General features: G+C 62.2%; 211 protein-coding genes (2 of these 211 only partly in view). 95 read left to right on the top strand and 116 right to left on the bottom strand.

Features of this window, described 5'->3' with window-relative positions:
* On the bottom strand, positions 1–1,201 hold the 5' portion of the coding sequence (locus AB3X95_RS10000; protein WP_368621224.1) for a flavin-containing monooxygenase. Its footprint begins 158 nt before the window's first position; 1,201 of the gene's 1,359 nt are visible here — the first part of the coding sequence; it begins with the start codon at positions 1,199–1,201; the stop codon falls past the left edge of the window.
* Positions 1,202–1,370: 169 nt separating this feature from the next.
* Between AB3X95_RS10000 and AB3X95_RS10005 the strand changes: the two genes are divergently transcribed.
* From AB3X95_RS10005 to AB3X95_RS10035, 7 genes are all read left to right on the top strand, one after another.
* On the top strand, positions 1,371–2,294 hold the full coding sequence (locus tag AB3X95_RS10005) for a LysR family transcriptional regulator (RefSeq protein WP_176378220.1): 924 nt from the start codon (positions 1,371–1,373) through the stop codon (positions 2,292–2,294).
* Positions 2,295–2,418: 124 nt separating this feature from the next.
* Positions 2,419–3,570, top strand: a complete 1,152-nt coding sequence (locus AB3X95_RS10010; protein WP_176122003.1) for an SRPBCC family protein — start codon at positions 2,419–2,421, stop codon at positions 3,568–3,570.
* A gap of 43 nt (positions 3,571–3,613) precedes the next feature.
* Positions 3,614–4,819 (top strand): ABC transporter ATP-binding protein, encoded by a 1,206-nt coding sequence (locus AB3X95_RS10015; protein ID WP_176111208.1) that lies wholly within the window; start codon positions 3,614–3,616, stop codon positions 4,817–4,819.
* Between the two features lie 2 nt (positions 4,820–4,821).
* A complete protein-coding gene (locus AB3X95_RS10020; protein ID WP_176122002.1) occupies positions 4,822–5,877 on the top strand; it encodes an ABC transporter substrate-binding protein in 1,056 nt (351 codons plus the stop codon).
* Positions 5,878–5,916: 39 nt separating this feature from the next.
* Positions 5,917–7,173 (top strand): ABC transporter permease, encoded by a 1,257-nt coding sequence (locus AB3X95_RS10025; RefSeq protein WP_176122001.1) that lies wholly within the window; start codon positions 5,917–5,919, stop codon positions 7,171–7,173.
* A 66-nt stretch (positions 7,174–7,239) separates the two neighbouring features.
* Entirely contained in the window at positions 7,240–8,067 is an 828-nt protein-coding gene (locus tag AB3X95_RS10030) for an ABC transporter permease (protein ID WP_184227557.1), read from the top strand.
* A 232-nt stretch (positions 8,068–8,299) separates the two neighbouring features.
* Entirely contained in the window at positions 8,300–8,740 is a 441-nt protein-coding gene (locus tag AB3X95_RS10035; protein WP_176366574.1) for an SET domain-containing protein, read from the top strand.
* Positions 8,741–8,871: 131 nt separating this feature from the next.
* Here AB3X95_RS10035 and AB3X95_RS10040 read toward each other — a convergent pair whose 3' ends face one another.
* The 5 genes from AB3X95_RS10040 to AB3X95_RS10060 form a co-directional block, all read right to left on the bottom strand.
* Positions 8,872–9,195, bottom strand: coding sequence for an antibiotic biosynthesis monooxygenase (locus AB3X95_RS10040; RefSeq protein WP_176366575.1), 324 nt, complete (start codon positions 9,193–9,195; stop codon positions 8,872–8,874).
* Between the two features lie 270 nt (positions 9,196–9,465).
* Positions 9,466–9,960, bottom strand: a complete 495-nt coding sequence (locus AB3X95_RS10045; protein ID WP_176121997.1) for a DoxX family protein — start codon at positions 9,958–9,960, stop codon at positions 9,466–9,468.
* Positions 9,957–10,781, bottom strand: coding sequence for a putative DNA-binding domain-containing protein (locus AB3X95_RS10050; protein WP_368621225.1), 825 nt, complete (start codon positions 10,779–10,781; stop codon positions 9,957–9,959). The genes AB3X95_RS10045 and AB3X95_RS10050 overlap by 4 nt, the downstream gene beginning before the upstream one ends.
* Positions 10,753–11,643, bottom strand: a complete 891-nt coding sequence (locus AB3X95_RS10055; RefSeq protein ID WP_368621226.1) for a DUF692 domain-containing protein — start codon at positions 11,641–11,643, stop codon at positions 10,753–10,755. The genes AB3X95_RS10050 and AB3X95_RS10055 overlap by 29 nt, the downstream gene beginning before the upstream one ends.
* Before the next feature lie 14 nt (positions 11,644–11,657).
* The gene (locus tag AB3X95_RS10060) at positions 11,658–11,969 is read right to left on the bottom strand and encodes a DUF2282 domain-containing protein (protein ID WP_368621227.1); all 312 of its coding nucleotides are present in this window, start codon (positions 11,967–11,969) and stop codon (positions 11,658–11,660) included.
* Positions 11,970–12,097: 128 nt separating this feature from the next.
* Here AB3X95_RS10060 and AB3X95_RS10065 point away from each other — a divergent pair, with 128 nt between their 5' ends.
* The 7 genes from AB3X95_RS10065 to AB3X95_RS10095 all read left to right on the top strand — a co-directional run bounded on the left by AB3X95_RS10065 (position 12,098) and on the right by AB3X95_RS10095 (position 18,385).
* Complete coding sequence (locus AB3X95_RS10065; RefSeq protein WP_176121993.1) at positions 12,098–12,754, top strand: sigma-70 family RNA polymerase sigma factor; 657 nt, start codon at positions 12,098–12,100, stop codon at positions 12,752–12,754.
* Positions 12,751–13,410, top strand: coding sequence for an NrsF family protein (locus tag AB3X95_RS10070; protein WP_176121992.1), 660 nt, complete (start codon positions 12,751–12,753; stop codon positions 13,408–13,410). The genes AB3X95_RS10065 and AB3X95_RS10070 overlap by 4 nt, the downstream gene beginning before the upstream one ends.
* A 329-nt stretch (positions 13,411–13,739) precedes the next feature.
* The gene (locus AB3X95_RS10075; RefSeq protein ID WP_368621228.1) at positions 13,740–15,002 is read left to right on the top strand and encodes an ABC transporter substrate-binding protein; all 1,263 of its coding nucleotides are present in this window, start codon (positions 13,740–13,742) and stop codon (positions 15,000–15,002) included.
* A gap of 98 nt (positions 15,003–15,100) precedes the next feature.
* On the top strand, positions 15,101–15,970 hold the full coding sequence (locus AB3X95_RS10080) for a branched-chain amino acid ABC transporter permease (RefSeq protein ID WP_176121990.1): 870 nt from the start codon (positions 15,101–15,103) through the stop codon (positions 15,968–15,970).
* Positions 15,967–16,932: a branched-chain amino acid ABC transporter permease gene (locus AB3X95_RS10085; RefSeq protein ID WP_368621229.1), complete on the top strand. Its 966-nt coding sequence runs from the start codon at positions 15,967–15,969 to the stop codon at positions 16,930–16,932. Before AB3X95_RS10080 ends, AB3X95_RS10085 begins: the two co-directional genes overlap by 4 nt.
* The gene (locus tag AB3X95_RS10090) at positions 16,929–17,678 is read left to right on the top strand and encodes an ABC transporter ATP-binding protein (RefSeq protein WP_368621230.1); all 750 of its coding nucleotides are present in this window, start codon (positions 16,929–16,931) and stop codon (positions 17,676–17,678) included. The genes AB3X95_RS10085 and AB3X95_RS10090 overlap by 4 nt, the downstream gene beginning before the upstream one ends.
* Positions 17,675–18,385 (top strand): ABC transporter ATP-binding protein, encoded by a 711-nt coding sequence (locus tag AB3X95_RS10095; RefSeq protein ID WP_368592028.1) that lies wholly within the window; start codon positions 17,675–17,677, stop codon positions 18,383–18,385. The genes AB3X95_RS10090 and AB3X95_RS10095 overlap by 4 nt, the downstream gene beginning before the upstream one ends.
* A 56-nt stretch (positions 18,386–18,441) precedes the next feature.
* Here AB3X95_RS10095 and rarD read toward each other — a convergent pair whose 3' ends face one another.
* Positions 18,442–19,335, bottom strand: a complete 894-nt coding sequence (rarD, locus tag AB3X95_RS10100; RefSeq protein ID WP_176366583.1) for an EamA family transporter RarD — start codon at positions 19,333–19,335, stop codon at positions 18,442–18,444.
* A gap of 266 nt (positions 19,336–19,601) precedes the next feature.
* Between rarD and AB3X95_RS10105 the strand changes: the two genes are divergently transcribed.
* From AB3X95_RS10105 to AB3X95_RS10125, 5 genes are all read left to right on the top strand, one after another.
* Complete coding sequence (locus AB3X95_RS10105) at positions 19,602–19,820, top strand: hypothetical protein (protein ID WP_176111221.1); 219 nt, start codon at positions 19,602–19,604, stop codon at positions 19,818–19,820.
* A gap of 102 nt (positions 19,821–19,922) precedes the next feature.
* Positions 19,923–20,231 carry a hypothetical protein gene (locus AB3X95_RS10110; RefSeq protein WP_176111222.1) on the top strand — a complete coding sequence of 103 codons (309 nt, stop codon included), beginning with the start codon at positions 19,923–19,925 and terminating at the stop codon, positions 20,229–20,231.
* Positions 20,232–20,293: 62 nt separating this feature from the next.
* Entirely contained in the window at positions 20,294–21,739 is a 1,446-nt protein-coding gene (locus tag AB3X95_RS10115; RefSeq protein ID WP_368621231.1) for a DEAD/DEAH box helicase, read from the top strand.
* A gap of 73 nt (positions 21,740–21,812) precedes the next feature.
* Entirely contained in the window at positions 21,813–22,610 is a 798-nt protein-coding gene (locus tag AB3X95_RS10120) for an alpha/beta hydrolase (protein ID WP_184227564.1), read from the top strand.
* A 3-nt stretch (positions 22,611–22,613) separates the two neighbouring features.
* Positions 22,614–22,955, top strand: coding sequence for a hypothetical protein (locus AB3X95_RS10125; protein WP_184227565.1), 342 nt, complete (start codon positions 22,614–22,616; stop codon positions 22,953–22,955).
* A gap of 74 nt (positions 22,956–23,029) precedes the next feature.
* Here the strand turns inward: AB3X95_RS10125 and AB3X95_RS10130 are convergent, their stop codons facing one another.
* Positions 23,030–23,776, bottom strand: a complete 747-nt coding sequence (locus AB3X95_RS10130) for an SDR family NAD(P)-dependent oxidoreductase (protein ID WP_176366586.1) — start codon at positions 23,774–23,776, stop codon at positions 23,030–23,032.
* An 87-nt stretch (positions 23,777–23,863) separates the two neighbouring features.
* A complete protein-coding gene (locus AB3X95_RS10135; RefSeq protein WP_176378238.1) occupies positions 23,864–24,640 on the bottom strand; it encodes an aspartate/glutamate racemase family protein in 777 nt (258 codons plus the stop codon).
* A 320-nt stretch (positions 24,641–24,960) separates the two neighbouring features.
* Here AB3X95_RS10135 and AB3X95_RS10140 point away from each other — a divergent pair, with 320 nt between their 5' ends.
* The 6 genes from AB3X95_RS10140 to AB3X95_RS10165 are packed head-to-tail and all read left to right on the top strand — an operon-like array spanning position 24,961 to position 31,777.
* Positions 24,961–26,163: a branched-chain amino acid ABC transporter substrate-binding protein gene (locus AB3X95_RS10140; protein WP_176121983.1), complete on the top strand. Its 1,203-nt coding sequence runs from the start codon at positions 24,961–24,963 to the stop codon at positions 26,161–26,163.
* Between the two features lie 25 nt (positions 26,164–26,188).
* The gene (locus AB3X95_RS10145; RefSeq protein ID WP_176111229.1) at positions 26,189–27,088 is read left to right on the top strand and encodes a branched-chain amino acid ABC transporter permease; all 900 of its coding nucleotides are present in this window, start codon (positions 26,189–26,191) and stop codon (positions 27,086–27,088) included.
* 3 nt (positions 27,089–27,091) lie between these two features.
* Positions 27,092–28,900, top strand: coding sequence for an ATP-binding cassette domain-containing protein (locus AB3X95_RS10150; protein WP_368621232.1), 1,809 nt, complete (start codon positions 27,092–27,094; stop codon positions 28,898–28,900).
* Positions 28,888–29,619, top strand: coding sequence for an ABC transporter ATP-binding protein (locus tag AB3X95_RS10155; protein ID WP_176111231.1), 732 nt, complete (start codon positions 28,888–28,890; stop codon positions 29,617–29,619). The genes AB3X95_RS10150 and AB3X95_RS10155 overlap by 13 nt, the downstream gene beginning before the upstream one ends.
* A gap of 34 nt (positions 29,620–29,653) precedes the next feature.
* On the top strand, positions 29,654–30,499 hold the full coding sequence (locus AB3X95_RS10160; protein WP_176122199.1) for a DUF1989 domain-containing protein: 846 nt from the start codon (positions 29,654–29,656) through the stop codon (positions 30,497–30,499).
* Positions 30,500–30,532: 33 nt separating this feature from the next.
* Positions 30,533–31,777 (top strand): D-amino acid dehydrogenase, encoded by a 1,245-nt coding sequence (locus tag AB3X95_RS10165; protein ID WP_176366589.1) that lies wholly within the window; start codon positions 30,533–30,535, stop codon positions 31,775–31,777.
* 24 nt (positions 31,778–31,801) lie between these two features.
* On the opposite strand, the gene AB3X95_RS10170 is transcribed toward AB3X95_RS10165, so the two are convergent.
* Positions 31,802–32,293 (bottom strand): aminoacyl-tRNA deacylase, encoded by a 492-nt coding sequence (locus AB3X95_RS10170; protein WP_176121979.1) that lies wholly within the window; start codon positions 32,291–32,293, stop codon positions 31,802–31,804.
* Between the two features lie 206 nt (positions 32,294–32,499).
* On the opposite strand from AB3X95_RS10170, the gene AB3X95_RS10175 reads away from it, so the two are divergent.
* Positions 32,500–32,748, top strand: coding sequence for a hypothetical protein (locus AB3X95_RS10175; RefSeq protein WP_018436237.1), 249 nt, complete (start codon positions 32,500–32,502; stop codon positions 32,746–32,748).
* Positions 32,749–32,814: 66 nt separating this feature from the next.
* Here AB3X95_RS10175 and AB3X95_RS10180 read toward each other — a convergent pair whose 3' ends face one another.
* Positions 32,815–34,557: a tetratricopeptide repeat protein gene (locus AB3X95_RS10180; RefSeq protein WP_368621233.1), complete on the bottom strand. Its 1,743-nt coding sequence runs from the start codon at positions 34,555–34,557 to the stop codon at positions 32,815–32,817.
* A gap of 121 nt (positions 34,558–34,678) precedes the next feature.
* Between AB3X95_RS10180 and AB3X95_RS10185 the strand changes: the two genes are divergently transcribed.
* Positions 34,679–36,550, top strand: coding sequence for a beta-galactosidase (locus AB3X95_RS10185; RefSeq protein ID WP_368621234.1), 1,872 nt, complete (start codon positions 34,679–34,681; stop codon positions 36,548–36,550).
* A gap of 19 nt (positions 36,551–36,569) precedes the next feature.
* Here the strand turns inward: AB3X95_RS10185 and AB3X95_RS10190 are convergent, their stop codons facing one another.
* Positions 36,570–38,534, bottom strand: a complete 1,965-nt coding sequence (locus AB3X95_RS10190) for an enterotoxin (protein ID WP_368621235.1) — start codon at positions 38,532–38,534, stop codon at positions 36,570–36,572.
* A gap of 110 nt (positions 38,535–38,644) precedes the next feature.
* A complete protein-coding gene (locus AB3X95_RS10195; RefSeq protein WP_176121976.1) occupies positions 38,645–39,547 on the bottom strand; it encodes a LysR substrate-binding domain-containing protein in 903 nt (300 codons plus the stop codon).
* Positions 39,548–39,651: 104 nt separating this feature from the next.
* Between AB3X95_RS10195 and AB3X95_RS10200 the strand changes: the two genes are divergently transcribed.
* Positions 39,652–40,545 (top strand): alpha/beta fold hydrolase, encoded by an 894-nt coding sequence (locus AB3X95_RS10200; RefSeq protein ID WP_368621236.1) that lies wholly within the window; start codon positions 39,652–39,654, stop codon positions 40,543–40,545.
* A gap of 245 nt (positions 40,546–40,790) precedes the next feature.
* Here AB3X95_RS10200 and AB3X95_RS10205 read toward each other — a convergent pair whose 3' ends face one another.
* Positions 40,791–40,979 (bottom strand): hypothetical protein, encoded by a 189-nt coding sequence (locus AB3X95_RS10205; protein WP_176121974.1) that lies wholly within the window; start codon positions 40,977–40,979, stop codon positions 40,791–40,793.
* A 390-nt stretch (positions 40,980–41,369) separates the two neighbouring features.
* Here AB3X95_RS10205 and AB3X95_RS10210 point away from each other — a divergent pair, with 390 nt between their 5' ends.
* Positions 41,370–41,741 (top strand): hypothetical protein, encoded by a 372-nt coding sequence (locus AB3X95_RS10210; protein ID WP_368621237.1) that lies wholly within the window; start codon positions 41,370–41,372, stop codon positions 41,739–41,741.
* Between the two features lie 277 nt (positions 41,742–42,018).
* Here AB3X95_RS10210 and AB3X95_RS10215 read toward each other — a convergent pair whose 3' ends face one another.
* Positions 42,019–42,180 (bottom strand): hypothetical protein, encoded by a 162-nt coding sequence (locus AB3X95_RS10215; RefSeq protein ID WP_368621238.1) that lies wholly within the window; start codon positions 42,178–42,180, stop codon positions 42,019–42,021.
* A 224-nt stretch (positions 42,181–42,404) separates the two neighbouring features.
* On the opposite strand from AB3X95_RS10215, the gene AB3X95_RS10220 reads away from it, so the two are divergent.
* The 4 genes from AB3X95_RS10220 (at position 42,405) to AB3X95_RS10235 (ending at position 46,689) form a co-directional block, all read left to right on the top strand.
* Positions 42,405–43,283, top strand: coding sequence for an ATP-grasp fold amidoligase family protein (locus AB3X95_RS10220; RefSeq protein WP_368621239.1), 879 nt, complete (start codon positions 42,405–42,407; stop codon positions 43,281–43,283).
* A gap of 353 nt (positions 43,284–43,636) precedes the next feature.
* Positions 43,637–45,163 (top strand): glycosyltransferase family 39 protein, encoded by a 1,527-nt coding sequence (locus tag AB3X95_RS10225; RefSeq protein ID WP_368621240.1) that lies wholly within the window; start codon positions 43,637–43,639, stop codon positions 45,161–45,163.
* Positions 45,164–45,332: 169 nt separating this feature from the next.
* Positions 45,333–45,689, top strand: coding sequence for an STAS/SEC14 domain-containing protein (locus AB3X95_RS10230; protein ID WP_368621241.1), 357 nt, complete (start codon positions 45,333–45,335; stop codon positions 45,687–45,689).
* 100 nt (positions 45,690–45,789) lie between these two features.
* A complete protein-coding gene (locus AB3X95_RS10235) occupies positions 45,790–46,689 on the top strand; it encodes an NAD(P)-dependent oxidoreductase (protein WP_176111247.1) in 900 nt (299 codons plus the stop codon).
* Positions 46,690–46,802: 113 nt separating this feature from the next.
* Here the strand turns inward: AB3X95_RS10235 and AB3X95_RS10240 are convergent, their stop codons facing one another.
* The 3 genes from AB3X95_RS10240 to AB3X95_RS10250 all read right to left on the bottom strand — a co-directional run bounded on the left by AB3X95_RS10240 (position 46,803) and on the right by AB3X95_RS10250 (position 50,718).
* The gene (locus AB3X95_RS10240; RefSeq protein ID WP_176121968.1) at positions 46,803–47,021 is read right to left on the bottom strand and encodes a DUF2945 domain-containing protein; all 219 of its coding nucleotides are present in this window, start codon (positions 47,019–47,021) and stop codon (positions 46,803–46,805) included.
* A 116-nt stretch (positions 47,022–47,137) separates the two neighbouring features.
* Positions 47,138–48,871 (bottom strand): NADPH-dependent assimilatory sulfite reductase hemoprotein subunit, encoded by a 1,734-nt coding sequence (locus tag AB3X95_RS10245; protein WP_368621481.1) that lies wholly within the window; start codon positions 48,869–48,871, stop codon positions 47,138–47,140.
* A gap of 8 nt (positions 48,872–48,879) precedes the next feature.
* The gene (locus AB3X95_RS10250) at positions 48,880–50,718 is read right to left on the bottom strand and encodes an assimilatory sulfite reductase (NADPH) flavoprotein subunit (RefSeq protein WP_368621242.1); all 1,839 of its coding nucleotides are present in this window, start codon (positions 50,716–50,718) and stop codon (positions 48,880–48,882) included.
* Between the two features lie 168 nt (positions 50,719–50,886).
* Here AB3X95_RS10250 and AB3X95_RS10255 point away from each other — a divergent pair, with 168 nt between their 5' ends.
* From AB3X95_RS10255 to AB3X95_RS10265, 3 genes are all read left to right on the top strand, one after another.
* Positions 50,887–51,609 carry a LysR family transcriptional regulator gene (locus tag AB3X95_RS10255; RefSeq protein WP_368621243.1) on the top strand — a complete coding sequence of 241 codons (723 nt, stop codon included), beginning with the start codon at positions 50,887–50,889 and terminating at the stop codon, positions 51,607–51,609.
* Positions 51,610–51,775: 166 nt separating this feature from the next.
* A complete protein-coding gene (locus AB3X95_RS10260) occupies positions 51,776–52,243 on the top strand; it encodes a CBS domain-containing protein (protein ID WP_176121965.1) in 468 nt (155 codons plus the stop codon).
* Between the two features lie 31 nt (positions 52,244–52,274).
* The gene (locus AB3X95_RS10265) at positions 52,275–54,290 is read left to right on the top strand and encodes an acyl CoA:acetate/3-ketoacid CoA transferase (protein WP_368621244.1); all 2,016 of its coding nucleotides are present in this window, start codon (positions 52,275–52,277) and stop codon (positions 54,288–54,290) included.
* Positions 54,291–54,307: 17 nt separating this feature from the next.
* Here AB3X95_RS10265 and AB3X95_RS10270 read toward each other — a convergent pair whose 3' ends face one another.
* The 3 genes from AB3X95_RS10270 to AB3X95_RS10280 are packed head-to-tail and all read right to left on the bottom strand — an operon-like array spanning position 54,308 to position 57,397.
* Entirely contained in the window at positions 54,308–54,856 is a 549-nt protein-coding gene (locus tag AB3X95_RS10270; RefSeq protein WP_368621245.1) for a hypothetical protein, read from the bottom strand.
* Positions 54,857–54,884: 28 nt separating this feature from the next.
* Complete coding sequence (locus tag AB3X95_RS10275) at positions 54,885–55,040, bottom strand: hypothetical protein (protein ID WP_368621246.1); 156 nt, start codon at positions 55,038–55,040, stop codon at positions 54,885–54,887.
* Positions 55,041–55,096: 56 nt separating this feature from the next.
* Positions 55,097–57,397: a filamentous hemagglutinin N-terminal domain-containing protein gene (locus tag AB3X95_RS10280; RefSeq protein WP_368621247.1), complete on the bottom strand. Its 2,301-nt coding sequence runs from the start codon at positions 57,395–57,397 to the stop codon at positions 55,097–55,099.
* 527 nt (positions 57,398–57,924) lie between these two features.
* Here AB3X95_RS10280 and AB3X95_RS10285 point away from each other — a divergent pair.
* Positions 57,925–59,148, top strand: coding sequence for a YeeE/YedE family protein (locus tag AB3X95_RS10285; RefSeq protein ID WP_176121960.1), 1,224 nt, complete (start codon positions 57,925–57,927; stop codon positions 59,146–59,148).
* Between the two features lie 93 nt (positions 59,149–59,241).
* On the opposite strand, the gene AB3X95_RS10290 is transcribed toward AB3X95_RS10285, so the two are convergent.
* A complete protein-coding gene (locus AB3X95_RS10290) occupies positions 59,242–59,922 on the bottom strand; it encodes a DUF4410 domain-containing protein (protein WP_368621248.1) in 681 nt (226 codons plus the stop codon).
* Positions 59,923–60,126: 204 nt separating this feature from the next.
* Between AB3X95_RS10290 and AB3X95_RS10295 the strand changes: the two genes are divergently transcribed.
* On the top strand, positions 60,127–61,782 hold the full coding sequence (locus AB3X95_RS10295) for an FAD-dependent oxidoreductase (protein WP_368621249.1): 1,656 nt from the start codon (positions 60,127–60,129) through the stop codon (positions 61,780–61,782).
* Positions 61,783–61,798: 16 nt separating this feature from the next.
* Here AB3X95_RS10295 and AB3X95_RS10300 read toward each other — a convergent pair whose 3' ends face one another.
* Both AB3X95_RS10300 and AB3X95_RS10305 read right to left on the bottom strand, forming a co-directional pair.
* Entirely contained in the window at positions 61,799–62,701 is a 903-nt protein-coding gene (locus tag AB3X95_RS10300) for a DUF4922 domain-containing protein (RefSeq protein ID WP_368621250.1), read from the bottom strand.
* A 51-nt stretch (positions 62,702–62,752) separates the two neighbouring features.
* Positions 62,753–63,238, bottom strand: a complete 486-nt coding sequence (locus tag AB3X95_RS10305; protein WP_368621251.1) for an adenosine-specific kinase — start codon at positions 63,236–63,238, stop codon at positions 62,753–62,755.
* Between the two features lie 397 nt (positions 63,239–63,635).
* On the opposite strand from AB3X95_RS10305, the gene AB3X95_RS10310 reads away from it, so the two are divergent.
* The 3 genes from AB3X95_RS10310 (at position 63,636) to AB3X95_RS10320 (ending at position 66,216) form a co-directional block, all read left to right on the top strand.
* Positions 63,636–64,943 (top strand): tryptophan leader peptide, encoded by a 1,308-nt coding sequence (locus tag AB3X95_RS10310; RefSeq protein WP_368621252.1) that lies wholly within the window; start codon positions 63,636–63,638, stop codon positions 64,941–64,943.
* A 64-nt stretch (positions 64,944–65,007) separates the two neighbouring features.
* Entirely contained in the window at positions 65,008–65,337 is a 330-nt protein-coding gene (locus AB3X95_RS10315) for a hypothetical protein (RefSeq protein WP_176121955.1), read from the top strand.
* Positions 65,338–65,370: 33 nt separating this feature from the next.
* Positions 65,371–66,216 carry a GNAT family N-acetyltransferase gene (locus AB3X95_RS10320; RefSeq protein ID WP_176366605.1) on the top strand — a complete coding sequence of 282 codons (846 nt, stop codon included), beginning with the start codon at positions 65,371–65,373 and terminating at the stop codon, positions 66,214–66,216.
* Between the two features lie 19 nt (positions 66,217–66,235).
* On the opposite strand, the gene AB3X95_RS10325 is transcribed toward AB3X95_RS10320, so the two are convergent.
* Together AB3X95_RS10325 and AB3X95_RS10330 are read right to left on the bottom strand one after the other, a co-directional pair.
* Positions 66,236–67,825 carry a methyl-accepting chemotaxis protein gene (locus AB3X95_RS10325; protein ID WP_368621253.1) on the bottom strand — a complete coding sequence of 530 codons (1,590 nt, stop codon included), beginning with the start codon at positions 67,823–67,825 and terminating at the stop codon, positions 66,236–66,238.
* 179 nt (positions 67,826–68,004) lie between these two features.
* Positions 68,005–68,961 carry a LysR family transcriptional regulator gene (locus tag AB3X95_RS10330; protein ID WP_368621482.1) on the bottom strand — a complete coding sequence of 319 codons (957 nt, stop codon included), beginning with the start codon at positions 68,959–68,961 and terminating at the stop codon, positions 68,005–68,007.
* Between the two features lie 119 nt (positions 68,962–69,080).
* On the opposite strand from AB3X95_RS10330, the gene AB3X95_RS10335 reads away from it, so the two are divergent.
* The 3 genes from AB3X95_RS10335 to AB3X95_RS10345 all read left to right on the top strand — a co-directional run bounded on the left by AB3X95_RS10335 (position 69,081) and on the right by AB3X95_RS10345 (position 73,374).
* The gene (locus tag AB3X95_RS10335) at positions 69,081–70,247 is read left to right on the top strand and encodes a mandelate racemase/muconate lactonizing enzyme family protein (protein ID WP_368621254.1); all 1,167 of its coding nucleotides are present in this window, start codon (positions 69,081–69,083) and stop codon (positions 70,245–70,247) included.
* A gap of 147 nt (positions 70,248–70,394) precedes the next feature.
* Positions 70,395–71,765: a C4-dicarboxylate transporter DctA gene (dctA, locus tag AB3X95_RS10340; RefSeq protein ID WP_176366608.1), complete on the top strand. Its 1,371-nt coding sequence runs from the start codon at positions 70,395–70,397 to the stop codon at positions 71,763–71,765.
* Positions 71,766–71,826: 61 nt separating this feature from the next.
* Entirely contained in the window at positions 71,827–73,374 is a 1,548-nt protein-coding gene (locus AB3X95_RS10345) for a methyl-accepting chemotaxis protein (RefSeq protein ID WP_176121949.1), read from the top strand.
* A 34-nt stretch (positions 73,375–73,408) separates the two neighbouring features.
* Here AB3X95_RS10345 and AB3X95_RS10350 read toward each other — a convergent pair whose 3' ends face one another.
* The 4 genes from AB3X95_RS10350 to AB3X95_RS10365 form a co-directional block, all read right to left on the bottom strand.
* The gene (locus tag AB3X95_RS10350) at positions 73,409–74,932 is read right to left on the bottom strand and encodes an ATP-binding cassette domain-containing protein (protein WP_368621255.1); all 1,524 of its coding nucleotides are present in this window, start codon (positions 74,930–74,932) and stop codon (positions 73,409–73,411) included.
* Positions 74,929–75,855, bottom strand: a complete 927-nt coding sequence (locus AB3X95_RS10355; protein WP_176366611.1) for a branched-chain amino acid ABC transporter permease — start codon at positions 75,853–75,855, stop codon at positions 74,929–74,931. Before AB3X95_RS10355 ends, AB3X95_RS10350 begins: the two co-directional genes overlap by 4 nt.
* A 23-nt stretch (positions 75,856–75,878) precedes the next feature.
* Positions 75,879–76,754, bottom strand: coding sequence for a branched-chain amino acid ABC transporter permease (locus AB3X95_RS10360; protein WP_176366612.1), 876 nt, complete (start codon positions 76,752–76,754; stop codon positions 75,879–75,881).
* A gap of 80 nt (positions 76,755–76,834) precedes the next feature.
* Positions 76,835–78,100 carry an ABC transporter substrate-binding protein gene (locus tag AB3X95_RS10365; protein ID WP_176121945.1) on the bottom strand — a complete coding sequence of 422 codons (1,266 nt, stop codon included), beginning with the start codon at positions 78,098–78,100 and terminating at the stop codon, positions 76,835–76,837.
* A gap of 561 nt (positions 78,101–78,661) precedes the next feature.
* Here AB3X95_RS10365 and AB3X95_RS10370 point away from each other — a divergent pair.
* The 8 genes from AB3X95_RS10370 to AB3X95_RS10405 all read left to right on the top strand — a co-directional run bounded on the left by AB3X95_RS10370 (position 78,662) and on the right by AB3X95_RS10405 (position 85,817).
* Positions 78,662–79,918: an ABC transporter substrate-binding protein gene (locus tag AB3X95_RS10370; protein ID WP_368621256.1), complete on the top strand. Its 1,257-nt coding sequence runs from the start codon at positions 78,662–78,664 to the stop codon at positions 79,916–79,918.
* A 40-nt stretch (positions 79,919–79,958) separates the two neighbouring features.
* Positions 79,959–80,828, top strand: coding sequence for a carbohydrate ABC transporter permease (locus AB3X95_RS10375; RefSeq protein WP_368621257.1), 870 nt, complete (start codon positions 79,959–79,961; stop codon positions 80,826–80,828).
* Positions 80,828–81,679 (top strand): carbohydrate ABC transporter permease, encoded by an 852-nt coding sequence (locus AB3X95_RS10380; protein WP_176111968.1) that lies wholly within the window; start codon positions 80,828–80,830, stop codon positions 81,677–81,679. The genes AB3X95_RS10375 and AB3X95_RS10380 overlap by 1 nt, the downstream gene beginning before the upstream one ends.
* Positions 81,680–81,781: 102 nt before the next feature.
* Positions 81,782–82,621, top strand: a complete 840-nt coding sequence (locus AB3X95_RS10385) for a phosphatidylinositol-specific phospholipase C (RefSeq protein ID WP_368621258.1) — start codon at positions 81,782–81,784, stop codon at positions 82,619–82,621.
* A 1,067-nt stretch (positions 82,622–83,688) separates the two neighbouring features.
* Complete coding sequence (locus tag AB3X95_RS10390; protein ID WP_176121941.1) at positions 83,689–83,844, top strand: hypothetical protein; 156 nt, start codon at positions 83,689–83,691, stop codon at positions 83,842–83,844.
* Between the two features lie 220 nt (positions 83,845–84,064).
* Positions 84,065–84,808 carry an acetoacetyl-CoA reductase gene (gene phbB / locus AB3X95_RS10395; protein WP_368621259.1) on the top strand — a complete coding sequence of 248 codons (744 nt, stop codon included), beginning with the start codon at positions 84,065–84,067 and terminating at the stop codon, positions 84,806–84,808.
* A gap of 305 nt (positions 84,809–85,113) precedes the next feature.
* Positions 85,114–85,380, top strand: a complete 267-nt coding sequence (locus AB3X95_RS10400; RefSeq protein ID WP_176111277.1) for a hypothetical protein — start codon at positions 85,114–85,116, stop codon at positions 85,378–85,380.
* Between the two features lie 182 nt (positions 85,381–85,562).
* Positions 85,563–85,817, top strand: a complete 255-nt coding sequence (locus AB3X95_RS10405; RefSeq protein ID WP_368621260.1) for a hypothetical protein — start codon at positions 85,563–85,565, stop codon at positions 85,815–85,817.
* Between the two features lie 37 nt (positions 85,818–85,854).
* Here the strand turns inward: AB3X95_RS10405 and AB3X95_RS10410 are convergent, their stop codons facing one another.
* The 8 genes from AB3X95_RS10410 to AB3X95_RS10445 form a co-directional block, all read right to left on the bottom strand.
* Entirely contained in the window at positions 85,855–86,232 is a 378-nt protein-coding gene (locus tag AB3X95_RS10410) for a DUF3022 domain-containing protein (RefSeq protein ID WP_368621261.1), read from the bottom strand.
* 530 nt (positions 86,233–86,762) lie between these two features.
* A complete protein-coding gene (locus tag AB3X95_RS10415; RefSeq protein WP_368621262.1) occupies positions 86,763–87,719 on the bottom strand; it encodes an ABC transporter permease in 957 nt (318 codons plus the stop codon).
* Between the two features lie 2 nt (positions 87,720–87,721).
* Positions 87,722–88,732 carry an ABC transporter permease gene (locus AB3X95_RS10420; RefSeq protein ID WP_176122616.1) on the bottom strand — a complete coding sequence of 337 codons (1,011 nt, stop codon included), beginning with the start codon at positions 88,730–88,732 and terminating at the stop codon, positions 87,722–87,724.
* Complete coding sequence (locus AB3X95_RS10425; protein WP_368621263.1) at positions 88,729–90,255, bottom strand: sugar ABC transporter ATP-binding protein; 1,527 nt, start codon at positions 90,253–90,255, stop codon at positions 88,729–88,731. The genes AB3X95_RS10420 and AB3X95_RS10425 overlap by 4 nt, the downstream gene beginning before the upstream one ends.
* Before the next feature lie 8 nt (positions 90,256–90,263).
* A complete protein-coding gene (locus AB3X95_RS10430; RefSeq protein ID WP_368621264.1) occupies positions 90,264–91,283 on the bottom strand; it encodes an ABC transporter substrate-binding protein in 1,020 nt (339 codons plus the stop codon).
* Positions 91,284–91,373: 90 nt separating this feature from the next.
* Positions 91,374–92,708: an amidohydrolase family protein gene (locus AB3X95_RS10435; RefSeq protein ID WP_368621265.1), complete on the bottom strand. Its 1,335-nt coding sequence runs from the start codon at positions 92,706–92,708 to the stop codon at positions 91,374–91,376.
* A 149-nt stretch (positions 92,709–92,857) separates the two neighbouring features.
* The gene (locus AB3X95_RS10440) at positions 92,858–93,643 is read right to left on the bottom strand and encodes an alpha/beta fold hydrolase (RefSeq protein ID WP_176122620.1); all 786 of its coding nucleotides are present in this window, start codon (positions 93,641–93,643) and stop codon (positions 92,858–92,860) included.
* 2 nt (positions 93,644–93,645) lie between these two features.
* Positions 93,646–94,524, bottom strand: coding sequence for a fumarylacetoacetate hydrolase family protein (locus tag AB3X95_RS10445; protein ID WP_368621266.1), 879 nt, complete (start codon positions 94,522–94,524; stop codon positions 93,646–93,648).
* A gap of 131 nt (positions 94,525–94,655) precedes the next feature.
* On the opposite strand from AB3X95_RS10445, the gene AB3X95_RS10450 reads away from it, so the two are divergent.
* From AB3X95_RS10450 to AB3X95_RS10475, 6 genes are all read left to right on the top strand, one after another.
* On the top strand, positions 94,656–95,363 hold the full coding sequence (locus AB3X95_RS10450) for a FadR/GntR family transcriptional regulator (protein WP_368621267.1): 708 nt from the start codon (positions 94,656–94,658) through the stop codon (positions 95,361–95,363).
* Positions 95,364–96,149: 786 nt separating this feature from the next.
* Positions 96,150–97,325, top strand: coding sequence for an ABC transporter substrate-binding protein (locus tag AB3X95_RS10455; RefSeq protein ID WP_368621268.1), 1,176 nt, complete (start codon positions 96,150–96,152; stop codon positions 97,323–97,325).
* Positions 97,326–97,421: 96 nt separating this feature from the next.
* Entirely contained in the window at positions 97,422–98,282 is an 861-nt protein-coding gene (locus tag AB3X95_RS10460; protein WP_176369225.1) for a branched-chain amino acid ABC transporter permease, read from the top strand.
* Between the two features lie 20 nt (positions 98,283–98,302).
* Complete coding sequence (locus AB3X95_RS10465; RefSeq protein WP_176122812.1) at positions 98,303–99,292, top strand: branched-chain amino acid ABC transporter permease; 990 nt, start codon at positions 98,303–98,305, stop codon at positions 99,290–99,292.
* Positions 99,289–100,053, top strand: coding sequence for an ABC transporter ATP-binding protein (locus AB3X95_RS10470; protein WP_368621269.1), 765 nt, complete (start codon positions 99,289–99,291; stop codon positions 100,051–100,053). The genes AB3X95_RS10465 and AB3X95_RS10470 overlap by 4 nt, the downstream gene beginning before the upstream one ends.
* Positions 100,046–100,753, top strand: coding sequence for an ABC transporter ATP-binding protein (locus AB3X95_RS10475; protein ID WP_176122626.1), 708 nt, complete (start codon positions 100,046–100,048; stop codon positions 100,751–100,753). The genes AB3X95_RS10470 and AB3X95_RS10475 overlap by 8 nt, the downstream gene beginning before the upstream one ends.
* Positions 100,754–100,776: 23 nt before the next feature.
* On the opposite strand, the gene AB3X95_RS10480 is transcribed toward AB3X95_RS10475, so the two are convergent.
* Entirely contained in the window at positions 100,777–101,640 is an 864-nt protein-coding gene (locus AB3X95_RS10480; protein ID WP_176111283.1) for an alpha/beta fold hydrolase, read from the bottom strand.
* Positions 101,641–101,748: 108 nt separating this feature from the next.
* Between AB3X95_RS10480 and AB3X95_RS10485 the strand changes: the two genes are divergently transcribed.
* Complete coding sequence (locus AB3X95_RS10485; RefSeq protein WP_176111970.1) at positions 101,749–102,600, top strand: LysR substrate-binding domain-containing protein; 852 nt, start codon at positions 101,749–101,751, stop codon at positions 102,598–102,600.
* A gap of 11 nt (positions 102,601–102,611) precedes the next feature.
* Here the strand turns inward: AB3X95_RS10485 and AB3X95_RS10490 are convergent, their stop codons facing one another.
* Positions 102,612–103,742 carry an MBL fold metallo-hydrolase gene (locus tag AB3X95_RS10490; RefSeq protein WP_368621270.1) on the bottom strand — a complete coding sequence of 377 codons (1,131 nt, stop codon included), beginning with the start codon at positions 103,740–103,742 and terminating at the stop codon, positions 102,612–102,614.
* An 84-nt stretch (positions 103,743–103,826) separates the two neighbouring features.
* Here AB3X95_RS10490 and AB3X95_RS10495 point away from each other — a divergent pair, with 84 nt between their 5' ends.
* The 4 genes from AB3X95_RS10495 (at position 103,827) to AB3X95_RS10510 (ending at position 105,882) form a co-directional block, all read left to right on the top strand.
* A complete protein-coding gene (locus AB3X95_RS10495) occupies positions 103,827–104,441 on the top strand; it encodes a TetR/AcrR family transcriptional regulator (protein WP_368621271.1) in 615 nt (204 codons plus the stop codon).
* Between the two features lie 208 nt (positions 104,442–104,649).
* A complete protein-coding gene (locus tag AB3X95_RS10500; RefSeq protein WP_176122630.1) occupies positions 104,650–105,024 on the top strand; it encodes a hypothetical protein in 375 nt (124 codons plus the stop codon).
* Positions 105,025–105,028: 4 nt separating this feature from the next.
* On the top strand, positions 105,029–105,367 hold the full coding sequence (locus AB3X95_RS10505; RefSeq protein WP_368621272.1) for a hypothetical protein: 339 nt from the start codon (positions 105,029–105,031) through the stop codon (positions 105,365–105,367).
* 23 nt (positions 105,368–105,390) lie between these two features.
* Positions 105,391–105,882, top strand: a complete 492-nt coding sequence (locus AB3X95_RS10510; RefSeq protein ID WP_176369219.1) for a lytic transglycosylase domain-containing protein — start codon at positions 105,391–105,393, stop codon at positions 105,880–105,882.
* 47 nt (positions 105,883–105,929) lie between these two features.
* Here AB3X95_RS10510 and AB3X95_RS10515 read toward each other — a convergent pair whose 3' ends face one another.
* The 6 genes from AB3X95_RS10515 to acnB form a co-directional block, all read right to left on the bottom strand.
* The gene (locus AB3X95_RS10515) at positions 105,930–107,198 is read right to left on the bottom strand and encodes an RNA polymerase sigma factor (RefSeq protein ID WP_368621273.1); all 1,269 of its coding nucleotides are present in this window, start codon (positions 107,196–107,198) and stop codon (positions 105,930–105,932) included.
* Positions 107,195–107,563 carry a YciI family protein gene (locus AB3X95_RS10520; protein ID WP_176111289.1) on the bottom strand — a complete coding sequence of 123 codons (369 nt, stop codon included), beginning with the start codon at positions 107,561–107,563 and terminating at the stop codon, positions 107,195–107,197. The genes AB3X95_RS10515 and AB3X95_RS10520 overlap by 4 nt, the downstream gene beginning before the upstream one ends.
* Positions 107,564–107,826: 263 nt before the next feature.
* Positions 107,827–108,069, bottom strand: coding sequence for a hypothetical protein (locus AB3X95_RS10525; protein WP_368621274.1), 243 nt, complete (start codon positions 108,067–108,069; stop codon positions 107,827–107,829).
* 57 nt (positions 108,070–108,126) lie between these two features.
* The gene (locus AB3X95_RS10530; RefSeq protein WP_368621483.1) at positions 108,127–109,191 is read right to left on the bottom strand and encodes a porin; all 1,065 of its coding nucleotides are present in this window, start codon (positions 109,189–109,191) and stop codon (positions 108,127–108,129) included.
* Between the two features lie 152 nt (positions 109,192–109,343).
* Positions 109,344–112,097: a magnesium-translocating P-type ATPase gene (gene mgtA, locus AB3X95_RS10535; protein ID WP_368621275.1), complete on the bottom strand. Its 2,754-nt coding sequence runs from the start codon at positions 112,095–112,097 to the stop codon at positions 109,344–109,346.
* A gap of 941 nt (positions 112,098–113,038) precedes the next feature.
* Positions 113,039–115,624, bottom strand: a complete 2,586-nt coding sequence (gene acnB / locus AB3X95_RS10540) for a bifunctional aconitate hydratase 2/2-methylisocitrate dehydratase (protein WP_176122635.1) — start codon at positions 115,622–115,624, stop codon at positions 113,039–113,041.
* A gap of 336 nt (positions 115,625–115,960) precedes the next feature.
* On the opposite strand from acnB, the gene AB3X95_RS10545 reads away from it, so the two are divergent.
* Both AB3X95_RS10545 and AB3X95_RS10550 read left to right on the top strand, forming a co-directional pair.
* Positions 115,961–116,563: a DUF1326 domain-containing protein gene (locus tag AB3X95_RS10545; protein WP_176122636.1), complete on the top strand. Its 603-nt coding sequence runs from the start codon at positions 115,961–115,963 to the stop codon at positions 116,561–116,563.
* 2 nt (positions 116,564–116,565) lie between these two features.
* On the top strand, positions 116,566–117,357 hold the full coding sequence (locus AB3X95_RS10550) for a DUF2182 domain-containing protein (protein ID WP_368621484.1): 792 nt from the start codon (positions 116,566–116,568) through the stop codon (positions 117,355–117,357).
* Positions 117,358–117,396: 39 nt separating this feature from the next.
* Here the strand turns inward: AB3X95_RS10550 and AB3X95_RS10555 are convergent, their stop codons facing one another.
* The 3 genes from AB3X95_RS10555 to AB3X95_RS10565 form a co-directional block, all read right to left on the bottom strand.
* Complete coding sequence (locus tag AB3X95_RS10555) at positions 117,397–118,341, bottom strand: alpha/beta fold hydrolase (protein ID WP_368621276.1); 945 nt, start codon at positions 118,339–118,341, stop codon at positions 117,397–117,399.
* 135 nt (positions 118,342–118,476) lie between these two features.
* Positions 118,477–119,034 carry a TetR/AcrR family transcriptional regulator gene (locus AB3X95_RS10560; RefSeq protein ID WP_176369214.1) on the bottom strand — a complete coding sequence of 186 codons (558 nt, stop codon included), beginning with the start codon at positions 119,032–119,034 and terminating at the stop codon, positions 118,477–118,479.
* A 264-nt stretch (positions 119,035–119,298) separates the two neighbouring features.
* Positions 119,299–119,646 carry a DUF1493 family protein gene (locus AB3X95_RS10565; RefSeq protein WP_260332382.1) on the bottom strand — a complete coding sequence of 116 codons (348 nt, stop codon included), beginning with the start codon at positions 119,644–119,646 and terminating at the stop codon, positions 119,299–119,301.
* On the opposite strand from AB3X95_RS10565, the gene AB3X95_RS10570 reads away from it, so the two are divergent.
* Together AB3X95_RS10570 and AB3X95_RS10575 are read left to right on the top strand one after the other, a co-directional pair.
* Positions 119,546–119,797, top strand: coding sequence for a hypothetical protein (locus AB3X95_RS10570; protein WP_260332384.1), 252 nt, complete (start codon positions 119,546–119,548; stop codon positions 119,795–119,797). The genes AB3X95_RS10565 and AB3X95_RS10570 overlap by 101 nt on opposite strands.
* A 626-nt stretch (positions 119,798–120,423) precedes the next feature.
* Positions 120,424–121,953 carry a CHAD domain-containing protein gene (locus tag AB3X95_RS10575; protein WP_368621277.1) on the top strand — a complete coding sequence of 510 codons (1,530 nt, stop codon included), beginning with the start codon at positions 120,424–120,426 and terminating at the stop codon, positions 121,951–121,953.
* On the opposite strand, the gene AB3X95_RS10580 is transcribed toward AB3X95_RS10575, so the two are convergent.
* Positions 121,942–122,355, bottom strand: coding sequence for a hypothetical protein (locus tag AB3X95_RS10580; protein WP_176122640.1), 414 nt, complete (start codon positions 122,353–122,355; stop codon positions 121,942–121,944). The genes AB3X95_RS10575 and AB3X95_RS10580 overlap by 12 nt on opposite strands.
* A gap of 100 nt (positions 122,356–122,455) precedes the next feature.
* Positions 122,456–122,629, bottom strand: a complete 174-nt coding sequence (locus AB3X95_RS10585; protein ID WP_013093753.1) for a hypothetical protein — start codon at positions 122,627–122,629, stop codon at positions 122,456–122,458.
* A 427-nt stretch (positions 122,630–123,056) separates the two neighbouring features.
* On the opposite strand from AB3X95_RS10585, the gene AB3X95_RS10590 reads away from it, so the two are divergent.
* A complete protein-coding gene (locus AB3X95_RS10590; RefSeq protein ID WP_368621278.1) occupies positions 123,057–124,397 on the top strand; it encodes an MFS transporter in 1,341 nt (446 codons plus the stop codon).
* 49 nt (positions 124,398–124,446) lie between these two features.
* Positions 124,447–127,197 carry a glucosidase gene (locus tag AB3X95_RS10595; protein WP_368621279.1) on the top strand — a complete coding sequence of 917 codons (2,751 nt, stop codon included), beginning with the start codon at positions 124,447–124,449 and terminating at the stop codon, positions 127,195–127,197.
* On the opposite strand, the gene AB3X95_RS10600 is transcribed toward AB3X95_RS10595, so the two are convergent.
* Positions 127,178–128,572, bottom strand: a complete 1,395-nt coding sequence (locus AB3X95_RS10600; RefSeq protein WP_368621280.1) for an MFS transporter — start codon at positions 128,570–128,572, stop codon at positions 127,178–127,180. The two genes, AB3X95_RS10595 and AB3X95_RS10600, sit on opposite strands and share 20 nt — an antisense overlap.
* A 131-nt stretch (positions 128,573–128,703) precedes the next feature.
* Here AB3X95_RS10600 and AB3X95_RS10605 point away from each other — a divergent pair, with 131 nt between their 5' ends.
* Positions 128,704–129,630 carry a LysR family transcriptional regulator gene (locus AB3X95_RS10605; protein ID WP_368621281.1) on the top strand — a complete coding sequence of 309 codons (927 nt, stop codon included), beginning with the start codon at positions 128,704–128,706 and terminating at the stop codon, positions 129,628–129,630.
* Between the two features lie 124 nt (positions 129,631–129,754).
* On the opposite strand, the gene pstS is transcribed toward AB3X95_RS10605, so the two are convergent.
* Positions 129,755–130,789, bottom strand: coding sequence for a phosphate ABC transporter substrate-binding protein PstS (pstS, locus tag AB3X95_RS10610; protein ID WP_176369210.1), 1,035 nt, complete (start codon positions 130,787–130,789; stop codon positions 129,755–129,757).
* Between the two features lie 378 nt (positions 130,790–131,167).
* Positions 131,168–131,920 (bottom strand): lipoate--protein ligase family protein, encoded by a 753-nt coding sequence (locus AB3X95_RS10615; RefSeq protein WP_176369209.1) that lies wholly within the window; start codon positions 131,918–131,920, stop codon positions 131,168–131,170.
* A 333-nt stretch (positions 131,921–132,253) separates the two neighbouring features.
* On the opposite strand from AB3X95_RS10615, the gene AB3X95_RS10620 reads away from it, so the two are divergent.
* Positions 132,254–133,519, top strand: coding sequence for an MFS transporter (locus AB3X95_RS10620; RefSeq protein WP_368621282.1), 1,266 nt, complete (start codon positions 132,254–132,256; stop codon positions 133,517–133,519).
* An 82-nt stretch (positions 133,520–133,601) separates the two neighbouring features.
* Here AB3X95_RS10620 and AB3X95_RS10625 read toward each other — a convergent pair whose 3' ends face one another.
* The 15 genes from AB3X95_RS10625 to AB3X95_RS10695 all read right to left on the bottom strand — a co-directional run bounded on the left by AB3X95_RS10625 (position 133,602) and on the right by AB3X95_RS10695 (position 149,842).
* Positions 133,602–134,450, bottom strand: coding sequence for a 3-hydroxybutyryl-CoA dehydrogenase (locus AB3X95_RS10625; RefSeq protein ID WP_176369207.1), 849 nt, complete (start codon positions 134,448–134,450; stop codon positions 133,602–133,604).
* Positions 134,451–134,490: 40 nt separating this feature from the next.
* Positions 134,491–135,159, bottom strand: a complete 669-nt coding sequence (locus AB3X95_RS10630) for a TetR family transcriptional regulator (RefSeq protein ID WP_176369206.1) — start codon at positions 135,157–135,159, stop codon at positions 134,491–134,493.
* A 50-nt stretch (positions 135,160–135,209) separates the two neighbouring features.
* Positions 135,210–136,064 carry an SDR family oxidoreductase gene (locus AB3X95_RS10635; protein ID WP_368621283.1) on the bottom strand — a complete coding sequence of 285 codons (855 nt, stop codon included), beginning with the start codon at positions 136,062–136,064 and terminating at the stop codon, positions 135,210–135,212.
* 98 nt (positions 136,065–136,162) lie between these two features.
* Positions 136,163–136,999, bottom strand: a complete 837-nt coding sequence (gene panC / locus AB3X95_RS10640; protein WP_368621284.1) for a pantoate--beta-alanine ligase — start codon at positions 136,997–136,999, stop codon at positions 136,163–136,165.
* A 36-nt stretch (positions 137,000–137,035) separates the two neighbouring features.
* Positions 137,036–138,706: an electron transfer flavoprotein-ubiquinone oxidoreductase gene (locus AB3X95_RS10645; protein WP_368621285.1), complete on the bottom strand. Its 1,671-nt coding sequence runs from the start codon at positions 138,704–138,706 to the stop codon at positions 137,036–137,038.
* A 183-nt stretch (positions 138,707–138,889) separates the two neighbouring features.
* Complete coding sequence (gene cysN, locus AB3X95_RS10650) at positions 138,890–140,815, bottom strand: sulfate adenylyltransferase subunit CysN (protein WP_368621286.1); 1,926 nt, start codon at positions 140,813–140,815, stop codon at positions 138,890–138,892.
* Positions 140,815–141,717 carry a sulfate adenylyltransferase subunit CysD gene (gene cysD / locus AB3X95_RS10655; RefSeq protein ID WP_184228000.1) on the bottom strand — a complete coding sequence of 301 codons (903 nt, stop codon included), beginning with the start codon at positions 141,715–141,717 and terminating at the stop codon, positions 140,815–140,817. Before cysD ends, cysN begins: the two co-directional genes overlap by 1 nt.
* Before the next feature lie 24 nt (positions 141,718–141,741).
* Positions 141,742–142,515, bottom strand: coding sequence for a 3'(2'),5'-bisphosphate nucleotidase CysQ (locus AB3X95_RS10660; RefSeq protein ID WP_368621287.1), 774 nt, complete (start codon positions 142,513–142,515; stop codon positions 141,742–141,744).
* Positions 142,512–143,021 (bottom strand): VOC family protein, encoded by a 510-nt coding sequence (locus AB3X95_RS10665; protein ID WP_368621288.1) that lies wholly within the window; start codon positions 143,019–143,021, stop codon positions 142,512–142,514. Before AB3X95_RS10665 ends, AB3X95_RS10660 begins: the two co-directional genes overlap by 4 nt.
* On the bottom strand, positions 143,021–144,190 hold the full coding sequence (locus AB3X95_RS10670) for a sulfotransferase (protein ID WP_368621289.1): 1,170 nt from the start codon (positions 144,188–144,190) through the stop codon (positions 143,021–143,023). The genes AB3X95_RS10665 and AB3X95_RS10670 overlap by 1 nt, the downstream gene beginning before the upstream one ends.
* Positions 144,191–144,221: 31 nt before the next feature.
* Positions 144,222–145,388 (bottom strand): DUF1214 domain-containing protein, encoded by a 1,167-nt coding sequence (locus AB3X95_RS10675; protein WP_368621290.1) that lies wholly within the window; start codon positions 145,386–145,388, stop codon positions 144,222–144,224.
* Positions 145,376–146,314 carry an alcohol dehydrogenase catalytic domain-containing protein gene (locus tag AB3X95_RS10680; protein ID WP_368621291.1) on the bottom strand — a complete coding sequence of 313 codons (939 nt, stop codon included), beginning with the start codon at positions 146,312–146,314 and terminating at the stop codon, positions 145,376–145,378. Before AB3X95_RS10680 ends, AB3X95_RS10675 begins: the two co-directional genes overlap by 13 nt.
* Positions 146,315–146,733: 419 nt before the next feature.
* Positions 146,734–147,618: a MarR family transcriptional regulator gene (locus AB3X95_RS10685; RefSeq protein WP_368621292.1), complete on the bottom strand. Its 885-nt coding sequence runs from the start codon at positions 147,616–147,618 to the stop codon at positions 146,734–146,736.
* 158 nt (positions 147,619–147,776) lie between these two features.
* Positions 147,777–148,595 carry an SDR family NAD(P)-dependent oxidoreductase gene (locus AB3X95_RS10690; protein ID WP_368597098.1) on the bottom strand — a complete coding sequence of 273 codons (819 nt, stop codon included), beginning with the start codon at positions 148,593–148,595 and terminating at the stop codon, positions 147,777–147,779.
* A gap of 167 nt (positions 148,596–148,762) precedes the next feature.
* The gene (locus AB3X95_RS10695; RefSeq protein WP_368621293.1) at positions 148,763–149,842 is read right to left on the bottom strand and encodes a hypothetical protein; all 1,080 of its coding nucleotides are present in this window, start codon (positions 149,840–149,842) and stop codon (positions 148,763–148,765) included.
* Between the two features lie 162 nt (positions 149,843–150,004).
* On the opposite strand from AB3X95_RS10695, the gene AB3X95_RS10700 reads away from it, so the two are divergent.
* Both AB3X95_RS10700 and AB3X95_RS10705 read left to right on the top strand, forming a co-directional pair.
* Positions 150,005–150,502, top strand: coding sequence for a MarR family winged helix-turn-helix transcriptional regulator (locus tag AB3X95_RS10700; RefSeq protein WP_368621294.1), 498 nt, complete (start codon positions 150,005–150,007; stop codon positions 150,500–150,502).
* 74 nt (positions 150,503–150,576) lie between these two features.
* Positions 150,577–152,037, top strand: coding sequence for an acyl-CoA reductase (locus AB3X95_RS10705; RefSeq protein ID WP_368621295.1), 1,461 nt, complete (start codon positions 150,577–150,579; stop codon positions 152,035–152,037).
* Between the two features lie 17 nt (positions 152,038–152,054).
* On the opposite strand, the gene AB3X95_RS10710 is transcribed toward AB3X95_RS10705, so the two are convergent.
* The gene (locus AB3X95_RS10710; RefSeq protein ID WP_368621296.1) at positions 152,055–152,303 is read right to left on the bottom strand and encodes a hypothetical protein; all 249 of its coding nucleotides are present in this window, start codon (positions 152,301–152,303) and stop codon (positions 152,055–152,057) included.
* Between the two features lie 225 nt (positions 152,304–152,528).
* On the opposite strand from AB3X95_RS10710, the gene AB3X95_RS10715 reads away from it, so the two are divergent.
* The 4 genes from AB3X95_RS10715 (at position 152,529) to AB3X95_RS10730 (ending at position 156,518) form a co-directional block, all read left to right on the top strand.
* A complete protein-coding gene (locus tag AB3X95_RS10715) occupies positions 152,529–153,422 on the top strand; it encodes a hypothetical protein (RefSeq protein WP_368621297.1) in 894 nt (297 codons plus the stop codon).
* Positions 153,423–153,459: 37 nt separating this feature from the next.
* Positions 153,460–154,311, top strand: a complete 852-nt coding sequence (locus AB3X95_RS10720; RefSeq protein ID WP_368621298.1) for an oxidoreductase — start codon at positions 153,460–153,462, stop codon at positions 154,309–154,311.
* A gap of 31 nt (positions 154,312–154,342) precedes the next feature.
* A complete protein-coding gene (locus tag AB3X95_RS10725; RefSeq protein ID WP_368621299.1) occupies positions 154,343–155,707 on the top strand; it encodes a hypothetical protein in 1,365 nt (454 codons plus the stop codon).
* A gap of 112 nt (positions 155,708–155,819) precedes the next feature.
* Complete coding sequence (locus tag AB3X95_RS10730; RefSeq protein ID WP_254905900.1) at positions 155,820–156,518, top strand: TetR/AcrR family transcriptional regulator; 699 nt, start codon at positions 155,820–155,822, stop codon at positions 156,516–156,518.
* Between the two features lie 34 nt (positions 156,519–156,552).
* On the opposite strand, the gene AB3X95_RS10735 is transcribed toward AB3X95_RS10730, so the two are convergent.
* Entirely contained in the window at positions 156,553–157,017 is a 465-nt protein-coding gene (locus AB3X95_RS10735; protein ID WP_176365520.1) for a PaaI family thioesterase, read from the bottom strand.
* A 109-nt stretch (positions 157,018–157,126) separates the two neighbouring features.
* On the opposite strand from AB3X95_RS10735, the gene AB3X95_RS10740 reads away from it, so the two are divergent.
* The 3 genes from AB3X95_RS10740 to AB3X95_RS10750 all read left to right on the top strand — a co-directional run bounded on the left by AB3X95_RS10740 (position 157,127) and on the right by AB3X95_RS10750 (position 159,460).
* Entirely contained in the window at positions 157,127–158,278 is a 1,152-nt protein-coding gene (locus tag AB3X95_RS10740; protein ID WP_368621300.1) for an NADH:flavin oxidoreductase, read from the top strand.
* Positions 158,279–158,412: 134 nt separating this feature from the next.
* Positions 158,413–159,255, top strand: coding sequence for an SDR family NAD(P)-dependent oxidoreductase (locus AB3X95_RS10745; protein ID WP_368621301.1), 843 nt, complete (start codon positions 158,413–158,415; stop codon positions 159,253–159,255).
* A gap of 13 nt (positions 159,256–159,268) precedes the next feature.
* Entirely contained in the window at positions 159,269–159,460 is a 192-nt protein-coding gene (locus tag AB3X95_RS10750) for a hypothetical protein (RefSeq protein ID WP_176122669.1), read from the top strand.
* A 71-nt stretch (positions 159,461–159,531) separates the two neighbouring features.
* Here AB3X95_RS10750 and AB3X95_RS10755 read toward each other — a convergent pair whose 3' ends face one another.
* From AB3X95_RS10755 to AB3X95_RS10765, 3 genes are all read right to left on the bottom strand, one after another.
* Positions 159,532–160,227: an SDR family NAD(P)-dependent oxidoreductase gene (locus AB3X95_RS10755; protein WP_176122670.1), complete on the bottom strand. Its 696-nt coding sequence runs from the start codon at positions 160,225–160,227 to the stop codon at positions 159,532–159,534.
* A 60-nt stretch (positions 160,228–160,287) separates the two neighbouring features.
* Positions 160,288–161,082 (bottom strand): enoyl-CoA hydratase/isomerase family protein, encoded by a 795-nt coding sequence (locus AB3X95_RS10760; RefSeq protein ID WP_368621302.1) that lies wholly within the window; start codon positions 161,080–161,082, stop codon positions 160,288–160,290.
* A 135-nt stretch (positions 161,083–161,217) separates the two neighbouring features.
* Complete coding sequence (locus AB3X95_RS10765; RefSeq protein WP_176122672.1) at positions 161,218–162,414, bottom strand: amidohydrolase family protein; 1,197 nt, start codon at positions 162,412–162,414, stop codon at positions 161,218–161,220.
* Between the two features lie 237 nt (positions 162,415–162,651).
* Between AB3X95_RS10765 and AB3X95_RS10770 the strand changes: the two genes are divergently transcribed.
* On the top strand, positions 162,652–164,073 hold the full coding sequence (locus AB3X95_RS10770) for an MFS transporter (RefSeq protein ID WP_368621303.1): 1,422 nt from the start codon (positions 162,652–162,654) through the stop codon (positions 164,071–164,073).
* Between the two features lie 109 nt (positions 164,074–164,182).
* On the opposite strand, the gene AB3X95_RS10775 is transcribed toward AB3X95_RS10770, so the two are convergent.
* Positions 164,183–164,977, bottom strand: coding sequence for an IclR family transcriptional regulator (locus tag AB3X95_RS10775; RefSeq protein WP_176111329.1), 795 nt, complete (start codon positions 164,975–164,977; stop codon positions 164,183–164,185).
* A gap of 163 nt (positions 164,978–165,140) precedes the next feature.
* Between AB3X95_RS10775 and AB3X95_RS10780 the strand changes: the two genes are divergently transcribed.
* On the top strand, positions 165,141–165,989 hold the full coding sequence (locus AB3X95_RS10780; protein ID WP_254905901.1) for an SDR family NAD(P)-dependent oxidoreductase: 849 nt from the start codon (positions 165,141–165,143) through the stop codon (positions 165,987–165,989).
* 731 nt (positions 165,990–166,720) lie between these two features.
* Here the strand turns inward: AB3X95_RS10780 and AB3X95_RS10785 are convergent.
* The 5 genes from AB3X95_RS10785 to AB3X95_RS10805 all read right to left on the bottom strand — a co-directional run bounded on the left by AB3X95_RS10785 (position 166,721) and on the right by AB3X95_RS10805 (position 171,918).
* Entirely contained in the window at positions 166,721–168,175 is a 1,455-nt protein-coding gene (locus AB3X95_RS10785) for an NAD(P)(+) transhydrogenase (Re/Si-specific) subunit beta (RefSeq protein WP_368621304.1), read from the bottom strand.
* Positions 168,176–168,496 (bottom strand): NAD(P) transhydrogenase subunit alpha, encoded by a 321-nt coding sequence (locus tag AB3X95_RS10790; protein WP_368621305.1) that lies wholly within the window; start codon positions 168,494–168,496, stop codon positions 168,176–168,178.
* A 17-nt stretch (positions 168,497–168,513) separates the two neighbouring features.
* Complete coding sequence (locus AB3X95_RS10795) at positions 168,514–169,665, bottom strand: Re/Si-specific NAD(P)(+) transhydrogenase subunit alpha (RefSeq protein WP_184227986.1); 1,152 nt, start codon at positions 169,663–169,665, stop codon at positions 168,514–168,516.
* A gap of 168 nt (positions 169,666–169,833) precedes the next feature.
* Entirely contained in the window at positions 169,834–171,075 is a 1,242-nt protein-coding gene (locus tag AB3X95_RS10800) for a CaiB/BaiF CoA-transferase family protein (RefSeq protein ID WP_176122675.1), read from the bottom strand.
* 48 nt (positions 171,076–171,123) lie between these two features.
* Complete coding sequence (locus AB3X95_RS10805) at positions 171,124–171,918, bottom strand: crotonase/enoyl-CoA hydratase family protein (protein WP_184227985.1); 795 nt, start codon at positions 171,916–171,918, stop codon at positions 171,124–171,126.
* Positions 171,919–172,118: 200 nt separating this feature from the next.
* Here AB3X95_RS10805 and AB3X95_RS10810 point away from each other — a divergent pair, with 200 nt between their 5' ends.
* From AB3X95_RS10810 to AB3X95_RS10830, 5 genes are all read left to right on the top strand, one after another.
* Positions 172,119–172,895 (top strand): enoyl-CoA hydratase, encoded by a 777-nt coding sequence (locus tag AB3X95_RS10810; protein WP_176365545.1) that lies wholly within the window; start codon positions 172,119–172,121, stop codon positions 172,893–172,895.
* A 106-nt stretch (positions 172,896–173,001) separates the two neighbouring features.
* Positions 173,002–173,988, top strand: coding sequence for a nitronate monooxygenase family protein (locus AB3X95_RS10815; protein WP_176122677.1), 987 nt, complete (start codon positions 173,002–173,004; stop codon positions 173,986–173,988).
* Positions 173,985–175,172 carry a CaiB/BaiF CoA-transferase family protein gene (locus AB3X95_RS10820; protein WP_184227984.1) on the top strand — a complete coding sequence of 396 codons (1,188 nt, stop codon included), beginning with the start codon at positions 173,985–173,987 and terminating at the stop codon, positions 175,170–175,172. The genes AB3X95_RS10815 and AB3X95_RS10820 overlap by 4 nt, the downstream gene beginning before the upstream one ends.
* Before the next feature lie 13 nt (positions 175,173–175,185).
* A complete protein-coding gene (locus tag AB3X95_RS10825; protein ID WP_368621306.1) occupies positions 175,186–176,478 on the top strand; it encodes an acetyl-CoA hydrolase/transferase family protein in 1,293 nt (430 codons plus the stop codon).
* Positions 176,479–176,528: 50 nt separating this feature from the next.
* On the top strand, positions 176,529–177,725 hold the full coding sequence (locus tag AB3X95_RS10830) for an acetyl-CoA C-acetyltransferase (protein WP_368621307.1): 1,197 nt from the start codon (positions 176,529–176,531) through the stop codon (positions 177,723–177,725).
* A 49-nt stretch (positions 177,726–177,774) separates the two neighbouring features.
* On the opposite strand, the gene AB3X95_RS10835 is transcribed toward AB3X95_RS10830, so the two are convergent.
* Together AB3X95_RS10835 and AB3X95_RS10840 are read right to left on the bottom strand one after the other, a co-directional pair.
* The gene (locus AB3X95_RS10835; protein WP_018436109.1) at positions 177,775–177,945 is read right to left on the bottom strand and encodes a rubredoxin; all 171 of its coding nucleotides are present in this window, start codon (positions 177,943–177,945) and stop codon (positions 177,775–177,777) included.
* A gap of 33 nt (positions 177,946–177,978) precedes the next feature.
* On the bottom strand, positions 177,979–179,181 hold the full coding sequence (locus AB3X95_RS10840) for a cytochrome P450 (RefSeq protein ID WP_368621308.1): 1,203 nt from the start codon (positions 179,179–179,181) through the stop codon (positions 177,979–177,981).
* A 157-nt stretch (positions 179,182–179,338) separates the two neighbouring features.
* Here AB3X95_RS10840 and AB3X95_RS10845 point away from each other — a divergent pair, with 157 nt between their 5' ends.
* A complete protein-coding gene (locus AB3X95_RS10845; RefSeq protein ID WP_176111340.1) occupies positions 179,339–180,244 on the top strand; it encodes an SDR family NAD(P)-dependent oxidoreductase in 906 nt (301 codons plus the stop codon).
* Positions 180,245–180,319: 75 nt separating this feature from the next.
* On the opposite strand, the gene AB3X95_RS10850 is transcribed toward AB3X95_RS10845, so the two are convergent.
* The 6 genes from AB3X95_RS10850 to AB3X95_RS10875 form a co-directional block, all read right to left on the bottom strand.
* Positions 180,320–181,141: a CoA ester lyase gene (locus tag AB3X95_RS10850; RefSeq protein ID WP_368621309.1), complete on the bottom strand. Its 822-nt coding sequence runs from the start codon at positions 181,139–181,141 to the stop codon at positions 180,320–180,322.
* Positions 181,142–181,203: 62 nt separating this feature from the next.
* Positions 181,204–182,061 (bottom strand): MaoC family dehydratase N-terminal domain-containing protein, encoded by an 858-nt coding sequence (locus AB3X95_RS10855; RefSeq protein WP_368621485.1) that lies wholly within the window; start codon positions 182,059–182,061, stop codon positions 181,204–181,206.
* A gap of 8 nt (positions 182,062–182,069) precedes the next feature.
* A complete protein-coding gene (locus tag AB3X95_RS10860; protein ID WP_368621310.1) occupies positions 182,070–183,224 on the bottom strand; it encodes a serine hydrolase domain-containing protein in 1,155 nt (384 codons plus the stop codon).
* 50 nt (positions 183,225–183,274) lie between these two features.
* The gene (locus AB3X95_RS10865) at positions 183,275–184,045 is read right to left on the bottom strand and encodes an enoyl-CoA hydratase/isomerase family protein (protein WP_184227976.1); all 771 of its coding nucleotides are present in this window, start codon (positions 184,043–184,045) and stop codon (positions 183,275–183,277) included.
* Complete coding sequence (locus tag AB3X95_RS10870; RefSeq protein ID WP_368621311.1) at positions 184,042–185,643, bottom strand: GMC family oxidoreductase; 1,602 nt, start codon at positions 185,641–185,643, stop codon at positions 184,042–184,044. The genes AB3X95_RS10865 and AB3X95_RS10870 overlap by 4 nt, the downstream gene beginning before the upstream one ends.
* A gap of 115 nt (positions 185,644–185,758) precedes the next feature.
* The gene (locus tag AB3X95_RS10875; protein ID WP_368621486.1) at positions 185,759–187,003 is read right to left on the bottom strand and encodes a cytochrome P450; all 1,245 of its coding nucleotides are present in this window, start codon (positions 187,001–187,003) and stop codon (positions 185,759–185,761) included.
* 164 nt (positions 187,004–187,167) lie between these two features.
* On the opposite strand from AB3X95_RS10875, the gene AB3X95_RS10880 reads away from it, so the two are divergent.
* The 4 genes from AB3X95_RS10880 to AB3X95_RS10895 all read left to right on the top strand — a co-directional run bounded on the left by AB3X95_RS10880 (position 187,168) and on the right by AB3X95_RS10895 (position 190,381).
* Entirely contained in the window at positions 187,168–187,896 is a 729-nt protein-coding gene (locus AB3X95_RS10880) for a TetR/AcrR family transcriptional regulator (RefSeq protein ID WP_368621312.1), read from the top strand.
* Positions 187,897–187,994: 98 nt separating this feature from the next.
* On the top strand, positions 187,995–189,257 hold the full coding sequence (locus AB3X95_RS10885) for an NAD(P)/FAD-dependent oxidoreductase (RefSeq protein ID WP_368621313.1): 1,263 nt from the start codon (positions 187,995–187,997) through the stop codon (positions 189,255–189,257).
* Between the two features lie 21 nt (positions 189,258–189,278).
* Positions 189,279–189,599: a 2Fe-2S iron-sulfur cluster-binding protein gene (locus tag AB3X95_RS10890; RefSeq protein WP_018436097.1), complete on the top strand. Its 321-nt coding sequence runs from the start codon at positions 189,279–189,281 to the stop codon at positions 189,597–189,599.
* Positions 189,600–189,610: 11 nt separating this feature from the next.
* Entirely contained in the window at positions 189,611–190,381 is a 771-nt protein-coding gene (locus AB3X95_RS10895) for an SDR family oxidoreductase (RefSeq protein WP_176111347.1), read from the top strand.
* Between the two features lie 28 nt (positions 190,382–190,409).
* Here AB3X95_RS10895 and AB3X95_RS10900 read toward each other — a convergent pair whose 3' ends face one another.
* The 15 genes from AB3X95_RS10900 to AB3X95_RS10970 form a co-directional block, all read right to left on the bottom strand.
* Positions 190,410–190,988: a nuclear transport factor 2 family protein gene (locus AB3X95_RS10900; protein WP_368621314.1), complete on the bottom strand. Its 579-nt coding sequence runs from the start codon at positions 190,986–190,988 to the stop codon at positions 190,410–190,412.
* Complete coding sequence (locus AB3X95_RS10905) at positions 190,985–191,818, bottom strand: SDR family oxidoreductase (RefSeq protein ID WP_368621315.1); 834 nt, start codon at positions 191,816–191,818, stop codon at positions 190,985–190,987. Before AB3X95_RS10905 ends, AB3X95_RS10900 begins: the two co-directional genes overlap by 4 nt.
* A gap of 378 nt (positions 191,819–192,196) precedes the next feature.
* Complete coding sequence (locus tag AB3X95_RS10910) at positions 192,197–193,318, bottom strand: acyl-CoA dehydrogenase family protein (RefSeq protein ID WP_368621316.1); 1,122 nt, start codon at positions 193,316–193,318, stop codon at positions 192,197–192,199.
* 2 nt (positions 193,319–193,320) lie between these two features.
* Positions 193,321–194,523 carry an acyl-CoA dehydrogenase family protein gene (locus AB3X95_RS10915; protein WP_368621317.1) on the bottom strand — a complete coding sequence of 401 codons (1,203 nt, stop codon included), beginning with the start codon at positions 194,521–194,523 and terminating at the stop codon, positions 193,321–193,323.
* 78 nt (positions 194,524–194,601) lie between these two features.
* Positions 194,602–195,381 carry an enoyl-CoA hydratase/isomerase family protein gene (locus AB3X95_RS10920; RefSeq protein ID WP_368621318.1) on the bottom strand — a complete coding sequence of 260 codons (780 nt, stop codon included), beginning with the start codon at positions 195,379–195,381 and terminating at the stop codon, positions 194,602–194,604.
* A gap of 48 nt (positions 195,382–195,429) precedes the next feature.
* Positions 195,430–196,323, bottom strand: a complete 894-nt coding sequence (locus AB3X95_RS10925; RefSeq protein ID WP_368621319.1) for a crotonase/enoyl-CoA hydratase family protein — start codon at positions 196,321–196,323, stop codon at positions 195,430–195,432.
* A 31-nt stretch (positions 196,324–196,354) separates the two neighbouring features.
* Positions 196,355–197,887 carry a class I adenylate-forming enzyme family protein gene (locus AB3X95_RS10930; RefSeq protein ID WP_368621320.1) on the bottom strand — a complete coding sequence of 511 codons (1,533 nt, stop codon included), beginning with the start codon at positions 197,885–197,887 and terminating at the stop codon, positions 196,355–196,357.
* A gap of 33 nt (positions 197,888–197,920) precedes the next feature.
* Positions 197,921–198,697: a 2-oxo acid dehydrogenase subunit E2 gene (locus AB3X95_RS10935; RefSeq protein ID WP_368621321.1), complete on the bottom strand. Its 777-nt coding sequence runs from the start codon at positions 198,695–198,697 to the stop codon at positions 197,921–197,923.
* Between the two features lie 91 nt (positions 198,698–198,788).
* Entirely contained in the window at positions 198,789–199,019 is a 231-nt protein-coding gene (locus AB3X95_RS10940; RefSeq protein WP_152851317.1) for a biotin/lipoyl-containing protein, read from the bottom strand.
* Positions 199,020–199,063: 44 nt separating this feature from the next.
* Positions 199,064–200,056 (bottom strand): alpha-ketoacid dehydrogenase subunit beta, encoded by a 993-nt coding sequence (locus tag AB3X95_RS10945; RefSeq protein WP_176122696.1) that lies wholly within the window; start codon positions 200,054–200,056, stop codon positions 199,064–199,066.
* Positions 200,053–201,039, bottom strand: a complete 987-nt coding sequence (locus AB3X95_RS10950) for a thiamine pyrophosphate-dependent dehydrogenase E1 component subunit alpha (RefSeq protein ID WP_368621322.1) — start codon at positions 201,037–201,039, stop codon at positions 200,053–200,055. The genes AB3X95_RS10945 and AB3X95_RS10950 overlap by 4 nt, the downstream gene beginning before the upstream one ends.
* A 16-nt stretch (positions 201,040–201,055) precedes the next feature.
* Positions 201,056–202,765, bottom strand: a complete 1,710-nt coding sequence (locus AB3X95_RS10955) for an FAD-binding protein (RefSeq protein WP_176122698.1) — start codon at positions 202,763–202,765, stop codon at positions 201,056–201,058.
* Positions 202,765–204,123, bottom strand: a complete 1,359-nt coding sequence (locus AB3X95_RS10960; RefSeq protein WP_368621323.1) for an SRPBCC family protein — start codon at positions 204,121–204,123, stop codon at positions 202,765–202,767. Before AB3X95_RS10960 ends, AB3X95_RS10955 begins: the two co-directional genes overlap by 1 nt.
* A gap of 159 nt (positions 204,124–204,282) precedes the next feature.
* Positions 204,283–205,215 (bottom strand): electron transfer flavoprotein subunit alpha/FixB family protein, encoded by a 933-nt coding sequence (locus AB3X95_RS10965; protein WP_368621324.1) that lies wholly within the window; start codon positions 205,213–205,215, stop codon positions 204,283–204,285.
* 2 nt (positions 205,216–205,217) lie between these two features.
* The gene (locus tag AB3X95_RS10970) at positions 205,218–205,967 is read right to left on the bottom strand and encodes an electron transfer flavoprotein subunit beta/FixA family protein (RefSeq protein ID WP_368621325.1); all 750 of its coding nucleotides are present in this window, start codon (positions 205,965–205,967) and stop codon (positions 205,218–205,220) included.
* Between the two features lie 137 nt (positions 205,968–206,104).
* On the opposite strand from AB3X95_RS10970, the gene AB3X95_RS10975 reads away from it, so the two are divergent.
* Positions 206,105–207,115, top strand: coding sequence for an NAD(P)-dependent alcohol dehydrogenase (locus tag AB3X95_RS10975; protein ID WP_176122702.1), 1,011 nt, complete (start codon positions 206,105–206,107; stop codon positions 207,113–207,115).
* A 32-nt stretch (positions 207,116–207,147) separates the two neighbouring features.
* Complete coding sequence (locus tag AB3X95_RS10980; RefSeq protein ID WP_176111362.1) at positions 207,148–207,930, top strand: SDR family oxidoreductase; 783 nt, start codon at positions 207,148–207,150, stop codon at positions 207,928–207,930.
* A 78-nt stretch (positions 207,931–208,008) separates the two neighbouring features.
* Here the strand turns inward: AB3X95_RS10980 and AB3X95_RS10985 are convergent, their stop codons facing one another.
* From AB3X95_RS10985 to AB3X95_RS11005, 5 genes are all read right to left on the bottom strand, one after another.
* A complete protein-coding gene (locus tag AB3X95_RS10985) occupies positions 208,009–210,489 on the bottom strand; it encodes an RND family transporter (protein WP_368621326.1) in 2,481 nt (826 codons plus the stop codon).
* A 12-nt stretch (positions 210,490–210,501) separates the two neighbouring features.
* Entirely contained in the window at positions 210,502–211,566 is a 1,065-nt protein-coding gene (locus tag AB3X95_RS10990; RefSeq protein ID WP_368621327.1) for a YCF48-related protein, read from the bottom strand.
* Positions 211,567–211,693: 127 nt separating this feature from the next.
* On the bottom strand, positions 211,694–213,055 hold the full coding sequence (locus AB3X95_RS10995) for a DUF1329 domain-containing protein (protein ID WP_176122706.1): 1,362 nt from the start codon (positions 213,053–213,055) through the stop codon (positions 211,694–211,696).
* 145 nt (positions 213,056–213,200) lie between these two features.
* Positions 213,201–214,550 carry a DUF1329 domain-containing protein gene (locus AB3X95_RS11000; protein WP_309234957.1) on the bottom strand — a complete coding sequence of 450 codons (1,350 nt, stop codon included), beginning with the start codon at positions 214,548–214,550 and terminating at the stop codon, positions 213,201–213,203.
* 14 nt (positions 214,551–214,564) lie between these two features.
* Complete coding sequence (locus AB3X95_RS11005) at positions 214,565–216,262, bottom strand: DUF1302 domain-containing protein (protein ID WP_368621328.1); 1,698 nt, start codon at positions 216,260–216,262, stop codon at positions 214,565–214,567.
* A 1,372-nt stretch (positions 216,263–217,634) separates the two neighbouring features.
* On the opposite strand from AB3X95_RS11005, the gene AB3X95_RS11010 reads away from it, so the two are divergent.
* Positions 217,635–218,294 (top strand): TetR/AcrR family transcriptional regulator, encoded by a 660-nt coding sequence (locus AB3X95_RS11010; protein WP_176122707.1) that lies wholly within the window; start codon positions 217,635–217,637, stop codon positions 218,292–218,294.
* A 99-nt stretch (positions 218,295–218,393) separates the two neighbouring features.
* Here AB3X95_RS11010 and AB3X95_RS11015 read toward each other — a convergent pair whose 3' ends face one another.
* From AB3X95_RS11015 to AB3X95_RS11050, 8 genes are all read right to left on the bottom strand, one after another.
* Positions 218,394–219,623 carry a cytochrome P450 gene (locus tag AB3X95_RS11015; protein WP_176122708.1) on the bottom strand — a complete coding sequence of 410 codons (1,230 nt, stop codon included), beginning with the start codon at positions 219,621–219,623 and terminating at the stop codon, positions 218,394–218,396.
* Between the two features lie 71 nt (positions 219,624–219,694).
* Entirely contained in the window at positions 219,695–220,828 is a 1,134-nt protein-coding gene (locus AB3X95_RS11020) for an acyl-CoA dehydrogenase family protein (protein WP_368621329.1), read from the bottom strand.
* A 9-nt stretch (positions 220,829–220,837) separates the two neighbouring features.
* Positions 220,838–222,046, bottom strand: a complete 1,209-nt coding sequence (locus AB3X95_RS11025) for an acyl-CoA dehydrogenase family protein (protein ID WP_176365490.1) — start codon at positions 222,044–222,046, stop codon at positions 220,838–220,840.
* Between the two features lie 138 nt (positions 222,047–222,184).
* On the bottom strand, positions 222,185–223,054 hold the full coding sequence (locus tag AB3X95_RS11030; protein ID WP_368621330.1) for a MaoC/PaaZ C-terminal domain-containing protein: 870 nt from the start codon (positions 223,052–223,054) through the stop codon (positions 222,185–222,187).
* A gap of 22 nt (positions 223,055–223,076) precedes the next feature.
* A complete protein-coding gene (locus AB3X95_RS11035; RefSeq protein ID WP_176111371.1) occupies positions 223,077–223,883 on the bottom strand; it encodes an enoyl-CoA hydratase in 807 nt (268 codons plus the stop codon).
* Between the two features lie 16 nt (positions 223,884–223,899).
* Positions 223,900–225,066 carry an acyl-CoA dehydrogenase family protein gene (locus AB3X95_RS11040; protein ID WP_368621331.1) on the bottom strand — a complete coding sequence of 389 codons (1,167 nt, stop codon included), beginning with the start codon at positions 225,064–225,066 and terminating at the stop codon, positions 223,900–223,902.
* 34 nt (positions 225,067–225,100) lie between these two features.
* Positions 225,101–226,255: an acyl-CoA dehydrogenase family protein gene (locus AB3X95_RS11045; RefSeq protein ID WP_176365488.1), complete on the bottom strand. Its 1,155-nt coding sequence runs from the start codon at positions 226,253–226,255 to the stop codon at positions 225,101–225,103.
* Between the two features lie 31 nt (positions 226,256–226,286).
* A protein-coding gene (locus AB3X95_RS11050) for an acyl-CoA dehydrogenase family protein (RefSeq protein WP_176365487.1) crosses the window boundary here: on the bottom strand, positions 226,287–227,398 show its 3' portion. The gene runs 88 nt beyond the window's last position; 1,112 of the gene's 1,200 nt are visible here — the last part of the coding sequence; the start codon falls outside the window, past its right edge; the stop codon is at positions 226,287–226,289.

A 227,398-nucleotide genomic window follows, 5' to 3' on the forward strand; every position in this document is an offset into this window, starting at 1 on the left:
GCTTTGCGTCGTGCCAGACGCCCCAGATAAACGACGACGCGCGCCGCGACAACCACGGCAGGCCGAGGAAATACACGCCAGGTTCCTTCGATACACCGCGCTGATGCTGCGGCTTGCCTTTATCGTCGAACGCGTTCACGTGCAGCCAGCTGAAATCGACCGCATAGCCGGTGGCCCAGATGATCGTGCTCACCCCCGCCTTGTGCAGATCCAGGTCCGGCAGCGGATGCGTGACGCACTCCGGGTCCGGTGGAATCAGGCGTGCGTCGGGGTCTTCCGGCAGGTCTACGCCGTTGCGCTCGATGTAGTCGTCGGCGGTGTCGAGTAGCGACATCAGGTACTCGTCGCCACGCTTCAGATTGACGGCGAGGTCCGGTTCGAAGGTCACAACGCGATTCGCGAACGATTTCGTCGTGCCGACGAGCGTCATGCCGCGATGCGCAAGCCGGCGAAAATCGATGGTCTGGCCGCCGTACGCGCCGCTGACAGCGATGGTCACATGCTCGCGTCCCGGCACGGCGACTTCCTTGTCCCATTCGCCGAGCACACCCAGCCACCAGCAGAAATCGCGACCGCGATAGGCGCGCGGCGGACGGTCATGCGCACCGACGGACAGATATACCTTGCGGCCCGCGCGTTGCAGTTCGTCGGCGATCTGCACGCCGGACGACCCCGCGCCCACCACGAGCACCGCGCCTTCGGGCAGTTGCTCAGGGTTCCGATAGTGGGCCGAATGAAGCTGCGTGAGCTCGAGGTCCTGTGGCGCGATGGGGGGAATGACGGGACGCTGGAACGGCCCGGTCGCAACGACGACGCGACAGGCTTCGATCGTGCCGTCGGACGTTGCGACCGCAAAGCCTGCCCGGCCCTTCAGACGCTCGACGCTCGTGACTTCGACGCCGGTGCGGATCGGCGCATTGAACTTGCGCGCATAGGCTTCGAAGTAATCGGCGACCTGATCCTTGCCGGCGAAGCCATCGGGATCGAGTCCTTCGAACTCCATATTAGGGAAGCGGTCGTGCCAGGCGGGACCATTGGCGACCAGTGAATCCCAGCGGCAGGTACGCCAGCGTTCCGCGATGCGGTCGCGCTCCAGCACGAGATGGGGCACGCCGAGTTTGCTCAGATGTTCGCTCATCGCCACGCCAGCCTGACCCGCGCCTATGACCAGCGTGTCGATCGACAGTTTTTCAGCCGCCATGGCCTTCTCCTTCTGAAATGCGCTCTGGATTCGGGTCTCTCGGTCGGACAGAATGTACGCCGCGCGGCGGGCAACAAAAACTATATTTTAAAAATGCTTTGCATCGTTTTTCGCTATGCAAGCGACAATTGTCGAGCGACAATCGATTCGACCGAACACGGAGCAATTGATGGACGGCACCTCGATCCGCTACTCGTTGCGTCAGCTCAGGTATTTTGTCGTCACGGCCGAAACGCTTTCCTTCACCGCCGCGGCAAAGCGGCTGCATATCTCTCAGCCGTCTATCTCGACATCGCTCGCGGATCTGGAGGAATCGTTCGGCGTCCAGCTGTTCATCCGCCATCACGCGAGCGGCTTGTCGCTCACGCAGCCGGGCCGCGATCTGCTCGGCCACGCTCGCAATCTGCTTCAGAACGCCGAAGAATTACAGCTGACCGCGACCGAAATCGACGGCGGCATGTCGGGCTCCATCTCGCTCGGCTGCATGGTGTCGCTGGCGCCGCCGCTGATGCCCGGCATCATCAGCCGCTTCGTGCAAGATTATTCGGCGATCACCTTCCGTACCACGGAAGCGCATCAGGACACGCTCTTGAGCGGCCTGCACGACGGCTCGCTCGATATCGCGCTGACCTACAGCCTCGATATCACCGATGGAATCGCGTTTACCCCGCTGCTTTCGCTGCCACCGTATGTCATCCTGCCCAAAACACACAGGCTTGCACGGGCACGCCAGGTGTCGCTGGCCGATCTGCTGCCAGAGCCTTATGTGATGCTGGATCTTCCGCATAGCCGCGAGTACTTTTCCGCGCTGTTCGACGCGGTCGGCAGCCGGCCTACCGCGGCGTTCCGCTCGTCACAGCCTGAAGTGGTGCGTGGCATGGTCGCCAACGGCTTGGGTTACAGCATACTCAACTTCCCGCTGAAGTCGACCCGGACCGTGGACGGCGAAGACTTCGTGATTAAACATTTCAGGGAGAGTGTCAATGCGACGACGCTTGGCATTGCGCTATCGGCCGCCGTCAAGCCGCGCGAGGTGGTGAAGCGCTTTTCGGCATTCTGTGAAACGTATATCCGGCGTCTGCGCATCGGCTAACAGGAGCCCGGAAGTGTCACTGCATAGCCACGTGCTATGCACTGCATGCAAAAACAATATTTTACCTAGTAATTTGGATTGTTAGATTGGTGCTCATCGGATGCAAACACTGATGGGGGCCCCTATGTCAGCCATTCTTCAGTCGACGGACACTGAGCTCGACATCGTTCACGCGCTGCGCGAGAACTGCGAGCGTCCGTTCGAGGATGCACACGCGATGCCGCCGGCCGTCTACACGTCGGAGGCGTTTCTCGCGCTCGAACAGCGTGACGTGTTTCGCAACGAGTGGTTGTGCGTGGGCCGCGCGAGCGCGCTGGCACAGACCGGCGACTACCTGACCGCGCAGATCGACGACCAGCCGGTGTTCGTGCTGCGCGATGCGAGCGGCGCGTTGCGCGCATTCTCTAATGTTTGCCTGCACCGCATGTCGGTATTGCTCGAAGGGCGCGGCAACGTGCGCCGGATCGTGTGTCCGTATCACGCATGGAACTACACGCTCGATGGCGCGCTCGCGGGCGCGCCATTGATGGATCAGCAGCCGGGCTTTTGCAAGGACCAATACAGGCTGCCTGCCGTGCGCTGCGAGACGTGGCAAGGCTGGATCTATGTGACGCTCAACACGCGCGCGCCTGCGGTGGAATCGCATTTGTCCGAGCTGACGAAGCTGATCGCGCCGTACGGCATGGGCGACTACGTCGAGACCTTCCACGAAGAGCACGTGTGGGACACCAACTGGAAGATCCTCGCGGAAAATTTCATGGAGAGCTACCACCTGCCGATGCTGCATCGCGCAACGGTCGGACCGCACTCGAAGCTCGAAGAAATGGAATGTCCGCCGGGTTTGGCGGCGTTCAACTATCACTGGATCACCAAGGAAGCATCGCTGCCGATCGGCAACGCGCATCCCGCCAACACGCGCCTGCAAGGGCACTGGCGTCGTACCACCGCGCTGCTGGCGATCTACCCGACCCACCTGATCACGCTGACCCCCGGCTACTTCTGGTATCTGATCCTGCAGCCGCGGGGCGTCGGCCGCGTGCATATCCGCTTCGGCGGCGGCCTCGCGCCGGAATTCGTCGACGATCCGCGCGCCGCCGACTACATGGCGACGCTCAAGACGCTGCTCGACGAAGTCAACGCCGAGGACCGGCGCGGCGTCGAGGCGGTGTTTCGCGGCGTGCACGCGCCACTCGCGAAGCCCGGCCACCTGAGCCCGCTCGAACGGCCGAATTACGACTTCGCCCGCTATCTGGCGGGACGCGTGGGCCCGACGTGATTCGCCGCCCCACGTAGACCGCCAACACTCTGCCGAGATGCCCATGTCAAGCCAACCATTTATCTCGTTCGACGGCGTCAGCAAGTCATACGACGGCGTGCATAGCGTCGTCGAGGGACTCGATCTCGACGTCGGGCACGGTGAATTCGTTTCGCTGCTCGGTCCGTCCGGTTCCGGCAAGACCACGACACTGATGATGCTGGCGGGATTCGAATCGCCGACCCGCGGCGAAATCCGCCTTGCCGGCAAGCGTCTGGACGACAAGCCGCCGCATCGGCGCGATATCGGCATGGTGTTTCAGAACTATGCGCTGTTCCCGCACATGACGATTGCCGAGAACGTCGCGTTTCCGCTGTCCGTGCGCAAGGTGAGCCGCAGCGAACAGAAAACGCGCGTGACGCGCGTGCTCGACATGGTGGAGTTATCGCATCTGGCGGGGCGGCGGCCGTCGCAACTGTCGGGTGGCCAGCAGCAGCGTGTCGCGCTGGCTCGCGCGCTGGTCTTCGAGCCGAGCGTGGTGCTGATGGATGAGCCGCTCGGCGCGCTCGACAAGCGCCTGCGCGAAACCATGCAATACGAAATCATGCGGCTGCATCGCGAACTGTCGCTGACGATCGTCTATGTGACCCACGACCAGAACGAAGCACTGACGATGTCGAACCGCGTCGCCGTGTTTTCCGATGGACGCATCCAGCAGGCCGCCACGCCGACCGAGCTCTATGAAAACGCGGCAAACGCATTCGTTGCCAATTTCGTCGGCGAGAACAATGGACTGACCGGTCGCGTCAATTCCGACGGCGGCGAATGGGCCGCGATGCAGCTGGCCGACGGCAGCACGGTGCGCGGACGACCAGGCGCCGGGCTCGCGTCAGGCGACGCGGCGGTGCTGGCGCTGCGACCCGAGCGCGCGCACATTGCCGCGACGCCGGAAGCCGTGCAGGAAGCGACACGACAGAACATGAACGTCGTGCACGCGCTGGTCGAGGAACTCGTCTACTGCGGCGATCATCATCGCGTGCATCTGAAGCTCGGCCACGGCGAAAGCATGGTCGTCAAGGTGCCGAACACGCAGCATCATGATCTGCCCGCACTCGGCCGTCAGACCGCCGTGACCTGGCGACGCGACGACTGCAAGGTGCTGCCCGCGATGGCGGCCGCGCCGAAATCCTCCGCCGTGTCCGGCGGCGCCGATTATTCCACTGTTGCCGTTCCCTCGTCCGCCTCGCCACTTATCGCAGGAGCCAACTAGAAATGAAGACCACGTTCTCGTCATTCCGGACCACCCTCGGGGCATGCGCGCTCGGGCTGTTTGCCACAGCCACGGTTCACGCGGCCGACACGATTTCCGTCGTCACCTTCGGCGGTGCGTATGAAGCGGCCGCGAAAAAAGCATGGTTCGAACCGTTCACCGCGAAAACCGGCAACCAGTTTTCCACCGAGTCCTACGATGGCGGCCTCGCCAAGTTGCAGGCAATGGAGCAGTCGAAGAACCCGACCTGGGATCTGATCGACCTCGAAACCAACGACGCGATCACCGCTTGCGACGAAGGCCTGATCGCCAAGTTCGACAAGAAGGCCCTCGGCAACACCAGCGACTTCCTGCCGGGCTCGATCAGCGATTGCGCCGTCAGCGCGATGGTGTGGTCCACCGTCTATGCGTACGACAGCAGCAAGCTGAAAACCGCGCCGACCACCATCAACGATTTCTTCGACCTGAACAAGTACCCCGGCAAGCGCGGCATGCGCAAGTCGCCGAAGGTCGCGATGGAGTGGGCGTTGATCGCCGATGGCGTGGCGCCCAAGGACGTCTACAAGACGCTCTCCACGCCCGCCGGCGTCGACCGCGCGTTCAAGAAGCTCGACACGATCAAGCCGAGCATCGTCTGGTGGGAAGCGGGTGCGCAGGCGCCGCAGCTGCTCGCCGACGGCGCGGTCGTAATGACCCAGGCGTACAACGGCCGTATCGACGACGCCGTGCACAAGGACAAGAAGCCGTTCAAGATCGTCTGGGATGCGCAGGTGTACGACTACGAATGGTGGGCCGTGGTCAACGGTGCGAAGCATGCCGACGCGGCGCAGAAGTTCATCGTCGCATCCTCGACGCCGCAGGCCTATGCGGACCTGTCGAAGTACATCGCTTACGCGCCGCCGCGCAAGGACGCCATTCCGCTGATCGACAAGGCGCGTCTGAACGATCTGCCGACGGCGCCGGAGAACTTCAAGCGTCCGCTGCAAATCAACGCGACGTTCTGGGCCGACAACGCGGATGCGATCAACAAGCGGTTCCAGAACTGGCTGACGCAGTAACGCCGGATCGAACGAACGTCACCCGAGAGATCGAGCACGATGAATACGCCGCTGCCATCCACCGCCCCTTTCGGCCGCGGCCCGCAGGCCACGAACCGCGAGTCGTTCCGGGCTGCGCGCCGCAAGGCCGCGATGCGCGCATTGCTGCTGGCTTTACCGTTGCTGATCTTTCTGCTGGTGACGTTCGTTGCCCCGATCGCGAGCCTGCTGGCGCGCAGCGTGCGAAACCCTGAAGTGCGCACCGGCATGCCGCAGTTGAGCGCAACGCTGGCCGGATGGGACGGCGCGGGCTTGCCCGGCGAACCGGCCTTCGCCGCACTCGCGCACGACCTGAAGGACGCCAGCGAATCCGGCCAGCTCGGCAATATCGCGCGGCGCATGAACTTCTATCAACCGGAGTTCCGCAGCCTGCTGTTCAAGACGGCGCGTGCCACACGTTCGGAGACGCCGGCGCAATGGAAACCCGCCCTGATCGATCTCGATGAACGCTGGAACGCGCCGGAAACCTGGCGTCTGCTCAAGCGTGCGTCGATCTCGCCCACACCCGACTATTTGCTGAACGCCGTCGACGCGCAAGTCGCGCCTGATGGTTCGGTGACGTCCGTCGCGGCGGACAGCGCCATCTTCCGCGCGGCCTTTGGGCGCACGGTCACGATCAGTGCGACGGTCACGCTGCTGTGCCTGGTGCTGGGCTACCCGGTGGCTTATCTGCTCGCGACACTGCCTGAGAACCAGAGCAACCGGCTGATTCTGTTCGTGATCGTGCCGTTCTGGACCTCGCTGCTGGTGCGCACCACCGCGTGGTATGTGCTGCTGCAACCCGGTGGCGTGATCAATAGCGCATTGCTCCGCTTCGGGATCATCAACCATCCGCTGCCGCTGATTTTCAATCGCACGGGTGTGTTGATCGGCATGACGCACATCCTGCTGCCCTACATGATCCTCGCGATCTTTTCGGTCATGAAAGGCGTGCCGCCCGTGTACATGCGCGCGGCGAAATCGCTCGGCGCGCATCCGGCCGTGGCCTTCGTGCGCGTATATATTCCGCAGACGCTGCCGGGTGTCGGCGCGGGATGTTTTCTCGTGTTCGTGCTCGCGCTCGGTTATTACATTACTCCCGCCCTGCTAGGCGGCGCCGGCGACGAAATGATCAGCCAACTGATCGCGTCGCAGACCAACGATCAGCTCAACTGGGGACTCGCGGGTGCGCTGTCGTGCTATCTGATCGCATTCACGGCGGTGTTCTATTTCATCTTCAACCGGCTGGTCGGTATCGACCGCTTGCGCTTCGGCTAACGCGCCGCGCAAACGCCGCTAGCTGGTTGTCGCTCATTCGGATAGTCGATCAACAGGCAGACTCAGATGAAAGACGGACGAACCCGGCTACTCTCGGAACGCATCTCGGGCGCGGGACTGCGCGTGCATTGCGCGCTGATTTTCTTTTTCCTCGTCGCGCCGATCCTCGCGATCGTGCCGCTGTCGTTCAACTCCGGCTCGTTCTTCTCGTACCCGATGCAGGGCTTCTCGCTGCGCTGGTACGCGCAGGCGCTGAGTTCGCCAGACTGGCAACGCGCGTTTGCGAACAGCATCGGCATCGGCGCGGCGTCGACGCTGATCGCGACGGTGCTCGGCACGCTGGCCGCGCTCGGCCTGAGCCGCGTGCAGTTCCCTTACCGCTCGATCATCATGCCGATCATCGTGTCGCCGATGATCGTGCCGATCGTCGTCGTCGCGGCGGGGTTTTATCTGGTCTTTTCGCCGCTCGGGCTGGTCAATTCGTATACCGGCGTCGTGCTTGCGCATGCCGCGCTCGGTACGCCCTTCGTGGTGATTACCGTGACCGCTTCGCTGCTGTCGTTCGATCAAAGCCTGCTTCGCGCGGCGTCGGGTCTGGGTGCGCAGCCGTGGGTCGCGTTTCGTCGCGTCACGCTGCCGCTGATCGCGCCCGCCGTCGCAACCGGCAGTGTGTTTGCATTCGCGACATCGTTCGACGAAGTGATCGTCATTCTGTTCATCGGCGGCCCGGTGCAGCGCACCGTGCCGCGGCAGATGTGGAGTGGCATCCGTGACCAGATCGACCCGTCGATCCTCGCCGTGGCCACCCTGCTGATGGCGTTCGCGATCGCCCTCTTCGCCTGCATGAACTGGCTGCGCAAGCGCGCGGCGGCGGCCAGCCGTTCGTTTGCCTGAGCCGACCGTTGCGCCACTGCGATGGCGTCGACATGCGACTTGATGGCCTCCCTCTGACCGTCGGGCGTTGCCAGCCTCTTTGCGGCGAAGCCGGAACTCCTGGCGCGGCGGTCCTTGACAGTTAGTTGCAGTTTTATTAAGAAATATATTGAGCGCGTGAGTGCGTGGCGATATGCTTCGCATCGCCGCTAAACCACATGCAACGACCGAGGGTCGCGAAGGAAACGACAACATGCGATTGCGACGCATCACCGCACGACGCTCACCCGTGCATGGCATGGGACTGTTCGCGCTGCAGCCGATCGCCGCGGGCGAACGGGTCATCGAGTACAAGGGGGAAGTGACCAGCTGGCGGCGCGCCGCCGCCCGCCAGCGAGCCGACGCGGGCCACACGTTCGTGTTCGGTCTGTCCGATGGACGCGTGATCGACGGCAGCCGCGGCGGCAACAGCGCGCGGTATCTGAACCATGCGTGCGCCCCCAACTGCGAGGCCATCGAAACGGGCGACCGGGTGTTCATTCATGCGCTCGCCACGATCGCCCCCGGGGAGGAGCTTTTCATCAACTACGGTCTGTCAGTGGACGGTGCGGTCACCGACGAGGTTCGCGCCCAGTACGCGTGTCATTGCGGTGCACCGGCATGTCGTCGAACCATGCTGGGAAATGACGGGTAGTCGTCGTAGTGCTGCGGCCGGGAAGGACTGGGCGCATCTGCTAACGGTGCACCCTTCGCGTATCGCGGAAGCGGACGCTCATCAGCTCGGACGGCCGTGGGCCGTGCAGTCATCAGACAAGGCGCAGGAAACTAAATTGTCGAGAACTCGTAGTCTCGCTCAACAAGGCAAATACGGGTTTTGTAGGATTCGTACCATTTTTCCCGCCCGGCCTGTTGTGCTACCAGATGCATTGAATCCTGTTTCCAGGCGGCGATGGATTCGAGGCTATCCCAATAGGAAACCGTAATTCCGAGTTCCTCCCGCGCAGACTCGACGCCCAGGAATCCGGGCTGTCTTGCGGCCGCTTTGACCATTGCATCGGCCATGTCTCCGTACCCGTTGTCCCCGGGGGTTCGGATGGAGGTGAAGATCACCGCGTAATAGGGAGTGGCTCTCGTCTTCGCTATAGACATTGTTACCATCCTTTGGTCTTTTGCTGTTGATGGCTTTGAGTGCACATTGTCAACGATCAGTGTCACGTCGTCGACTGACCGTTCGTGGCGGGCAGTCGCATTCGTCCCCTCGCCGGAAAGCTGCGATTGAAGACCCCAACGTCAGCACTGAAGTAAGTTCGCGGAACGGGTGATCTCGGCCATCTGCGGTCATTGGGCCTTGCATTTTAAAGGGCAATTGAGCGTCGGCTATGCAGCACACCGCGGACATCGGCTCCCTTCCCGTCGAGATCAACCGTCACCGCGCTGACGCCCGACGCCTTTCGACGAAGCAACGCTCCACCGGCGCTCACGTATCAGATGGTCGAGCGACAAGGTTCCGGCACCACGACACAATAGGACGAGCAGCATTGCTGCCCACTGAATATGTGTCGGCCAGGCCTGAGGGTACACAAAGATTTCGATCACAGAGGTCATCCCGAGCAGAACCAATGCGGCGGGCCTGACGCCCAGGCCGAGCACCAGCAACACCGGCATGCTCAGCTCTATCGATACGGTAATGTGCGCTGCCACATCCGGCGGCAGCAACGGCAGCCTGTATTCGTCGCGAAACAGTTGTAGCGCCGCATCCCAGTTTGCGAGCTTGGTCATCGCCGAATTCCAGAATATCGTTGCAACCGCGAGGCGCAGCGGAATGGCCAGCAGCCAGTAAGGCACGTTTTCCAGCCACTGAACTGCGCGCTGAAATACGCTACGGCCGTCTGCAGGGTTGGAAAGGCGAGTCATGTTGACGATCCCTGGACGAACCGCATACGGCTGGCAGTCAGCGACGTCTGCACGACGCACCCACGCGCCAGGTATGCGCCGATGAGCGCATACCCGTCCGCTTCGGGCGCACATGCCAGCGCCGCGTGGAGCGCTTCGCCTGCAAAAAGCGCTTTGCTGATGCGCCACTCTCCAGTGCACAAACGCAGCGTATCGACGCCTTCGTTCACGCGTTGCACGAGCAGATGCACCGGGCCGTCCGCGAGCACGATCGCGCGCAGCGCCGCGTCGTCCTGCTGGAGCACCGCACGCCAGATGGTGTCGGCGGGCGAGTCGCAACGCAGCAGCCGCGTGGCCGGATGAAGCGACAACCGCAGCGAGCCGAGCGCGTCCTCGTTGAGCCCAGCGAAACAGGCTGGATCGAGCGGCGCGATGTCGGGCGCGTGCAGCACGCCATTCACCTGGCATTCGAGCTGCGCGACGTCGACCACATACGGCACCGATGAGAGCAGCGGCATCTGCGCGAGGAACGTCGGGAAGTCCGCGCCATATTCGTCGAGCCATGCACTGCGCGGTGGCGCGGTGCGGATGAACAGGCGCACCGCGCCCTCGAAGAACTCCGCGCCGAGCAGACGTTGCACGGCGGGAAAGACGAGCCGCAGCGCATTGACCATCACGCCTTCCGCGGTGTTCCGGTAGATGTTCAGGCGTGCCAGCGGATCGAGTCCGTCGGCCAGCACCGTGCAGGCCGCGTCTTCATCAGCGCTTTCACTGGCACCTTCGAGCAGGCTGCGACGCATGGCCTGTTGGAGATCAGCCAGCGATGGCGTGCGCATACTCATGGCGAACCGCCTCCAGTGCCGATTCCGCCGTTGCGGCCTCTTCGATGAGAACTTCGAGCGGCGGCACGTCGGTGTCCCATTCGATCAGCGTCGGCACCGGCCCGAAACGTTGTAGCGCAGCCGCATAGAGCGCCCACACCTGCGCCGCGACACGTGAGCCGTGATCGTCGATTCGCAGGATCCGGCCGCCTTCTAATTGCCTCACGCTGTGGCCCGCAAGATGGATTTCGCCGATGGCCTCCGGCGGCAGCGCGTCGAGATACGTGTGCGGATTCCATCCATGATTGCACGCGCTGACGTAGATGTTGTTCACGTCGCACAAGAGTCCGCATCCCGTGCGTTGCGCGAGATGCGCGAGGAACTCCCACTCCGGTATTGTCGAATGCGCGAAGCGAAGATAAGTGGACGGATTCTCGACGAGAATCCGCCTGCTGAGCGCCGTCTGCATCCGATCGACGTTGCGACACACGACGTCGAGCGATTCTTCGGTCATCGGCAACGGCAACAGATCGGCCAGATACGTACCGCCCGTCACGCTCCACGCAAGATGTTCGGAGACGAGGCCGGGCTGCACACGCGCGACGGCCTCGCTCACGCGTGCAAGATGTGCGGCGTCGAGCCCATCGGCGCTGCCGAGCGAGAGGCCTACGCCGTGCAGGGAGACCGGATATTCGCGGCGAATTGCATCCAGATAGCGCGTAGCCGGCCCGCCGCCCATGTAGTTTTCAGTGTGCACCTCAAACCACGCCGCGGCCGGTCGTTCGTCGAGCACGGCGCGATGATGGCGAAAACGCAGTCCCACGCCGGCCCTCGAAGGAATCGGGCCGGCTGGCGCGCGCGGGCGGGCATCCGTTGCGCTCATGGCCGCGGCGCCCCTCAACCTGCCTTCGCCTGACCGCCGGCGATCTTGCTGCAATCGCCCGCCGGCAACAACACGAATGACTTCGGGTCGCGCGCCTGAGTGGCCTGGCCAGCGCACGAGTGCGCCCCTTCGGCACAGTCGTTCTTCGCGACCGCGTTGATGCCGTAGCACTTTTCGAGGTGGTTCTGTGCCATTCTGGCCATGTTGTCCTTCACGACCTGTGGCGGGTTGCCCATACCCTGCGCCTGCGCGGGCAGCGTCTGCATCGCGAACGCCACGCCGACTGCGGCGGACAGCGACGAAATGGTCAATGAGGACTTGCTCATAATGTCTTCTCCGAGGGTTGGGATCGCGAAGCTGCGATCTCCTAAGCAGATTCGGTCCGAAGCGGCCAAAGGTTACGCCGCGCGCCGATTATTTTTTTGACCAATTGCCTCTTCCACTGAGTGCAACGATGGCCGGCTATCGACACCGCAGCGCCGCGCGCAAGCTGCCCGAGCGGTCCGCACCGGCAGGCGGGGAACCGAGCGGCGCCATGCTGGATGACGCAACGCGGCCCGACGGCACGCCCGACTGGTCCGTCTTGATGGCGCGCGCGCAGCAAGGCGATCGCGACGCCTACCGGCGCCTGCTGCAGAGCATGACGCCGTATTTGCGCAGCCTTGCGATTCGTCATGGTGTCCATCCCGACGCCGTCGAGGACGTCGTGCAGGACATCCTCTCCACCGTGCATCTCGTACGCCATACCTATGACCCTGCGCGGCCGTTCGGACCTTGGCTGCTGACTGTCGCCATGCGCCGCGTCGTCGATACGCTGCGCCATGATGGACGTCATGACGCCCGCGAAGTGCCGCTGGACGATGAACATGAAACCTTGGCCGACCCCACAGCGAATCTGATGGAAGAGGCCAGCGATGCGCGCATGCTGCGCGAGACAATCGAACGCCTGCCGCCAGGGCAGCGCGACGCGATACGCTTGCTCAAACTCGAGGAAATGTCATTGAAAGAGGCGGCTGTGGCGAGTGGAATGACCGTTGCCGCGTTGAAGGTCGCGGTACATCGCGGGCTGAACGGCCTGCGCAAGCTCCTGACGCAGGGAGACCGCAAATGAGTCCGACCTCCGATCTGATCGAATCGCTGGTTGCCGACGCGAAGCCGGTGCGCCCGCTTCGCGCGCCCGCAGTGCGGGCGTCTGGCTGGCTGCTGTTCGCCACACTCGTGCTCATTCTGGTCGGCGTGGCGCACGGTGTGCGGCCCGATCTCGCGACGAAGCTCCAGCAGCCGGCGTTCGTGACGAGCGTGGCGGCAGCCGCGTTGACGGGCATTTTCGCTGCCGTTGCATCGTTCGTTGCCAGCGTACCGGGAAGGTCGCTGCGCTGGCTACTGTTGCCGCTGCCCGCGCTGGTGGCGTGGGTAGCGACGATCGGCTACGGATGCTTGACAAACTGGGTGGAGCTCGGACCGGACGGCGTGTCGCTGGGCGAAACCGCGCGCTGTTTTGCGACGCTCGGCCTCACGGGCATTCCGCTCTCGCTCGCCCTGCTCATCATGCTGCGCCACGTTGCACGGCTTGCGCCCGCTCTGGTGGTGATGACGGGAAGCCTGGCCGTGGCCGCGCTCACGGCTGTGGCGCTCTCGATGTTTCATCCGCTCGACGCGACAGTCATGATCCTGGTGTGGAATTTCGGCGTCGCGGCGATGCTGTTGTTGATCAGCGCGCGATACTCCCGAAGATTGCTCGCGTGGGTGATATCGCCTGTCCGGTGACAGCATTGGTGGGCCTCGTCGTATTGAGCGCGCGACGGTCGCGCCGGCATTCGGATAGCGAATCGTCCATCAAGATGAAAACGACTACCCTCTACCGTGGTCATTGTCCGGATCGGTGTTCGAGATCTCTGCGAATTGCAGAAGATTGGCTTCCAGACAGAAGTTATACGGCAACCCACGTACAGGCGCGGTCGCGCATCCGACAGCGGGAAAACGCAGTCTTGTGGATTCCGTTGAACGCGTTCAAGATCGAATAGCGCGCGTTTCGCACGCGCGGACACACCATTCCGCGGTTCGAAAGATTCGACATCACGGTGAGGGAGAACCCTATGAAAACACCAGGTCGTGTCCCCGCTTTCAGTCGGCGCACCATACTCAAAGCAACTGCCGCAACAGCCGCACTGCAATTGACGCCGCCCTTCATCATCAAGGCGCGCGGCGAAGCTCCGTTGCGAATCGGCATGGTCGATCCGCTGACGGGCGTTTATGCTGCAGTAGCACAGAATGAAGTGACGGGCGCACGGCTTGCCGTTCAGCAGATCAATGCCCAAGGCGGCATTCTGGGACGCCCCGTGGAGCTCATGGTCGAAGACTCGGCAAACGACGTCGGCACCGGCGTGCAGAAGGCACGCAAGCTGATCGAACGCGATCAGGTCACGTTCCTCATCGGCGACGTGAACTCCGGTATCGCCCAGGCCATTTCTCAGGTCAGCAATGAGAAGAAGGTGCTGCATATCGTTTCGGGCGGCCACACCGATACGATCACGGGCGTCGACTGCAAATGGAACGTTTATCGCGTTTGCAACACGACCAGCATGGAGGCGAACGCCGTCGCGAACCTGCTGTTCACCAAGTACGGCAAGAAGTGGCATTTCATCACACCGGACTACGCGTTCGGCCACACGCTGCAGAAGGCCGCGGCCGCGGATCTGCAGAAGCTCGGTGGCACGATGACCGGCAACGAGCTCACCCCGCTCGGCACGACCGACTTCTCCGCCTATCTGATCAAGGCGCGCGCGGCGAACCCCGACGTGCTGCTCGTGCTCCCGCAAGGCTCCGACATGGTCAACTGCCTGAAGCAGATCGCTCAGTTCGGTATCGGCAAGAGCATTCACGTCGCCGGGCTGCAGCAGGAGCTCGAATCGCTCGAGGCGATGCCGCCGGACGCGCGTGTCGGCATCTGGATGTTCGAGTGGTACTGGAAGCAGCCCGGGGTGCCGGGAGTCGAGAAGTTCGTGGCCGACATCCGCAAGGTGAACGGCGGTAAGGTTCCCACCGCGCGTCACTGGTTCGGCTATACATCGGTGCATACCCTGGCCGCCATCGCCAACAAGGAAAAGACGCTCGACGCCAGAAAGCTCGCCGAAGCGCTCGGCGGCTTCGAATTGGCGGACGACGTCAAGTTGCAGCCGAACAAGTGCTACTACCGCAAGGGGGATCACCAGCTGATGACGTCGTCGTTCGTGGGCGAAGCGCTATCCCAGCCGGCCGGCGACCCGGAAGACCTGTTCCGCGTGGAACGCGTGATCGCGGGTGACAAGACCGCACCTCCCGAGAGTGAAACGGGCTGCAAGCTGCAGTGGCCCTCCTGATAACGCAAATGCCCGGCGGGATCGCCGGGCGCGGTTCTCATTGCGCAAGCGGAAGCGAAGCACGGGCGCCACGGGCGCCATAACAAGAATGGTGGGCGATGACTGAACTGCTGCTCTTCAACGTCACCAACGGTCTGATCATCGGCGCGTTTTACGTGCTGATGGCGCTCGGGTTATCGCTCATTCTCAACCTGAGCAACGTCATCAACTTCGCTCACGGCGGCTTCCTCGTTGCTGGTGGCTACGTTGCCTATACGATCACGCCCTACGTCGGCTTCTGGGGCGCGCTGCTGATCGCGCCGCCGTGCATCGCGCTGATCGGCCTCGCCATCGAACGGGTGCTGATCCGGCGAGTCTATGGGCGCGACCCGCTCTACAGCCTGCTCCTGACGTTCGGCCTTGCCTTCATCTTCGAGGACGGCACCCGGTTCATCTGGGGCGCGCAAGGCAAACCGGTGACCATTCCATCGGTGCTGTCCCAGCCTTTGAGCAACACGTTGTTCTTCATCACCGGCTATCGCCTCTTCATGGTCGTCACGGTGGCGGCGACCGTAGCGCTGCTTTTCGTCCTGCTACGCTATAGCCGACTCGGCATCCGTATCCGCGCCGGTACCCTCGACCTCGAAACCGTGGCAGCGCTCGGCATCAACGTGGGCAGGCTGCGTTCGTTCAATTTCGCCGTCGGCGCCTTTCTCGCCGGTCTGAGCGGCGTGCTCGCCGCCGGCCAGCTTGGCCTGGAGCCGACGATGGGAACCGGGCTCCTGATGCCGAGCTTCATTGCAATCATCGTCGGCGGCGTTGGCAGCCTCACGGGCACGCTGCTCGGCGGCCTGCTGATCGGCGTCGCCTCAGGCATCACGGCGGTGTTTCTGCCCGCGGCAAGCGAAGCGATCATCTACGTGCTGATGGCCGTCGTGCTGCTGCTGCGCCCCCGCGGCCTGCTCGGCGAGGAGGGCATGCTGACATGAGCGCAGCGCGACAGGCGAGGCACCGCAGACTGATCACGCTTGCGGCGATCTGGGCCGTGTTGCTGCTCGCTCCGTACTGGATGCCGCCGCTCGGAGGCTACACCGCGCTTGGCACACGGGTGCTCGTGCTGGGTCTCGCGGCGATGTCGGTGAATTTTCTGCTCGGCTTCACCGGCGTGCTGTCGTTTGGTCACGCTGCGTATTTCGGGTTGGGTGCGTATGGCGCAGGCCTCGCGCTGAAATTCGTTGCACCGAGCACGCCGTTCGCTCTTCTGTGCGGAACGCTGCTCGGCGGGATCGCCGGCGCGCTGCTCGGTGCGCTCTGCGCGAGGCGGCGCGGTGTCTATTTCGCGATGGTCACCATCGCCTTCGGACAGGTCTTCTACTACATCGCGTTCCAATGGAGTTCGTTGACAGGCGGCGACGACGGTCTGCGCGGATTTTCGCGCGTGCCGCTTTACCTTGGCATCACGACCATCGACATCCTCTCGAATGCCGATGCGTTCTATTACTTCGTGCTGTTTTGCCTCGCGCTGGCGGTCGGTCTGATGGGCTTCATCCTGCGTTCCCCATTCGGGCGCACGATGATCGCAATCCGCGAAAACGAACGGCACGCGCGCTTTCTCGGCATTCCCGCCGATCGCCATATCTGGATCGCTTTCACTCTCTCCTGCTTTTTCATGGGGTTCGCCGGTGCGCTCTATGCACTTCTGAACAACTTCGCCGACCCGCGCGGGCTGCATTTCAGCCAGTCCGGCGACTTCGTCATGATGGCGGTGATGGGCGGCATGCGCAGCCTGTGGGGACCGCTTCTCGGCGCCGCGGTATTCGTCGTGCTGCAGGACTACCTGTCGAGCATCACCGTCAACTGGATGTCGTTCGTCGGCATGCTGTTCATCGCGATCGTGCTGTTCTTCCCTCGGGGTCTGCTCGGCGTTCTGCGCCGCAGGAGCGAATCATGAGCGTTCTGGAAGTCACGCACGTGAGCAAGAGCTTCGGCAGCCTCGCTGCGGTACGCGACGTCTCGCTTGCGGTCGAAGCAGGCGAGCTGCGTGCCATCATCGGACCGAACGGCGCCGGCAAGACTACTTTCTTCAATCTCATCAGCGGCTTCTTCCGGCCGACCACGGGAACGATCGTGTTCGACGGACAGGACATCACGGCGGTCCCGGCGTATCGACGCGTCGCGAGCGGCATCGCCCGCACGTTCCAGATTACCGAGATCTTTCCCGCACTCACGGTGTTCGAAAACGTGCTCATCAGCGCGGAGGTTGCGGCTGGATACCGCTTGCGGCCGTGGGTCGGCCGCGCCGAAAGAACCCGAGTGCGCGAGTGTGTCGAAGAAGCACTGGAACTCACCGGGCTAGCGGCAAAAAGCGGCCGGCTCACCGGCGAGCTCGCGCACGGCGACCAGCGCGTTGCTGAAATCGCCATGGCGCTCGCGCTGCGCCCTCGCCTGCTGCTGCTCGACGAACCCACCGCAGGCATGGGCGGCGAGGAGACCTACGAAATTACCCAGCTGATTCGCCGTCTGCGCAGCGGCGGCAAATTCACGATCGTGCTGATCGAGCACGACATGCGCGTGGTGTTCCATCTTGCCGACCGGATCACGGTGCTCGACCGGGGCTCACTGCTCGCCGAGGGCGCGCCGGCGGAAATCGCGGCGAACGAGGTCGTGCAGGTGGCGTATCTGGGTGACGTGGCATGAACATCGCGCTCACCGCCGAGGAACTTCATACCTACTACGGCAAGAGCCACATCCTCCACGGCGTGAGCCTCGCGGTCGAGGAAGGTCGGATCACGGCATTGCTTGGCCGCAACGGCGCGGGCAAGACCACGACGCTGCGGACCCTGATGGGTCTGACACCCGCACGCCGGGGGCGCGTGACGATCTTCGGCGCGGACACGACACGCTGGCCGACGTTCCGGATCGCCGCGAACGGCGTGGGCTATGTCCCCGAAGGACGAAGAATCTTCGCCAATCTCAGTGTCGAAGAAAATCTCCGTGTGCCGCTTGCGCGCAGCGGGCCCTGGACGATTGCGCGCATATACGAGCTGTTTCCACGGCTTGCCGAACGCAAGGAAAGCCGCGGACGTCAGCTTTCCGGTGGCGAACAGGAGATGCTGTCGATTGCCCGCGCGCTGCTGCTCAATCCCCGGCTGCTGATTCTCGATGAGCCCTCTCAGGGCCTGGCGCCTCTGATCGTGCGCGAGGTGTTTCGGGTCGTGTCGCAGATGCGCGACGAAGGGATTTCGGTCCTGCTCGTCGAGCAGAACGCGCACATGGGCCTCGCGATTGCCGATCATGCTTACGTGCTCGACGACGGCGGTATCGTCTATGCCGGCCGTTCACGCGACCTGGCCGCCGATGAAAGCCGGGTTCGCGCGTTGACCGGTGCGAGTGCCGAAGGTTGAAGAGGATCGCCCGCGTTTCGACGTAGCTCGGCCGCTACCCGCCTGCCCTCACCTCTTCAAGCCGCCGTGCGCGCCTGCCGCGCAGCGGCCAGCGTGCCACGCAACCCTTCGAACGAGTAGAGCGCGAGGGCTGCCCAGATTGCGCCGTAGCCGATCGCGCGCACGGACCCGAACGGCTCGCCGTAGATCAGCACGCCAGTGAGGAGCTGAAGCGTGGGCGTCACGTACTGGATCAGGCCGAGCATCGAGAGCGGGATGCGTCGCGCCGCAGCCGCGAAGAGCAGCAGCGGCACGGCCGTGATAGGTCCGGCGGCGGCCAGCAGCAGTTGCAGCCCGAGCGACGCATGCGTGAAATGGCTCGCGCCGGCCATGCCGATCACCATCAGATAGACGATCGCCACGGGAAAGAGCAGCACCGTTTCGAGTGCGAGGCCTTCGAGCGCGCCGAGCTTTGCGGTCTTGCGCAACAGGCCATAGCCGCCGAACGTCAGCGCGAGCGCGAGGCTGATCCACGGCGGCGCGCCGTTCTGCCAGGTGAGCCAGGCCACGCCGAGCGCCGCAAGCGCCACCGCGCACCATTGGAGCGAGCGCATCCGCTCATGCAGGAAGACGAAGCCGAACAGCACGTTGATCAGCGGATTGATGAAGTAGCCGAGGCTCGCCTCGACGATATGGCCCGCGTTGACGGCCCAGATGTAGATGCCCCAGTTGGCCGAAAGCAGCGCGGCACTTGCGGAGAAGCGGCCGATCAGGCGCCTGTCGCGCAGCGCGGGCCGCAGCCACGCCCAGTGGTGTCGCGCGACGAGCACCGCAAGGATGAACACGAGCGACCACGCCATCCGGTGGGCGAGCATCTCGAGCGCGGGAATCTGGTGGAGCGTCTTGAAGTAGACGGGAAAGAGCCCCCAGATGACGAAGGCGGAAAAGGCGTAGACGATGCCGGGATTCATGGTTGGTTGTAGTTGGCCGGTGCGCGTGGTCGGTGCGAAGGCGCGTCGGCGGCAAAGGTTTTCGCGCAGATTTTACCCGTGCGGTGCAGCCTCCGCTAAGCGCATCGTCGTCAAAAAGGGCCTGCTCTCGCCGTTCAGCGAGCTTTGCTTTTGCTGCCTACGATGTACATGTCGTCTTCGCAGAATGATGGAGCGACCTTGGCGGCGACAACGCGGTCCAGTTCGCCCTACGCGACGACGATCAGGGCAATCGTTTGGAGACAGCCATGCATTTCGACTACCAGCAGTTCCACATCGACGCGTCACCTCTCGATGAAGGCGGCCGCTATTACGCTCGCGCAAAGATCTACCGGCGCGCGTCGGCGAGTGGCGAGGCCGTCGAGGTAAAGTATTCGGGCGACCTCGGCGATTACCCCTCCGACGTGGATGCGATGGAGGCGGCGCAGCGTTGGGCGATTCAGTGGTGCGACGCGAACTCCGCTTAGGCGTCACTGTCAGGCCCATGCTGTTCCTGGGTCCCGCTGATCCCCAGCGAAATAAGCGGCGCATAATGCAAACATCCCTTTGTCAGGACGATGGAGGTGAATGTGACAACCTTTGCTATCGACGCCGTTCGCATCAACCCGGCGAACGACAGGTTCACCCACGTGCGTTGGGCTCCCGTCGATCCGTCGACGCGTGAATGGCTGTCCCCCCCTGCGATCGTGGAGGTGGTCGAAGTCGTCGCCGCGATCCGCCGGGGAGATGTCGTTTGGTCCCTTTTTACACTTGGCGGCACACGGTATCTCGGGCCAAAAATCGTATGTGTCTCTCACACCGACGGACCCGCCGGGATCGACACGGATGTCCCGGGCGATCATGTCGAAAAATGCATCGACGATTTGCCGCACCTTTGACGGCATACCTTTGAGGCCGTCGGGCAGCCGCTAGAATTGCGGTTTTAGCCCGGAATACGTCAATGTCCTTTGCCTCGCTTGGCCTGATCGATCCCCTGCTGCTTAACGTGCAGGGCCTCAATTACCAGACTCCTACGCCGGTGCAGGCCAAGGCGATTCCCGCCGTGCTCGGTGGCAAGGACGTGATGGCTGGGGCACAGACCGGCACGGGCAAAACCGCGGGCTTTGCGCTGCCGCTATTGCAACGGCTGGTGCAATGCGGCCCGGCGGTGTCCAGCAATCGCGCCCGTGTTCTGGTGCTGGTGCCCACGCGTGAACTGGCTGAACAGGTGCTGCAAAGCTTCATCGCTTACGGCAAAGGCCTCGACTTACGATTTCTGGCCGCCTACGGCGGTGTGAGCATCAACCCGCAGATGATGAAATTGCGCAAAGGCGTGGATGTGCTCGTTGCCACGCCGGGCCGTCTGCTAGATCTCAATCGCCAGAACGCAGTGCAGTTCGATCAGGTACAAACGCTGGTGCTGGATGAAGCCGATCGCATGCTGGATCTGGGCTTTGCGCGCGAACTCAACGCCGTGTTTGCCGCCTTGCCCGCTCAGCGCCAGACCCTGCTGTTCTCCGCCACGTTTACCGATGATATCCGCGCGATGGCGGCGAAAATTCTGCGCGCCCCGGTCAATATCAGCGTCAGCCCGCCCAATGCCACCGCCAGCAGGATCAAGCAGTGGGTGGTGCCGGTGGATAAAAAGAACAAGCCCGACCTCTTCATGCACCTCGTGGCTGAGAACCGTTGGCAGCACGCGCTGGTGTTCGTCAAAACCCGCAATGGCGTCGATTACCTGGCGGCCGTGCTGGATGAAGCGGGCTATGCGGTCGACACCATCCACGGCGACAAACCGCAGCCCGCGCGCCTGCGTGCGCTGGAGCGCTTCAAGGCAGGCGAAGTACAAATGCTGGTCGCCACCGATGTGGCCGCTCGCGGGCTGGATATCGACGACCTGCCGCTGGTGATCAACGTTGATCTGCCGATCGTGGCGCAAGACTACGTGCACCGTATTGGCCGGACTGGCCGCGCGGGCGCCAGCGGCGTGGCGGTGTCTCTCGTGTGTGCCGATGAAGCGCCGCAACTGGCCGCGATTGAAGCGCTGATCCGGCAAACGCTGCCCCGTAAAGAAGAGCCGGGTTTCGAAGCCGAACACCGCGTGCCGCAAACCAGCGCGACGGGCCAGATCATCAAGAAGCCCAAAAAGCCCAAGACGCCCAAGGTGCCGCAAGCCGCACCGGGCGCCATGCAGCCGCTCGGCAAAAAACCGCGCCGGCAAAGTGGCGAAAACCAACGCAAGCCTGCGGCGCAGCGCGCTGCGGCCGTGGGCAAAGGCGCACGCTCGTCCAGCGGTAATTCATCGAGCGTGCAAAAGCCACGCAGCCAACCCGCCAGCAAGCCCGCTGCGGGTTCACGCAAGCCGGCTGGCAAGCCCGCTAGTGGCCGGGGCAAACGCCAACCCTGATCCGTTGCCGGGGCGACCGCGCGCTAAACTGGGTGCGTGCTATCGAAAAGTTCGGTGGGTCGAGCGCAAGACGATGAAATTCACCCGAATGATGATCGGCCTCGCCGTCACTTACCTGATCGTGTTAGCCGGAGTCGCCATCTTGCAGGATCGTTTGCTCTACTTCCCCCAGAAGGCCACGATCGAGGAGATCACCTCCGGCGGACTGCGCGCCTGGCCGACACCTGAGGCGTACCGGGGCCTCGTGGCGGAGCCGGACGGTTCCGCGCGCGCCACGGTCATCGTCTTTCATGGCAATGCCGGGCATGCCGGCCACCGCTCGTTCTATGCCGCAGCGCTCACCCGGCTCGGGCTGCGCGTGATTCTCGCCGAATATCCAGGCTACGGGCCGCGCACCGGTGCGTTAGGCGAAGCGAGTCTGGTCGACGATGCGCAACAAACCATCGCGCTCGCATATCGCCTCTATGGAGCGCCGCTCGTGCTGATCGGCGAATCGCTTGGGGCCGGCGTGGCGGCTGCGGCCGGCTCGCGCGAACGCGACAGGATCACGGGCATGATGCTGATCACGCCTTGGGATCGGCTCGAGCACGTCGCCGCTCATCACTTTCCGTGGCTGCCCGTGAGGTGGCTGCTGCGCGACCGATACGACAGCGTGACCCACCTGGCGTCGTTCGACCGCCCGATCCTCGTCATGGTTGCCGAACGCGACAGCATCGTCCCTGCGCGCTTCGGCGAGGCGCTTTACAACTCGCTGTCCGCACCGAGAAAACTGATGACGGTGAAGGCGGCTGACCATAACGACTGGATTGGCCACGTCGACCAAACCTGGTGGCGGGAGGCGACGGACTTCCTGCTCACGCCTTCGCATTGAAATATGAAGACGCCACCGGTCCCGTCCAGCTCGGAACGCATCTATGTTCTCGATGCGAAGAACCGGCCAGTCGAGGTGTTCGACCACGACGCGTGGTCGCGCTGGATGATGGAAAACGAACTGATCTTTCGCCGCACACTGCTGGACGACTACGGTGTGACGGTCACGACCCGCTTCCGTGGTGTGTCCAATCCGAAAACCGCGGAGGTTTTGCTGTTCGTAACGCGCGTCGCCGGAATGCAGACGCAAGACAACAGGAGCTACGGAGCACGTACGCTCAATGAGGCGCTGGAGCAGCATGAGCGCATCGTGCAGAAAATCCTCCGGAAAATGACGGGGCGGTGAACATCAGAGCACCGTCAGATGAAGCGTGAGTCGAATGGCATCGGCGAAACGTTCGCACTGATGCCGCCCGAGGCTCATATGAAGCTCACGCCGCCATTGACGGGGATCGTCTGGCCGGTAACGAAGCCGTTGCCGACGACCATTAGCACGACCTGGGCGACCTCGTCGGCTTCACCGAGGCGTCCAACGGGAAGCCGTTCCGCGACGTTGGCGGCCTTCAGCGGCGCGGCCATTTCCGTGTCGATCGGTCCCGGGGCCACGGCGTTTACGGTGATGCCTTCGCGGGCCAGCCGCGCCGCATAACCGCGTGTCAACCCTTCGAGGCCAGCTTTCGAGGCGTTGTAGTGCACACCCACCAACCCAGCGCCACGGGCAGCGGCCGACGACAGGTTGACGATGCGACCCCAGCGCTGTGCGCGCATTCCGGGCAGCACCGCCTGCGTGCACAGAAACGCCGATTTCAGATTGACCGCAAGCGTTCGATCGAATTCGGCTTCCGTGAGCCTATCGATATCGACGATCGTTCCGGTGCCCGCGTTGTTGACGAGAACACCGACGACGCCAAGGCGGTTTTCCACCTCATCGATCATTGCCTTGACGTCGGACGCGACCGATACGTCGGCTTGCACCGCGATTGCACGGCCTCCCGCACTTTCGATTTGCCCGACGATCTGAGCAGCCTCGTTCCCGCGTTGCCGATAGTTGACCGCCACTGCTGCGCCAGCCGATGCAAGCGAGAGGGAAACGGCGCGGCCGATTCCTCGCGATCCGCCGGTCACGAGGGCGACACGATCGTGCAAATCGGGCGAATGAGCGGGCATGGAAATCCTCCTGTCCTGTGGAACTATCAAAAGGAGCTGTGCTCGCGCAACGCAGCGTGCCGCTGCGTTGCGGTTCAAGTTACAACGTCACAGCGCAAACAGCCGCCCAAGATGAGGCTCGGAGTCCTCTACGCCGGCGAGCCGCAATGCGTGCCACGCCATCGCGTAGTTGCTCGAGATCACCGGCTTGCCGATCGCGGCTTCCAGCTCCGGAATCAACCCGGCAATGCGCAAGCTCGTGCACGATACGAAAATTGCGTCCACGTCACGATTGCGCGCAAGTCGCTCGACGCCAGTTCGCAACGACAATGCATCGATCCGCGCCACTTCGTTATCGTTCGCATGCTCGAACGACGCCATGCGCGAAATGCGGTGACCACGCGACTCGATATAGTCGCGCATGTATTCGTTGATCGAACGCACATAGGGCGTAAGCAAGGCCGTACGCTGGACGCCTAGCGCACGAAGCGCCGCCAGCGCCGCGGTAATCGGCGTGGTGCACGCGGCGTCCGCACGCGCTTCGCGAATCCGCGCGAACACCTTGTCTTCCCCGATCACCATCGACGCGGACGTGCAGCCAAACGCCACCACGTCGATACGCTCGGCCGGACGGATCAGCGCGACCGCAGGTGCGATACGGTCCTCCATTTCCGCTAGCCGTTCAGGCGTGATGTCCGCCGAGTTATACACACGGCTTTCGTAGAACGCCACGCCCTCCTGCGTCATCAAGCCCCGCCACTCATGCTCAATCGTATGATCGGTCGCGAGCACCACGAGCCCAATCGCGGCGCGACGGCAGATGCCGTCGTCCAGCGTGAAATCGAGCCTCGTGTACACGTCGTCATGCTGTGCAATCGCACTCATTTCGGAGTCGTCCTGTCTTGTCGCGTTCGGCTTCGCGAGTCTCTGCCGTCACTGCCTCTTAAAGGTAGAGGATCGAAGGCGCCTTTGTGTAACGGTTTATACGCAAATACCCTATACCGTCTCAACGCACCCCGGCTCCTATCATAAAAGCAGCGCTTTTTGTGTCCGCGCTCCGGTGCAAACCAGCCGTCACGCTGTTGACCTGGTGGGTATGAATCACTGAATCACTCGCAATCACCCCATTTCCGTCCGCTTTCCGATGTCACCGGTATGCCCGTGTGGCGGATCGTCCGATCCCTCTCACAAAAGGAGTCGCTAACATGTTTGCTCAGACGATTGGCTGGTCCGGTGCAGAGCGCGGCTCGCGGCGAACGACTGTCGCGGGCATCGCGGCCGCCGTGGCCCTGCTTGCGGGCATGGTTCCCGGTTCGGCGCTGAGCCAGGGCGCCACCATCAAGATCGGCGTGCCGGTTCCGCTGTCGGGTAGCAGTGCCAATGCCGGCACGGATATCGTCAATGGCGCGAAGCTCGCCGCCGCCAAGATCAACGCGGCCGGCGGCGTGCTCGGCAAGCAGATCGAGCTGGTGCCCGAGGACGACGCCTGCGATGCGCAGACCGCGGTGCAGGCGGCACAGAAACTCGTCGATGCGGGCGTTGTCGCGGTAGCGGGCGGCTATTGCTCCAGCGCGGCGCTGCCGGAATCGACAACCTTTCATCGCGCCGGGATTCCCTACGTGCTGGATGCGTCGACCAATCCGCAGCTGACCGAGATGGGGTACGACAACGTGTTCCGCACGATCGGCCGTGACGACCAGCAGGGTCCGTTCGCGGCAAGTTTCATGAAAGACGTGCTGCACGCGAAGCACGTGGCGGTGATCGACGACAACACGACCTATTCCAAAGGCCTCGCCCAGAACACGGTGCAAGCGCTGAAGAAGGACGGCGTCGATGTGGTGTACGCCAATTCGATCACGCCCGGTCAGATGGACTACTCACCGACGCTCACACGGGTCTCCTCACTCAAGCCTGACGTAATCTACTACACGGGCTATTTCTCCGAAGCCGGCCTGATCGTCAAGGAGGCGCGGCAACTGGGTCTGAAAATGACCTTCATGGGCGGCGACGCCACCAATGACCCGACCCTGATGAAGACAGCCGGTCCCGCCGCCGACGGCATGATCATCACGACCGCCCCGCTCGCGCAGTTCCTGAGCGGCGCGCACGCCTACGTCGATGACTATACGAAGGCATACGGCCAAGGGCCGGGACCGTACTCGGTCTATGAATACGATGCGGTCGGGGTCACGGCGAAAGCCATCGCGGACGCGAAGTCGGCACAGCCTGCCGCGATCACCGCTGCTCTGCACAAGATCCAGAACTACCCGGGCGCGACCGGAACGATTGACTTCAATCCGAAGGGAGACCGCAGCAAAGCCGTGTACATCACCATCGTCGTGCACGACGACAAGTTCGAGCCCTACCAGAGGCAGGATGCGAGCGGACATTGGGTGGCGATGAAGTAGATGCGCTTGCGCACCCCGCGCCGTCATGAGCGACTTCTTCCAGTTCGTGATCGAAGGGCTGACGACCGGCTCGTTCTACGCGCTCGTCGCCCTCGGCTACACGATGGTCTACGGAATCATCCGGCTGATCAACTTCGCTCATGGCGACCTGTTCATGGTCGGCGCGTTCATCGGCTGGACCGGCCTGATGGTGCTGGCGTCCGCGCATCTGCCGCTCGCCCTCGCACTGCTGATCGCTCTGGCGGCCGCCATGACGGTCACGGGCGCGCTCGGCCTGCTGATCGAGCGGCTCGCGTATCAGCCGTTGCTGCGCGCGCCGCGGCTGTCGATTCTGATCACCGCGCTGGGCGTCTCGCTGGCGCTGCAAAATGGGGTGCTGCTGATCTACGGTGCGGGCTTTCGCACCTATCCGCATGTGCTGAGCCAGGCGGGGTTCGAGCTCCACGGCGTGCAGATCACCTTCGCGCAGATCGGCATCATCGTCGCGAGCCTGGCCCTGATGCTGGCACTGTATTTCTTCGTTCATCACACGTTCCTCGGGACCGCGATGCGGGCGCTGGCCATCGATCAGGACGCCGCGCGTCTGATGGGCATCGACGTCGAACGCCTGATCCAGCTCACCTTTCTGCTGGGGTCGGTGCTGGCCGCCGTGGCGGGCGTGATGGAAGGGCTTTACTACACGCAGATCAATTTCTTCATGGGTTTCGTGCTGGGCCTGCGCGCGTTCACCGCCGCCGTCCTCGGCGGCATCGGCAACATCCCGGGCGCGATGGCGGGCGGCATCCTGATCGGCCTGCTCGAAGCCTTCGGCGCGGGCTATGTCTCTTCGCAGTGGACCGACGTGTTCGTCTTCGGCGTGCTGATTGCCGTGCTCGTGATCAAGCCGACCGGGCTGTTCGGCGAACGCGTCGTCGAGAGAATGTAGTTCATGAGCGCCCGTCAGGCTTCCGCGCGCTGGGCCAGGCCTGTCGGCGCTGCGCTGCTGGCCGCCGCCGTCGCGCTGCCCGCTGTCGCCAGCAACTATGTCGTCGATGTCGGCCTGACCATCGTCACCTATTCGATCCTGGGTCTTGGGCTGAACATCGTCGTCGGTTATGCCGGACTGCTCGATTTGGGCTACGCGGCCTTCTTCGCGATCGGCGCGTACACGACGGCGTTGCTGGAAACCCTGCTGCACTTCTCGTTCTGGGAAACGCTGCCGTTCAGTCTGGCGTTCACCGCGGTATCGGGCATCGTGATCGGCTACCCCACCCTGCGCTTGCGCAGCGACTATCTGGCGATCGTCACGCTGGGGTTCGGCGAAATCACGCGTATCGTCGCCACCAATCTGGACATCACGGGTGGCCCGAACGGCATCTTCGGCATCGCGAGCCCGAGCCTGTTCGGCTTCGAGATCAGTTCGCCGCAAGCGCTCTACGAACTGGGCATGGCGTTCCTCGTGGTGGTGCTCGTGTTCGCGGTCCGGCTCGGCCGGTCGCGGCTGGGCCGCGCCTGGACCAGCATCCGCGAGGACGAGGCGGCTGCCGAGGCCGTCGGCGTGCCGACGCTGCGTGTCAAGCTGCTCGCCTATGTGATGGGCGCGTTGATCGGCGGGCTGGGCGGCAGCCTGTTCGCCGCCCGCTTCGGCACCATCGATCCGACCGGCTTCACGTATCTGCAATCGGTCACGATCCTGATCGTCGTCGTGCTCGGCGGCCGCGGCAGCATTCCGGGCGTGATCCTCGGCGCCATCATCGTCGCCGGCTTGCCGGAAATACTGCGGTTTCTCAACCTCTGGCGCATCTTCGCTTTCGCGATCGGGCTCGTGGTCCTGATGCTGCTAAGGCCGCAGGGCTTGTGGCCAGCGCCGTTGCGCCGCGTCGCGCCGGCGCGCAAGGGCGCTGACGCCGATCGGGCGCCGGCGCCCAGCCACGCCGTCACCGATGAGACCTTGCTGGAGGTGCGCGACATGCAGCGCCGCTTCGGCGGCGTGCTGGCGGTCGGCGGGGTCAGCTTCACGGTGAAGAGCGGCGAGATCGTGAGCCTGATCGGTCCGAACGGCGCCGGCAAGACGACCGTGTTCAACTGCCTGACCGGCGTGATCCGCCCGACCGGCGGCCAGATCGTCTGGTGCGGAGAACGGCTTGCCGGCGGCGCGCCCCATCGCATCGTCCATCAAGGCATGGCGCGCACCTTCCAGGGCATCCGCCTGTTCGGCCACATGACGGCCTTCGAAAACGTGCTGACCGGCATGGATCATCGGCTTCGGACACCGCTCGCCGCCGAGCTTCTGGCGTTGCCGTCCGCGCGCGCCGAGGCCGCGGACCATTCCACCGAGGGCCTGCGCTGGCTCGCCTTCGTCGGTCTTGCCGGCAGGTCGGGCGAGCGCGCCGCCGATCTGCCCTACGGCGACCAACGCAGGCTTGAGATCGCCCGTGCGCTCGCCAGCAGCCCTCGCCTGCTGCTGCTCGACGAGCCCGCAGCGGGCATGAACCCCACAGAGAAACGCGCGCTGATGGAACTGATCCGGCGAATCCGGGATCATGGCGTGACGGTGCTGTTGATCGAGCACGACATGATGCTGGTGATGGGCGTGTCGGACCGGATCATCGTGATGGATCACGGCGTCATCATCGCCGAGGGCCCGCCCGCCGCGATCCAGGCGGACCCGCGTGTGATCGATGCCTATCTCGGCACAGCCGAAAAGGACGAGGCGAGCGACGATACCGCCGGGGAGAAATCGCTGTGGGACTCCTAGAAATCCGCGATCTGCGCGTCAGCTATGGGACTGTCGAAGTGCTGCACGGCATCTCGCTGGACGTCGCACAGGGCGAGGTCGTCGCGTTGCTCGGCAGCAACGGCGCGGGAAAAACCACCACACTGCGGGCGATTTCCGGATTGATCCGGCCGCGCGCGGGCAACATTGCGATGGATGGCCAGCGCCTGATGGGATTGCGCGCACATCAGATCGTGGCGCTGGGCTTGGGTCATGTGCCGGAGGGGCGGCGCATTTTCGGGGCGCTGACGGTGGAGGAAAACCTGCATCTGGGCGGCTATCTGATCCGGCGCGACAGTACGGCATTGCAACAGCGAAGGGATCAGCTGTATGCGACTTTCCCCCGGCTCGGCGAGCGCCGCAGCCAGCTGGCGGGCACGCTCAGTGGCGGCGAACAGCAGATGCTGGCGATTGCCCGAGCCCTGATGCTGCGCCCGCGTATCGTGGTACTGGACGAACCGTCGATGGGACTCGCGCCAAAGCTGGTCCGCGCGATCTTCGGCATGGTCGCCGACATCTGCCGCGAAGGCACGTCGATACTTCTGGTCGAGCAGAACGCCCGCCAGGCGCTGCGAATCGCGCATCGGGCTTACGTGCTGGAAAGTGGGCGCATTGCGCTCGCGGGCTCCGCCCGCGAGCTGGCTCAGGACAGCCGCGTCCGCGCTGCCTATCTGGGGGGCAGTGCCATGTCGGCAGAGTAACCCGCCAACTAATGAGTTCAAGGGAGAACGCATGATGCTGAATTACCCTGCTGCCTATCAGTCCACCAAAGGCTCGGCGCTCGACGTCGACAAGACCTTCTATCAGCGCATCGCCTCACAGCACGACACCCGCACGCTGGTCGAATCGATCGTCGTGCCGATCCGTTCGGGGCGAGCGTGGACCGTGCCGGCCGGGCACGTGTTTCGGATCGTCACGATCGAAGGCCCGCAGGTTGCCGACCTGAACATATGGAACCGACACAACCCGCGCGAGCGCATGTGGGCGTCGCGCACGCGCCAGTTGCAGCAGGCGCACGTGAGCACGTTCGACCGTCTGTGGTCGACGCTGCCATTCCTGCGTCCGATGGTGACCATCACCGATGACAGTCTCGCCAGCTACGGCGTCGACGAGCACGGCGGCCGCGTCCACGATCTGCTCGGCACGCGCTGCGATCCGTACGTGAACCGCATGCTGACCGGCGAGGATTTTCATTTCCACTGCCACTCCAACCTGACGCGCGCCATCGCCCCGTATGGCTTGACCGAGTACGACGTCCACGACGTGCTCAACGTGTTCCAGTGCACCGGCCTGAATCTCGACGACAAATACTTCATGAAGGCGTGTCCGGCAAAGAAAGGCGATTACCTCGAATTCTTCGCGGAGATCGACTTGCTGTGCGCACTGTCGACCTGTCCGGGCGGCGATCTGTCAGTGCCGATGTGGGGGCCCGACGCGCGCGATCCTCTGGAAGTGTGCCGGCCGCTCGGCATCGAGGTCTGGCAACTCGCGCCGCAGATGCTGGACGGGTGGACGCCGCCGGCTGTGGCTGCCTACAAGGGACAGCACGGAATGGTGCTGAATCAGCCGCAATGGAAGTGAGACTGCCGCAGCCCCCTTGTATCTCAGGACATTATGAAAATTATCGTGCTCGGCGGCGGGGTGGTCGGTGTGACGACTGCGTACCAGTTGCAGAAAGATGGCCATGAGGTCGTGATCATCGAGCGGCAGCCTTTAGTCGCCGCGGAAACCAGTTGGGGTAACGCGGGCATGATCGCGCCCGGGCATTCCTTTGTCTGGTCCTCGCCCAGAGCGCCAATGATTCTGCTCAAATCGCTGGTGCTGAAAGATCAGGCGTTGCGCTTCAAGTTCTCGGCGGACCCGAGGCTTTACAGCTGGTCGTGGCGTTTCCTGATGGAATGCACATCGGAGAAGGCACGCCGCAATACCCTGCTCAAGCATCGGCTTGCCGCGTATTCTCAGCGAGTACTACAGGATGTGGTCGCCGAGGAGGCCATCGAATACGATCGAAACGAGCGCGGAATTCTCTATCTCCATCGGACTCAGGAGGCGCAGGACCGCGGAATCGAACATATGAAACTGCTGGAATCCGACGGGCAAGTCATCAGGGTCCTCAGCCCCGATGAGGTGGTCGCGCTCGACCCGTCGCTGGCTTCGGCAAAAGACAGGATAGCGGGCGCCATTCACTGCCCGACCGATGAGACCGGGGACCCGGCGAAGTTCACCCGCGCCCTTGCGGAAAAGGTCGTCGCGCGTGGCGGTACGCTTCTGACGGATGCGACGATCGACGGCTTCGAAACCGCCGGGCAGGACATAGCAGGCACGAGAACGAGCCGAGGCCTTGTCAAAGGCGACGCGTATGTGCTCGCCCTCGGCCCCTATAGTCCGGTTCTCGCCCGACAGATCGGCATCGATCTTGCGATCTATCCGATCAAGGGATACTCGCTGACGATTCCGATCGATGGGCGGCCCATGCCACCCGCCGTTGCAGCGGTGGACGAGCACAACCTGGTCGCAATCTCGCGCTTCGGCGATCGGCTCCGGGTCACGGCAACGGCGGAGTTTGCTGGCTACGACACGAGCCACAAGCCTTCTGATTTTGCCTTCATGAAGAGCGTGACGCAGGAACTCTACCCGGCCGGCGCCAACTACGATCGCGCCGAAATGTGGGCCGGGCTCAGGCCGATGACGCCAACGAACCTGCCGTTTTTTGGGCGCAAGAAGTACCGCAATCTTTATCTAAACACCGGCCACGGTCATATCGGCTGGACAATGTCACACGGATCGGCTCGAATCACGGCCGACCTGATCGCGGGACGAACCCCGGCGATTCCGATGGTAGGGCTGCTTTGCGACTGAGGGCGGCACCACTCGGGCCCCGCCTCAGGCCCGGCCGCCCAATCCTCGCATCCGCCGTGCGAAATGCGCGCGCTCCGCATCGTCCATCAGCGCGAGGAACTGATCCGCTTCCATATGAACCAGTTCTTCGTGATCGCCCGCCTCGAAGTACACGTCGGGCTGGCCTGCCAGACTCGACTCCAGGTAGGTTTTCATGCCATACGCCATACAAATCGGCGGCACCGCTCCCGCATCGCAGTCCTTGAACAATTCGCGCAGTTCGACTTCCGTGGCGAGAGCAAGCCGGCGCCCGGTCTTGCTCCAGAACTCGGAGAGCTGCACGGCGTAAGTCGATGGCAGCACGGCGGCCACATAGCCGTGTTCGTCTTCGAGCAGCACGGTCTTGGCAAGGCGGTCACCCGGAATGTGCGCCGCGGCAGCCGTTTCGACACTCGAGTGGCTGTACGGATGACGCACGACTTCGTAGCGGGAACCCTTGCTGCGCAGGCACTCCTGCAAGGTTGGCGACATCGCCATGGCACACCTCCTGTCGAATATCTGAAAAGGAATGAACACTTGCGATCTTTTCAGAATAGTTCACGCACCGGCAATCCGCACGCCAAGTGGCGCAAACGCCTAGAATGAAAGCACGGTTTGTACCTTATAAGGGGCCGGCTACGTCTCGATCGATCACGGGTTTTTCGGCGAGACTCAGCCGAGACTCAGCCCAAAGGAGGCGCCCAATGTCAGTGATCGCACCCGACGAAAGGGCTGATTTTCTCGCCGTCCTGCGTCGGCACCATCTCGCCGAGTCCGACTTTGTCCTTCAGGAGACCGGAGCGACCGATATCGTGGACGAGGTCTACCCGCTGAGGGGCAGTGTCACCGTCGTTCGCACGTCATCACTGCGGGAACGGGAGTACCAGACCGGACACGGCACCGCGTGGACAGTCGAATTTGAGAAAGACGTGATCCGGGGCGTATTTGGATGAGCGCCGACAGGCGACGATTTCCCCACGGGGGCGTCTCAGTTGCGGCCCGGCGGCTTGCCTCGGGAGCTATCGCGCCCGCGTTGAATCGATGAGCTCGTCGGCCTCGCGTTCCAATGCGTCGCCTTGCGCCGAACGTTGCGTGTGGCTGAGCAGCGTGCCTAGATTGCGCAACGTGCGTGCTTGATCCTGCCGCCAGGTCAACGGATCGTCGTGGGCGAGTTTGCGGTACAGATCCAGCGCTCGGCGCCATGCGTCTTCCGCTTCGCGCGGCCTGCCGGTGCGGCTGTAGAGCACGCCCAGATTGTTCAGGATCCGTGCCTCGTCAGGCTGGTACGCGACCGGCGTATCGCGCGACAGCGCGCGGACGATCCGCAGCGCGTCCTGGTAGGTCTGCAGCGCCTTGGCCGGCTGCCGTTCGAGGCGGTACAGCACGCCAAGATTGCCCAGCGTATGCGCCACGTCGGGCTCGTAGATCGCGGGATTTTCGCGGGCGAGCTGTTGACGGATCTTCAGAGCTTGCCGGTAAGCGCGCTCAGCTTCCGGCAGCCGCTCGCTTGCGCTGTAGCAGTTCCCGAGGTTATTCAGCGTGCGCGCAAGCGCCGGACGCCAGGCGGCGGGATTGTCATGTTCGAGTGCGTGCTGGATGCGGAGCGCTTCGAGATAGGCGAGTTCCGCGTCATGGGTGCGCTGTGTCGCACTGTAGAGGATGCCGAGGTCGTTGAGCGTCATCGCGACCGCGGGCCGGTACTTTGCCGGGTCCTGTCGGGCCAGCGCACGGTCGAGGGCGAGGGCTTCGCGCCACGCGTCTGCCGCATCCTGCAGACGCTGCGTGTCGCGGTACAACGTTGCGAGACTATCAAATGTGTTAGCCACTGCGGGACCGTAGACCGAAGGGTCCACGCGCGCGAGCGCCCAGTAGATTTCGAGCGCGTGCAGCCATGCGGCTTCGGCTTCCTGCTGCTGTTGCCGCATCACATACAGACTGCCAAGCTTGCCGAGCGTCCGCGCGATGGACGGCTGCCATGCGGCGGGACGCTGTTGCGCAAGCATCCGATACTGGACCAGCAGCGCCCGATACACCGGCTCGGCACGCTCGGGCTCGTGCTGCACGAGCAGCGTGTCGGCGAATGCGGTGGCGATGTCCTTATCGTCGGGTTGCAGCGCATGGGCATGCTCCAGGTACGGCAGTGCGTTCCATGGCATGAAGCGAAGCAGTTCGACGCTCGCCGCTTCGTAGTTGCGCGCGGCGCTTAGCTGGGCGGTACCGGGTGCCTCGGCCATGAGCCGCATCAGCAACGCAGAGGCGCGATCCAGATCGAGACGCCTCACGGCGGCGGCGGCCTGCAGTTCGGTGAGGGCCGTGCTGTGCGTGATCGACAACCTGCGCAGCAGCTCTTCATAGCGTGCGTTCCATTCCGAAGCCTCGGCTCCGAGGTCGATATCGGAGCGCGTTCTGATCTGCGATGCGAGGCTTTCGAGGATCGGTTCGAAGTTGGTGAGCGCGGCTTCGTTGGTGGCTTCGTCGTGATCTGTCTGCGAGAAGATCGCGTGCAGCATCGTGTTGGCCGCTGTCGCCAGCGCGGCACGTTGCTCGGCGGAGAGCCCGTCGTGCTTCACCGCGCGGTTCAGCCGTTCGGTGACGCGTGGGAGCGCGGGCGCGGAGACAGCGCAGCGGGTCCGCACTTCAAGTCCGTCCTTGACGGCGACCTCGGAGAACGACGGCACGCACGCACCGGACGCCCCCGCAGCGGCGCATGCGGTGGACAGCGCGGCCATCGCGATGCCGGACAAAATCTTGCCCGTACACATTTCCAGTCAGGCCTACAGAATTACCGCTACAGCGTTGCGCGGCGCATCGCTTCGCCCGGAATGCCGCAATGCCGTCGCGTGTATTCATTCTATCGAATACAGTTAGCCTACATTCGCCAACTTGACGACGCCCATCGTGAACTTCGAACGCGGCCACACCTTCTCCTTTAGCCCCGACGGCGAACACTTCCTGCTCGACGGCCTGCCGTTCCAGATTCGCAGCGGCGAGATGCATCCAGCCCGCATCCCGCGCGAATACTGGCAACACCGGATCCGCATGGCAAGGGCGATGGGGATGAACTGCGTCGCGTTGTACATCATGTGGAATTACCATGAGACGCACAGAGGCGTGTTCGACTTCCACAGCGGTAATCGCGATATCGAGGCTTTCATTCGCCTATGTCGATCCGAGCAGATGTGGGTGCTGTTGCGCCCCGGGCCTTACGTTTGCGCAGAGTGGGATCTGGGCGGTCTGCCGGCCTGGCTGTTGCGCGAGCCGGACATCCAGTTGCGGACCGACTCGGCCACCGATCCTCGCTACATGGCGGCGGTGGCTCGCTATATCGACGAACTGGTTCCGCGCATCAAGCCATTGATGAGCGAGCACGGCGGTCCGATCCTGATGATCCAGATCGAAAACGAATTCGGATCATATGCGAGCAATCCGGCTTACCTCGAAGAGCTCAGGCAGCTTTGGCTCAAAGGAGGCATAAGCGGGCCGTTCTACACCGAAGACGGTCTCGCGCAACTCGAACGCAATCACACCACGGTGACGGGCGGCGCGATCGCGCTGAGCAACGGCAACGCAGCGCAAATCGCAACGGTGCGCCGCAATTTCCCCTCCGTGCCCGCGATGGCAGGCGAGGTGTATCCGGGGTGGCTCACGCATTGGGGCGAAGCGGCCTTCGCGGGCGTGGACTACGACCTCTCCAGCAGCTTGGCCACGTTCATGCAGGCGCGACTGTCGTTCAACCTGTATGTGATTCACGGCGGCACGAGCTTCAGCTTTTTTGCCGGCGCGAACGTGGACGATTCGGGCAACTATCAGCCCGACATCACGAGCTACGACTACTCCGCGCCGATCAACGAACAAGGCATGGCGACGCCGAAGTACCTCAAGTATCGAGACCTGATCGCCAGCTATCTGCCCGAACCGTTGCCAGCCATACCGGATGCCATCGCCACGCTTGACTGCGCAGGCGTTGGGGCCTTGATGCCAACGCTCTACGCGTCGATCTGGGACAACCTGCCAGCGGCACTGCCGCACGAGCAAGGCGTCGAACCACAGTCGTTCGAACACTACGGTCAGGCGTTCGGCTTCGTGCTGTATCGCAAGTTTTTACCGGAGCACGCGAGCGGTGTGCTGGATATCAGCGGCGTTCACGACTATGCGACCGTTTTCCTTGGTGAACAGTACGCGGGCGGCGTATCGAGAGCGCAACTGCCGCGCAGGTACGCGCGGTCGCTCCACATGATGCATCGCGCGCCGCTTGCCCTGCCTTCGGCGCGGCAGAATCAAGGGTCGAGCACGGACAGTCTCGTACCGCTGGAGATATTCGTCGAGGCCATGGGACGCGTCAACTTCGGACCCGCGCTCGTCGACCGCAAAGGTCTGCTCGAACCGGTCACGATGCAACACGTAGACGGCTCAGTCTCGTTGCTCGAGCAATGGGACGTCCACCTGTTGCCGATGGATGACACGTTCATCGCCAACCTCAACGAAGGCTGCACGAACCCGAGCAAACCCGGTCTCTTTTTCAAGGCGAGTGTGCTGCTGGCCGAAGTCGGCGACACCTGGCTCGACATGAGCAACTGGACCAAGGGTATCGTCTGGGTCAATGGTCACAACCTGGGACGCTACTGGAACATCGGCCCGCAAAAGCGCCTGTATTGCCCCGCGCCGTGGCTCGTGCAAGGTAACAACGAGGTACTGGTCTTCGACCTCCATCAGATCGACGCGAGGCCGATTCCACTGGCCGATCGCCTGTACTAGCGCGCGCGCCTTCTCTTCTTCACCGTTTCGCCGCGGCGACCGGCGGCAGTTCGAGCGTGAGCACTTCGAACGGCGCGAGTTGCACTGCATGCGGTACATCAGCGTCCAGTTGAGCGGGAATGCCGGAAGCCCTTGCACGCCCAACGCCGCGCGCTTCGAATCGTCCCACCGCCCCATCCGGCAACTCCAGTTGGCGCCGCAGGTCGAGTATGAAGCGTTGTGTGCGACTGTGAGGATTGCGCAGCGTCACGATCGACTTGCGCGGCGCCCACGCTGCCCAACCGTAAGCCGCCTGTTCGTCCGGCGCGCCGCCAATCCAATGGCTGTCGCGCAGGATGTCGCCGTTTTCGCGCGCCCATCTCGCGGGGCGCGCAAGCTCATCCCAGTCGTGCTCGCGCAGCAGCGCCGGCGTGATGTATAGCTCCTGCAATTGCGTGCCGGTCCCGAAGTACGACCACACTTCGTTGGAGAATGCGTCTCCCGTCGACGTATTGAGGCGAGGATTGCACTGCGCATAGAGGATGCCGTGCAGCATCAGCGAATTGAGCGGAAAGAGCGGACTGCGCTCCACGACGTTGTAATACGTCTGCGTGTCGCGGTAGGTGATCCAGCGCTCGCGGTTCGTGCCGCTTCCCGCCAGGCCATCGTCGCTGCCGCCGCGCCAGATGGAGTCGACATGGCGCAGCCAGAACGGCGACGGATGCGTACCTGTCGTGAGATTGATGAAGGTTTCGGGCTTGGCCGCGCGGATGTCCTCGATCAGTTGAATCGCCGCGTCCCAATCGCTGTCGAACAGGCTGCCAGGAAACACCCTGTCGGCATTGCCCGTGCCGTCGAACTTGAATTGATTGACGCCGCCCTTGTCGAGCATGTCCATCACGACCTCATGAAAGCGCCGGTAATACGTCGGACCCGACAGCGCGAGACCGTTGTCGATGACCTCATAACCAGCGGCACGTCCTCGCGCTACGCGTTCCTGTTTCGGCGTACCGTAGCCGCCCCACGGCGAAAGCCATATGCCGGGAGCGGCGCGAAATCGCGCGGCAGCGTCGCGCAGCGGAACGAAGCCATCTGGAAATGCGTTGCTGAATTGCCAGCCGCCGCCAAGGTCGTCCCAGCCATCGTCGAACAGAAAAGAATCGATTTGCACCCCGCGCACTGCATGCAACTCGTGGCCGATCGTTTCGATGCGTTCGAGCGCCTGTTCCTGCGAATATGGCGTCAGATAGCCGATGTCGCCCCAGCTGTTGTAGTGCAGAAACGGCCGATATGGGCGGGCGCGTTCCCGCTCCAGATAGATGCCGAAGTCGCGCCGAATCTGGCCGTCACTGGCTACACCTGCCACAGCCGAGTAGACCAGCGTTCTGTTTTTCTGTAGAGGCAACGCGCGATGCAGCGTAAAGCCAAAGGTGTCGCCCTCTACCTGACTTGTCGCCAGCGGATGCTCGAAGCCCAGATAAAAGTTGCCCGCACCGACCGGCGTGCCCTTGCGCTCAGGACTGGCCTTGGCGCCAGCAGCGCGCGTCTGCAGCAATGACACGGCGGTGATCGCTTCGTCCCGAAGAAGCGCCGTAATCGCAAGTTGGACGCGCAGATATCGTGACCCGTCGCGTTGCTCGACGCTCCATTGCACCTTTAGGCGTCCATGAGTATCGACCAGGGAGATGCTCGCGCGCCGCCCTGCGATTCGTTCGCCCAGGCGCGACGCACGCGGGTTGGGATCGACCGCCGCGTCGCTCACCGGCGCAACGACCTTCATCTCGGCCAGGCCCGTGGTGGTTCCGTCAGCGAGCGTGAGCGTGAACGGCGCGATGAGGAGCAGCGTGCGTTTGCGCTCGCAATCGATCAGCGAGAAACCGGCGAGACGTTCGTTCTCATGCGTCCAGCGCAATGCAATCGCGTCGTTGCCGAATGAGGAGAGATGGCCCGTCGTCTGGAGCACGGGCATGCCGGTTTGCGTAGGCAAAGCATGGTTGGCGCGCATGGAGCACCTGTCTCGGGCCAGAGCAGCAGCAAATAGCGTAACGGCAATGGACCTACGTGTTCAAGGCACGGCGCGCGCGGGTGAAATTTTCTCATGGGGCGACAGACCGCTCACCCGCGAAGTGGGCGTGGACTGAAGCGACCTTGCTGGCCTGCCCGGCGTGCGGCAGCTATCAAATCCGCGCACGCGGGCGAGTCGGAGCGGGGAAACGCGTAGAAACGTGCAACCGGCAACGCGGGCAAACCTTCTTTGCGACCCAACAGGCGCAAACCTTCGACTCGCTGACTATCGGCGATGACGGTAACGGCAAAACCCGAACTCGCCGCCGACAGACAGGCCGCCATGCTGCTGCTCTCGAACACGAGGCGCCATGCGCGCCCCGCCTTGTTGAGTGCCGCGATTGCCGACTCTCGATAGATGCAGGGATCGGGAAAGACGGCCAGCGGCAGCGGCCGGTCGAGATCCAGAGGTTCATGTTGCGCGTAGGCCCAGACTAGCGGTTCTTCCCACAGCAGTTCACCACCTTTCCCGACACGGCTGCATTGCTTGCCGAACACGAGATCCAGACGACCGCGCTCCTGCTGGCGCAACAGATCGGCCGTGATGCCGACTTTGAGGTCGATTGTCGCCTCGGGATGTCGCTGTCGAAAACGCTGTAGCACCTGGGGTAGCCAGGTGCCGGCAAAATCTTCCGATGCACCGACCCGCAGTAACCCGCGCAGCGGCGCGCCGCGCAGTTTCGCGCGGACCTCGCGTTCCAGATCGAGAATGTTGCGGCCGTACGCATACAAGGTGTCGCCGCCCTGCGTCAACGCCAGGTGGCGAGTCGTGCGTGTCAGCAGATCAACGCCGACCATTTGTTCCAGGCGCTTGATATGGCCGCTCACGGCCGAAGGAGTCAGCGCCAGACGCTCGGCGGCCGTGGCAAAGCTGCCGCTGTCCACGACTTCGAGAAAAGTGCGGAGCAATACGGTATCGAGCGGAACACCGTCGGCCGCGGGCAGAATGTCCATTGAAACGATTCAACACAAATAATCACCAATGAGTCGTGATTATTCACCAATCGCGACGAGACGTCGAGCTATCGTGGCACTACCCTGTTTGCACGAGGAAACCCATGAACACCTACCGCCACGCCGCTACCCAGCGGCTCGACATTGCCTATCTCGAATGGAACCCGCAGGGCGCGCGAACAGCGGTGCTGTTGCATGGCTGGCCGGACAGCCCGCAGTGCTGGAAGAGCGTCGCGCGCATTCTGGCCGATTCGGGTTACCGCGTGCTCGCACCTGCACTGCGGGGCTTCGCGCCCACCCGGTTTCTCGATACGAGCACGCCTCGCAGCGGCCAGTTGTCCGCGCTGGGGCGCGATCTTCTGGATTTCGTCGACGTGCTGCAAGTTGAGCGGCCGGTCCTCGTCGGACATGATTGGGGCGCACGCGCGGTCGCTAATGCGTGCGGCCTGCGAGACTGCGTGGGCTCACATCTGGTCATGCTATCGGTGGGATACGGCACCAATGCTCCGGACCAGATATTGACCCTCCAGCAGGTACGCAATTATTGGTACCACTGGTTTATGGCCACGCCGCGAGGCGCACGCGTGGTTCGGGACGAGCGTGAGGCCTTCGCCCGGCAGATGTGGGATAGCTGGGCGCCGGCCGGCTGGTACACGCCGGCCGACTTCGCCGAAGCGGCGCAGTCATTCGTGGGCGACGACTGGGCCGATGTCGTGCTCCATTCCTATCGACATCGTTGGGGCTTTGTCGACGGAGACCCCGCTTACGCCGACGATGAAACGCGTCTGAATCCAGCACCGGTGCTATCGGTTGCAACGCTGGTGCTGCACGGCGGTGCGGACACTTGCAATCATCCCGATAGTTCGAGCGGACGGGAGTCGTACTTCCGTGGGCGATATGAGCGGAAGGTTCTCGATGGTGTTGGCCACTTTCCACAGCGCGAAGCGCCGCGGGACGTCGCCGATGCCATCTTGCAGTTCTGTGTCACCCATCGGTAGGCCGATGGCGCATGCCCCACCGATAGAGAACAAACAGAAACGGATCGACGATCGTGTAGCCGCACGGCAACGCGTACAAACGCCCGTCGGCGAGCTTGCTTTCGATCTGCGCAAACGCTGTCTCAATCGTCTGTCGAGCGTGTGCGGAGACCGCGGCATGCAACGACACCTCTGCGACGAAGCGCGCGGGTCGCCAATAATGAATCGTCCGGGGTGATGTCTCGTTGACGTCACCACGAGCCTTCCTACCTTTCGCTGCTCTTGCCGCCGACGCCGACCTTGCCGCGCCCGACCTTGCGATGCGGCGCACTGGGGCGCAGCCTTTTCCTGGAACTGGCTGTCAGCGTGACGTGCTCCGAAGGGTAGCGGGTCGTTCTGTCCAGTGCGGCTTGATAGGCGCGATGGCCTGGATCGTTGCGCCTCGTAGCTGACATGACTGGCACCTCCTCAGAGAATCTTAGGCCGAAACAGCCCGGCGGTTTTGGCGTCTTCCTGAGTATGGTGCGCGTCATTCATGACAACCCGGACCGCCGCACCCGGAAAGCCGGAAAAAGCTGTCGCCGCAGTCCGTCAGCCAGCGCCGTTGCACCCTCAGCGGCGATCCAGTCCAGGCGTCACAACGTTCGTTTTTCCGCAACCATGCTTTCGCCCAGCCCCGCTTCTTCCAGACGGCGGGAAGCAGGACTATACGTCCACGCCTCGACACATCGCCGCGGCCTCTTCCAAAAGGATTTGCAATTAAAGTGGACACCATTCATCGATATCGGATCGGTGCCGACGAAGCGCACGTGCAGACACCGAGCGCAGGCGTATTCGAGGACAGCGTGCAGCCGATTATCGATGCGGGCCAGGCCCTGTTGATCGACGCACAAAGCCAGCCCACGCTCGAAGGCCTGGAAGGGTTCACGTTCTATCGAACGAAAGGCCACAGCTTCGGCCATCTGTCGATCGGCTTCACTTCCGAAGGGCAGCACGCGCTGTTTTCAGGCGACGTCATGCATCACCCGATTCAGATAGCCAAGCCCGAGTGGAACTCGACTTTCTGCGAGTTTCCCGACGATGCCGAGCGCTCGCGGCTCTGGGCGCTGAGCCACGCCGCAGATCGGCACTCGCTGTTCTTCAGCAGTCATTTCCCCGGAACGTCCGTGGGCGTGGTCGAAAGGCAGGCCGGCGGTTTCGTCTGGCTGCCCCGCTGAACCTCTGCACCAGAGAGCAAACATCATGGCAACCCAAGCACAGATTGAATCCTGCGACTTCATGATCCCGAGCGATACGCCTGAGATCGAGCTTCACATCCGCAACAAACGGCCGGCAGGCCGCACCGACTTTGGTGAAGCACGCACCGTGCAACCGCCTGCACGAAGATGTAAGCGCTCGTCGTAGCGAATAAAAAGGCCGCTTGCAGCGAAGCCGATGTCTGAATGTCGGAGCAACGGTGCGAGCCAATGACGTTTTATCGCCGACTGCACGCATTCAACTATCCGTCACTGTAACCAGCCGCTCGCCCATTCTGTCTGCAAAGCGCAGATCGTTGCGAAGGCGAGTTGCGCGCATGCTCGACGCGTAGTCGTCGATCAAGGCGACGATACACATGCGTACGATACCTTCCACTTCAAGCGCGTTCATGACGCTCATTGCGAACACATCCGGTCAGGAAACAAGGTCAGCGGCCCATTACTTCTGATTATTGGCACTGAGCAGATTTGCTGCATATCAATAGCGACTACATGCGGCGTCACCGCTCTTGACGTTGGCTTATTGCCGAATGATCATGTCCTCTGATGCCTGCGTCGAACTTCTGTCAGTCGCACCTTCAGGAACATTGATACCCGTGCGTAGTCATTGTTGGGAGACGTGCAATGACCTACCCGTCCCAATCCATTATTCAATGGACGAAAGACAACGCGAAACAGCTTCTTCCCGATGCGGTTTTCCTCAGCTTGCTACATCGGAAGCGTATCGGGCGCTTCCCTAAACTATTTCACCCCACAACCTACAACGAGAAAATCCTGCTACGTTGCTTGCGGCCGGACTCGCGATACAGCGCTTTGACCGACAAACTGACCGTACGCGATTACGTCAGAGAAAAGATCGGTGAGAAATACCTTATCCCCATCATCTCCGCACCCTCGGACTTTACGCAAAATATTTTCGACATGCTGCCGAATTCCTTTGTCATGAAGGCAAATCATGGAAACAATTTTGTAGAAATCGTCCGGGACAAGTCGCAGCAGAGTTTCGAACATCTCCAGCTTCTCGCCAGCCAATGGCTATCCACCAATTTCTACAAAAATGCGCGGGAACGGCACTACCGAGGAATTCAGCCACGCATTTACTTCGAGAATCTGCTGCTCGACGAGCACGGCATGATTCCTGCCGACTACAAGGTTCACTGCTTTGCGAACGGATCGGGGCGACCTGTAATGTTTATCTTCGTGATCTCAGACCGTTTCGGAAGTAATACGCGCGGCGACACATACGACGCACAATGGAACCGTATCGACCTCGAGTTTGCTCCCTACGTTCGCAGCACGAGACCGGCACCGCGGCCGAACAATCTGGAGTTGTTGCTGGATACGGCAGCGCATTTGTCCGAGGGTTTCGATTATGTACGCGTCGACCTGTACTCACCATCTGACCGGGTGTTCTTCGGCGAACTCACTTTTACGCCGGGGGCCGGCGTAAGTCCCATGCTACCCGATCGTGTCGATTATGAATGGGGACGTCTTCTGACATGATGTAGGTGCGATAGCCGGACGCGCCCTGATCTCCAACTGGTACGACGGTCACCCGGCTGCCGAAGATGCGCGGCAGCTGATGGTCGTGACGACGTTCCTCTTCATTCGCCTGGCGGCCGGCTGTGACTGCCAGGCCCATTAGCGGCATTCAGCTCTGTTAGTCGATGGACGCGCCCCCTTCACGGGCCAATTTTCGCCGCGAGCGTCCTTCCTCCCTCAAGCCTTTGTAACTCGATCGGCGCCATGGGTTGCCGGGTGGTCTGTCAGTTTCGCCCACTTGTTCCATAAGCTCATATTACAATGCCGGGCTAAAAACGCCGCCCGGTACGGCGGCACCCGGACCATCACGCTCAATGTCGACCCAGCTTTCGAATCCTCCGTCGCTCGCCTCGGCCTCCGACCAACCTGCCGCCGCAGGCATCGCATCACTCGGCTGGCTGCTACCCTTCCACGCAGTCGTCTGGACTCTCGCCGCTTGGCTCGCGCGCGGCAATCTGGACATCCAGGGCGACATGGTCGAGACCTACGTCTGGGGCATCGAGTGGCAGGCCGGTTACGCAAAGCACCCGCCGCTTTCGTCGTGGGTCGCAGCGGCCTGGTTCAGCGTGTTCCCGCATACCGATCTCGCGTATTTCGCGCTGTCGGCGGTGAACGTGCTGGTCGGCCTCGCCGGGATCGTCGCGCTCGCCGGCCGCTTCGTGCCGCGCCAGATCGCGATCTTCGCCGGGCTTGCGATGGCGGTATCGCCGCTTTACTCGAATCTCGCCATCAAATTCAATCCGAACTCGATCCTGTTGTCGGTCTGGCCGTGGACCGCCTACTTTTTCGTCCGCTACGCGCAACCGGGCAGCCGCCTCGCGCGCAGCGGCGCGGCGCTCGGTCTCGGGGCGTGCGCCGCGCTTGCGGTGCTGGGCAAGTACTTCACGATCGTGCTGCTGCTCGGGCTGTTGCTGGCATTGCTCGCGCGCCCCGCATGGCGTGCGCGCCTCGTCAGCGTCGATTCGCTGCTCGCGGTGGCGGCCGGCGTCGCCGTGCTGGCCCCGCACGTCCACTGGATGATGGTCAATCATTTCCCGACGCTCGAGTATGCCGCGCAACGCACTGGCGGCACCCTGCTCGCCGCGGTCGGGCGCTTTGGCATCTACACGCTCGCGCAGATCGGCTATCTCGCGCTCAGTTTCGTTTTCGTGCTGTTGATGGTGCGCACCCGCGGGGCTGCGCGGCTGATGGCGCTGAGCGTCGTTCGGCCCGCGTCGCACCCGGATCTCTGGTGGCTCGCGCTGGGGCCGCTGTTCGCCGTGGGCGTGCTGTCCGTGACCGGCAAGACGCAGATGGCCTCGGTCTGGGGCATGGCGCAGTGGTTCGCGATCGTGCCGCTCTGGCTTGCCGTGCTTGCGCAAGCCCGCGTCGAGTTCGCGCCGCGGCGCGCGATACGCGCGATGGCGGTTTACTGGGCGCTGGTGCTCGCGGTGTCGGCAGTGGTCGGCTACACGGGGGCGCGGCGCAATACCGACGACGCGGCCGAGCCGCGCGCGGAACTCGCAGCGGCCGCGCAGGCGGTGTGGTACGAACGCACCAGCCGGCCGCTGTCGATCGTGGCGGGCTCGACGCATGAGGCCGCTTCGATGGTGTTCTATGACGGCGGCCGCGCCCGCTTCTGGGATCTCCACTGCCCGGCGGCAACGCCCTGGATCACACCCGCCGATTTCGCGCGCCAGGGTACCCTGATCGTGTGCCGTGGCGACGACTCGGACTGCATCGCGACTGCATCGTCGCTAAGCCATGCAGCGCCGGTTGCGCTCGAGGTGGGCAAGACCGCGTGGGGACGGGAGTTGCCCGCGCGTCCCTACCAGCTGTTCGTGATCGTGCCGCAGTCGTGAACCACGCGCCGATCACGCCGGACCGCGGCCGACCGCTCGTCGTCGATCCCGATGGCAATACGCTCGCAACCCAACCGGGCGTGTGGAAAGGGGTACCATGAGCACACCGTCGGACGCCAGGTTCATCTGTGCCTGAGCGTGTAACGTCTCTCTCGCCAGGGGTCCTGCCATGATCGTGTATCACACCGTACCCGATTCACCGGTCGTCGAAATAACCGTCGAAGGCAAAATCACCGACCACGAGCTGCGCGAAGCCATCGAGCGCATGCGTGGCGATCTTGAACTGAACGGCAAGACCCGCGTGCTCGAACGCATCGAGCATTTCAGCGGCATCGAACCGAAGGCGCTGTGGACCGACCTGACGCTCGGCGTCTCCGTCGCCCGCAAAGTCACGCGCGCCGCCGTGGTGGCCGACGCGGGCTGGATTCACGCGTCGATGCATTTGGCGCGGTTCTTTACAAAGGCCGAAATGAAGGCGTTTCGCGTCAACGAGCTGGAACAGGCGCGAGCCTGGATCAACGCCTGAACGTCGTCTCAGCCGAACGCATTGAGCAGAGACCAGCACTGCCGCATCAGGGACACGCAGCGCCACCGGAACAAGAAGGACAACAGGAGAAGAGGAGCACATGACGAAGCGAGTGATTGTGACCGGCGGCAGCGGCCTGGCCGGGAAATGGGTCGTCCAGGACCTGATCGAGCACGGCTACGAGGTGATGAACGTCGATCGCGTGCCGATGGCAGCGCGCACCGCGCGCACGTTGATTACGGACATCACCGATGCGGGCCAGGTATTCAATGCGCTGGCATCGAGCACGGCGGCGGGGGAATTCGCCAACGACCTCGAACCCAAGCCGATCGACGCGATCGTGCATTTCGCGGCGATCCCTCGCATCATGATCACGCCCGACAACGAGGTTTACCGAATCAACGTGATGGGCACGTACAACATCCTCGACGCGGCGTCAAAGCTTGGCATCCGCAAGGTGATCGTGGCATCGAGCGAGACCACCTACGGCATCGTGTTCGCGCACCGCGACCGCAGTCCGGAATACTTCCCGCTCGACGAGCAATATCCGGTGGACCCGATGGACAGCTACGCGACGTCCAAGGTGATCAACGAAGTGACGGCGAAGGCGTTTCACGCGCGCACCGGCTCCGACATTTACTGCTTGCGTATCGGCAATGTGCTCGAACCCAGCGACTACGCGAAGTTTCCGCAGTGGCTCAAAGACCCGGCACTGCGCAAGAGGATTGCGTGGAGCTATATCGACGGCCGCGATCTCGCGAGCGCGTGCCGGCTCGCCATCGAAAAGGATGGCCTCGGCTTTCAGGTCATGAACGTCGCGGCCGACGACGTATCGTCCGACGTACCCACAGCGGAGCTGCTTCGGCGCTACTACCCGGGCGTGCCGCTCAGAAAGCAACTCGGCGAGTTCGAGACTCTGCTCAGCAATGAGAAACTCAAGCGCCTTCTTGGGTGGAAACAGCAACACTACTGGCGCGACGAAGCGAAGAAGATCGCCTAGCAGGCATGGCGGGCCGGTACCCTGCCGGCCCGATCATGCCGTGCGAGTCTCGATGGCCCACCTTGCAACGACGCAGCCCGGTGCAATGGCGTCGTTTCTCGATCCCGCGCGGATCAGTGCTTGTGCACCTTCTCCAGACTGTCCGCGCGATGCACCGCATGCTGACCGCTTTTCTCGCTTTCGACCTCGTAATGGGGGTCGTCCTTCGACGCGCTGACGACCTGACCCTCCAGTTCCGTATCCCTGATGATCCTGCGCACGACCGTGCCTGTCGTCACGCCTTGCGGGGTGTTCCAAGTAACGCGATCACCTGTTTTCAGTCGATGGGACATGATTGTGCTCTCTAGTGGTTGAACCCATAGGATCGCAGCATTCCTCGTTCCTGAAGTCGGTGCTCGCGAAGATCAGTAAAGCGACATCGTCGATGCAGACCGTTCAATACGCTGGATCAACGGTTGAAATCGCGGCCCGAGGTCACGGCATCGACATAACCTGCGCGAATGACGAAGTCACCGAAGTGCTCGTGCTCGACGCGTTCGCTGGCGAAATGGCCGAGCGTCGTGTCGAGCGACTCGAGGATCGTCTGTTCGCCGACGTTCTCGCGATACAGGCGATTGAGTCTTTCCCCGTGAAAGCCGCCACCCAGATAAAGGTTGTACTTGCCCGGCGCGCGTCCCGACAGGCCGATCTCTGCGATGTATGGCCGCGAGCAACCGTTCGGGCACCCGCTCATGCGCATCGTGATCGGCACATCCGTCAGCCCGTGCTTTTCGAGCAAGGCTTCGATCTTCGTCACGAGAGACGGCAGGTAGCGCTCGCTTTCGGCCATCGCCAGACCACACGTCGGCATCGCCACGCAGGCCATCGAGTTCAGGCGCAACGCGCTGTCACGAACGTGAGCGAGCAGACCGTGTTCTTCGGCGAGCCGCTCGATTTGCTCGCGGTTCGCGTCGGGCACCTGAGCAATCACGATGTTCTGATTAGGCGTCAGGCGAAACGTGCCGACGTGCACGCGCGCGATCGCACGCAGACCGTCGAGCAGCGCATGGTCCGGCCCGTTGCTCAGGCGGCCGTTCTCGATGAACAGCGTCAGGTGATGCGCGCCGTCGTCGCCCGTCTGCCAGCCCAGTGCGTCGCCGTTCGTCGTAAAGGCAAACTGGTGCGCGTTTCCGAGTGCGAAGCCCAGCCGCCGCTCGATCTCGGCTTTGACCCAGTCGAGACCGAGATCGTCGATCGTGTACTTGAAGCGCGCGTGCGAGCGCTCCTTGCGGTCGCCGTAATCGCGCTGCACGCTCATCACCGCTTCGCAGGTGACAAGCACCTGATCCGGCGTGACGAAGCCGATTACGTCGGCGAGCCGCGGATAGGTCGCCGCCGATTGATCGCTGCGGCCCATTCCGCCGCCGATCGCGACGTTGAATCCCTTCAGTTCGCCGCGCTCGGCAATGGCGATAAATCCGAGGTCCTGTGTGTAGACATCGATGTCGTTGACGGGTGGAACCGCGAAGCCAATCTTGAACTTGCGCGGCATGTACGTCTTGCCGTAGAACGGCTCCTCGGGTTCCGGGCCCTCGATGCGTGTCTCGCCATACCAGGTCTCGCGATAAGCGTGCATGCGTGGAATCGCCTGGTCGCTGGCGCGGCGTGCGAGGTCATAGACAGCGGCATGGAGTGACGACAGATGCGGATTGATCGAGCACATCACGCCGCGGGCGTCGTCGCCGCAGGCAGAGATCGTATCGAGCTGCACTTCGCGCAGGCCCTGAATCAGGGGTCGCAGGTCGTCTTTGAGCACCCAATGGAATTGAACCGTTTGCCGCGTCGTCAGCCGCAGTGTTTCGCCGCCGTTCTCGCGCGCGAGTTGGTCGAGTTTGAGCCATTGCGCAGGCGTGCAGACGCCGCCTGGCATCCGCACGCGAATCATGAACTGAAACGCCGGTTCCAGCTTTTGCCGCCGGCGCTCGTCGCGCAGATCGCGGTCGTCCTGCTGATAGATGCCGTGGAATTTCATCAGCTTGGTGTCGGTATCGGCTACGCCGCCCGTCAGCGGATCGGCCAGGCTTGCGCCTATCGTGCCGCGCAACTGGTCGCTCGCGGCCTTCAGACGTTCGTCCGCGCTCAGGCGTTCGACGGGCTGTGACAGGTCGCGGCTGCGATCCGGTTCGGTATGTGGGTTGCTCATCATGTCGCTCAGTAGACGTCGCGCTGGTAGTGCCCGTCGCGTTGAAGCTGTTGAAGGTACGCTTGCGCGCATTCGGTATCGAGCGCGCCCTCGCTGCCGATGATCTCGAGAAGCGTGTGATGGACATCGGGCGCGAGGCGGCTTGCATCGCCGCAGACGTACAGGTGCGCGCCTTCTTCCAGCCACGCGAAGAGGTCGTGGCCCTGCGCCTGCATCCGGTGCTGCACGTAGGTCTTCCCTTCGCCGTTGATGCGCCGGTCGCGCGAGAAGGCAACGTCCATCCGGGTCAGTACGTTGTCTTTCAGCAGCCGTTGCCACTCCGTCTGATAGAGAAAGTCGGTGCGGAAGTTGCGTTCACCGAAGAAAAGCCACGACCGTCCGTTGGCCCCGCGTGCTTCGCGTTCCTGCATGAACGCGCGAAACGGCGCAATGCCGGTGCCGGCGCCGATCATGATGATCGGCACGTCGCCTCCGGGCAGCCGGAAGTTCGAATTCCGGTGTATGTACACAGGCAGTTGAGCATCGAGCTCGGTGCGCTCGGACAATTGGCCCGACGCTACGCCTGCGCGCGGTTCGCCGTGCAGTTCGTAGCGCAGCGCCGAAACGGTCAGATGCACTTCATCGGGTGCCGCGGCGAGGCTCGATGCAATCGAATAGAGGCGCGGCTGCAAAGGTCTTAGCGCGGCCAGGAAGTGCTGCGCGTCGATGCCCTTGACGGGAAACCGCCGGAGCACGTCGATGATGTGGTGACCGCGCATGTAGGCGGTTCGCTCGCCGGCATGCGCATTGTCGACGAGACGTTCGAGCTCTGCCGCACCGGAAAGCCGTGCCCAATGCTCGAGAAAGCGTGGCGTGAGCGCAGTGACTTCGAAGCCCGCGCCGAGCGCATCGCCGAGTGTGGTGTCGTTGCCCTTCACGTCGACGGCTTGCGAGTCATCGAGATCGAGTTCCTGCAGTACCGCGCGAACCACTGATGGGTCATTCGTCGGCACCACGCCCAACGCGTCGCCCGGTTCGAAGCTCAGGCCCGAGCCTTCGAGCGACAGCTCGATATGCCGGGTTTCCTTCGATGATCCACGCCCCGTCAGCGCAATGTTTTCAATGACGCGGGCGTGAAATGGATGTTGCCTGTCGATGGCGGCCCGCCGTTGCGGCAACGCGCCTGCGGGCGCGCGCGGCTCGGCTCTGGGCGGATGACCGCCTGCGGATAAATTGCTGCCCAGAAACGCAAGGGTCTGCTCGATCCAGGCGTTCGCCGGTTGTTCGTAATCGACGTCGCAATCTACTCTCTGCGCGAGGCGCTCGGCGCCGAGCTCCTCGAAACGGCGGTCGAGCCGCTTGCCCGCCTCGCAATAGTGTTCATAGGTCGAGTCTCCCAACGCCAGCACGGCAAAACGCATGCCGCCGAGCTTCGGCGCCTTGCGTCCTTCGATGAACTCGAAGAAGTCGGTGGCCGACTGCGGCGGATCGCCCTCGCCATAGGTGCTCACGACGACGAGGACATCCTGCTCGTCCTTCAACTGGCGAACCTTGTAGCTCGCCATGTCATGCAGCGATGCGGCGAGACCGCGTTGCGCCGCCTGCTCGGCGAGCGTGCGGGCGAGCGCCGCGCTGTTGCCGGTTTCGCTGCCGTAGAGCACGGTGAGCCGGCGTGCCGAAGTGCCGCCGAGATCGGCTTCAGCAGCCGGTGCGCGCGCTTCGGCTCGCAGTGTGCTGGCTTGATCGAACCCCGCCAGATATCCGCTGACCCAGACGAGTTGCCGGGAGTCGAGCGAGGTCGTGAGGGCCTTGATGTGTTCCCACTGGGCCTCGGTCAGCACCGGGTCCCGAAATTCCGCAACAGCCATCTCTCTATCGACTCCAGACGTACGCTGCCCGGGGTGTCCGCGTGAGCGTGTCGCGCGGGCCTCGACAGGTCAGCTTGGTGATGAACCAACCGCAATTTTCCGGCACCGGTTATCCGCAGGCAAATGGATTGTCATTGCAATTGAAAGCAAAAATTTTGATATAAAACGATGGATATCACGCTAGCTCGCACCTTTCTCGAAGTCTCGGCAAGTGGCAGCTTCATATCTGCCGCGGAGCGTTTGCACCTGACGCAGACGGCGGTGAGCGCGCGCATCCGCACCCCGGAGGAACAGCTGGGACGCCGGCTGTTTGTGCGCAACAAGGCTGGCGCCCGTCTGACGACGGCTGGGGAACGCTTCGTCCGGCATGCAACGACCCTCGTGCAGGTGTGGGAACAAGCTCGTCAGCATGTAGCGCTCCCGCCCGGACGGGAAGAGGGTGTCAGTCTGGGCGGCGAACTCAGCCTGTGGCATCCGCTCCTCGCCGACTGGCTCGTCTGGATGCATCGCGAATGCCCGCAGATCGCACTGCGCGCGGAGGTCGACAGTCCGATGCGTTTGCTTGACCGTGTGCATGAAGGATCGCTCGACATCGCTGTTCTTTACAACCCTCCGCAACGTCCTGACCTGGTTTCGGAACTGCTCGTCGAAGAAAAGCTGGTGATGGTGACGAGCGCGCCAGATGGCGCCGAACCGCGCGCGCCCACGAGGTGGGCTCACGGCCGACCGTTCGCGGTAGCAAGCGGCGGACGGATCGGGGCGAATCCGTGTCACAGTGGTGACGGCGCCTGTAGGTTCGACCGAAATGTTCAAGCTGAATGTCTGATCTGGTCAGATGATCATCGAGAGGCGCCCACCGTTATCAGAAGCGTGACGTCTTCTTCCACATAAGCCCGAACGGAAAATGTTCCGTTCGGCGCAGATCAAGCGACCTACACTGCAATTCGACGAAGACAAAAAATATCGCCAGACCTGGCTGGACCTGAACGATCGTATTCCGATTTCGCTTTGATCAGACGGAGTCCGCACATGCTCCCCTTTCTGTGTGGAGGCGCTCATGAAAAAGGAGAGGAAGACAGCACGGCAAATTCTGTCCGCGAACCCGCGGGAGCTGGTTTCGGTCGGACCCGACGACACGGTGCTCAGCGCGCTGCAGCTGATGGCCGACGAGGATGTGACGACGGTGCTGGTGCTGCAAGGCAGCAATCTGATTGGCGTGCTGTCGCAGCGCGACTACGCGCGCAAAGTCGACGTGCTCGGCCGCAACGCCGCCAACACCAAGGTTGGCGACATCATGACCACTCAGGTGTTTTATGTGACGCCCGAGCATACCTGCGATCAATGCCTAGCGTCGATGCACACGAAGCGGATCCGGCACCTGCCTGTTATCGAATCGGGGCGCGTCATCGGCGTGCTTTCCAATAGTGACGTTCTGGAGGAACTCCTGCAGGAGGACGAGCATTTCATCCGGGTTCTCGAGGACGACATGCTCCATCTGACCATCGATACCGGCGGCGCCTACTAGACAGTCGCGCTCGAATTAGACGAGGTGAAACGTGAGCACGCAATCAACCGCGGGGACGCCTTCACCGGCGATCCTTTCCCGCTCGTCGGGCAAAGTGGCGTCCGCGCGCGATGCCGTGCGCCTGATCCGCGCCGGCGATACTGTCGCGACAGGCGGCTTCGTCGGCATCGGCTTCGCCGAAGACATCGCTATCGCCATCGAGGAACTCTGTACGACCCGTGACGAGGATGCGTTAGTCACCCTCCCAAAGCCCCGCGACCTGACGCTGGTCTATGCGGCCGGTCAGGGAGACGGCAAGGATCGGGGACTGAACCATCTGGCGACGCCGGGACTCGTCAAACGCGTCATCGGCGGACACTGGGGTCTGGTGCCGAAGCTACAGCGGCTTGCGGTGGATAACCAGATCGAAGCCTACAACCTGCCGCAGGGCGTGATCAGTCACCTGTTTCGCGACATTGCAGCCGGAAAACCCGGCCATCTTTCACGAGTCGGCCTCGGTACCTTCGTCGATCCGCGCTTCGGTGGCGGCAAACTGAACGAACGCACCACCGAGAACCTGGTCGAGTTGATGCAGATCGGCAACGAGGAATATCTGTTCTACAAGTCCTTCCCGATCAACGTCGCGATCGTGCGCGGCACCACCGCCGATCCCGACGGCAATGTGACGATGGAGCGCGAAGCGCTGACCTTGGAGGCTCTGGCGATCGCCATGGCCGCGCACAACTGCCACGGTCTGGTGATCGTCCAGGTGGAGCGAATCGCCGAAAGCGGCTCGCTCAATCCGCGACAGGTCAAGATCCCCGGCGTGCTGGTCGATTGCGTCGTGCTGGCGCCGCCTGAGAACCACCAGCAGACCTTTGCCACACCGTACAGCGCGGCGTTCGCCGGCGAAATCCGGGTGCCCGCGAGCAGTGTGGCGCCGATGCCGATGAGTGAGCGCAAGGTGGTCGCGCGGCGCGCGGCAATGGAACTCCAGCCAAACAGCGTGGTGAATCTCGGCATCGGCATGCCTGAGGGCATCGCCAGCGTCGCCAACGAGGAAAGAATCCTCGACCTGCTGACGCTGACCACCGAGCCCGGCGTGATCGGCGGCATTCCGGCGGGAGGCTTGAACTTCGGCGCGGCGACCAATCCGCAGGCAATCATCGATCAGCCCGCCCAGTTCGATTTCTATGACGGCGGCGGGCTCGACGTCGCGTTTCTCGGCCTCGCGCAGGCCGATCGGATGGGTAACCTCAACGTGTCGAGATTCGGGCCGCGCCTGGCTGGTGCCGGAGGCTTCATCAACATCAGCCAGAATGCCAGGAAGGTGGTGTTTGTCGGCACGTTCATGGCGGGCCAGAGCCAGATTTCAGTCGTCGACGGCAAGCTGCGCATCCACCGTGACGGCACGGCCAGGAAGTTCATCGAGGAAGTAGAGCATCGCACGTTTTCTGGCCCGTATGCGGCGGCAGCGGGACAACCGGTCCTCTACATCACCGAGCGTTGCGTGTTCGAACTGTGCGCCGAAGGCATGGAACTCATCGAGATCGCACCTGGCGTCGATCTGGAGCGCGATATTCTGGCCAGGATGGACTTCGCACCGATCCTGCGTTCGCCGAAGCAGATGGACGAGCGGATTTTCCTGCCCGAACCGATGGGCCTGCGCTCGAATGTTTTGCGGCTGCCGCTGGAAGCGCGCTTCATCTACGACGACGACAAGAACATCATGTTCCTCAACTTCTCGCGTCTCGAGGTGAAGCGTCCCGACGACATCGCCGCGATCCGGGCTCAGGTATGCCGCGTCTGCGAACCACTGGACCACAAGGTTTATGCGGTGGTGAACTACGAGGGTTTCGTGTTGGACCCCGCGCTGGAAGACGCGTATGTCGAAATGGTCGAGGATATGGTGCAGCGCTACTATCTGGGCGTGACGCGCTTTACCACCAGCGCTTTCATGCGCGCCAAGCTGGGTGACGCACTGACGCGGCGCGGGCTGTCACCTTATGTCTATGAGACGGAGGCGGAAGCGCAGGCCTTCCTGCGCGAGCAGTCGTCAGAGCGCTAGCGAAGCTGAAATCGACATCACATCGGCTTGTTGTCGCCACCCTGCAAGTGGAGCGGGTCCGGGCTCTTCTGGGTCGAGCGCAGCACGCCGGTGTCGTCGAAATAGAAATTGAACAGCAGGTACCACACGTTGTCTTCCAGGTAGCGATAGCTCCAGACTTCGCGTTTCATCACCGGAAAGTAAGTCGTTTCCTCCGGGCGGCCGAAGTTGATCAGAACGTCATTCTTCGTCCACTTGTCAGGCTCCGCGCGGTAAAACTCGTTCGGCTGCAGCACTTGCCGGACGCGGATCACCTTGCCGGTCGGGTCGATGTCCGCGGCGACGGTTACTTCCCCCATGGGCTGCGTCGGCCACATCAGCCGCCGGGAACCGTCGGGCAGCTCGTAGACCTCGCGCGGCTGCCCCATCCTGGCGACCACGGCCGATTCCGGTTCGCCTGCATGGAATGCCTCCCACGGCTGCGCGCAGGCACCAAGCGCGAATACCGCCGCGCCAAGCAGCGCGGCGCGTGCGTGACAGGCACGACCGAATGCCGATCGGGATGAATTCGATCGCCGGGATGTCATTGGGGACTCTACCCGCCAAACTCCGGAGTCAGTGCCTGTGATGTAGCCAACCCATGTGATGGGCGTCGAGCCACTGGGTCATGGTCTCTTGCGGATGCGCGTGCCTGTATCGCCGCGCGAACACGAACGCGATGACCAGCAGGGCCGCCAACGCCACTACCACGCCGATCATTGACTGAGTCATGGCAGCCTCCTTTCTAGGTTGCGACCATGGTTATATGGTAGCCGATGCGCTCGATGTCAGGGCCCCGCCAGCCAGCGCAACTTTGGCCCCGGATAGCCCGCGACCCACGTGCCGTTCGCGCTGAAATCCCACGTCGGACCGAAGCTCGCCGGCTCGCGCAGCTGTTGATCGGTGAGTCCGCTCGAGTCGGCCACCGCCGTGCCCGAGCCGACACCTGCCGCCGCTCCGGACGATTCGCGGTTCCAGAACACGTTCGCGGCGATGCGGCCGCTGTTCGTGCCCGCGATACCGCCTGGCGTCGCGTTCGCGCCCGCCGTGAGCCTGGACGCGGTATACGACTCGCGGATGAAGCCCGCATTGCTGCCGACAAGCCCTCCGACAGTCGCGCCGCCGCTCAGGAATTCGTCTGCATACGATTGGGCGATCGCGCCACGGTTGGTGCCGACGAGTCCGCCGACTATGCTTTGCGCACCGGCTGTTGCCCGGCCGATCGCGAAAGACTGACCGATGCGGCCATCGTTCAGGCCGACGAGCCCGCCGATCCGATCCGCGCCGTTGATGGTCACACCAGCCCACGAGCGCTCGATACGTCCAAAGTTCTCGCCCACCAGGCCGCCGGCCACCGTACTCGTGTTGCCCGTCGCATTGATGGTGCCCGTGGCGCCGACGTTCACGATGTGCCCGTAGTTGACGGCGGCCAGCAAGCCGACCGTTCCTCCCGATGAGGTCGCGACGCCGTCCGCCAGCGTGAAATTGCGCACGACCCCGCTCTTGCCGATCACGCCGAAGAGTCCGGTATCGGCCGCGGCCGACAGATGCAGGTCCGCGGGCAGATGCCCCATGCCGTCGAACTGACCGGTGAACGGATTCGCCGCGGTGCCGATGCTGCCGAAGTCCGGCGCACCCGCGAATTCCAGCCCCCTGCTGCCCAGCGCATAGTTGCCGGACAGGTCGTTGTTCACGGCGCTCAGGTCCGCCATCGAGTTGACGAGCCGATAGGCCGTGAACTGCGTGACGAGCCCACTGAACGGCGCAGGGTGCCAGGATGCGTTGGTGTGCACGGTGCCGGGCGTGTAGCTGCCGTTCATGTCGTACAGGCCGCTGACGACGCCCAGGCTGCGTGACCAGTTGATCGTACCCAGATTGGTCAGGCTGCCGCCGTTGTCGAATCCATAGGTATCGGCGGACAGCGTGAGCGACCCTGCGCCCGTATTGGCGATGGTCGCCCGCGGTGCGATCGTCAGCGAGTGAGCCGCATCGAGCGTCAGCGAGGAGGCCCCGTGCCAGCGCACGCTCGCTTCGATCGCGATGTCCCCTTCACCGGTCGCACCGAGCTTGCCGTCCCCGCCATTCGCGATCACGGTGATGGTCGTGCCCTTGTTCAGGCTTGCGCCGAGCGTGTTGGCGGTCGGGACGTCCGCGGTGAAGTCCCCTGTTGTGATGTTCCATGCTTTCGCCCGCACGTCCGCGCCGCCGACCTTGACGTCTTTGCCTGACATGTCGACCGTGCCGCCGCTGCCGTCCGCATTGCGCGCGCTGATTCGCGCGCCGCGCGCATCGACGTTGCCGGAATTGACGAGGACCCCGTTGACGGTCGTGTTCGCGACGAGCCATACGTGGCCGTCGCGCGTCGCGGTGCCGGTGGCGCGCAGCGCACCCGAATGACCCGCGAGCGCGAAGATGTTGCCGTCGGCCGCCTGCACGTTGACGATCGCCGCCCGCACCGTGCCCGAGTTCGTCACCGTGCCGCCGCTGCCCACGTCCACGAAGACTTGTTGATATTTGCCGTCGTATAGACGCACCTGACGGCCCGTGGCGAGTTCGGCATTGCCGTTCGGCGCGACGATCGTCCCTGCGTTCGTGACCTTGCTGGCCGATATCAGGAACACGTCTCCACCCGACGAACTGATCTTGCCGAGATTGACGACATCCGCCGTAGAACTGCCTGTATAGGCTGACCCACCGATCACGGGCGGGTTGAGAAAGACATCGTTGGGGACGTCGAGGGTCGAAGCGACGAAGCGCCCGCCCGTCGACACCACGCCGCCAGGCCCGATGAGCACGCCATGCGGATTGATCAGGTAGATGCTGCCGGTGCCCTTCAGCGTGCCGTAGATCGCCGACACATCGTTACCCGTCACGCGATTGAGCGTCGCGCCGGTGCCGTTGTCGATCGACACCGTGCGGCGCGATCCGATCGAAAAACTGTCCCATTCGATGATGCCGCGCGAACCCGCTTGCGTAATGCTGATGCCGGCGTCGTTCTGAGCAATGCTTCCGGAGCCGGCGACGAAATGGCCGCCCTGTGGCAGCGCCCCCGCCGCGCACGCGACGTGCGTCGTGAAAAGTCCGGTCAATGAAACAACGATGGCGAATGAAATTCGCCCGCTTGAATGACGACGTTGCGATGCACGTCGCCGCAGCAGAGGTGGCCTTCGAGTTCTCATACATCCCCCTTCCACGCTCGCGCGAAACGGCTGCGCCCCGTACGAAGACTAGCAGTTCGCCTCCTCGCCAGTTGCGGGAAATCTCAACGATTTGCGCCTTCGTGCAAGGCTTTTATTACCACCGCCTTCCGCGTTGATGACGATTTCAATGCAAGTTTGAAATACCGTTATTACGATGGGTTATTAAACGACGGGCCTCCAACCACCGTCGATCTCCGCAAAAACCCCGTCCGGCGGGCATTGCAGGCTCGCGACACCGCACGCGCCCCGATTTGCCGTCGAGCAGCGCGAACCTTGGCAGGCAGCGGCCGCAACCTGACATTTCGGTATACTCCCGGGCTTTCCCGAAACGATTATTCGCGGCCCCCTCCCGCGCAGCGACCGCCGCTTGACCGGCGCGCCGCCTTCGCGCGACAAGCGCGTCCGCTCCACTCATCATGTCCGATCTCTCCACGCCATTCGGCGCGCCTCGCCGTGTCGTCAACATCAATCCGAAGCCGCTCGCCGTCGCGCTCGCGCTGGTCGTGCTCGGCGCGATCTATCTCGCGCAGACCGTCAGCGTGAAGCAGGCCGCGCTGTACGTCCTCGGCGCGCTGCTCGGCATCACGCTCTATCACGCCGCGTTCGGCTTCACGTCCGCATGGCGCGTGTTCATCGCCGACGGCCGCGGCGCCGGGCTGCGCGCGCAGATGCTGATGCTCGCGGTCGGCGTGTTGCTGTTCTTCCCGGCGCTGTCCGCCGGCACGCTGTTCGGGCATCCGGTGGTCGGCGAAGTGTCGCCCGTCGGCACCTCGGTCGTGGTCGGCGCGTTCATGTTCGGCATCGGCATGCAGCTCGGCGGCGGCTGCGCGTCCGGCACGCTGTACACGGTCGGCGGCGGCAGCACGCGGATGGTGGTCACGCTGATCGCGTTCATCATCGGTTCGGTGATCGGCACGGCGCACATGCCGTTCTGGTCCGCGCTGCCGCATCTGCCGCCGATCTCGCTCGTGCAAACGCTCGGCGTGGTTCCGGGGATCGCGCTGAACCTCGTGGTGTTCGCGGCGATCGCCGCGCTGACCGTGCTGATCGAGAAGCGCCGTCACGGCCGTCTGGTCAGCGAGGTGGAGCGCGCACCGAACGCATCGCCGTGGCTGCATGGCCCGTGGCCGCTCCTCGCCGGCGGCGTCGTGCTCGCCATCCTCAACTTCGTGACGCTCGCGCTGTCGGGTCGTCCGTGGGGCATCACGTCGGCGTTCGCGCTGTGGGGCGCCAAGGCGTTTTCCGCAATGGGCGTCGACGTCGCGAGCTGGCCGGTGTGGAGCACCGGCCCGAACGCGGCCGCCCTCGCCGCACCGATCAGCCACGACATGAAGTCGGTGATGGACATCGGCATCGTGATCGGCGCGATGCTCGCCGCTTCGCTGGCCGGCCGCTATGCGCCGGTGTGGCGTCTGCCGCTGCGCTCGCTGATCGCGGCGATCGTCGGCGGTCTGATTCTCGGCTACGGCGCGCGTCTCGCGTACGGCTGCAATATCGGCGCGTACTTCAGCGGCATCGTGTCGGGCAGCCTGCACGGCTGGCTGTGGCTCGTCGCGGCATTTTTCGGCAACGTGGTCGGCACCAAGCTGCGTCCGCTGTTCGGCCTCCCGGTCGAGCGCGTCAAGCAGACGGGCTGCTGATCGGGCGGCTTCGGCCGCCTATCGGGCGGGGGCTGCGCTGCTGCCCCGCCCGCGCAGTTCCGGTCGAAAGTCGTCGCAACGAAGTCGAGTCTTCTACCTGGCGCCAGTCTGAAGCCGTCGCGCGAGCTCGTCGGCTATCTGCTGCGCGCTGTTTCTGACCGCCGTCTTTTCATCGCGACCGGACAGAACGACCTTCGCGGCGATCACGTACGGATTGAGCTTGATCACCGCGCCCGGCATATCCCTGCTCTTGCCCTCTTCAACACTTTCATAAAGCGGCGGCAACTCCGGCGCAGCCAGGTTATCGCAGGAAACTGCGACCTGAAACTGGCTTTGGCCCGCGCCCATGCCCACCATCGCGCGACGCAGCCGGTTACCCTCGTCGACGCTGAGAAAAACACCGCGCACCTGCCAGCCGTCGTGAGGCAGCGGCTCACCCGGCGCGACGCGGCGCGCGTCTACTCCGGCCTTCTTCAGATCGTCCGTCAAGGATTGCGCCATCAGCGCGACGATCTCCCGCGCCCGCGCCTGCGGGTCCTGTTGCTGGCGCAGCGGACCCGCCGGCACCAGATTGCCCACGATGCCCCGCGCACGGTGGCCTGGCCCGCTGTCAGGGGCGATATTCGCGGCGTCGAGATCGAAATCGGCGACATAGACAACCGGCGGCGCGACAGCGGTCGCGAGCGCTGCCGACGCATCCGCCGCCAGACATCCGTCCGCGCTGGCACACACATACGTCGCCAGACCGACCATTCGCATCCATCGAAACATCATTGCGCACCTCCGCGCTGATCGCCTGGTACTGGTTGCATGGCAACGACGAAATACGCCACTCACATCTTGGCTCTTCACCCATCTTAGGACTTTCGATCGTCTGCATCGCGATCCGAAAATCCTATACTGGGTCGATGCGGTTGGTGGCTATGCGCGTTGTCCGCGTATGCCTTGGCGCGAGTTCGACAAACGGAAAACAAAGCCATGCTGACGATCGACGACATTCGCGCCGTGCCGCTGTTCTCCACCCTCCCCGACAGCGAACTGGAAACCCTCGCGCACACGGCCGCGGACCTGCATCTGTGCGCGGGCGAGTTCGCGGTTCATGAAGGTGGCGAGCGCGCGTTATACGCGGTGCTGTCGGGCAAGATGGAAGTCATCAAGACGTTCGACGGCATCGAGCGGACCTTGGGCTGGCGTCTGCCCGGCACGATCTTCGGCGAAGTGCCGCTTGCGCTGAGTTCGCCGTTTCCGGGCGCCTATCGAGCAGCCGAGCCTTCGCGCGTGATGCGCGTCGACGCGCCGCAATACTATGCGCTCGCGGCGGCGTCGCCCGAGGTGGCGGTCAAGATGGGGGCGCTCGCGCGCGAACGCATCGGCGGGCTGCAAAGCCTTTCTGCCGAGCCGCCGAAAGCGCGTGTGACGATCGTCGGCAACCGTTGGGACGATGCGTGCACGCTGCTGCGCCAGTTTCTCGCGCGCAATCAGATCAGCGCCGACTGGCTGGCGCCGGATGCGCCCGAACTGGCCGCGCGCTGGCCTGGCACCTGTCCAACGGAACGCGAGTGCCCCGCGTTGCGCCTCGTCGACGGCACGGTGCTGAGCCGGCCCGCGACCCGCGAACTGGCGGGACTGCTCGGCCTTCAGACGCAGCCGCGTCTGGACGGATACGACACGGCGATCATCGGCGGCGGCCCCGCGGGGCTGGCTGCCGCGGTGTACGGCGCGTCGGAAGGTCTGCGCACGCTGGTGCTGGAGCGCGAGGCGCCGGGCGGACAGGCGGGCACGTCGTCGCGCATCGAGAACTATCTCGGCTTTCCCAATGGCGTTTCCGGCGACGAACTGGCGAGCCGCGCGCTGCAACAGGCACGGCGGCTCGGCGCGGAAATCCTCGTGACGCGCTCGGTCGAGCGCATCGATGTAAAGACGCGGCGGATTCATCTCGATGGCGGCGACGCCGTGCACGCTCGAACCATCATTCTCGCGACAGGCGTCACATGGCGGCGGCTTGCCATCGACGGCTTCGACCGCTTTATCGGCAAGGGGATCTACTACGGCGCGGCGCGCAGCGAAGCGAGCGCGACCCACGGCCTCGATGTCCATCTGATCGGCGGCGGCAATTCGGCCGGCCAGGCGGCGTTGTTCTTCGCCAATCATGCGCGCAGCGTGACGCTCGTCGTGCGCGGGGATTCGCTCGAAAAGGGCATGTCGCGCTATCTGGTCGAACAGCTTGCGGGCAAATCGAACGTCGCGGTGCGCTTGCGCTCGGAAGTCCTCGGCGCGCATGGCGATACGCATCTGACGGCCATCGACATTCGCGATTCGACGACAGAGGCAGTAAGCCGGCACGACTGCGGCGGTCTGTTCGTCTTCATCGGAGCCGATGCGCAGACGGAGTGGCTGCCGTCCGAAATCGCGCGCGACGTACGCGGCTATGTTCTGACCGGCGACGACGTCGTCAAGGCCGCACGCTGGCCGCATCATCACCGCGATCCTTATCTGCTCGAATCGAGTGTGCCTGGCGTGTTTGCGTGCGGGGACGTGAGGCTGAGCCCTGTGAAGCGCGTCGCTTCGGCCGTCGGCGAAGGCAGCATGGCGATTGCTTTCGCGCACAGGTACTTGCAGTCGGACGGTGCGTGAGGTCGCCGCTCGGTCGCTACGTGTTCGCGGGCAGCGCGGCGCGTTCCAATACCGTCATCGGGCCGAGCCTTTCGATCACATCCAGTTGAGCCGCGTCACGCACGAACAGCGAACCCGCAAAGCCGAGCGCGTTAACCGACACGCCTTCGACACGCTCTTGCGATCTCGGCACGAGCAACATCCAGCGCCGTGTGACCAGCAGGTTGTAAGGCGCCGCATGACACCACACACGATCGATTTCGAGCGCGCCGACACCCGCCGCTTCGAGCAGCGTGCGATAGCGGGACAGCGCCAGCTTCGGCGCATCCGCGCGCGTCAGATCATCCGCGTCGAAGCGCGCGAACGCATGCCAAAACGGCAGCTCCGGCACGCGGTCCTGCGCACCCAGCAAGGGCTCGATAGGCACCGGCGGACCGGCGTCCCCGAGCGGCAGCGGCACGATCTGCAGATGCTTGTGCGGCTGGCTCGCGCCCGACTCCATGCCGGCGTTGTAAAAGCCGATGCCGTCGAATTCGGCCATGCACGCGAGCAGCGCTTCGAAATCGGCAAGATCGAGCAGCGCTTCCTGCGGTTCGAATTCGCGCGTGACGATCAGCAGATGATGATCGATCACGTTGAACTTGTTGAGCAATGCGAGATGCGTGTCGGAAATGTCGGCGACGAACAGATCCGGGTCGGGGGGAAGAAATGGGTTCGCTTGCGGGCGCTTTGCAGTCTGCAGCTTGTGCGCTTGCTCGCGCTGTTGTTCCTTGTGCGTCAGGCTCGACACCTGGCGCACGAGAAAGCGGATGCCGCCGCTGTCGATCATGCACTGTTGCGTGTCGATCGGCCGCAGCGCGCCGCAACCGAGCGCATGGTCGGTCTGTCGCAGAATGGCGGGCCACAGCGTGCCCGGAATCAGGCGTCGTTGTCGTTCCATAGCATGTCGGCAGGTAGGGCGGCGCGTGTAAAGCGAGTGAAAGCGCAGCGGCTACAGCTTGTAGCCTATCGTGCGCAAAAGATCCTTGCGCCATTGAACGTCTTCCGCACTTTCGGTGCCGACGGGTGGGAAGCCATCGATCACGCCGACGATCCCGCGCCCCTGATCCGTTTCAGCGATCAGCACTTCGACGGGATTCGCCGTTGCGCAGAAGATGCGGCAGACCTCGGGCACGGCCTTGATGGTGTTCAGCACGTTGACGGGGAAAAAGCCGTCGCCGAGAAATACGAAGAAGCTATGGCCCGCGCCGACGTTGGTCGCGTTCTGGCATGCGATTTCGACGAGGCTTTCGTCCGTGCCGGAGCGCCGCACGAGGCGCTTGCCCGAGGCCTCGCAAAACGCGAGCCCGAACTTGATGCCTGGCACCGTGCCGACCATCGCTTCGTGAATATCCTCGACGGATTTGATGAAGTGGCTTTGCCCGAGGATGAAGTTGGTCGCTTCGGGCTTGACGATCTTGACGGCGGACAATTGCATGGTGGACCTCGCTCCATTGCGGCAACACGCCGATGAAAACACGTCGAACACCGGCCAGCCCGACTGCGGATGGTTCGCGCGTCAGCCGGTCTTCGTCGATCCGGCTTCTAGCCTAGTACGAAAACCGGGCCTCCGGCGAACGACGTTGCGGGCCTACCCTGAAACGACGTTCGCGTCTATAACGAAGTGATCGCCGCATCGTGCTACGGAGGGCTATAGGGCGGCATCGATCGACCACAAGCCGCGTCTCCGTCACAGCGTTTTGACCCGCTTTAAATCCCCATCGCGCCGCAACAGCCTGTCCGAGTCAACAAGGTCAAGCGCCGGTTTACGCCCCCGACCGAGTGTGCAAGTATCTTCACCAAGCCGCATCCCGCACACTCTTGCGAGGTCCACGATGGCCTGGAAACTTTGGAAGACCGAGAAGCAGAACGACGAGACACGAAGCTGGCCGAGCGGGACGCATGAGTCGTTGAAGCAGCTTCTGGACATGTACCTGGTCAGCGACTCGCCACCGTTTGCGAACTGGGCCGCGCCCGGGATCACCTTCACGCCCGAAATCGAAACGCTCGCCCGAAACGGAGTGCGGGGCTATCAGCTTGCTCTCTGGCTGTGGCTTTTCGCCGAGAAGCACGGCACCATCGCGGCGAAAATGGTGCGCGAATCTTTTTGCCTGCTCGCCGACGCGATGCAGCCGTCTTCCGGCGACAAGATCGACACGCTCCTCGAGCTCGAAAACCGCCTCGCGCATTCTGTCGAAGACCTTTCCGCTCAACAGCGCACCTTCCGCCTGGAGGGACTGTCCGTCGAGCTGCCGATGGAGTTTTTCCTCGCTACCGCCTTCCTGCGGCTCGCGCCGGATTCTCCATATGCGGGGACCGAAGGCACTCAAGTGCAAGGCAACGACTTCAAGCTGGCCGACTGTTTCCGCCATGCAACCGAAGAGGGGCTGGCGGTATTCCGGCCGATGGTAGACGCGGTCGAGTTCGACGCGAAATCGCTGCCCAACTGGCGATGGAGCGCTCATCCCGGCGCTGCCGAGCGACACCTGCAACGCCGCCACAAGAATCCGCTGTTCGCGCTTCATCGCCAGATGGTGACCGCTCACGAGGTCTATGAGGCGCGACTTGCCGATGCGCGGGCCATCGAGGAGGTCAGGAGCGAGCTCAATGAGATCAGCCGCTCGTTCTCCGAGACGACCGAATTGCCGTTGAACTGGCAGCCCTTCCTCGAACGATACCGGGACCACGTCGACAGGCTCGATGAACGCCGGCTCGTGGTTGGCGGACAGAGCACCTCTCTCGGCAATGCAATTGCGGAGTTGCGCGCCGACATACTTGCAACCTGGCGCGCTTCGATTCACAAGAACCGGCACAGTCTCGCGACCCTGGAGCAGGACGAAGCGAAACGGACCGAGCGGCGCACGCTGCTGTATGGATGCGACTGGACGGCTCAGCTTTTGAGCCACGGGTCGCTGATTCCGCCAGAAGAGGTGGTGCCCGCGCTGCTGAGCGAGCCCCCCTCCGAGCTGGAAAAGGTGGTGGCGGGTCTGCGGGGCGAACCGCGACTGCATGAGACGCTGGCGCAGTGTCGTGCAACCGCGCATCGGCTCGTCAACGAGCTTCGCGCGGCCGGCCATCAGCTTCCCGATATCGACGACAAGCTTCGCATTCTGGATGGCGCGCCCGGGCAGTTGCCGGATTGATCGTCTTGCAGGTATGCGATGTCTTGTAACCCGTGGATGCCACGCCCGACCACAAAGGCCACTTATGAATTCTTCCTCTCGCGCCCCGCTCGATGTAGCGACCGAGGCGGCATCCACGCTTTCGGAGTACCTGGAGCTTTCGCTAGACAAAGGACAGAGCCTGATTTTCGTGCTCTCTCACGGCGAAAATAGCGAAGTCTATCTTGGCGACCCCGGCGAGCCAGACGCGGACTGGACAAGCTGCGCGGCCATTCCGAACACGATGGTCCACGCGCTTCTGGAGACCACCCGGTCGGGATTCAACCAGTTGGTCATCGAAGGACAGGCCTATCGCTTCGCCCGGACCTTCGCGCAAGTTGCCGGGCATGGCGCTGTGGTCTTCACGCCCGCATAGACGTTGTAGCCAATCACGTTGCTGCGTTTGAGCATGGATGATCATAGCGATTTCGTTGTGCGCAATATGTCGTCCAGCGAGGTCGATCTGGCGATCGAATGGGCTGCGGCAGAGGGATGGAATCCGGGCCTCGACGACGCGCGATGCTTCTGGAATGCAGACCCCAATGGCTTTTTCGTCGGTATCTGGCGCGGCGAGCCGGTGGCATGCATCTCGGCAGTCGCCTACGACGAGCGCTTCGGTTTCATTGGCCTCTACATCGTCAAGCCGGCATTTCGCGCCAGGGGTTTCGGTCTGCGCACGTGGCAGCACGCGATGCGCTATCTGGGAGATCGGACGATCGGCCTCGATGGTGTAGTTGCCCAGCAGCAGAACTATAAGAAATCCGGCTTCCAGCTCGCGTATCGCAACATCCGCTTCCAGGGCGTCGTGCGAGCCGCGTCGACGCCCAGGCTGACGAACGCGCGGGAGATACCCTTCGCGCAACTGCTTGCCTACGACAGCGCATGTTTTTCGACCAACCGTTCCCGCTTCCTCGCGGACTGGATCGCCCAATCACAGGCGTTGGCTCTGGCGGATGTGGGCAACGATCAGATCAGAGGGTACGGTGTGCTGCGCCGCTGCAGGAGCGGCTACAAGATCGGTCCGCTCTTTGCCGACGACGCACGGATTGCCAACGATCTATTCGACGGGCTGGTCGCGAGCGCCGCAGGCGAAGTCATCGCGCTCGACGTCCCGGAAGTCAACGCGGCTGCGGTCGCGCTCGCTGAACGCTACGGCATGGTGAGCGCATTCGAAACGGCGCGCATGTACACGCGCGCCGCGCCGGCCATTCCCATGCAACGCGTGTTCGGAGTGAGTACGTTCGAACTAGGTTGACTGCAAAGCAACAGACCGATCATCGAGCGGCCGAGAGCGACGACTCACGCTGACCGGAAATGGTGAAAAGGCGCACGGTCTCATCCAGCACCTGAGCGGAGTCGATCAGCCGTTGCGCGGTGGCCGTCGCTTGCTCCACCAGCGCGGCGTTTTGCTGGGTCGCGCTGTCGAGGTGCGTGATTGCCTGATTCACCTGCATGATGCCTTTGGCCTGCTCGTCGCTTGCGTTTGACACATCGTCGATGATGGTCAGTACGCGTCTGACCGTCTCGTCGATCACTTTCATCTGCGACGCGGTGCGGTCGATCAGTTCCGTTCCTTGCGAGACTTCCGCGACGGTCAGATCCACCACGGACTTGATTTGCCGCGCGGACTCCGCGCAACGTTGCGCGAGCATGCGCACTTCGGTCGCGACGACCGCGAACGATCGGCCGGCGTCGCCGGCACGGGCGGCTTCGACCGCCGCGTTCAAAGCAATGATGTTGGTCTGAAAGGCGATGCCATCGATCACGCCCGTGATATCGGCGATACGCTGCGACGCCGACGTAATGCCGGACATGGTCCGCTCGACGTGACCGACGATCTCGCCGCCAAGCGCCGCGGCATCCTGTGCTTCCCGCGCAAGTCCGAGCGCGGACGCGGCGGCGTCTGCATTGGCCTTCACGCTGGTGGTGAATTGCTCCATGGTCGCAGCGGTTTGCTCGAGCGACGCCGCCTGCGATTCAGTGCGGCGCGCCAGATCCTCATTGCCGCTCGACATTTCACGAGCGGAGTCCACCACCCCGCCGATCTGGCCACGCACGTCCAGCACGATCGCGCCGAGGTTCGCCTTCAGTTGGTTCAGCGCGCTCAGTACGTCGCCGAAATCTCCGTTCCTCGAGATGCTCATTTCGGCGGTCAGATCACCGGCAGCCATACGGGTGGCGAAACTGGAGAGCCCCGCGAGCGGCGCACCCAATTGCTTTCTCAACGCCAGCCAGGCCACGCCGGCCAGCATCGCGGTGACGCCAGTCGCGCTCCAGTACGGCAACGGCGGCATCCCGCCGTACAGCGCCGCACCGACGAGCGGGAAGACCAGCGGCGCAATCGCATAGCCGACACCGATGCGCGCCACGACGGACAAGTGCGTCAGTGCCTGCAGCTTGCCAGCTATCCCGGTACGAACCAGCTTCCCGCGGCGCAACTTGTGCGAGCGCAACGTGCCTTCGCGCATCCGCGCATAGGTTGACTCGGCAAGCCTCACTTCGTTGCGAGAAGGCTTGGTGCGAACGCTCAGATAGCCGACGGTCTGACCGCTTTCGATCACCGGCGTGACGTTCGCGCATACCCAGTAGTGGTCGCCATTCTTGCGGCGGTTTTTCACGAGCGCCGTCCAGGGCTGACCCGCGCGGATCGTCTCCCACATGTCGGCGTAGGCCTCGCGCGGCATGTCGGGATGCCGGACGATGTTATGTGGCGCGCCGAGCAACTCTTCTCGCGTGAAGCCTGAGATCGCAATGAATGCCGGGTTGCAGTACTGAATCCTTCCTTTCAGGTCGGTTGCCGAGACAAGCATCTCCGAGGCGGGGAAATCGAATTCGCGTTGTGTTACAGGCTGGTTATTGCGCATGAAGGTCGTTAGCGAGGCACCGCGCTCTGCTGAAGGCGCCGGAATGTCGGTCAATGGACGTTCTAACGGCAATACCCTCAAAATATTGAGGGTTATCTGACTAGCTTGGTCGGGTAATCGAAAGCTTCGCCCCAACAAGTGCTATGCACCTGTCGCGGCGACGCCAGGCGACATGAACCTCACTTCCGCGAGCCCCTCTTCTTCCTTTCCGGAACTTCGACGGTAGTGTCGACCGGTGTGAACGGCGCCTGAAAATGATCGACGAGGAAATCGATGAAGGCTCGCGCCCGCGCCGTCTGATTGCGCTGCCTCGGGTAGTAGACGAACAGATCCGCCGACGGCAGCACGGTATTCGGCAGCACCAGCTTGAGGCGCCCGCTCTGTACGTACTTGGCCAAATCCCATTCGGAGCGAATCAGAATCCCGTGACCGTCGAGCGCCCACCGAAGCGCAATGTCGCCATCGTTGCTCGATAGCACGCCTTTGACCTTGATCGCCTCGATGTGGTCGTTCACGATATAGCGCCACACGCCATAAGCGTCATCGTTCTGCCGATGAATGATGCAGCGATGCTGATGCAGGTCCTCCACGCGCTCGGGCGCTCCAAAACGCTCCAAATACTTCGGCGACGCGCAAAGAAAACGGCGATTGCTCATGATGCGCCTCGCGCTCAGCCGGCTGTCCGGCAGCTCGCCGAACCGTATCGCCATGTCGAAGGCGCCTTCGACGAGATCCACCGGCCGGTCCGTCACCTCGAACTGCACTTCGACGTTCGGAAAACGCCTGGCGAAGTCGGAGACGAGCGGCGCGATGGTCGTCCTGCCGAAACCCAGCGTCGCGTTGATGCGCAACGGCCCATGCGGATCGCGCCGGGCGCCGGAGATGGCCTCCTCCATCTCGCGGACCTGCCCGACGATCTGGGACGCGTAGCGCAGATAGGTCTCTCCCTCGGGCGTCAGGCTGACGCTGCGCGTAGTCCGGTTGACCAGACGCGCGCCGAGCCGCTGCTCGATGATCCCCAGCCGCTTGGTCGCCGCTGGCGGACTGAGATCGAGCGCCCGGGCGGCGCCGGACATGCTCCTGAGTTTCGCAAGAAGAATGAAGAACTCGAAGTCGGATGCGGGTGCAATACTCACTTTTGGTGAAATATGTAGTGAACACAAGTGAATTCTAGCAAGCTCTTTCGCGGCTAAGCTATGCACCACATTGCAGCCAGGATGGCTCAATAACCGTTCAAATCTCTGGAGACAGTGGCGTGAGAATCGTTGAAATCCGCGAAAAGACCGTTCCGATCAGTTCCCCGATCCGGAACGCCTACATCGACTTCAGCAAAATGACCTTGAGTCTCGTCGCGGTCGTCACCGACGTGATCCGCGACGGTAAGCCGGTGATCGGCTATGGCTTCAACTCGAACGGCCGCTACGGTCAGGGCAAACTGATGCGCGAGCGCTTCATCCCGCGCCTGCTCGAGGCCGACCCAGCCGCGCTCGTCGACGACTCGGGCGACAACCTCGATCCCCACAAGATCTGGGCGACGATGTTCATCAACGAGAAGCCCGGCGGCCACGGTGAGCGCTCCGTCGCGATCGGCACGATCGATATGGCCGTCTGGGACGCGGTAGCGAAAATCGCCGGCAAACCGCTGTTCCAGTTGCTCGCCGAGCGGTACGGCAATGGCGAGGCCAACCGCAAGATCTTCGTCTACGCGGCGGGCGGCTACTACTATCCGGGCCAGGACCACGAAAAGCTCAAGGATGAGATGCGCAGCTACATCGACCGGGGTTACACGGTCGTGAAGAAGAAAATCGGCGGTGCGTCGCTCGACGAAGACCTGCGACGCATCGACTCGATCCTCAGCGTGCTGCAGGACGGCCAGAAGCTCGCGGTCGATGCCAACGGCCGCTTCGATCTCGATACCGCGATCGGCTATGCGAAGGCGCTGTCGCAGTACGACCTGTTCTGGTACGAGGAGGCGGGCGACCCGCTCGACTTCGAGCTGCAGGCGACGCTGCGCAACTACTATGACAAGCCGATGGCGACCGGCGAAAACCTGTTCTCGATGCAGGATGCCCGCAACCTGATCCGCTACGGAGGTATGCGCCCCGATCGCGATTGGCTGCAATTCGATTGCGCATTGAGCTACGGTCTCGTCGAATATCTGCGAACACTCGATATGCTGCATCAGCATGGCTGGTCGAGAAGCCGTTGCATTCCCCACGGCGGGCACCAGATGTCGCTGAACATCGCGGCGGGCCTCGGACTCGGCGGCAACGAATCGTACCCGGACCTGTTCCAGCCATACGGCGGTTTCCCGGACGGCGTTCGCGTCGAGAACGGATATATCACGATGCCGGAGCTGCCCGGCATCGGCTTCGAAGGCAAATCCGACCTGATCGCCGAGATGCGCAAGCTGGCTGAATAACGCGCGCTCGCAACGGCACCGACCAACATTCCCGCTTGAATGGTTCATAAAAAGACGGAACGAAGCCGGCTCAATGCGGCCTTCCCACGCTGCTCGCGTGGGAAGGCCGCATTTCCCCTTTGAAGACGCCACGCACAGGAGACAGACATGCCAGTATCGAAAGTAAGAAGAGCACTTTCCAAGCTGTACGTTCAGGTCCTCATCGGGATCGTGGCCGGCGTCCTGCTGGGCCACTTCTACCCCGAACTCGCGTCGCAGATGAAGCCGCTGGGCGACCTGTTCATCAAGCTGATCCGGATGCTGCTTGCGCCGATCATCTTCGCGTCAGTCGTGGTCGGGATCGCGCGCATGAACGACCTCCATCAGGCGGGCCGGGTAGGCGTGAAAGCCCTTCTCTATTTCGAACTGGCATCGACGGTCGCGCTGATTGCGGGGATGGTGGTCGTCAATGTCATCGAACCCGGCAGCGGCATGAACATCGATCCCTCGCAGATCGATGCGGCCGCGATTTCGACCTATACGCACGCGGCACAGCAACACGGTATGCTCGACTTCTTCATGAGCATCGTTCCGAATAGCATCGTCGGGGCATTCGCCAAGGGCGAGATGCTTCCGATCATTTTCTTTTCAGTTCTGCTCGCTATCTCGCTGGCGAAGCTCGGACCCCGTACCGCACCATTCGTCGACATGCTCGACATGTTCCTTCAAGGCATGTTCGGCGTGGTGCGGATCGTCATGTACGTTGCTCCGATCGGCGCATTCGGCGGCATGGCCTTCACGATCGGCAAATACGGCATCGGCACGTTGGCATCGTTCGGCGAGTTGATGCTTTGTCTGTATCTGACCTCGTTCTTCTTCGTGTTCGTCGTGCTTGGCCTTGTCATGAAGATGTGCGGGCTTTCGCTATGGAAGTTTCTTCGCTACATCAGGGACGAGATTCTGATTACGCTTGGTACCGCATCGACAGAAGCGGTGTTGCCGCAGATGCTGATCAAGATGGAGGCGATGGGCTGCGCTCGCCCGGTGGTTGGTATGGTCTTGCCCACCGGCTATACGTTCAATGCCGACGGAACGGCGATTTATCTGACGATGGCGGCGTTGTTCATCGCCCAGGCGATGAACGTCCACCTCAGTATCTGGGACCAGTTGCTAGTGCTCGGCGTGCTGCTGCTCACGTCGAAAGGCTCCGCGGGCGTGGCCGGGGCGGGATTCGTCGCGCTGGCCGCGACGCTGGCCTCGATGCACAAGATTCCCGTCGAAGGCCTCGTGCTGCTGCTCGGCGTGGACCGCTTTCTGAACGAGGCGCGTGCGGTCACGAACCTGATCGGCAATGGCGTTGCGACCGTCGTCGTCGCTCGCTGGGAGGGCCAACTCAATAGGAACCTGGCGCGCGCGGTGCTGAATCGCGACAACACGGCTCGCTTCCAAACACCTGGTCCTGCCACGCAACCCGCAGTCTCGCCGACATTGCCGACTGAAGCGGAGGCGCTCCTCGATGGCTCAGCGAACCATCAATAGAACTGAACTTTTCGGAATGGGTGCCGTTAACGCAGCGGTATCTCACTCTTCCGAATTCAGCATGAAACTGACCATCAAGTTCCGTCTTCTCGCCACCCTCACCTTGCTCGGGTTCCTGCTGACGGTGACTGGCGTACTGGGTATCGCCGGCATGCGTGGTTCGAACCATGCGGTTGCGCAGGCGTATACCAACGACGTGGCCGCCGCGACCGCGCTCGGCAAGTCCAACCTCAACCTGACCGTAGTGCGCACTACGCTCGATCGCGTGCTGCTGCACCCGGAGGCGGCGGATAGAGCCGCCCTCATCGATAAGGCGCGCAACTATCTGGCGGTCTCCGACAAAGCCTGGAAAGAGTACCGCGCACTGCCCGTCTCCGATGCGGAAGCGGCCTTGTCCAAGGCTGTCGCCGACGCCCGCGAAGCGATGCTGCATGGCGCACTCGAGCCGATGATGGACGCGATGAGCCGTGGTGACCACGAGGGTGCCGACCATATCGCGATGGTCGTTATGCCGCCGTTTGCCGCGGCTCTAACGCAGAAATCCGCGGAGCTGGACAAGTTTCGCAACGCGCAAGGTAACGCTCGCTACGACACGGCACAGCATAGCTACCAGACACTTGCAACCATTACCGCAATCGCGATCGCCGTCGGTCTTCTGACCTGCGTCACCTGCGGCTTCACGCTGCTTCGCGCAATCGCGCGCCCGATCGACATGACGGTGCGCCATGTCGAGCGACTCGCCCAGGGCGACATGTCGCAGCAACTGCGGTTCGACAGTAATGACGAAATGGGTCGCCTCGTCAGAAGCGTTGGGCAGATGCAGAAGGACATCGGCACGATGATCGAACAGATCGCTCGCGGCAGCGAGTCGATCGCGTCCGCGACCCAGCAAATTTCGGCCGGCAACGCGGACCTGTCGGCGCGCACCGAGGCGCAGGCGGCGTCCATCGAGGAAACGGCGGCGAGCATGGAACAACTGACCAACGCCGTCACGGAGAACGCGGCGCACGCGCGTGAAGCGCGCGAGCTGGCCGACGCGACGAAGGCGACGGCCGGTGCCGGCGCGGACGTCGTCCGTCAGGTCATCGACGCGATGCGCGACATTCACGACGGCGCGAAAAGAATGGGCGAGATCATCGGGGTGATCGAAGGCATCGCCTTTCAGACCAACATCCTCGCGTTGAATGCGGCTGTCGAGGCCGCTCGCGCCGGAGAGGAAGGACGCGGCTTTGCCGTTGTCGCCGGCGAGGTACGCAATCTCGCTCAGCGCTCGGCGACCGCGGCGAAGGAAATCAAGGAGCTGATCGACGCGTCGACCGCGCGCGTCGCCGACGGTTCGCGCCTCGTCGGCCGGGCCGGTGAGACCATGGGCGAAGTACAGACGGCCGTCGGTCGCGTCACGTCGATCATGAGCGACATTGCGACGGCTTCGGCCGAACAGAGCGATGGCATCGAGGAAGTCAATCGCGCGATTACGCAGATGGATCAGATGTCGCAGCAAAATGCCGCGCTGGTCGAACAGGCAGCCGCCGCGGCCGCGTCGCTAACCGAGCAGACTGGCCTGTTGACCCGAGCGGCTGGCCGATTCCGCTTTGCGTCCCTGTCCTGATGCCACGCTATAGGCTCGCGTCCCGCTGCGCGCCTTAGCTTCGCGAGGCGCCGGAGGTCGTGGTGTCGGCGTCATTGGCAGGCACCGCCTCGAGAAAACCGCGCCCCATCTCCGCCTCGAAGCGCGCAGCGCTGCCCTCCCAGATGATGCGCGCGTGTTCGAGCACGTAGACGCGATCGGCATGCGGCAGCGCAAACCTGACGTTCTGCTCGCCCAGCAAGACGGTGATGGGCGTGGATTTCTGCAGCGAATCCAGCGCTTTCGACAATTGCTCGAGAATCACGGGCGCGAGGCCGAGTGTCGGCTCGTCGAGAATCAGCAGCTTCGGTTGGGTCATTAGCGCGCGCGCGATCGCGAGCATTTGCTGCTCGCCGCCGGACAGCGTACGCGCGGTTTGGCCCTGGCGCGACTTCAGGATCGGAAACAGATCGAACAGCCACGACAGCTGTTTAGCACGCGCCGAATCGGCAAGATGATATCCGCCGAGTTCGAGATTCTCGCGTACCGTCATGTCGCCGAATAGCTCGCGCGTTTCCGGGCATTGCACGAGGCCGGCGCGCGAGATCGCGGCACCGCTGATACCGCGCAGATCGCGGCCATCGAAGCGGATCGTCCCCTTGTACGGCACGAGGCCCGACAGCGCGTTGAACAGCGTCGTCTTGCCCGCGCCATTCAGGCCGACAACCGAGACGAATTCGCCCTCGCGCACTTGCAGACTGACGTCGTCGAGTGCGCACGCCTTGTCGTAGAGCACGCGCACACCGCTCACCTCGAGGATCGTGGGCTTCGCATTGCCCGCGGCTCCGGTACGCTGGCGCAGCTCCAGCTTGCCGCCCAGATAGACGCGGCGCACCGTCTCGTTCTGCATCACCTGTTCGGCGGTGCCTTCGGCGACACGCTCGCCAAGGTACATCGCCAGCACGCGGTCGGCGAGCGCGGACAGACTCTTCACGTTGTGATCGACCAGCAGCACCGCGCGGCCTTCGGCGCGAAAGCCTCGAATCAGCTCGGAAAACGCGTGCGATTCCGCCACCGTCAGTCCCGCGAACGGCTCGTCCACCAGCACGACCTGCGGGTCGCGCGCAATCGCCTTGGCCATCTCCATGCGGCGCAGATCCGCAAACGGCAGCGTCGCGGGATGCCGATGCATGACGCCGGCAAGGCCCACGCGCTCGGCGATTTCCTGCGCGCGCTGGTGCACGTGGGGTTCGGCAGCGAGCTTGACGAGCGAATCAGGCAGCAGCGCGAGCTTGATATGTTCCAGCACCGTTTGCCGATGCAGCGGCCGCGAATGCTGAAACACGATGCCCACGCCCGCGCGCGCGATGCGGTGCGGCGCCCAGCCGGCCATCTCCACGCCGTTCACCTTGACCGACCCTGCATTGGGCCGCTCGATGCCCATGATCAGCTTCATGACCGTGGACTTGCCCGAGCCGTTCGGGCCAATCAGACCGAGGATCTCGCCGGGCCGGATCTCGAAGCCGATATCCTTGACTGCGACGAGGCCGCCGAAGCGCTTGGTCAGCCCGCGTACGGAGAGCAGCGGCGTGTCGTTCATTGGCGCTCCCTCGCACGTAGCAGATTGCCGAGCAGACCGTCTGGAAAGAACAGCAGCGCAGCCAGCGCGACCGCCGCGACGACGAATGTGTTGAGCTGCCCGAGCGGTCGCAGGAACTCGCCGGCGACGATCAGGAAGATCGAGCCGAGCACCGCTCCGAGTATCGTCCGGCGTCCGCCGAGCACGGCCGCGATGATGATCTGCACGCCCACGCTGAGATCCACCACCGTGCTCACGGAAGCCGTGCCCTGGTAGAACACCAGCATCGCGCCGGCCACGCCCGAGAAAACGGCGCTGATGCAGAAGGCCACGAGCTTGTGCCGCGTGACATTGAAACCCAACGCCTGCGCGCCGGTCGCGTCCTGGCCGCTGGCCTGCAGAATCAGACCGACTGCCGAACGCGACAGGCCGAACAACAGGATCGCGCAAACGATCAGGAACGCGAGGGCGATCCAGTAGTTATGGTTCGCATCGACCGACATCACGTCCGGCACCGTCATGCCGATCTCCCCGCCCGTTATGCCCGCAAAGATCACGATGGCGTTTTGCAGCAGCAGTACGGCCACGAGCGTAACCAGCCCGAAATAAGGACCGCGCAGCCGCAGCGCGGGCACCGCGAGCAGCAAGCCGCCCACTAGCGCGACGCCGCCGCCCGAGAGCACGCAAACGGGTATGGGCAGGCCCCACCTGGCGTTGAGGATCGCAGCGGAATAGGCGCCGAGTCCGATCAGGAACGTCGGCCCGAAGTTGACCTCGCCGGCAAAGCCGAACAACAGGTCCCACGACATCGCGAACACGCCGAAGTAAAACGCCACCGTGAGCACGCCGAGGATGTAGCCAGAAAGCCACCACGGCAACGTCGCGGCGATCACGGCGAGCGCAACGGCGACCCAAGCGCCACGCGAACGGAGAAGAACGGACATAGGGGTACGCTCCCTTCGCACTGTTAGCGGCGTCCCAGGAAGCCCTGGGGTCGTACGTACACGACCAGCACCAGCAGCATCAACGCGGGCAGCGGGCGCAGTGTCGGCGCGATCAGATAGGCCGTGACCGTCTCCAGATAACCCACGACATACGCGGCCATCAACGAGCCCGACACACTGCCGAGTCCGCCCAGCACGACGATCGAGAACGCGCTGGCCGTGAGCTGCCCCGCATTGTTCGTGCTCACGCCAAGGAACGAAGCGAGCAGCACGCCCGCAATGCCGGCCAGCACGCCGTAGATGCTCCACGCGAGAAGATAGATCCGGGAGAGTTCGAAACCGAGCAGCGTGAGACCGCGCGGATTCATCGAAGCCGCGAGCAGCGCTTTGCCTGCACGCGTGCGGTTCACGAACAGCCACAGCATGCCGATCACGGCCCAGCAGACCACCGCGATCATGATTTCGTTGTACGGCACGCGCACGCCTCCCACCATCGCCACCCCGCTGATTAGCGGGCGCATCGTCACCGGGTTGTCGGTGAAGAGCCACGCCATGCCCTGCTGGATCATGATGCCCCACAGCAGCGTGCCGGTGAGCACGAAGATCTCCTTCTCTTCGCCGGGAATCGCAGCCGAGCGTTGAATGGGCCGCACCACCATCAAGTAGGTGACGAAGGCCGTCACGAGACCCGCGATCACGCCGAGTAGCGTGCCGAGATAGGTGCCAAGACCCGCCTCGCCCGCGAGCATCCAGCCCATCAGCGCCGCGACCAGCATCACGCCGCCGTGCGCGAGATTCAGGATGCCGGAGACGCCGAAGATCAACGTGAAGCCGATCGCGCCCAGCGCATAGAGGGAGCTGATTGCAAAGCCGTCGACGAGAATCTGCAGTAGCAACATGCCCGGCCTTTCATATTGGTTAGGATGTCGATTCGTGCGGTGTCCGGACCTTCGCCCGGACAGTCGCGATCGTCGTACGGCTAGTTCGCGCTTGCCTGCTGCACCTTGATGAAGGTCGGGAATTTCACCGCGCCGTTGGCGATCGACTTGGGCCAGATCGCGACCTGCTTGCCGTTCTGCCATTGCAGATTGATACCCGTGATATAGCCGGGCCCGTACTTCAGCGCGTGCGTGAACTGATCGCTCTTGCCATAGAACTGCCAGCGTCCGATCGTGCCCACGTAGTCGGTTTTCTCGAGCGCGTCGACCATCTGGTCCGCATCGGTCGAGCCCTTGTTGCGCTTGATCGCGTCCGCGATGATGTAGACGAGGTCGTAACTGGTGAAGCCGCAATACGCCGGAGAGACGCCGAACTTCTTCTGGTACTCATCCGTGAAGGGGACCGTTTTCGGCGTGATCGCCACGCCCGGCGCGGCGGCCGAGGCCGTGATCACGCCCTCGGTGGCGCCGTTCGTGTCCTTCCAGAAGCTGGTGGTCGTGGCCTGCGAGCTTTGGCCCGACATCGGGATCGGCACTTGCTGGTCGTGCCATTGCACGGTCGGCTGCACGCCTACGTGGCTGATGCCGGTGGTGATCGTATCGGGGTGCTTCGCCTCGATCTGGTTGAAGATCGGCGTGAAGTCGGAGGTATCGGGATTGAAGCGGATGTGATCGAGCACCTGAAGTCCCGCTTTGGGCAGGCATTCGAGGTAACGTTCGTCGAGCGGCTTGGTCCACGCCGCGTCTTCGCTCATGACGACGGTCGTTTTCATCTTGAACTGGCCGACCAGAACGTCGTGCGAGAAGTCGCAGATAGATTGCGCGATGAATGCCGACGTCATCCAGCCGTGGAATGTGTATTTGTAGTGGTCGTAGTCGTCGTGAACGTGCTTCGAGATGTCGTTGCTAGCCGCGCCGGGGGTGATGAAGGGCACCTTCAGGCGCCCGGACCACGGTTCCATCGCGAGCGCTACTTCGCTGATGTAGCTGCCGATCACAGCGACCACCTTGTCCTGGGTCGCCGCGCGCTGGAAGGCGCGCACGCCGTCCGAGGCCGATGAATGGTCGTCGTACGCGACGATCTGGATGGGCCGGCCATCCACGCCGCCGCTAGCGTTGATCTGGTCCGCGGCGAGCTGCGCCGCCTTGCTGATCGAAGCGCCCGCCACCGAGGATTCTTCGCTGATCACGCCGATCTTGATCGGCTCGGCCGCCGCATGGGCGCCTGCCGCCAGACCTAGCCCCGCCGCTACCATCCCCGTCGCGACGACGCAATGAAGGTTTCGCCACACATTGTTACTGGACATCATGCATCTCCGATTCGAATGGATCGTTGAGCAACAATTTCCCGCCACATTGCAGCATCTTAAGAATGCGCACACAACAATATTCACCCGTTTTGCGTCGCTCAATCGGTACAAACGATGACCGGGTCCCTACGGACTTCATGGTGCAAAGCGGCAAAAATTTTGCCGCTCGCGCCGCGGGAAGCGGTTTTTTCTTGGTGAGAACTATCGCTGTGTAGTGTGAGATCAGCGGCCTTCTTCCGCACGCTTATTCGTCATCCGAAGCATTGTGTCGGCGGTTCAATGGACCAACGTCCTGCCACCTTGCAATCGCTCGCGATGCAGCGCATCAACTCGCATCACGATCAGCTTGAAGATGACAAGCGTGCCTGCGTGCGGGTCCGAACATTACGCGGCAACCCTGCTTGCTGACATATGTACGTCATGATAGGTTGCTGCAATTCCCGCTGCCGAACCTGGCATCTGTTTTCGCAACGCTACGCGCCCGATAAAAAAAAGCGGGATGGGTTGATCTGGACTCATCGTACGCATACGCCTTTCCCCAACAGGAATTCAAGAGCCATGGCTTCAATGATCCAGCGAACGACCCTGTTCGCCTGCCTTCGCGCGGCTTGCGTCGCGGCTTCCCTGTCCATCGCCGCAGTTGGCGCGCACGCCGCCGATCTCGTGATCGCAGGCCGGGACGACATCTACGGCCGCGGACTCGCACAGGCGGTGGACGGCTACAAGAAACAGCACCCGGGCGTCGATATCGAATTGCTGAAGCTGCCGAATAACGACCTGTATCAGAAGCTGAAGCTGTCGTTACGCGAAAACACGCGCGCTTATGACCTGGTGATGATGGACGACACCTGGTCGCCCGAATTCATCGCCAACGGATGGCTTCAGCCGCTGCCCGCCACGCTCGCGGATGCCGACATGGTGACGTCGACGATCTCCCTCGGACGCGCGTCGACCGGAACCCTGTATGCGATGCCGATCGTCGGCAATGTCGAGATGTTCGCCTATCGCAAGGATCTGCTCGCGAGTCGCGGCCTGCAGCCGCCGCGCAGCTGGGACGAGGTGCTGAAGATCGCACAGACCATCGGGACCGCCGACAAGGACGTTTCCGCTGTCGTGTTTCGTGGCGTGAAGGGCAACCCCGTCGTCACCGGTTTTCTGCCGATCCTTTGGGCCTATGGCGGAGAAGTCGTCGACGCGAACGGCAAGGTCACGATCGATTCGCCCGAAGCGCTGGCCGCGCTGAAGATGCTGCTCGCGCTGAAGAAGTGGGCACCGAAGGATGTCGACGTGTATGGCGCCGGTGAAGTGCGCGACGCATTGCAGGGCGGCACTGCCGCGCAGGCCATCGAAGTGTGGCCCGCCTGGCTGCCAGCGCTCGACGATCCGGCGAAGTCGCGCGTCGTCGGCCAGGTCGCGCTGCAACCGCCGCCTGGCCAAGTCAAGGGGCCGGCGCCGATGCTGGGCATCTGGCAAATGGGCATTGCGAAAGATGCCGCGCATGCGAAGGTGGCCGCGGATTTCCTCGCCTACCTGACTTCGTCGGCGACGCAAACCCAACTTGCCGTGCTCGGCATTCCGCCGACGCGCAAGAGCGTCTTCGTCAATCCGACACTCGTCAAGCAATATCGCTGGTACCCGGACCAGCTGAAGGCGCTCGAAGCGGGCCGTGCGCGGCCTCGCGTAAAAGATTGGCAGCAGATCGAGGCGATTCTCGGCGACGCATTGCAACTCGCGCTGACGGGGCAGGCCACGCCCGACGCAGCGTTGCATCAGGCTGCACAGAAGATCGGCCAGGCCAACGCGGCAGTGCAGTGATAGCGGCAGTGACGGCGCAGGCTAGCGTGGGAACGGATCGATGAGCCGCTTGCGACGTTATCTGCCGCTGCTCGTCCTGATGAGCCCAGCCGCGCTCGTGCTCGGCGTGCTGGCGCTCTATCCGGTCGCGCGCGTGCTGATCGATTCGTTTTTCTCGGTCGATTACGCATCGGGGCATCGCTCGTTCATCGGGCTCGCCAACTATCGATCGGTCATTGCGGACGGCGAGTTCGGCACGAGCTTCGTCAATACGATCCAGTTCATGATCGTGGCCTCGCTCGCTGAAGTCCTGTTCGGACTCGCGCTCGCGCTGCTGTTCGTCCGCGCGTTTGCGGGCCGGCGCATCGCGTTGCCGCTTGCGGTGCTGCCGATGATGCTCTCGACGCTGGTGTGCTCCGCGATCTGGCGCAACTGGCTCAATTACCGTGGCTTTCTGAATGCGCTGCTCAAGGCGATAGATCTACCGGCGGTGCCCTGGTTATCCGATCCGCACCTCGCGCTGTGGTCACTGATGCTGGTCGATGTCTGGCAATGGACGCCGATGGCATTCCTGATCATTCTCGCGGGGCTGCAGTCGGTTCCGCCTGAAATCGCCGAGGCGGCACGCACCGACGGCGCGAACGAATGGCAGTGCCTGCGCTACATCACGCTTCCGCTCGTTGCACCGCACGTCGCACTCGCGATGCTGCTGCGCTCGATCGATACCTTCAAGCTGTTCGACAAGGTGTACGCGTTGACGGGCGGCGGCCCGGGCAATGCCACGCAGACGCTGTCGACGTACATCTACGACACGGGTTTCCGCTTCTTCAACGTAGGACCCGCCAGCGCGGCTTCGGTATTGATGCTGCTCACGTGCGCGGTGCTGGTCTCGGGATACATATGGAAATCGGCAGTCAGGCGCGACCGTTGATGCCGCTCGCGCGCTTGCAGGGTTTCGCGCGACGCTCGTCCGGTGCCGCGGTGCGAGGTCTGTTGCGGGTCGTAGCGCTGGCGGTGTTGCTGCTGCCGTGCATATGGATGGCTGGCGCGGCCTTCACGCCGACGCTGGAACGCCTCGCCCATCCGCTCGCGCTGTGGCCTTCGGCGCCCACGTTCGAGCACTTCGCGGCGGTGTGGGAAAGCGGCATGGCCCAGTCGGTGCTGAACTCCGTGTGGGTCGCAGTGGGCGCCACGTTGCTCGCACTCGCGCTGGCTTTTCCGGCCGCCTATGCTCTCGCGCGACTGGCCTTTCCGGCGCGACTCGATCTGCTGTTCCTGATGCTCGTGCTGGCACTGAAGCTGATGCCGCCGATTACGGTGGCCGTACCGCTGTTTTCGCTGGCCAAGTGGCTCCATCTGCTCGATTCGCTGTTTGGGCTGGTACTCGCCTATCAGCTGTACGCGTTGCCGATGGCGATCTGGATGTTGCTGCCGTTCGTGCGCGACGTGCCGATCGAATTCGAGGAGGCTGCGGCGCTCGACGGCGCGAACCTCGCGCAGCGCATCGTCTTCATCGTCGTGCCGCTGTGCGCGCCGGGTCTCGTTGCCACCGCGATCTTCGTGTTCATCATCGCGTGGAACGAGTTTCTGCTGGCGCTGTTGTTCGTTTCGTCGCCGAGTCATTTCACCCTGCCGCTCACGATGGCGGGTTATGTGACCGAGAACGGCATCGACTGGGGCGAACTGATGAGCGCAGGGCTGATTTCGTCGGTGCCGACGCTTCTGCTCGCGGGCTATGTGCAGCGCTATCTGCTGCAGGGCTTTTCGGGCGGCTTGAAGTAACGGGCTCCGACTCTGCGTCGACGTTGCAGCAGACGCTTTGCTTATCCAGAGGTTTTCTTGCGCCCTGCCCTGACTCATCCCAACGTTTCGCCCGCCGACTGGATGTCGGCCATCGATGGCAGCCGCTTGCTGTCTGCACTGACCTTGCCAGGCAGCCATGACACCTGTGCCTACACGGTCGATGACCGGCTCGCGCGCACGCAACATGCCACGCTCGACGATCAGTTGCACCATGGGGTGCGGGTTCTCGACATCCGCTGCCGTCATCAGCGCGATCGCTTTACGATTAATCACGGCGGCATCTCGCTGGGTCTGAGTTTCGACGATGTGGTACGGACATGCGCTCAGTTTCTCGCGCGTCACCCCGGCGAATCCATCGTCATGTCGATCAAGGAGGAATGGCCCGCGCGTGACTGCGCCCGCGCGTTTTCTGCGACCTTCGAATGGTATGTCGAACGACACGCCGATGTGCGCTGGCACCTTGCCTTCGACCTGCCGCTGCTGGAGGCGGTACGCGGCAGCATCGTGCTACTGCGGCGCTTCGCGACTGAAAAGCCGCTCGGCATCGACCTGACGGCCTGGCCTGACAACGCAACGTTCGATATCGACGACGTGCCGGCGCCGTTCACCATCCAGGACGAATTTCGCGTGCCGGTGCCGACATCGATCGCTTACAAGTGGCGCGCCATCGATTTGCTGTTGAACCGCACCCCCGGTGTGTGCGACGAGCGTTGGGTCATCAACTTTTGCAGCGGCACGGGGATGGCGGCGCCGCCGGTCGTCGTGGCGTGCGGCGATACACAGCATCGCGGTATTCACGAGCAGCTTGCCGAGCGGCTCGCGGCTCGTCCGCAACCATGCGGCACCATGCTGCTCGACTTTTGCGACTGGCAGGACTGGCGCCTCGTTGATGCGTTGATCGATTGCAACTGGAGCCGATAACGCATCGCTGCGGGCATGACGTTGACCGCGAAACTCAGCGTGATTCCTTTGCGCGAGGCTGCCGCGGTGGCGGCCTCGATTCCGGTCCGCGCCTCGCCGGTTCACGCGTGCAGGCGTCCGGCGGCATGACATAAGGAACGTCGTCGCGACAACACGCATAGATCGGAAATCCGTACGCGTTCGTACCGACGATGGTCGTTGGCCCGTGCAGCGGGCACACCGCCTTCATGGCGCCTCCTCGAATCTCATCGATCAATCGCTTCCATCTTACGCTCGCGACAGATGTTCTATGTGCGCCTGCATTGCCCTTCGCACCGCCTGATCCCGCTCACCACCACCGACGCACATTCACCATCCGTGCCGCGCCGCACTCTCACGTACTGTCACTTGCGTGGACAACCAGCCGAACTCGGTCAGCGCAAAGTGCGCTGACAGACCGGCGTCCCGTGCAGCGACTCGCCCGGGCGACAGCAGCGGTGCAAGGAAGCGTCGGTTGAATTGTCATTTCTTGCATAACATGCAATGATTCATCCTAATGCTGATCCTGTCATTCGGGCCATTTCCATGACATTTCGGGGATGCTCCGGGGAAACAGTCGAAGAGCCGACTCATCGGGGTCGCCGTTCCAGTCCGTTGTCCGGACGATCAAACATCGCGTTGGCTCGACAGCCACCTTCAAGGTGGAGCATTTGGTATCAGGGTATTCACCTAGCCTTTCTTCCCGAAAATTTAACATTTTGAAGTTAGAATGAACCCTCTAAAATCGATTGTTATGTCATCTGATGACAATTGAAATAGAGATCGAAGCGCCGGTTGGCCGCACGACCTACCGACGCAGGCCATGGCCAATTCAGCGGCTGTGACTCGATGAAGAAACACCATGTTGTATTTCGACTGATGAATACAGACATCAGAAGTGCGATCCGGACACCGCTGTTTTTTGCAGCGTTCATTTAGTCTTACTAATAATACTTTTGCTCCGGAATCCTCACCGACGATATTCCGCATACTGATTGCGGATATGGTCTCCGGGGCAGGCGGGTTCGATATTCAATCCAGGAGAAGCAATGAAAGACCTTTCGTCCGAAGATTTGCTGAAACTCTGCCGAACGAATCTGTCGACGTTCTTTTCGCCCGCCACCGAAGCGTTTGAAGGAACACGGAAACTCGCCGGCCTGGACCGGCAGGCGGGGAGCACCGTTCGGGGCACCTGGAATCTTTGAGCAGTGCGCCGGCGCGGCATGCCGCCGCTAGCTGATGCACCAGCTCCATTCGCGCAATACCACAAGCCTATAAAAACCCGCGCAGTTCAATCAATGCCGAAGCCGTTCCTCCCGTGACGCTGGAGGCGGCCGCGCGTTGTGGCTAAGCAATGGCGGGTTGTGCGAGACGGCCATTGGGTATTCACGATCCTCGCAAACATTTCGATCACGGATGGAAAGGATGACGAAACGAACCGTAGTGGTAACGGGCGGCATGGGCGGACTCGGAGAAGCGATCAGTACGAAACTGCACGACGCAGGGTATGCGGTGGTAGTCACGCACTCGCCGAGCAACACAGGTGCGGACAAATGGTTGGCTGACATGGAAGCTCAGGGTCGGAGCTTTCGCGCTTACCCGGTCGACGTGGCCGATTACGACTCATGCCAGCGTTGCGCGGACAAGATTCGGGCGGAAGTCGGCCCGGTCGACATCCTGATCAACAACGCAGGCATCACCCAGGACATGACCCTCAGGAAGATGGACAAGGTGAATTGGGATGCGGTCATTCGCACCAACCTCGACTCGGTCTTCAACATGACCAAGCCGCTGTGCGAAGAGATGGTCGCACGAGGCTGGGGGCGCATCGTCAATATCTCGTCCGTCAACGGCTCGAAAGGCTCGGTCGGCCAGACCAACTACGCCGCGGCCAAGGCCGGCATGCACGGCTTTACCAAGTCACTGGCGCTGGAAGTGGCGCGCAAAGGGGTCACGGTAAACACGATTTCGCCGGGCTACCTGGCCACCAAGATGGTCACCGCGATTCCGCAGGAGATCCTCGACACGAAGGTCCTGCCGCATATCCCGATGGGACGTCTCGGCAAGCCCGACGAAGTCGCGGCGCTCGTGCTCTATCTGTGCTCGGAAGATGCCGGCTTCGTGACCGGCTCCAATATCGCGATCAACGGCGGCCAGCACATGCAGTGACGCAACATACCGCGCCGGTACGTGCCGCAACACCGGACGAATCGGCGTGAACCATTCACGCAACACCCCTGTGCTTCCATGAGAGAGGAACGTGTCATGAGTGAGACCTGGATGGGCCTGATCATTGGGGGCACGGCCCTCAGCATCGCAATGCTCATGGTGATTGATCACTATCGCCGTGAGCGCAGAAGGGCAAGACTACTACGACATCTGGATCATCATGAGTGGTGGCATCAACCGCGCGGGCGAATGTAAGTGCGTCGACCGCGCCAATAAGAAATCAGATACATCGAGAGGGCTGAAGAATGACACCGGAAATCACCGGACAACAAAAGGCCACAGGCCATCAGATCACGGTTCGTACGAGGCGCGGCGGCATGAGGGTCGCCGCAGTGTGGCAGGTATTGATGCCGGTCGCCGATGCCATCGAGGACGTACGGATTACGAGCAACCGCAAACATGATGTCGAAGACATGACGATCGCGTTTGCCGACAGGTTCTCCGGATCGCTGCACACCGTTCTCAAGAAGTTCGAGACGATGCCGTGGGTAGCCGCCGCGGAGCTTTGCTGAACACCGAGGGCCGTGCCGCTTGCGATGGGTCGCGTCGCTGCGAGGACCGGCGCGCGTCAGCTGCCTGGCGAGCCAGGTAGCGTGACGCGCGAGCGCCTCGCAAGGGTTGGATGGCACAAACGGGCCAATTGAAGTCCGACGTACACGGCCGGACCCAGCCGGTCACCACCTGAGAGAAGTGGATGAAAACAACAATCAAAAGAGGGCCCCCGGACAGGGAGAGTCCCTATACACCCCTGACCGCTGGAGATGCGATTTCGCATCTGGAACGGATCCTGTCCCACGATGGCGTGGATTCGTTGTTCAGCCGGACCTACTGGCGCGCGCGTGTCCAGCAGGTGTGCGCTACTCAAGGACTGACTCCGCAGCAGCAGGCAAGGTTGGTGAAGCTGCTCGAGTCGCTGCATCCCCCGGTCCCGAGTGAGGAGGCGTGCTAGTCACTCGTCGATGCGGACGTACGTCGTCCGCAGTCGATCAGAGCTGATCGTCGACATCCAGCAGCCGATCCTCCACATGCAGATCCTCGGCGCACTCTCCCTGTAAGGGCAACTCCTCGCCTTTCGCGGGGAGGTGGTCGCGGACCATCCGGCACAGGCGTTCGCGCACGAGGACACGTTGTGCCGTGTCCATCTGCGCGTAACGCTGAATCTGCGCAGCCGAAAAGTGCAGTGTCAACACGCACCGGGCATCCAGCGTCGTGTCGCCGTGTGACTCGATCACCCAGGAAGCCTGAATGAGGAAGTTCCGGCCGTCGTCGTAACCGCTGATCGCGGGCGCTTTCGGTGACTCGAATAACGCGGACAGAGCCAGTTGGATTTCTTCGATGCGCTGGTTCAGATCGATCTCTTTCATTGAAAGTCCTCCTTGTGGTCGAGGCTCCGGGCCCCGCCCTTATGCGAGCAAAATCCGTGTCCGGCTGTCGCTGGCTGTCCAGTGCTTCGACTGGAGCCGGACTCGCAATTCCGTTGCCGCTCACTGGCAATATGTACCGTTGCCCCATCAGCAGGTATTCGAGCGGGTAAGGAGTGATCCGCACGCTTCACACAGCGACAAAACGACGCCGCCGCGCACATATCGCCGGTTCAGATCGCTCTTCAGTTAAAGGGCTGCGTACCAGGCTATCCAATCCCTGAACAAGGACCTGCTGCCGATCTACATCGGTTACACGGCGACACTCGACGACATCAACCAGTTCCAGGTTTCCTCGACGACCAAGGCCACCGCCGCCATCACCGACATCGCGCAGAAGAGCTGTTTGATACTGTCCGCTCTGCTCCGCAGCCGCGGCCAAGGAGATCACCGATCGCCTCGTCACCATCGCGGCCCAGTATGACCGCGCAGCGGGCGGCGATGCCGCCGCCTCCGCAAGTGCGAAAAGCGCCTCATGCATCCCGACGTCGCATCGCCCCCTTGAACGACCAACCGTTGAGCGCGAGGAAGACGAGCAGCGTCGCACCGAAAATGCATTGGCGTCCTGCTTCGCCCATCTGCAGCGCGGTCAACAGACTCGAGAGAACCGTCAGCAGCACGGCGGCGCTCGCGACCGCGATGTAGTCGCCCCGTCCGCCCGCGAGCGACACGCCGCCGATCACCGCGACGACAACGCTCGGCAGCACATAGGTCGTTCCGAGCCCGAGAAACGCCTGGCCGACATAGCCGACGAGCAGCACGCCCGTCACAGCGGCGATGCTGCCGCTCGCGACATAAACCGCGATGCGGATCGCGCGCACGCGCGTACCGGCGATGGCGGCAGCGACCGGATTCGCGCCGGTCGCCATCAGGCGACGCCCCCAGGCTGAATGATCGAGAAAACGCCACATCAACGCGCCGGCGCCGAGCCAGATCAGCGCGACGCTCGGCACGCCGCCGAGCGTCCTGCCGGCAAGCGCGGCGAGTGCGGGACTCGCGGCCGTATTGACGTGCATGACCGACGACCAGACGATCAACGCGCCGTCGATGAGACTTGCCATCGCCAGAGTCATCACGAGCGGCGGGATGCCCAGCAGCGTGATGCCGACGCCATTGAGCGCGCCCACCAGCGCGCCCGCCAACGTCGCGACGGCGAATGCGGCCGGCAATCCAGCCGATGCCGCTCCGAGCAGCGCGGCGCCAAGAATGCCGCCCAGCGTCGCGGCCGCGCCTACGGACAGATCGAGCCCCTGCTCTCCCGCGATCATCACGAGCGACTGCGCGAGGCCGAATAGCCCCAGAAACGTCGCGATCTTCAACTGATTGGCAACCTGCCCCAGGCTCGCGAAGCCCGGCACCGCGAATTGTCCACTGATGAGCACGATCACGGCGAGCGCCAGCAAAAAGGCGCGGCGCGAATTCGGTTTCATCGTCACACTCTCCTTTTCGCGCCCACGAACGTGAAGCCGAGCGCAAGCACGATCACGGCACCCTTGAACACTTCCTGGTAGTTGCTCGGGATGCCCGCGAAGTAGACGACGTTGCCGATCAGCGTGAGCACGAGCGCGCCGCAGACGGCGCCGAGCATCGTGCCGCGCCCACCCGCCAGCGAGATGCCGCCGATCACCACAGCCGCGACCGAGTTCAGCGTGTATGGCAATCCGAGACGCGCATCGCCGGACGCGGTTTGCGCGGTCAGGCAGAGCGCCGCCGCAAACACGAAGAGCCACGCGAGCAGATAGCCGAGCAGTTTGACGAGCCGGACATCGATGCCAGCTTTGAACATCGCATCGGCGTGGCTGCCGGTCGCGATCAGTCGCCGTCCGAAGCGATGCCGCTGCAGGACCGTCCACAGCGCGATCGCGGCGAGCACCGGCAGCGCCGCGAGCGGAATCACCGAGATACGCGCCGCGAACCATTCGCCCAATGCGTCCGGCACCGCGCCGCCCGGCTGCGGGATCAGCAGCAGAGCAAAGCCAAACCAGACGGCGCCGGTCGCGAACGTCGCGATCAGCGCGCTTTGCTTCGCATAGCCGACCAGCAGACCGTTGCACGCACCGGCGAGCAGCGCGGCGGCCAGCGCGGCGACACAGGTCGCACCGAGGCCCCACCCCATCAGACCGGGCGCGGCCGCGAGCACGCAGTTGACCAACGAGATTCCCGCGCCCATCGACAGATCCAGCTCTCCCATCAGCACGACGACCGCCTGCGCCATGCAGATCAGGACCACCGGCGCGGCGTTCTGCATGTTGCTCGCGAGCGAGTCGGCGGTGAGAAAGTCCGGCTGCAGCCATGCATTCGCGATCACGACCGCGAGCAGCATGACGAGCGCGGGCAGCGCACTCGCGGCACGCGCGCACGATATTCTCAGCGCCGCGCCCATCCGTTTGCTTGAGGACCAGGCGCCAGTGTCGGCAAGTCTGTCTCCCAGTTGCGCCTTCATGCCGCGCTCCGGCCGAACAGCGCGCTCGTCACGCGGGATTCATTCATCTCATCACCTTCCAGCTGCGCGATGATCCGACCTTCGTACATGACGATCAGGCGGTCGCACACCGCGAGCAATTCTTCGGTATCCGATGCATAGACGAGCACGGCCGTCCCCGCTTGCGCGAATGCACCGATCGTCTCGTAGATTTCCCTGCGGGCGAGCACATCGACGCCCTTGGTCGGATCGCTGAGCAGCAGCACGTCGACCTGCCGGTTCAGCCAGCGCCCGATCACCACTTTCTGCTGATTGCCGCCCGACAGATCCCGCACCGGCTGGCGCACGTCGGACGTCTTGATGCGCAGTCGCGCGACCACGTCGTCGACGAACCGGCGGATCGGCGCGCGACGCAGCCGCCACGGGCTCGCCGCGAAGTTCACGCTGACCTGCGCCAGATTGAATTCGACCGGGTGATCGAGCCACAGGCCCTGCCGATGCCGGTCGTTGGGCACGAGGCACACGCCCGCAGCGATCATCTGACGCGGCGAACGCGGCACGATCGTCCTCGCTCCACCTCGTCCGTCGAGCCTCACCTCGCCGCCGTCCGGCACACGAAAGCCCGCGAGCGCGTCGAGCAGTTCTTCCTGGCCATGGCCCTGCAGTCCCGCGATGCCAAGAATCTCTCCGCGTTCCAGTTCGAAGCTGACGCCGCGCAGCCGCGCGCCAGCGCGCAGATCGGTGACGCCGAGCGCGACGGTTCTTTCCGTGTCCGCCGGATCACCGCCACGTCTCCGCTTGCCGTCATGAATATGCGTGGCAGCCGCGCCGCCCATCAGTTCGAGCACACGCGCTTCGTCGAGTTGCCCGCGCACCGCTAGCTCGCCGACCGGGCGGCCGTTGCACAACACCATCACGCGATCGCACAGCGCTTCGATCTCCGCCATCCGGTGCGAAATGAAAACCACCGCCGTGCCGTGCGCCGTCAGACTACGCACGACGCGCATCAGGTTGTCGACTTCAGCGGCGGCGAGTGCGGCGGTCGGTTCGTCGAGAATCAGGATGCGCGGCCCGAGCGCAAGCGCCCTCGCGATCTCGACCAGTTGCTGATCGGCGGCGCTGAGGCTGCCTGCGCTCGCTTCGATATCCCAGCCGGGTCTCAGGCTCTCCAGCAGCCGCGTGGCGCGATCGCGCGTGCGCCGCTGATCGAGAAAGCGACCCGTATGGCACAGCTCCGCGCCAAGAAACACGTTCTCCCACACCGGCAGATCCGGCGCGAGACCGGGATGCTGATGCGCAATCGCGATCCCCACCGCGCGCGCCGACTTCGGCGAGCCGGGTCGCAGCGGCGCACCGATCATTTCGATCGTGCCGTCGTCCGGTATCGTGTCGCCGGCGAGAATGCTCGACAACGTCGATTTGCCCGAGCCGTTCGCGCCTAGCAGCCCCAGCACTTCGCCAGGGTTCAGCGTGAGGCTCGCGCCGTCGAGCGCGAGCACGCCGCCATAGCGTTTCGTCAATCCCTTCGCGATGAGCACGGACATGATCGGCGCTATTGCGTGAACAGCGCATCGAGCTGGGCTTCGCTCAGCCATTGACCGAGAAAGTAGCTGTCGGGCTTGTCGCTCATCGAAGCGAGCGTAGCGTCGAGATTCTCGGCCGTCACGGTCCTCGTGATCGGGAAGTAGTAGGTGTTGTCGGGCAGCGGTTTGAGCGTGCGTCCGTGCGCGAGGCGCACTGCGATGCCGAGCGCCGTGCGACTGATGTCGGGCGGATTCACCTGCACGAACACCTTCATCGGATTGCCGGCGTCGCGCTGCTTTTTCCATTCCGTCAGAAAGCCCTTTTGCGCTTCGCCGGTCATGATCGGCACGCGCCGGTTCGCGTTCTCGAATGCGCGCAGAACGCCGAGCGCCATCGCGTCTTCGGTGAACACCGCGTCGATCTGCGGCTGCGCCGCGATCACCGTCGCCATCACTGCTTGCGCCTTGGCCTCGTCCCATTCGCCATAGCCGGACCAGACGACCTTGATGCCCGGATACTTCGCGAACGTCTCGAGCGCGGCCTTCTTGCGCGCCTCCGCCGCCGGATGTCCGGGGATGCCGTCGAGCACCACGACATTGCCCTTGCCGTGCAGTTGCTCCGCGATCCATTCGGCGTAGCGTTGACCCCACTGGTAGTGATCGACGGTCACGTTGGTCGCGTAGCGATTGGATACCGCCTGGTCGAACGACACCACCGGGATCTTGCTGCGCTGCGCCTCCGAGATCACGCCGTTGAGCGCGGTGGCCGAGTTCGCGTCGACCATGATCGCGCCCACCTTCTGGCGAATCATGTTGCGCATGTCCTGAATCTGCTGACCAGTGTTGGCGCCCGATTGCTGCACGATCAGCTTGTCGGCCAGGCCGCTGGTTTTGTAGGTCTGGAACTGCTGATTGGCGCCGTCGATCATCTGGTTGCGCCATTCGGTGCCGAAATAGCCGTTCGACAGGCCGATATCGGGCGCGGCGGCGAACGCCGATGCGCACGCGAGGCTAGTCGACACGGTGGCAAGCAAAGTGCGCGGTTTCATGTCGTCGTCTCCTGATGTTTGGTGTGCGCGCGAAGGCGCCAGCCGCGGCGTGCGGCCGGCTCCGCGCATCTTCTGGTGGGCGATGCAGTTTCAGTGCACAGGCGCGGATGCCGCCGTCCCGACACCGGGATCGGCCGGTAACGCCGTGCCTACATGAAGTTCGCCGCGCGGCGGCAGCGCGTCGTGCGTGCTCTTGAAGATGTCGCCGTCCTTCATCACCAGCGTGATCTTGCTCGGGTCCTGCAGCACGGTGAGGTCCGCGAGCGGATCACCGTCCACCAGAATGATGTCGGCAAGATAGCCCTCGCGAATCTGGCCGAGTTCGTCGGGCATCATCATCAGCTCGCCGCCGTAGCGCGTGGCCGAGATCAGCACCTCCATCGGCGTCATGCCGACGTAGTCGACGAAGTATTGAAGGTCGCGCGCGTTCGTGCCGTGCGGCATCCACGCAAAGCCGTAGTCGCCGCCCGGCAGAATGCGGATGCCGCGCTTGTGCATCTTCTGCAGCGTCACCGCGGCGGTTTCGAGCTCGCGCTTGTAGCCCATCTTCGTCGCCAGTTCCTCGCTGATGCCCCACTTCTCCGCGTGATACAGCGTGCTGATCAGCCAGCCGATGCCCGGCGCGACGAAGTGCTTGTCCTTGTTTGCTTCGAGCATGTCGAGGGCTTCCTCGTCGGCGAAGCTCGCATGGAAGATCAGTTCGAGCCCGTGCCGCACGCATTGCTTGACCGATTCGCTCGAGCGGGCATGCGCGGCCACGCGCTTGCCGGCGCGCTTCGCCTCGGCAGCGAGCATCGCGATCTCTTCCTCGGAAAACGGCGACGATTCCGCCGAAATGCCCGCGATGTACTCGCCCGACAGATTGATCTTCAGATGATCGACACCGTACTTGACGAACATGCGCGTGGTCGCGCGCATTTCTTCCGGCCCGCTCACGACAGCGCCGAAGTTCAGCTCCTTGAACGGCATGTGCGGCAGCGTGTTGTCCGCGAGGCCGCCGAGAATGGTGATCTCCTGGCTGCCCGCCAGATAGCGCGGTCCCGGAAATTCGCCGGCGTTGACCGCGTTGCGCAGCACGACATCGAGCCGCGGCTTGGCCGCGGCCGCGCCCAGTGCCGAGGTCCAGCCCATTTCCAGATAACGCTTCGCGACGCGCACGCACCACAGCATGTGCTCCTCGGGCGGCATGAACTGGATCGCTGACAGCGACGGCTGGTCGTTCCATGAGAAATGCGTGTGCGCCTCGGTCATGCCCGGCATCAGGAATGCGCCACGGCCGTCGATACGCTGTGCATGGGGCGCGTTGATCGGCTCGTCGCGAGCGACGCGGACGATGCGCTGCCCGTCCACCAGCACCTGACCTCTGAAGGGCTGAGCACCGCTACCATCGAAAACCGATACGTTGGTAAACAAGATCGAACTCATGTCTGTCTCCTCCACGTGGGGCCGAACGCGCACGGGCGTCCGCCGCCGGTTGCTTACTGCCTGACTGTGCCTGTTTCCCGATCGGGGGCCCGTCGATCGCCGTTCTGCGCGGCTATTCTGATCGACGCGGCGCCCACCTGTTCAATGCGTCACCGAGCCGCTTGATAGAAGCGCTTCAACTCCGCCGTCGTTTCGACGGGTTTTTCGAACGTGGTCCAGTGACCGCAGCCGCTCAGCACGATGACTTTCGCCCCCCCAATACGCTCGCCCATCGCCTTCACCGCATCGGGTTTGCCAACGCCGTCCTGGTCGCCTGTCACGAGCAGCGTCGGCACCTGGATGCGTTCGATCTCCGCCGCCTGCGCGCCAGCCAATGCCTCGCAGCTTTGCGCGTAACCTTCGGGCGATTGACGCATCACGCTTTCGCGCACGAGCGCGAGCGTCACGGGCCGCTGCGACCTGGTTTCGTCGCTGGTGGCGCCTTTGACGATCGCATCGGCGATTTCCTGCAGGCCCGGCACGCCCTGGTCGCGCGCGATGCGCGCGCGCTGGCGCATGCCGTCGCGCGCGGCGTCGGGCGGAGCAATGAGCGGCCCGAACAGCGCGAGGCTTTTAACCAGCTCGGGATGCCTGACGGCCAGATGCTGCGCGACGATGGTGCCCATCGAATGCGCGACGATGTCCGCGTCGCTCACCTGCAGTTCGCGCAGCACGGAGGCGATCGTGTTCACGTAGGAATCGATCGACAGCTTCTGCGCGGGCAACGGCGAACGCGCGCTGCCAGGCAGATCGATGCGGATGACCTTCCTGCCTTCGAACGCCGGCAGCACCGGCGTCCAGTTGTTCGAGGAACCGCCGAGACCGTGGATGCACACGACCGGCGCGCCGTCGCCTTCGATCTCGATGAAGATGCCTTGCACTTGAGTTGTTGCCATGTTTACGCCACCTCGTTTTCAAGGACGCCGATGCGCGGAATCTCCATGCGCACGACATCGCCGCTTTGCAGAAATTTCGGGGGATTGAAGCCGATGCCGACACCCGCCGGCGTGCCCGTCGCAATGACGTCGCCGGGCTGCAGTTCCATGCCGGCCGACAGCGTCGCGATGATCGTCGGGATATCGAAGATCAGGAGCTTCGAGTTCGATTCCTGACGCAACTCGCCGTTGACCCAGCAACGCACGTCGATGTTCGACGCGTCGAGTTCGTCGGCCGTCACGAGATACGGGCCCATCGGGCAGAAGCCGTCGAGCGACTTGCCGATGAACCACTGACGATGCAGCTTTTGCAGATCGCGCGCGGTGACGTCGTTGATGATCGTGTAGCCGAACACGTGATCGAGCGCCTTCGCCTTCGAGATCGCGCGACCTGCCTTGCCGATGACGACACCGATCTCGACTTCGTAGTCCATCTGTTGCGTCACGTCGGCATGGCGCGGAATGCGCTCGCCAGTCGCGATGATCGTCGATGCGGGCTTCGTGAAAACGACCGGTGCTTCAGGTATGTGCTCGCCTGCCTGCGCGCTCTTGTCGAAACCGGACTTGCTGAACTCTTCGGCGTGGTCGTGATAGTTCTTGCCGACGCAGAAAACGTTGCGGCGCGCCTGGTCGATCGGCGCGAGGAGCGTCGCCGACGCGAGGGGGCGCCCTTCGCCGCGCGGGCACAGCGACTCGCGCAGGTCGGCGAACTGTTGTACCAATTGGACCATGTCGCCGGCAAAGCCGTCGCAAAGCTGGGATACCGGCCAATAAACGCCGGCTTCGGTGTCGACCAGGGCGACCGCCCTCGCCCCGTCGTGGCGCAAAGTTGCTAATTTCATGATGGGCCTTTAATCTAGGTCTGGTGGGTCAATCTGGAACCACTGTAGGACCAAATCCGGACGAAAAGAACCAGGGTTAACCAAAAATCAGAACCAATTGGTTCTTGTTTGATGCGCAGCAGGACTGGGGTATGAGTGACGTCGACACAAGGCTGACAGTCAGGGCGAAGGGGGCACGGGAGCTCGCCAGCTATCTAGAGGAAGCGATTCGCAGCGGACGCTTCGCCGAAGGCGTGCGCCTGCCGCCCGAACGCGAACTTAGCGAGGAGTTCGGCGCTTCACGTGGCGCCGTCCGGCGAGTCCTCGCCGATCTGAAAGAGCGTGGGCTGATCCGGCAGACGGTCGGCAGCGGCACGTTCGTGCTGCCTGGCGCAAGCGTGCCGGCGCCGCCGCTACCCGAGGCGAAGCCGCACGCCGTGCAGACGAGCCCAGCCGAACTGATGGAAGCGCGGCTTTTGATCGAGCCGCTGATGCCCGGGCTCATCGTCCGATATGCGACGGCGGCCGACTTCGCGCAGATGAGCGACTGCATCGAGCGATCCGAGGCGGCGCAAACCATCGAGGAGTTCGAGCACTGGGACGGCGAGCTGCATCGCGCGTTGGCGGTCGCTACGCACAACACCTTCTTTCTGCGCGTGCTCGAATTGACCAACGAGGTGCGCGAACAGGGCGAGTGGGGACGTCTGAAGCGCCTGTCGCTGACGCCCGAGCGGCGCAGTCAATATGAGGCGCAGCATCGCGCGATCGTGGATGCGCTTCGCGATCGCGATGCCGAGATGGCTTGCGAGCTATTGACGAACCATCTGCGGCAAATCAGGGAAAACCTGTTCGGACGTTGACACCTTTACGAATACTTGCGGCGGCACGCATTCAAGGGTTGCGATTTCCTTCCGGGGGTATCGAATCTGTTTATCACACGCGACGCGAGACCACGCCAGACCAAACCTGGATGCCTCACCCGCGACGTTCGTCGAGCCCTACCGGGGCGAGGTTCCGCGCGACGCAGATCGCCGCCGCCCGCGCACGGACCCGGCAATGCGCGATTCATGCGGAACCATGCGTATGTGGTTAACCCGCTCTTTCAACCCTTGGCGCGCGTGCTTATCGTGCTGAGTGCGCACGGCAGGCCAACAACTTCAAGCAGCCTACCGAAGCATAACGTCTTCCGCGGCGCGGGGGCGACCGCCACATCGGCGAGTCGAAAAGCGCACGCAGAAGCGAACAGATACCTGCACCGCCGGCATGGCCGGACGGGTTCGCAGTCGAGCGGGCCACAATCGAGAGGCCTCCGCAGAGGGGACAAAAGATGTTCGGATGCAAGCTGATCGACGTCAACGCATTATCCGCCCGACCCGCCCGAGAGCCGGTCCAGCGGCACGCGCGCCGATCCAATGACGGCCACGTCCATCCCGTGCCCACGCCCCACGACAAGACACAGTACGGTCATTAGCCACCGGCAGGCTCACCGCCGGATTTCATGACCGCGCTACTCCCAACCGATCATTCAATCCCTCGGCTTCGGGTGTGCAAACCGTTACGCCGGACCCCGCTCACAGCGCTCGCCCAGCAATGAACAAGGGGTCCGATTTTCAACGTTGTTCATGGTTCGTTAGCAAGGAAATCGAATGCAAAACAAAAAGCGCACTTTGCTTAAGGCCGCCGCCGCACTCGTGCTGGCAGGTTCGAGCGTGCTCGCCCATGCGGACGATGTGGTCAAGGTCGGGCTCATCGTTCCGATGAGCGGACCGTTCGCGTCCACGGGTCGTCAGGTCGACGCGGCGGTCAAGCTGTATATGGCCCAGCATGGCGACACGGTCGCGGGCAAGAAAATCCAGGTCATCCTGAAGGACGACACCAACGTCCCGGATACCACCAAGCGCCTCGCGCAGGAGCTGATCGTCAAGGATCACGTGTCGGTGCTGGCAGGCTTCGGGCTCACGCCGCTGGCGCTCGCCGCCGCGCCGCTCGCGACCCAGGCGAAGGTGCCGATGATCGTGATGAACGCGGCCACCGCGATGATCACCGAGCAGTCGCCTTACATCGTGCGCTCGGGCTTCACGCTGCCGCAGAACACGTTGGGCATCGCGCGTTGGGCGCCGAAGAACGGCATCAAGAAGGTGGTCACGCTGGTGGCCGACTACGGTCCCGGCATCGACGCGCAGAACTCCTTCAAGAAGGTCTTCGAATCGGAAGGCGGCAGCGTCGTCGAGCAACTGCGCGTGCCGGTCGCCAACCCGGACTTTTCGCCGTTCCTGCAGAAGGTCGCCGACCTGAAGCCTGACGCGCTGTTCATCTTCGTGCCATCGGGTGCCGGCGCCGCGTTCATGAAGCAGTTCGCCGAGCGCGACCTGAGCAAGCAGGGCATCAAACTGATCGGTACTGGCGACGTGGTGGATGACGACATCCTGAACGCCATGGGTGAGGTGGCGCTGGGCGCGGTGACATCGATGCACTACTCGGCCGCTCTCGACAATCCCGAGAACCGCGCCTACGTGGCCGCCTTCGAAAAAGCCAACCCCGGCATGCGCCCGAACTTCCACAGCGTCGGCGCCTATGACGGCATGCACCTGATCTACGCGGCGCTGCAAGCCACCAAGGGCGACACCAACGGCGACAAGCTGCTGGCAGCCATGAAGGGCCAGAAATGGAACAGCCCCCGCGGCCCGGTGGAACTCGATCCGCAGACGCGTGAAATGGTCCAGAACGTGTACATCACCCGGACGGAACGCGTGAATGGCCAGCTGTTCAACGTGTCGTTCGACAAGGTCGACGCCGTCAAGGATCCGGCCAAGATCAAATAAGCTCGCGAAAGCGAGGCACGCCGTATCCGGATGATTCGATTTGTCCGCCGCGCCCCTCGCACTGCCAGGGGCGCGGCGTTTCGGCGGTAAAAACTCATGCTAACCATTCTCTTCGACGGTATTGCCTACGGCATGCTTCTGTTCGTGCTGGCGAGCGGTCTGGCCATCACGCTGGGATTGATGAACTTCGTCAATCTCGCTCACGGCGCCTTCGCCATGGTAGGCGGCTACGCCACCGTGCTCGCGATGTCGCGTCTGGGCATCCCTTTCCTGTGCGCATTGCCGATTGCGTTCGTCGCGTCCGCGGTGCTTGGCGGCATTCTCGAACGCACGCTGTATAAGCGCGTGTACGGGCAGTCCGAACTCAATCAGGTGCTGTTTACGATCGGCCTGACCTTCATGGCCATCGCGACGGTCGACTACTTCATGGGCTCGACCCAGCAGTTCCTGAACCTGCCGCAATGGCTGCAGGGCCGCACGGTGTTCGCCGGCATCGGCATCGGTTACTACCGGTTGTTCGTGGTCCTGGTCTGCGTGGTACTCGTCGTCGCGCTCCAGCTGATCCTGACCAAAACCCGCTTTGGCAGCCGCCTGCGCGCATCGGTGGATGATCCGCGCGCGGCGAGCGGCCTCGGCATCAACATCAACTTCGTGTTTCTGACCACCTTCGCGTTCGGCTCGGGCCTCGCCGGCCTCGGCGGCGCGCTCGGCGCAAACATGCTCGGCCTCGATCCGATCTTTCCGCTCAAGTTCATGATCTATTTCCTGGTCGTGGTCGCGGTGGGCGGCACGACCTCGCTGACCGGTCCGCTGCTGGCTTCGCTGCTGCTCGGCATCGCGGACGTGGCGGGCAAGTACTACATCCCCGATCTGGGGGCATTCATCATCTACGGCGTCATGATCATCACCCTGATGTGGCGACCACAGGGTCTATTCGTCAGGGCGGGGGGCAAATGAAGTCGGCAACTTCTAGCGAAATGGGTGCATCGACGATCGTGCCCGAAGTCCGCAGCATGGGCAGGCAGTGGTCGCGCTGGCGCCCGGCGGAAATCATCTTCTGGATCGTGGCGCTGGGCATCTGCTTGACGCCGCTCAATAACTTCCTGCTGCTCAACGAGATGGCGATCCTCGCGTTGTTCGCGGTATCGCTGGACCTGATCCTCGGCTATACCGGCATCGTGTCGCTGGGCCATGCGGCCTTTTTCGGTCTCGGTGCTTATTCGGCTGCATTGCTGGCCAAGTACTTCAATGTCGATCCGCTGCTGGGCATGCTGCTCTCGTGCGGAGTGGCGGCGCTGGCGGGCCTCGTCACCAGCGTGCTGGTGATGCGCGGTTCGGACCTCACGCGTCTGATGGTGACGCTCGGCGTGGCCTCGATCCTGCACGAACTGGCCAACAAGCTCGGCTGGCTCACCGGCGGGGCCGACGGCATGACCGGCGTGCCGATGGTGCCGCTCTTTGGTCACATCGAGTTCGATCTGTTCGGCAAGGTGGCCTACACCTATTCGATCTTCACGCTGTTCGTGCTGTTCGTGATCGCGCGCGCGGTGGTCAAGTCGCCGTTCGGCATGTCGCTGCAGGTGATCCGCCAGAATCCGCTTCGCGCGGCGGCCATGGGCGTGCCGGTCAACCTGCGCCGAACTGCCGTCTACACGTTGAGCGCGGCCTACGCGGGCGTGGCCGGCGCCCTGCTCGCGCAGACCACCGGCTTCGCGTCGCTCGACGTGCTCGACTTCCACCGCTCGGCCGACGTGCTGCTGATGCTGATGATCGGCGGCGCGGGTTATCTGTATGGCGGCATCATCGGCGCGGTCGTATTCAGGTTCATGCAGGACCGGCTGGCGGACATCACGCCGCAATACTGGCAGTTCTGGATCGGCTTGCTGCTGGTGATCATCGTGATCGTCGGTCACGAGCGGCTCGTGCGTCCGTGGACGTGGTTCCGTCGCAGCGGGAGCAAAGCATGACGATCGCACTGCAAACATTCAATCTGATCAAGCGCTTCGGCGGCCTCGTCGCCACCAATGACGTGTCGATCGCGGTCGAGAAAGGCGCCCGCCAGGCGCTGATCGGCCCCAACGGCGCCGGCAAGACGACACTGATCAATCAGCTGACGGGCGTGCTGTCGCCGAGTTCGGGCCGCATCGAGCTCGAAGGCCACGACATCACGTCGCTGTCCGTGCACAAGCGGGCTCGCGCCGGGCTCGTCCGCACGTTCCAGATCAATCAGCTTTTCAAGCACATGACGCCGGCGGAATCGCTGTCCGTCGCGATCTCCGAGCGCGACGGCCTGGGCGCACGCTTCTGGCGTGCGCTCGGCCAGCGCGGCGAAATCATGGACGAGGTCGCTTCGCTGCTCGAACAGTGCAAATTGCTCGACGTAATGAGTCGCGAAACGCGCGTGCTGCCCTACGGCAAGCAGCGCCTGCTCGAAATCGCGCTGGCGCTGGCGGCAAAGCCGCGCGTGCTGCTGCTGGACGAGCCCGTGGCCGGCGTTCCCGACGGCGAACGCCGCGAGATTCTCAATACGGTCGCCGCGTTGCCCGACGATGTGACCATTCTGCTGATCGAGCACGACATGGACCTCGTGTTCAGCTTTGCCAACCGCATCTCTGTGCTGGTGAGCGGCGGTCTGCTTACCGAGGGCGCATGCGCGGACATCGCCCGCGATCCTCGCGTGAAGGCCGTGTATCTGGGCGAGGATCTGGTTGGAGGTGAATATGTCTGAATTGCTGAAGCTGGAAGGAATCGTCGCGGGCTACGGCGAAGCCAGGATCCTGACGGGCATCGATCTGGCCTTGGATCACGGCCAGGCTCTCGCGCTGCTTGGCCGCAACGGCACGGGTAAAACCACGCTGATCAACAGCATCGTCGGTCACACGCGTCGCTTTAGCGGGCGGATCTGGCTCGATGGCAAGGACGTCACCGGATTCAAGCCGCACCAGCGCGCGCTGGCCGGCATCGGCTGGGTGCCGCAGGAACGCAATATCTTCAAGTCGTTGACGGTCGAAGAGAACCTGAGCGCGATCGCCGTGTCCGGTCCCTGGGACCTGGCGCGCATCTACAAGATGTTTCCGCGCCTGGAGGAGCGCCGCGCCAATATGGGCAATCAGCTTTCCGGCGGCGAGCAGCAGATGCTCGCCATCGGCCGCGCGCTGATGCTCAATCCCAGGGTGCTGCTGCTCGACGAACCGCTCGAAGGCCTCGCGCCGATCATCGTGCAGGACTTGATGCGCATCCTGTCGGAGATCATCCGCGACGAAGGCCTCTCGGTGATTCTGGTCGAGCAGAATGCGCGCAAGGCGCTGAGCATTACGCACAACGCCGTGGTGCTGGAGCGCGGCTCGGTGATTCATTCGAGCACGGCGGCCGAACTGCTGGCCCAGGATCACAAGATCGATACCTTGCTGGCCGTGTCTCAACACTGAGCGGCGCGCGATGCGTGGCCGGGCTACGCGACGAAGGTCGTGACCGCCCGGTTGAACGCATCCGGTCTCGCGACATTCATCCCATGCGACGCACCGTCGATCGTTTCGCGTTCGGCAAACTCGATCCACTGTTCGAGCTTGTCGACCGTATTGCGGAACATGCGGGGACTTCTTTGGCCGTCGATCAACAACGTACGGCACTTGATATCGCGCGCGGCTTCCGGCGTATAGGCCGGAAGCGGATCGAGCAACTGCTTCGGCAGCGTGAGCGCGTTGTCGAGCGCCATGCGACGAAAGCTCTCCGGGCTTTTGTTCCAGTAGCCCGGCATGCTCACGGAGTCGACGAACATCGACAAGCCGGCGTCGTACTCGCCCCGCTCGATCAGTTCCGCGACCCGGGCGCGCAACACGTTCGTCGCCGGCGGCATGAACGCGGGCTGACCCCGCGGTTCGGTTTGCAGCGGGCCGCCGGGATCGGCTAGCGTCAGCGTTTTCACGAGGCGCGGATAGGCGCGCGCGAGATGGAAAGCCACGCACCCGCCCCGCGAGTGACCGACCAGATGAACCGGAGCCAGGTCGAGCGCCGTGATGAATCCGGCCATTTCCTCGACGTGCGCCTCCCAGCTGAAGTCGCCGTGTCCAAACGCATCGATCTCGGGCCAGTAATGGCTCAAGCTCGGCGCGAAGCAGCGAAATCGGCCAGACAGCGAAGCCATCTGGGCGTCCCAGTAGCGATAGTCGCAAAGCGAGCCGTGCACGAACACCATCGGCTCGCCGCTCCCGGACTCGACATACGGTATGGCAACACTCGATGCGGTGGTCACGAACGATGGCGCGGACGCGCCGTAGGCTGAGGCCAGGATCGATGGGCTGGTACGTGCATTCATCAAAGGGCTCCTTTGGCGACACTATCGATGGTGTGCTGGCAAAAGAAAATCGCATAATATTGATGGAATCGATCTACTTTTCTGATACGAACCATCATGGCAACGGAAATGAAAGCGCTCGATCTGGACGTGCTGTCGATGATCATCGCGGTGGCGGACGCCGGCACGATCAGTCGCGCGGCGCAGGTCGTGCATCGCTCGCAATCGGCGGTGAGCATGCAGATCAAGACGCTCGAGACGGCGCTCGGCAAGGCGCTGTTCGTGCGCAAGCCTCGCAGCGTGGTGCCGACGCAGGACGGCGAAATGCTGCTGACCTACGCACGACGGATGATCGCGCTGCGCGATGAAGCGTGGGCAGCGGTGGTTCGGCCCGACGTGACCGGGCGCGTGGTGATCGGCGTGCCGGACGACTATGCGACGTCACTGTTCCCGCCGATCCTCAAGAAATTTTCGGCGACTTATCCGAAGGTGGAGATTCAGGTGGTGGGGCTGCCAAGCGTCGCGCTCGAGCCGATGTTGAAGGACGGCACGGTCGATCTCGTCTGCGCGACGCGCGTGAAAGGATTGCACGGCGAGTTCCTGCGTCACGAACCGATGGTGTGGGCCGCCGCCCCGGGCGCGACCGAGATCTGGCGCGAAAGGCCCTTGCCCATCGCCGTGTTTTTGCCCGGCAGCGTCGCGCGAGAGAAGGCCATCCGGAGCCTCGAGCGTGCGCGCATCACGTATCGAACGTCGTATGAGAGTCCGAGTCTGCTGGGTCTGCTGACGATGGCCGAGGCCGGACTCGCGGTGACCCCTTTGGCCAAGTGCGCGGTACCGGCTCACTTCTCGCTGCTGGGGGCCGCGAATGGCCTGCCGGAAATCGGCACGCTCGAAGTCGTGCTGGCGCGAAGCGCGGCTTCGAAGCGACCTGTGTGCGATTTTCTCGCGGAGCACATTCTCGCCGACCTGAAGAATTAACCCGGAAGACGTCAGGAAGACTCCTCCGCGCCGGCTCGGCACGACGCACACATCCACCACGCAGCCTTCGGCGCAGCGACGGTTTCCGCCACCTCGCGCCACCAGCGTTCACCGCGATGCACCGCAGTCAGATCGAGCCGCTCGCCCATGCGCGGTGTCGACAGCGCGACGCCGCGCGCGAGCGCGAGCCCCGTCACCCTCTCGAACGGCTCCTGCCAGCGATGCATCGCGAGATCGAAGGTGCCGTTATGAATCGGCACTAGCCAGCGGCCGCGCAGGTCGATATGCGCCTGCACGGTTTCTTCGGGCTGCATATGGACGTATGGCCACATCGCGTCGTACGCGCCGGTCTCGATCAACGTGACGTCGAATGGTCCGAGGCGCTCGCCGATCGCGCTGAAACCATCGAAGTAGCCGGTGTCGCCGCTGAAGAACACGCGCAAATCGTTATCGACGATCACCCAGGACGCCCACAATGTGCGGTTGCCGTCGAACAGGCTGCGCCCGGAGAAGTGCTGCGCCGGCGTCGCGGTGAACTCGATGCCCTCGACCACCGTGCCCTGCCACCAGTCGAACTGCCGGACCTTCGCCGCATCGATACCCCATTCGATGAGCCGGTCGCCGACCCCGAGCGGCGTCAAGAACACCTCGGTACGCTGCGCCAGGATCAGGACGGTCTCGCGGTCCAGATGGTCGTAGTGATCGTGCGACAGGATCACGCCATGCAGCGGCGGCAAATCGTCGAGCGAGATCGGCGGCGCATGAAAGCGCTTCGGACCGAGATTGCGGAACGGCGACGCCCGCTCGGCGAATACGGGATCGGTCAGCCAGAACTTGCCGCGCAACTTCAGCAGCATCGTCGAGTGACCGAGCCGGTACAGGCTGCGATCGGGCGCCGCATCGAGTTGCGCGCGTGTCAGCGTTTCGACGGGCAACGCGTCGGCCGGCACGGTGCCGCGCGGCTTGTTGAACAGCACCGTCCACGCGAGCCCGAGCGTTTTGCGCAGGCTTTGCGCCGGACGCGGCTTGACGTTGCGAAAGCGCTCGCCGTCATGCTGCGGCGACAGGCGGAACTTCGCGCGGCTGCGTTGCGCGGCGTTCACGCCGAGCATTTGGCGGACATAGGCGGGAAGCGACGTCATGAAGTTGACCTTCCGAAGAAAATGTACACCCAGCAGTGTAGTTTATTTTCAAGAAAAGTAAACTGACCAGTGTAAAATTAGGGGATGGAATTGCCTGCCCGCCCCCAACGTCTGACTGACCGAAAGCGCGAAGCGATCGTCACCGCCGCGATCGAGGAATTCCTCGCGGCCGGATACGACGCAACCAGCATGGACCGCATCGCCGCCCGCGCGAGCGTCTCGAAGCGCACGGTCTATAACCATTTCCCGAGCAAAGAAGCGCTTTTCGCGGCGATTCTCCAGCAACTGTGGGACGCGACCCACGATGGCGATGCGCCCTGCTACCGCGTCGATCAACCGTTGCGCGCGCAGTTGCTCGATCTGCTGGAGCGCAAGCTGAGCCTGCTTAACGACGAGTCTTTCTTGTCGCTGGCACGGGTGGCGATCGCGGCTGGCATCCATTCGCCGGAGCGCGCGCGCGATATGGTCGCTCGCATGGGGGAGCGCGAGGAGGATCTGACCGCGTGGGTCCGGGCGGCTGCCGCGGACGGCCGCATCAAGACCGGGGACCCCGTCTTCGCCGCACTGCAGTTGCAGGGGCTCGTGAAGGCTTTTGCCTTCTGGCCGCAAGTGGCGATGGGTCAAGTGCCGCTCGATGCCGGCGAGCAGAAGCGGATCGCGGAAGCCGCGGTGGATATGTTTCTCGCGCGTTATGCGTGAGTCGGTTTGCCGGGTTGGGTTTGCTTTGGCGTCCCCGCGGAGGCAAGAAGTTCTTTGCTGAAAGACGGCGGTGCGCGCAGCGACCTTCTGCGAAGCAGCACCGGGAGAGTGAACCCTTCCTTTTTCGCAAACGTTTGCTTCGAGGTATCAAGTCTCAGCTTCCGAAGCCGAAAACGCGTACATCGCCTCGAAACTTTGGAGACCCGATGTGACGCGCGTTGTGCTCTTACTTGCCGTAATGTTCATGACAGGCTGCGCACAAGTGCAGCAGCCCACTACGGCTCAAGCCGAGAAACCTGCGGTGTCGAACGTCATCATGAAGTTCGACATTCCCGCCGATGCACTCGGCGCGCGCGATCCGCAACTGGCTACGGTGCTCGCCAAGGCGGGCGCGCTCGCCGCCGCGCAGAAGCGGCCCACGGTGATCCGCGTGACGGCGCTGGGCCAGGACTTCAAGTACATCAACGAGGCGATCTGGCGGGGCGTGCCGCAGCAGGGGCTCAAACCCGCGCTCGAAAACCTGACGACCGGCGCGAACCAGACGTACAGCGTGTCGATCCAGCCGCTACGTGATGGGAGCTGACACGATGCGCCTGATCGCTTTCGCCGCGGCATCGCTATGCTTGAGTTCGGCCGCGTGGGCAGGCCAGCCCGCCGCCAGCGCGCCCGCAACCGCCGCCCCCCCTGCCACCCTGGCCTCCGCGGACAAGGTCTACCCGCCGCTGCCCACGCTCGCGATGCTGCCGCCCTCCACCGGCGACGATGACGACCTCCCCGCGCCGCGCTCGAGCTCGCGCAACAAGAAGAAGACGCAAAAGCGCGATTGCCACTGCGCGATGCCGACGCCGCGCCTCGTCGTCTCCGATGAATCGCGCGCCTATCTGAAGGACATCGAGCGGCAGCTCGATTCCGCGCTGGCGCAGTAAAGCCGGACCCGGAGCCCCGACCCATGGACCAGCCCAAGACCAACGCCTTCCGCCCTTTGCGATCGTGGGCCATCTGCGCCTGGGCGGCGCTGGTGGTCCTCGGCAGTTCGTCCGCGTACGCCGCCCCGAGCGCCGATGATTGCTTCGACAAGGCTGGCGCTTACCAGGGCGTCAATCCGCACGTGCTGCGCGCCGTGGCATGGCGCGAATCGAAAGGCGACGTGAACGCCATCAACCGCAATGCCAACGGGTCGATCGACGTGGGCCAATTGCAGATCAATTCGATCCACTTTCCAGAACTGGCGAGCCAGGGCATTCCGCACCGCGCGCTCGCCGACCCATGCGTGAATATCTTCGTGGCAGCCTGGCTGCTCAAGCAGAAGATGGTGCGCTACGGCAACACATGGCGCGCGATCGGCGCGTATCACTCGGAATCGCCGCGCGAGCGCGACAGCTACGCGCGCAGCATTCAGGCGATTCTCGTCAGCTGGGGGCTGTTGCAGCCGGAGCGATGAGGTTCAGGCGCGGGCGCCGCGGGTCGTTGCCAGCGCACCGCGCTCCGCTAACTACCCGCTGATGCAAGCTCCATCCGCTTGCGCTGCAGGAACCGCCGCACGGCCGGGTCACGCTCGAGACCGATCGCCAGATCGTACGCACCGAGGGCTTGTGCCGTCGCGCCGGCACGCGCGAGCAGATTGGCGCGTGCAGCCCAGTAGGGCTGGTAGTCGGTGAGCCTCGGATCGTCCGCATACGGCGCCAGCGCATCGAGCGCCGCCTGCGGGCCGTCACGCGCCGCCACCGCGAGGGCGCGGTTCACTGCGACTACCGGCGACGCCGCAATCGAAAGCAGCCCATCGTAGAGCTGCACGATCTCGTCCCAGTTCGGGCGCCCCGTCCGGCAGCGATCCACATGCGCCGATTGCAGCGCGGCCTCGAGCTGAAAGCGGCCGATTGCGTTGAACGCGTTCGCGCGCCGCAGCAGTGCGTTCGCCGTTTCGATCATCGGCGCGTTCCAGGTTGCAGGGTCTTGTGCCGACAGCGGCACGTAGTCGCCAGCCGCATCGCGTCGCGCATCACGCCGGGCCTGTGCAAACAGCATCAGCGCGAGCAGGCCCAGCGTCTCCGGTTCTTCCGGAAGCAGCTCGACGAGCAGTTGCGCGAGATACAGCGCCTCGTCGGCGAGCTCGCGCCGCTCGGTATCGCCGCCGATCGGGTCCGTCCACCCTTCCGCGTACGCCGCATAGACCGCTTCGAGCACCGCGTCGAGCCGGCCGGGCAGCTCCTCGCGCTCGGGCACGCTGAACGGAATGCCCGCTTCGCGGATCTTGGTCTTCGCCCGCACGAGGCGCTTGCTCATCGCGGCGGGCGACATCAGGAACGCCGAAGCAATCGTCTTCGCTTCCAGCCCCAACACCACTTGCAGCATCAGCGGCGTGCGAATCGGGGCCTCGAGCGCAGGGTGCGTGCACGCGAACAGCAGCGCCAGCCGCCGGTCGGGCAACGCGTCTGTCGAGCATTCGTCGATTTCGTCGGCGAGAATCAGCAGCTGGTTCGCCACGTCGTCGCCGACCTGGCGATGACGCGCGCCGTCGATCGCCCGGCGGCGCGCAACCGTCATCAGCCACCCTTCAGGACTCGCGGGACAGCCGTGCTCCGGCCAGTCCGCGAGCGCCGCCGCGAATGCGTCGGCGAGCGCGTCCTCGGCCGCGGCGACGTCGCGCGTGCGCATTGCCAGCAGCGCGACGAGCTTGCCGTAGCTGCGGCGAGCGACCGCCTCGGCGATCGACCGCGCGACGCCGTCATCGCCTCGGGCGTCGCGGGACGAGCTCATGCAGACGGCGCTTCGTACGGAGCGGTCCAGACCGGGCGCACCTCCATCACGCCGTGCGCCGCGCCGGGGCAGCGCGACGCCCACGTCATCGCCGCGTCGAGGTTAGGCACGTCGATCAGGTAGTAGCCGGCGAGTTGCTCCTTCGAATCGGAAAACGGGCCATCGAGCACCTGCGGCTTGCCGTCGACGAGCCGCACCGTGGTGGCCGTGTTCGAGTGCTGCAGCCGGTTGGCGCCCACCAGAGCGCCCGATTTCTTCAACGATTCGGTGTACGCGTGATAGGCGGCAACGCCTTGCTGCCGCTCGCTGTCGGTCATCTTGTTCCAGCTGTTTTCTTCCGAGTAGATCATCAACAGGTATTCCATTTGAGCCTCCGTCATGGGGTTGAGGCGGATGAATTGCATCGGCCGCCATATCAATGACGCGCGGGCCGCATGCTGATGGACAACGTGTATCAAATAATCGCGCATCGGCGCCAGCAGCCACGCTGCGGTGGGAAAAAATGACGGGATTGCTGCCCGTTCGACCGTGTTTCGTGAAACATTGTCGGGCGCTCGACGCGCGTTGTCGACTCGGGATTCGCTTGCGGCGCAGCGATGTGGAACCGCTGTCCCTTGCCGTTCGATCATCACGGATTGAACGTACTCCTGCATGCATCGTCGCGTTCGACAATCCGAGGATCAGGCGGCACTGAAACGACCAGCGCGCAGCGCGCCAACCGGGCGATCTCCACCAGGGCATCAGGGCGGCCCGGTCCGTCTGCGATGTCGTGGATCAGGTGAAGCACCGTATGCAAGCGCGGTATTTCATGCATCATGAACGCATGTCGCATGACATTGCCACTCCGATTCGTCTCGCCTGTTTGATTCACGCAGTTCTCCCTGTTGACGGACCTCGGCCGGGTATCGATCCCTGGTGGACAGTTCAATCAGAACCGATGCCGGATTCCCGCGCCAATGAGCAGCTGGTTACGGCCGGATGACGGCTCCGCGCTGTTGATCACTGCCGGCGCGTCCGTCGAGGCCCGCTGGTAGACCGTCTCGACGTATGCATCGGTACGCGTCGATAGCAGGTAAGCCGCCTGCAAGCCGGCCTGGTGCCAGTGCTGGTTCGAACCCTTCGTATAGTTGGACATGCCGGCAAGCGACAGCGTCGGCATCAGCTGATATTGCGCGTTGACCTCGTAGTTGTTGAACTGCGCCGAAGGAGCAGGGTTGCCGGTGTCCGCATCGACCAGACCGCTGAATGTGGAGCGCGACCACGCTGCTCCGAGCGTAAGGTCGCCGATCGCGTAGTTCGCCCCCGCACCATATGTATTCTGCGTCTGCGCGAACGCGTCAAACGTGCGGCGAGCACTGCCTGGCACAATGACCGCATCGTACGCACCGGTGCTGGTGGCACCACGCCCGCTCGCATGCAGCCACGCTGCCCCGGCGTTGAACGGACCATTCTGGTAGCTGATGCCCAGGCTATACGCGCGGTTGTTTGCGAACTGACCGGCAGCATTCGATAGTGCGTACATACCGCCAACGGTCAAACCGCCGAATGACGGGCTCGTGTACTTCACCGAGTTGCGTGCTAAGTACGAGTTGTTGGCGTTGTCGTTGTCGAACGGATGAGCGAACGCGGTGCCGCCCGCTCCGCCCGTCAGTGTTACCGGAGCGAAGAAGTCGTGGACCGAATCGTACTGATGGCCGAGCGTTACCGTCCCCCACGCATCGCTGCTCAGCCCGACGTAGGACGGGTGATCATCGAATTGCTCCCCTGTCGTGATCGAGAAGCCGCGTTCGAGCATAAAAATGGCCTTGTTGCCGCCGCCGAGATCTTCGCTGCCCTGGAGTGCCCAGAAGCTGCCGTCGATCAGACCGCTCGTTGCCTTGTACTGCGCATGACCGCCCACGTTGTTCAGCCATGCGAGGCCAGTGTCGAGTTCACCGTACATCGTCACGTTGCTCTGGGCTTGCGCGTTGGTTGTCAAAGCCGCAAGCGCCATTGCGCCAGCTGTGAAACCGTCCAGGACTGCTTTTGTTATTGTCGACATGCAACCATCTTCCTGAAAGTCGTGAATGGAACGGGCGGACAGGCGGGTGCCGCCGCGCCCTGCATCAGCCGCTGACGCGCCCGGACGTCAGCGGAATCGCCGTGTCAGTACCACCGGCCATAGCGCCGGATATAGACGGTCTTGACGAGTTGGGTAAGCAGCATGTAGCTGGCGATGGTCGCGACGAGCCATCCCCAGTAGCGGTGATCCAGCGCCTGGAAGCCAAGCGCCGATGCGAATGGCGAGAACGGCAGCCAGCAGCCAACGAGAATCGCAATGGTCGTCGACAGCGTGACCGGCAGTGCTGCCATGCTCTGCAGGAACGGAATCCGATGCGTGCGCAGCATGTGCACGACCAGCGTCTGCGACACGAGACCTTCGATGAACCAGCCGGAATTCATGATGATCTGGCCGCCGCCATCGGCGTGATAAGCGGCGCCGGCGCCGAACACCGTCCACATCAGCCAAAAGGTCGTGATGTCGAATACGGACGACGTCGGCCCGAGCCAGATCATGAAACGTTTGATGTTGCCGGCATCCCACTTGCGGGGCTTCCTCAGGAATTCAGGGTCCATCCTGTCCCAGGGCAGGAACATTTGCGACAGGTCGTAGATCAGGTTCTGGACCAGCAACTGCATCGCGAGCATCGGCTCCCACGGCAGGAACGCACTCGCCACCAGCAACGAGAACACATTGCCGAAGTTCGAGCTGGCAGTCATGTTCAGGTACTTGAGGATATTGCCGAACGTTTCCCGGCCCTTGATGACGCCTTCTTCGAGCACCATCAGGCTCTTTTCGAGCAGGATGATGTCGGCGGTTTCCTTGGCGATGTCGGTGCCGGTGTCGACCGAAATGCCCACGTCCGCGTCGCGCAGCGCGGGCGCGTCGTTGATGCCGTCGCCGAGGAAGCCCACCGTATGGTCGTTGGTCTGCAAAGCCTTGACCACGCGGGCCTTCTGCAACGGCGTGAGCTTCGCGAAGACTGTCGTGCACTCGACCGCCGCACAGAGTTCGTCGTCGTTCATCTGCTCGACGTCGCGCCCCAGCACCGGGATGCCCGGATCAAGCCCGACGTCCCGGCAGACCTTCGCCGTCACGATCGGGTTGTCGCCCGTGAGCACCTTGATCGTCACGCCATGTTCGTTCAGCGCGCGGATCGCTTGTGCCGCCGAGTCCTTCGGTGGATCGAAAAAGGTCAGGAAACCGCGAACCACGAGGCGCTCTTCGTCGGCGTTCCGGTACTGCGGTTTCGCTTCGGCTCGAGAGATTTCGCGCGTGGCGACGACCAGTACCCGGTAGCCTTCCGCGTTGTATTCCTGCGATCTGACAATCATCGCACTGCGCGCGGCCTCGTCGAGCTCGCAAACGACATCGCCCTGCTGCACCTGCGTGCAGGCTGCAAGCATCTCCTCCACTGCGCCTTTGGACACCATCAATTGGCTGCCGTCGGCGCGCTCGACGACCACGGACAGACGTCGGCGCACGAAGTCGAACGGCAGTTCGTCGACCTTCGCGAAGTGGGCCTGCGTGGGTGGCACGCCGGCCGCCTCCGCATGGCTCACGATCGCAATGTCAATCAGATTCTTCTGCCCGCTCTGATGGAAGCTGTTGAGCCATGCCAGCTCGAGGATATGGTCGTCGCGGCGGCCCTCGATGTCCAGATGATGTTCGAGGATGATCCGGTCCTGCGTGAGAGTGCCGGTCTTGTCGGTGCACAACACGTCCATCGCGCCGAAGTTCTGGACAGAGTTCAGGCGTTTGACCACCACCTTGCGTCGTGCCATAGCCACAGCGCCTTTCGCAAGATTCGCCGAAACGATCATCGGCAGCATTTCCGGCGTAAGGCCAACCGCGACGGCAAGCGCGAACGTCAGAGCGGAAAGCCAGTCACCTTTGAGCAGCCCGTTGATCAGGAATACGACGGGCACCATGACGAGCATGAAGCGGATCAGTAGCCACGAAACGCTGTTCACGCCGCGATCGAAGCTCGTTTCGATCCGCTTCCGGCTAGTCACGTTCTTCGCGAGTGCGCCGAAGTAAGTATCGGCACCGGTCGCGACGACAACTGCCGTTGCCGTGCCGCTGACCACATTGGTGCCCATGAAACAGACGTTCGCCAGTTCGAGCGGATCGGCCGGGCCCGCATCGGCGACATCGGCCGACTTCTGCATCACGGCGCCGAGCGTGTCGTACTTCTCGACCGGCAGTGCTTCGCCCGTAAGCGCGGCCTGGCTGATGAACAGATCGCGCGACTTGATGAGGCGAATATCGGCGGGAATCATGTCGCCCGCTTGCAGCGTAACGATATCGCCGACCACGAGATTGGACATCGGAATCTCGCGCTTCACCGACTTCCCGGCCTTCGACGCACGGCGCACGACGGTAGCCGTGGTCCGCACCATCGACTTGAGCCGTTCCGCTGCCTTGTTCGACCGGTATTCCTGGAAGAAGCGCAGCAGGCTGCTCACCGTGACCATCGTGAGCAGGATGCTCACGCCGGTCCAGTCGCGATCTCCTGCCGCGGCAAAGTGGACGTCTGTGCAATAGCTGATGCCGGCGAGCACGAGCAGCACGATCACAAACGGGTTGTAAAAAGCATGCAGCACCTGGATCAGCGCGTGTGCCGGCTTGTCGTGCGCGACCTCGTTCGGACCCGTGCTGCGCAGGCGCTGTTCGGCATCGGCGTCGACCAGGCCGTCAACGGAGCTTTGCGTATGCAGCAAGGTGGCTTCGATGCTGTTTCCGGCTTCGCTGGCAATCTGCGCGGAAATCCTGTTGCGATCCCTGGACGAGGATCCACTTAGAAATCCCTTCTGTCTGAGACGAGATTCGTGATGATGCGAGGGTTGTTTTTGCATGGATTATCCCGGGCAGGGGCGAGCGCTAGCCGACCCCTGTCGCGGCCTCAAAAAAGTTGATGTTTAATGCAGAAAGTCAGCGGAACCGGGCGCGGACTGCGGCCCAACACTTTCCGATCAATGTGATGTTTTGATGCTCGCCGGTACGCAGAGTGAGCAGCGAGTCATAGTACGGGCGTGCCTCTTGAATATGAGGCAGGTTCGATACAAGAAGAGCGAAGTGCATGATGTTTCTCCGTCCGGGCTATGGCCCGGAGCGTCGTTCCGGTTTGCCTGCCCGAAGGCCTGAACCATGACGTCAATGCTCAATGCTCGAGTGACGGGAAACGGTGCAGCCTCCGCTCAGGCGGAAGAAAAACTGGATGGAGGTAAGGGACAAGAGTCACCGTCGGGCATAGGGGCTCCTTCCTCGTGCCAGATGCACGAGCGCGTTTATTCAATCAAGACCCGTACTGATTACAAGGACCGTACGGACGTGAACGGACAACGCTGCGCGAATCGAAGTGCGCAACGCGGACAGCACGAACGAGCGCAATCGCGCCGGTTTGTGCGTCGATATTTGAAGGTGCGAGGGGGGTACTGCGACGAATACTGCGACGCGCACCGTCCCGCCTGATGGCGGGACGGCGGCTTGATGGGGCGGACGTCCTGCCGGTCAGGCGGTCAAACTGCTCGAAGATCGACTACTACAGGGTTCCAAGGCATTAGCCCCAATCGTTGAAAACGGACGAATCGTAAACACCACGAAAGGCTATGTCAAGCAGACCGAAGGAAAATCTGCGAGGAGATGGTTTGGGGAATTTTGAGAGAGTCTCAACCCATGCGCGAGTTCTATTGATTCCCATAGCGACGCACGAAAAAATGGCGCCGCAGGCATTCAGCCCGCGGCGCCATTTCGTGACGCTACGACGCGAACAACACGCCGTAGCCCGACAGCACACTTACATCGTCACGCCGTCTGCGACTTCCTTGAAGTCTTCGATCTGGTCGAAGTTCATGTATTGATAGATCTTGTCGCCGCTGGCATTGAGCACGCCCATGTCGGCCATGTACTCTTCCCTGGTCGGGATCTTGCCCAGACGCGAGCAGATCGCCGCCAGTTCCGCCGAGCCGAGGTACACGTTCGTGTTCTTGCCGAGGCGGTTCGGGAAGTTGCGGGTCGACGTCGACATGACCGTCGCACCTTCGCGCACCTGGGCCTGGTTACCCATGCACAGCGAGCAGCCCGGCATTTCGGTACGCGCACCAGCCGTGCCGAACACGCCGTAGTGGCCTTCCTCGGTCAGCTGCTTCTGATCCATCTTGGTCGGCGGAGCCACCCACAGCTTGACCGGAATGTCGCGCTTGCCTTCGAGCAGCTTCGACGCGGCGCGGAAGTGACCGATGTTGGTCATGCACGAGCCGATGAACACTTCGTCGATCTTGGCACCCGCCACGTCCGACAGCGTCTTCACGTCGTCCGGATCGTTCGGGCAAGCCACGATCGGCTCATGGATGTCGGCGAGATCGATCTCGATGACGGCTGCGTACTCGGCGTCGGCATCCGGCGACAGGAGTTGAGGGTCGGCCAGCCACTGCTCCATCGCCTTGATGCGGCGCTGCAGGCTGCGCGGGTCCTGGTAGCCTTGGGCGATCATCCACTTCAGCAGCGTGACGTTGCTGTTCAGGTATTCGATGATCGGTTCCTTGTTCAGGTGCACCGTGCAACCGGCGGCCGAACGCTCGGCGGAAGCATCCGACAGTTCGAACGCTTGCTCGACCTTAAGATCGGGCAGGCCTTCAATTTCGAGAATGCGGCCGGAGAAGATGTTCTTCTTGCCTTGCTTGGCAACCGTCAGCATGCCTTGCTTGATCGCGTACAGCGGAATCGCGTTGACGAGATCACGCAAGGTCACGCCCGGCTGCATCTTGCCCTTGAAGCGGACCAGCACCGATTCAGGCATGTCCAGCGGCATCGTGCCGGTGGCGGCCGCGAAGGCGACCAGACCCGAACCTGCCGGGAAGCTGATACCGATCGGGAAACGCGTGTGCGAGTCGCCGCCGGTGCCGACGGTGTCGGGCAGCAGCATGCGGTTCAGCCACGAGTGGATCACGCCGTCGCCCGGGCGCAGCGCGATGCCGCCACGGTTGCTGATGAAGTTCGGCAGCGTCTGGTGGGTCTTCACGTCCACCGGCTTCGGATAAGCGGCGGTGTGGCAGAACGACTGCATCACGAGATCGGCCGAGAAGCCGAGGCACGCCAGGTCCTTCAGTTCGTCGCGGGTCATCGGGCCCGTGGTGTCCTGCGAGCCGACCGAGGTCATCTTCGGTTCGCAGTACGTGCCCGGGCGGACGCCCTGGCCTTCCGGCAGACCGCAAGCACGGCCGACCATCTTCTGCGCCAGCGAGAAGCCCTTGCCGCTGTTGGCCGGCTGCTGCGGCAGGCGGAACAGCGTCGACGGAGCGAGACCCAGCGCTTCACGCGCCTTGGCGGTCAGGCCGCGGCCGACGATCAGCGGAATGCGGCCGCCGGCGCGCACTTCGTCGAACAGCACGTCGGACTTGACCTGGAACTCGGCGATCACTTCACCGTTCTTCAGCGCACGGCCTTCGTACGGGCGCAGTTCGACCACGTCGCCCATTTCCATCTTCGACACGTCGAGTTCGATCGGCAGCGCGCCGGCGTCTTCCATCGTGTTGTAAAAGATCGGGGCGATCTTGCCGCCGAGGCACACGCCGCCGAAGCGCTTGTTCGGGATGAAGGGGATGTCTTCGCCCGTGAACCACAGCACCGAGTTGGTGGCCGACTTGCGCGAGGAGCCGGTGCCGACCACGTCGCCCACGTACGCGACCAGGTGGCCCTTTTCCTTCAGCGACTCGATGAACTTGACCGGGCCGCGCTTGCCGTCTTCTTCCGGCGTGATGCCGGGGCGCGCGTTCTTCAGCATCGCCAGCGCGTGCAGCGGGATGTCCGGGCGGGTGGTCGCGTCCGGGGCCGGGGACAGGTCGTCGGTATTGGTTTCGCCCGTCACCTTGAACACGGTGATGGTCAGGCTTTGCGGCACTTCGGGACGGCTCGTGAACCATTCGGCGTCGGCCCAGCTTTGCATCACGGCCTTCGCGTTGGCGTTGCCCTTGTCGGCCAGTTCCTTGACGTCGTGGAACTGGTCGAACATCAGCAGGGTCTTCTTCAGCGCGTCGGCGGCCACGGTGCCCACTTCGGCGTCGGACAGCAGTTCGATCAGCGGCTGGATGTTGTAGCCGCCCAGCATCGTGCCGAGCAGTTCGGTGGCGCGGGCGCGCGAGATCAGCGCGCAGGCGGTCTCGCCTTTGGCCACGGCGGCGAGGAAACCTGCCTTCACGCGGGCGGCTTCGTCCACGCCGGCGGGCACGCGATTGGTGATCAGGTCGAGCAGCGTCTGCTCTTCGCCAGCGGGCGGGTTGGTCAGGAGTTCGACCAGCTCGGCGGTCTGCTGAGCCGTCAGCGGCAGGGGAGGAATGCCGAGCGCGGCGCGTGCGGCCACGTGAGCACGAAAGTTTTCAAGCATGGGGGACCTGCTGGTATTTGCGTTTCAGGGAAAGGCTTTTTAGGCACTCCAAGCTGTGCCGGGCACTGCTTCGATCGCGATTTTAATTGCAATACCCCTCCACGGTCAAATGTCTTATGTCTTATATAAGAGTTAATCTCTGGAAACCGGTGATGCGCGATGCGCTTCGGGCGCTGGGCGCACGCTTCCCCGCCATCGCAAAAGCACCGACTGTGCAAGCCGTTTCAATCATTCGCCATCGCTCGAATGCTTTGATTACTGGCCCCTTAACGCCTACAACAGAGGATGTCCGGCGATGTTCTTCCCGGCCGGATTCAACCGGCAGCGGAGGCGCAAATGAGCTATCAACTGATGGGCAGCATCCTCGAAGTGTGCGAATGCAAGGTGCTGTGTCCGTGCTGGATCGGAGAAGATCCCGACAACGGCGTCTGCCGCAGCGCGCTTGCATACCACTATGAGCGAGGCACGATCGACGGCGTCGATGTGTCGGGCCTGACTATCGCGTTCGCGGCGTTCATTCCCGGCAATGTGCTCAAAGGTGGCTGGCGCGTCGCGATGTTCGTCGACGAGCGCGCGAGCGACGCGCAATTCGACGCTCTGGTGAGCGTGCACCGTGGCGAGCGCGGCGGCCCCCTCGCGGATCTCGTGCAGTTGATCGGCGAAGTCGTGTCGGTGGAACGCGTGCCGATCGAATACACGGTCGTCGACGGCAAGGGCAGGATGAAAGTCGGCGAAGCAATCGATGCCGAGTTGGAGCCCTATCGCGGCCCGACCGGCGAGCCGACCAAGCTGGTCGAAAGCATCTTTTCGACGATACCGGGCTCCCCTGCTTTCGTCGGCAAGGCGAACTCTTTCCGTCTGCGGCACGAAAAGCTCGATCTCGACTTAGCCTTGAGCGGACATAACGCCATTCAGGGATCGTTCAACTTCGCGTCGTGAAGATGCAAGCACGCTCGCGACTGTTCGCGCCGCTCTTCGTCGCATTGACGAGCAGCGCGTGGATCGCGTTATGGGTGTGGGACGCGGGTCCCTATGCGCGTTATCTGCGTCACGCGAGCTGGGCCGAACTGCCGCTCGTCGGCCCGATATGCCGCGCGGTGCCCGGTGCTAGCATCACCATCGCGGCGCTGCTGCACAGCGCCGCATGGCTGCTGATGATCGCGGCGATGATGCTGCCGAGCGCCTTCCCGCTGTTCGACACCTTTCGTCGGATGACCGTCGCGCGCGAAAACCGGCGCACGCTGATAGCGCTTCTGATCGTCGGTTATGCGACGACGTGGGCGCTGTTCGGCGTAGTCGCGCACGGCTTCGACGCGGCGCTCCATCTGGTCGCCGAGCCAGTTCCGAGCTTGCTTGCCAACGGCTGGCTGATCGGCGCCGCGATCGTCGCGCTCGCGGGCTTCTATCAGTTCAGCAGCCTCAAACATCGATGTCTCGACAAATGCCGCTCGCCGCTGATGTTCATCACCGGGCATTGGCGGGGCAAAAGCGCGCGCCGCGAGAGCTTCGTGCTCGGCATCAGTCACGGCGCGTTCTGCGTCGGCTGCTGTTGGGCGCTGATGTTGCTGATGTTCGCGGTCGGCACCGGCAGCGTCGCCTGGATGCTGGCGCTGGGCGGGATCATGTCGGCCGAGAAGAACTTCCGCTGGGGCAGGTCCATCGGCAAGCCGCTCGGCGTTGCGTTGCTTGCGTGGTCCGCGTGGATCGTCGTACAGCACGCCCGCATCGCCTGAGCCGTGCCCGGCGGCCCGCGTCCACCTGCCCCGTTATCCCTATGCGCTGCCAAAGAATGCCGTGAGTTCGTCGGCGACCGCGCGCGGTTGTTCTTCTGGAATGAAGTGCCCGCAGTGACTAATGGTGCGGCCTTGGACGTCGGTGAAAAACGCTCGCAGAGGGGTCGCCATATCGGCGATGGACCCTTGATCGGAGCCGAGCGTCAGCAGTGGCAAATCGAGCATGCCTCGCTGCTTCAATTCCGCGTTCTGTCGGGCGGACATGTGCGCGGCGCGGTAATACGCAAGGCCGGCGCGTAAGCCGCCGTCTTTCTTCAGAATGCGCAGATATTCATCGATATCGGCTTCAGTGAAAGTATCGGGATTGGCCGTCTTTCGCCGCAAAAACCAGTCGAGGTATTCGCGTTCCTTGCCGGCCAGCAGCAGTTCCGGCAGGTCAGGTAGGACGTGAAACGCAAAATGCCAGGTACGCCATGCACGCTCGGGTGAAATCGGCAACGCATCGGGCAACGTCACGCCGGGGATCCCCGCATCCAGCAGCGCGAGGCGACGGACCTCGTCGGCGAACATCACCGCGTACGGAAAAGCCACCCACGCTCCAACGTCGTGTCCGGCGAGAAAGTACCGGGTCACTCCGAGTTGTCGGAGCAAACCGTGGACATGGCTCGCAAGGGTCTGTGTGTCGTAGCCGTCCATCGGACGATCCGAATCACCTTGTCCGGGCAGGTCCGGTGCGACGATCCGGTAGGTCTTTGCAAGCAGCGCCATTACGTTGCGCCACGCGAACCAGCTCTGCGGAAAGCCCGCGAGCAACACGACCACATCGCCCTGCGGGTTTCCACCGGTGACGTAGTGAAGTCTCAAGCCGTCTACGGTCGCGAACTTGTGCTCGAATCCTTCCAACCCCGGAACGGGCCTTGATGCTGGCAGCGTGCTTACGATTTTGGAACGCCCAGATAGCATGGGCGAGTGAAGTGCTTTCACGAACGAGACTCCTTTGGGTTGAGTGATTACATCGTTGAACGGCTGTTTCTCATCGGCGGTTTAAGTTAGGAAATAGTCATTTCCTAATTTGGCGAGGAGCACTGGTAACTGATGCGATGCTATATCTTGCTGAGCTTAGTCCAGCAGACGCATGGCCTGCTCCGCAGCCGCCACTATGTGCGCCCGGGGCCGCCCAACTTTGCCGACGACCCTCAAACCTTGCGTCAAACTCAGCAGGGCGCGGCCGGTAGCGTCCGCATCCACGGCGGACGCGATCGAACCGTCTGTCTGGCCCAGCCGGATCAGACGGCACAACAGACGCTCCGTTCGCTGCAAAGAAGCGGCGACATGACCCGCGACCTCATCATCGAAAGCGAGCAGATCGATTGCGCTTCCGACTACGAGACAGCCCCGCTTGCCCTCGTCGCCGACCGCGGACTCGGCATAAAACCGCAGAACGGCCCGTACCTTGTCGCGGCCGGTTTGCTCCGCGTCGAGGAGGCTTTGCAACTGGCCATTCCGTAGATGGATGTAGCGCTCCAGTGCGGCAAGGAACACCGCTCGCTTATCGGTAAACGCCTTGTAGATACTGCCGGCCGTGAGGCCCATCGCGGCACCGAGGTCGCCAAGAGACGTCCCTTGATAGCCGCGTTCGCGAAAAATCTGGATTGCGCCGTCCAGCGCGATGTCCATATCGAATTCGCGAGGACGACCTGGAGCTCGAGGCTGTCTGGCAGGATGGTGGCGTGTGGTCATGGCGCGATTATAGGAAACGATCATTTCCTAATCAAGATGTCCCCGTGTGTACGGTTGTGAGAATCGCGAACTCGGGGTGCGTCGAGCGGTGCAAACCCTGGGGCAAGGCGCTTCCTTCGGGCGAGTTTTGTACGGCATTCTTACTGTATGGCACGAGGTGAGACCTTATCGACAGCAGGCCGCAATGACTCCCATTGGCGGTCACTCCCTGGGCGACGCCCTTCGCGCTTCCGATACGCGTTGGCTGTCCCACACGCCTAGCTCAATCGCACGCTGCAGCATTCCGACTGTAATTGGCTCCTTATTTTTGTAGTCTTTCACGCCTCTGAGTTTTAGAACATACCGGGCAAGAATAGAAAATGGCCAAACGCTGAATCCTTCCATATTAAAATATCTAAGAAATTCGAAATCGCCGGGTTGAACGTTAAATGTTATTGCGAACGTGTTGATGAGCTTGCTCGCATCGTCGCCCGTGACGCCAAAATCGTCTTCTAAAGAACTGGATGGCTTTATTGATATTTTTGGCGGACTTCCGATTTTCTCCCGCAAGAATTCCTCCAGCTCAGCCGAAACTTCCGGTGGTGGCATCATTTATAATTCAAAAGTGTTTGCAAGCTTCTTCGGTTGCAATGCAAATGAAAAGCGTTTCGTTATCGACGGCGCTTCCGCCATAGATGTATGCATTGATCTTCTTTGTTGAATTTTGGTGCTCCGCTTGCGTTACGTGCACCGCCTGGTGGCGCGTTGCATCACATCGATTAATGTCGTTACCGCGCCATGAGAGTGATCGTTTTTACTCTGTGCGGCATATGATCCCCCTACTCTTTCGAAGAATTGGGGGTAACGTGCTCTATTGTCATTTCCAAAAATATTTTTGGGCCCGACTTCTGGGAGTTTCTTGAGTCTTTTTTCAGCATACCCTATATGCTCGGGGGAATTTGCAAAATGCTGTCAAGATTTGCACATCCTCATTCCGACCCGAATGGCGTCGACCAGAAATGCGGGCCGTTAGCCTGGCGGTTTCAACATGTCGGTCCATAGTTGCGCATACCGTTTTCCCCGATTTAATTTGGGAACACTCGCTATTTGTCGTTGTGAGCTTGTATCGGGTCGACGTGCATCACCGTTTTAAGCACGACGAAAGTTGTGCACGGAAGAGGTAGCTAAGACGGTGGACAAGTTTTGCACGAATGCCTGCTTGCGCTGCTAACCCACCCCGTCTCCAGAAAACGTCGGGTTCGGAGCGGCCACTTGGGACGATCTGCTGCGACGCAGCTCAGCGAATCCGGTGTAGTCTGAAGGTATGGTGCTCATTTCGGAGGCGGCATGGAACGGGAGCTGAAGCTGCGCGTTGCGAACGAAGATCTCGGCAAGTTGCGTAACGCGTCGATACTTGCACAATCGGAAGCCACAGCAGGAACGCCTCGCCTGCTGACGAGCACCTATTTCGATACGCCCGAGTTTTCATTTCACTGGTGCGGGGCTTCGCTGCGCGTGCGCAGCGTCGGCAAGGAGAAAATCCAGACGCTGAAGCTCGAAGGATCGGCCAAGGCGGGGCTGTTCGACAGGGACGAGTTCGAGATGCCCGTGAATGGCGACACGCCCGATCTGAAGCTGCTGTGCGACCAGATCCCCGACGACAGCGACTGCGGGAAGCTGATTCGCGACGAGACCGTTCCCGCCCAACTGAAGCCAGTGTTCGTCACGCGGATCAACCGCTCGGCGTTCGAACTGCGCCAGCCGTCCGGAGACGAACTCGAGCTTGCGCTCGACGAAGGAACCATCGAGGCGGAATCGGGCTCGGTGCAGATCGCCGCCGTGGAACTGGAATTGAAACAGGGCGACCCGGACATGCTGTACCGCGTCGCGCTGGAAATGCTCGAAACCGTGCCACTACATATCGATCGTCGCAGCAAGGCCGATATCGGGTATGCACTGCTGGTAGCCGAGCACAGCGAGGCGGTGAAAGCGCAACCGGTGCAACTGGACAAGCGCGATTCGATCGAGGATGCATTCTGCGTCATTGTGCGCAACTGTCTGGACCAGGTCCACGCGAATGAACTGGGCGTCGTGTCGGGCCACGATCCATCGAGCGTCCATCAGATGCGCGTGGGGCTTCGCCGCTTGCGTTCGGCTCTCGACCTGTTTGCGAAGGTCATCCCCGCCGCTCCCGGCTTCGACGAGGAGTTGCGCTGGATTGCCTCGGAACTCGGCTCCGCGCGCGACTGGGAAGTGCTCGCGGGATCGACGCTCGAACATGCCGGCGCCGACGGCAACACGGACGAGATCCGCCCCGTCAGAGAGGCCTGCGAGCAGAATGCCGTCGACAACCGGCAGCGCGCGGCGGCCGCGGTCGAATCGGTTCGCTACACGCGGCTCGCGCTCCAGTTGGCGCTCTGGTTGAGCCGCAGGGGTTGGCGAGATGAGATGTCCGACGAACAGCGCGACGTGATCGGCAGCCCAGTGAAGCCGTTCGCCGCCGATGTTCTGCGCCGTCGGCACAAGAAACTGATCAAACGTGGCAAGGGTTTGGCCGATCTCGACGATCACAGCCGTCACCGCGCCCGCATCGCGGCGAAGAAGGTTCGATACGCCACCGAGTTCTTCGCGTCGTTATGCCCGCGGCGGGTCGTCCGCCACTATGTCGAAGCGCTCACCGCGCTTCAGGACGATCTCGGCTGGCGCAACGATGCCGTCGTCGCCGATCAGCTGCTGAAGTCGCTGCTGACGACGGCGCCCGAGGCCGCCTCGGGCGCGGCCTTCGCACGCGGCTTTCTCGCGTCACGGGTCGCTGCCGATCATCGGACATTGAAGAAGCTGTGGAAGCGCTTCAAGCTGCTTTCGTCACCGCACTGATGGTCCGAACAAACGCGACCATACCGCGCGCACGCGGCGCGCGCGATCCTCGAACAGGTACGACGCAGCGAGTGCAAACAGGCCGGACATGATCCCCGTCGCGATGTGTTCGAGAGCGTGAAAGCGGTAGTGGCTCAGATGAGAGTAGGCATCGCCGATGGCGGTCAGGCAACCGACGAGCAGTGCGTTGCTATAGCGATTCCCGTACCACTTCGCCGCCGGCGTGAAGGTGAGCAGCAGCGCGAGCACACCGGTGAGCAGCCCGGTCTTGAATGCGATCGCCCAGTGCGTGAGGCTCATGACGTTGCCCCAGCTCCCCGGCATACAGGTCATGCACGCGCTGGTTGGCTGCCAGAAACGCTGGACAAGCAGTTTGAAGCGGCGTTTCCATGCGCTTCCCATGATGTACTCCACGATGTCCGGCGTGAGACTCCACGCGGAAATGGTACATCGCGAGCGCGCCGTAGCGTACCTGAGCGCTGTGGCGCACGAGGGAACTTCGCTATGACGACCGATCTCGATTACGCGCTCGCGTAGCGCCCGTAATCACCGCGATGCCGAGCAGAATCACGGCCACGATGGCAATGATGTGCTGCGCGACATGTAGCGCCATCAATCCCCACGCGACGCCGCCAATGAAGATGATCCATCCGACCAGATAGATGAGCAGGGTCATCGTTTTTCTCCTTGATCCACGGGGTCTACCTGCAAGCACATTGCGCGCCTGACGCCATGCGCTGCTGTGTCTGGCATAGTCTGTGCTTCCCAGCCGAAGTCGCGTGCGGGAAGGAAAGCCGCACGGCCGTGTATCTACGGCAACCCCTCGTCGCTTGAGCTGGGGGACGCATCGGCCTGGGCATTGCAGACAGCAAGTTGGCCGACGTGCGACGGCGGCTGCTGATTCAATATCTCGCCTGGTTCGCGGACATTCAGCCATACGACGTGCCGGCGCTGCGTTTGACGTGGGTACTCGCCCGACGGCAACGAACGCACTGCCCTCGCATGCATAAGCCAGATCAAATGTTCTAATCTTTCTCTGCAGCCCCGTGAGCTAGCAAGCATTGACCGGGCAGCAAAACGCGCGACGCGCATGGACCTCTGACATGCCGCTATCCAGTCCAGCCCGGAATGTGTCGACCAGACCGCCCGCCCCTCGCCTGACGACGCTCAGTCACATACAGATCGCGTCGCTGTGGTTTGCGCTGTTTACCCAATGGATGACGGTCGTTCCGGTGCTGGTGCCGTCACAGGTTGCCGAGATGCTCGGACGCGATGCCGCCTTGAAGGAAGGTGTGGCCGGCTCCGTCATTGCGTCCGGCGCATTCGTTGCAATGATCGTGGCGCCGCTGGCCGGCGCCCTGTCAGATCGCTCCATCGCAAAACATGGACGTCGGCGATCGTTTCTCGTCACCGGCGTGTTCGGCACCGCGGTTGCCCTGGTATGGCTTGCTTCATTCAACAGAGGGGCGAGCGTATGGCTTTATGCACTCGCGTTCCTGCATCTGCAGTTCTGGTGGAACTGGGCGGCGGGTCCGTATGCCGGGCTGGTGCCCGATGTCGTGCCAAAACGGGAAACCAACCGCGCGAGCGCGTGGCTCAACGTGATGTCCGTGCTCGGCACCATCAGTGGCAACGTGGTGCTCGTCGTGCTCTATTCGCCGGGCCGCCTGTATCCGACGGTGGCCACGTTCATTGCGATCATGCTGCTCTGCCTTTGGCTGACGATTCGCGGCTCGCGCGAGCCGACGCCTGTCAGATCCCATGAACGGTTCGAACTCCTCGCGTTCATGCGCTCGTTCTATCTCGATCCGCGCCTCCACCGAAACTTTTACTGGGTGCTGGTAACCCGTCTGTTCGGCAACATGGGAATCTGGTCGATCTTCACCTTCATGTTGTACTACCTGCAGGACGTGATCGGCATTCGTCATCCGACCGGTGTGATGAACGGGCTTCTTGGTGTCGGCGTGGTGCTGGCGATCCCGGCCAGTCTCTTGGGCGCACGGCTCGCCGACCGCCACGGCGCCGTCCCCGTCGTCCGCCTGACAAGCTGGATCATGGCCGGAGCCGCAATCGGTTTTGTCATGCTGGCGTTGCGTCCGAACCTGTTGCTGGTGATCGCAGTCGGACTCGTTTTCTGCGCCGCTTACGGGACCTATCAAGCCGTCGACTGGGCGCTCGCGCTGCAGGTGTTGCCAGACGATGCATCCAGCGGCAAGGACATGGGCATCTGGCAAGTGTCGATGGTGCTGCCGCAGATGCTCGGCCCCGCCGCGACCGGGTGGATGCTGTCGTGGGTCAAGGCGCTTGCTGGTGCCGGAACCGCCTACGTCGTCGCGTTCGTCGTCGCAGCGGGGTGGTTCGTGCTCGCCGCGTGGTTCGTCTCGCACATCAGGATTGCTTCGCAGCAGCACGTATCCACCGGGCTCGCCGGACGATCGTCGTAGGGCGACCGCCCGCCTGTTGCAGGTTCATCCGGCCGTTACGGAGGCAGAAATGGCTCTCGCAGACGTCGATGTCACGGAACAAAAACGCTTGAACGACGCGCATGCGGCGCAGGTGCCGTGGAAGCTGTGGGGGCCGTACCTGAGCGAGCGGCAATGGGGAACCGTCCGCGAGGACTACAGCGAAGATGGCGACGCCTGGAACTATTTCACCCACGATCAGGCGCGCTCACGCGCCTACAGGTGGGGAGAAGACGGGCTCGGCGGACTATCCGACGACCAGCAGCGACTTTGCTTCGCGCTCGTACTCTGGAACGGGCGCGACCCGATTCTGAAGGAACGCCTGTTCGGGCTCACCAATAGCGAAGGCAATCATGGCGAGGACGTGAAGGAGTATTACTTCTATGTCGACAGCACGCCCACGCACTCGTACATGAAGTATCTGTACAAGTACCCGCAGCAGGAATACCCGTACCTCGACCTGATCGAGACGAACCGCAAGCGATCGCGAGAAGAACTCGAGTACGAACTGCTCGATACCGGCGTGTTCGATGACGACCGCTATTTCGATGTATTCGTCGAATACGCGAAGCGCGATCCACAAGACATCCTGGTGCGCATTTGCATGCACAACCGCGGGCAGGACGCGGCGCAGCTTCGAGTCCTGCCGACGCTATGGTTTCGCAATACATGGTCGGAGAACCACGACGATCCCAGGCCGTCGCTGTGCGAAGAGGCGCCGGGCGTCATTCGAGCGCGCCATCATGAACTGGGCGACTACTGGCTCTATTGCGAAGGCGCGACCGAACTGCTGTTCACGGAGAACGAAAGCAATGCACGGCGTCTGTGGAATCAACCCAATGCTTCGCCCTATGTGAAAGACGCATTCCACGCGTATGTGATCGGCGGACAACGCGAGGCGGTGAATCCGGCCAAAACGGGAACCAAGGCGGCGGCCCATTACGTATGCAACGTACCCGGCCGCGACAGCGTGACGATCCGGCTGCGCCTGAGCGCGATAAGCCGTGACAACGCGTTCGACGGCTTCGAGAACAGCTTCAACGAACGCATTGCCGATGCTGATGAGTTCTACGAGCGCATCGCGCCGAACTCGCTGACGGAAGACCAGCGCCGGGTGCACCGTCAGGCGCTGGCGGGCATGTTGTGGGGCAAGCAGTACTACTACTTCGATCTCGAACTGTGGCTGCGCGAGCATGGGAGCCATCCGTTGCTGGACGGCGAGCGGCTCGATGTGCGCAACACCGGGTGGTTCCACATGCTGAACGCGGACGTGATCTCGATGCCGGACAAATGGGAGTACCCGTGGTACGCGGCCTGGGATCTGGCGTTCCACACGATCTCTCTGGCGCTCGTCGACTTCGATTTCGCGCAGGAGCAATTGCTGCTGATGTTGCGCACCCTGTATGTCCATCCGAGCGGCCAGATCCCGGCCTACGAGTGGAACTTCAGCGACGTCAATCCTCCCGTGCATGCGGCTGCCACGCTTTGGCTCTACCGGTACGGCAAAGAGTTGGGACGGGCCGACCCGCGCTTTCTCGAACGCTCGTTTCAGGGGCTGATGCTCAATTTCAACTGGTGGGTGAACCGCAAGGACCCGTCGGGACGCAACGTGTTCGCCGGCGGCTTTCTGGGGCTGGACAACATCGGGGTATTCGATCGCAGCGCGCAGCTGCCGACGGGTGGATCGCTGGAACAGGCGGACGGAACCGCGTGGATGGCTTTTTATTGCCAGTGCATGCTGGAGATGGCGATCATCCTGACGGAATACGATCCGATGTACGAGGAGATCGCCTTCAGGTTCGTCCAGCACTTCATGTGGATCGCCTATGCGATGGATCGGCGCGGCGAACATCCGGACGACATGTGGGACGAGCATGACGGCTTCTTCTATGATCTGCTGCGGCTTCCCGACGGCCAGACCATGCGTCTGAAGATCAGGTCGATGGTGGGGCTGCTGCCGCTGTGCGCGACCACCGTATTCGAAGCAGATTCGGTGACGCGGTATCCGAAACTGATGGAGCTGATCGCCCAATTCCGCAAACGCTACCCGGAGTTGCTCGCCCACGTGGCTCCGACGGATACGGGCTTCATCGGCCATCGGGAGCGCAGGCTCCTGTCGATCCTGAACAGACGCAAGCTCGAACGCGTGCTCGGATACCTGCTCGACGAGAACGAGTTCCTCGGACCGCATGGCATCCGTTCGCTCTCCCGCTATCACCTCGAGCATCCGTATGTGCTCAACATCGGTGGGACCGATTACAAAGTGCAGTACCTGCCGGCCGAATCGAATACGGGCATGTTCGGCGGGAACTCCAACTGGCGAGGCCCGGTATGGATGCCGGTGAACCTGCTCGTTGTCAGGGCACTGATGAACCTCTACAGCTTTTTCGGCGACGAATTCAAGGTGCAATGCCCGAGCGGGTCCGGGCATTACATGACGCTTTTCGAGGTGACACAGGAAATCGTCCGGCGACTGACGGGTACGTTCTTGCGCGATGCGGATGGAAAACGTCCCGTCTACGGCGGGACCAGCAAGTTTCAGGACGATCCGCACTGGCGCGATCTGATCCTGTTCTACGAGTATTTCCACGGCGACAACGGTGCAGGGCTCGGGGCCAGTCATCAGACGGGCTGGACGGGCCTCGTCGCACCTCTGTTGGACATGTTCGGGCGGATCGACGCTCGAGCCGTGCTCGACAGCGACCGCTGGCGCGTGATGGCCGGCGCTTCCGCGCATGAGGCAGGCGGCGGCGACAATGCTCTCAACGCGCACCGTCCGTAACCATCGATCCGGACGTCTTGAGGCCCATGACTATGCTCAGGAGGCTCAAAAGCGTCACAGTAGCGGCCAGGATCGCGGCCAGATGCAGACCTTCGGCAAGATGGTCGAACTCCGGCCGCACAAGGGCGCCGAACAACCCCACGCCGAGCACGCCGCCAATCTGACGCGCGGTGTTCAACACGCCGGATGCAATACCCATGTATGACGGTTCCACGTGCGCCAGTACCGCGGTGTTGATCGACGGCACCGCGAGCGCCACACCGACGCCAACACTCAGCAGAGGCAACGCGACTGCTAGCGCGCTGCTATCCACCCGCACGAACGCAAGCGAAACATAGCCGAGCGCCGCCAGCGCCTGGCCGACAAGCATCGGCAGGCGATAACCGAAGCGCGCCGTCAGCGAGCCCGACGCGACGTTTGCGACCGCGACCACCGCCGTCATCGGCAGGAACGCGAGGCCGGTTTCGAGCGGCGTGTCGTGACGCGCGTTCTGGAAAAACAGACTCATCGCAAACATCAGTCCGTAGTAGCCGAAATTCAGCGACAGCCCCGTTAGCGCGCTGACGTTCACCGCGGCGTGGCGGAACAGCGCGAGCGGTAAAAGCGGCTGCGCCTGCCGCGCCTCGACGATGACGAACAGCCCGCCCGCAACGGCCGCGACGGCCATTCCCGTCAATACGGTCATGCTGGTCCAGCCCAGTCTGCCGCTTTCGACAACCGCATACGTCAGCCCGACCAACGCAACGACGGCAAGCGTCTGGCCGGCCAGGTCGATGCGACGGGTCGCATGACCCTGCGTATCGGGTGCATGAGCGATGGTCAGCCAGATGCCCGCGACGCCAATGGGCACGTTGATCAGAAAAATGGCCGGCCAGCCGAAGCGGTCGACGAGCACGCCGCCGACCAGCGGACCCGCCCCCAGCGCGAGCGCCGCCGTGCCCGCCCAGACGCTGACCGCCCTGGCCCGTGCATGCGGCTCCGGAAACGCCGCGCCCAGCAGCGCCAGCGACGACGGCACGCACAGCGCCGCGCCGATGCCCTGCACCACCCGCGACCCAACCAGCAGCGCCGCGCCATCCGACAGCCCGCACCCCACCGATGCGCAGGTAAACACCACGAACCCGGCGACAAAGATGCGGCGCGCGCCGAACCGGTCGGCCAACGCGCCGGCGGTCAGCAGCAGACTCGCGAACGCCAGCGTGTACGCGTTGACGACCCATTCCAGCGCCGTCGAATCGAGGCCGAGACCATCGCGCATTCGGGCCAGTGCGACGTTCACCACCGTGACGTCGAGACAGATGATGACGAAGCCGAGGCTCGTCGCGAGCAAGGCAAGACGTGGTGATCGAGCCGGTGAGCTGAGCTGTTTGCGCATGATGTCCGTGCATGAAGTCGGGCGATGCGGCACCGGAATGGGCCGCAAGCGTCGTGTACGCGGACTGTATTCCCACAGCGAAGATTGATAAACGGACGGCAAATGGCAACAGAACCAATTATTATTGGGGAATGGATCTCCTCAAAGCGATGACCGTGTTCGTGCGCGTAGTCGAAAGCGGCAGCCTGACGGCAGCGGCGGTGGCATGCGACCTGTCGCCGACGATGGTCGGCAATCACCTTCAGGCGCTGGAAACGCGGCTTGGCGCGACACTCATCCATCGCACCACGCGCAAGCAGCAGATCAGCGCGTTTGGGCAGGCCTACTATGAACGATGCATCGAGATTCTCGGGCTGATCGACGATTCGGAACGGCTCGCGCTCGATCACCTCGCGACCCCACGCGGACGGCTGCGCGTAACCGCGCCCGTCGTGTTCAGCAACGAATGCCTGATGCCGGTGATCGCGGACTACTGCGAGCGCTATCCCGATGTGAAGCTCGATATCGTCGCCACCGATGCGCTGTCGGATCTGCTCGACGACGGCTTCGAGGCGGCAGTTCGGATCGGCGCACTGGGCAATCCGGATCTCGTCGCGCGGCCTCTGCAGCCGTACCGTCTGGTGTTGTGCGCGTCACGCGGGTATCTGGCAACGCATGGCACGCCGTCATCGCCCGACGCGCTGCGCACGCATCAGTGCCTGACATACGCGTATCCGCCGCGCTCGGAATGGCACGCGGCGCAGGCCGAATGGAGTTTGGAGGGTCCTAACGGCCGCGTGAGCGTGCCCGTCGACGGCAGGCTGAGGATCGACAATTCTGAAGCGCTGCGACGGGCGGTGTTGCGCGGCCTGGGCATCGCCATGCTGCCTGAGATTCTGGTGGCAGCGGATCTGCGAGCGAAACGGTTGGTAGAAGTGCTGCCGGCGTTTGCCGCGCCCGAGCGGCCGCTGAACCTGCTGTATCTGCGTGAGCGGCGGACGTCGCCTAAGCTTCGGAGCTTTATTGAATTTATGGTCGAGCGCTTCGGCGCGGAAGCGGCATCGCACAACGGCGCTTGACCAACCCAATAAAAGACCGTCACGCGCACGTTACCCGCCTCGATGCGGCCTTAATTTGATCTGGGTCAGTTGATCTCCCCCATGACCGACCACGATCTGTTTGAGGCGGGTCCCAACGAGGCCTTCACTGAAACACCGGTTTTCCCGACGCATCCTTGACCCTGGTCTTCCACTGCGAGCGGATTTCCGACACGACCGAATCCGGCAACGAGATGTAGTCAAGATCGCTGGCAGCCTGTCCGCCGTTCTTGAACGCCCAGTCGAAGAACTTCAGCGTGGCCGCGCCTTGCGCCGGCTTGTCTTGCGTCGCGTGCAACAGCACGAAGGTCGCGCCGACGACCGGCCATGCGTCCTTGCCGGGCTCGTTGGTCAGGATCTGGTAGAAGGACGTCTTCCAGTCGGCGCCCGAGGCGGCCGCCTTGAAGGTCTCGGTCTTCGGCGCAACCACCGCACCGGCGGAGTTCTTCAGGCTGGTGTAGACCATGTTGTTCTGCTTCGCATACGCCCACTCGACATAGCCGACCGCCCCCGGCAGCCGTTGCACGAAGGCGGCAACACCGTCATTGCCCTTGCCGCCCGTACCGGTCGGCCAGTTCACCGTCGTGCCTTCGCCGACCTTCGACTTCCACTCCGGGTTCACCTTCGACAGAAAGTTCGTCCAGATGAAGCTCGTGCCCGAACCGTCTGCGCGGCGTACCACGGCGATGTCCGTATCCGGCAGTTTGATGCCCGAATTCAGCGCGGCGATCGCCGGATCGTTCCATTTCTTGATCTTGCTCAGATAGATGTCGCCGAGCACGGCACCCGACAGAACCAGTTGCCCCGGCTTCACGCCAGGCAGGTTCACGACCGGTACCACGCCGCCCACCACCGTCGGGAACTGGAACAGGCCAGTCTTCGCCAGTTCGTCGTCCTTCATCGGTGCGTCGGAGCCTGCGAAATCCACGGTCTTCGCGAGGATCTGCTTGATGCCGCCCGCTGAACCGATGCCCTGGTAGTTGACCTTGCCGCCCCCCGCCTTATGGTAGGCGTCGGCCCACTTGTTATAGATCGGGGCTGCAAAAGTGCTGCCCGCACCGGTGATGTCCACGGTTTGCGCTTGCGCGGCCGCGAGGGGTAGAGCAACGGCAAGAACTGCAATTCCTCGTTTGAACAGCATGGTTTGCCTCCACGAGATTGACTGACCGGATCAATGGTTGCAGCAAGCTTCGCTCCGCGACGCAATTCCTCAACTACGCATCCTGCGGGCCCAGGGTACTTCGGCTGGATACCCGCAACTTGCGCGGGCGCGCGGTGTTCTTGCGATGATGCATTTCAATTCGCCCCAGCACGTCGGTGTCTGTATTGAGCGCTTCCAGAAGGTTGCGCCCTTTGCTCGGCTTTACGCACCCGGCACGGCTGCCCATCGCTCGAACCTTCAAACTTAAGCACTTCAGGTTACATTCCGTTGACAGCGGCATTGTTCGATATCAGGGAGAATGGCTCGCCGTCCGCCGCCCCGCTACACCGATCGAGGCGAGCGAGCCCGCCAAGCGGGTTACTGCGCTTCTGTCGGTAGTGGAATGTCGGTGAGACTGTCCTCGATCGCAGCCAACACAGCAGGCATCAGCGGCTCCCTGCCGATCCCCGCCCCTCCCAGCGCTTGCAGCACAGTGACGATCTTGTTTGCGTCATATCGACGGCCACTGCCCACCGCCTCTTCGAAGGCGTTGGCCCGCTGGTTCGCCTCATCCGGATCGGCACTGACAAGCAATACCGCATGCGCGAGCACCAGATGGCCCCGTCCATCGCTCGTCCGCATCGCGGCTGGCGCCTGTCGCCAATACTGCGCTGTGCCAGCAATCTTGCGAGCGTCAGTGTCGACTCCCCAAGCCAAATTGAAGCGACCGTCGCAAAATGAACCGTCCACTGCCTGGTAATGGGTCGTGACGCCGATCCCGCGCAGTGCGCTCCCGATGACTTCGCATAAGTGCATGTACACCGCCTCGCTCATTTGGCTCGGCTGCTGCTCGACGAAATAAGCCAGACTCAAATTTAGAATCCCGGGACCCTGCGGTACGAGGCCGCCGCCCGACATGCGTAGCCAGACGGGGCATCCGCCGCGAAGGAAAGCGCAGCGTGCAGATTCGAACTGCGGATAGCGCAGATAGCTGCGCGGTACCACCAAAGACCTCGGCGCTTCCCACAATTGAGCAACAGTGCGGCCACGCGCCGCTAAGTCCAGCAGTGTGTGCTCTGCCTGAAGGGGGTCGTGGACGGTCGGATCAGGTTGGATGAATTCGAATGACATAGTCAAAACGCGAAACAGAGCAACTCTCAGGATCGGTTGCAAGACGGAATGGCCGAAGCCTCGTCGTTTCCAACGAGGAATGTGACACCAGTTTCTGAGCCGGTCAACGTTGACGTCGAACGGGCGCGCGATGCTTCACCGACTTTGAACGTCAGCAACGGTGTCTTCTTCTCACGACGGTGGAAATCAAAATCGGCATTGACAGGCCGTGTCAGGCGTGTTCATATTTGTGCACCATATTCTATTTTTCGCACCCTAGGTGCATCGATCCCGGCATCCACGTAAAGCGATCTGCACCCAGCAAGACGCGTAATGTCCACCGCCTGAACCCCAATGTCTTCCACGAAACCACAACCCGATCCCGGCCCGCTTCGCTATCGCCCGTTTCGCGCAATATGGATGGCAATGTTGGCGGCGAGCCTTGGCGCCTGGGTGCAGAACGTTGGGGCAGCATGGTTGATGACTTCGCTCACGACGTCCCCGGTGATGATTGCACTGACCCAGGCGGCGACGACGATGCCGGCCTTCCTGCTCGGGATGCCGGCAGGAGTACTCGCCGATTCGATGGATAAGCGCCGCCTCTTGCTAGCCGCGCACTGTTGGATGCTGGTCTCGTCGATCTTTTTTTATGTTCTGTTGATGCTGGATGCAATCGATCCAGTCAGACTGCTGATCTTCACCTTTTTGCTCGGTTCAGGCAGTGCCGTATCAGTTCCGGCCTGGCAATCCTCAACCGCGGAAGCAGTGCCTCGATCGGCGTTGCTCTCTGCGATCGCTCTCAATGGAGTCGCTTTCAATGGCGCGCGCGCAGTGGGCCCCGCGTTGGCAGGGGCAGTCATCGCTGGGATAGGATCGTATGCAGTGTTCGCACTAACGACCGGGCTATTTGCGGTCGCAGTGACCATCTTTTTGCTTGGGTACAAGCCGGAAAAAGAACAAGTCGTTTCAAAGCAGGAGCGTCTGGTAAGCGCGATGTGCGTGGGCGTACGCTATGTGCTTGGTTGCGGTGTTTTGCGCGGACATCTGGTTCGCACATTCACCTTTGTAGTTAGCGCAAGCGCGTTGTGGGCGCTACTGCCGATCGTAGCGAAAAGTAACCCGGGTTTAGGCGGCGGCGGGTACGGTACGATGCTGGGGAGTATGGGAGCAGGCGCCGTGGCTGGTGGAATTGCACTTGGTCGGGTACGCCGTTTTCTGGCGCTCAATACTCTGGTCTGCGGTGCGTCTGTGTTGTTCGGCATTACGACGCTGATCGCCGCCCATGTGCAGTACAGCGCGCCTGTATATCTGTCCCTGCTCGTCGGGGGTGCCGCGTGGATCACATTCAACTCCACCGTCTCCTCGGCCTTCCAGGCGACTCTTCCCGCTTGGGTGCGAGCTCGGGCGTTAGCAGTTTTTTTGCTCACGTTCCAAGGCTCAATGGCATTGGGTGCATTGATATGGGGCGTTTGTGCGGATCACTTCGGTGTCTCGAAGACGCTAACTGCCGCTGCCTTGCTGATGCTCGCCGGACCGCTGCTCTTGCGGCGACACCCAGTGCGCATGGAGGCCGAGTTGATGCCTCCATCCACAATGATGGAATCGCAAGGCGGTAGTTGAAACCCGCAGCAAAATCAGCAGCGGTTATCCGTATTCGGCCGCAAAATCCCTGTTCCCACTCAGCTTACGCTGCCAGGCGGCTTCAGTACTTATAGACCCCCCAACCGGCTTTTCGCCCTAGCCGTCCCGCCGCAACCAGCTCCCGCAATAGCGGGCATGCGCGATACTTGGAATCGCCGAAGTCTTTCAGATAAACATCCATGACAGAAAGACAAACGTCTAGCCCGACCAGGTCGGCGAGCGCGAGTGGCCCGATCGGGTGATTCGCACCGAGCTTCATTCCGGCGTCGATTTCTTCCGCGGTGGCGACGCCTTCCGCTAGCACGAAAAACGCCTCATTGATCATTGGCACGAGGATACGGTTCACTACGAAGCCTGGCGAGTTGGTCACGCCTATCGGAGTCTTGCCGAGCCGTTCAGTCAACTCGCGCACCGCATTGACAGTGGAGTCGATGGTTTGCAGCCCACGGATGACCTCCACGAGCGTCATTAGCGGTACAGGGTTGAAGAAATGCATGCCGATGAAACGTGTCGGATCAGTAAGCACCGCACCGAGCGCGGTGATTGAAATCGACGACGTGTTCGACGCAATGATCGCATCGGCACGCGCCACCGACTCGATTTGCTTCAGGATGCGGATCTTCAGATCAACGTTCTCGGTTGCCGCTTCGATAATGATGTCTGCAGTGGAGAGGCGCTGATAGTCAGTGGAAGTTTCGATACGGGTTAGCGCAGAATCACGCGACGCCGCGTCCAGCTTTCCCTTGTCGACGAGACGCCCGAGATTCGCCGTCAAGGTTGACAGGCCCTTTGAGAGCGCCGTCTCGTTGACATCGATCATGACCACGTGGAGACCCGCCACCGCGGCGACCTGAGCGATGCCATTGCCCATTGTTCCGGCACCGACTACAGCTAGCGTTTTGAAAATCATATGTTCTCTCCTTGCAAGATCGAGGTTATCTTGTTCCTTTTCATCGACGAATGCCGGCTTCGGACGCCAGCCCGCCGCGAGCCGCGAACAACGAGGGGCTCTCTATAAACCATGATGACAAGGCCTTTCGCACGATCTTTCCGGCAAGCAGCTTTTCGGCTCCTGCAGGAGGCGGAATGATCAAGCTGCGGCGGAAGTATCCTGTCAGGCAAGCATGAATAAAAGTTGCCTCGAACGCGTAGTCGAGATCCTCAGATGTACCTGGCGGCTTTGCGATGCGTGCCAAGGTCGTCTCGATCGAGTACTGTGCAAGAAGCGCCGACTCCCTGAACATCGATGCCGGCAAAGTGCAATCGCCATCAATCTCCGTAGTGGACAGCGCGATCGAATACAACCGGCGCTTTCTCCCTATCCGTAGCACATCGACCAACCGCCGCTCGAGCTCGACACGCAACGCATCGATGGTTGCGATCGCGGCTTCTGCGCCGCACACAGTGAATGCGTCCAGCGGAAGTTCTGAGCGTTCGAACAGTGCGCTGACGAGCGACCACTTGTTCGTGAAGTGACCATAGATGGCGCCACGAGTCATACCGCTCGCACGAGCAATGTCCTCGAGGGTCGTCGACGCGACACCACGTTCGAAAAAAAGGCGTTCCGCGCTATCGAGTAGCTTCTCGCGTGTAGCGAGTCCTTGCAATTTCCGCTTCATTGCTTGCCCTCGACGGTCGGCGGATGCACATTTTCTTCGCCATCAGTGATTCACTGACGGTCTGCGAAGAGACACTCAGCAGCAGTGCGGCCTTTCGACACCGAGTCCATGAACATTACGTCACGGGGGCTCGATACAAGGTGCTGACCTCCGTCAACGACCAATGTCGTGCCCGTGACGCCATGCGCATTCGCGAGATACGCCGCCGCTTCGACGATGTCCTCCGGTCGCGAACCGCGCAGTAGCGGCGTCATCTTATGGACTGTGTCGAATTGCGCCTGTGTTTGATCGCCCGACACTAACGTCAATCCCGGAGCCAGCCCCACGACTCTGATTTTCGGAGCGAGAGCCTGCGCAAGTGCGACGGTCGCGTTGGCTAGCGCAGCCTTGGTCGCCGTGTAGGAGATGTAGTCGGGGTTCATGTTGAACAGCTTCTGGTCTAGCACGTTCACCACCACACCGCGTTTCGCTTCGTCCGATACCGCGCTGTCCGGCACCACCTCGAAGAGTCCTCGCGCCAACGCCAGCGGCGCGGCGACGTTGATCGCCATGAGTTCGAGCAACCGCGCATAATCGAATGTTTGGGCGGTATCTTCATCGAACCGTGACGCACAGTTCAGCACGCAGTCAAGTCGACCGAAGGCCTTCACGCACGCCGGTACCAGTTGCTCGACCTGTTCCTCGATCGCCAGATCAGCGCATAGGGCAACCGATCTGCGACCCTGCAACTTGATGTGGTCGACAACCTCTCGGGCTTCCTGTTTTGACTCGTGATAGTGCACCGCGACATCCCATCCTCGCGCAGCGAAACCGAGCGCAAGCGCCCGCCCGATCCGCCTGGCGGCGCCTGTTACGAGTACTGCGCGGCGGGAGGACCCGCCGTGATCCGAGTCTGATTCGATCATGTCAAACGGCCAGATTGGGAAGGCACGTGACCAGCCTTCGGATTGGCACCCTGCCCTGCTGGTCCAGAAGCGCCGCGGCAAGGCTATGCATGGAAAACTCAAATTTCCAGGTTATCGATCAGTCGCGTGTTGCCGAGGCGCGCAGCGGCAAGGATAACCAGCTTGCTGTCATCGGCCTCCTGCGCCGTGGGTGATCGCAGATTGGCCTGCTTGCGCACCGAGATGTAATCCGGCTGCCAGCAACGATCGACCAACGTGGAGAACGCGCGTCGTTCGATACCGTGAATATCTTTCTCTCCGCTCAAAACCTTGTCGCGGATCTGATTCAGGAGCCGATACAACGTTGGCGCCTCGACCCGCTCCTCGGGCGTCAGGAAACGATTGCGAGAGGACAAGGCAAGACCGTCGCAATCACGGATGGTTTCGCCCGCTACCACGTCCGTCGGCATCGCGAACTGCTTGCACATCTCCCGAACAATCACCAATTGCTGGTAGTCCTTTTTTCCGAAAACGGCGACACGCGGTTGGGCGCACAACATCAGCTTCATCACCACCGTGCACACACCCTGGAAGAACCCGCGCCGGAATTCACCCTCCAGCATGTCGCCGATGCCGCCAGGCGGCTGCACTCGATACTCCTGCGGCTGAGGGTATAGATCCTCTTCCGTAGGGGCAAAGACGACATAGACGTTCTCCTTCTGGAGCTTCTCGATGTCCGCCTCCAGCGTTCGCGGATAACGCGCAAAATCCTCCCCCGGCCCAAACTGCAGCGGATTGACGAAGATGCTCGTGACGACAGGATCCCCATGCTGCCGGGCGAGCCGGATAAGCGACAAATGCCCTTCGTGCAAATTGCCCATGGTCGGCACGAATGCGGTACGGTTTTGCCCGCGCAACTGCGCGCGCAGCTCGTCGATTGACCGAATCAGTTTCATTCTGAGACTTACCTCTGAGACCTGGCTGACATCTGCTTACATGTTTGGATAGTTCGGACCGCCGCCGCCTTCCGGCGTGACCCACACGATGTTCTGGGTCGGGTCCTTGATGTCGCAGGTCTTACAGTGCACGCAATTCTGCGCGTTGATTTGCAGACGGTCCTCGTCCTGCTCGTCCTTCACGTACTCGTAGACGCCTGCTGGACAGAAGCGGGTTTCCGGGCCTGCATACGTTCGCAGATTGACGTTCACCGGCACACTCGCGTCCCTGAGCGTGAGATGCGCCGGCTGATTCTCTTCGTGATTCGTATTCGAAATGAAAACAGACGACAGACGGTCGAACGTGAGTTTGCCGTCCGGCTTTGGATACTCGATCGGCTTGCACTGCGAGGCGGGTTTCAGCATTTCGTGATCGCGATGCCGGTGATGCAGCGTCCAGGGCACATTACCGCCCAGCACTTTCTGCTCGATGCCCACCATCAACGTGCCGAGGTACAGGCCTTTGCTCATCCACTGCTTGAAGTTGCGCGCCTTGTACAGCTCCGTGTAGAGCCACGACTGCTTGAACGCCTCCGGATAGGCCGCGAGTTCGTCGTGCTGGCGGCCAGCCTGCAACGCATCGAAGGCGGCATCCGCGGCCAGCATGCCGGTCTTGATCGCTGCGTGACTGCCCTTGATGCGCGACGCGTTCAGGAAGCCGGCATCGTCACCCACGAGTGCGCCGCCCGGGAATACCAGCTTAGGCAGAGACGTCAGGCCACCGGCTGTGATCGCGCGCGCACCATACGACACGCGCTTGCCGCCTTGCAGGAACTTGCGGATTTCCGGATGCGTCTTGTACCGCTGGAACTCCTCGAATGGCGAAAGATAGGGGTTCTGATACGCGAGACCGACGACAAAACCCACCATCACCTGGTTGTTGTCGATGTGGTACAGAAACGAGCCGCCATAGGTGTCCGACTCCAGCGGCCAACCAGCCGTATGAACCACCAGACCCGGCTGATGTTTCGAAGGATCGATCTCCCACAGTTCCTTGATGCCGATGCCATAGACCTGTGGATCGGCGTTCTTGCCGAGATTGAAATTCTCGTTGAGCTGACGGCCAAGATGACCGCGGCAGCCTTCGCAGAACAGCGTGTACTTCGCGTGCAACTCCATCCCGAGCTGGAAGTTCTCGGTGGGCTCGCCGTGTTTGCCAATGCCCATGTTGCCGGTGGCGACGCCCTTGACCGAGCCGTCCTGGTTGTAGAGGACTTCAGCGGCCGGAAAGCCCGGGAAAATCTCCACGCCCAGTGCCTCGGCCATTGTCCCAAGCCAGCGCGTGACATTCCCGAGGCTGATCACGAAGTTGCCGTGGTTCTTGAAGTTGTCCGGCAATGCCCAGTTCGGGACCGACTTCGCACCAGTTTCCGAAAGGAAAAGGAACTTGTCTTCGGTCACGGCGACGTTCAGCGGCGCGCCCTGTTCCTTCCAGTCGGGTATCAGTTCATCGAGCGCGCGTGGGTCCATGACAGCGCCCGAGAGGATATGCGCTCCGATCTCCGAGCCTTTTTCCAGCACACAGACGCCAATCTCGGCGTTCTTTTCGGCTGCCAGCTGCTTCAGGCGGATCGCCGCGGACAGGCCTGCGGGACCGCCGCCGACGATGACCACGTCATATTCCATCGACTCGCGCGGCCCATAGCCTTGCTGATTGCTTTCCTCCATCCCCACTGCCTCCTTGACGCGTCGAAACGTCCCGATACCTGTTGGACTGTCGCCCGAGTGGGCGATGTCAACACGGGAATTGCGCTCTGCGTCTCCCATGGTCGACAGCAGGGAGTATATATAAATGAATGGCGTATAACAATATGAACGCAAGACGCGCGAGGCACGCCGCCCCGCGACGTCTCAGAGCGGCGATCCCCTCGACACGTCAAGGAATCCCGCGGTCTGCAACTTCTGGAAGATCGTCTCTACAGCAACCTCGGCAGAACTGGTCGTGGTATTGATGTGGATTTCGGGCTTCACCGGCGCCTCGTAGGGTGAATCGATGCCAGTGAAGTTCTTCAACTCTCCGCGACGCGCTTTCTTGTAGAGTCCTTTCGGATCGCGCTGCTCAGCCACTTCCAATGGCGTGTCGATGAAGACCTCGATGAATTCACCCTCCTCCATGAGCTCGCGCGCCAGTGCGCGCTCCGCACGAAACGGCGAAATGAATGCGGTAATGACGATCACGCCGGCGTCGGCCATCAATTTCGCCACCTCGGCAATGCGCCGGATATTTTCGACGCGGTCTTCGGCCGTGAAGCCGAGATCCTTGTTCAATCCATGCCGAACATTGTCCCCATCGAGCAGATAGGTTCGCTTGCCCATTGCATGCAAGCGTTTCTCGAGCAGATTCGCAATCGTCGATTTACCCGCACCAGAAAGGCCTGTCAGCCAGACGACGCCGCTCTGATGCCCATTGAGGGTCCGTCGCGCATGTTTGTCGACTTCCAGCGTCTGCCAGCGAATATTGGTCGCACGGCGCAGTGCGAAGCGCAGCATACCCGCACCGACCGTGCTATTGGTCATGCGGTCGATAACGATGAAACCGCCCGTCTCGTGGTCCCGCTCGTATGGATCGAAAGCGATCGGACGGTCGAACTCCAGTTCGGCGACGCCGATTTCGTTCAACGCGAGAGTCTCAGCGGCGACGTGATCGAGCGTCTCGACATTGAGCTTGTATTTCAGCGGCAATATCGTCGCCGTGACGGTCCGAGTGCCGATCTTCAGCAGGTAGCTGCGTCCACGGAGCATGGGTTGATCGCTCATCCATACGAGCGTTGCTTCGAACTGGTCGGCAACCTGCGCTGGCGAATCGGCCGCTGAAATCAGATCGCCACGAGAGACATCCACTTCGTCGGCGAGCAGAAGCGTCACCGACTGCTCCGCGAAGGCCTCGTCGAGCTCTCCATCGGCCGTCACGATTCTTGCGACGGTGGTTTCCCGCCCTGACGGCTGAACTTGCACACGCTGTCCGACGCGTACGACACCGGACGCAATAGTTCCTGCAAACCCACGGAAATCAAGGTTCGGGCGGTTGACCCACTGCACCGGGAAACGCAATGGCAGGGTCTGCAAACGGGCTTCGTCGATCTCGACAGTATCGAGGTGATGCATCAAGGACGGCCCGTCGTACCATGGCGTCTTTGTGCTCCTTTCAACAACGTTGTCGCCATATACGCCCGAAATCGGAATTGCCGTCACATCGGATATACCGATTTTTTTTGCAAATTCGCAATACTCGCGCGAAATTTCGTCGAACCGCTCACGGGAGTAATCGACCAGGTCCATCTTGTTCACCGCAAGAACCACGTTGCGAATGCCGATCAACGACACGAGATAGCTATGCCGTCGCGTTTGCTGCAACAAGCCTTTGCGTGAATCGACGAGGATGATGGCGAGATCCGCCGTGGAAGCCCCCGTTATCATATTGCGGGTGTACTGCTCATGCCCGGGCGTATCGGCAACAATGAACTTGCGGCGGTCCGTCGAGAAAAACCGGTAGGCGACGTCGATGGTGATGCCCTGCTCGCGCTCGGCAGCCAGACCGTCGAGCAGCAGCGCGTAGTCTATTTCCCCACCACGCGTACCGACCTTCTTCGAATCGGCTTCGAGCGCGGCAAGCTGATCCTCGAATAGCATCCTGGATTCATAGAGCAAACGGCCAATCAACGTGCTCTTGCCGTCATCCACGCTCCCGCATGTGATGAAACGCAGAAGGCTCTTTCTTTCGTGCTGCTTCAGGTACCGTTCGATATCGGTCCCGATCAGGTCAGAGACGTGTGCCATTAAAAGTACCCCTCCTGTTTCTTTCTCTCCATCGATGCGGCGCCGTCGTGATCGATCACCCGACCCTGGCGCTCGGAGGTCGTCGTCAAGAGCATTTCCTGAATGATCTGCGGCAATGTCGTGGCGTTCGACTCGACCGCACCGGTCAGCGGATAGCAACCCAGCGTGCGAAAACGCACCATTCTGTGCTCTGCCTTTTCGTGCCGCGAAAGCGGCATGCGGTCGTCGTCCACCATCACCAGCGTGCCGCCCCGATTCACTACGGGTCGCCGCGCGGCGAAATATAGCGGCACGATCGGGATGTTCTCGAGGTAGATGTACTGCCAGATGTCCAGCTCGGTCCAGTTTGAGATGGGAAACACGCGGATCGACTCGCCATGGTTCTTGCGCGCGTTATAAAGGCGCCACAGTTCGGGTCGTTGACTCTTCGGGTCCCATTGATGGGTGGCGGTACGGAATGAAAAAATTCGCTCCTTCGCACGCGATTTCTCTTCGTCCCTGCGAGCGCCCCCCAAAGCGGCGTCGAAGCCGTACTTATCGAGCGCCTGCTTCAGGCCCTGTGTCTTCCACATGTCGGTGTGAACCTGCGAACCATGATCGAACGGATTGATTCCAAGTTCTTTCGCTTCCGGATTCTGGTGGACGATTAGCTCCATTCCGGCCTCGCGAGCCATCCGGTCGCGCATCGTGTACATGTCGCGAAACTTCCAGGTGGTATCGACATGCAGGAGCGGAAACGGGGGCGGCGCCGGGTAAAACGCCTTTTTTGCCAGATGGAGCATGCAGGCGCTGTCCTTGCCGATCGAGTAAAGCATCACAGGGCGCTGTGACTCAGCGACGACTTCTCGCATGATATGAATGCTCTCGGCTTCGAGCCGCCGCAGGTGAGTCAATGTGGGCATGGCAAATCCTTTTACAAAGGCGATTCACTGCGCGGCTGCGATGGCGGCCAGCATCAGTTCGGCGATCTCCGCTCGACATATGAGCAGATCGGGCATCGAAACGTCCGACCCGTTATAGATGCATGGACTACCGTCGATGCGGCTCGCATGAAGTCCGGCCGCAAGCGCGACCCCTACCGGAGCGCACGAATCCCATTCATATTGCCCGCCGGCATGAAGATATGCGTGCGCCTCGCCACGCAGCACTGCCATTGCCTTTGCGCCTGCCGAACCCATCGGCACGAGTTCGGCATTCAAGCGCTGGGCAACCCGTAGTGCCAGTTCGGGGGCGCGGGAACGGCTCACGAGAATTTTTAGACGCCCCTCAGGCGCTGGGGGCAACTCAGGCGGCGATAAAGTTCCGAACGTGACGCCACGAGCCGGAAGCGCGACAGCACAAGCGCGCGGCTCGCCGCAAACCGTCAGTGCGACATGGACCGCCCAGTCGTCGCGCCGCTCGAGGCATTCGCCATACTCGCGCGTGCCATCGAGCGGGTCGATGATCCATACACGATCGAGGGCTAGCCGCTTTGGATCCGGTGCGGACTCTTCCGAAAGGAAGCCGTCTGCCGGTCTGGTGTGAGCGAGAATGTGCGTGATCAGCTCGTTTGCCGTGGCATCGCCCGCTGCTCCCAGTGGTTTGCCCGCAAGGACCGCCGACGCGCGTATCGCGTTCAAGGCAGCTCCGGCCGCCGTAGCAATGTGCACGGCCAGGCGGTGATCGTCGTCAACCGAATGCACGGTGCCAGCCGTGTTCATTGAACCGCTCCATTGCGAGGCACCTGTTCCATCGCGGCGAGACCCGCTGGTGTGTACCAGATGTGCTCGATATAGTGACCCAGCGTTGCCCGGTGATCTGTGTAGAAGTACCGGGCGGACCCGGGCGACTGGCCGTCGATGACGATGGGCAGGCCCGCGGCAGCCATTTCGCTACGCTGCGTTTCGAACGCCGCTTCGCTATCGATCAACTGCGCGATGTGGTGATGGCGAATCGCGAATCCGTCTCGCGGCAGCGCATCACGATACACACGGTCGTCGCCGGATAACGGCTCGATCAGTTCAAGCTGAACCGATCCGACGAATGCTAGCGCGATGTTCAGCTTGCAGTAGTGCCCGGCGATCGACTCGATTTCAATGCCGGGCAAGCGCGCCCACGTCTGCACATTCTGTTCCCTGCAAAAGTGGTCAATTGCCTTGTCCACGTCGGTGGTGACGTACGCGATCTGCAGAAAGCCGGAAAACGGAGAAAGTGACAGCGTGCTCATCATTGCAGTCCATAGGTAGTCATGTAGCGGGAGAATCGCTCCCGGATCGCCTCGGGTGCAAGGCCGAATTCGGCTTGGGTATATTTATGCACACCATGAGCGCGTTCAGGGCTCTGCTCAACTCGCCGGCGCATTGCTTCCATCGTTTCCTCGGTCAGTTGAAAGCCGAAGTGACCGTAAATCCGCCGCATCGTACCAATCGGATCGGCGTGAAGGTCGGCTTGGCTGATATCGAGGAACTGCTTCTTCGGCAAGGACGCGCGCGCCGCCATTGCTGCTTCGCTGGCCCACGCCCAATTATCGAGTTCGCGCGCGCCGATCTCGTGCCTGTCGACTTGCTCGCCCTCGGAAATTCGACGCGCCATCGCCAGCACGCTCGCGAGCGAAGGCAGCGCCTCCACGGGATTCCGATGTGTCTGGACCACGCATGCGTCGGGAAAAACCTCGAATAGTGCGGGCAACTGCATCAGGTGTCCGGGATTTTTCAGCAGCCACGTTTTTTCGGGGTCGCGCGCGCCGATCAGACTAAGCGCCTTTGCAAAGTAGCGATAGGCCGGCAGTTCGCTCTGCTCGCGCCACCAGCGATCGTATTGAGGTACGCGGAAGGACGACCCCCACAGATTGCTGCAAAAACCCTGCTTGAGTATTTCGAGGCATTCATCGACCTCGTCGGCGACGATGTTATGTGCTGCGCGCATCTCTGGCGCCGACCTGAAAAAGGCCTCCAGTCCGGCCGCGGTCGCCTGGAACTGAACATGGTTGGTCCACGTGTCGCGAGGCGGCCGGGGCTGTGGAAACACGGTCAGCCACTTTTCCAAACCCTGAAATTGCGGGTCGACCGAAAGCAGCTTGTGCAATGCGGTCGTCCCGGTCCGAGGTATGCCGGTGATGACGAGCGGACGCCGCGGAGTCTGGGACAAGACATCGGCATGCCTGCGCAGGCCCTCCACTAGCGTCAGCCGCGAGACCAAAGCACCGACAACTGCATTCCACGCAAATTCCCGGCCCCCTGGCGCGAAGCGCGGGCCATCCTCGTCGAAAGCGTTCAGAAGTTGCGTCAGGCCGGGCATGTATTCGGCGCTGGAGCCGAAATCGCTCAAGCCAGTAGCGGCACTCGCGACTGCATGAAGCTCATCCTCCGCACCCGAAAATCGTTTTGATGGCGACATCTATCGTCTCCTGAAGATCCCTTAATCGTGCTTACCACCGCCGTCTCAGCTGCGCACCCATGCGTCGCTCGCGCAAGAGTCTCTCGCGTTCGGTTGCGTCAACGAAGCGAGTCCCTGTCGGCAAGTGATTGCGCAACTCGGACACCGGCACACGCTTGAGCGTCGGAACCGGCTCCGAACTGCACCCATACCATCTGCCTATTGCGGTCCCCCGATTGACCCCGCATGTATCCAGCCAGTTCGCAACACCCGGATCACGGTGCGCAATCACGGCGCGGAAATAGCCGTCTTCGTCGACGTGCGCCTGATGCCCATTGAGGCTGCTTTGGTGATCGATATAGTCAAGCGCGTTGAACAGAGCGTCGTTCAATTGCACGTTCCAATAGCGGCGTGCCTGCGGCAGTGCGGTTTCGAGAATGAGCGCTTCGTCGTCACCGAAATCGAAAATCGCTTGCCAGTACGCCTGTTTCGCGAGGCCACCACCGAAAGCGAAAAACTCGAACTCGTTCACGTTGATCCGCGTGCGCAGTTGCTGCATGTGCGTGAGCCAGCGGCGTGACAGACGCTCCGCGTAGTCCATCAGCTCGCCGGTACGCCTCGCGATTTCCTCGTGACCCATTGGCGGTTTCGTCCGCGGAGCATCGAGACACTCGATAGCGATTCGTGCGTCACGTTCCGCTCCCCACGCATACGAGCGCTGGCGCAGCATTGCGAAGTCAGCCTCGGGGTGCAACTCGAGCCAGTTGCCGTGATAGCCGGCGGGACGCCCTGCGCTCAACAGAACTTCGAAGCTTCCGTCCTCGCCGATCTCGAGGTCGTCCAGGTCGAACTGACCTAGCGGAGGGTGGATTTTGTCGGTAGTACCCATGATGCCGCGGCCGATATCCAGCGTCAGCAAATGCACGCTGCCGCGCTCTCCAACTAGCCGATATCGCAGGTCACCTCGCAACGGTGCGACGAAATAGGTGTCGTCGGGATTCGGCTGCAGCATGAAGACCGAGTTAAGGAAAGGCAACCAGTCAGGATGAAGCGGATCGGATTGGAAGTAGATGAAGTAGGCAAGCGAGAGATTCATCTGAAACTGCCGATACAGCTCCGCGCGCGTTTGAGGATCGTGCGGTGTCTCGGTCAATTCGAGCAAGCTCTCCGCGTTAGCCAACTGGGAGAGATAGTCGCTCCAGGATTTCAGCTGAGCCATGGGTTCACCATTACCTTGCATTGCGTCGACCGTTCACGCAGTGCTTCAAATGCATCGGGTAGCGCGTCAAGCGAGACGCGGTCGGTAATCATCGCGCGCGGTTCTACAGAGCCCGCGTCGAACACGTTCGCGACATGAGTGAACTCTTGCATACTGTAGGTGACAGCAAACTGAATTCGCACTTCCTTCCATACCGCTACTGCTGGAATGAATTGATCCGGCACTGTGCAGAAGCCGAGCACTACGACGTCGCCCTGCGGCTTAACGCAATGAATCGCCTTTGCAATCAGATCCTTCTGTCCCGCGCATTCAAACACGACGTCTGGTGGGCCCTTGAGAGCATCGGCAGCCAGCGCCGCCAGATCGTGCCCCTCCTGCGGAACCACAAATTCGTCAGCCCCCATGTGTCGCGCAAGCGCTTCGCGGCGCTGCGACGAAGCGGTCGCAACAATGCGACCAGCGCCGAGGCGGCGAGCCCAGAACGTCGCGGCCAGCCCAACGGGACCCGCGCCAATCACGAGCACTTTCGCGCCCGGCGTGAGCTTCGCCAGCGCAACTCCGTGCAAGCCGACGGCCATCGGTTCGATTAGTGCGCCGTCCTCCATGCTCAGCGTCTTCGGAAGCCGGGTCGTTACGCGCTCGGCAACCACTGCATATTGAGCGAAGCCGGCGGCGGCGCCCTTGAATTGCGCGCAGAAGTTCGGCTTCCCGGAAAGACAGGTCGCGCAATGCCCGCATCCGACAAACGGCAGCGCGGTTACAGCATCGCCAATCTTCAGCTTCTCAACGCGCTTACCTACGGCGACCACCTCGCCCGCAAATTCGTGACCTAGGGTCGAATTTTCTGGAAGCGTGAAATGCGGTGCGTGTCCATCCGTCATGTGTAGATCCGATCCGCAGATACCGCAGCGGTGAATCTTCAGCACAACTTCTCCGGATGCTGGAGTGGGATCGGCAACACCCCTAACTTCTAGAGGCAAACCTACCTTCGTGAAATATGCGGCCCTCATCGCTTGAGTCTCCGTTTGGCGTCAATGTGCTGCCCGTCATCGAACATCTGAAATATACTTTACTGGGAAAGTAAATGGCGGTGTCCAGGTGTTTGTACCGAGACGGTACTGGAAGCAAACGCGCCAATGTGTTCCCCCTGAGCTTTCGCTCACGAACATAGCGTTATGCGGGATTGGCCATATGCCACCGGTGCGTCGATGGCAACGAAAGACGGGAGAGAAGGTCTGCTGAGAGCGCAGGCCGAGGATGGGTTTTGTGTGTTGCGCGCTGATTGCGAGCAGCGATGGCGATGACTTAGGGGTTTGCTGTCGAAATGGCGATCACCGAAGCTAGGTCAGCCGCGCTCGGCACCCCGACGTGCGGCCTCCGCGTCTGCAAAGACATGCAGTTCCCGCAACAAAGTCGAGAGTGCCGCTCGCCGTTCAGGCGCCATATGACTGGATGCCACCCAGTCAGTGCCGTACGCTTCCTGATGGAGGATGTTCCTCAATACTTTGCGTGCCTGTGACTTCATTCGTACGAGTGTTCCACGACCATCCGCCGGGTCCGGCATGCGCTCCACCAAGCCCATCTGTTCGAGCCTGCCGACACACTTCGTGATGCCGCCCAGCGTCATTGCCAGCGGTTTTTGAAGTTGCGTCGGAGACTGCGTGTAAGGCGGACCGGAAACCAGAAGCGCATCCAATAGCAACAGTTCGGCTGCCAGCAGGCCCTGACTCGCGGCGGCTTCCTTGAGCGCCCGGTCGATGTGAGCAGATAGTCGTAGGAGTCGTTGCCCGATCAGATAGACATTCGGGTCTTCCGCTGGCCACTCGCGCGCCCAAGCCGCAGCCTGTTCGTCCAACGCATCGCTACCCTCTGAGCACACGGGCTTCTGCAACGCCTCGCATTCGGCCAGAAATTGTGCTTCTGCCTGAGGACGTTTCGAATAGGACGCCTCGCCGTCGTCACCGAAAGCGACGTCGACCCAGCCGGCCTCGCCAAGTTCGTTCAGGTGCTCGATCACGCTCGCACGCGATATTTTCAGCTCACGCGCCAATGCGGGTGCGCTTTGAGGACCCACATTCAGCAGAGACAGGAGTTGTCGTCGGGAAGCATCCGCTAACGCGGCGAATAGCGAATCTGCGGTCTTGCGAGCAACCATGCGATTATCGATTGGTTCGGACCCCCGCTTGCCGGACAGCAAATACGCGTTGTCGAGCAAACAGGCGATCGGCATGGACCGCGACTCAGCGGTCCGTGCCAGCGCCCTACAGGTGCCGTTTCCTGTCACGCGGGTCAATTCAGCCACGCTAAGTTACCAGAAAACACGCCCTGTAAGCTCTGTGCTAATAGTCACGCTTCACGTGGCGAGGCGCACACTGGTCAGATCGACGGCTATTGTTGAACCAGGTCGTATGCCGCAAGCGCGGCGACCTCCGTCACACCACCGTCTACGGGTAGGCACGTGCCGGTAATGAATCGCGATTCATCGCTGCAGAGAAACAACGCGGCGGCCGCGACGTCCCACGCATCCCCTTCCAACGGAAGGGGCGCGATTTTTCGGCGGCGTTCGCGGGCCTTGTCATTGAGCATGCTTTCGACCATCGGCGTAAAAATATGCCCCGGAGCAATCGCGTTGGCACGAACATGATCGCGGCCGTACATCACCGCGAGTTCACGCGTAAAGCCGACCATGCCCGCTTTCGATGAGCCGTATGCGGCTGACCCGTGGCTGCGGATGCCCGCGACCGAACCGATGTTGACGATTGCCCCGCCTCCGCGCGCCACGATCTTCGGCACCGCACTTCGGCTCATCAAAAAGGCACTTTTCAGATTGACGTCGATCACGCGATCCCAGGACGCCTCGTCGACGTCCTGCAACCGCCCCGGCGCGCCCGAGATACCGACGTTGTTGACGAGAATGTCGAGGCCGCCGTACCTCTCGACGGTCTCGTCGACAATGCGCGCACAGACCGCACCGTCGGTGACATTGCCGGTCGAGACGAACGCGCTGCCGCCCGCCTCCGTGATCAGCGCGAGCGTTTCCGCCGCCCGCTCGTATTGCTGATCGACGAGACAGACGGACGCGCCCTCCGCGGCGAAAAGACAGGCAATTGCCTTGCCCGTGCCGAAACCCTGACCGAGCGATCCTGCGCCGGTCACGATCGCGATCTTGCCGTTTAAACGTTGATGAAAGACTTTCGGAGCGGGCATGCTGTAGCCGGTTGAGGTAGATCGATCGTCGTCTGGAGCGTTCGATCGAGCGGGTATTCGTTAGCGCTCAATCCCTCGCTCGCGAGGACGTCACTGATGCTTGAGCTTAGTCTCGTCAGGCCAATAATGCAACACCTAGGTGCATTATTGGCCTTCGATCAAATCGACTAGCCCACTTCGCCATGATCCACCAATGCCGCACCAAAGCGCGCCGCATACGCCGTGTTCACCGCCTCGGTCTGGAAGCGCGTTTCGTTGATCGCAAAGATGAAGAATCCGTATGCGAGATCGCGTCGATAGTCGCCCCATGCTTCGTCGAAGTCTGGTGCCTGAACCCCGTTAATCGCCAATTGGGAAAGATAGTGCTCCAGTAGCGACCGCTCCCACGAGCGCCGGTCTTCGATATCGAGCGCGCACCCTATGTGATAAGCGACCTCGAGACTCCAAGGCGCCCGGCTAACCTGAGCATCGAAAAAACCCGGCGCTCCATCAGCTTCGACGTAGAGATTTCCAAGGTGCGTATCGCCGTGGATCAGACACACCGGTTTGCCCTTGTGTTCGCGCGCAATGCGCCCGAGCGCTGCCACCATCCAGTCGCGATCGTGCAGATGCCGGCTTACCGCAGCCCCTCTCGGCAGCGATACGTAGTGCGCCCAGACATCCGGCTCGAGGTAGCGGTTCTGATATTCCAACGACCAATCCGAAAAGCGCTCCCCAACCCAATCAAGCCGCCCGCCCTTGTCGAACTCCCGGCTATTCCAAGTTTGCGCGTGATAGCGCGCCATTGCACTCAGACGCAAAGCCACCTGTTCGTAGCCCTGCGGCTGCTGAGCACGACAGAACCGAACGTTACGCTCGACCAGGTCTTCCATCACTACGACCGCCTGCCAGGCCTCAGGATCGGCGCCCGCATAAAAACATTTCGGCGCGTTCATGTTTATGAACGGCAGTACGTCCCGATAGAAGCGCATTTCGTTGCGATACATCTCCTTCATCGACGGACTATGTTCCTCGAAACCGCCCTTCACGATCATGCGCGACGGTAGTGCCATCGCATGTCCCGCGTCGTTGTACTCCAGAGCCACGCGGACCTTGGTCGACGTGCCCGGCAGTACATCCACGTGTTCGCACGAGAGCACTTCGACGCCGCTGAAGCGGAATCCCAGCGCCGAAGTAAGCCATTCCGCCGTCACTTCCCCGACAGTGACAGGCAACCTCATGTCACTTACCACACCAGATTCAGACAAGGTTCCTCCTGAATATTGCGGATGAAAGACGCGTGCGCATCGTCGCGCAGACAGCCTTTCGGTCGCAACATGGGGAAAACCACACCCCCCGGTGCGTTGCATATTTTGAATGACGTGCATATAGTTGCTTGCAAACGCAAAAATTTTTTTAGCAGGTAATCGATGACCCCACTCGAATCCCCCGCACTTCAGAGACGTCCAGCTAGCGCCGAACTCGCGCATACGCTTGCTCCGGGCGAGTACCGCACAGAGGAAAGCGTCGCGTTCAAGATGAACATGGTTCATCTTCTGCTTGGCGCAGAAATCGACCGGAAGCTCGCGGCGAGCAAACTTTCTGCAATTCAGTGGGGGATTTTGAAAGCGCTGTTCGACGAGCGTGCTCGTACACCTACCGCCCTGTGCCGAATACTTCTCGCTGACGGCAGCATCATGACCCGCAAGCTCGATTCGCTTGAAAAAAGAGGATTGGTTGAACGGATCCGCAGTACGTCCGATAGACGTTCTGTCGAGCTCGCACTGACAGAAGATGGTCGACAGCTGTTAGCCGAGACTCTGCCGCTCATCGTCGAAACAAGCAATCGCCAACTTCACGGCTTCACAGTGGATGAAGTTGAAGCCGCCCGGAATCTGCTCGATCGGATGATCGCAAACTTGAGTTGAGCGGCGAGATCCCCCGAATCGATCCACGTCGGCGCTCAGGTCGACGCGTACCCGCTACTGAAAAGGAGTTGTTCATGGAGCATACCGAAACAACCGTAAAGCAAAGCGCGGACCCGGCGCAGGATGCCAGCCTCGCACCGCTGCTGGTTCCTCACGTATACCGCGGGCGCACCGTCGCCGGAAGCGCGATCAGACACGTGTCTCGCGATCTGGGGCAAGGCTTTTGCACGCCTAAAATCGAACTAGACGATTTGGTGTGGCCACGCGCTGAATCCGGTCCTGCCTTCGATGTTCCTGTCGCGAAGATCATCGATTTTCTTGTCGAACTAGGTCCGCGTTTGCACCTCGACGTCAATCCGCTGATGCAGGCCGCGCTCGAATCGATGATCAAGGTCAGTCCGCTCGGGCGACGGATCCTCGAAAACTGCTATCGCGACATTCCCAATCTTTTCTTGCGTGAAGTGATCGAGGACGAACTGCGCGTGAGTCTCGGAGACCCGCGCCTCGTGGACGGTTGGGTGGAACGTACTCTGCGCGGGCGCCCGAGTCGTCTGCGCGCGTTTCCCCCGCGCCTCGTACATATCCTCGCAGGCAACTCGCCGATGGTCGCAGCCATGACGGTCATGCGCGCGGCGCTGACGAAGGGTGTTCACCTGCTGAAGCTGCCTTCGAACGATCTTTTCACGGCCACCGCAATCCTGCGCACCATGGCCGAAATCGACCCGGATCATCCGATTACTCAGTCGTTTTCTGCCGCGTACTGGCGCGGTGGCGACGAAAACGTCGAGTCGATTCTCTATCGTCCGCAGTACTTCGACAAAATCGTCGTGTGGGGCGGGGAAAGTGCGGTTCGGCATGTGATGCGCTATGCCGGCCCCGGGCTCGAGCTGGTCGCGTTCGATCCGAAGGTATCGATCTCGCTGATCGGCCGCGAGGCCTTTGCATCCGACGAAGTACTGCGCGAGGTCGCGCGTGCGGGCGCAGCCGATGTGCTGTCGTTCAATCAGGACGCGTGCAATGCTAGCCGGTATCAATTCGTCGAAGGCGACGAAGACGACGCCGACCGCTACTGCGCGCAACTAGCGCTCGCACTCGGCGAAGACTATCGGTACGGCGACGGCCAAGGCCCGCTCGTGCCCGCCGACATTCGCGAGGCCGTGGACGTGCTGCGTGAAATGGAACCGATCTATCGCGTGTTCGGTGGCTATGACGGCAAGGGGCTCGTCATTCGTTCTGACGAAATGGTGGATTTCCACCCCATTTGCAAGACCGTCAACGTCGTTCCTGTAACAAGCCTGCGCGATGGCGCGCGGCACGCGACGGTCGCCACGCAGACGGTGGGGATCTATCCGCCTCACCGGGTCACGGAGGTACGCGATGCGCTCGCCTGCGCTGGTGTCCAGCGCATGGTGGCGCTGGGCGAGTCGATTTCTGACGGAGTCGGCGGCTATCCCCATGACGGCATGTTCCCGATCCATCGATTCATGAAATGGGTATCGGAGGAATCCGGTCCGAATCAGCAGGGGACTCGATGATGCAAGCCCTTTCTAAGCTACTGCCACTCACGGACGTCGCCGACCCTTTCCGGAATGCGCCCGAAAACCTCCACGCGATGCAGCTTCAGGCCGTGGGCGAGCGCTTCGCACAGCGACGGCAGCAGATCCGTATTCTCGACAAGCGGGCCAGCGAGGCTGGCGTTACCGAAGTGAAGAACATCAGCGATGCCGTGCCATTGCTCTTTGCCGACGCCGTATATAAAAGCTATCCGGATGCGTTCATCGAGCAGGGTAAATGGCGCCATCTCACTGCGTGGCTGCAAACGCTCACGACACGCAAGATCGACGGACTCCAATATGACGCGATTCGCGACCTCGATGACTGGATCAACGAGTTGCGCCGCAACGGACACTACGTGATGAGTTCGAGCGGGACGTCGGGCAAGCAGTCCTTCATATACCAAAGCGAGGCCGACCGTGAACTTGGATGGCGGCTGCTCGCCCAGGGTATTCGGTGGGCCGCGAGCGGTATGCGCGATCCGTCGCGGCGTTATCCGGTGTTTCTGTTGACGCCTTCTTCAGGCTCTTATACGGGCACGGAACGGATGGCGAAGTTCGCTGAATCGATTGCGGTGCCCGGCGACCTCCACTACATGTCCGATGTACCGCAGAGTGCCGCGCACACGACGCGCATGGCACGCATGCGACGCGCGATCGCGGACGGTACCGCGCTGCCAAGTGAAATCGAGGCGTTCCAGAACGAGAGCCGGGAACGTAGCGAGCGCGTACAAGCCGATTTCCGGCTTTTCATCGATCAATTGCTCGACCGGCGTCGTGAGCCGATGTTCATCATGGGCATGCTGGGCATGCTGTACCAGATCGTGGCCACCGGCCGCGAACGCGGCATCGCCGACGGCGACTTTCATCCCGATACGGTCATCAGTATCGGAGGCGGCAAAAAAGGCGCGAACTTGCCCGAGGATTTCCAGCAGCAGTGCGAACGCTTCTTCAATTTCAACTCGGCCAATTTCAACGACGGCTACGGAATGGGCGAAGTGTCAGGCTTTTGCCCGTGGTTCCATGAAGCGAAGGCGTGGGCCGTACCGCCGTGGCTGGTCCCGCTGGTGCTCGACTCCAAAGGCGAAGAACTTCTCAATCCGCCCGATGGAAAAGGCGTTGTCGAAGGTCGGCTCGCGATGATCGACTTGCTGGCGGATGGTCGCTGGGGTGGAGTCATCAGCGGCGACAAGGTCACTGTCGAGTTTGGTCATGGCATCGACGGCGTGCGCACACCCATCATTCGCGACGTCGTTCGCTACAAGGATCTGCCCGGCGGCGACGACAAGCTGTCTTGCGCCGGAACCATCGACGCCTATGTCCGCGGAGAGGTCGCAGACATGACTGAGGCTCGCACCGCCGGATGATTTTATCTCCCCAGAAATCTACAGAATCTACTCAACGATGACACGACAAACGACAAATCCGGCCGTGTGGTTTATCACCGGTGTTTCGTCCGGCTTCGGCCGCTCCCTGGCCGAGGCAGTCCTCGCTCGCGGCGACAAAGTGGTCGGCACTGTACGCAATGAAACGCAAATCGCCTCCTTTGAAAATCTTGCGCCCGGCCGCGCGCACGGCCTGCTCCTCGACGTCACCGACGCGGCGGCGGTACCAGGCGCCGTTGGGCAGGCGCTCGAGCGCACTGGCGCTATCGACATACTCGTCAACAATGCCGGCTATGGCCTGTTTGGCGCACTCGAAGAGGTTTCCGACGCGCAGGCGCGGCAACTATTCGATACCAACGTCTTTGGCACGGTCAATGTGATACGAGCGGTGCTGCCCCACTTTCGCGCACGTAAGCGCGGCCATATCGTGAATTTCTCGTCGGTCGCCGGCGTGATCGGCATCGCTGGCTGCAGTTTCTATTGCGCGTCGAAGCACGCGGTCGAAGGGCTTTCAGAATCGTTGGCTCAGGAACTCCACCCGTTTGGCATTGGCGTGACCCTCGTCGAGCCGGGCGGTTTCCGCACGAACTTCGCGGGTGGATCGCTGAAGTGGAGCGAGAACGAATTGCCCGACTACTCGGAGACAGTGGGGCAAATGCGCCGATATATGAGCAGCTACCACGGCACCCAGGCGGGCGATCCCGCGAAGGCCGCCGAGGCCATCGTCCGCGCGGTGTCGGCAGACGCGCCGCCGCTGCGTCTGCCGCTCGGTCCCGACGCCGTCGACGTCGTCCGCAAAAAGCTCGCATCGGTACAGGACAACCTCGAAACATGGCTTGAAGTCTCGAGTTCCACCAATTTCGATCAATAAAATCGCAGCAATTTCCTGCAGAGGAGACAACATGTCCGCTCTGGACCCGTTCTACGCAATGCTTCGTGGCGACAGCGACCCTTTCCGCAATCACCCCGAGAATCTCCGTGAGCTTCAGCTCGCAGCCATGAAAGAGCGCTTCGCCGAGCGCCGCGAGCAGATCAAGCTGCTGCGCCGCAGAGCGGACGATGTCGGCATCGCAGACGTCAACCGTCACGCAGACATGGTGCCGCTGCTGTTCGCGCATCAAATCTACAAGAGCTACCCTGAGCAGTTCATCGACAACGGCCGCTGGAAGCATCTGTCCGTCTGGCTGCAGACACTATCGAGCAAACGCGTTGGTGACGTCGAGGTCAACGGCGTGGATAACGTCGACGCGTGGATGGATCGATTGCGCGACGCAGGTCATCACGTGTTCAGCTCGAGCGGCACGTCCGGCAAGTGCAGCTTCGTCAGCCAGACGCGAGCCGACCTCGACAATGTCACCGAGTCCTGCGTGAAGCTGGGCGTGTACGGCAACGCATTGATCCAAAGAGACTTCGGCAAACGCCCGGTATTCCTGATGATGCCGCCGGGCGGGGCGCATCGGCATATTGAGCCGGTACTGAACGCAGCAAAGCGACTCGGCGCCGAAAGCACCTTGATGTTCGACGACCCGGTGCTCGCATCTTCAACGATCTCGATGGGCCGCATGCGTCGTGCAATGGCCGATGGCTCCGCCAAGCCCAGTGAAGTCGCGGCATTCCAGGAGCAGGCGGTGGCACGCCAGCGACACACAGGCGCGATGATCGACCGGTTTCTCGACAAGCTTACGGCGCGCCGGGAAGTGCCCGTGCTCGTGCAGGGCAACTGGTCGTTGCACTGGACTCTCGTGGAGCGCGCCCGCCAGCGCGGGATAGCGGATGGAATCTGCCACCCCGACACGGTGATCACGGCCGGAGGCGGATTGAAAGGCACCGCCGCGCCCGCCGACTACCGCGAGCAGGTCATCCGCTTTTACGGTATCCGGCCGGAGAACGTTCAGAACAGCTATGGCATGACCGAGATGATCGGCACCGGTCCGTGGTCGGACGTTGCGCAGGGCTACGCTATCTGCCCGTGGATCGTTCCGTTCGTTCTCGACAAATCGGGTGAGCACCTGCTGAATCCTTCCGATGGTCAGGGTGTCGTCGAAGGGCGGTTCGCATTCTTCGATCTGCTGGCCGAAGGATACTGGGGCGGTTTCATTACCGGCGACAAGGTCACCGTCGACTTTTCGCCGACCGGCAACACCGACGGACTGCGGGGACCGCTAGTCAGGCAGGTCGGCCGGTATGCGGATCTCGAAGAAGGCGAAGACAAACTTTCGTGCGCAGGTACGATGGAGTCGTATGTACGCGGCATGATCAACGTTTGAGCCTCGCGCACTGACCTTGGAACCGAGGGGCGCCGTCAGTGGCGCCCCCCGGGACACGTGAGTATACTGGCGGCCTGTATCCGTCATAAAACACTCACCGATGTTCAAACCTATGGCAGTTCTTGCTCCGGACGGAGCTTCGCGGCTCGCTGCCGCGGGCAAACAGCGAACGGCCGGCCGGCCCACCCACGACGATGCGCTCCAGATGCGCGAGAGCCTCCTCGATGCCGCCAAATCGGTCTTCATGAGAGAAGGTTTCGGCGCCGCCAGAGTCGAAGAAATCGCGTCGATCGCGGGCGTCAGCAAGACGACGATTTACCGTCAGTTCGGAACCAAGGAAGAGTTGTTTCGCGCCATCGTCTGGCGCGGAATGGCTGATTTGCGCGGCAAGATTTCACAGCATGTCGAGCCGGGCCGCGATTTTTCGACGAACCTGGCAGCCCTCATCGACGCGCTCGTCGAGCACATGGCGACACCGGACAGCATGCACACTTCCCGACTGGTGATCGGCGAAGCGATGCGCTTCCCGGACATCGCGAAACAATTTCTGCAATACACAGCTACGATGCTGGCGCCCCTCGCCAGCGCGCTCGAATCCGCCGCGGCCAGCGGAGTGATCGAGATCGACGACCCTGCGAACTCGGCGCGCGATCTGCTGACGTTGGTCACCGGCGCGCCCGAAGTCCACCTTGCGATACAAACCACGCGTGCAGAACGCAAACGCCGGGCCGAACGCATTCATCGGTTCGTGTTGACGGCGTGGAAATATCGAGCGACTCTGGATAAGGTTCGGGGCAGATCAATGCCGTAACGTGGGGCGCTACATTCTCTAGTCCCGCGAAGGACTAGTTGTCAAACGCCCCCATCACCTGGAACTGCCCCGACGCCTGGGCAATGCACTTTGCATTCGCCCAGATTTGACAGTCCGAGAAAATCACTCGCCTTCCCGAACGCAAAACGTCGACACGAGCTTCGACCCAATCGCCGGGCTCAGCGTTGCCCATGAAGTTGACGGTCAAGCTCGTCGTCAACACCTTCACCGCCGGCTCACGCGAATGCTTGCTCGCCCATGTAATGGCCGTATCAGCGAGCATGCAAACCGCGCCGCCGTGCATCATCTGACCGAGGTTGCGATGCGCCTCGCGGACATACATCCCAATCACGTGTCCGCGCTCGGTCTTACGAAAGTATGTTGGTCCGAACATCTGATGGAAGGGCCCAAACGCCGGCATCAACGCAAATCCCTCTGGAATGGGCCCTTCGTCATCTGCTTGCCCGCAGAAGACGGCCAGTGCGTCTGTTTGCTCCAATGCAATTCTCCTCTTCGACGCCGGATGTAACACGGCGGCAGATTTTCTTTCTTCCTCAATCAAAGATAGCGTATCATTATCCGCACGAAAGTCAATTATATGAACGAACATGGATATCGGATCGCTCTTTACGCCCCTCACCGTACGGGGCGTCACGCTTGCCAACCGTATCGTCATGTCACCCATGACCCGGGGCTTTTCACCCAATGGACTGCCTGGCAGTGACGTCGCGTCCTACTACAAGCGCCGTGCGCAGGGCGAGACAGGTCTCATCATCACGGAAGGCGTTGGTGTCGATCATCCGGCAGCACTTGGCGAAGCGGGATTAGGCGAAAATTCGATCCCGGTGCTGGTCGACGACGAATCCGTTACCGCCTGGCGCCGCGTGACGGACGAAGTGCATGCAAGTGGCGGCATCATCTTTCCTCAGTTGTGGCACATGGGTCCGATGAAGGAAGCGAATACGGGCCCCTTCCCGGCTGCGGCACCGCTGCGCCCCTCCGGATTGTGGGGACCGGCGGGACGAACGACATCGCTGAACGCAGGCTACATGGAGCGGGTCATGACGCCAACTCGCCCGATGACCGACACCGAGATCGCGGACGTCATTGCGGCCTATGGTCGAAGCGCCCGCTATGCGAAGGCCGCGGGCTTCGATGGAATCGCGATTCACGGAGGTCACGGCTATCTGATCGACGCGTTTCTGTGGGCCGAAACCAATCAGCGCACGGATCAATGGGGCAAAGATCTGGCAGCGCGCAGCCGCTTCGCCACCGAAGTCGTTCGCGCGATCCGCGAAGCGATCGGCGCCACGATGCCGATCACGTTCCGCTTCTCCCAGTGGAAACAGCAGGATTTCCGCGCGCGTCTCGCCAACGATCCGCACGAGCTTGAAAAGATCCTCGCGCCGCTCGCGGACGCGGGCGTCGACATCTTCGAGGCGAGCACCCGGTACTTCAATCGGGCGGAATTCCCGGGCTCAGAAATGAATCTCGCTGGTTGGGTGAAGAAGGTAACCGGCAGGCTTTCGATGGCCGTTGGTGGAATCGGCATTAACAAGGGGTACTACGATTCGATGGCCGGGGACGAGACCTCCGCGCAGCCCGATCTCACCCCTCTGCTCGATCGCTTTTCGCGCGGCGAATTCGATCTTGTTGGCGTAGGACGCTCGCTTCTGCATGATCCAAACTGGGCGCGGCGCGCGCGGCTTGGCGAGCCGTTCCTCGGATTCAGCAACGAGTCGCTCGCACGACTAACTTAAAGTGCATTGTTCGCACTGCCCTCATGTCACTGGCGGACTCACGCTACGGCGCAATCCCACGGCGGCCGAGATCGCCGCTTCGGTGCAAGCGGCGACACGATGACGACATTTTCTATGAGCGGGAGAAACTGACAATGGATCTGCAGCTTGGAGGCAAGCGCGCACTGGTCACCGGCAGCAACTCTGGAATTGGCGAAGGCATCGCAAAAGTCCTGGCTCGCGAGGGCGCCGTCGTGGTCGTGCAGGGCCGCAATGAAGGACGTTGCCGGAACGTGGCAGAAGCAATCACGACTGCCGGAGGCAAGGTTTCTTATGTCGTGGGTGACTTATCCGATGAGGCGGCTTGCAACGGCGTCGCGGATCAGATCATCGAGCGGCTCGGCGGAGTTGACATCCTGGTGAACAACGCCGGCGGCCGTGCCAGCTCGCATCGTATGGACGGCAAAGGTGGTGCGATGAATCCAGCCTGGCTCGAGACGGCTTGGACCGATTGGCTCTGGACCTTCGAGCAGAATGTCGGCGCGGCCGTCAGGCTTATCCAGAAGCTCGTTCCAGGAATGAAGGAGCGCGGCTTCGGGCGCATCATCAATATCGGAAGCGCGGCCGCCACACAAGTGGAGCCGGATCTTGCCGAATATCAGGCCATCAAGGCGGCGATGGTCAACATGAGCGCATCGCTTGCCAAGACACTCGCCGCGACGGGGATCACGGTCAACACCGTGACGCCCGGCATCATCATGTCGCCTGCGGTCAAAAGTACATTTACCGATCTCGCACTGAAGCAGGGTTGGGATGTCGATGACTGGGCAGAGGTGGAGCGCCGCTTTACTTCCCAGATCTTCGTCAATTCGGCCGGCAAGTTCGGCGAGCCGGAGGATATTGGCCGCATGATCGCCCTGCTGGCCAGTCCCCTATCCGGTTACATGACCGGGGCCAACTATCGTGTCGATGGCGGCCAAGTCAGATCGATAAACTGAGTTTCAAGGCTGGATGAGCGAACGCCGCGAAAGGCGTACACCACCTGCCCGGGCGCCGGCCCTTGCGCGCAGCGAAGTGGCGATCATGGTCGAGGAGTGGACCAGGGCCATCCCGGAGGTCCGCCTCGATCCGGCGAAGAAGGCCGTCGCCAGCAGCGGACTAGTCAACGGTATGCTTGAACTGCATTTGGTGTGGCCTGTTTGACCATCCAGCGAGACAGAAAACGCTCGGGACATCTCGCCTGACTGCCCGCTGGACCATCGCTTGCGGTTTTTTTACGTGCGCCCGGTCACCGGAATCAACGCCCCGGTTACCCCCGACGCGGCACCCGACGCGAGAAAGAGAATCACGCTGGCGATTTCTTCAGCGCGCACCCAACGGGAAAAGTCGGCGTCCGGCATATCCTTGCGGTTTTGCGGCGTATCGATGATGCCTGGCAAGATAGCGTTGACGGTAACGGAGCTGCCCTTGAGTTCCTCGGCCAGCGCCTCGGTCAAACGCATCACCCCCGACTTCGAAGCCGTATACGCTCCCATGCCCGCGCCCGCCTTCAGTGCAGCGCCGGCTCCGATATTGATGATGCGTCCGCCTTCCGCACTGTTGGCAATATAGTCGAGCGCGGCTTTCGACGCGGTCGCTGCCGTGCGCACGTTCATTTGGTACATCAGATCCCACGTGTCCAGACTGCCGTCCGCCAACGTCTCCCAGCGAAAGCCCCCCGCTATGTTGACAAGCGCATCGAGCTTGCCAAGCTGCTCGACGAGATCCGAGATCGCCGAGCGCGCCGAATCGAGATCAGTTAGCTCGACGCCGCCTCGCCACCACGAAGCGTGCAATTGCTCCGCGCTCGAGTTCTCTGGCGCAGGCGCCTTGTCGATCAGCGCAACCTCCCAGCCATTCTCAGCAAACACGCGACCAACCGTGCGCCCAAGCGCGCCGAATCCACCCGTTACCGCCACTACCCGTTGCATGTCAGATCTCCCTGGCCGCGCCCGCCGCCCACATCGCTAAAGCCGGACGCAGTAAAAAGCTCAACGTCCCTTGAACACCGGCTCGCGTTTCTCGCGAAACGCGTTGACCGCCTCTTGATGGTCTTCCGTCAGGTTCGACAACGCCTCGTATGCAATCGACGCGTCGAGAATGGAATGCGCAAGCTGCTTCAGGCCGATGTTGATCGACGCCTTGGTCCACTGGATCGCGCGTGAAGCGCCGTTGGCGAGACGCCTCGCCATGGCGTCGACAACGGCATCCAGTTCGTCGGCCGACACCGCATGATTGATGAGACCCAGTCGTGCTGCCTCTTCCGCGGTGACGAGGTCGCCCGTCAACAGGTATTCCTTGGCCTTCGCATAGCCCACCAGCTGCGGCCAGATCACCGCGCCGCCATCGCCCGCCACGAAGCCGACTTTCACGTGCGGATCACCGATCTTCGCGTGATTGGCCGCGTAGCTCAGATCCGAGAATAGCGCGATCGTCGCGCCGAGGCCAATTGCATGACCGTTGATCTTTGCGATGACCGGCTTCGGACAATCGAGCATCGAGAAGACAATTTTCTTCGCGCGCTGCATGCCTTCGAGAAACAGCGTCGGGTTGTCGATGACCTGCTGCATGTGCTCGATATCGCCACCCGCGCTAAAAGCGCGCCCCGCGCCCGTCAACACGACGACCCGGGTTTCATCATCCTCGGCGACATCGAGAAAAAGCCGCGACATCTCGATGTCCATCTGCTCGTCGAACGCGTTCAACGTTTCAGGGCGGTTGAGCGTGACGGTCAGGATGCCGCCATCGCGTTCGAGCAACAACGCCTTATAGTCCGAAATATTCATGGCTAACCTATTCACAATGAAGAAATCCGGCGGGACGGCAGGACAGTCTGCCGCCGTCGACGAACGCTGCATTCGCGCTGCGGCGCGAATGCATGACGTCGACCAGCGCACACCCGGCGCCCAGCGCAAAAGCGGTCACACGTGCAGCGGAATGAACCTGCGACCGTTGTCGTACATGATCTTGCGCGTGTCTTCTTCGGACAGCGCATTGCATGCTTCCGACGCAAAGTCCTTCGGTTCCGGCACCCCTTCCGCGTGCGGATAGTCGGAGCCCATCAACAGGAAGTCCGACGAATCCGTTTGAGCGATGATCTGGGCGATGTTGTCCTCCGGATACGCGACCACGAAGACGTTTTCCTTGAAGATCTGACTCGGGCGTTTCTTCAACTGACCGCACGGCCAGTAACCATTCTTCGCCATCCCGCGGCACTTGTCCATTTTGACGAGCATCGACGGCACCCATTCCGCGCCGTTTTCCGCGCTGCACAGCTTGACGCGCGGGAAACGCTCGAAGAAGTTATAGAAGATGAACGACGACAGCGTCTCGATCACGGGACGCTCGCCGTAGCCGTGCATCCAGACGAAGGCGGTCTGACGCTGGCGCGACTGCTGCACCGGCTCGCCCCACACCGCCATGTGATCCTTCATGTAGATCGCTTCTGACACATGGAACGTCACGCGCACGCCAGCCTCGTTCAGGATCGACCAGAACGGATCGAAGTACGGGTCCGCCGGCGCACGGCCATTGAACGGCCCCATCGGCATCAGGACCACGCGCACGCCGTTCGCCACGAGCCACTTGGCCTCGGCGACAGCGGCATCGAGATCGTCGAGCGTGACGACCGGCGTTGTGTAGATGCGATCCTTGTAGTTGAAACCCCAGTCTTCGAGCATCCAGCGGTTGTACGCATGCAGAACCGCGTTGGCCGCGACCGGCTCGTTGAGATACGAAATACACGCGACCATTTCGCCGATGTACATCGTGCAGGCCTCGACGCCGAATTGGTCCATCTTCTGCAAACGCGCGTCGCGGTTGAACATGTCCGGGGTCGGGGGCACCCGCATATCGACGTTATCCTTGCCTTCCTTCATCGCGCGCAACCATTCATGCAGCTTGCCCGGCGGCGGCACGTGCCCCTCGGCCGAGGTGTAGCCCTCGCTGATTTCCACCTTGCGGTCACCGACATACATGCAGCGATTGCCGTCTGCCGTCACGCGGCTGGTAAACGACCAGTCCTTCTTGAACTGCTCGGGCAAGTAACGGCTGAATGCGTCCTCGACTTCGTAGAAGTGCGTGTCCGCGTCGTAGATCTTCCCTTGATACGCTTGCATGTTCTATCTCCTGATCGTGGGGAGCGCTGCTGAACGAGCGCCCTTGAGAGAAGTATCGGGTCAAGCCATCGACCGAAAAACTCTCATATCGAACTCAAAAGCGTCGATATCGATTTGATATCGGGCAGCGCCCTCACCATCCTTGTCGCCTGCGTCGATCGCTCGTACAAAAACATCAATGCGAACAGTGTTCGTATATAAGTATAATCGAAACGATACATGCAACCGGAGACGTTCATGCAAGCAGAAGTACTCTCCCCGCAGGCACACCGAGCGCAACGCGTAGCGCGACCACCACGTGGGTTCCCGATCGCGATCCTGCTTGCCGCGGTAGCGGCTTCGTCTGGCATCACCGTCATCTATACGGTACTGGTCACGCTCTACAAGGCCTTTCCTGCGTCGAACTCAGTGAGCTGGACCGTGACCGCATACTGGCTCGGCTCGGCCGTCTTTGCAGCGGTGAGTGGGCGACTCGGTGACCTGTTGGGCTACCGCAGAATCCTGCTGGTGGTGATGTCTGTCGCTGCGGTCGGCGCAGTCGTCGCGGCGTGCGCGACCGACGTCGGCATACTCGTCGCGGGTTGTGCGATGCAATCGATCGCGGCAGGCATCACGCCGCTCTCAATCGGGTTGGTTCGTGAGAACCTGCCACCCGCCAGGGTGCCTGCCGCGGTCGGATTGATCAGTGCCGCGGGAATGGTATCGGCGGGGCTGATTTACATCTGCGCGGGCGTCGTCGTGGATCACTATTCGTGGCAGGGCGGCTTCTGGTTCAAAGTCGCGCTGTGCGTCGTCGCCGTCGCAGCCGTACGCACGTGGGCACCGCCGTCTCCGCCGAATCCCGGCGTCCGGATCGACTACATTCGAGGCCTTGCGTTCGCTCCAGCACTGTGTGCCATCCTGTTCGCAGTGCAGGAAATCCGCGCGTGGGGACTCGGCGATGTGCGGCTATGGGCATTGATCGTTGGCGGGATGATCGTGCTCGGACTCTGGGCACGCCATCAACTCGGAGCCCGTCATCCGCTCCTCAACGTACGTCTGCTGAAAATGCGCGAAGTCGTATTGGCGAATGCATGCATGGCATTCCTCGCGGCTGGCGCCATGCAGTTGGGACAGGTTTTCTCGCTGCTCGCCCAGCAACCTGCCGGCACGCACGCCGGATTCGGGCTGAGCGCAACGACGGCTGGACTGCTGATGTTTAGCATCAACATCGTCGCGCTGGTCGCAAGCCCGTGGAGCGGTCGTGTTGCGGCCCGCTACAAGGCCCGCCCCGCTGCCATGATCGGCATGCTCATACTGGCCCTGGCCTGGGCCTCACTGATCGTGCTTCATCGCAGCCTGCTGCTCTTCGTGCCAGGTGCGGTGCTGTGCTCGTTCGGCCTCGCCTTTACGAGCACTGCGCTGTACAACCAGATCGTGGAAACGACGCCTGCACATCAGACAGGCGAGGCAACGGGCATGCTCTACGTGTTCTTCTCGTGTTTCTTCGCGGTAGGCGCCCAGGCGGTCTTTTCACTACTGCGCAGCGCGACGGCCGGACACAGCGGTGCATCGTTTCCCGCCGATAGCGGCTATGTTTCGGTATTCGTCTACATTGCCTGCAGTTCGATTGCCGGACTGCTGATCGCTTCCATGCTGCCGAAGCGTCGTACCAACTGATTGTCGTTTCGATCGATGCGTTGGGCTTAGGTGCAACGCATCTCAAACTGCGCCACGCCCGCTGCGCGGTGAAGCACGCGCTTCACCGCGCAGCCGACCGCCCGGCTAGTCACTCCTCTTCTGCTTGCCCCAACGCGGACGCCCGCTGAGCGACTCTGATCATGTTCTCTTCGAGTCGATGACGTTCGCGGTCGAAGCGCTCGAGCGGCGCACCAATCGCCATCGCCGCGATCACATTGCCATTCGGCCCGAAGATCGGCGACGACACACCGGCGGAATCCGGCAGCAGTTCGCCGCGACTCACCGACAGGCCGCTTTGGAGAATATGATCGAGTTCGTCACGCAGCGCCTTCTTCGTTGCGATCGTTTGCGGCGTGCGGCGCTCGAACTTGACCGACTTCATGTAATCGGTAACGAAAGCGTCCGGTGCGTGGGCCAGCAGTACGCGTCCCGCAGCCGTGCAATAGAGCGGGCGACGCAGACCGATGTGCATTGAATAGCGCACCGATTGCTCGCTTTCGATCACGTCGACATAGGTGATCTCTTTGTGCTCGGCGTCAAGGACACCGATATACACGGTTTCATTGGTGCTCTTCGAGAGATCCACCAGGAACGGGCGCAGCATCTTCGAGAAGTTCCACGCGGCCATCACACCCGCGGACAACCGGAAGATCGACGGCCCTAAACGATAGCGGCCTGCGTCGTGCATCAAGAACCCTTCCGCCACTAGAGGCCTCAGCAGATTGAGCAGGCTGCTCTTGGGTGACTCGAGGGCGACGTTCAGTTCTGCCAGCGACATACCGTCCGGAGACTTCGCCAGAACATCGAAAATTCCGAGGAGTCGGGTCAGCGAGCGCGGCCCGCTGACGTCCCGGTCCGCCGGCGCCGAGGTCTCTTTCAACATGATTTTCCCCATGAATTGACTGTATCGATTATACGGGAACTATTCACATAGTTTTACAACGATCGCAATGTGGCACACTTTTGCGCCATCCGAATTCGGGAATACGCCAGGGCGCCCCCGCTCTCTTGTTACGATATATTTGAACGACGTTCATAAAATTGGAATGACGGGCATCACTTTCCGGAACATCCTCGAGGTGCGCTTGCACGCCGAACAACACCATTCACCATCACTTTCGGACTCACACATGCACACGAAAAAACTGGCAGAAAAGGTCGCCATCGTGACCGGAGGTGGGCAAGGCCTCGGACTCGGTATTGCCCGCGCACTTGCCGCCGAAGGAGCGAGCCTGGTCCTGACTGGCCGTACGGAGGCCAAACTCACGCAGGCTGCCGAGGAATTGACCGCCCATGGCTCACGAGTGCTCGTGGTGCCCGGTGATACGCGCAATCGCGCCGACGCCGTTCGGACAGTCGAGCTTGCCGTCGAGCGGTTCGGACGTGTAGACGCGCTTATCAACAATGCACAAAGCAGCAGCCCGGGTGTACCAGTTGAGTCTGTTACCGACGATGACTGGAGTAATACGCTCGAGTCGGGCCTATACGGTACGCTGTATTTCATGCAAGCCGTATTGCCGCAGATGAAGTCGCGAGGCCGCGGCGCCATCATCAACTTCGGTTCGCGCACCGGCATCGAAGGTCTCAAGGGGTTCGGCGCGTACGCCGCAACCAAGGAGGGCATTCGTGGTCTCTCGCGCGTCGCGGCGCGCGAATGGGGCGCCTATGGCATTACCGTCAATGTCATTTGCCCGGCAGCGCTAACGCCTGCTGCAGAAGCCTACCTCGAGGCCAATCCCCAGGAACGCACTCGCTATCTCTCTGAAATTGCAGTTGGGCGCTTCGGCGATCCTCAGCGCGATATTGGACGAACAGTTGCATTTCTGTGCAGTGACGACGCTAATTTCATAACAGGGCAGACTATCAGTGTGGACGGCGGGCAGTCAATGCTTTAGTGCGTCTTTTTGAACGTAGTACAATATATGAAACGAACAGTTGCATTTCGATAGATTAAGAAATGATCTAACTAAAAAGATCGTTGCATTATCGCGAACTTCGATCCGAGAAATGATTTTGCGCCCGGCACCTAACACCAAAATCGAAGAGTGATCAGGGACGACTTCTCCTCTCACACACTTCGCGAGAGCGTGTGGAGTTTGGCCTTGGCTGCGGGACACCGAGCCAAGGCGTTTTTTTCATCGCTCTGGTTTAGGATGTGTTCGTCCACGCAGGAGCGTTTGCACGTGCAGACTCCAAGGCTCACCGTCGCCCGCAAAAACAATCAACGGCTTGTGGGAAAACGTCGAGTTGGATGCGCATCGCGAGAGAGCGACGCGCGAGAAGACCACTGAGCCGGCCCTCCAGGGCAACGCAGGGCCGGCTGCCCCGCGTCGCGCTAGAAGTTGGAGGCCGATCGCGGAGAGTGCGGTTTCGAACCGTCTGTTAAGAAGGTTCTTAAAACCATTCCGACGTGAAGAACGGCAAGTGCACGTCCATCCAGTCGAATTCGCTGCGGCAGTTGCCCCAAGCCCACGGCGGTGACTTCCCGCCTCGTCCGGCAGCGTCCGAACCTTGATGCGGTCGCGAGATGTCCCGGCCCTCCCTGCCCGAGTCGATTTTTCCTACTGCTGACTGGTCTGTACTTGCGATGTGACTGTTGCCTGTCCCGGTCGTCATGACTCGCCCCCTAGCTGCAATTTTTTACCATGTCTTCGATTACCTTCTTCGCGTCGCCGAACACCATCATCGTCTTGTCCTTGTAGAAGAGCTCGTTGTCGAGGCCCGCATAACCGGCGGCCATCGAGCGCTTGTTCACGATGATCGTGCGCGCCTTGTACGCCTCGATGATCGGCATGCCCGCGATCGGCGACTTCGGATCGTTCTTCGCGGCCGGATTCACCACGTCGTTCGCGCCGAGCACCAGCACTACGTCGGTCTGGCCGAATTCATTGTTGATGTCCTCCATTTCGAACACGAGGTCGTAGGGCACCTCGGCTTCGGCGAGCAGCACGTTCATGTGACCGGGCATGCGGCCCGCCACGGGGTGAATCGCATAGCGCACGTCCACGCCCTTTTCGACGAGCTTGTCGGTCAGCTCCTTCAGCGCATGCTGCGCGCGCGCCACGGCCAGCCCGTAGCCCGGTACGATCACGACACTCTCGGCGTTGCCCAGCATGAACGCCGCATCATCGGCGGAGCCCGCTTTTACCGGACGCTGCTCCTGCGCGCCAGCCGCTGCCGCTGAGCCAGCCTCGCCGCCGAAGCCGCCAAGCAGCACGCTGAAGAACGAGCGGTTCATCGCGTGGCACATGATGTACGACAGAATCGCGCCGGAAGAGCCCACGAGCGAACCCGCGATGATCAGCATCGCGTTGTTCAGCGAGAAGCCGATACCCGCCGCCGCCCAACCCGAGTACGAGTTCAGCATCGACACGACCACCGGCATGTCCGCACCACCGATCGGAATGATGATCAGCACGCCGAGCACGAACGCGATGATCGTCATGATGATGAACGGCAGCCACGACTGCGTGAGGAAGAACAGCACGCCGAAGCCGAGCATCGCGAGCGCGAGCATCAGGTTGATCAGATGCTGGCCGCCGTAGACGACCGGCGCACCCTGAAACAGCCGGAACTTGTACTTGCCCGACAGCTTGCCGAACGCGATCACCGAGCCGCTAAAAGTGATCGCCCCCACGAAAGTGCCGATGAAAAGCTCGATACGGTTGCCGTATGGCAGGAAGCCCGGATACGGCGCATCTTCTGCAACGAGCCCGAACGCGGCGGGATCGGAAACTACCGCGTACGCAATGCAAACAGCAGCAAGACCGATCAGCGAGTGCATCGCCGCGACCAGTTCGGGCATCTTCGTCATCTCGACGCGCGCGGCGACATACGCGCCAAGACCGCCGCCCACCACGAGCGCCGTGAAAAGCAACGCAAGCCCGAGCCCGAGATTCGAGCCGAACTGCGCGGACTCCTTCACGATAAGCGCAAGGGTGGTGAGAATGGCGATCGCCATGCCGATCATGCCGAAGGTATTGCCAGCGCGCGCGCTCCTCGGATTCGACAGCCCCTTGAGCGCCTGGATGAAGCAGACCGACGCCACCAGGTAAAGCAGCGTAACGAGGTTCATGCTCATTTACGCACCCTCCTTGCCGGTGAGCTTCTTCGGCTCTTTCTTGCGGAACATCTCCAGCATGCGCCGCGTGACGAGGAATCCGCCGAACACGTTGACGGCCGCGAGCAGCACGGCGAACGCGCCGAAGAACTTGCCCGCCCCGCCCACGGTCAGTCCCGTTGCGAGCATCGCGCCGACGATGACGATCGCCGAAATCGCATTGGTCACGGCCATCAGCGGCGTATGCAGAGCAGGCGTGACGTTCCAGACCACGTGATAGCCGACGTAGACGGCTAGCACGAAGATGATCAGATTGATGACCGTATGATTGATGACTTCCATTCCTGTTCTCCTTCTCGTCATGCCTTGCGCGTGACCTGGCCGTCACGGGCCAGCAGCGTAGCCGCGACGATGTCGTCCGCGAGATCGATGTTGAGGATGCCCTCCTTCGTGACGATCAGCTTCAGGAAGTCGAGCAGATTGCGCGCGTAGAGCGCGGAGGCATCGGCGGCGACCATCGAAGCGAGGTTCGTGTAGCCGCAGATCTGCACGCCATGGTGCGTCACGACCTTGTCGGCCTCGGTGAGAGGGCAATTGCCGCCGCGCCGTCCCGTGGCCTGCTCGGCGACCGGACCGCGTCCCGCGGCGAGGTCGATCACGACCGAGCCCGGCTTCATTGCCTGCACGGTTTCCGATGGCAACAGCGTTGGCGCGTCGCGGCCCGGAATCAGCGCGGTCGAGATGACTATGTCGGCCTGCTTCGCGCGCTCATGCACCAGCGCCGACTGGCGCGCGAGCCACGAAGGTGGCATGGGGCGAGCGTAGCCGCCCACTCCTTGGGCCGCCTCGCGTTCCTCATCGGTTTCGAACGGTACGTCGAGAAATTTTCCGCCGAGAGACTCGATCTGCTCCTTGACCGCCGGGCGCACATCGGAAGCTTCGATCACCGCGCCAAGGCGCCGCGCCGTGGCAATGGCCTGCAGACCCGCCACGCCCGCACCAAGAATCAGCACGCGCGCCGCCTTCACGGTGCCGGCGGCGGTCATCAGCATCGGCATGAAGCGCGGATAAAGGTTCGCAGCCAGGAGCACCGCCTTGTACCCGGCGATATTGGCCTGCGAGGACAGCACATCGAGGCTCTGTGCGCGCGTCGTGCGCGGTGCGGCTTCGAGCGCGAACGCGGTGACGCCAGCCGCGGCGAGTGTGGTTGCATTGTCGACGTTGAAGGGATCGAGCATGCCGACGAGCACCGAACCCCGCTTCATGAACGGCAATTCGCTCTGCGTTGGCGACTGAACCTTGAGCACGAGGTCCGCGCCGAAGGCGGCAGCCGCGTCGGCTACCCGCGCGCCCACGGCGATGTACGCCTCGTCAGGATAGCTCGCGCCAATGCCCGCCCCGGTCTGGATCGTCACCGTGTGCCCCTGGGCGACGTATTTCCTGACTGTTTCGGGTGTCGCGGCCACACGGCTTTCGTTCGCCCGCGTTTCCGCGGGGATTCCAATGTGCATCAAAGTACTCCTGGTTGCATATGCGTGGTATGAACGTACCCACGAGGCCTGCTGCGGGAGGCAGCAACCATTCGATCTTCGGGCGCAATGCACCCCTCAAGGAACTGGTGGGTAATCCATAAAAAAAGCGCACCCTCGAAGAATGCGCTTCACAGGCTTTTCCGCGCTCTATAGAACTTTCTTTTCGCGCAGAGCATCGATATCGGGCTGCGACATACCGAGCACGTCACGCAGCACGTCGTCCGTATGTTGGCCGAGCGTCGGCGGCGCGCCGTACGAATCGATAGGCGTGCCCGACATCTTGACCGGATTCGCCACCATACGAACTGGCTGATCTGTGAGCGGGTGCGCGACTTCCACGCACATCGCGCGTGCCTGCACATGCGGATCTGCGAACACCTGTTCCAGATTGTTGATCGGTCCAGCCGGCACTCCGGCGGCGTCGAGTGCCGCGAGCAGTTCATCGCTCTGCCATTCGACGATCAGCGGCTCGAACACTTCGCCCAGTGCACGACGATTCTTCACGCGCAGAGCGATCTCGCTGAATCGCGGATCAGTAGCAAGCTCGGGATGCCCGAGAACATTGCACATTCGCGTGTACTGCTCGTTGTTGCCGGCAACGATCATGATGTCGCGATCGGCGCAACGAAACATGCGGGACGGCATGCCACCATTGCCCTCGGTACCGCGCCGGATCGGAATCTGGCCGGAAACGAGGTACTGGCTTGCATAGTGCGACGTGGCAGCGATCATCGCATCCAGCAATGCCAGGTCGATGTACTGCCCCTCGCCAGTACCGCCTTGCGCCGCGTCGCGATGATAAAGGGCCGCGATGATCGCCGAAGCGGCATACTGACCACAGAGGATGTCGGCAAGACTGGGCCCGGTTTTCATAGGGCCGCCGCCGGGCACGTCGTCACCGTTTCCGGTCACGCTCATCAAGCCACCCATCGCCTGGAAAATCGAGTCATAGCCCGGCCGTGGGCTATACGGTCCGGTCTGGCCGAACCCGGTTATCGAACAGTAGATCAGGCGCGGATTGACCAGCTTGAGGCTCTCGTAGTCGAGCCCGTAACGCTTGAGGTCGCCCACCTTATAGTTCTCGAGCAACACGTCGCATTGCGCAGCCAGCGAGCGGATCAGCGCCTGGCCTTCAGGCGTAGAGATATCGCAGGTGATCGACTTCTTGCCGCGGTTCGCGCTGATAAAAAACGTCGACTCGCGCGTGACCTTGCCGTCCCGATCCATCAGGAACGGTGGGCCGAATTGCCGCGAATCGTCGCCCTTTCCCGGACGCTCGACCTTGATGACTTCGGCGCCGAGATCCGCCAGCATTTGAGCCCCCCACGGCCCCGCGAGAATACGGCTCAGGTCGAGTACGCGAACACCCGCCAACGCGCCTTTTGTCATAACAAACTGTCCCCTTGAATTCGCACCGGCTGCGCCGGAAGCCATGCATCAGCGGCCGACGAATTTCGCCGCACGTTTTTCGATGAAGGACTGAACTCCTTCCTTGGCATCTTCAGTGTTGTAGAGAAACTGCTGGGTCGACTGAATGGTCGCGTAAGCATCCTGCCAGCCTTGTCCCAGTGAAACCCGCGCGTTCTGCATCGTGGCCTGCACGGCTAGCGGTGCCTGCGCCGCAATTCGCTCTGCGATCGCGAGCGCCCGGTCGAACTCCTGCCCCGCGGGCACGACATCCTGCACGAAGTTCATGTGCCGCGCCTCTTGCGCGGTGAATTCGTCGCCAGTAAGTAGTACCTTCATCGCGTTGCCCCAGCCGGCACGCTGGACCATGCGGAACGTCGCACCACAACCTGCCATGATCCCCCGCTTGACTTCAAGCTGGGAGAAACGGCAGTTATCGGCCGCCACAGCCACTTCCGAAGCGAGCATCAATTCGACCGCAACCGTGAAACAGATTCCCTTGAGCGCAATGACGACCGGCTTGGTGCGCAGCGGCGCGCGCAAGTTGAACGGATCTACCTCGCCTTCAGGAAGCAGGGATTTCCCTTCCCGGCGCAATGGCGCGATCTTCGGCATGTCGAGCCCTGCCGTAAAGTGATCCCCTTCGGCGTAGACCAGCCCGCAAAAAATATCGCTGCTCTGTTCGAGCTGCGTGTAAGCCATGGCCAGTTCGCGGAACATCTTCGGGGTAAATCCGTTGCGCTTTTCCGGCCGGTCGATGCCCATCAAAAGCAGGTTCCCGCGCTGCTCAACGCGAATCTGTCCGTCCTCGTGACGAGTAGTCATGCAGTGTCTCCTCGCGGTGTTTCCCGTTAGTGAATCTGCCCTCGCGCTCAATTGACAAAGCCGGGCCTCACATTCAGAATCATAAACGTCGTTCAAATAATTGGCAACGTGCGGTACGCTTTGACGTAACCCGAAGGGCGCGCCGCGGCCCACGAACCACGCGCGAGCAGCGTTCCCCCTCATTCCCTCAAGGAAGAACCATGGCCTACGAGACGATCATCGTCGAAACGCACGGAAAAGCCGGCTTGCTCAGGCTGAACCGTCCGCAAGCCTACAACGCGCTGAACAACCAGCTGATGGACGAGCTGACGGCAGCACTCGACGACTTTGAAGCCGATCCCGCCATCGGCTCGATCGTGCTGACCGGCAGCGAAAAGGCGTTCGCCGCCGGAGCCGACATCAAGATGATGAACGAATGGACGTACATGGACGTCTACAAGAATCAGTTCATCACATCGAACTGGGAACGCACCTCGCGTTGCCGCAAGCCGGTCATCGCGGCGGTCGCGGGTCTTGCGTTGGGCGGAGGCTGCGAACTGGCCATGATGTGCGACTTCATTCTCGCCGCCGACAATGCCCGTTTCGCCCTGCCCGAAATCACGCTGGCGACCATTCCCGGCGCTGGCGGCACCCAACGCCTCACGCGCGTGCTCGGCAAATCGAAGGCGATGGAGATGATCCTCACCGGCCGCAAGATGGACGCCGTCGAGGCCGAACGATGCGGCCTCGTAAGCCGCATCCTGCCGGTCGGCACGCTCGTCGAAGAAGCACTGAAAACGGCCGATGAAATCGCGCGATATTCGCAACCCGTCGTGGCGATGGCGAAGGAGTGTGTGAACCGCGCCTACGAATCCAGCCTCGCTGAAGGCATCCTGTTCGAGCGGCGCATGGCCTATTCGACCTTCGCCACCGCAGATCGAAAGGAAGGCATGGCAGCCTTCGCCGAAAAGCGCAAACCCCAGTTTCGCGATTGTTGAATCGCCAGGAACGCCACGCGCATCGTGGCAAACCGAGCACGCCAGGTCAGCGCGTCAGGCGCATTGCTCTGGCACCCACACTCCCTATCCAGATTACAGGCCCGCGATGAAACCGTATGTCAACCGCATTACTGAATTACTCGGCATTCAATATCCCATCATTCAGGGCGGCATGCGCTGGGTGGCGCGAGCCGAACTGGCGGCGGCCGTGGGGAACGCGGGAGGGCTCGGGTTCCTCTCCGCGCACACCCATGCAAGCGCCGATGCACTCGCGCGCGAAATCGACAAGGTGCGTTCGCTCACGGACAAGCCCTTTGGCGTCAACCTGACCGTTCTCGGCGCGAATGCCGGTCTCGACTATGACGGGTATGTTCGCACGATCGTGTCCCAAGGCGTCCAGGTCGTTGAAACGGCTGGCAGCAATCCCGCGAAATACATTGCCGAGTTCAAGGCACATGGCGTTAAGGTCGTGCATAAGTGCGTCACGGTTCGCCACGCGGTGAAGGCCGAATCGCTCGGCGCAGACGTCGTCAGCATCAACGGGTTCGAATGCGCGGGGCACCCTGGCGAAGACGATATCCCCGGACTGATCCTGATTCCCGCCGCAGCCGAAAAGCTCAAGGTGCCGATTCTCGCGTCCGGGGGCTTCGCCGATGGGCGCGGCCTGATGGCGGCTCTCGCGCTCGGCGCGGATGGCATCAACATGGGTACGCGTTTCATGCTCACGCAAGAATCGCCGGTCCACCCAGCGATCAAGCAACGTCTGCTGGAAGCGACCGAGCGCGATACCGTCCTGTTGGGCCGCTCGATCGGGGACCCGAGCCGCGTGGTCAAGAATAGCGTGAGCCTCGCCGCGCTCGAACTTGAGCGCAGCAAAAACGTGACGCACTCGGACCTGTCCGCACTGACCGGAGCACAGCGCTGGATGGATGCCTTCGCTACGGGAGAAGTCGAAGGCGGCGCTTTCCCCGCCGGTATCGTCACAGGCCTCATTCACGATTTGCCGACCTGCGCGGAATTGATCGCCCGCATCGTCAAGGAAGCCGCCGCGATTGCCCAACGCCAGCTCGGCTTCAGCGCTGCTCTGGCATGAAACTGACGGGCCTTCGCGTCGTGGACCTGTCGCAGTTCATGCCGGGTCCGTTCCTCGCTGCGAACCTTGCCGATCACGGGGCGCAAGTCATCAAGGTCGAACCGGTCACCGGCGACCCGACTCGCGGCGCACCCGGCACGGACGGCGCTTTCTTCGCGGCTATCAACCGCGGCAAGCGCAGCATCGGCCTCGACCTGAAGCATCCGGACGGACGCGAGGTCGCGCTAAAGCTGCTGAACGAGGCCGACGTCGTCATTGAATCGTCGAGGCCGGGCGTCGCTGCTCGCCTTGGCATCGACTATGACACGGTGAGCCGCACCAACCCGAAGGTCGTTTATTGCGCGATTACCGCATTCGGCCAGACCGGCCCGCTCTGTCAATTGCCCGCACACGATCCGGTAGTTCAATCGCTTGCAGGTACGCTGCCGCGCGATGAGCGGGGAATGCCGATTGCCACGGGACCGTCGCTCGCCGCGCTGGCCGGTTCGCTGACGGCATTGTCCGCTGTGTTGATGGCGCTGCTGCGCGCCCGGGAAACCGGGCGCGGCGACTACATCGACGTGTCGCTGTTCGATGCGGCGCTCACGGCACAGCCGTACCTGAGCGGCCGTTTGCTCAACATGCCGGCGGGGCAATCCTCGGAAGCGACCGAGGGCGATAGCGGACTCGCGATGCTCAGCACCTACGAGACCGCCGATTCCAAATGGCTCTGCCTCGGCGGCCGGGAATACAGTTTTGCCAGCAACCTTCTTACGCCGCTCGGCCGTCCCGACCTGGTCGCCGACGCGACCGGGCCGGCCGGTGAAGGCCAGCTACGCGTTCGAGCATTCCTGACGCAAACATTCATCACGCGCACGCTCGATGAATGGCTCGATTGGTTCAAAGGCCGGAACGTCAGCGTCGCGCCGGTGCTCTCGACCGCGGAGGCGCTAAACCATCCACATGCTCATGAGCGAAGAATGGTCCAGACCGATCCGTCCGGACGCGCCCACGTAGCGAGCCCGATTCATTTCCGCATGGAGCCCGCGTCGCCACCGCTCGCGGTTCCGGGACTGGGCGAGCATGCGGAGCTCGTCCTGCACAGCATCGGCTACAGCGAAGACCGGATTGCGGAACTCGTTGCCTCGGGCGCCGTGCGGGGGCAGCACAACGAAGCGCATGACTTTGCGCAAGCCGCCAATTGACGCGAACAACATCATGCCCATACTGCTAGAGGCGGACGCCATCGACTTTGCGTCCATCATCCGTCGCGGCGACACTGTCACATGGGGCCAATCGAACGCGGAGCCTCTTGTGCTCACCCGCAAGCTGCTCGAGCAACGGCATGCTGTCGGCGCGTTCCGGGTTTTTCTCGGTGCCAGCAACTACGACACGTGCCGCCCCGAGCACGCCGACTGCATCGATTTCGTGTCGTACTGCGGCAGCGGCTCCAACCGCGCACTGGCCAAGGCTGGCGCGCTCGACATTCTTCCGTGCCACTATTCGCAGTTCCCGGAGATGATGGACTCGGGTCAGCTTGCGATCGACGTGCTGCTGCTGCAGTTGGCGCCTCCCGATTCGCAAGGCCGCTATAGCCTGTCGGTCGCGCATGAGTATCTGATCCCTGCGCTCGAGCGCGCGCGCGTCATCGTTGCGGAAGTCAACGAGCAGGCACCCTGGACTTACGGCGAACGGTATCTTCGCGACGACGAGATCGACTTCATTCTCCCGACGTCACGCGCTCTGCCCGAGAGTTCGCCAAGCGCGGCCAGCGCGACGGATCAGGCGATCGCACAACACACGGCCGCTTTGATCGAAGACGGCGCCACGATTCAACTCGGCCTCGGCGCGATTCCCGAAGCGATCCTCGCTTGCCTCGGCGATCGGCGCGACCTCGGCATTCATTCCGGCACGATTGGGGATAGAGTCGCCGATCTGATGGAAATCGGTGTGATCAACAATGCGCGCAAGACCATCGACGCGGGCAAGACCATTGCAGGCGTGATGATGGGCGGCCGTCGCATTCACGAATTCGCGCATCGTAACGACGCCATCGAGTTCCGTTCGACCCGCTACACGCACGACGCGAACGTGCTCGCCAGCATCGAGCGCTTCGTCGCCATCAACTCGGCTGTGGAAGTCGATCTGAGCGGCCAGATCAACGCCGAAGTTGCCGGTGGCGTGTATGTGGGCGCGGTGGGCGGAGCACTGGATTTTCTGCGCGGCGCGCGGCGCTCGCGTGGCGGCGTTCCAGTCATCGCATTGCCGTCTACCGCGGGCAAGGGCGCCAGCCGCATCGTCGCGTCGTTGAATGGACCGGTCAGCACGCCACGCAGCGACGCCGCCATCGTGGTGACCGAATACGGCGTAGCCGATCTGCGCGGCCTGACGCTGCGGCAACGGCGCGAACGCATGCTGGCGATCGCCCATCCGGATCATCGCGGCGCGCTCGATCAGATGACGAGCGCCCTGCCCTCTCATCGCGCCGGAAGCGCGGCGCTCGTCGCCTGATCGCAAGCGCAGCCGCATCCGCAACCTCAAACTTTGCAAGGAAACATCCCATGAAACGCGCGGCAATTGTCTCCCCTGTACGAACGCCCGTGGGCACCTTTGGCGGTAGCCTGCGCGGCGTTAGCGTCGAAGAGCTCGGTGCACTCGTCGCGAACGAAACGATCCGGCGTGCAGGGCTCGACCCCGCTCGCATCGACGATGTCGTCTTCGCACAATCGTATGCGAACAGCGAAACGCCATGCGTAGGCCGCTGGATCGCGCTGCAGGCTGGCCTGCCCGTCGACGTGCCCGGCATGCAGCTGGACCGCCGCTGCGGCGGCGGCCTGCAGGCGCTCGCCACCGCCGCGATGATGGTGCAGACCGGCGCCGCGGACGTCGTGCTGGCTGGCGGCGTGGAAAGCATGAGCAACATCGAGTACTACAGCACGGACATGCGCTGGGGCGCGCGCTCGGGCTCCGTGCAGTTTCACGACCGGCTCGCGCGCGGCCGCGAGCGCTCGCAGCCGGAATCACGTTTCGGCTATATCTCCGGCATGATCGAGACCGCAGAAAATCTCGCCATCGACTATGGCATCAGCCGCGAGGCCGCCGACGAGTTCGCGCTGCGCAGCCACCAGCGCGCCGCGGCCGCGTGGGAGTCGGGCCATATGGCCGAAGAGGTCGTTCCGGTCAGCGTTCCGCAGAAAAAAGGCGAGCCGCTGCTGTTTTCCAAAGACGAGGGATTCCGTGCGGACGCCAGTATGGAGAGCCTCGGCAAGCTTCGCGCGTTGATGCCGGGCGGAACGGTCACCGCAGGCAACTCCAGCCAGCAGAACGATGCGGCCGCCGCTTGCCTCGTCGTCGCGGAAGACCGCCTCGAAGAGCTCGGACTCGAACCCATGGCCTGGCTGACCGGATGGGCTGCGGCGGGCTGCGAGCCGTCACGAATGGGCATCGGCCCTGTGCCCGCAGTGCAGAAGCTGATGATGCGCACCGGTCTTACGCTCGATCAGATGGATCTCGTTGAAGTGAACGAAGCGTTCGCATGCCAGGTACTGGCTGTCCTCAAAGGCTGGAACTGGCATGACATCGACCGGCTCAACGTGAACGGCTCGGGCATATCGCTCGGACACCCGATCGGCGCAACGGGCGTGCGGATCATGACCACGCTGTTGCACGAACTGACGCGCCGAAAGGGACACTATGCGCTCGAGACCATGTGCATCGGCGGCGGCCAAGGTATTGCCGCCGTGTTCGAGCGCGCCTGACCCGGGGCTATGACGCGCACGGCTCGACGCCGTGCGCGTGTCCGAACGCTTAGGCCTCGACCTCGATCATCACGAAGTCGGCCTTGGTCGCGCCGCATTCAGGACATGCCCAGTCATCCGGGATGTCTTCCCAACGAGTGCCGGGCGCGATGCCCTCCGCCGGAAGTCCCGCGGCTTCGTCGTAGTAGAAACCGCAAAAGATGCATTGCCACTTTTTCATGATCGTCGATGAGTCGTTGAGGGTGGGGATACTTCAAGGTGCTACGTCCCAGACGAGCGGCAGATAAAGCATGCCGTTGACGGAGCCCGAACCGCATCGCGGCTTGTCGCCCTCGCGAATACGAAAATCGGGAATGCGTTTGAGCCACTCCTGCAGGAAAACCTTGATCTCCGTACGTGCAAGGAACGACCCCGGGCAGCGATGCGGGCCGTTGCCGAACGCCGCGTGAAGCACCGGCTTGCGCGTCAGGTCGACGGCGAGCGGATCGCTGAACTTGCGGTCGTCCAGCCCAAAGAGCGAGTTCGGCAGTTGAATCTGGTCACCCTTCTTGAACTGGATGCCCTTGTATTCCATGTCCTGCGTGATGAGCCGCGCGGTGTTCGCCACGCCAAAGCGACGAATCATTTCATCGACTGACGAAACCATCAGTTCGGGATTGTCGATTAGCTGGCGCCGGTGAGCCGGGTTCTCCGCGAGGAAGCGGGCGATGAAACCCATCATCGATGCGACCGTATCGAGGCCGCCGAACAGCACGACGATGAACATGCCGAACATCCGCTCAGGGCTGATCGGTTTGCCGTCGATCTGCGCGTTCGCGATCAGGCTGACGAGATCGCCGCCCGCCTCTGCCTTGCGCTTTTCCACCCAAGTGGAGATATAGCCAATCAGCCGGTGCTGCGATTCGTTGCGCTGCTCGACGTTGCCGCGCACGGCCCATTCCGCCCATTCGAGCAATTGTCCGCGATCGTTCAACGGGAGATCGGCCAGACGCAGGAAAATCACGATCGGCAAGATCTTCGAGAACTCCGACACGAACTCGCATTCACCTCGTGGAGCAATTTTTTCGATCAGCTCGATTGCGAGGCTGCGCACGTCGCTTTCCAGCGACGCGATAGCTTGCGGCAGAAAAGCGGGCGTGATCAGGTTGCGGTACTGGGTATGTTCGGGCGGGTCGAGTTCCAGCGGCACGAGCTGCGTTTCATTGAGCGGCGGGATGTTGACGCTGCGATGCGAAAAACGGGTATGGTCCTTCTGCATCGCCTCGATGTCTTCGCCGCGGGTGGCGATCCAGTGGCCGCCATAGTACGGAGACCAGACGATATCGGGACCCGTATGCAGCGTCTTCCACGCCCGATGGACGTCGTCTTCGGCACCGGGCGGATTCATATAGTCGAAATCGACTACGAGTTCCCGCGGAACATGGTCCGGCACGGTCCAGCCTTTCATGTCGTTCATTGCGCGTCTCCTTTCATTTTGTAGCTCTCGAATGGATGAATCACTACGCACTCGCCGCCAAAGCAATATCGTTCATATTCTGCAACGGTGTTCAGTTTTTGTTATTATACGTGGGCGAGCTTTTCAACATCAACGCCTGTATCGAACGGAGACAAGAGTGAGCGATTTCGTCAAGGACAAGGTGGTAGTGGTAACGGGTGCGGGTGCCGGCATCGGGCGCGACTTCGCGCTGCAATTCGCGGCGAACGGCGCCAAGGTCGTCGTCAACGACCTCGGTCGCAACGCCGAAACCGGTGAATTCGCCGCACAGCGCGTCGTCGCGGAAATCAAGGAGGCCGGCGGCCAAGCGGTTGCTTCCACGGACAGCGTGGCCGAATGGGACTCCGCGCAGAAGATCGTGCAGGCCGCGCTGGACACGTTCGGCCGCATCGACTGTGTGGTCAACAACGCCGGCATCGTGCGTGACCGTATGTTCTTCAACATGAGCCTCGATGAGTGGAAAGCCGTCGTCGACGTTCATCTGAACGGGTCGTTTTTCGTGGCACGCGCCGCGGCTCCGCATTTCAAGGCGCAAAACGGCGGCAGCTTCGTTCATATGACCTCCACGTCGGGTCTGATCGGCAACATCGGACAGGCCAACTACTCGGCCGCCAAGATGGGTGTCGTCGGTCTGTCGAAGTCGATTGCCCTCGACATGGCCAAATTCAACGTGCGCTCGAACTGCATCGCACCGTGGGCATGGACCGCGATGACGGCCTCGATCCCCTCGGAGACGCCTGAGCAAAAGGCACGTGTCGAAGTTCTCAAGCGCATGGAATCGCGCAAGATCGCGCCGCTCGCGGTCTACCTCGCTTCCGACCAGGCCGCGAAGGTGTCGGGACAGATCTTCGGCGTGCGCGCCAACGAGATCTACTTCTTCAACCAGATCCGCATGATCCGCTCGCTGCATCGCGACGGCGGCTGGACGCCAGAAGCGATTGCCGAGCAGGTCATGCCGGCGTTCGAAGCGAGCTTCTTCCCGAACGTGCCTTCCATGGCGCTCACGCCGTGGGACCCGGTGTAAGCCAAATCGCAACGCTCCCGCGTCACCCCTTGAAGTGGCGGCGCGGGCGACGCAGCGCTCACTCCGCCGCACCTCTCACCCCTCTGCCGAATCGCGCACCTTTTCGGCCGCGCTGACGATACGTCTTGCCTTGAGCAACACGGGCAAGTCCACCATCCGTCCATCGACGGATACTGCCCCGCCTTCCGCCCGCTCATACGCTTCGACGATCCGCCGAGCGTTGGCAATCTGATCCGCACTCGGGCTGAAAGCGGCGTTGACCGCTTTGACCTGGCGCGGATGAATGCACAGCTTGCCGCCAAAACCCAGCGATCGCGCCTTCGACGAGTCCTCGGCGAGCTGCTGCTCGTCGTCGATCGCCACGGTGACGCCATCGACCGGACTTTCGATTCCAGCGACGCGCGAAGCCAGCACGATCCGCGAACGCGCGTGCAGCAACGCGTCCCATGAGCCGTCGCAATCCAGATCGAGCTCGAAGTCGACCGAGCCGAAGATCAGCCGCTCGACGCCGGGCATGCGCGCCACTTCCAACGCATTCCACACGCCCGCGGCGGATTCGATGATCGGCCAGATTGGCTTCGTCGTTGCCGCCGCTACGGCGCTTAGCGCAGCCGGGGTCTCCGCCTTGGGCAACACCACGCCATCGATCCCTTCGAACGCGGCAAGTGACAGGTCCTCGTCGAACCACTGTGTTCCAGCGCCATTGATGCGCAACAGCACGCAAACTGGCGATGCCGCAAAGGTTCGTACCGCGTCGGCAACATGGGCACGCGCAGACGCTTTGTCCGCGTCTGCAACGGCGTCCTCGAGGTCCACGATCACCGCATCGGCGCCTGCCGCGAGCGCCTTGGCGAATCTTTCGGGCTTGCTTCCCGGCACAAAAAGAAACGAACGCATAAGTCTCCAATTCAGCGCCCGGTCCGGCTACGGCGTACCCGCCGGTGGACCGGACTCAACGATCAGCTGAGAACAGCCGTGGCATCCAACCGCAATGACCCGTCGCTACCAGCGATCCACAAGCTCACTTTGCCTGGGTCGGATTCGTCTCGCTTTCCGCAAACATAGAAAGGCGAAGTGTCCACCACCGGTTTGACTGCGCGGAACGAAAACGCTCCGACGCGCGCGCCCGGCAGTTCCGATCTCAGCGAGTCCATGAGTAGCGTGGCGAGCAGCGGGCCGTGCACGACGAGACCCTTGTAGCCCTCTTCACCGGTTGCGTAAGGCCGATCGTAGTGAATGCGATGACCATTCAACGTCAGTGCCGAATAGCGGAACAGCAGCACGGGATCGGGATTGATCTCGCGGGCCCAATGAGCACCTGCGGGCGCGGCCTGTGACGCCGCCGGCTTCTCGCCAGCAACCGGATGATCGCGATACACGATATCCTGGCGTTCTACGAGCGCAACGCCATTCGCATCGCTTACTTCGTGCTTGACCTTGACGAACACCAGATCGCCGGTGCGCCCGTGCTTGTGAGCTACGCTCTCGATCGAAGAAAGTCGGGTGATCGCGCTGCCCGCTCTCAGCGGCCGTAGAAAGTCGAGTTGACTCCCCGCCCACATGCGGCGAGGCAAGTCGACCGGCGGCAGGAAACCGCCACGCTTCGGATGCCCGTCGAGCCCGACCACCGACTGACGATGAACCGGCAGAAAATAGAGCCAGTGCCACAACGGCGGCAACTCATCGCCAGCTGCCGCGGGCGGGTCGTCCCGGTCTAGCACGGCGCCGAGCGCTGTCATCGGCGTGAGGGTAACGTGGTCCCGCACTTCCTCCGTGCGCCTGGTCCATTGCTGCAAATACGCGATATCCATGACCATGGTGCCGGTCACTCCAGATCCAGCGCGTTGCGAATCGCCGCAGCGATCGGAAGCAGTGGATCTTCTTCCGGCGTGGTCGGGTTGAACAGCTTGTTATGGCAAATCGCGACGGCGAGCCCGGTGTCCGGGTCCGCCCAGCCGATCGAATTGCCCTGGCCCGGATGGCACAACGCGCGCGACGAACGCGCCGCCGTCACCGGCGGATGGTTGCCGCCGAACCAGAAGCCGCCGATCGTGATCGGTATCGGAAAGCCGAACATCACCGGGTCTGGCTCTTCGCTATTGGCACGTGGCGTATTCAGCGTGGCGACGAGCTCCTTCGACAGTATCCTCACGCCGTCCAACTCACCGCCACATGCGAGCATCGCCCAGAAGCGCGCCTCGCTGCGCGCATTGAAGATCCCGCCGACGCCCGCCACTTCCGCGCGCCGCACGTCCGGACGCTCGAACACTTGCGGCGTCAATGCAACCTGTTCGGGCATCGAGCGCAGGAATAGCGGCGGCAGGTACTCCGCGGGAACCGGCACCATTGCATCGGTGAGACGTGCGATGCGCGGTTCGACTTCGTCCGGGATGCCAATCCATAGATCTTCGATGCCAAGGGGCAGCGCAATCTCTTCCCGGACGAAACGGCCCAGTGAGCGCTTCTTCGGATCGGCCCGTCGCACCAGCTCGCCAACGATCCAGCCGAACGTCATCGAAAGGTAAAGCGTCTTCGTCCCCGGCTCGGCAAGCGGCTCCAGGTTTGCGATCGCGCGGGTCATCCAATGCCAGTCGCACATCAGCTCCGGCGTGACGCCTTCGGGCATTTGGGGCACGCACGCGCGATGAGTCAGCACATCGCGCACCGTGGTTTTCTCCTTGCCGTGCGCGCCGTACTCCGGCCAGTAGCGCGTCACTGGCGCGTCGTACTCGATCAGGCCGCGGTCGGCCAGGATGTGCAACGCGGTTGCCGCAACGGCCTTCGTTACCGAATAGACATTGAAAAGCGTGTCGCCATCGACAGGACGGCCGGTGGACGGATCGGCCACGCCGCTCCATGCGTCGATCACGAGTTTGCCGTTCAGATAAGCCGCCACCTGCACGCCGATCTCACCGCCTTCGCGCGTCGCACGGTCGAGCGCCTGCTGAACGATCGCGCTGCGCTGCGTTGATGCTTGCACTGCCAATGTCATATCGGGTCTCCCATTTGTGAACATGTCGCGTTGACGGGCTACGTTCTGCCGGACTGCGCGGCGATACCGGCAAGCCCTTCGAGCGCGAGCCCGTAGCCCAGTTCGGCGACCATGCGACGCTTGAACGGCTGCGTAAAGACCGCGCGCGTGTATCGCAACGTTTCGACCGGCTTCGCCGCGATTTCGCGCGCGATTTGCCAGGCGCGTTCGAGCAACGTGTCGGGCGCGACGACTTCGCCGACTACACCAAGCTCCCATGCGCGTTGCGCACTGATGCGCTCGCCGGTGAGCAGAAAGTGGCGGGCGCGGTTGTGGCCGATCAACATCGGCCAGACGATCTGCACGCCGTCCGCGGGCACGACGCCGTGAATAAAGTGCGCCTGATCCGAGATTTCTGCATGGCTGGAGGCGAGCACGATGTCGGACAGCGCCAGCAGCTCGGCATGAATATGCGCAGGCCCGTTGATCGCGCCGATAACCGGAACCGGAATGTCCAGCAGTTGCATCAGCAAGTCTTGCCCCTCGCGTTGCAAGCGCGGCCAGACTTGCGAAAGCGGCTCCGTCGGCAACTCGGCGTAATTCATCGCGTCGCAGAACGAATCGCCGGTTCCGGTGAGGATGACCACGCGATTGTCGAGGTCGCGTGCGATCTGATAGAACGCCTCGCCTAGCTGGCTGTGAATGCTGCGATCGAGTGCGCCCCACTTCAGCGGGCCGCCATCCGTATGCAGGCGGACTTGCAAAACACCGTCGCGTCGTTCGAATTCGATATTCGAAAAGCGTCCGCGATAGTCTTCGAGGCGACTCATCGCGCATCCTCCAGGATCAGCCCGGCGGCGCGCCATGCCATCGCCATCATCGGGCCATTGGTGTTGCCGGAAATCATCGTGGGTGTGACGGACAGATCCATCACCCGCAGACTTTCGACACCGCGCACGCGCAGCCTCGAATCGAGCACGGCAAGCGGGTCCGAGCCCATCCTGCAAGTACCGCATGCGTGAAAACCGGATTGGCCGTCGCGCCGGTACAGGTCAAGAATTTCGTCGTCGGTCTGGACGGCGAGGCCGGGGCGTGTCTCCCCCACCAGCAGACTCCTGAGCGGCTCGGCGGCCAGCACGTTGCGCATGAGCCGGAACGCATTGACGGCCATCTGCTGGTCGTACGGATCGGCAAGGTAGTTAGCGACGACTTCAGGCGGCACGCGCGGGTCCGACGACTGGAGCCTGATGTGCCCCTCGCTGCGTGGACGCAGTGGATAGCTGAAGAGCTGCATGCCTGGGAACGACTCGAACGCGTAACCCGCCGCACCGAAATCCATCGAGTACGGCGCCATCATCAATTGAACGTCGGGACGCTTCGCATCGGGCGCGGTCTTGACGAAACCACCCACCTGATACGAGCCGAGCGACATCACGCCACGGCGGAACAGAAAATACTGCATCGCGTTACGCCATAGCCGCATGCCGCTGAACTGCCGGTTCTGCGAATCGCGCCAATGCTGCAGACGCGCCTGCACCATATACAGATAGTGCTCGCGCATGTTCCGTCCGACACCCGGATTCGCCGCCACGACAGGAATGCCGAGCGACTGCAAATGGACTGGATCGCCAATGCCCGAAAGCTGCAAAAGCCGCGGCGACTCGATCGCGCCCGCCGACAGCACGACCTCGCGGCGCGCCCGGTAAGCGATCTGCTGCCCCGCGCTTTCGCACTGGACGCCGATGGCGCGCGTGCCGTCGAACACGATTCGCGCGGCTTGCGTGCCGGTAACGACGGTCAGATTCTTGCGCGTCCGCGCAGGCTTCAGAAAGGCTTCGGCCGAGCTTTGGCGGCGGCCGTTGCGGATCGTATAGATCAGATAAGCCATGCCCTCATGATCGAGCCGGTTGATATCTTCAACGCGCCTCACGCCGAGCGACCGGCACGCTTCGAGCACGGCGTCGCCGATACGATTGCGCTGCGCGTACTGCGACACTTTCAGCGGTCCTCCCTCGCCTCGTAGCTCATCGGCGCCGAGCGCGTGATCCTCGATGTGCCGGAAGCACGGCGCCAGATTCTGCCAGCTCCATCCCTCGACACCCAGCTCGGCCCATCCGTCATAGTCCTCGGGATGACCTCGCATATACACCATGCCGTTGATGCTGCTGGAGCCGCCGAGCATCTTGCCGCGCAGCCAGATCTCGTTGCGATGCCCGTTCCCGTCATCGGGCTGCACCGGAATGAACCAGGCATGAGCTGGATCGCCTAGCAGCTTTCCGAAGCCTTTAGGCATTCGGATCAACGGATTGCGATCTTCCGGACCTGCCTCGATCAGCAGCACTGAATGGCGCCCGCTTTCCGAAAGACGATTGGCCAGCACGCAACCTGCAGCACCGGCGCCAATCACGATAAAGTCAAACTCGATCATCTATGCGTTCTCCACCGTCCGTGCGTGCGGACCAGCTCTACCTCGTGAGCTGGCCCGTCACACGTGTCTTGTCGGCCAGCCTCGTCCACGACACGCGAGGCTGGCGTTGTTCTGGTTAGCCGAAGACGACGGGAATCGAATGCGGAACGCGCATCATGATTCCATTGATCGGTGGAGCTGCCGCCGCCGGATCGAGGCGAAGATTGGGCAGGCGATCGAGAATCGCGTTGAGCGCGCGCGTCATTTCCACGCGCGCAAGGTGCTGGCCGATGCATACGTGCGGGCCATACGCGAATGCGAAGTGCCGGTGCGCAGGCTTTCGATAGATGTCGAACTTGTCCGGATCGGGGAAGCGGCTGGGGTCGCGATTGGCGCTTCCCGCCAACACGTCGAGAAATGCGCCCGCCGGAATCTCGACACCGCCGAGCGTGACGTCGCGCGACGCCATCCGCGATTGCATCAACACGGGGCCATCCCAGCGCAGCGCCTCTTCAATCGCCTGCGCGACCAGCGTGCGATCCTGGCGTACCGCTTGGAGCTGTGCGGGATCGCGCAATAGCGCGAGCAGCAGCACGCTGGTTGCGCGATACGTGGTGTCACCGCCCGCATTCACCAATTGGCGCAGGAACGAAATGACGACCTCGTCCGGCAGCAACTCGCCATCGACTTCCGCGATGGCCAGCGAACTGACGAGATCGTCGCCCGGCTTGCTGCGGCGCTCCTCGACGAGTCGAGCGAAATAAGCACCCAGCTTCGTCGACGCCTCCACACCGTGCGCCACATCGATCGAAACCAGCGTCTGCGCGATCGCCAGCTTGTGGAAGATCTTGACGTCTTCCGGCGGCAATGCCAGTTGGCGGTAGATGATATTGAACGGATAGTGAAGCGTGAACTCGTTGACGAGATCCGCATGTCCGCGATCCATGAACTTCGACATCAGTTCGTTCACGACCGGATCGACCAGCGTATCGCCCCATGCTGCCACCGTGTGCGGCAAAAAGGCCTTCTGGAAGATGCGGCGATAACGCGGGTGCTCGGGCGCGTCCATCGTCGAGATGCTGCGTCCGAAGCTGATGCCGATATTGCGCTCGTAAGACTTGTTCGAGAACGTGACCGGATCTCCGAGCACCTGCGCTACCTCGTCGTATCCGAATACGCAGTAATGCGCAACATCCGACATCGTCAGATCCGCTGCCGCGCCCATCAGCACACGGTAGTCGCCCTTCTGAACCGAGCCTTTCTCGCGGAGCTCGGCAATCCGCGGATACGGGTTCGGATCGGCGCCGAAAGCGAGCGAATCCTCGAAAAAGGGGTTGAACTTGGGATCGTCGAAGTCCTCGAGTTGCAGCGCGCCCGCCATGGTACCTGTCTCCATTAATCGTTCATTTAAAGGCACCTCTGCCTGGTAGCGACGTGCCGATAGCTGAACTATGTTCGATTTTGCACGAATGTGCAAGATCGTTTTATCATTCGCTGAAAGGCATCGCGCACTGTCCGATCCGCACCCGCCATGAAAGGGAAACCATGCCGTCCAGAACCACTCACGCCGCTAGCAGCCCGGCGACTGCCATCAATGAGCCGCGCGCCACGGCGCGCAGCACGACACCAGAGCGCATTCTCGATACGGCCGAGCGGCTGTTCGCGATGCACGGGTACTTCGGCACATCGATTCGCGACATCATGCAGAGCTGTGGCATGGAGCTGAGCCTCGCGCGCTACCACTTCGGCAGCAAAGACGCGTTGTTTCAACAGGCAATCGGCCGTCGCGCGGCCGTGATCAGCCGGCAGGTCATCGAATCGCTCGAGGCCGGACTCGCACCGCTGCGAGGCAAACGTCCCGATGTCGAGACGATCGTGACCGCACTTTCCGCACCGGCTTTCGCGCATCTGACGAGCGGCGATCCGGGGTGGCGAAACTACCTGCGCCTGCTGACCCAGATTGGCTGCCTGCTGGAGCGCCCCGACCTCACGGCGCCGTTTTATGACCAATACGCGCCCGCGGCCGCGCGCTATCGTAACGCCTTCGCCAAAGCGCTTCCTCATGCCACGCGCGAGACCGTCGAACTTGTGCAGCATTTCGTCGAGTCCGTGTTTCATCTCGTGCTCAACGAGCTTTACGCGCAGGAAGCGCGATCCCCAACACGGGCACTCGCGACGGCGCATATCGAGCGCATGCGCACCTACCTGATCCGTTTCGCGGTTGGCGGCATCGAGGCGATGGTCAGCTCCACGGCGGCTCAGCGGGGTTCATGAGCATTGACAGCAGCAACGACGGTCGTTCACAATTTAGAACACTATTCGCAGATTCTGGCCGCAGCGAACTTGTGGCCGTATGAGACGGAGTTGGCTTCATGACAGCTGGAGACGCAGAGGACACCGCACTGATCGTCGGGGCGGGTCACGCAGCGGGAGAATGCGCGACCGCGATCCGCGAACAGGGATGGACGGGGCGCATCGTGATGGTTGGGGAAGAACCCCACTTGCCGTACCAACGGCCGCCGCTCTCCAAGGCATTTCTGTCGGGCGAATCGACCGCCGAGCAGCTCTACCTGAAACCGCTGTCGACGTACGACAAAGCGCGTGTCGAGTTCATTCCGAATGTGCGCGCCCAACGCATCGACCGTGACGCGAAACGGGTCACGCTCTCCAACGGCAGCGAAATCGGCTATACGAAACTCGTTCTGGCTACCGGCGGTCGCGCGCGGCGCCTCGCGTTGCCCGGTATCGAAACGATCGAGAAGCTGCAGAACTTTCACTACCTTCGCACGCTCGATCACGTCGCGCGCATTCGAAACCAGTTTCATGCCGGCTCGCGCCTCGTGATCATCGGCGGTGGATATGTCGGACTGGAGGTGGCTGCCGTAGCTGTGAAGCGCGGCTTGCACGTCACCGTGCTCGAAGCATTGCCACGCGTCCTCGCGCGCGTCACGGCGCCCGAGCTTTCCGCGTTCTACGAGAAAGTGCACCGCGAGGCCGGCGTCGAGATCCGCACCAACGCGATCGTCAGCGAGTTCGAACTCGACGCGTCGGGCGACGCGGTCGCGGCCGTGTGCTGCGCGGACGGCACGCGCGTCGCCGCGGATCTCGTCATCGTCGGCGTGGGACTGGAGCCCGCCACCGAACTTGCAGAAGCAGCCGGGCTGGCCGTCGACAACGGCATCGTGGTCGACGAATACACCCGCACGTCCGATCCGGATATTTTCGCAGTTGGGGATTGCACCAACCACCCCAACCCTTCGCTCGGCCGGCGCCTGCGGCTCGAGTCCGTGCCCAACGCGCTGGAGCAGGCCCGCACCGCGGCCGCCTCGTTGTGTGGCAAGGAGCGCGTCTACAACAGCGTGCCGTGGTTCTGGTCCGATCAATACGATTTGAAGCTCAAGATGGTCGGCTTGTCCCACGGCTACGACGAGTTCGTCCTGCGCGGCAATCCCGATACCCGCTCGTTCTCAGCGTTTTATCTGAAAGACGGCGTCATGCTCGCCGCCGATACGGTCAGTCGCGTGCCCGAATTCGTGCTGGCCAAGCGATTCGTTGCCGAGAAGATTCCAGTCCGCGCGGCCGATCTCGCCGACGAATCGATCCCGTTGAAGAGTCTGCTTCCCCAGTCCAACTAATTTTTCAGAGGTTCAGAAGCCATGCCGCTCATTCGATTCATTCAGCCGGACGGCAGCGAAGCCGCCGTGAGCGCCACCGTTGGCGATTCCGTGATGCAAACGGCAGTCAACAACCAGATCCCCGGCATTCTCGGCGACTGTGGCGGCAGCTGCAGCTGCGCAACCTGCCATGCGTACGTCGACGAGGCCTGGAGCAGCCACATGCCAGCGGCCGAATCCTATGAAGTCGACATGCTCACCTGTGCGATGGACGTGCGCGAAAACAGCCGTCTGACATGCCAGATCTTCGTGACGCCGGAGCTGGACGGATTGGTCGTCCATCTGCCCGGCGTGGCTGCGTAAGCGTGACGGACATGAAGGTTCCGCGCACGACGCTGATCACCGGCGCCGCATCGGGCATGGGCGCGGCGCTGGCCCGGCATTTGACCGCGCTCGGCGAACGGGTGATCGGCGTCGATCTCCGCGATGCGGAAGTTTGCGCGGACCTCACTGTCCCGGCGCAGCGCGCAGCGCTGGTCGCGCGCGTACAGCAGATCACACCGTCGATCGATGCGGTGGTCGCCTGCGCCGGCGTGTCGCCGCCGGTGCCCGGCGACACGCTGGTGTCGGTGAATTACTTCGGCGTTACTGATCTGTTGCCACGCCTGTTGCCGCTGCTGCATCGCGCAAGGGAGCCACGCGCCGTGGTGATCTCATCGCTCGCATCGCTTCATCCGGTCGATGCACGCCTCGTCGAGTTATGCCTCGACGGCAACGAAGCCGCGGCACGCGAGCAAGCTGCAAAGATCGGCGCACAAGGCTATGCGTCATCCAAGCGCGCGCTGACGCAGTGGATACGGCGCACGGCAGTGCTGCCCGGTTGGGCCGACAAGGGCGTGTTGCTCAATGGTGTCGCGCCGGGCATCGTGAAGACGCCGATGGTCGCGCCGCTGCTGGAAACCGCCGAAGGTCGCGAGGCGCTTGCCGCCGGCGTGCCCACCGTCGTACCCAACTACGCCACCGCCGAGCAGATCGTGCCGCTCCTCGCATTCCTTGCGAGTCCAGCCAATGGCTACATGGTGGGTCAAGTCCCCTTCGCCGACGGCGGTGCCGACGTGCTCTTGCGTGGAGAAGCCGCGCTGTAACGCGCAAGAGCCGCGGACACTGCCGTGCTTACGGCGCCTTCGTCAAAGCGTCGATGGCGTGCTGTTCGCTCGCGCTCCAGAACGTCGCCCACGTCGGAAATCCTTGCGGAAGGCGCGGCTGATACCGGTCGCCTTCATACTTGCCGGGCCAGTTCTGGAAGCGCGGCGCACCGGGGCGCTCGAGCCAATCCGTCGAATACCAGTGCTGTTCGTCGCGACGCTCGAAGTACCATTGCCCATCGCGCCGCACGTAGTGGTCGAAGTAGCAGATGGCCATCACCACCCACGCACCGTTGTCCTCATGCTCCGCGCGACAATAGACGCTTCCCGTTGCATGGTCGGCGTCGATGAAATCGACTGTGTGGCCGCAGATCTGGTGAATGCTGCGGTAAAAGCCGCGCAAAATATGCTCGGCCCCATAAAAGGTCTTCAGCGCCGCGCGCCCCACGCCCCATCGGCCACAGTTGACGTCTTCGGCGAACAGCTGCACCAGACTGTCCAGATCGCGCGAATCGACCGCAAGCGCGTATCGGACCGGCAACTGTTGTATAGCAAGCTGCGCCTCGATGCGCTCGATACGCGCAAGAAGACCGGAATCCGTCGTCATGCCGCCCCCTTCGCAACGTTGGTCGTCGCCGCCGAGCGCGCACGGATTTCGTCCGCATAGTAAGGCTGGTGCGAAAGAAGCCCGCCATCGACGTTAAACACCTGGCCGGTGACGAACGCTGCTTCATCCGAAGCGAGATACACCACCGCATGCGCAATGTCTTCGGGCTGCCCGAGGCGCGGCGTCAGATGGTGGCTCAGCATCATCTCCCCTAGCTCGCCCGCGTAGTACGCCTGGGTCACCGGCGTGACGATCAGGCCGGGAGCAATCGCGTTGCAGCGTATTCCCTCCTTACCGTGCTGCGCGGCGATGTAGCGCGTCAGGTTCTCGATACCGGCCTTGCAGACACCATATGCGCTATACCCCAGAGCACCCGCCTGAGCCGAACCCGACGAGGTATTGATGATCGAACCGCCACCACGTGCCCGCATCAGCGGCAGCGCACGCCGGGAAGCCAGCATGGTGCCGCGAAGATTGATGCGCATCGTGTCGTCCCAGACAGCGACGTCGACTGTCTCGACTGCCGCATCGACGGTACTGGAAAGCGACGTGGCAGCGGCGTTGTTGTGCAGGATATCGAGGCCGCCCCAGGTCTTGAGCGTCAACTCGAACATCGCGTCGATCGAACCTTCGTCGCCAATATCGACACGCGCCGCAACCGCCCGGCCGCCCGACTCCTCGATGCGACGAACCTGCTCCTGTGCGCCTTCGAGATTGAGGTCCGCCACGACGAGCAGCGCGCCTTCATCCGCGAGTCTCGCAGCACAGGCCGCGCCGATGCCCGACGCGGCCCCGGTCACAATAGCTATCTTGTCCTTGACACGCTGCATCCTCATCCTCCTCGGTAAGCGATCGTTATTGAGTGGTCAGAAAGCTTGCCGGGATTGAGGACCGGGCCCCGCTGTGTGCTGACCATCATCACCGTAGATCACGGCGCCATTGACAAAACTGCGTGCCTCGGAGGCCAGGAAAAGCCGTCCACGCGACCGAACGCGCGCATGGGGTTGTCGACGATAGCCCGCGCCGACTCCGTTGTGCCTACCGGATTGCAGTCGGCGCCGGCCGTATCGCCACCATAGTCGTTCGCGACGATCCGTGCGCCGCGAAGCGCAAGCTCTGTCGCAATCGCACGGCCGATCTAACCGGCAGCACCCGTCACTATGGCGACTTGTCCATCGAACGATAATTGCGGCATAACGGCGACTCGATCAGCCGGCCGCTACGCGGTCGAGATGAAAGTCGATATCGCCAAACATCTTCTCCATCATCGTCATCTTGCGGAAGTAGTGCCCCACCGGATATTCCTCGGTGAGCCCCATGCCACCGTGCAACTGGATGCCCTGCGCGCAAACGAAGCGATTGGCGCGCGCGGCAACGGCCTTGGCCGCCGAGATCATGCGGCTGCGTTCGGCCGCCGGGCTGTTCAGGTGGGCGATCCCGCAGTACAGCATCGAGCGCGCCTCCTGGGTGGCGACGAACATCTCCGCCATGCGGTGCTGCAACGCCTGGAACTTGCCGATAGGCTGGCCGAACTGCGAGCGTCCCTTGATGTACTCCGAGGTGATCGCCGTCACCGCTTCCATCATGCCGAGGCTCTCGGCCACGCTCGCGAGAATCGCGAGTTCCGTGGCTTGCGTGAGCACCTCCAGCGCGCGTTCCGGGCCGACGATCAGCGCATCCTCACCGAGTTCGACGTTGTGCAGGTCGATATCCGCGGCACGCGATCCATCGAGCAAGCGGTACGAACGGCACGTCACGCCCGCAGCGCGTCGATCGACGAGAAAAACGCCCACGCCCTGCGATGCACCTTCGACTCGCGCGGTCACGAGCAACTGATCCGACGACGCGCCTGCGATCACCAGCGTCTTCGCCCCGCTGATCAGGTAACCCGAGCCTGTCTCGAGCGCGTGCGTTCGTGCGTGGCATCCCACTTTGTACCGGCTGCCCGCTTCGCTATCCGCGAGCGAAAGCAACAGCTTGCCCTCGATGACGGCGGGAAGCAGCGTCTCGCGCTGAGCCGGCGCATCGCCCCGTTCGATGATCGTCGCGCAAAGCAGCGCGGTCTGTACGACCGGTTCGAGCGCCATGCCGCGGCCCAGCGCCTCCATCAGGATCGCCTTCTCGACAAACGAGCAGCCGAGACCGCCGACGTCTTCCGGCATGGTCAGGCCGAGCCAGCCAAGCTCCGCATACGCGCGCCAATGCTCGCGGCTGAAGCCCTCTGGTCCCGCCGCGATGCGAGTGCGCGCCTCGAATCCATACTCCTGCTGAACATAGCGCTCGGCGCCATCCTTCAGCATCAATTGTTCTTCGGAGAAGTTGAAGTCCATGGCTACAGTCCAAATGCCAGCTTGGCAATGATGTTCTTCTGCACTTCGCGCGCGCCGCCATAGATGGTGGATGCACGCGCGATCAGATAGCCCGACGTGCGGCCACCCATGTAGTCCGGCCAGTTTTCGTCGACTACCGGATCACCATGTGGCTCGCTGTGGTCGTCGAAACGTATCGCGCGAGGACCGAGTGCGTCCATTTGCAGCTGCGTTACACGCTGTTGCATCTCCGAGCCGCTGATCTTCAGCGCGGAGACGACAGCGTCGAGATTGCGCTCGCTCTTCTCTTCAGAGAGGATGCGCAGCACGGACCATTCGAGCGCCATCAGATCCGCTTCGACTTCTGCGACCTTGCGCGCGAACCCGGGCGTATCGATCAGGCGCACGCCGTCCACCGTCTCCTGAGCGGCGATCTCCTTCGCGCGTTGCAGCTCACGTTTGTTGAAGTACAGGAACGCGCTCGCCGTGCGCTCCTTTTCGAGCAGATACTTCGCATAGGTCCAGCCCATACCGGCCTCGCCCACGAGATGCGACTTCGGCACGCGCACGTTCTCGAGGAACACTTCATTCAGTCCCTTGCCGCCCTCGATCGAGACGATCGGACGCACCGTGATGCCCGGTGTGTCCATTCTGACCAGCAGGAAGGAGATGCCGCGTTGCGGCTTGACGGTCGTGTCAGTCTTGACGAGGAAGAAGCCCCAATCGGCAATCGACGCGTCGCTGGTCCAGATCTTCTGGCCATTGATGACGTACTCGTCACCGTCGAGCACGGCCGTGGTCTTCAGTCCGGCCAGATCCGAGCCCGCGTTCGGTTCCGAGAAGCCTTGGCACCAGAACTCGTCGCCACGCAGGATAGGCCCGAGAAAACGCTCCTTCTGCCAGTCCGAGCCAAACGCGATGATGACGGGCGCCACCATCTGAGTGGACTGCCACCCGTAGTCCATCGCATCGGCGTTGTACAGCTCTTCCATGAAGATGTGCTTGCGAAACGCGCTCCAGTCAGTGCCGCCATGTTCGGCCGGCCAATGGGGCGCGCCCCAGCCGCGCTCATACAGAATGCGCTGCCACCTGCGGATATCGTCGCGCGCGGGCGGATGCACGCCATCACGCCAGCGGCGCGAGATGTCGGCCGGTGCATGCTCGTTGAAAAACTTCCTGACTTCCTGACGAAATGATTCGTCTTCCTCGCTGTAGCCGAAATGCATGCTTGACTCCTGAATCTCTTTCGTCTTCGTTTGTCTGCTCTGCCGCGCCGCTGTGCCGCGCTCGTGCGGGGTCTGCGCCTAGCGGCCCCTGAACGCTGGTGCGCGCTTTTCTCTGGCCGCGAGCCGTCCTTCCGCCGCATCCTCCGAGTTCACCGCGAGCGCCACCGAGTTGAGTTCCTGAGCAAGAAACTCTTCCATGCTGCCCGTGTTCAACCTGAACAACTGCTTGGTCAGGCCGAGCGAAAAAGTTGGACCGGCCGCAAGCTCGCCAGCCAGCTTTTCGGCAGCCGCGTCGAGCTCGCCGTCTTCGACGAGATGACTCGCCAACCCCATATCGAGCGCTTCCTTGCCGCTCAGTCGGCGATTCAGATACATGATTTCCTTCGCGCGAAACTCGCCGCAATGACGGGCGAGCAGATGCACCATGCCACCTTCAGGCAAGGTGGCGCGCATCAGGAATGCGGGAATGAACTGCGCAGTGTCGGAAACGACGAGCTGGTCCGCGCACAGCGCAAAGCTCCATGCAATTCCCACCGCCACACCCCGTACCGCCGCGACCATCGGCTTGTTGAGGTTGTACAACCGCAGCGCGATCTTCTGGTACACCGCCATCGATGCACGCGCGTGCGCCACGCTCATCTGCGGCGGCGCGGCGCCGCTGCCCTTGATGTCGGCGCCGGCGCAAAAAGCGCGGCCTGCGCCGGTGAGAATCACCGCGCGAATCTCCGGGTCCTGTTCGATGCGATCGAGGTGCCCGAGAATCAGCTGGAGCATCTCCGGCGTCAGCGCGTTGAGCTTCTCGGGGCGGTTCAGACACAGCGTCGCAACCGCGCCGTTCAATGTGAGTTCAACATCCATGATGTTCCGATCTTCATTTGGGTTGGAGTGGTCGCTTCGAACGACGGGTCAACTGCCGCGCGCGTGCAGCCGGATCATCCCGTCGCCGAACGGCTCGTCGCGGCGCTTGAGCGCCTCCTTGAGGCCAACCGCTTCCATGTCTGCCTTGAATTGCGCGCGCCGCGGCCCCTGGCTCTGGTGAGCGCGGGCGTCATTCTCGACCGCGATGCGTTGAAGCGTGCGCGAGCCGGCCAACTCCAGGCCGAGGTTGACAATGCGCTTGTTCGCAGCCAACAGATCGGCATCGACGAACGACAGACGGCGCGCCAGCTCGTTCACCTCCGCGTCCAGCTGTTCCGCCGGCACCGCATCCATGACGAGGCCGATCTTCGCGGCGTCGCAGCCCGTCAGCGAGTCGCCGGATAGCAGCAGACGCTTCGCCCACTGCGGACCCACGTGATAGAACCACATATGCGCAGGCGGGGAGCCGTTCGCACGCGTGGCGGGAAAACCGATCCTCGCATTGTCGGCGGCGATCACCATGTCGCACGCGAGCGCCAGGTCCGTGCCGCCCGCAAGACAGTTGCCATGCACCTGCGCGATGATCGGCTTGTGGATTTCGGCCATCAGATTGACCGTCTCCGACTGCCGCTCCATCGACCAGCAATCGTCGTCGAAGCTGCGAATCGTGCCGCGATAGTCACCCGGATCGACGGCGTCCGCGGCACGGTCCGAATACGTCGTCACGAGGTCGTAGCCCGCGCAGAAATCGCGGCCGGCTCCCGACAGCACGATCACGTTCACCGCTTTGAGGTCGTCGGCTTCGAGCAACGCCGCTTTGAGTTCCTGCAGTAGCGGATTGTTGATGGCGTTGCGCTTGTCCGGACGATTCAGCGTGATACGCGCAACCCGCTCCGCTACTTCGAACTTCACGCATTCCGAACTCTTTAGCCACTTGGCCATGGTCGATTTCTCCAAACGAGGCGATTGCCGTTCACTGGGCAAACTGCTGGCGCAAGCTCACCTTGCTGATCTTGCCGGTCGGCAGTCTCGGCAGCTCGTCGACGAAGGCGATGGCCTTCGGACATTTGTAGCTCGCGATCAGGCCGCGGCAGAACTCGATCAGCTCGGCCTCGCCCGCCTGTTCGCCCCGCCGCAACACGACGATCGCTTTCACGCACTCTCCCCACTTCTCGTGCGGCACGCCGATCACCGCCACGTCGATGACCGCCGGATGCTGCCCCAGCGCATCTTCGACTTCACGGCTATAAATGTTTTCGCCGCCGGAAATGATCATGTCCTTCTTGCGGTCGACGAGGAAGATGTAGCCGTCCTTGTCCTGGTAGCCCATGTCGCCCGAGCGGTACCAGCCGTCGCGCAGTGCTTCCACCGTCGCCGCGCTGTTGTTCCAGTAGCCGCTCAACTGCGTCTGCGAGCGCAGCCAGACCTCGCCGGTCTGACCTTGCGGCAGATCGTTGCCGTGATCGTCGACGATGCGCAGGTCGATGCCGGGACACGGACGTCCCACCGATGCGAGGCGCCGTACCTGTTCCGGCGACCCTTGAGGCTTCACCTCGTGCGCAGGCAGCCAGCAGGCATTGCTCTCGGTCATACCGTACTGAACCGAAAACACGGGGCCGAGCACCTGAATGCCACGCGCAAGCAGTGGCGGCGGCACCGGTGCAGCCGCGGTGACGATGTTCTCGATGCTCGACACGTCATAGCTCGCCAGCTCCGGCACGTCGAGGACCGCCTGAAGCATCGCGGCAACCATGAACGTGAAGGTGATGCGTTCTTGCGCGATCGTCTCGAGCATTTGCTTCGGATCGAAGGCTCGATGGATGACCGTCGTGCCGCCCATCCAGGCGACCGCATTAACGAAGCCGATCCCGCCGACATGAAACGCCGGCGTCGTCTGCAGCACACGCGTCTTGCCAGAAAACTCCGTCACGAGCGCGCAGCTTTCCGCGGTGACGCACATCGCATGGTGTGTGCGCACGACACCCTTGGGACGCCCTGTGGTGCCGCTCGTGTACATCAGATACGCGTAATCCTCGGGATTCGAGCGGATCGGCGGCCCTTCCACTGGGCCGGCTTCCATCACCGCCTCGAATGAAACGGCCCAATCAGGCGCGTCGCCGATGCAGATGTACTGCTCGATTCCGGGCAGTTGCGAACGCAGTCCGTCCACGACATCGGCATACTGAGCCTCGAAGACGAGCGCTTTGGGCGCCGCATCCTTCAGAATGTAGAGAATCTCCGCGGGCGCCAGCCGAAAATTGACGGTCGCGAGAATAAAACCGGCCCACTCGCACGCACGGTAGGTCTCGTAGTACTCCGCGCAGTTCATTGCGAGGATCGCAACCCGATCCTGACGCCGCAGGCCACGCTGATATAGCGCGCCCGAAAAGCGTCTTGCACGCTCCGCCAACTGAGCGTGCGTCAGACGCCGTTCCGCATATACGAGCGCCGTGTGGTCGGCATGCAAGCGAGCGTTTCGCTCGATCATCTCGCCAAGGGTTCTCATCTCAATCCCGTCGTTGTTGTGTCAGATCGTCTGTTAACCTGCGAGCGTCTGCGGATCGGCCAGCACGGTGCCGATGAATGCAGCGAAGCGCGCCGCGTCGGCTCCGTTAATCACGCGATGGTCGTAGCTGAGCGACAAGGGCAGCATCTTGCGCCAGCTGACGCCGCCGTCATCCGCCGGCGCGGCCGCCAGCCGGGTTTTAGTCACACCGAGAATCGCCACTTCAGGCGCATTGACGATAGGCGTAAAGCCGGTACCGCCGAAGCCGCCCAGCGAGCTGATCGAGAAGCAGCCCCCCGACATCTCCGCCATCGATAGCCCCTTTTCGCGCGCCTTCTGCGAAATTGCTGCAAGTTCTACCGAGAGTTCTTCGACGCTCTTCTTGTCGCAATCGCGCAGCACCGGCACGAGCAATCCAAAGCGCGTATCCACCGCGACCCCGATGTGGAAGTACTTCTTCAGAACGATGTTCTTGCCGTCACCGTCGAGCGACGCGTTGAATTGCGGAAACTCCTGCAAAGCCCGCACCACGGCTTTGATCAGGAAGACGAGCGGCGTCAGCTTGACCGCCGGATTCGCGTCGTTGCGCGCCTTGCGATAGCTTTCGAGCGACGTAATATCGGCATCGTCGTGATGGGTCACATGCGGAATCGTCAGCCAGTTGCGCGATAGGAAGGCTCCTGTGAGCTTCTGGATGCGCGACACCGGCTTGACCTCTACCTCGCCGAATTCGGCGAAATCGACCTGCGGCCAGGGCGGCAGATTCGCACCAAACGCTGGCGCAGCGGCCTCGCCTGAACCACTATTCACGTTGGACTGCGCTCGGGTAGCTACGGATTCGACACTCATCGCGGATGCCTTTTCAAACGACTCTTGAACAGCGTGACCGGCCTGCGGCCAATCAGACGATTTCCGCCAGCACCGTGCCGACGGGATACACTTCGCCAACCTGGGCGACGATGCGCAGCGTGCCCGACGCCGGCGACTCGACCTCCTGAACCGATTTGTCGCTCTCGAGCGCGTAGAGAATCTGCCCTTCGCTCACGGTCGCGCCGTCTTCCGCCAGCCATTCGGCCAGCGTGCCTTCATTCATGGAAAAGCCCAGTTTGGGCAGCAGAACTTGTGTGGTCATGAGCTTGCTCTATTGATGATGGAAATTGCGGGAGCGCGTGCTTGTCATTTCAGCGTCGCGCGAACCGCCGCTTCGATGTCTGCCACGCCCGGCGCGAACGCGTCTTCGAGCGGCTTGGAGAACGGCACGGGGCAGAATTGCGCGCCCACGCGCTGCACCGGCGCCTTGAGTTCGCGAAAGAGGGCCTCGTAGATGCGAGATGCGATTTCAGCACCCACGCCGAACGGCTTGACGGCCTCGTGCACCACGACGGCGCGCCCTGTTTTGGCAACCGAAGTCAGGATGGTTTCGGTATCCAGAGGCGAGACCGTGCGCAAATCGATCACTTCGCAGGCGATCCCATCCTTGGCGAGCGCCTCCGCGGCGACCATGACCTCTTGCACGCGGCGGCTGTAACTGATCAACGTGACGTCCGTGCCTGCGCGCACGACGTTGGCCTTTCCAAGTGGAATCGCCACGCCGCGCTCCGGCGCATTGCCCGGGTTCCAGTAGGTCGGCATGTTCTCGATGAACAGACAAGGGTCGTCATCGCGGATGCAGGACAGCATCAGGCCATACGCATCGGCAGGATTCGAAGGCGCGACCACCTTGATGCCGGCGACGTGCGCGAACCACGCTTCGAGATAGTCCGCGTGCTGACCACCCGTGCCGAAGCCCGCACCGGTCATCGTGCGGATCACGATCGGCACATTGGTCTGTCCGCCCGACATGAAGCGCAGTTTCGCCGCGTGATTCACGATCATGTCCATCGCGACGGTCGTGAAGTTCATCAGCATGATTTCCGCCACCGGGCGCATGCCGACCATCGAAGCGCCGATTGCCGCACCGATGATGGCCTGCTCCGAGATCGGCGTCGAACGCACGCGCGAGGTGCCGTATTTCGACGACAGTCCCTTCGTTACGCCGACAATGCCGCCTTCCTGGCCGTCGGCAACGTCTTCACCCAGCACGATCACGTTGACGTCGGCGGCCATTGCATCGTCGAGCGCGAAATTGACGGCCTGGATAGTGTTGATGTTGGTTGGCATCTGGCTCATGCAAGCACCTCGTCCTTGAAGATGTCGCGACGAAGCTCAGCGACATCGGGATATTCGCTCGACAACGTGAATTCGACCGCAGCGTCAATCTGCGCCTCGTGCCCGGCTTCCATCGCAGCCAGTTGCTCTTCGCTCCCATGCTTTGCATCGATGAGCCACTGGCGGAACAGCGGCACGGGGTCCTTGGCGACCCAGGCCGCCTTTTCATGCTTGTCCATGTACGCGTCCGGATCGCCAAATACATGGCCCTGAAAGCGGAACGTGTTCGCTTCGATGAGCGTCGGGCCGCCACCGTCGCGCGCACGCTCGACCGCCTCGCGCGCCGCCTTGTGCATCGCGATCGGATCGTTGCCGTTCACCGTCACGCCGGGCATCTGGTATGCGACGGCGCGTTGCGCGATATTAGACACGGAGGTGCCGTAAGCGTATTTGGTGTGCTCCGCGTAGCCGTTGTTCTGGCAGACGAAAATCACCGGCAGTTTCCAGACCGATGCCATGTTCAGCGACTCGTGGAACGCGCCGATGTTGGATGCGCCATCGCCGAAGTAAGCGACTGCCACGCGCCGTTCACCGCGAATCTGCGCGGCAAGCGCCAGGCCATTCGCAATTGGCATCGAACTGCCGACGATGCCGGTCGTGACCATCACGCCGGAAGCGGGATGGGTAACGTGCATCGGACCGCCCTTGCCCTTGCAGGTCCCGGTCACTCGTCCACCGAGTTCGGCCCAGAGTTCCTTGAGCGGCACACCTTTGGCGATCATGTCGTGAACACCGCGGTAGATCGTGCAGATGTAGTCGTCATCGGTGAGACACACCGACATCGCCGACGGGATCACTTCCTGCCCGCGCGGCGAGTAGTACGGCATGACCAGCTTGCCGGCCTTGATCACGGCGCGAAAGCGCTCATCGTTCTGCTTGATGAGTGTCATGCGCCTGTAGATGTCGACCAGGACTTCGCTGCTGGGCGGCTGATAGGCATTCATTCGTCACTCTCCTGTGTCACCAGATCTTTTGCGCGCCGCTCGAATGCAGCGCCGCGATGTAACCGAACACAAACGATGCGCCGATGCTGCTGCCGGCGCCCGGATAACACCGGCCAACCACGGATGCCGTGCAGTTGCCGGTGGCGTACAGCCCAGGGATTTGCGAACCGTCGTCCTTCAGCACACGTCCGAACTCGTCAGTTACGAGACCGCCAGCAGTGCCGACATCGCCTGGATACATGCGCACCGCGTAGAACGGGCCCTGCTCGATCGGCCCGAGATTCGGGTTCGGTTTGATGGTCGGGTCACCATGGCAGCGATCGAATGCGCGCGAGCCGCGGCCGTAATCTTCGTCGACGCCCGTTTTGCAGAAACCATTGAAGCGCTGGACGGTCTTGAGCAGACCCGCACGGTCGATCTTGCATTTCGCGGCTAGCTCTTCGAGCGTGTCAGCTTTGATCATGTATCCGCTGTCGAGCCACTTCTGCGGAATCTGGCCCGGCATCGCGGTGCCCCACGGGTAGTACTTGCGCTGGCGGCTGTCCATCACGACCCACGCGGGCACCGCCTTTCCCGTCTGCTTGTGGCGCTCGTACATGCGTTGACCGATCTCCATGTACGCTCCCGCTTCGTCGCAAAAGCGCTCGCCATCCTGATCGACCATGATGGAAAACGGCAGCGAGAGGTCGAGGTGATGCATGAACGGCAACGGCGAACCGTCCGGTGCGCGCGCGCCTTCGGGCAGTTCCTCGTTGGGACCGAGCGACGTCACGACCCACCACGCTTCTTCCATGCAATCCACCGCGCCGCCGAGCGCGATCGCAGCTTGCAGGATTTCACCGGTATCGCCTGGATTCGCATTGGTCCAATCCGCGGACGACGGCTGCGGCTGGTACTTGCGGCGCATCTCCGCGTTGTGTGAAAAGCCGCCCGTATTGAGCAGGACGCCCTGGCGAGCGCGCACGCGCAACTCGCGGCCGCTGCGCACTGCGACAATGCCGGCCACTCGCCCTTCCTCGACGATGAACTCCCGCACCGGCGTGTCCGTCCAGATCGGCACGTTCGCGCGCAGCGCCATCTGAAGCATGCGCCCCTGAATCGCCGCACCGTTGGCCACGAGCTCCTTGCCGGTGATCTTCTGGTAAAGCATGCGGCCGCCGAGCTGCATCGCCTTGCGCTTGCCGCCCCACGTCCGCTTCATCAGAAACAGTGTCGGGTACTCGTCCGAGTTGGCTGGCATCGACGGTCCTTTATAGCGCGACAAGCGCGGCGCCCATTCGCCCAGTTCCTTCACGTCGAACAGCTTCGCCAATAGGGACCGGCCACGCGGCTCCCCGCCGGGCAGCGTGTCGTAGTAATCGGACCAGCCGTCCGCGTACACGAACTGCATCCCCTGCTGCTCGAGAAACTCGGCCATCTTCGGCCCGGTGCGCAAGTAAGCCTCGCGTCGCGCCTCCGAAGTGCCCGGACCTTGATACGTCACCGCGGCGTCGAAGTACTGCCGTGCGCGCTCATACGAATCGCTTACGCCGTGGCGCTTCATCACGTGATTGTTCGGCAGCCACCAGACGCCGCCCGAATAGCCGGTCGAGCCACCGACCTTCGCCTGCTTCTCGATGATCAGCGCTTCTTTGCCCACCGACTTGCAGGCAAGCGCCGCACACATCGAACCACCGCCGCTGCCGACCACCACGAAGTCGTACGTTGCGTCCCAGCTCGTCGACATCACTCCTCCCGCGCGATGAATTCGCGCAGCGCGCGATGGAAGTTCGAGACCGACGTTTCCTGTAGCGGATTCGTGCGCGAACCCTTGAAGCCGCGCGACTTCATCCCCTGCTGCACGTTGGTCATGTTCTGGAAGTCCTGCCACAGGATCAGGCCGAAGTTCTCCTGAGCGTTCTCTTTCCAGTCATCAACACCGTAGTAGAACTCGCGCTTAAGCGGCGGCTCCGCGCCCGGCGCGAAGCGCTGCAGCGACCAGATGTCGTAGATGCACGAATCGGGGTTATCGCCGTCCGGGCGTGCGCGGTAAAACAGCGCGCCGTCGGGGTACGGAAGAAACACGAGGTTCGGGAAGACATGCCAGTCCGCTCCCGCTCGACCGAGTTGCTCGAAAGTGATCTCCGGCCAGCCGGCGCCCTCAGCGATCGCCGCTTCGCGTTGGAAATCCATTGCCTTTGCGAGGACTTCGAACTGGTTACCCGAGGGCGACATTTCCGTCATCAGCCGCTTCGCCGCTTCGTAGTCTCGCGCGGTATTGATTGCTTTCAGGGTCTCTTCCATCACACGGAAGAAGTTGACGAGACCCTGACGCACGTCCTCCGGCATCGGCTTGCCGGTTCGTGGCGACGGCGCGCCGATCATGCGCGTGGCCGTCGAGTAGCCGAACATGCCGTGACGGCCGTAGGCGAAGCTTCGCGTTACGTCATCTCCCGCGACATCCAGCAACTGAGGATGCGTTGCCGCGACGTGATAACCCTCGTTGAACGCTTCGAGCGCAACCTTCCAGTTGCACGGAAGACGAATCGACTTGTACCAGCGGTAGCGCATCTTCTCGAATTCGAAGCAGTTCGTGATCTCCGGTACCGGATCGAGGAATTTAGCGAGCGGCTCTGCGTTCGGGTCCATGTTGATGAACACGAAACCGCCCCACGTATCCACCAGAACATCGGTGAGACGCAGATCACCGTCGGTCATTTCCTCGCAGCCGGCCCAATCGTCACGATCGAGCACGCGCGCGACACTGCCATCCAGATTCCACTGCCATCCGTGATAGGCACAGTGAAATTTCGAGGCCTTGCCGCTGCCGTTGGTCAAGCGACGGCCACGATGCTGGCAGACGTTGAAAAAGGCCCTGATCCGGTCAGCCGCCGTTCGCACCACGATGATCGACTCGCCGGCCACGTCGAAGGTGACGTAGTCGCCGACGTTGGGAATTTCTTCCAGCCGACACGCAACCTGCCACACGTGCGGCCACAGCCGCTCGTTCTCCCGCTCGAGGAATTGCTTCGACAGGTAACTGTCCTTCGGCACAAAATCGAGACGGAGCGTGTGTTCACCCGAATCGGGACCTCTGTTACCCATTGCTATCTCCTTCGTGATGTGGCCGGCGTAGGCGCCGGTTCCGACTCTTTATGTTGTGGCCGAGTGGTTCGCAATCGATATGCAACGATCGGTTCAATTGTTGTGAACGGCGTTCAGATGCTAGGCTGACGCCCGGATTGCTGTCAATCCGGGCGAACGTCAATCGAGCGCAGCGGTCAGCGCCGGAACAGCTTCGAACAGGTCCGCGTTGAGACCGTAGTCGGCCACCTGAAAGATCGGCGCCTCTGCGTCTTTATTGATCGCGACGATGACCTTCGAATCCTTCATGCCGGCGAGGTGCTGAATCGCTCCCGAGATGCCCACCGCGATATACAACTGAGGCGCGACGATCTTGCCCGTCTGGCCGACCTGATAGTCGTTCGGCACGAAGCCGGCGTCGACCGCCGCACGCGACGCGCCGACGGCCGCACCAAGCTTGTCCGCAAGCGCGTCGAGGAGCTTGAAGTTGTCACCGTTCTGCATGCCACGGCCGCCCGACACCACGATGTTTGCCGCCGCAAGCTCCGGCCGGCTCGATTTCGTGAGCTCCTGCCCGACAAAACGGGCCTTGTCGAAAGCCGGCGCCGATGCAACAGCGCGTGACGGCGCGGTGGTCGAACCGGTCGCTGCAGCATCGAACGCGGTCGGGCGAATCGTGATGACTTTGATCGGGTCGGACGATTGCACTGTTGCTAGTGCATTGCCGGCATAGATTGGACGCACGAAAACATCGGCAGCCTTGAAGGCAACGACATCGGAAATCTGCGCGCTATCGAGCAGCGCGGCCACACGGGGCATGAAGTTTTTGCCCACCGCCGTGGACGCGGCAATCACGTGTGTATAAGCGCCGGCCAACGAGACCACGAGTGCGGCGAGGTTTTCCGGTAACCCGTGCGCGTATTCGGGTGCTTCCGCGACGAGCACTTCGGCGACACCGGCTACGTTCGCGGCTTGCTCGACGACGGCCGACGCGCCGTGGCCCGCCACCAGCACATGAATGTCGCCACCCACTGCGCCCGCCGCTGTGATGGCGTTGAGCGTGGCGCGCTTCAGGGTCGCATTGTCGTGTTCGGCGATAACGAGAATAGTCATGATCAGATCACCTTCGCTTCGTTTCGAAGCTTTTCAATCAGCGCTGCAACATCCGGAACCATCACACCGCCCTTGCGCGCCGGTGGCTCGGTCACTTCGATAACCTTCAGGCGAGGCGCGACGTCAACGCCCAGCGCTTCAGGATTCAGCGTATCCAGAGGCTTCTTCTTCGCTTTCATGATGTTGGGCAGCGTCACATAGCGGGGACTGTTCAGGCGCAGATCGGTCGTGATCACCGCAGGCAGATCGAGAGCGACGCGTTCGAGACCGCCATCGATTTCACGCGTGACGAGCAGTTGCTGACCATCCACTTCCGTCTTGAACGCAAACGTCGCTTGCGGCCAGCCGAGCAATGCGGCGAGTTTCTGCCCGGTTTGGCCAGCGTCGTTGTCGATGGCCTGCTTGCCGAGCAAGACCAGTTGCGGGTTTTCCCGCGCGGCTACGGCGGCCAGCAGCTTTGCGACTGCGAGCGGCTGCAGATCCGCATCGCTCTCCACTAGCACCGAACGATCCGCCCCCATGGCGAGTGCCGTACGCAGTACCTCCTGCGATTGCGCTGTGCCCGCCGATACCACGACGACTTCAGTTGCAACGCCTGCTTCCTTGAGGCGCACCGCCTCCTCCACCGCGATCTCGTCGAATGGGTTCATGGCCATTTTTACGTTGGTCAGATCGACGCCCGAGCCGTCGGACTTGACCCGAGGCTTCACGTTGTAGTCGATCACGCGCTTCACCGCGACCAGTATCTTCAATTTGACGCTCCGAACGCTTTGTTGAACAATGTTCTATATTCTGAACCGTTCTTTTTGTAGCTGTCAACGAGAAGAATGAGGAAAGCGTCACTTGCCGATCAATTCGACGCCCTCGTTCAACACCAAGGAGACGACAAATGAAGCTGTATCGATGCGAGCGTTTCGAAGGCATTGCGGGACTGGCGTTATGCGAACAACCCGATCCGGCGCCACCTGGCGCTCATCAGGTATTGGTGCAGGTCAAGGCGAGTTCACTGAATTTCCGTGAGTTGCTGCTGATGAATGGAGCGTTTCGCGACTGGATGGCACCGAACTTCATTCCGGCCTCGGACGGCGCGGGGGTCGTGATCGCGGTCGGCGCAAGCGTACGGCGCTTCAAACCGGGCGACCGGGTGATGGCCAATTTCGCGGAAAACTGGCACGGCGGAGCGCGCCCGCAACACGCAGATACTTTGGGCCGCGGCGCCATCGTCGAAGGGATGCTTCGCGACAAAGTCGTACTGAGTGAGGAAGAGCTGATTGGTGTGCCCGAGCACCTTTCCGACGAGGAAGCCGCGACACTGCCGTGCGCCGCCGTCACCGCATGGAACGCACTGTGTCAGCATGCGCCCCTGCTGCCGGGCCAGACCGTCCTCGTGCAAGGTTCCGGCGGCGTATCGATCTTCGCTCTGCAGCTAGCACGTCTTTTCGGCGCCCGCGTGATCGCCACTTCGTCCAGCGAATCGAAACTGAAACGCCTGGCCGAACTGGGCGCAGACGCGACCATCAACTACCGCGACACGCCCAATTGGGAAGACGCCGTCCTGCGCCTGACCAATGGCCTTGGGGTCGATCTCGTCGTCGAGGTGGGCGGGGCTCAAACGTTCGGCAAGTCGGTTGCTTGCACACGGGACGGCGGCCGGATCAGCGTCGTGGGGCTGCTGACCGGTGCCCCCTCCCCCGGCGAGGGATTCTTCACGCGCGGACTGACGATCGCACCGATCCGCGTCGGCTCCCGCCAGGACTTCGAATCGATGAACCGCGCAATCGCACTACACAAACTGCGGCCGGTGATCGACTCGGTCTATGACTTCGCGCATGTACCGGATGCGCTTCGGCACCTCGAAAGCCAGAAACATTTCGGCAAGATCGTCATCCGCCACCAGTAATCAGCCTTCCCATCATCCACGGGAGTCAGACAATGAAACTCTTTTCACTGGAAGGACAAATCGCGCTCGTCACGGGCGCATCGCGCGGTCTCGGCTTTGCGATGGCGAGCGCCCTGGCGTCCGCGGGCGCGCGTGTGATTCTTTGTGCGCGATCGCGCGCGAGCCTCGAGACCGCGGCGGAGTCGATTCGCAAAACGGGTGGCACCGTCGATATCGAACCGTTCGATCTCACCGATCACAATGCGATCAGAAACGGCGTGCGCAACGTTCTCGCTCGTCACGGCCGCATCGACGTACTGCTCAACAATGCCGGCATTTGCGAGTGGAGCGATTTTCTCCAGTCGAGCGTCGATATGTGGCAAAGAACAATGGATACCAATGTCACAGCCGCATACCTGCTCGCGCAGGAAGTGGCGCGCCCGATGATCGAACGCGGACACGGACGCATCATCAACGTCGGGTCTTATGTGTCGGTGCTCGGCCGCGAGAAGCTCCAAGCGTACGTGGCCAGCAAGCACGCCGTTGCCGGACTCACGAAATCGCTCGGTGCGGAGCTGGGTCGGCACGGCATTCGTTGCAACGGGATCTGCCCCGGCTACTTCCTCACGGATATGGCTGAGCCCGTCACATCGAATCCGCAAATGAAGGAGATCGTGCGCTCGCATATTTCGGTTGGCCGTTGGGGCAATCCCGAGGAACTAGGCGGCGTCGCCGTGTTTCTCGCGTCGCAGGCCAGCTCTTACATGAATGGCCAAATGCTGATGGTCGACGGCGGAGTCTCGGAGATCCTGAGCTTTTCGATGTCCGTGGTGTAAGGCCGAGCGGCCAGCGGGTCAACTTATTTGTGCTGCGAGGCGGTGCCGCGCGCAACGCGCGGCACCGCCACATACCCGCTACCGCAGCGTGACCTCGCCGCTACAAGCTTCGACGTTCGCCGAACCAGCCGCTCCCCCCCTCGCCACCGCCTTGCGCGAAATTCCCTGCAGAAGGAAATGCGACAGCGCCGGGATCAGGATCAGCGCACCGATCATGTTCCACAGGAACATGAACGTTAGCAGGATGCCCATGTCGGCCTGAAACTTGATTGGCGAGAAGGCCCATGTCACAACGCCGGCAGCCAGCGTCACGCCGACCAACGCCACGACCTTGCCCGTGAACTGCACCGCATGACGATAAGCTACGCGCAGCGGCTGCCCCGCACGCTGATACGCGAGCTGCACGCTCAGCAGATAGAGCGCATAGTCGACGCCAATCCCCACGCCCAGCGCGATCACCGGCAGCGTCGCCACCTTCACGCCGATGCCGAGCTTGACCATCAGCGCCTCGCACAGCACCGAAGTGATTCCGAGCGGCACGACGGCCACCACGACCGCGCGCCAGCTGCGGAACGTGATGAAGCACAGCAGGATCACCGCCGCATACACCATGAACAGCATGGTGCGGTTCGCTTTCGCAACGACCACGTTCGTCACTGCATCGATGCCGGCCGAGCCGGCAACCATCAGGAACTGGTGATCGGCGTCGCTATGTTCTTTCGCGAATGCCTCCGCCGCCTCCATGACGCGCGAGAGCGTCGCCGCTTTGTGATCGGTCAGATACGCGATCACAGGCGCGGTGCCGCAAGTTTGGCTCAGTAGGTCCGGATGATCGAGCAGGATCTGCCACACCGTCTTGTTGACGATCGATGGCACGCGGTCGACCGTGTACCACTTCGGGTAGCCCTCGTAGAAGCCCGCCGTGACCCAGCGCGCGAGGCCACCGACCGAAGTCGTCGTCTGCACGCCCGGCACGTTGCGCAGCGTGGCTTCGAGTCGGTCAGCCTCGAGAACGAGCGGGAAATTGTCGGCGTCGCAAGTGCCGTGCGACGACTTGCCAACCACGACGAAGAGATCGCTCGACAAGCCGAAATGCGTGTTGACGTAAGCGTTGTCGAGGTTGTAGTGCGAGTCTGGACGAAGCTCCGGCGCGCCCGAATCGAGGTCGCCGATCTGCAGATGCTGACTGATCGACCAGCCGAACACCGTGAGTGCCGCCGCGCAAACGATCGCACCCACGGCCCAGCGGCGTTCGGTGAAGCGGTCGAGCAGGTTCCAAAGCGCGCCGGCCGACGAGGTGCCGCGCGCCTCGTTCTGTTCGCCGCGCACGCTGCGTCGTGCCGCTGACGGACTGACGCCAATGTATGAAAGCAGTACCGGCAGCAGCAGTAGATTCGTGAACACGAGCACGCCCACGCCAACGCTCGCCGTGAACGCCAGATCCTTGATGACCGGAATGTCGATGACCATCAGCACCGCGAAGCCAACCACGTCCGCGAGCAACGCCGTGAGACCGGCGAGGAAAAGTCGCCGGAACGTGTAGCGTGCCGCCACGTAGCGATGCGTGCCACGCCCGATGTCCTGAGTGATCCCGTTCATCTTCTGTGCGCCATGCGATACCCCGATGGCGAAAACGAGGAACGGCACCAGCACCGAATAGGGATCGAGCACATAGCCGAGCGAACGAATGATGCCGAGCTGCCAGACTACGGCGATCAGCGAACATGCCACCACCAGCAGCGTGCTGCGATAGCAGCGCGTGTACAGAAAGATCACGCCGAGCGCGATCGCCGCGGCCACGCCGAAGTACATCGCCACCAGCTTGAGGCCGTCGATCAGGTCGCCGATCAGCTTGGCGAAGCCCACCACGTGCACGTGCACCTCGCCGTGACCCTCCTTCTTGATGACCTCGTCGATCTGGTGCGAGAGCTTCGCGTAGTCGAGCGCCTTGCCGGTATCGGCATAGTGATCGAGCAGCGGCAACTGGATCATGCTCGAATGCTGATCATTCGACACGATGCTGCCCACGATGTTTGCGCGCGCTACATTCGTGCGCAGCTGTGCGATGCCCTGTGCGGACGCGTCGAAGCCGTCCGGCATCACCGGGCCGCCCGCGAAGCCATTCTCCGTGACCACGTTCCAGCGCACGATCGGCATCCAGATCGACTTCACGCCAGGACGGTCGACGCCCGGAATCAGGAACAATGCATCATTGACGCGTCGCAGCGCGGCAAGATACTTCGGATCGTAGATGTCGCCCGAGGGATTCTCGACGACGATCCGCAGCGAATTGCCGAGCCCTTTAAGGTCCGCCTTGTTGGCGAGATAGTTCTTGATGTACGGATGCGACAGCGGAATCATCTTCTCGAAGCTCGCATTCACATCGAGACGCAGCGCCTGAAACCCTAGCACCGCCGTGATGATCGCGCAGATGACGATGAGCCAGGGACGGCGGTTGAAGATCAACCGTTCAAGCGCGTTGCCTGAACGTGAATCGAACTGGGCAAGATCCGCCACAACGGGCATCTTGTCGAATTGGGCATTGTTGCCGCCAGCCATGTCTGCTCCCTTTTAGTTCGACTTCGACAATGTGATCCGCGACAGGCCGGCCGCACCAGCCAGCACCGCGGTGTCGCCGCGCAACGCCATCGCGAAGATGCCGCCCGGCTGGCTCGCGCGAAGTTTTTGAAACGTTGCCCCCTGATCGGCGCTCTCGAGCAGCTCACCCGCCTGGGTCGCGAGAAGAAGGTGACCGTTCGGCAGTTCAGCCGACGCCAGGATGCTCGCGCCGGTCGGCAGCGTGATCTTGTCCCAGGTCGCTCCGCTGTCGATGGAGCGATATGCGTTGCCGAGCAGACCGTAGACGATCAACGCGTTGCCCGTGGAAGCGAGACCGAAGAGACTGCCCTTCGAGGGCGTAGGCACCGCGACGAAACGCTGCTTGCCCGGATCGAGCTTGAGCAGCAGCCCCTGTTCGCCCACGATATAAAGCGTCCCGTTGATACGGCGCATTGCATGCAGGTTCAACGCGTTGGGATTGTCGACGCGATCGAACCAGGGCACCCAGTTCTTGCCGCCGTCGTCGGTGTGGAAAATGATGTTGAACGAGCCGATGACCCACCCCGAACGCTCATCATCAAACCAGACGTCCAGGAAAGGACGTCCCCCCTTGTCTGCTTCGAAGCGCTCTGCCTCTTCGCGCGACGCCTTCAGATCGGGTGAATCGCCCTGCTGCTTCGCGTAGTAGGCGCTCATCAGCTTCGCCGCCTGCTGGCCGTCGAGCTGCCGTGTCCAGGTATTGCCGCCGTCGGTGGTGTGGAGCACCTGGCCGTCGTGTCCGACCGCCCAGCCGAGCGCGGCCGACTTGAACGTGACAGCGACCAGATCCGAACTCACCGGCACCTGGACCTGGCGCCAGTGCATGGCCATGTCGTCCGAGACCAGAATCGCCCCGCGCGGGCCTACCGCGACCAGACGCTGTCCGGCCTGGGCCAACGCGATCAGCGGTTCATGCGCGGCCTGCAGGTTGATCACGGCAGGCGAACGCATCGGATCGGCGAATTCGGCATGGACCGACCCGCTGGCGGCGCATGCCGCCGCGACGAGTGCCAGCCAACGAAACAGGGTATTGCGCATTGTGTCTCCTTCACAGTAACTGGCGATCGGTCACGCGAACAGTCCTGGATTTTTATGAAACTTATCTGTGCGCCATGCGATACCCGGCATCGCGCACGTACTGCGCCTTTCCTTGCACCTGTATCGGCTATCGCACGCCGGTCGACTGCATATGCTCAGGTGTAAAGAAGTCCTTCGTGAAGCTCGTGTTGAACATGATCCCAGGCGAGTCCGCCGGATGGCTGCCGAAAATATAGATGCCGCTGTTGAAGTCGTAGAACCAGTTGCCCAGCGAATACGGCACCTTGTAGTCGTACGCAGGCGCCGTGGTCTCGAAGCCACCCCGATACAGCTTGCCCGACTGGTCATAGGCGTCCATCATTCCGCCGCCACCGTCCTCGTCGAAATAGACCGTCTTTTTGCCATACACGTGACGCGAGCCCTGCTTGAGCGTCAAGTCGACGACCCACACGCGGTGCAGTTCCCAGCGCACATGATCCGGGCTGACGAAATGCGGCGTCAGGATCTTGCTCGCCGGCGTTTCGTACTGTTGCTTGTAGTCGTTGTATGGGATGTACATCTCTTTCTTGCCGACGAGCTTCGCGTCCCAGCGATCGATGCGTCCGTAGAACAACTGGATGTCGTCCATCGTGATCGCGCCCGAATAGCCGGGGTTCGGCGTGTCGTAGGCAAGGTCAGGCGCCACGCGCACGCGGCGCTGACCGGGGTTGTATTCCCACGATTGCTGGTTGTGATCGGCCGTATCGGTGAAGAACCAGTAGAGCGTGGTGTCGCCGATCATTCGCGCCGGTGCAACGAAATCGTTGTTGATGTATTGCCAGATGGCGAGACCGCCCTTCTTCCTGAATTCGCCTTCCTGTTTCAGATCGAAATATGGGTAGTACAGTGAGCTCTTGAATTGCGCGGCGAGGATCGGCGTGCCTCTCGAATCAACCAGCCACGTCTTCACGTTGTTGCGCTGGGCCGTACCCACATAGCGCAGTTCCCAGTTCCACAATGCTTCCTGACCGTTCTTCGGCACCGGGAACGGCTTGCCGCCAAACGCACCGGAAACGAACAGGCCATTCTTTTCGAGCTTCGCGTTCTGCGCGTTCTTTTCCGAATTCTCGAGATACCAGTCCGGATACGACACCGAGCGATGCGTCGGATAGACGTCCATCCGATAGGTCGGATAACGCTTGAACAGCTCGATCGAACTCGCGCTCAGCTTGTCCGCGTACTGCTGATAGTTCTGGTTAGTGATTTGCAGCACTGCCTTCTCACCCGGAAACGGGTCTGCCCACTTGCCAGAATCTGCCTGGAATCCCGTCGGAAACTGTGTGATACCGCCTGTGTAGGCGGGAATCGTCCCGTCCTTGTTCCCGGCGATTTCGGCCCCGAAAGGCGTGATCCCGTTTTCGATCGCATTCGACATCGGCGCGGCGCAAATTGCTGCAGCAAGCGCGAACGCGTTAATCAACAGCCGGTGCTTCTTCAAAACTGTCTCCATCACTTTCCAGATTGATCCAATACCAAAAGCAACCACACTACTTTCGATGCGTGCGACTCGATCCAGCCACTGCTGGTGAGACGTCCCGCCAGGCAAGCCGGGCGGGACGTCTCACTCAATACCTTATCCTCGACTCAGCGCGCAATTAGCGCACACCCGCAGATTGCATACGCTCCGGCGTGAAGTAGTCGTTCGGGAAGCTCACGTTGAACATGATCCCCGGCGACTCCGCCGGATGGCTGCCAAAAATATAGATGCCGCTGTTGAAGTCGTAGAACCAGTTGCCCAGCGAGTACGGAACCTTGTAGTCGTAGGCGGGCACCGTGGTTTCGAAGCCACCGCGATACAGCTTGCCCGACTGGTCATACGCGTCCATCAGTCCGCCACCGCCGTCCTCGTCGAAATACAGCGTCTTCTTGCTGTAGATATGACGCGCGCCCTGCTTGAGCGTCAGGTCCACGACCCACACGCGGTGCAGTTCCCAGCGCACATGATCCGGATTCACGAAATTCGGCGTGAGGATCTTGCTGGCAGGCGTATCGTACTGCTGCTTGTAGTCGTTGTACGGGATGTACATTTCCTTCTTTCCGACCAGTTTTGCGTCCCAGCGGTCGATCTTCCCGTAGAACAGCTGGATATCGTCCATCGTGATCGCGCCGGAGTAGCCGGGGTTCGGGGTGTCATAGGCGAGATCGGGCGCCACGCGCACGCGGCGTTGGCCCGGGTTGTATGCCCACGATTGCTGATCGTGATCGGCCGAATCCGTGAAGTACCAGAAGAGCGACGTCTCGCCGATCAGACGGGACGGTGCAGCGTAGTCGTTATAGACCTGATACCAGATCGCAAGGGGACCCTTCTTGCGAAACTCCGCTTCATACTTAGGCTCGAAATACGGATAGAGCAGCGAACTCTTGAACTGTGCAGCAAGAATCGGAGTGCCTCTCGAATCGACGAGCCACGTCTTCACGTTGTTTTTCTGGGCCGTGCCCACATAACGCAATTCCCAGTCCCACAACGCTTCCTGACCGTTCTTCGGGACCGGGAACGGCTTACCGCCGAACGCGCCCGAAATATAAAGGCCATTCTTTTCGAGCTTGGCGCTTTGCGCGTTCTTCTCCGAGTTCTCGAGGTACCAATCCGGATACGAAACGGAGCGGTGCGTCGGGTAGATGTCCATCCGGTAAGTCGGATAGCGCTTGAACAGTTCGATCGATGCGGCGCTCAGCTTGTCGGCGTATTGCTGATAGTTCTGGGCCGTGATTTGCAGAACAGGCTTTTCACCGGCAAAAGGGTCCGCCCATTTCCCGGAGTCGGGCTTGAAGCCGGCCGGGAATTCCTTGATGCCGCCCGTGTAGGCGGGAATCGTGCCGTCCTTGTTGCCAGCAATTTCCGCTCCGAACGGGGTAATCCCGCTCTCGATTGCCAGCGTATAGGGTGAAGCCCAAACTGCGGCGAGTATCGCCAGCGCCTTAAGAAGCTTTGGGAGTCTTTTCACAGGTGCCTCCATCATCAAAACGTTGTCTGATAGGTGATGCCGATCCACGACTTGTCGCTATACGGTGCGCCGAGTGCCGTCGCGGCTCCCGCCGTTGAGTACCCCTTCTTGTTCATGTAATACGTGTAGGTCACGTTCACCTGGTGCTTGTTGTAAATCGTGAAATCAAGCCCGACCACGAATGTGTTCTGCCCTTGTGCTTCGGCCGCTGGCGTAATGACCGAAGAGTAGCCCTTCAGATTCAGATTGACGAACAGTGGCATCGTCAGATCGACCCCCGGGAACACCTGATACCACTGCGGGCTCGCACCAATGCCGATTCCGGCCCAGAAGCGCGTCGAGCAGTTGTTGAAGGGATTGTTCCCCGATGCCGAGCATTGGCCGGTCGTGTCATAGCTGGAATTCGCAAAGTTGCCCGCGTTGTGTGTCACGCTCAGCAGCTGGTTGAACGCGAATTCAGCCTGAAGGAACATGTTGTCCCACAAGGGCGTCTTGCCGAACGACTGCGTGACGTTCAGCAGACCGTGCAGCGTGCGACCCGTCGGCGCGTCGTTGACCGTCGTGGTATTGACGGCTGTGAGCGGCATGTTCCAGCGATACGACAGTTCGCCCGCCACTGCCGCGTTGCCGATCGCGCTGTTGAAGCCAGCGCCGATCAGGTTCACGTTGTTGCCGTACTTCGCCGTCACACCGGGCAGGTTGAAGCCAGGGAAGAGTTGCGGTCCGGCACCCGGGAGCAGCACCGCCGCCCATGGCATCTTCATGGCGAAGTGGCGGTACGTGAATTCATAGGTCGTTGCGAGCGAATCGACTCGCCACTTGCCGTTCAGGCCGATGTCGCCTATCTGACCTTTGGTCGGCGCGATGCGAGGAATCCCGAACGTGCCCAGCCCCGGAATGGTTTCGTAGCTGGCGATCGGAGGGCCGTAGAGGATCGGATCCGCACCGCCGAAATAGGTGCCGCCTTCAGGCAGCCGGTCGTGATTCCATTCGAACGTGTACTGTGCGCCGAGGGAAATCGTGTCGGTAATGTTCGCCGTCACGGCGGCCTGAGCCGTCGGCAACACGATTTCCTTGAGCGAAGCGCTCGGGCTCTGCGTCAGCTTCATCAGGTCGAGCGGCTGTTGACCGATCGCCACCGAGTTCGCACCACCCAGCGTAGCGAACGCCGACTGCCCCCAGGTAATCGCCGTCCGGCCGAGCTTGACGTTTACAGAGTGACCACCGAGGTCGAAGGTGTTGAACACGAACGCATCACGCAGTTCGGCGCTTGGCCCCTGATAGTACTTCTTGATGTAGCTCGTGTACTCGTTGTTCGGATAGTTCGGCAGAAACGCCGGATTGCTCGTATTGTGATTCTTGAACGTCGGGTCGTACCACGCGTCCATGCTGATGCGGAAGCCGGACGTTTCCTTGTACTTGAAATCGAACTCGCTGTAGAGGTTCAGCATTGCCTGGATCGTGCTGAACTTCGGCGTCGACAGATTGCCTTCATCGAACGTCGGACTGCTGGTGTAAAACTGGTCCGGATTCTGCAGCCGGATGCCGTAGTCCGCGCGCACCGTGTTGTCCCATTGCATGTCGATGTCCGGGTTCGGCACATCGAAGTGGAATGCATTGGCGTTCGCGCTCCACAACCCGCATGCCGCGGCGATACAGGCGGCGTGTACGCCAAGGCTGATCGCCCTTGGCTTAAGACTCTTCTGTTTCATGCGTCTCCTCTTGTCTTTGTCGAACTGCCGCAGAAAAGGCCAAGGCCGTTGGACTGCCGCAGATTTAGCAATGAAGCGAAACCGGCCTCCCCCACCTCATCAGCATCGCGTTTCAGATCCCTCCTACCGCATCACCAGAATACGAATGCTGTTCGCAAAGATAAACGCTCGAAACTCGACTGTCAACGCTCGCCCACCCCTACGTGATGCATTTTTTCGAACGCCGTTCGAGATTCGGGGTAAACGTGGGTTTGAGATCGGTGACGAATTTGAAGCGATGCGCGCGTGACCCGGGCACGCATCGGTGCCGGATACGTGCCCAGTGCGTCGCGCCAACGAGATGCCGGCGACGCTTGCATTGACACGGCATCCGCCTCGCCTGCGAGGAATGGCGACGCAAACCATAGGTGGCTTCCTGGCAATCCGCGAGAGCGGATCATGAATCGATCTGCAGGCCGCACGCAGCCGGGATTTTTCGGCTCGAGTCCGGTACGCGGTGCAGATCAGGGACGAGGTAGTCTTTCGTCTGTCACTTCGAACGCGAAAGGAGGACGAATCGCGGAAGCAGCCGAAAACGCTTGTGCGATTGGGTCAGTTTCCCTGGAAGTGCATCCATATATATTCTGACCACAAATCGCGACAAGACAAAATTCCTTATCCCGCGCCTGGGCAGAAGTGCATTTCTGGTTTTCGGGGAGGCGGTGGGAACACTCGCCAGGCTCCGTCGTCGTGCCGGAAGAAGAATATCGCGAGGGACCTCTCCGAGGCAGACGACCGCGCGAGCACACACCTCGTCTGACTCGAATTTGCGAAGGTACATCGGGTTACGTGCACCGGGGTGGTCGCAGTTGGCGCGAGCCACTTTTCGATGAGCGAACGCAAAGAACTTTCTCCACGCTTCATGTCCTGCTCCTTCAACCGCCCCGTGTGCGCCGCTGGCAATCGCTGCCACGAACGCAAAAATTGGCGACCTTGACCGGCCCGGCCTGACAGCTGCGAATCTCCGTTCCGGCTTCCGACGCTGCGAGAAAAATCTGCTTCTGCCGTAATGTGTCGTTTGACTAAATACTAGTGGTCAGCCGACCCATTATCAAGCCCAAGTTGCACCAGGGGAAATGCTGGTATGGACAGAACCACGCTGCAGTGGAGTACGATATGTGATGCAGCAATTAAATGGATGAGACGCCATCTGAAAGTAATTAGTCGATGGACGAATTTTTATTCGTCAGCTGACTATCATCAGATCAAAAAGTCGCGGCTGGCCGATCAGGATCGAGCGATGCTCGTTCAAGTGGGGAATGATCTGCAGGTTTGCATATCCGGGACTGACAATGCGCACGACAGGCAGCAGACGCGAAGGAGAGCACAACAGATGAAAGACCTGACTATCTCATCGGCAGATCTAGACAAGACGGCGGAAGACGGACCAAGACGGCGAGGGAATCGAACCACCCGCGTGCCCGCCATCATCGAAGTGGCGATCGAGGTCTTTGCATCGGAAGGTAACGCTGGGTTCACCCAACGCCGCATTGCCAGCGACGCGGGAATCCGACTGAGGACCTTGCAGCACTATTTCAGCACCCGCGAAGAACTATTGCGGGCCACGATCGAGGCATTTACAGATCGCTATTTCGAACACTATCGGACGATCGCAGAAGACAAACGGCGGCCACCGGAGACCCGCTTGGAAGTCATCGTCGACGAGGCGTTCTCCGTACTGACGGCGCCCGGCGGTCAGCGCGTTAGCGCGTTTGTTCTGGAAACGTGGAGTCTGGCGGAGCACGAGCCCGTCTTGCATGCGTTGATGGCGAAAACCACCGCGGATTTCCAGGCTTTGCTCGCGGAACTGATCGCACAGATAAACCCGACCTTGGCGGCGAGAGAATGTACGCTGCGCGGTGCGCTGCTCCTTTCACATCTTCAGGGCCTCGTCGTCTATCTTCGCCGGGCCCACACGAACACACTCGATGTCGACTCGTTCCGTCACGCCATGAAGGTTGTCTGGCGCGCGCTGAGCAAGGCATCGCCATAGAACGAGGCGCGGGCGATATGACGGGCGTACCGAGCCGTAGATAGTCTTCTACAGACGCCCATGGTCACAATGGCCTGCTAAGGCCATCGCAACCGTTCTTCAGCGCGCCACGTCCCAGACAAGAGGTAAGTGGTACAGCGTGCCGTTCACACCTCCGTGGACACCGGCCTTCTCGCCAGGCTTGATCTGGAAATCGGGAATCCGCTTCAGCCATTCCTGAAGGAAAACTTTCAACTCCACGCGCGCAAGGAACGAGCCGGGACAACGATGCGCGCCATTGCCGAACGTCGAATGGATCGGCGTGGGCCGAGTGAAATCCACCGTCAGCGGATCGTCGAACTTTCGCTCGTCCAGACCGTGCAGCGTGGTCGGCATGACGATCATGTCGCCCGCCTTCATCTGCACGCCCTTGTATTCGAAGTCGTGTGTGATCCGCCGCCCTTGATTCACCACCGGGAAGCGCCGCAGAAGCTCGTCCACGGCCTTCTGCGTCAGTTCGGGGTTGTCTATCAGCTGCTTGCGGTGGGCCGGGCTGCCGGCGAGGAATCGCGCGATAAAACCCATTGCCGAGGCAACCGTGTCGAGGCCGCCAATCAGCACGAGACCGCAAAGCCCGCGCACTTCTTCGTCGGTGAGCGCACGCCCGTCGATCTTCGAATGGACGATCTTGCTGATCAGGTCGTCACCCGGATTCGCGCGGCGCTCCGCGATCTTCACCCCCAGGTACTGAAAAATCGCACCGAGCGCCTTGAGCTTCTCGTTGGCATCGACCGGGCGGACCATCTTGTCGGCGAGGCCGAGCAAGTACTCGCGATCCTCGGCGGGCAGCGCCACCATGTTCATGAAGATGCCGATTGGCAGATGCTGCGCAAACCCCGATACGAATTCCACCTCGCCTTTGGGATAGAAACCCTCGATCAGTTCGATCGCCATTTCGCGCGCCTTCTCCTCGAGCTTGCCGATTGCCTGCGGCATGAACGCAGGCGCGATCAGCGCGCGATAGGCGGTGTGCTGCGGAGGATCGAAGAAGATCGGCGGCAACGGTTGATGCTCGACCAGCGGCACCGTCAGCTGCTTCGACGAGAAATTCTCATAGTCCTTGAGGATGTGATAGATGTCATCGCCGCGCGTTGCGATCCAGTGTCCGCCGTTTCGCGGTGTCCACAGAATGTCGGGAATGCCTTCGGCGTGCAACTGCTTGAGCGACAGATGATAGTCGTCCTCGGCACCCGGCGGATTGTAGATATCGATGTCGAACACACGTTCAGGCAATACGTGCGGTGGAATTGGCGCGAGCTCCGGAGCCGCGCCATGAGCAGCTACTGACATCTGTTGTCTCCTTTTTCGAATCGACCGGTATCGGCGGTCGGGACCATTCTGGGTCGTCGGGAAAACTGCGATTACAGGAACGCTCCGTACAGTTCGAGATGGTGTTCGGTGTTTCCCCAGGTCATATCGATGCAGGTGAGCCGCTTCACGTACCACCCCACCGCCAGTTCGTCCGTCATGCCCATCCCGCCGTGCAGTTGTATTGCTTGCTGTGCCACGAAGCGCGCACTACGGCCGATCAGCGCCTTGGCGGCTGTGACTGCACGATGGGCTTCGCGGTCGTCGTCCTCGCCGAGCTTGGCGGCGGCAAAGTAGACGATCGATTTCGCCTGCTCTACCGCGGTCAAAATATCGGCGGCGCGATGCTGCAGCGCCTGGAATTTACCGATCGGCGAACCGAACTGCTTTCGAGTGCGCAGGTATTCAAAGGTCAGTTCGCTCAACCGCGACATCGCGCCGACCGCTTCCGCGCACAGCGCAAAAATGCCTTGATCGACCGCCCACTCGAGCAGTGGGTAGCCCTGATCGACCGTGCCGATCACAGCCTTTGCATCGACGCGCACGTTCTCCAGCACCACCTCGGCGACTCGCTGGCCATCGAGTGTGGGAAATCCTCTGACGCGGGCGCCTTGGGTTCGCGCATCGACGGCGAAGAGTGTGATGCCCTGCTGATCGGTCTGCTCGCCCGCGGTACGAGCCGAAACCAGCAGAATGTCCGCACTGTCGCCGTGCAATACGACGCCCTTCCGTCCATTCAGGATGAACCCGTCACGCGTGGTCTCGGCCCTCGTCGCAACATTCCACAAATCGAAACGCGCACCGGGTTCGAGCGTCGCCAGCGCAGTCTTCAGGCTGCCGTCGGCAATGCCGCTCAGCAACTCGGCCTTGCGCGCCTCGTGTCCTGCGCGCCCGATCAGCTTCGCGCCGAGCACCGCGGTCGAAACAAACGGCTCCAGTACGAGTCCACGGCCGAAGGCTTCCATCACGAGCATGGTCTCGACCGGCCCCGTGCCAAGGCCGCCATGATCCTGGGGCACGTTCAGTGCCAGCACGCCCATTTCGGCCAGCGTAGTCCAGTGCGCAGCCGACCAGCCCTCGGGCGTAGCGGCGAGACGGCGTCGCGCCTCGAAGTCGTATTCCTTTTCGACGAAACGGCCGACCACGTCGGCCAGCATCTGTTCCTCTTCAACCAGCGTGAAGTCCATGGCGTGTCCTCAGATGCCGAGCGCCTGCTTGGCGATAATGTTTTTCTGCACTTCCGTCGAACCGCCGTAGATCGAAATCTTGCGCCAGTCCAGGTAGTGCGCGGCCAGCGCGTTGAGCAGCTCGCCGTTCGCGGTTTCGCCCTGCCAGTCCGCCTCCAGCGCCTCGCTTACAAAAGGCACCGCATAGGGGCCTGCGCACTCCATGATCAGCTCCGTAAGCTCCTGCTGAATCTCCGAACCGCGGACTTTCAGCACCGAAGCTTCCGGTCCGATCGGACGTCCCGCGGTTTCGGCCGAGACGACGCGCAGCAGCGACCATTCGTGCGCGATCAGATCGATTTCCACCCTGGCAATGCGATCGCGAAAGCGGACGTCCTCGATGAGCGGCTTGCCGTGCTTACGCTCGGTGCTGGCGATCTCCTTCAGACGTCGCATGAAACGCTTGCAGTTGCCAAGCCCCGCGATGTTGGTCCGCTCATGGCCGAGCAGATACTTCGCGATCGACCAGCCGCGATGCTCTTCACCGACGAGATTGCTCACCGGCACTTCCACGTTATCGAAAAACACCTCGTTGACGTCGTGGCCGCCGTCGAGCGTGCGGATCGGTCTGACCGTGATGCCGGGCGTCGACATATCGATCAGCAGGAACGAGATGCCTTCCTGCGGACGGCCGCTGCCATCCGTGCGAACCAGGCAGAAAATCCAGTTCGCCCACTGGGCAAACGAAGTCCAGATCTTTTGGCCGTTGACCACGTAGAACGACTGACCGTCGCGCTCGACGCGGTCCGCACGCGTCTTAAGCGACGCCAGATCGGAACCCGCCCCCGGCTCGGAGTAACCCTGACACCACCAGTCCTCCATCGAGACGATGCGCGGCAGAAACCGTTCGCGCTGCGCGTCGGTGCCGAACTTCTGGATCACAGGTCCGACCATCGAAAGGCCAAACGGCATCTGGCGCGGCGCGCCGGCGGTAAAGCATTCCTCGTCGAAAATGTTGCGCTGCGCGGCATTCCAGGCGGCGCCGCCGAATTGGGCCGGCCATGCAGGTGCGCCCCATCCGTTCCCGGCCAGAATGCGTTGCCAGCGCACATAGTCTTCGCGCGGCACATGGCGGAAGTTCAGCACCCGTTCACGAATGTCGTCGGGCAAATGCGTCGCTACGAATTCGCGCACCGTGGCGCGAAATTCCTTGTCGGCGGGGCTCTCTTTCAGGTCCATTTCAGCCTCCCGCCGGGCCGCCCCAAGGGAGGCTGAAGCCCCCCCGGGGGGCCGCGAACAACAGTGAGCATGGGGGTCGTTTCATTTCAGGCTCCAGTCGCTGCCCGGCAAAGCACGTCGGCGTTGCCGGGCGCGGTGTCAGGCAATTTCCACGATGCCGTTGTTCAGCACCACCACGTCGCGCGCGTCGACGCGCGCGCGCAAATGCAGGCGCGTGTCACTGTCCCGCCAGAACTGGAAGCGCACTTCTTCGCCGGGGTACACCGGCGAAGTCAGGCGCAACGCCAGTCGCTTCAAGCGCGATGCGTCGTTGCCCGCGAACCTGCGAATCGCCGCGTAACCCGCCATACCGTAGGTCGCGAGGCCGTGAAGAATGGGACGGCTGAAGCCGGCCTTCGACGCTACCTCCGGGTCCGCGTGCAGCGGGTTCGCATCGCCCGAAAGGCGGTAGATCAACGCAGCATGGGCACCGGTCGGGAACACGTATTCCGCATCCGGCGCTCGCTCGGGCACCGCCGGCAGCGCTTCGGGCGGCGCGTCGCTCGCGCCCGACTCGGCGCTGAACCCGCCGTCGCCACGCAGAAAGGACACCTGCCGGACTTCGGCAAGCTGTTCGCCCGTCGAGGCGTCGATGATGTCGCGCTTGAGTTCGACGATCGCGCCTTTGCCCGCGCCTTTGTCCGAGATGCGGCTCACCCGCGTCTTGCTGACGATGGTCGCCGCCACCGGCATCGGGCGCACGAAACGCACGTCCTGCTCACCATGCACAAGCTTCAGATAGTCGATGCCGGTGCGCGGGTCGCGCATCCACGATTTCGGCCATGCGAACGCGGCCGCGCAGGTCGGCATCGCTTGCAGATCCTTTTCGTACACGTAGCGCAGCTGTTCGGTGTCCAGCGGGTCTGCGCCCAGCCCGAGACCCAGCGAATACAGCATCACGTCGCGCTCGCTGTACGTCTGCGTAACATCCTCGATCGGCCAGTTCTTGACGACTTCGTAGTTCAGCATGAGGTGATAGTCCTATGTGTGCTCAGTGGTCCGTGAAGTTGGGCTTGCGCTTTTCGAGGAAGCTCGCCATGCCTTCCTTGTAGTCATCGCACTGGTTGGCGATCGGCATGTCCAGTCCGGCGTACATCACCGCCTCGTGGGGCGTCTGGAATGGCACCTCCCAGACCTGCTCCTTCATGATGCGCATCGAGCGCGGCGAGCAGTACTCGGCCATTTCGCGCGCGTAGGCATAGGTCTCCTCGACGAGCTTGTCGGCCGGGATTGCCCGATTCACGAGTCCCATCCGTTCGGCTTCACGTCCCTTGATCTTGCGTCCCGACATCAGCAGGTCGAGCGCGTGCGCCTGGCCGACGTGGCGCGCGAGTATCCAGGCCATGCCGTATTCCGCGGTCAGGCCCCGGCGCGCGAATGCCGTCGTGATGGTGGCGTCTTCCGACGCAAAGCGGATGTCGCAAAAGAGCGCGTGGATCAGGCCAATGCCGACCGTCGCACCGTTGAGCATCGCGATCACCGGTTTCGGGATGGCCGGATAGTACGAGCAGCGCGTCTGCCAGTCGGCGCGCTTGCGCATGTCGAACGGGCGCGGCAGCTTCGTCATCAGCGCGGCCGGGTCGCCGCCGAAGCTGTGGATATCGCCGCCCGCGCAAAATGCCTTGCCCGCACCGGTGAAAACGATGACGCGCACGCCATGATCCGCGCCCGCCGCCTGCATCGCCTCGTACACCTCGGTCGCCACCTGGTCGTTCCAGGTGTTCATGTGTTCAGGACGGTTCAGCGTAATGGTTGCGATACGGTCCTTGACGTCGTACAGAATGGTCTCGAAGCGCATGAGATCCCTCCAAAGCTCAGAATGAACGCGGCAGGTCGAGCACGTGCTCGGCGACGTAGGACAGAATCAGGTTCGTCGATATCGGCGCCACCTGATAGAGACGCGTTTCGCGGAACTTGCGTTCGACGTCGTATTCGCAGGCAAACCCGAAACCGCCATGGGTCTGCAGACAGGCATTGGCGGCCTTCCACGAAGCCGTGGCCGCGAGATGCTTCGCCATGTTCGCTTCCGCGCCGCACGGCTGATGATTGTCGAACAGCTCGCAAGCCTTGTAGCGCATGAGGTCGGCCGCGCGCACGTCGATGTATGACTCGGCAATCGGAAACTGGATGCCCTGATTCATGCCGATCGGCCGGTCGAACACGATGCGCTCGCTCGCGTACTTCGATGCGCGATCGACGAACCAGTAGCCGTCGCCGATACACTCGGCGGCGATCAGTGCGCGCTCGGCGTTGAGTCCGTCGAGGATGTACTTGAAACCTTTGCCTTCCTCGCCGATCAGGTTCTCTTCAGGGATTTCCAGATTATCGAAGAACAGTTCGTTCGTCTCGTGGTTGACCATGTTCGGAATCGGTCGCACGGTCAGGCCATTGCCGATCGCCTGATGCAGGTCCACGAGGAAGCACGACAGCCCATCCGACTTCTTCTTCACGTCCGACAGCGGCGTGGTGCGCGCGAGCAGGATCATCATGTCCGAGTGCTGCACGCGTGATATCCACACCTTCTGGCCGTTCACCACGTAGCGGCCGTCTTTTTTTACAGCATTGGTCTTCAGCTTGGTCGTGTCCGTTCCGGTGGTCGGCTCGGTCACGGCCATCGATTGCAGACGCAACTCTCCGCTCGCGATCTTCGGCAGGTATTTGCGCTTTTGCGCTTCCGAGCCATTACGCAGCAGCGTATTCATGTTGTACATCTGGCCGTGGCAGAACCCGGAGTTGCCGCCGTTGCGGTTGATCTCCTCCATGATCACGGACGCCTCGGTCAACCCGAGGCCGGAACCGCCATACTCCTGCGGAATCAGCGCAGCCATCCAGCCGGCCTTCGTCAGTGCGTCGACGAAGGCCTCCGGATAGACGCGCTCATCATCGATACGGCGCCAGTACTCGTCCGGGTACTCCTTCGAGAGGTCACGCAACGCGTCGCGCAGTTCCTGATATTGATCGGGTTTGGAAATTCGGCTCATGAATGGATTCCGTTTGCTTGGCTGGACGCGCGGCTCACGCTGCTGCATCGATCAGCCCGCCAGCATTGGCGAGCTGGGTCAGATGATGTTCGGTCGAACCGAACTGGATATCGATCACGCTCAGGCGTCTCAGGTAGTGGCCGATCTTGCACTCTTCGGTCATCCCGATGCCGCCGTGAAGTTGCACGCCTTGCTGACCGACGAAACGGCCCGAGCGTCCGATCTGCACTTTCGCCGCGGACATACTGCGATCGCGTTCGGCCGCATCCGGCTCCTCGCTCATCATGGTCGCGAACAGCGCCATGCTGCGAGCCTGCTCCACCATGACGAGCATGTCGACCGCACGATGCTGGAGCGCTTGAAACGATCCGATAGGCACGCCAAACTGCTTGCGGACCTTCAGATACTCGACCGTTTCTTCGTGCGCGGCGGCCATTGCGCCCACGGCTTCCGCGCTCACCGCCGCGATGGCGTGCGCAACGACCGTTTCGATCAGCGGCAACGCGGCGCCCGCCACGCCCAGCACGTCGCTATCCGCAACGCGCACGCCGGACAATTCGATGTCTGCCGCGCGCAACCGGTCTTGCGTCGGATACGAGTGGCGCGTCACGCCCGCCGCGTCGCCCCTCACCACGAACAGACCGATGCCGTCGCGCTCGCGTCTGCCGCCCGACACGCGCGCCGACACCACCAGAAGATCGGCGCTGCCGCCGTGCAGCACCACGCGCTTGGCGCCGTCGAGCACCCAGCCGTCGCCTTCGTGCCTTGCGGTGGTCGCAACGTCCGCGAGGTCGTAGCGCGACTGCGCCTCGCTGTGGGCGAACGCCATCTGCAGCTTACCCTGCGCAATCTGCGGCAGAATCGCCGCACGTTGCGCCGCGTTGCCGCCGAGGCGCACGAAGCCGCCGCCCAGCACGACCGTCGCAAGATACGGTTCGACTGCGAGCCCACGGCCCAACGCCTCCATCACGATCATCGTTTCGACCGGGCCGCAGTGACTGCCGCCGTATTCCTCGTCGAACGAAAGGCCCAGCAGACCCATGTCGGCGTAACGCGCCCAGAGCTCCCGGCTGAAACCGTCAGGCTCAGCGAGATACTTCGCGCGCTGCTCGAAGCCGTACTCGTCCTTGACGAGCCGCTCGACGCTGTCCTTGAGCATGCGTTGCTCATCGGTGAAATCAAAGTCCATATCTGATGCTTCTCCGCAGTTCGCCGGTCGCTCAAAGTCCGAGTACGGACTTGGCGAGAATGTTCTTCTGAATCTCGTTGGAGCCGCCCACGATCGAGACGTGGCGCGCGAAGTAGTGATTCGGCGCGATCGTGAGCCCCCATTCGGGTTCACGAACCGGATCGCCAAGCCCGCGCAGGAAGTCGAGATCGAGCGGCAAGGCGTCCGGCCCTGCGACCTCGAGGAGCAATTCAGCCGCGAGTTGCTGCAGCTCCGAACCCTTGATCTTCAGGATCGAAGTCTTCGGGTCGGGCACGTGGCTGTCCTGCGCGCTGCTTTCGGCGATCACGCGCATCTGCGTCATTTCCAGGGCCTTCAGCTCCACCTCGACGGCCGCGACACGTTCGCGAAAACGCGGGTCGTCCCACAGCACGCCGTCGCCGCAGGGCACGCGCTTCGCAAGATCCTTCGCATGACGCACGCGCATCTTCGAAACGCCCACGCGCGCGATGCCGCTGCGCTCGTTGCCAAGCAGATATTTCGCGTAATCCCAGCCCTTGTTTTCCTCGCCGATCCGGTTCGCAACCGGCACGCGCACGTTGTCGAAGAACACCTCGTTGGTTTCATGGTGGCCGTCGATCGTGATGATCGGGCGCACGGTCAGGCCCGGTGTCTTCATGTCGATCAGCACATACGAGATGCCCTGCTGCTTCTTGCCGCTCGAATCCGTGCGCACGAGACAGAACATCCAGTCGGCGTGATGCGCGGTCGAAGTCCACAGCTTCTGCCCGTTGATCACGTAGTGGTCGCCGTCGCGGACCGCCTGGGTTCGCAGCGCGGCCAGGTCCGAACCGGCGCCGGGCTCGGAAAACCCCTGGCAGAACCAGTATTCGAGGCTCGCGATGCGAGGAAGGAAATGGCGCTTCTGCTCTTCGCTGCCGAACGCGATCAAAACCGGACCGATCATGTTCACGTTGAACGACAGCGTCTCGGGCGCCGGCGCCATGTGCAGCTCTTCCTTGAAGATGTACTGCTGCACCGCGCTCCAGCCCGTGCCGCCCCACGCCTTGTCCCACGCGGGAGTTGCCCAGCCGCGCTCGTACAGAATGCGCTGCCAGCGGCGCAGGTCGGCCGCCGAATAACGCTGCCCCAAGGTCGCCTTGC

The sequence above is a fragment of the Paraburkholderia sp. BR13444 genome, from assembly GCF_040948755.1.
In the GTDB taxonomy this organism is placed as follows: Bacteria; Pseudomonadota; Gammaproteobacteria; order Burkholderiales; family Burkholderiaceae; genus Paraburkholderia; species Paraburkholderia youngii.

What these genes read in the sequence shown, in the direction of transcription:
- AB3X95_RS10005 (WP_176378220.1), top strand. Translation starts at nt 1,371, where the DNA reads ATGGACGGCACCTCGATCCGCTACTCGTTGCGTCAGCTCAGGTATTTT.
- AB3X95_RS10010 (WP_176122003.1), top strand. Translation starts at nt 2,419, where the DNA reads ATGTCAGCCATTCTTCAGTCGACGGACACTGAGCTCGACATCGTTCAC.
- AB3X95_RS10015 (WP_176111208.1), top strand. Translation starts at nt 3,614, where the DNA reads ATGTCAAGCCAACCATTTATCTCGTTCGACGGCGTCAGCAAGTCATAC.
- AB3X95_RS10020 (WP_176122002.1), top strand. Translation starts at nt 4,822, where the DNA reads ATGAAGACCACGTTCTCGTCATTCCGGACCACCCTCGGGGCATGCGCG.
- AB3X95_RS10025 (WP_176122001.1), top strand. Translation starts at nt 5,917, where the DNA reads ATGAATACGCCGCTGCCATCCACCGCCCCTTTCGGCCGCGGCCCGCAG.
- AB3X95_RS10030 (WP_184227557.1), top strand. Translation starts at nt 7,240, where the DNA reads ATGAAAGACGGACGAACCCGGCTACTCTCGGAACGCATCTCGGGCGCG.
- AB3X95_RS10035 (WP_176366574.1), top strand. Translation starts at nt 8,300, where the DNA reads ATGCGATTGCGACGCATCACCGCACGACGCTCACCCGTGCATGGCATG.
- AB3X95_RS10040 (WP_176366575.1), bottom strand. Translation starts at nt 9,195, where the DNA reads ATGTCTATAGCGAAGACGAGAGCCACTCCCTATTACGCGGTGATCTTC.
- AB3X95_RS10045 (WP_176121997.1), bottom strand. Translation starts at nt 9,960, where the DNA reads ATGACTCGCCTTTCCAACCCTGCAGACGGCCGTAGCGTATTTCAGCGC.
- AB3X95_RS10050 (WP_368621225.1), bottom strand. Translation starts at nt 10,781, where the DNA reads ATGAGTATGCGCACGCCATCGCTGGCTGATCTCCAACAGGCCATGCGT.
- AB3X95_RS10055 (WP_368621226.1), bottom strand. Translation starts at nt 11,643, where the DNA reads ATGAGCGCAACGGATGCCCGCCCGCGCGCGCCAGCCGGCCCGATTCCT.
- AB3X95_RS10060 (WP_368621227.1), bottom strand. Translation starts at nt 11,969, where the DNA reads ATGAGCAAGTCCTCATTGACCATTTCGTCGCTGTCCGCCGCAGTCGGC.
- AB3X95_RS10065 (WP_176121993.1), top strand. Translation starts at nt 12,098, where the DNA reads ATGGCCGGCTATCGACACCGCAGCGCCGCGCGCAAGCTGCCCGAGCGG.
- AB3X95_RS10070 (WP_176121992.1), top strand. Translation starts at nt 12,751, where the DNA reads ATGAGTCCGACCTCCGATCTGATCGAATCGCTGGTTGCCGACGCGAAG.
- AB3X95_RS10075 (WP_368621228.1), top strand. Translation starts at nt 13,740, where the DNA reads ATGAAAACACCAGGTCGTGTCCCCGCTTTCAGTCGGCGCACCATACTC.
- AB3X95_RS10080 (WP_176121990.1), top strand. Translation starts at nt 15,101, where the DNA reads ATGACTGAACTGCTGCTCTTCAACGTCACCAACGGTCTGATCATCGGC.
- AB3X95_RS10085 (WP_368621229.1), top strand. Translation starts at nt 15,967, where the DNA reads ATGAGCGCAGCGCGACAGGCGAGGCACCGCAGACTGATCACGCTTGCG.
- AB3X95_RS10090 (WP_368621230.1), top strand. Translation starts at nt 16,929, where the DNA reads ATGAGCGTTCTGGAAGTCACGCACGTGAGCAAGAGCTTCGGCAGCCTC.
- AB3X95_RS10095 (WP_368592028.1), top strand. Translation starts at nt 17,675, where the DNA reads ATGAACATCGCGCTCACCGCCGAGGAACTTCATACCTACTACGGCAAG.
- rarD (WP_176366583.1), bottom strand. Translation starts at nt 19,335, where the DNA reads ATGAATCCCGGCATCGTCTACGCCTTTTCCGCCTTCGTCATCTGGGGG.
- AB3X95_RS10105 (WP_176111221.1), top strand. Translation starts at nt 19,602, where the DNA reads ATGCATTTCGACTACCAGCAGTTCCACATCGACGCGTCACCTCTCGAT.
- AB3X95_RS10115 (WP_368621231.1), top strand. Translation starts at nt 20,294, where the DNA reads ATGTCCTTTGCCTCGCTTGGCCTGATCGATCCCCTGCTGCTTAACGTG.
- AB3X95_RS10120 (WP_184227564.1), top strand. Translation starts at nt 21,813, where the DNA reads ATGAAATTCACCCGAATGATGATCGGCCTCGCCGTCACTTACCTGATC.
- AB3X95_RS10125 (WP_184227565.1), top strand. Translation starts at nt 22,614, where the DNA reads ATGAAGACGCCACCGGTCCCGTCCAGCTCGGAACGCATCTATGTTCTC.
- AB3X95_RS10130 (WP_176366586.1), bottom strand. Translation starts at nt 23,776, where the DNA reads ATGCCCGCTCATTCGCCCGATTTGCACGATCGTGTCGCCCTCGTGACC.
- AB3X95_RS10135 (WP_176378238.1), bottom strand. Translation starts at nt 24,640, where the DNA reads ATGAGTGCGATTGCACAGCATGACGACGTGTACACGAGGCTCGATTTC.
- AB3X95_RS10140 (WP_176121983.1), top strand. Translation starts at nt 24,961, where the DNA reads ATGTTTGCTCAGACGATTGGCTGGTCCGGTGCAGAGCGCGGCTCGCGG.
- AB3X95_RS10145 (WP_176111229.1), top strand. Translation starts at nt 26,189, where the DNA reads ATGAGCGACTTCTTCCAGTTCGTGATCGAAGGGCTGACGACCGGCTCG.
- AB3X95_RS10150 (WP_368621232.1), top strand. Translation starts at nt 27,092, where the DNA reads ATGAGCGCCCGTCAGGCTTCCGCGCGCTGGGCCAGGCCTGTCGGCGCT.
- AB3X95_RS10160 (WP_176122199.1), top strand. Translation starts at nt 29,654, where the DNA reads ATGCTGAATTACCCTGCTGCCTATCAGTCCACCAAAGGCTCGGCGCTC.
- AB3X95_RS10165 (WP_176366589.1), top strand. Translation starts at nt 30,533, where the DNA reads ATGAAAATTATCGTGCTCGGCGGCGGGGTGGTCGGTGTGACGACTGCG.
- AB3X95_RS10170 (WP_176121979.1), bottom strand. Translation starts at nt 32,293, where the DNA reads ATGGCGATGTCGCCAACCTTGCAGGAGTGCCTGCGCAGCAAGGGTTCC.
- AB3X95_RS10175 (WP_018436237.1), top strand. Translation starts at nt 32,500, where the DNA reads ATGTCAGTGATCGCACCCGACGAAAGGGCTGATTTTCTCGCCGTCCTG.
- AB3X95_RS10180 (WP_368621233.1), bottom strand. Translation starts at nt 34,557, where the DNA reads ATGTGTACGGGCAAGATTTTGTCCGGCATCGCGATGGCCGCGCTGTCC.
- AB3X95_RS10190 (WP_368621235.1), bottom strand. Translation starts at nt 38,534, where the DNA reads ATGCGCGCCAACCATGCTTTGCCTACGCAAACCGGCATGCCCGTGCTC.
- AB3X95_RS10195 (WP_176121976.1), bottom strand. Translation starts at nt 39,547, where the DNA reads ATGGACATTCTGCCCGCGGCCGACGGTGTTCCGCTCGATACCGTATTG.
- AB3X95_RS10200 (WP_368621236.1), top strand. Translation starts at nt 39,652, where the DNA reads ATGAACACCTACCGCCACGCCGCTACCCAGCGGCTCGACATTGCCTAT.
- AB3X95_RS10205 (WP_176121974.1), bottom strand. Translation starts at nt 40,979, where the DNA reads ATGTCAGCTACGAGGCGCAACGATCCAGGCCATCGCGCCTATCAAGCC.
- AB3X95_RS10215 (WP_368621238.1), bottom strand. Translation starts at nt 42,180, where the DNA reads ATGAGCGTCATGAACGCGCTTGAAGTGGAAGGTATCGTACGCATGTGT.
- AB3X95_RS10220 (WP_368621239.1), top strand. Translation starts at nt 42,405, where the DNA reads ATGACCTACCCGTCCCAATCCATTATTCAATGGACGAAAGACAACGCG.
- AB3X95_RS10225 (WP_368621240.1), top strand. Translation starts at nt 43,637, where the DNA reads ATGTCGACCCAGCTTTCGAATCCTCCGTCGCTCGCCTCGGCCTCCGAC.
- AB3X95_RS10230 (WP_368621241.1), top strand. Translation starts at nt 45,333, where the DNA reads ATGATCGTGTATCACACCGTACCCGATTCACCGGTCGTCGAAATAACC.
- AB3X95_RS10235 (WP_176111247.1), top strand. Translation starts at nt 45,790, where the DNA reads ATGACGAAGCGAGTGATTGTGACCGGCGGCAGCGGCCTGGCCGGGAAA.
- AB3X95_RS10240 (WP_176121968.1), bottom strand. Translation starts at nt 47,021, where the DNA reads ATGTCCCATCGACTGAAAACAGGTGATCGCGTTACTTGGAACACCCCG.
- AB3X95_RS10245 (WP_368621481.1), bottom strand. Translation starts at nt 48,871, where the DNA reads ATGAGCAACCCACATACCGAACCGGATCGCAGCCGCGACCTGTCACAG.
- AB3X95_RS10250 (WP_368621242.1), bottom strand. Translation starts at nt 50,718, where the DNA reads ATGGCTGTTGCGGAATTTCGGGACCCGGTGCTGACCGAGGCCCAGTGG.
- AB3X95_RS10255 (WP_368621243.1), top strand. Translation starts at nt 50,887, where the DNA reads ATGGATATCACGCTAGCTCGCACCTTTCTCGAAGTCTCGGCAAGTGGC.
- AB3X95_RS10260 (WP_176121965.1), top strand. Translation starts at nt 51,776, where the DNA reads ATGAAAAAGGAGAGGAAGACAGCACGGCAAATTCTGTCCGCGAACCCG.
- AB3X95_RS10270 (WP_368621245.1), bottom strand. Translation starts at nt 54,856, where the DNA reads ATGACATCCCGGCGATCGAATTCATCCCGATCGGCATTCGGTCGTGCC.
- AB3X95_RS10275 (WP_368621246.1), bottom strand. Translation starts at nt 55,040, where the DNA reads ATGACTCAGTCAATGATCGGCGTGGTAGTGGCGTTGGCGGCCCTGCTG.
- AB3X95_RS10285 (WP_176121960.1), top strand. Translation starts at nt 57,925, where the DNA reads ATGTCCGATCTCTCCACGCCATTCGGCGCGCCTCGCCGTGTCGTCAAC.
- AB3X95_RS10290 (WP_368621248.1), bottom strand. Translation starts at nt 59,922, where the DNA reads ATGATGTTTCGATGGATGCGAATGGTCGGTCTGGCGACGTATGTGTGT.
- AB3X95_RS10295 (WP_368621249.1), top strand. Translation starts at nt 60,127, where the DNA reads ATGCTGACGATCGACGACATTCGCGCCGTGCCGCTGTTCTCCACCCTC.
- AB3X95_RS10300 (WP_368621250.1), bottom strand. Translation starts at nt 62,701, where the DNA reads ATGGAACGACAACGACGCCTGATTCCGGGCACGCTGTGGCCCGCCATT.
- AB3X95_RS10305 (WP_368621251.1), bottom strand. Translation starts at nt 63,238, where the DNA reads ATGCAATTGTCCGCCGTCAAGATCGTCAAGCCCGAAGCGACCAACTTC.
- AB3X95_RS10310 (WP_368621252.1), top strand. Translation starts at nt 63,636, where the DNA reads ATGGCCTGGAAACTTTGGAAGACCGAGAAGCAGAACGACGAGACACGA.
- AB3X95_RS10315 (WP_176121955.1), top strand. Translation starts at nt 65,008, where the DNA reads ATGAATTCTTCCTCTCGCGCCCCGCTCGATGTAGCGACCGAGGCGGCA.
- AB3X95_RS10320 (WP_176366605.1), top strand. Translation starts at nt 65,371, where the DNA reads ATGGATGATCATAGCGATTTCGTTGTGCGCAATATGTCGTCCAGCGAG.
- AB3X95_RS10325 (WP_368621253.1), bottom strand. Translation starts at nt 67,825, where the DNA reads ATGCGCAATAACCAGCCTGTAACACAACGCGAATTCGATTTCCCCGCC.
- dctA (WP_176366608.1), top strand. Translation starts at nt 70,395, where the DNA reads ATGCCAGTATCGAAAGTAAGAAGAGCACTTTCCAAGCTGTACGTTCAG.
- AB3X95_RS10345 (WP_176121949.1), top strand. Translation starts at nt 71,827, where the DNA reads ATGAAACTGACCATCAAGTTCCGTCTTCTCGCCACCCTCACCTTGCTC.
- AB3X95_RS10350 (WP_368621255.1), bottom strand. Translation starts at nt 74,932, where the DNA reads ATGAACGACACGCCGCTGCTCTCCGTACGCGGGCTGACCAAGCGCTTC.
- AB3X95_RS10355 (WP_176366611.1), bottom strand. Translation starts at nt 75,855, where the DNA reads ATGTCCGTTCTTCTCCGTTCGCGTGGCGCTTGGGTCGCCGTTGCGCTC.
- AB3X95_RS10360 (WP_176366612.1), bottom strand. Translation starts at nt 76,754, where the DNA reads ATGTTGCTACTGCAGATTCTCGTCGACGGCTTTGCAATCAGCTCCCTC.
- AB3X95_RS10365 (WP_176121945.1), bottom strand. Translation starts at nt 78,100, where the DNA reads ATGTCCAGTAACAATGTGTGGCGAAACCTTCATTGCGTCGTCGCGACG.
- AB3X95_RS10370 (WP_368621256.1), top strand. Translation starts at nt 78,662, where the DNA reads ATGGCTTCAATGATCCAGCGAACGACCCTGTTCGCCTGCCTTCGCGCG.
- AB3X95_RS10375 (WP_368621257.1), top strand. Translation starts at nt 79,959, where the DNA reads ATGAGCCGCTTGCGACGTTATCTGCCGCTGCTCGTCCTGATGAGCCCA.
- AB3X95_RS10380 (WP_176111968.1), top strand. Translation starts at nt 80,828, where the DNA reads ATGCCGCTCGCGCGCTTGCAGGGTTTCGCGCGACGCTCGTCCGGTGCC.
- AB3X95_RS10385 (WP_368621258.1), top strand. Translation starts at nt 81,782, where the DNA reads ATGTCGGCCATCGATGGCAGCCGCTTGCTGTCTGCACTGACCTTGCCA.
- AB3X95_RS10390 (WP_176121941.1), top strand. Translation starts at nt 83,689, where the DNA reads ATGAAAGACCTTTCGTCCGAAGATTTGCTGAAACTCTGCCGAACGAAT.
- phbB (WP_368621259.1), top strand. Translation starts at nt 84,065, where the DNA reads ATGACGAAACGAACCGTAGTGGTAACGGGCGGCATGGGCGGACTCGGA.
- AB3X95_RS10400 (WP_176111277.1), top strand. Translation starts at nt 85,114, where the DNA reads ATGACACCGGAAATCACCGGACAACAAAAGGCCACAGGCCATCAGATC.
- AB3X95_RS10405 (WP_368621260.1), top strand. Translation starts at nt 85,563, where the DNA reads ATGAAAACAACAATCAAAAGAGGGCCCCCGGACAGGGAGAGTCCCTAT.
- AB3X95_RS10410 (WP_368621261.1), bottom strand. Translation starts at nt 86,232, where the DNA reads ATGAAAGAGATCGATCTGAACCAGCGCATCGAAGAAATCCAACTGGCT.
- AB3X95_RS10415 (WP_368621262.1), bottom strand. Translation starts at nt 87,719, where the DNA reads ATGAAACCGAATTCGCGCCGCGCCTTTTTGCTGGCGCTCGCCGTGATC.
- AB3X95_RS10420 (WP_176122616.1), bottom strand. Translation starts at nt 88,732, where the DNA reads ATGAAGGCGCAACTGGGAGACAGACTTGCCGACACTGGCGCCTGGTCC.
- AB3X95_RS10425 (WP_368621263.1), bottom strand. Translation starts at nt 90,255, where the DNA reads ATGTCCGTGCTCATCGCGAAGGGATTGACGAAACGCTATGGCGGCGTG.
- AB3X95_RS10430 (WP_368621264.1), bottom strand. Translation starts at nt 91,283, where the DNA reads ATGAAACCGCGCACTTTGCTTGCCACCGTGTCGACTAGCCTCGCGTGC.
- AB3X95_RS10435 (WP_368621265.1), bottom strand. Translation starts at nt 92,708, where the DNA reads ATGAGTTCGATCTTGTTTACCAACGTATCGGTTTTCGATGGTAGCGGT.
- AB3X95_RS10440 (WP_176122620.1), bottom strand. Translation starts at nt 93,643, where the DNA reads ATGGCAACAACTCAAGTGCAAGGCATCTTCATCGAGATCGAAGGCGAC.
- AB3X95_RS10445 (WP_368621266.1), bottom strand. Translation starts at nt 94,524, where the DNA reads ATGAAATTAGCAACTTTGCGCCACGACGGGGCGAGGGCGGTCGCCCTG.
- AB3X95_RS10450 (WP_368621267.1), top strand. Translation starts at nt 94,656, where the DNA reads ATGAGTGACGTCGACACAAGGCTGACAGTCAGGGCGAAGGGGGCACGG.
- AB3X95_RS10455 (WP_368621268.1), top strand. Translation starts at nt 96,150, where the DNA reads ATGCAAAACAAAAAGCGCACTTTGCTTAAGGCCGCCGCCGCACTCGTG.
- AB3X95_RS10460 (WP_176369225.1), top strand. Translation starts at nt 97,422, where the DNA reads ATGCTAACCATTCTCTTCGACGGTATTGCCTACGGCATGCTTCTGTTC.
- AB3X95_RS10465 (WP_176122812.1), top strand. Translation starts at nt 98,303, where the DNA reads ATGGGTGCATCGACGATCGTGCCCGAAGTCCGCAGCATGGGCAGGCAG.
- AB3X95_RS10470 (WP_368621269.1), top strand. Translation starts at nt 99,289, where the DNA reads ATGACGATCGCACTGCAAACATTCAATCTGATCAAGCGCTTCGGCGGC.
- AB3X95_RS10475 (WP_176122626.1), top strand. Translation starts at nt 100,046, where the DNA reads ATGTCTGAATTGCTGAAGCTGGAAGGAATCGTCGCGGGCTACGGCGAA.
- AB3X95_RS10480 (WP_176111283.1), bottom strand. Translation starts at nt 101,640, where the DNA reads ATGAATGCACGTACCAGCCCATCGATCCTGGCCTCAGCCTACGGCGCG.
- AB3X95_RS10485 (WP_176111970.1), top strand. Translation starts at nt 101,749, where the DNA reads ATGAAAGCGCTCGATCTGGACGTGCTGTCGATGATCATCGCGGTGGCG.
- AB3X95_RS10490 (WP_368621270.1), bottom strand. Translation starts at nt 103,742, where the DNA reads ATGACGTCGCTTCCCGCCTATGTCCGCCAAATGCTCGGCGTGAACGCC.
- AB3X95_RS10495 (WP_368621271.1), top strand. Translation starts at nt 103,827, where the DNA reads ATGGAATTGCCTGCCCGCCCCCAACGTCTGACTGACCGAAAGCGCGAA.
- AB3X95_RS10505 (WP_368621272.1), top strand. Translation starts at nt 105,029, where the DNA reads ATGCGCCTGATCGCTTTCGCCGCGGCATCGCTATGCTTGAGTTCGGCC.
- AB3X95_RS10510 (WP_176369219.1), top strand. Translation starts at nt 105,391, where the DNA reads ATGGACCAGCCCAAGACCAACGCCTTCCGCCCTTTGCGATCGTGGGCC.
- AB3X95_RS10515 (WP_368621273.1), bottom strand. Translation starts at nt 107,198, where the DNA reads ATGAGCTCGTCCCGCGACGCCCGAGGCGATGACGGCGTCGCGCGGTCG.
- AB3X95_RS10520 (WP_176111289.1), bottom strand. Translation starts at nt 107,563, where the DNA reads ATGGAATACCTGTTGATGATCTACTCGGAAGAAAACAGCTGGAACAAG.
- AB3X95_RS10530 (WP_368621483.1), bottom strand. Translation starts at nt 109,191, where the DNA reads ATGGCGCTTGCGGCTTTGACAACCAACGCGCAAGCCCAGAGCAACGTG.
- mgtA (WP_368621275.1), bottom strand. Translation starts at nt 112,097, where the DNA reads ATGCAAAAACAACCCTCGCATCATCACGAATCTCGTCTCAGACAGAAG.
- acnB (WP_176122635.1), bottom strand. Translation starts at nt 115,624, where the DNA reads ATGCTTGAAAACTTTCGTGCTCACGTGGCCGCACGCGCCGCGCTCGGC.
- AB3X95_RS10545 (WP_176122636.1), top strand. Translation starts at nt 115,961, where the DNA reads ATGAGCTATCAACTGATGGGCAGCATCCTCGAAGTGTGCGAATGCAAG.
- AB3X95_RS10550 (WP_368621484.1), top strand. Translation starts at nt 116,566, where the DNA reads ATGCAAGCACGCTCGCGACTGTTCGCGCCGCTCTTCGTCGCATTGACG.
- AB3X95_RS10560 (WP_176369214.1), bottom strand. Translation starts at nt 119,034, where the DNA reads ATGGACATCGCGCTGGACGGCGCAATCCAGATTTTTCGCGAACGCGGC.
- AB3X95_RS10570 (WP_260332384.1), top strand. Translation starts at nt 119,546, where the DNA reads ATGAGCTTGCTCGCATCGTCGCCCGTGACGCCAAAATCGTCTTCTAAA.
- AB3X95_RS10575 (WP_368621277.1), top strand. Translation starts at nt 120,424, where the DNA reads ATGGAACGGGAGCTGAAGCTGCGCGTTGCGAACGAAGATCTCGGCAAG.
- AB3X95_RS10580 (WP_176122640.1), bottom strand. Translation starts at nt 122,355, where the DNA reads ATGGGAAGCGCATGGAAACGCCGCTTCAAACTGCTTGTCCAGCGTTTC.
- AB3X95_RS10585 (WP_013093753.1), bottom strand. Translation starts at nt 122,629, where the DNA reads ATGACCCTGCTCATCTATCTGGTCGGATGGATCATCTTCATTGGCGGC.
- AB3X95_RS10590 (WP_368621278.1), top strand. Translation starts at nt 123,057, where the DNA reads ATGCCGCTATCCAGTCCAGCCCGGAATGTGTCGACCAGACCGCCCGCC.
- AB3X95_RS10595 (WP_368621279.1), top strand. Translation starts at nt 124,447, where the DNA reads ATGGCTCTCGCAGACGTCGATGTCACGGAACAAAAACGCTTGAACGAC.
- AB3X95_RS10600 (WP_368621280.1), bottom strand. Translation starts at nt 128,572, where the DNA reads ATGCGCAAACAGCTCAGCTCACCGGCTCGATCACCACGTCTTGCCTTG.
- AB3X95_RS10605 (WP_368621281.1), top strand. Translation starts at nt 128,704, where the DNA reads ATGGATCTCCTCAAAGCGATGACCGTGTTCGTGCGCGTAGTCGAAAGC.
- pstS (WP_176369210.1), bottom strand. Translation starts at nt 130,789, where the DNA reads ATGCTGTTCAAACGAGGAATTGCAGTTCTTGCCGTTGCTCTACCCCTC.
- AB3X95_RS10615 (WP_176369209.1), bottom strand. Translation starts at nt 131,920, where the DNA reads ATGTCATTCGAATTCATCCAACCTGATCCGACCGTCCACGACCCCCTT.
- AB3X95_RS10620 (WP_368621282.1), top strand. Translation starts at nt 132,254, where the DNA reads ATGTCTTCCACGAAACCACAACCCGATCCCGGCCCGCTTCGCTATCGC.
- AB3X95_RS10625 (WP_176369207.1), bottom strand. Translation starts at nt 134,450, where the DNA reads ATGATTTTCAAAACGCTAGCTGTAGTCGGTGCCGGAACAATGGGCAAT.
- AB3X95_RS10630 (WP_176369206.1), bottom strand. Translation starts at nt 135,159, where the DNA reads ATGAAGCGGAAATTGCAAGGACTCGCTACACGCGAGAAGCTACTCGAT.
- AB3X95_RS10635 (WP_368621283.1), bottom strand. Translation starts at nt 136,064, where the DNA reads ATGATCGAATCAGACTCGGATCACGGCGGGTCCTCCCGCCGCGCAGTA.
- panC (WP_368621284.1), bottom strand. Translation starts at nt 136,999, where the DNA reads ATGAAACTGATTCGGTCAATCGACGAGCTGCGCGCGCAGTTGCGCGGG.
- AB3X95_RS10645 (WP_368621285.1), bottom strand. Translation starts at nt 138,706, where the DNA reads ATGGAGGAAAGCAATCAGCAAGGCTATGGGCCGCGCGAGTCGATGGAA.
- cysN (WP_368621286.1), bottom strand. Translation starts at nt 140,815, where the DNA reads ATGGCACACGTCTCTGACCTGATCGGGACCGATATCGAACGGTACCTG.
- cysD (WP_184228000.1), bottom strand. Translation starts at nt 141,717, where the DNA reads ATGCCCACATTGACTCACCTGCGGCGGCTCGAAGCCGAGAGCATTCAT.
- AB3X95_RS10660 (WP_368621287.1), bottom strand. Translation starts at nt 142,515, where the DNA reads ATGAACACGGCTGGCACCGTGCATTCGGTTGACGACGATCACCGCCTG.
- AB3X95_RS10665 (WP_368621288.1), bottom strand. Translation starts at nt 143,021, where the DNA reads ATGAGCACGCTGTCACTTTCTCCGTTTTCCGGCTTTCTGCAGATCGCG.
- AB3X95_RS10670 (WP_368621289.1), bottom strand. Translation starts at nt 144,190, where the DNA reads ATGTCGCCATCAAAACGATTTTCGGGTGCGGAGGATGAGCTTCATGCA.
- AB3X95_RS10675 (WP_368621290.1), bottom strand. Translation starts at nt 145,388, where the DNA reads ATGGCTCAGCTGAAATCCTGGAGCGACTATCTCTCCCAGTTGGCTAAC.
- AB3X95_RS10685 (WP_368621292.1), bottom strand. Translation starts at nt 147,618, where the DNA reads ATGCCGATCGCCTGTTTGCTCGACAACGCGTATTTGCTGTCCGGCAAG.
- AB3X95_RS10690 (WP_368597098.1), bottom strand. Translation starts at nt 148,595, where the DNA reads ATGCCCGCTCCGAAAGTCTTTCATCAACGTTTAAACGGCAAGATCGCG.
- AB3X95_RS10700 (WP_368621294.1), top strand. Translation starts at nt 150,005, where the DNA reads ATGACCCCACTCGAATCCCCCGCACTTCAGAGACGTCCAGCTAGCGCC.
- AB3X95_RS10705 (WP_368621295.1), top strand. Translation starts at nt 150,577, where the DNA reads ATGGAGCATACCGAAACAACCGTAAAGCAAAGCGCGGACCCGGCGCAG.
- AB3X95_RS10710 (WP_368621296.1), bottom strand. Translation starts at nt 152,303, where the DNA reads ATGGCGCCATTTACCCTGCTCGATGAACGCATCCGGATAGCTTTTATA.
- AB3X95_RS10715 (WP_368621297.1), top strand. Translation starts at nt 152,529, where the DNA reads ATGCGCGATCCGTCGCGGCGTTATCCGGTGTTTCTGTTGACGCCTTCT.
- AB3X95_RS10720 (WP_368621298.1), top strand. Translation starts at nt 153,460, where the DNA reads ATGACACGACAAACGACAAATCCGGCCGTGTGGTTTATCACCGGTGTT.
- AB3X95_RS10725 (WP_368621299.1), top strand. Translation starts at nt 154,343, where the DNA reads ATGTCCGCTCTGGACCCGTTCTACGCAATGCTTCGTGGCGACAGCGAC.
- AB3X95_RS10730 (WP_254905900.1), top strand. Translation starts at nt 155,820, where the DNA reads ATGGCAGTTCTTGCTCCGGACGGAGCTTCGCGGCTCGCTGCCGCGGGC.
- AB3X95_RS10740 (WP_368621300.1), top strand. Translation starts at nt 157,127, where the DNA reads ATGGATATCGGATCGCTCTTTACGCCCCTCACCGTACGGGGCGTCACG.
- AB3X95_RS10745 (WP_368621301.1), top strand. Translation starts at nt 158,413, where the DNA reads ATGGATCTGCAGCTTGGAGGCAAGCGCGCACTGGTCACCGGCAGCAAC.
- AB3X95_RS10750 (WP_176122669.1), top strand. Translation starts at nt 159,269, where the DNA reads ATGAGCGAACGCCGCGAAAGGCGTACACCACCTGCCCGGGCGCCGGCC.
- AB3X95_RS10755 (WP_176122670.1), bottom strand. Translation starts at nt 160,227, where the DNA reads ATGCAACGGGTAGTGGCGGTAACGGGTGGATTCGGCGCGCTTGGGCGC.
- AB3X95_RS10760 (WP_368621302.1), bottom strand. Translation starts at nt 161,082, where the DNA reads ATGAATATTTCGGACTATAAGGCGTTGTTGCTCGAACGCGATGGCGGC.
- AB3X95_RS10765 (WP_176122672.1), bottom strand. Translation starts at nt 162,414, where the DNA reads ATGCAAGCGTATCAAGGGAAGATCTACGACGCGGACACGCACTTCTAC.
- AB3X95_RS10770 (WP_368621303.1), top strand. Translation starts at nt 162,652, where the DNA reads ATGCAAGCAGAAGTACTCTCCCCGCAGGCACACCGAGCGCAACGCGTA.
- AB3X95_RS10775 (WP_176111329.1), bottom strand. Translation starts at nt 164,977, where the DNA reads ATGTTGAAAGAGACCTCGGCGCCGGCGGACCGGGACGTCAGCGGGCCG.
- AB3X95_RS10780 (WP_254905901.1), top strand. Translation starts at nt 165,141, where the DNA reads ATGACGGGCATCACTTTCCGGAACATCCTCGAGGTGCGCTTGCACGCC.
- AB3X95_RS10785 (WP_368621304.1), bottom strand. Translation starts at nt 168,175, where the DNA reads ATGAGCATGAACCTCGTTACGCTGCTTTACCTGGTGGCGTCGGTCTGC.
- AB3X95_RS10790 (WP_368621305.1), bottom strand. Translation starts at nt 168,496, where the DNA reads ATGGAAGTCATCAATCATACGGTCATCAATCTGATCATCTTCGTGCTA.
- AB3X95_RS10795 (WP_184227986.1), bottom strand. Translation starts at nt 169,665, where the DNA reads ATGCACATTGGAATCCCCGCGGAAACGCGGGCGAACGAAAGCCGTGTG.
- AB3X95_RS10800 (WP_176122675.1), bottom strand. Translation starts at nt 171,075, where the DNA reads ATGACAAAAGGCGCGTTGGCGGGTGTTCGCGTACTCGACCTGAGCCGT.
- AB3X95_RS10805 (WP_184227985.1), bottom strand. Translation starts at nt 171,918, where the DNA reads ATGACTACTCGTCACGAGGACGGACAGATTCGCGTTGAGCAGCGCGGG.
- AB3X95_RS10810 (WP_176365545.1), top strand. Translation starts at nt 172,119, where the DNA reads ATGGCCTACGAGACGATCATCGTCGAAACGCACGGAAAAGCCGGCTTG.
- AB3X95_RS10815 (WP_176122677.1), top strand. Translation starts at nt 173,002, where the DNA reads ATGAAACCGTATGTCAACCGCATTACTGAATTACTCGGCATTCAATAT.
- AB3X95_RS10820 (WP_184227984.1), top strand. Translation starts at nt 173,985, where the DNA reads ATGAAACTGACGGGCCTTCGCGTCGTGGACCTGTCGCAGTTCATGCCG.
- AB3X95_RS10825 (WP_368621306.1), top strand. Translation starts at nt 175,186, where the DNA reads ATGCCCATACTGCTAGAGGCGGACGCCATCGACTTTGCGTCCATCATC.
- AB3X95_RS10830 (WP_368621307.1), top strand. Translation starts at nt 176,529, where the DNA reads ATGAAACGCGCGGCAATTGTCTCCCCTGTACGAACGCCCGTGGGCACC.
- AB3X95_RS10835 (WP_018436109.1), bottom strand. Translation starts at nt 177,945, where the DNA reads ATGAAAAAGTGGCAATGCATCTTTTGCGGTTTCTACTACGACGAAGCC.
- AB3X95_RS10840 (WP_368621308.1), bottom strand. Translation starts at nt 179,181, where the DNA reads ATGAACGACATGAAAGGCTGGACCGTGCCGGACCATGTTCCGCGGGAA.
- AB3X95_RS10850 (WP_368621309.1), bottom strand. Translation starts at nt 181,141, where the DNA reads ATGCGTTCGTTTCTTTTTGTGCCGGGAAGCAAGCCCGAAAGATTCGCC.
- AB3X95_RS10855 (WP_368621485.1), bottom strand. Translation starts at nt 182,061, where the DNA reads ATGGTCATGGATATCGCGTATTTGCAGCAATGGACCAGGCGCACGGAG.
- AB3X95_RS10865 (WP_184227976.1), bottom strand. Translation starts at nt 184,045, where the DNA reads ATGAGTCGCCTCGAAGACTATCGCGGACGCTTTTCGAATATCGAATTC.
- AB3X95_RS10870 (WP_368621311.1), bottom strand. Translation starts at nt 185,643, where the DNA reads ATGATCGAGTTTGACTTTATCGTGATTGGCGCCGGTGCTGCAGGTTGC.
- AB3X95_RS10875 (WP_368621486.1), bottom strand. Translation starts at nt 187,003, where the DNA reads ATGGCGGGCGCGCTGCAACTCGAGGACTTCGACGATCCCAAGTTCAAC.
- AB3X95_RS10880 (WP_368621312.1), top strand. Translation starts at nt 187,168, where the DNA reads ATGCCGTCCAGAACCACTCACGCCGCTAGCAGCCCGGCGACTGCCATC.
- AB3X95_RS10885 (WP_368621313.1), top strand. Translation starts at nt 187,995, where the DNA reads ATGACAGCTGGAGACGCAGAGGACACCGCACTGATCGTCGGGGCGGGT.
- AB3X95_RS10890 (WP_018436097.1), top strand. Translation starts at nt 189,279, where the DNA reads ATGCCGCTCATTCGATTCATTCAGCCGGACGGCAGCGAAGCCGCCGTG.
- AB3X95_RS10895 (WP_176111347.1), top strand. Translation starts at nt 189,611, where the DNA reads ATGAAGGTTCCGCGCACGACGCTGATCACCGGCGCCGCATCGGGCATG.
- AB3X95_RS10900 (WP_368621314.1), bottom strand. Translation starts at nt 190,988, where the DNA reads ATGACGACGGATTCCGGTCTTCTTGCGCGTATCGAGCGCATCGAGGCG.
- AB3X95_RS10905 (WP_368621315.1), bottom strand. Translation starts at nt 191,818, where the DNA reads ATGCAGCGTGTCAAGGACAAGATAGCTATTGTGACCGGGGCCGCGTCG.
- AB3X95_RS10910 (WP_368621316.1), bottom strand. Translation starts at nt 193,318, where the DNA reads ATGGACTTCAACTTCTCCGAAGAACAATTGATGCTGAAGGATGGCGCC.
- AB3X95_RS10915 (WP_368621317.1), bottom strand. Translation starts at nt 194,523, where the DNA reads ATGCATTTCGGCTACAGCGAGGAAGACGAATCATTTCGTCAGGAAGTC.
- AB3X95_RS10920 (WP_368621318.1), bottom strand. Translation starts at nt 195,381, where the DNA reads ATGGATGTTGAACTCACATTGAACGGCGCGGTTGCGACGCTGTGTCTG.
- AB3X95_RS10925 (WP_368621319.1), bottom strand. Translation starts at nt 196,323, where the DNA reads ATGGCCAAGTGGCTAAAGAGTTCGGAATGCGTGAAGTTCGAAGTAGCG.
- AB3X95_RS10930 (WP_368621320.1), bottom strand. Translation starts at nt 197,887, where the DNA reads ATGAGAACCCTTGGCGAGATGATCGAGCGAAACGCTCGCTTGCATGCC.
- AB3X95_RS10940 (WP_152851317.1), bottom strand. Translation starts at nt 199,019, where the DNA reads ATGACCACACAAGTTCTGCTGCCCAAACTGGGCTTTTCCATGAATGAA.
- AB3X95_RS10945 (WP_176122696.1), bottom strand. Translation starts at nt 200,056, where the DNA reads ATGAGCCAGATGCCAACCAACATCAACACTATCCAGGCCGTCAATTTC.
- AB3X95_RS10950 (WP_368621322.1), bottom strand. Translation starts at nt 201,039, where the DNA reads ATGAATGCCTATCAGCCGCCCAGCAGCGAAGTCCTGGTCGACATCTAC.
- AB3X95_RS10955 (WP_176122698.1), bottom strand. Translation starts at nt 202,765, where the DNA reads ATGTCGACGAGCTGGGACGCAACGTACGACTTCGTGGTGGTCGGCAGC.
- AB3X95_RS10960 (WP_368621323.1), bottom strand. Translation starts at nt 204,123, where the DNA reads ATGGGTAACAGAGGTCCCGATTCGGGTGAACACACGCTCCGTCTCGAT.
- AB3X95_RS10965 (WP_368621324.1), bottom strand. Translation starts at nt 205,215, where the DNA reads ATGACTATTCTCGTTATCGCCGAACACGACAATGCGACCCTGAAGCGC.
- AB3X95_RS10975 (WP_176122702.1), top strand. Translation starts at nt 206,105, where the DNA reads ATGAAGCTGTATCGATGCGAGCGTTTCGAAGGCATTGCGGGACTGGCG.
- AB3X95_RS10980 (WP_176111362.1), top strand. Translation starts at nt 207,148, where the DNA reads ATGAAACTCTTTTCACTGGAAGGACAAATCGCGCTCGTCACGGGCGCA.
- AB3X95_RS10985 (WP_368621326.1), bottom strand. Translation starts at nt 210,489, where the DNA reads ATGGCTGGCGGCAACAATGCCCAATTCGACAAGATGCCCGTTGTGGCG.
- AB3X95_RS10990 (WP_368621327.1), bottom strand. Translation starts at nt 211,566, where the DNA reads ATGCGCAATACCCTGTTTCGTTGGCTGGCACTCGTCGCGGCGGCATGC.
- AB3X95_RS10995 (WP_176122706.1), bottom strand. Translation starts at nt 213,055, where the DNA reads ATGGAGACAGTTTTGAAGAAGCACCGGCTGTTGATTAACGCGTTCGCG.
- AB3X95_RS11005 (WP_368621328.1), bottom strand. Translation starts at nt 216,262, where the DNA reads ATGAAACAGAAGAGTCTTAAGCCAAGGGCGATCAGCCTTGGCGTACAC.
- AB3X95_RS11010 (WP_176122707.1), top strand. Translation starts at nt 217,635, where the DNA reads ATGAAAGACCTGACTATCTCATCGGCAGATCTAGACAAGACGGCGGAA.
- AB3X95_RS11015 (WP_176122708.1), bottom strand. Translation starts at nt 219,623, where the DNA reads ATGTCAGTAGCTGCTCATGGCGCGGCTCCGGAGCTCGCGCCAATTCCA.
- AB3X95_RS11020 (WP_368621329.1), bottom strand. Translation starts at nt 220,828, where the DNA reads ATGGACTTCACGCTGGTTGAAGAGGAACAGATGCTGGCCGACGTGGTC.
- AB3X95_RS11025 (WP_176365490.1), bottom strand. Translation starts at nt 222,046, where the DNA reads ATGGACCTGAAAGAGAGCCCCGCCGACAAGGAATTTCGCGCCACGGTG.
- AB3X95_RS11030 (WP_368621330.1), bottom strand. Translation starts at nt 223,054, where the DNA reads ATGCTGAACTACGAAGTCGTCAAGAACTGGCCGATCGAGGATGTTACG.
- AB3X95_RS11035 (WP_176111371.1), bottom strand. Translation starts at nt 223,883, where the DNA reads ATGCGCTTCGAGACCATTCTGTACGACGTCAAGGACCGTATCGCAACC.
- AB3X95_RS11040 (WP_368621331.1), bottom strand. Translation starts at nt 225,066, where the DNA reads ATGAGCCGAATTTCCAAACCCGATCAATATCAGGAACTGCGCGACGCG.
- AB3X95_RS11045 (WP_176365488.1), bottom strand. Translation starts at nt 226,255, where the DNA reads ATGGACTTTGATTTCACCGATGAGCAACGCATGCTCAAGGACAGCGTC.